The organism is Nocardia sp. Root136 (assembly GCF_001427185.1).
Classification (GTDB): domain Bacteria; phylum Actinomycetota; class Actinomycetes; order Mycobacteriales; family Mycobacteriaceae; genus Nocardia; species Nocardia salmonicida.
Genome location: NZ_LMFE01000011.1, coordinates 57,672 through 288,357 on the forward strand (window position 1 = coordinate 57,672; position 230,686 = coordinate 288,357).

General features: G+C 66.6%; 206 protein-coding genes, 6 tRNA genes and 1 other RNA gene (1 of these 213 running past the window's edge). 113 read left to right on the forward strand and 100 right to left on the reverse strand.

The genetic code is table 11. The annotated features are described in order from the left end of the window. On the forward strand, positions 1-581 hold the 3' portion of the coding sequence (locus ASD42_RS27920) for a hypothetical protein (RefSeq protein WP_056821999.1). 61 nt of this gene lie to the left of the window's left edge; the window shows 581 of its 642 coding nt (coding positions 62-642); its start codon lies beyond the left edge, outside the window; the stop codon is at positions 579-581. Positions 582-593: 12 nt separating this feature from the next. Here the strand turns inward: ASD42_RS27920 and recR are convergent, their stop codons facing one another. Further along, positions 594-1,202, reverse strand: a complete 609-nt coding sequence (recR, locus tag ASD42_RS27925) for a recombination mediator RecR (RefSeq protein WP_056822003.1) — start codon at positions 1,200-1,202, stop codon at positions 594-596. Next, positions 1,202-1,546 carry a YbaB/EbfC family nucleoid-associated protein gene (locus ASD42_RS27930; RefSeq protein ID WP_082843781.1) on the reverse strand — a complete coding sequence of 115 codons (345 nt, stop codon included), beginning with the start codon at positions 1,544-1,546 and terminating at the stop codon, positions 1,202-1,204. The genes recR and ASD42_RS27930 overlap by 1 nt, the downstream gene beginning before the upstream one ends. Positions 1,547-1,859: 313 nt before the next feature. Between ASD42_RS27930 and ASD42_RS27935 the strand changes: the two genes are divergently transcribed. From ASD42_RS27935 to ASD42_RS27945, 3 genes are read left to right on the forward strand one after another with little or no spacing between them, the layout of a single operon-like run. Then, positions 1,860-2,396 carry a hypothetical protein gene (locus ASD42_RS27935; protein WP_235569858.1) on the forward strand — a complete coding sequence of 179 codons (537 nt, stop codon included), beginning with the start codon at positions 1,860-1,862 and terminating at the stop codon, positions 2,394-2,396. A gap of 44 nt (positions 2,397-2,440) precedes the next feature. Then, positions 2,441-3,268 carry a MerR family transcriptional regulator gene (locus ASD42_RS27940; protein WP_056822008.1) on the forward strand — a complete coding sequence of 276 codons (828 nt, stop codon included), beginning with the start codon at positions 2,441-2,443 and terminating at the stop codon, positions 3,266-3,268. Then, complete coding sequence (locus ASD42_RS27945) at positions 3,268-3,618, forward strand: VOC family protein (RefSeq protein ID WP_056822010.1); 351 nt, start codon at positions 3,268-3,270, stop codon at positions 3,616-3,618. Before ASD42_RS27940 ends, ASD42_RS27945 begins: the two co-directional genes overlap by 1 nt. Positions 3,619-3,632: 14 nt before the next feature. On the opposite strand, the gene ASD42_RS27950 is transcribed toward ASD42_RS27945, so the two are convergent. Next, positions 3,633-4,067 (reverse strand): SRPBCC family protein, encoded by a 435-nt coding sequence (locus tag ASD42_RS27950; protein ID WP_056822013.1) that lies wholly within the window; start codon positions 4,065-4,067, stop codon positions 3,633-3,635. Positions 4,068-4,245: 178 nt separating this feature from the next. Here ASD42_RS27950 and ASD42_RS27955 point away from each other — a divergent pair, with 178 nt between their 5' ends. Beyond that, complete coding sequence (locus ASD42_RS27955) at positions 4,246-5,688, forward strand: FAD-binding oxidoreductase (RefSeq protein WP_084787345.1); 1,443 nt, start codon at positions 4,246-4,248, stop codon at positions 5,686-5,688. Then, entirely contained in the window at positions 5,685-7,001 is a 1,317-nt protein-coding gene (locus ASD42_RS27960; RefSeq protein WP_056822017.1) for a class I SAM-dependent methyltransferase, read from the forward strand. The genes ASD42_RS27955 and ASD42_RS27960 overlap by 4 nt, the downstream gene beginning before the upstream one ends. A 112-nt stretch (positions 7,002-7,113) precedes the next feature. Here ASD42_RS27960 and ASD42_RS27965 read toward each other — a convergent pair whose 3' ends face one another. Then, positions 7,114-10,653 (reverse strand): serine/threonine-protein kinase, encoded by a 3,540-nt coding sequence (locus ASD42_RS27965; RefSeq protein ID WP_056822019.1) that lies wholly within the window; start codon positions 10,651-10,653, stop codon positions 7,114-7,116. 148 nt (positions 10,654-10,801) lie between these two features. After that, positions 10,802-11,887 carry an esterase-like activity of phytase family protein gene (locus ASD42_RS27970; protein ID WP_056822022.1) on the reverse strand — a complete coding sequence of 362 codons (1,086 nt, stop codon included), beginning with the start codon at positions 11,885-11,887 and terminating at the stop codon, positions 10,802-10,804. 196 nt (positions 11,888-12,083) lie between these two features. Here ASD42_RS27970 and ASD42_RS27975 point away from each other — a divergent pair, with 196 nt between their 5' ends. After that, positions 12,084-12,449: a cupin domain-containing protein gene (locus ASD42_RS27975; RefSeq protein WP_056822024.1), complete on the forward strand. Its 366-nt coding sequence runs from the start codon at positions 12,084-12,086 to the stop codon at positions 12,447-12,449. Between the two features lie 68 nt (positions 12,450-12,517). Here the strand turns inward: ASD42_RS27975 and ASD42_RS27980 are convergent, their stop codons facing one another. The 3 genes from ASD42_RS27980 to ASD42_RS27990 all read right to left on the reverse strand — a co-directional run bounded on the left by ASD42_RS27980 (position 12,518) and on the right by ASD42_RS27990 (position 18,791). After that, positions 12,518-14,674, reverse strand: a complete 2,157-nt coding sequence (locus tag ASD42_RS27980) for a 3-hydroxyacyl-CoA dehydrogenase NAD-binding domain-containing protein (RefSeq protein ID WP_056822027.1) — start codon at positions 14,672-14,674, stop codon at positions 12,518-12,520. Positions 14,675-14,711: 37 nt separating this feature from the next. Further along, complete coding sequence (locus ASD42_RS27985) at positions 14,712-15,926, reverse strand: acetyl-CoA C-acetyltransferase (RefSeq protein ID WP_056822029.1); 1,215 nt, start codon at positions 15,924-15,926, stop codon at positions 14,712-14,714. 189 nt (positions 15,927-16,115) lie between these two features. After that, positions 16,116-18,791, reverse strand: a complete 2,676-nt coding sequence (locus tag ASD42_RS27990; protein ID WP_056822031.1) for a DNA polymerase III subunit gamma and tau — start codon at positions 18,789-18,791, stop codon at positions 16,116-16,118. A gap of 445 nt (positions 18,792-19,236) precedes the next feature. Here ASD42_RS27990 and ASD42_RS27995 point away from each other — a divergent pair, with 445 nt between their 5' ends. Together ASD42_RS27995 and ASD42_RS28000 are read left to right on the forward strand one after the other, a co-directional pair. Beyond that, positions 19,237-20,061 carry a hypothetical protein gene (locus ASD42_RS27995; protein WP_056822732.1) on the forward strand — a complete coding sequence of 275 codons (825 nt, stop codon included), beginning with the start codon at positions 19,237-19,239 and terminating at the stop codon, positions 20,059-20,061. Between the two features lie 154 nt (positions 20,062-20,215). After that, positions 20,216-21,493: an ammonium transporter gene (locus tag ASD42_RS28000; RefSeq protein ID WP_082843793.1), complete on the forward strand. Its 1,278-nt coding sequence runs from the start codon at positions 20,216-20,218 to the stop codon at positions 21,491-21,493. Here the strand turns inward: ASD42_RS28000 and ASD42_RS35480 are convergent. After that, complete coding sequence (locus tag ASD42_RS35480) at positions 21,490-22,623, reverse strand: neutral zinc metallopeptidase (protein ID WP_235569859.1); 1,134 nt, start codon at positions 22,621-22,623, stop codon at positions 21,490-21,492. The genes ASD42_RS28000 and ASD42_RS35480 overlap by 4 nt on opposite strands. A 3-nt stretch (positions 22,624-22,626) precedes the next feature. Then, complete coding sequence (locus tag ASD42_RS28010) at positions 22,627-23,538, reverse strand: neutral zinc metallopeptidase (protein WP_056822036.1); 912 nt, start codon at positions 23,536-23,538, stop codon at positions 22,627-22,629. A gap of 278 nt (positions 23,539-23,816) precedes the next feature. On the opposite strand from ASD42_RS28010, the gene ASD42_RS28015 reads away from it, so the two are divergent. After that, the gene (locus ASD42_RS28015; RefSeq protein ID WP_056822037.1) at positions 23,817-25,439 is read left to right on the forward strand and encodes a DUF2207 family protein; all 1,623 of its coding nucleotides are present in this window, start codon (positions 23,817-23,819) and stop codon (positions 25,437-25,439) included. 65 nt (positions 25,440-25,504) lie between these two features. Here the strand turns inward: ASD42_RS28015 and ASD42_RS28020 are convergent, their stop codons facing one another. The 3 genes from ASD42_RS28020 to ASD42_RS28030 form a co-directional block, all read right to left on the reverse strand. After that, positions 25,505-26,785, reverse strand: coding sequence for an ROK family transcriptional regulator (locus ASD42_RS28020; RefSeq protein ID WP_056822040.1), 1,281 nt, complete (start codon positions 26,783-26,785; stop codon positions 25,505-25,507). A gap of 365 nt (positions 26,786-27,150) precedes the next feature. After that, on the reverse strand, positions 27,151-27,861 hold the full coding sequence (locus ASD42_RS28025; RefSeq protein WP_056822041.1) for a hypothetical protein: 711 nt from the start codon (positions 27,859-27,861) through the stop codon (positions 27,151-27,153). Positions 27,862-27,966: 105 nt separating this feature from the next. Next, the gene (locus ASD42_RS28030) at positions 27,967-28,545 is read right to left on the reverse strand and encodes an HhH-GPD-type base excision DNA repair protein (RefSeq protein ID WP_056822044.1); all 579 of its coding nucleotides are present in this window, start codon (positions 28,543-28,545) and stop codon (positions 27,967-27,969) included. A 40-nt stretch (positions 28,546-28,585) separates the two neighbouring features. On the opposite strand from ASD42_RS28030, the gene ASD42_RS28035 reads away from it, so the two are divergent. Continuing rightward, the gene (locus ASD42_RS28035) at positions 28,586-29,428 is read left to right on the forward strand and encodes a methyltransferase domain-containing protein (RefSeq protein ID WP_442938679.1); all 843 of its coding nucleotides are present in this window, start codon (positions 28,586-28,588) and stop codon (positions 29,426-29,428) included. Positions 29,429-29,442: 14 nt separating this feature from the next. On the opposite strand, the gene ASD42_RS28040 is transcribed toward ASD42_RS28035, so the two are convergent. From ASD42_RS28040 to ASD42_RS28045, 3 genes are all read right to left on the reverse strand, one after another. Further along, positions 29,443-30,729, reverse strand: a complete 1,287-nt coding sequence (locus tag ASD42_RS28040) for an aminotransferase class I/II-fold pyridoxal phosphate-dependent enzyme (RefSeq protein WP_056822047.1) — start codon at positions 30,727-30,729, stop codon at positions 29,443-29,445. Between the two features lie 170 nt (positions 30,730-30,899). Beyond that, an RNA gene (gene ffs / locus ASD42_RS33530) (signal recognition particle sRNA small type) lies at positions 30,900-30,994 on the reverse strand. A 26-nt stretch (positions 30,995-31,020) separates the two neighbouring features. Further along, complete coding sequence (locus ASD42_RS28045) at positions 31,021-31,593, reverse strand: TetR/AcrR family transcriptional regulator (protein WP_056822738.1); 573 nt, start codon at positions 31,591-31,593, stop codon at positions 31,021-31,023. Between the two features lie 153 nt (positions 31,594-31,746). Here ASD42_RS28045 and ASD42_RS28050 point away from each other — a divergent pair, with 153 nt between their 5' ends. The 3 genes from ASD42_RS28050 to ASD42_RS28060 all read left to right on the forward strand — a co-directional run bounded on the left by ASD42_RS28050 (position 31,747) and on the right by ASD42_RS28060 (position 33,580). After that, positions 31,747-32,736 carry a hypothetical protein gene (locus ASD42_RS28050; protein WP_056822049.1) on the forward strand — a complete coding sequence of 330 codons (990 nt, stop codon included), beginning with the start codon at positions 31,747-31,749 and terminating at the stop codon, positions 32,734-32,736. Between the two features lie 67 nt (positions 32,737-32,803). Continuing rightward, positions 32,804-32,888: transfer RNA gene (locus ASD42_RS28055), tRNA-Ser, on the forward strand. 263 nt (positions 32,889-33,151) lie between these two features. After that, positions 33,152-33,580: a DUF5994 family protein gene (locus ASD42_RS28060; RefSeq protein ID WP_056822051.1), complete on the forward strand. Its 429-nt coding sequence runs from the start codon at positions 33,152-33,154 to the stop codon at positions 33,578-33,580. Between the two features lie 21 nt (positions 33,581-33,601). Here ASD42_RS28060 and ASD42_RS28065 read toward each other — a convergent pair whose 3' ends face one another. Further along, a complete protein-coding gene (locus tag ASD42_RS28065; RefSeq protein ID WP_082843790.1) occupies positions 33,602-35,053 on the reverse strand; it encodes a threonine/serine ThrE exporter family protein in 1,452 nt (483 codons plus the stop codon). Positions 35,054-35,401: 348 nt separating this feature from the next. Here ASD42_RS28065 and ASD42_RS28070 point away from each other — a divergent pair, with 348 nt between their 5' ends. Beyond that, on the forward strand, positions 35,402-36,046 hold the full coding sequence (locus ASD42_RS28070) for a helix-turn-helix domain-containing protein (protein WP_056822053.1): 645 nt from the start codon (positions 35,402-35,404) through the stop codon (positions 36,044-36,046). Positions 36,047-36,312: 266 nt separating this feature from the next. Then, complete coding sequence (locus tag ASD42_RS35485; RefSeq protein ID WP_056822056.1) at positions 36,313-36,795, forward strand: helix-turn-helix domain-containing protein; 483 nt, start codon at positions 36,313-36,315, stop codon at positions 36,793-36,795. Between the two features lie 10 nt (positions 36,796-36,805). On the opposite strand, the gene ASD42_RS28080 is transcribed toward ASD42_RS35485, so the two are convergent. Both ASD42_RS28080 and ASD42_RS28085 read right to left on the reverse strand, forming a co-directional pair. Beyond that, complete coding sequence (locus ASD42_RS28080) at positions 36,806-38,236, reverse strand: WS/DGAT domain-containing protein (protein ID WP_056822058.1); 1,431 nt, start codon at positions 38,234-38,236, stop codon at positions 36,806-36,808. A gap of 96 nt (positions 38,237-38,332) precedes the next feature. Continuing rightward, on the reverse strand, positions 38,333-38,542 hold the full coding sequence (locus ASD42_RS28085) for a DUF397 domain-containing protein (protein WP_056822060.1): 210 nt from the start codon (positions 38,540-38,542) through the stop codon (positions 38,333-38,335). Positions 38,543-38,963: 421 nt separating this feature from the next. On the opposite strand from ASD42_RS28085, the gene ASD42_RS28090 reads away from it, so the two are divergent. The 3 genes from ASD42_RS28090 to ASD42_RS28100 are packed head-to-tail and all read left to right on the forward strand — an operon-like array spanning position 38,964 to position 41,147. Next, positions 38,964-39,449, forward strand: coding sequence for a DUF309 domain-containing protein (locus ASD42_RS28090; protein ID WP_056822063.1), 486 nt, complete (start codon positions 38,964-38,966; stop codon positions 39,447-39,449). A 9-nt stretch (positions 39,450-39,458) separates the two neighbouring features. Beyond that, on the forward strand, positions 39,459-40,379 hold the full coding sequence (gluQRS, locus tag ASD42_RS28095) for a tRNA glutamyl-Q(34) synthetase GluQRS (protein WP_056822065.1): 921 nt from the start codon (positions 39,459-39,461) through the stop codon (positions 40,377-40,379). A 45-nt stretch (positions 40,380-40,424) separates the two neighbouring features. Next, positions 40,425-41,147, forward strand: a complete 723-nt coding sequence (locus ASD42_RS28100; RefSeq protein WP_056822068.1) for an RDD family protein — start codon at positions 40,425-40,427, stop codon at positions 41,145-41,147. A 70-nt stretch (positions 41,148-41,217) separates the two neighbouring features. Here the strand turns inward: ASD42_RS28100 and ASD42_RS28105 are convergent, their stop codons facing one another. Continuing rightward, positions 41,218-41,811 (reverse strand): DUF4190 domain-containing protein, encoded by a 594-nt coding sequence (locus ASD42_RS28105; protein WP_056822069.1) that lies wholly within the window; start codon positions 41,809-41,811, stop codon positions 41,218-41,220. Between the two features lie 177 nt (positions 41,812-41,988). Between ASD42_RS28105 and ASD42_RS28110 the strand changes: the two genes are divergently transcribed. Next, a complete protein-coding gene (locus tag ASD42_RS28110) occupies positions 41,989-42,762 on the forward strand; it encodes a queuosine precursor transporter (RefSeq protein ID WP_056822071.1) in 774 nt (257 codons plus the stop codon). A gap of 36 nt (positions 42,763-42,798) precedes the next feature. Here ASD42_RS28110 and tgt read toward each other — a convergent pair whose 3' ends face one another. The 5 genes from tgt to ASD42_RS28135 form a co-directional block, all read right to left on the reverse strand. Further along, complete coding sequence (gene tgt, locus ASD42_RS28115; protein WP_056822073.1) at positions 42,799-44,052, reverse strand: tRNA guanosine(34) transglycosylase Tgt; 1,254 nt, start codon at positions 44,050-44,052, stop codon at positions 42,799-42,801. Positions 44,053-44,084: 32 nt separating this feature from the next. Next, entirely contained in the window at positions 44,085-45,989 is a 1,905-nt protein-coding gene (locus ASD42_RS28120) for an ABC transporter ATP-binding protein (RefSeq protein WP_056822075.1), read from the reverse strand. Then, positions 45,986-47,719 (reverse strand): ABC transporter ATP-binding protein, encoded by a 1,734-nt coding sequence (locus ASD42_RS28125; RefSeq protein WP_056822078.1) that lies wholly within the window; start codon positions 47,717-47,719, stop codon positions 45,986-45,988. Before ASD42_RS28125 ends, ASD42_RS28120 begins: the two co-directional genes overlap by 4 nt. An 83-nt stretch (positions 47,720-47,802) precedes the next feature. After that, a complete protein-coding gene (locus ASD42_RS28130) occupies positions 47,803-48,279 on the reverse strand; it encodes an RrF2 family transcriptional regulator (RefSeq protein WP_056822080.1) in 477 nt (158 codons plus the stop codon). Between the two features lie 83 nt (positions 48,280-48,362). After that, positions 48,363-48,959: a TetR/AcrR family transcriptional regulator gene (locus ASD42_RS28135; protein WP_056822082.1), complete on the reverse strand. Its 597-nt coding sequence runs from the start codon at positions 48,957-48,959 to the stop codon at positions 48,363-48,365. Between the two features lie 201 nt (positions 48,960-49,160). Here ASD42_RS28135 and ASD42_RS28140 point away from each other — a divergent pair, with 201 nt between their 5' ends. Further along, positions 49,161-51,455 (forward strand): MMPL family transporter, encoded by a 2,295-nt coding sequence (locus ASD42_RS28140; protein WP_056822084.1) that lies wholly within the window; start codon positions 49,161-49,163, stop codon positions 51,453-51,455. A 177-nt stretch (positions 51,456-51,632) separates the two neighbouring features. Then, complete coding sequence (locus ASD42_RS28145) at positions 51,633-53,918, forward strand: MMPL family transporter (RefSeq protein ID WP_056822087.1); 2,286 nt, start codon at positions 51,633-51,635, stop codon at positions 53,916-53,918. Positions 53,919-53,964: 46 nt separating this feature from the next. Here ASD42_RS28145 and ASD42_RS28150 read toward each other — a convergent pair whose 3' ends face one another. After that, complete coding sequence (locus ASD42_RS28150; RefSeq protein WP_235569860.1) at positions 53,965-54,213, reverse strand: hypothetical protein; 249 nt, start codon at positions 54,211-54,213, stop codon at positions 53,965-53,967. A 322-nt stretch (positions 54,214-54,535) separates the two neighbouring features. Here ASD42_RS28150 and ASD42_RS28155 point away from each other — a divergent pair, with 322 nt between their 5' ends. Then, positions 54,536-55,504: a helix-turn-helix domain-containing protein gene (locus ASD42_RS28155; RefSeq protein WP_056822090.1), complete on the forward strand. Its 969-nt coding sequence runs from the start codon at positions 54,536-54,538 to the stop codon at positions 55,502-55,504. Between the two features lie 16 nt (positions 55,505-55,520). Here the strand turns inward: ASD42_RS28155 and ASD42_RS28160 are convergent. From ASD42_RS28160 to ASD42_RS28170, 3 genes are all read right to left on the reverse strand, one after another. Then, positions 55,521-55,611 (reverse strand) — tRNA-Ser (locus tag ASD42_RS28160). A gap of 46 nt (positions 55,612-55,657) precedes the next feature. Beyond that, positions 55,658-56,092: a nucleoside deaminase gene (locus ASD42_RS28165; RefSeq protein WP_131816660.1), complete on the reverse strand. Its 435-nt coding sequence runs from the start codon at positions 56,090-56,092 to the stop codon at positions 55,658-55,660. Between the two features lie 11 nt (positions 56,093-56,103). After that, a complete protein-coding gene (locus tag ASD42_RS28170; RefSeq protein ID WP_056822093.1) occupies positions 56,104-56,643 on the reverse strand; it encodes a tRNA adenosine deaminase-associated protein in 540 nt (179 codons plus the stop codon). Between the two features lie 58 nt (positions 56,644-56,701). Here ASD42_RS28170 and ASD42_RS28175 point away from each other — a divergent pair, with 58 nt between their 5' ends. Further along, positions 56,702-57,649, forward strand: a complete 948-nt coding sequence (locus ASD42_RS28175) for a prephenate dehydrogenase (protein WP_156677611.1) — start codon at positions 56,702-56,704, stop codon at positions 57,647-57,649. Between the two features lie 18 nt (positions 57,650-57,667). Here the strand turns inward: ASD42_RS28175 and ASD42_RS28180 are convergent, their stop codons facing one another. The 3 genes from ASD42_RS28180 to ASD42_RS28190 are packed head-to-tail and all read right to left on the reverse strand — an operon-like array spanning position 57,668 to position 61,939. Beyond that, the gene (locus tag ASD42_RS28180; RefSeq protein ID WP_131816641.1) at positions 57,668-58,285 is read right to left on the reverse strand and encodes a putative glycolipid-binding domain-containing protein; all 618 of its coding nucleotides are present in this window, start codon (positions 58,283-58,285) and stop codon (positions 57,668-57,670) included. A 49-nt stretch (positions 58,286-58,334) separates the two neighbouring features. Next, positions 58,335-60,194, reverse strand: coding sequence for an ABC transporter ATP-binding protein (locus tag ASD42_RS28185; RefSeq protein WP_084787346.1), 1,860 nt, complete (start codon positions 60,192-60,194; stop codon positions 58,335-58,337). Beyond that, the gene (locus tag ASD42_RS28190; RefSeq protein ID WP_235569861.1) at positions 60,191-61,939 is read right to left on the reverse strand and encodes an ABC transporter ATP-binding protein; all 1,749 of its coding nucleotides are present in this window, start codon (positions 61,937-61,939) and stop codon (positions 60,191-60,193) included. The genes ASD42_RS28185 and ASD42_RS28190 overlap by 4 nt, the downstream gene beginning before the upstream one ends. A gap of 435 nt (positions 61,940-62,374) precedes the next feature. Between ASD42_RS28190 and ASD42_RS28195 the strand changes: the two genes are divergently transcribed. Beyond that, complete coding sequence (locus tag ASD42_RS28195; RefSeq protein ID WP_056822751.1) at positions 62,375-63,508, forward strand: DNA cytosine methyltransferase; 1,134 nt, start codon at positions 62,375-62,377, stop codon at positions 63,506-63,508. Beyond that, positions 63,505-63,939 carry a very short patch repair endonuclease gene (locus tag ASD42_RS28200; RefSeq protein WP_056822103.1) on the forward strand — a complete coding sequence of 145 codons (435 nt, stop codon included), beginning with the start codon at positions 63,505-63,507 and terminating at the stop codon, positions 63,937-63,939. Before ASD42_RS28195 ends, ASD42_RS28200 begins: the two co-directional genes overlap by 4 nt. A 15-nt stretch (positions 63,940-63,954) precedes the next feature. Here the strand turns inward: ASD42_RS28200 and ASD42_RS35650 are convergent, their stop codons facing one another. Beyond that, entirely contained in the window at positions 63,955-64,083 is a 129-nt protein-coding gene (locus tag ASD42_RS35650) for a hypothetical protein (protein WP_255284736.1), read from the reverse strand. 148 nt (positions 64,084-64,231) lie between these two features. Here ASD42_RS35650 and ASD42_RS28205 point away from each other — a divergent pair, with 148 nt between their 5' ends. Further along, a complete protein-coding gene (locus tag ASD42_RS28205; RefSeq protein ID WP_235569862.1) occupies positions 64,232-64,912 on the forward strand; it encodes a DUF998 domain-containing protein in 681 nt (226 codons plus the stop codon). Here the strand turns inward: ASD42_RS28205 and ASD42_RS28210 are convergent. Further along, positions 64,905-66,485, reverse strand: coding sequence for an esterase-like activity of phytase family protein (locus ASD42_RS28210; protein WP_084787347.1), 1,581 nt, complete (start codon positions 66,483-66,485; stop codon positions 64,905-64,907). The genes ASD42_RS28205 and ASD42_RS28210 overlap by 8 nt on opposite strands. 85 nt (positions 66,486-66,570) lie before the next feature. Between ASD42_RS28210 and ASD42_RS28215 the strand changes: the two genes are divergently transcribed. The 4 genes from ASD42_RS28215 to ASD42_RS34610 all read left to right on the forward strand — a co-directional run bounded on the left by ASD42_RS28215 (position 66,571) and on the right by ASD42_RS34610 (position 70,842). Then, positions 66,571-66,966, forward strand: a complete 396-nt coding sequence (locus ASD42_RS28215; RefSeq protein WP_056822108.1) for a Rid family hydrolase — start codon at positions 66,571-66,573, stop codon at positions 66,964-66,966. A 144-nt stretch (positions 66,967-67,110) separates the two neighbouring features. Further along, a complete protein-coding gene (locus tag ASD42_RS28220) occupies positions 67,111-67,836 on the forward strand; it encodes a maleylpyruvate isomerase family mycothiol-dependent enzyme (RefSeq protein ID WP_056822111.1) in 726 nt (241 codons plus the stop codon). A gap of 425 nt (positions 67,837-68,261) precedes the next feature. Next, positions 68,262-69,179: an HNH endonuclease gene (locus ASD42_RS28225; RefSeq protein ID WP_056822114.1), complete on the forward strand. Its 918-nt coding sequence runs from the start codon at positions 68,262-68,264 to the stop codon at positions 69,177-69,179. Between the two features lie 817 nt (positions 69,180-69,996). Further along, positions 69,997-70,842 (forward strand): hypothetical protein, encoded by an 846-nt coding sequence (locus ASD42_RS34610; RefSeq protein ID WP_156677612.1) that lies wholly within the window; start codon positions 69,997-69,999, stop codon positions 70,840-70,842. Positions 70,843-71,020: 178 nt separating this feature from the next. On the opposite strand, the gene ASD42_RS28240 is transcribed toward ASD42_RS34610, so the two are convergent. Next, positions 71,021-71,593: a hypothetical protein gene (locus tag ASD42_RS28240; RefSeq protein WP_156677613.1), complete on the reverse strand. Its 573-nt coding sequence runs from the start codon at positions 71,591-71,593 to the stop codon at positions 71,021-71,023. A gap of 431 nt (positions 71,594-72,024) precedes the next feature. On the opposite strand from ASD42_RS28240, the gene ASD42_RS28245 reads away from it, so the two are divergent. Further along, the gene (locus ASD42_RS28245; RefSeq protein ID WP_156677614.1) at positions 72,025-72,990 is read left to right on the forward strand and encodes a hypothetical protein; all 966 of its coding nucleotides are present in this window, start codon (positions 72,025-72,027) and stop codon (positions 72,988-72,990) included. A gap of 396 nt (positions 72,991-73,386) precedes the next feature. On the opposite strand, the gene ASD42_RS34615 is transcribed toward ASD42_RS28245, so the two are convergent. From ASD42_RS34615 to ASD42_RS28255, 3 genes are all read right to left on the reverse strand, one after another. Then, a complete protein-coding gene (locus tag ASD42_RS34615) occupies positions 73,387-73,554 on the reverse strand; it encodes a hypothetical protein (RefSeq protein WP_156677615.1) in 168 nt (55 codons plus the stop codon). A gap of 834 nt (positions 73,555-74,388) precedes the next feature. Further along, positions 74,389-75,186, reverse strand: coding sequence for a hypothetical protein (locus tag ASD42_RS28250; RefSeq protein WP_056822126.1), 798 nt, complete (start codon positions 75,184-75,186; stop codon positions 74,389-74,391). Then, positions 75,183-76,016: a hypothetical protein gene (locus tag ASD42_RS28255; RefSeq protein ID WP_056822129.1), complete on the reverse strand. Its 834-nt coding sequence runs from the start codon at positions 76,014-76,016 to the stop codon at positions 75,183-75,185. The genes ASD42_RS28250 and ASD42_RS28255 overlap by 4 nt, the downstream gene beginning before the upstream one ends. 139 nt (positions 76,017-76,155) lie before the next feature. On the opposite strand from ASD42_RS28255, the gene ASD42_RS28260 reads away from it, so the two are divergent. The 11 genes from ASD42_RS28260 to ASD42_RS28305 all read left to right on the forward strand — a co-directional run bounded on the left by ASD42_RS28260 (position 76,156) and on the right by ASD42_RS28305 (position 83,397). Further along, a complete protein-coding gene (locus ASD42_RS28260; RefSeq protein WP_056822132.1) occupies positions 76,156-76,596 on the forward strand; it encodes a hypothetical protein in 441 nt (146 codons plus the stop codon). Positions 76,597-76,610: 14 nt separating this feature from the next. Continuing rightward, a complete protein-coding gene (locus ASD42_RS28265) occupies positions 76,611-76,862 on the forward strand; it encodes a hypothetical protein (RefSeq protein WP_156677616.1) in 252 nt (83 codons plus the stop codon). A gap of 101 nt (positions 76,863-76,963) precedes the next feature. After that, entirely contained in the window at positions 76,964-77,569 is a 606-nt protein-coding gene (locus tag ASD42_RS28270; RefSeq protein ID WP_056822138.1) for a DUF2637 domain-containing protein, read from the forward strand. 1 nt (position 77,570) lies between these two features. Further along, complete coding sequence (locus ASD42_RS28275) at positions 77,571-77,792, forward strand: hypothetical protein (RefSeq protein WP_056822141.1); 222 nt, start codon at positions 77,571-77,573, stop codon at positions 77,790-77,792. After that, complete coding sequence (locus ASD42_RS28280) at positions 77,792-79,102, forward strand: FtsK/SpoIIIE domain-containing protein (protein ID WP_056822145.1); 1,311 nt, start codon at positions 77,792-77,794, stop codon at positions 79,100-79,102. The genes ASD42_RS28275 and ASD42_RS28280 overlap by 1 nt, the downstream gene beginning before the upstream one ends. Beyond that, on the forward strand, positions 79,099-79,419 hold the full coding sequence (locus tag ASD42_RS28285; RefSeq protein WP_156677617.1) for a hypothetical protein: 321 nt from the start codon (positions 79,099-79,101) through the stop codon (positions 79,417-79,419). Before ASD42_RS28280 ends, ASD42_RS28285 begins: the two co-directional genes overlap by 4 nt. Positions 79,420-79,421: 2 nt before the next feature. Continuing rightward, complete coding sequence (locus ASD42_RS28290; RefSeq protein WP_056822154.1) at positions 79,422-79,610, forward strand: hypothetical protein; 189 nt, start codon at positions 79,422-79,424, stop codon at positions 79,608-79,610. Further along, positions 79,607-80,254 carry a hypothetical protein gene (locus tag ASD42_RS28295; protein ID WP_056822158.1) on the forward strand — a complete coding sequence of 216 codons (648 nt, stop codon included), beginning with the start codon at positions 79,607-79,609 and terminating at the stop codon, positions 80,252-80,254. The genes ASD42_RS28290 and ASD42_RS28295 overlap by 4 nt, the downstream gene beginning before the upstream one ends. A gap of 35 nt (positions 80,255-80,289) precedes the next feature. Next, the gene (locus ASD42_RS28300) at positions 80,290-82,047 is read left to right on the forward strand and encodes a replication initiator (protein ID WP_200950528.1); all 1,758 of its coding nucleotides are present in this window, start codon (positions 80,290-80,292) and stop codon (positions 82,045-82,047) included. Between the two features lie 13 nt (positions 82,048-82,060). Then, positions 82,061-82,234, forward strand: coding sequence for a helix-turn-helix domain-containing protein (locus tag ASD42_RS34620; RefSeq protein WP_156677618.1), 174 nt, complete (start codon positions 82,061-82,063; stop codon positions 82,232-82,234). Continuing rightward, on the forward strand, positions 82,234-83,397 hold the full coding sequence (locus ASD42_RS28305; protein WP_056822162.1) for a site-specific integrase: 1,164 nt from the start codon (positions 82,234-82,236) through the stop codon (positions 83,395-83,397). The genes ASD42_RS34620 and ASD42_RS28305 overlap by 1 nt, the downstream gene beginning before the upstream one ends. A 98-nt stretch (positions 83,398-83,495) precedes the next feature. Here ASD42_RS28305 and ASD42_RS28310 read toward each other — a convergent pair. The 3 genes from ASD42_RS28310 to ASD42_RS28320 form a co-directional block, all read right to left on the reverse strand. Next, positions 83,496-83,568 (reverse strand) — tRNA-Arg (locus tag ASD42_RS28310). 40 nt (positions 83,569-83,608) lie between these two features. After that, a tRNA-Ser gene (locus ASD42_RS28315) sits at positions 83,609-83,698 on the reverse strand. A gap of 93 nt (positions 83,699-83,791) precedes the next feature. Beyond that, entirely contained in the window at positions 83,792-84,508 is a 717-nt protein-coding gene (locus ASD42_RS28320; RefSeq protein ID WP_056822164.1) for a dienelactone hydrolase family protein, read from the reverse strand. A gap of 89 nt (positions 84,509-84,597) precedes the next feature. Here ASD42_RS28320 and hisC point away from each other — a divergent pair, with 89 nt between their 5' ends. The 4 genes from hisC (at position 84,598) to ASD42_RS28340 (ending at position 88,274) form a co-directional block, all read left to right on the forward strand. After that, positions 84,598-85,674: a histidinol-phosphate transaminase gene (gene hisC / locus ASD42_RS28325; RefSeq protein WP_056822167.1), complete on the forward strand. Its 1,077-nt coding sequence runs from the start codon at positions 84,598-84,600 to the stop codon at positions 85,672-85,674. Between the two features lie 319 nt (positions 85,675-85,993). Beyond that, on the forward strand, positions 85,994-87,100 hold the full coding sequence (locus ASD42_RS28330; RefSeq protein ID WP_056822170.1) for a nitric oxide synthase oxygenase: 1,107 nt from the start codon (positions 85,994-85,996) through the stop codon (positions 87,098-87,100). 170 nt (positions 87,101-87,270) lie between these two features. Then, positions 87,271-87,744 (forward strand): PRC-barrel domain-containing protein, encoded by a 474-nt coding sequence (locus ASD42_RS28335; RefSeq protein WP_235569863.1) that lies wholly within the window; start codon positions 87,271-87,273, stop codon positions 87,742-87,744. A gap of 161 nt (positions 87,745-87,905) precedes the next feature. After that, on the forward strand, positions 87,906-88,274 hold the full coding sequence (locus ASD42_RS28340) for a nuclear transport factor 2 family protein (RefSeq protein ID WP_056822173.1): 369 nt from the start codon (positions 87,906-87,908) through the stop codon (positions 88,272-88,274). Here ASD42_RS28340 and ASD42_RS28345 read toward each other — a convergent pair whose 3' ends face one another. Next, a complete protein-coding gene (locus tag ASD42_RS28345; protein WP_056822175.1) occupies positions 88,275-89,126 on the reverse strand; it encodes an NAD(P)H-binding protein in 852 nt (283 codons plus the stop codon). Positions 89,127-89,188: 62 nt separating this feature from the next. On the opposite strand from ASD42_RS28345, the gene ASD42_RS28350 reads away from it, so the two are divergent. Together ASD42_RS28350 and ASD42_RS35655 are read left to right on the forward strand one after the other, a co-directional pair. Beyond that, positions 89,189-89,467 carry a winged helix-turn-helix transcriptional regulator gene (locus ASD42_RS28350; protein WP_235569864.1) on the forward strand — a complete coding sequence of 93 codons (279 nt, stop codon included), beginning with the start codon at positions 89,189-89,191 and terminating at the stop codon, positions 89,465-89,467. Positions 89,468-90,018: 551 nt separating this feature from the next. Beyond that, positions 90,019-90,141 (forward strand): hypothetical protein, encoded by a 123-nt coding sequence (locus ASD42_RS35655; protein ID WP_268793555.1) that lies wholly within the window; start codon positions 90,019-90,021, stop codon positions 90,139-90,141. A 1-nt stretch (position 90,142) separates the two neighbouring features. On the opposite strand, the gene ASD42_RS28360 is transcribed toward ASD42_RS35655, so the two are convergent. Next, the gene (locus tag ASD42_RS28360) at positions 90,143-90,925 is read right to left on the reverse strand and encodes a YdcF family protein (RefSeq protein ID WP_235569865.1); all 783 of its coding nucleotides are present in this window, start codon (positions 90,923-90,925) and stop codon (positions 90,143-90,145) included. Continuing rightward, a tRNA-Ser gene (locus ASD42_RS28365) sits at positions 90,883-90,970 on the reverse strand. Before ASD42_RS28365 ends, ASD42_RS28360 begins: the two co-directional genes overlap by 43 nt. An 84-nt stretch (positions 90,971-91,054) precedes the next feature. Between ASD42_RS28365 and ASD42_RS28370 the strand changes: the two genes are divergently transcribed. After that, complete coding sequence (locus tag ASD42_RS28370; protein WP_056822184.1) at positions 91,055-92,038, forward strand: NAD(P)H-quinone oxidoreductase; 984 nt, start codon at positions 91,055-91,057, stop codon at positions 92,036-92,038. A 29-nt stretch (positions 92,039-92,067) separates the two neighbouring features. Here the strand turns inward: ASD42_RS28370 and ASD42_RS28375 are convergent, their stop codons facing one another. Further along, a complete protein-coding gene (locus ASD42_RS28375; RefSeq protein ID WP_056822759.1) occupies positions 92,068-93,270 on the reverse strand; it encodes a cysteine desulfurase-like protein in 1,203 nt (400 codons plus the stop codon). Positions 93,271-93,356: 86 nt separating this feature from the next. Between ASD42_RS28375 and ASD42_RS28380 the strand changes: the two genes are divergently transcribed. The 6 genes from ASD42_RS28380 to rsgA all read left to right on the forward strand — a co-directional run bounded on the left by ASD42_RS28380 (position 93,357) and on the right by rsgA (position 98,890). Then, the gene (locus tag ASD42_RS28380) at positions 93,357-93,935 is read left to right on the forward strand and encodes a bacterial proteasome activator family protein (protein ID WP_056822190.1); all 579 of its coding nucleotides are present in this window, start codon (positions 93,357-93,359) and stop codon (positions 93,933-93,935) included. 252 nt (positions 93,936-94,187) lie between these two features. Continuing rightward, the gene (gene wzm / locus ASD42_RS28385; RefSeq protein ID WP_442938690.1) at positions 94,188-95,075 is read left to right on the forward strand and encodes a galactan export ABC transporter permease subunit Wzm/RfbD; all 888 of its coding nucleotides are present in this window, start codon (positions 94,188-94,190) and stop codon (positions 95,073-95,075) included. Positions 95,076-95,087: 12 nt separating this feature from the next. Next, positions 95,088-95,930 carry a galactan export ABC transporter ATP-binding subunit Wzt/RfbE gene (gene wzt, locus ASD42_RS28390; RefSeq protein ID WP_056822194.1) on the forward strand — a complete coding sequence of 281 codons (843 nt, stop codon included), beginning with the start codon at positions 95,088-95,090 and terminating at the stop codon, positions 95,928-95,930. Next, the gene (gene glfT1, locus ASD42_RS28395; protein WP_235569866.1) at positions 95,927-97,021 is read left to right on the forward strand and encodes a galactofuranosyltransferase GlfT1; all 1,095 of its coding nucleotides are present in this window, start codon (positions 95,927-95,929) and stop codon (positions 97,019-97,021) included. Before wzt ends, glfT1 begins: the two co-directional genes overlap by 4 nt. Positions 97,022-97,085: 64 nt before the next feature. Beyond that, positions 97,086-97,622 (forward strand): hypothetical protein, encoded by a 537-nt coding sequence (locus tag ASD42_RS28400; RefSeq protein ID WP_228536807.1) that lies wholly within the window; start codon positions 97,086-97,088, stop codon positions 97,620-97,622. A gap of 236 nt (positions 97,623-97,858) precedes the next feature. After that, positions 97,859-98,890 carry a ribosome small subunit-dependent GTPase A gene (gene rsgA / locus ASD42_RS28405; RefSeq protein ID WP_056822197.1) on the forward strand — a complete coding sequence of 344 codons (1,032 nt, stop codon included), beginning with the start codon at positions 97,859-97,861 and terminating at the stop codon, positions 98,888-98,890. Positions 98,891-98,934: 44 nt separating this feature from the next. Here the strand turns inward: rsgA and ASD42_RS28410 are convergent, their stop codons facing one another. From ASD42_RS28410 to ASD42_RS28420, 3 genes are all read right to left on the reverse strand, one after another. Beyond that, positions 98,935-99,852: a hypothetical protein gene (locus ASD42_RS28410; protein ID WP_056822200.1), complete on the reverse strand. Its 918-nt coding sequence runs from the start codon at positions 99,850-99,852 to the stop codon at positions 98,935-98,937. A gap of 3 nt (positions 99,853-99,855) precedes the next feature. Beyond that, a complete protein-coding gene (locus tag ASD42_RS28415; RefSeq protein ID WP_056822203.1) occupies positions 99,856-101,754 on the reverse strand; it encodes a glycosyltransferase in 1,899 nt (632 codons plus the stop codon). A gap of 109 nt (positions 101,755-101,863) precedes the next feature. Continuing rightward, positions 101,864-102,412, reverse strand: coding sequence for a GtrA family protein (locus ASD42_RS28420; RefSeq protein WP_235569867.1), 549 nt, complete (start codon positions 102,410-102,412; stop codon positions 101,864-101,866). A 204-nt stretch (positions 102,413-102,616) separates the two neighbouring features. Between ASD42_RS28420 and ASD42_RS28425 the strand changes: the two genes are divergently transcribed. Both ASD42_RS28425 and ASD42_RS28430 read left to right on the forward strand, forming a co-directional pair. Further along, entirely contained in the window at positions 102,617-103,585 is a 969-nt protein-coding gene (locus ASD42_RS28425; protein WP_056822206.1) for a glycosyltransferase family 2 protein, read from the forward strand. Continuing rightward, on the forward strand, positions 103,582-105,108 hold the full coding sequence (locus ASD42_RS28430; protein WP_056822207.1) for a DUF2142 domain-containing protein: 1,527 nt from the start codon (positions 103,582-103,584) through the stop codon (positions 105,106-105,108). The genes ASD42_RS28425 and ASD42_RS28430 overlap by 4 nt, the downstream gene beginning before the upstream one ends. A 22-nt stretch (positions 105,109-105,130) precedes the next feature. Here ASD42_RS28430 and rfbB read toward each other — a convergent pair whose 3' ends face one another. Then, positions 105,131-106,132 (reverse strand): dTDP-glucose 4,6-dehydratase, encoded by a 1,002-nt coding sequence (gene rfbB, locus ASD42_RS28435; protein ID WP_056822210.1) that lies wholly within the window; start codon positions 106,130-106,132, stop codon positions 105,131-105,133. 325 nt (positions 106,133-106,457) lie between these two features. On the opposite strand from rfbB, the gene ASD42_RS28440 reads away from it, so the two are divergent. Next, positions 106,458-107,162, forward strand: a complete 705-nt coding sequence (locus ASD42_RS28440) for a hypothetical protein (RefSeq protein WP_056822212.1) — start codon at positions 106,458-106,460, stop codon at positions 107,160-107,162. A 120-nt stretch (positions 107,163-107,282) separates the two neighbouring features. On the opposite strand, the gene ASD42_RS28445 is transcribed toward ASD42_RS28440, so the two are convergent. Next, entirely contained in the window at positions 107,283-108,326 is a 1,044-nt protein-coding gene (locus ASD42_RS28445) for an alpha/beta hydrolase (RefSeq protein ID WP_084504584.1), read from the reverse strand. A gap of 244 nt (positions 108,327-108,570) precedes the next feature. Here ASD42_RS28445 and rfbA point away from each other — a divergent pair, with 244 nt between their 5' ends. Both rfbA and ASD42_RS28455 read left to right on the forward strand, forming a co-directional pair. Next, entirely contained in the window at positions 108,571-109,443 is an 873-nt protein-coding gene (rfbA, locus tag ASD42_RS28450; protein ID WP_056822215.1) for a glucose-1-phosphate thymidylyltransferase RfbA, read from the forward strand. A 3-nt stretch (positions 109,444-109,446) separates the two neighbouring features. Beyond that, positions 109,447-109,998 carry a dTDP-4-dehydrorhamnose 3,5-epimerase family protein gene (locus ASD42_RS28455; RefSeq protein ID WP_056822216.1) on the forward strand — a complete coding sequence of 184 codons (552 nt, stop codon included), beginning with the start codon at positions 109,447-109,449 and terminating at the stop codon, positions 109,996-109,998. Between the two features lie 61 nt (positions 109,999-110,059). Here the strand turns inward: ASD42_RS28455 and ASD42_RS28460 are convergent, their stop codons facing one another. Next, on the reverse strand, positions 110,060-111,538 hold the full coding sequence (locus ASD42_RS28460) for an MFS transporter (protein ID WP_056822219.1): 1,479 nt from the start codon (positions 111,536-111,538) through the stop codon (positions 110,060-110,062). Between the two features lie 85 nt (positions 111,539-111,623). On the opposite strand from ASD42_RS28460, the gene ASD42_RS28465 reads away from it, so the two are divergent. Beyond that, positions 111,624-112,043 (forward strand): MarR family transcriptional regulator, encoded by a 420-nt coding sequence (locus ASD42_RS28465; protein ID WP_056822221.1) that lies wholly within the window; start codon positions 111,624-111,626, stop codon positions 112,041-112,043. Here ASD42_RS28465 and ASD42_RS28470 read toward each other — a convergent pair. Both ASD42_RS28470 and ASD42_RS28475 read right to left on the reverse strand, forming a co-directional pair. Continuing rightward, complete coding sequence (locus ASD42_RS28470) at positions 112,027-112,872, reverse strand: helix-turn-helix domain-containing protein (protein WP_056822223.1); 846 nt, start codon at positions 112,870-112,872, stop codon at positions 112,027-112,029. The two genes, ASD42_RS28465 and ASD42_RS28470, sit on opposite strands and share 17 nt — an antisense overlap. 123 nt (positions 112,873-112,995) lie before the next feature. Next, positions 112,996-113,580: a DUF4282 domain-containing protein gene (locus ASD42_RS28475; protein ID WP_056822226.1), complete on the reverse strand. Its 585-nt coding sequence runs from the start codon at positions 113,578-113,580 to the stop codon at positions 112,996-112,998. A 194-nt stretch (positions 113,581-113,774) separates the two neighbouring features. On the opposite strand from ASD42_RS28475, the gene ASD42_RS28480 reads away from it, so the two are divergent. The 3 genes from ASD42_RS28480 (at position 113,775) to ASD42_RS28490 (ending at position 117,355) form a co-directional block, all read left to right on the forward strand. Continuing rightward, positions 113,775-114,281 (forward strand): hypothetical protein, encoded by a 507-nt coding sequence (locus tag ASD42_RS28480; RefSeq protein ID WP_056822229.1) that lies wholly within the window; start codon positions 113,775-113,777, stop codon positions 114,279-114,281. A gap of 107 nt (positions 114,282-114,388) precedes the next feature. Then, entirely contained in the window at positions 114,389-116,563 is a 2,175-nt protein-coding gene (locus tag ASD42_RS28485) for a molybdopterin oxidoreductase family protein (RefSeq protein ID WP_056822232.1), read from the forward strand. A gap of 168 nt (positions 116,564-116,731) precedes the next feature. Then, complete coding sequence (locus tag ASD42_RS28490; RefSeq protein ID WP_056822236.1) at positions 116,732-117,355, forward strand: pyridoxamine 5'-phosphate oxidase family protein; 624 nt, start codon at positions 116,732-116,734, stop codon at positions 117,353-117,355. Between the two features lies 1 nt (position 117,356). Here the strand turns inward: ASD42_RS28490 and ASD42_RS28495 are convergent, their stop codons facing one another. After that, the gene (locus ASD42_RS28495; protein ID WP_084787348.1) at positions 117,357-117,854 is read right to left on the reverse strand and encodes a GtrA family protein; all 498 of its coding nucleotides are present in this window, start codon (positions 117,852-117,854) and stop codon (positions 117,357-117,359) included. Positions 117,855-117,869: 15 nt separating this feature from the next. Between ASD42_RS28495 and ASD42_RS28500 the strand changes: the two genes are divergently transcribed. The 3 genes from ASD42_RS28500 (at position 117,870) to ASD42_RS28510 (ending at position 122,195) form a co-directional block, all read left to right on the forward strand. Continuing rightward, on the forward strand, positions 117,870-119,297 hold the full coding sequence (locus ASD42_RS28500; protein WP_056822239.1) for an FAD-binding oxidoreductase: 1,428 nt from the start codon (positions 117,870-117,872) through the stop codon (positions 119,295-119,297). After that, on the forward strand, positions 119,294-120,073 hold the full coding sequence (locus ASD42_RS28505) for a decaprenylphospho-beta-D-erythro-pentofuranosid-2-ulose 2-reductase (RefSeq protein ID WP_056822241.1): 780 nt from the start codon (positions 119,294-119,296) through the stop codon (positions 120,071-120,073). Before ASD42_RS28500 ends, ASD42_RS28505 begins: the two co-directional genes overlap by 4 nt. A 115-nt stretch (positions 120,074-120,188) precedes the next feature. Further along, complete coding sequence (locus ASD42_RS28510) at positions 120,189-122,195, forward strand: galactan 5-O-arabinofuranosyltransferase (RefSeq protein ID WP_056822245.1); 2,007 nt, start codon at positions 120,189-120,191, stop codon at positions 122,193-122,195. A gap of 28 nt (positions 122,196-122,223) precedes the next feature. Here ASD42_RS28510 and ASD42_RS28515 read toward each other — a convergent pair whose 3' ends face one another. After that, positions 122,224-122,853 carry a TIGR03086 family metal-binding protein gene (locus ASD42_RS28515; protein ID WP_056822248.1) on the reverse strand — a complete coding sequence of 210 codons (630 nt, stop codon included), beginning with the start codon at positions 122,851-122,853 and terminating at the stop codon, positions 122,224-122,226. Positions 122,854-122,938: 85 nt separating this feature from the next. Here ASD42_RS28515 and ASD42_RS28520 point away from each other — a divergent pair, with 85 nt between their 5' ends. The 5 genes from ASD42_RS28520 (at position 122,939) to ASD42_RS34625 (ending at position 129,107) form a co-directional block, all read left to right on the forward strand. Next, on the forward strand, positions 122,939-123,901 hold the full coding sequence (locus tag ASD42_RS28520; RefSeq protein ID WP_056822251.1) for a helix-turn-helix transcriptional regulator: 963 nt from the start codon (positions 122,939-122,941) through the stop codon (positions 123,899-123,901). A 176-nt stretch (positions 123,902-124,077) separates the two neighbouring features. After that, positions 124,078-124,620, forward strand: coding sequence for a hypothetical protein (locus ASD42_RS28525; protein WP_056822254.1), 543 nt, complete (start codon positions 124,078-124,080; stop codon positions 124,618-124,620). 215 nt (positions 124,621-124,835) lie between these two features. Then, positions 124,836-125,348: a hypothetical protein gene (locus tag ASD42_RS28530; protein WP_056822258.1), complete on the forward strand. Its 513-nt coding sequence runs from the start codon at positions 124,836-124,838 to the stop codon at positions 125,346-125,348. Positions 125,349-125,438: 90 nt separating this feature from the next. Further along, complete coding sequence (locus ASD42_RS28535) at positions 125,439-128,783, forward strand: arabinosyltransferase domain-containing protein (RefSeq protein WP_056822261.1); 3,345 nt, start codon at positions 125,439-125,441, stop codon at positions 128,781-128,783. Positions 128,784-128,945: 162 nt separating this feature from the next. Next, entirely contained in the window at positions 128,946-129,107 is a 162-nt protein-coding gene (locus tag ASD42_RS34625; protein ID WP_156677619.1) for a hypothetical protein, read from the forward strand. Positions 129,108-129,293: 186 nt separating this feature from the next. Here ASD42_RS34625 and ASD42_RS28540 read toward each other — a convergent pair whose 3' ends face one another. After that, positions 129,294-132,626: an arabinosyltransferase domain-containing protein gene (locus tag ASD42_RS28540; RefSeq protein WP_056822263.1), complete on the reverse strand. Its 3,333-nt coding sequence runs from the start codon at positions 132,624-132,626 to the stop codon at positions 129,294-129,296. Between the two features lie 78 nt (positions 132,627-132,704). On the opposite strand from ASD42_RS28540, the gene ASD42_RS28545 reads away from it, so the two are divergent. Beyond that, positions 132,705-133,202, forward strand: coding sequence for a peptidylprolyl isomerase (locus tag ASD42_RS28545; protein WP_056822265.1), 498 nt, complete (start codon positions 132,705-132,707; stop codon positions 133,200-133,202). Between the two features lie 114 nt (positions 133,203-133,316). Here the strand turns inward: ASD42_RS28545 and ASD42_RS28550 are convergent, their stop codons facing one another. Beyond that, positions 133,317-133,613 carry a hypothetical protein gene (locus tag ASD42_RS28550; RefSeq protein ID WP_056822270.1) on the reverse strand — a complete coding sequence of 99 codons (297 nt, stop codon included), beginning with the start codon at positions 133,611-133,613 and terminating at the stop codon, positions 133,317-133,319. A gap of 757 nt (positions 133,614-134,370) precedes the next feature. Here ASD42_RS28550 and ASD42_RS28555 point away from each other — a divergent pair. Then, the gene (locus ASD42_RS28555; RefSeq protein ID WP_056822272.1) at positions 134,371-134,592 is read left to right on the forward strand and encodes a hypothetical protein; all 222 of its coding nucleotides are present in this window, start codon (positions 134,371-134,373) and stop codon (positions 134,590-134,592) included. Positions 134,593-134,759: 167 nt separating this feature from the next. Here ASD42_RS28555 and ASD42_RS28560 read toward each other — a convergent pair whose 3' ends face one another. Then, a complete protein-coding gene (locus ASD42_RS28560; RefSeq protein WP_056822275.1) occupies positions 134,760-135,797 on the reverse strand; it encodes a virulence RhuM family protein in 1,038 nt (345 codons plus the stop codon). 465 nt (positions 135,798-136,262) lie between these two features. Here ASD42_RS28560 and ASD42_RS28565 point away from each other — a divergent pair, with 465 nt between their 5' ends. After that, the gene (locus tag ASD42_RS28565) at positions 136,263-136,775 is read left to right on the forward strand and encodes a hypothetical protein (protein ID WP_056822277.1); all 513 of its coding nucleotides are present in this window, start codon (positions 136,263-136,265) and stop codon (positions 136,773-136,775) included. Between the two features lie 206 nt (positions 136,776-136,981). Next, positions 136,982-137,458 carry a Uma2 family endonuclease gene (locus ASD42_RS28570; protein WP_268793557.1) on the forward strand — a complete coding sequence of 159 codons (477 nt, stop codon included), beginning with the start codon at positions 136,982-136,984 and terminating at the stop codon, positions 137,456-137,458. 50 nt (positions 137,459-137,508) lie between these two features. Here ASD42_RS28570 and ASD42_RS28575 read toward each other — a convergent pair whose 3' ends face one another. The 21 genes from ASD42_RS28575 to ASD42_RS28675 all read right to left on the reverse strand — a co-directional run bounded on the left by ASD42_RS28575 (position 137,509) and on the right by ASD42_RS28675 (position 166,114). Further along, complete coding sequence (locus tag ASD42_RS28575; protein WP_056822279.1) at positions 137,509-139,053, reverse strand: acyl-CoA carboxylase subunit beta; 1,545 nt, start codon at positions 139,051-139,053, stop codon at positions 137,509-137,511. 4 nt (positions 139,054-139,057) lie between these two features. Then, positions 139,058-144,244, reverse strand: a complete 5,187-nt coding sequence (gene pks13, locus ASD42_RS28580; RefSeq protein WP_056822281.1) for a polyketide synthase Pks13 — start codon at positions 144,242-144,244, stop codon at positions 139,058-139,060. A gap of 99 nt (positions 144,245-144,343) precedes the next feature. Next, complete coding sequence (fadD32, locus tag ASD42_RS28585) at positions 144,344-146,254, reverse strand: long-chain-fatty-acid--AMP ligase FadD32 (RefSeq protein ID WP_056822283.1); 1,911 nt, start codon at positions 146,252-146,254, stop codon at positions 144,344-144,346. Between the two features lie 181 nt (positions 146,255-146,435). Next, a complete protein-coding gene (locus ASD42_RS28590; protein WP_056822285.1) occupies positions 146,436-147,455 on the reverse strand; it encodes an LLM class F420-dependent oxidoreductase in 1,020 nt (339 codons plus the stop codon). A gap of 140 nt (positions 147,456-147,595) precedes the next feature. Continuing rightward, a complete protein-coding gene (locus ASD42_RS28595) occupies positions 147,596-148,588 on the reverse strand; it encodes a cutinase family protein (protein ID WP_371852063.1) in 993 nt (330 codons plus the stop codon). Continuing rightward, positions 148,582-149,088: a DUF732 domain-containing protein gene (locus ASD42_RS28600; RefSeq protein ID WP_056822302.1), complete on the reverse strand. Its 507-nt coding sequence runs from the start codon at positions 149,086-149,088 to the stop codon at positions 148,582-148,584. Before ASD42_RS28600 ends, ASD42_RS28595 begins: the two co-directional genes overlap by 7 nt. A 113-nt stretch (positions 149,089-149,201) precedes the next feature. Next, positions 149,202-150,995: an alpha/beta hydrolase-fold protein gene (locus ASD42_RS28605; RefSeq protein WP_056822306.1), complete on the reverse strand. Its 1,794-nt coding sequence runs from the start codon at positions 150,993-150,995 to the stop codon at positions 149,202-149,204. A 203-nt stretch (positions 150,996-151,198) separates the two neighbouring features. Continuing rightward, positions 151,199-152,200, reverse strand: a complete 1,002-nt coding sequence (locus tag ASD42_RS28610) for an alpha/beta hydrolase (RefSeq protein WP_056822309.1) — start codon at positions 152,198-152,200, stop codon at positions 151,199-151,201. 393 nt (positions 152,201-152,593) lie between these two features. Further along, positions 152,594-153,655, reverse strand: a complete 1,062-nt coding sequence (locus tag ASD42_RS28615; RefSeq protein WP_245661574.1) for an alpha/beta hydrolase — start codon at positions 153,653-153,655, stop codon at positions 152,594-152,596. A 298-nt stretch (positions 153,656-153,953) separates the two neighbouring features. Then, complete coding sequence (locus ASD42_RS28620) at positions 153,954-155,024, reverse strand: alpha/beta hydrolase (protein WP_056822313.1); 1,071 nt, start codon at positions 155,022-155,024, stop codon at positions 153,954-153,956. A 233-nt stretch (positions 155,025-155,257) separates the two neighbouring features. Then, on the reverse strand, positions 155,258-157,153 hold the full coding sequence (zomB, locus tag ASD42_RS28625; protein ID WP_056822316.1) for a flagellar motor control protein ZomB: 1,896 nt from the start codon (positions 157,151-157,153) through the stop codon (positions 155,258-155,260). A gap of 4 nt (positions 157,154-157,157) precedes the next feature. Further along, positions 157,158-158,090 (reverse strand): decaprenyl-phosphate phosphoribosyltransferase, encoded by a 933-nt coding sequence (locus ASD42_RS28630; protein ID WP_056822319.1) that lies wholly within the window; start codon positions 158,088-158,090, stop codon positions 157,158-157,160. Positions 158,091-158,116: 26 nt separating this feature from the next. Further along, on the reverse strand, positions 158,117-158,605 hold the full coding sequence (locus ASD42_RS28635) for a phosphatase PAP2 family protein (RefSeq protein ID WP_056822783.1): 489 nt from the start codon (positions 158,603-158,605) through the stop codon (positions 158,117-158,119). Between the two features lie 98 nt (positions 158,606-158,703). Then, positions 158,704-160,626 carry a glycosyltransferase gene (locus ASD42_RS28640; RefSeq protein WP_056822323.1) on the reverse strand — a complete coding sequence of 641 codons (1,923 nt, stop codon included), beginning with the start codon at positions 160,624-160,626 and terminating at the stop codon, positions 158,704-158,706. Beyond that, positions 160,623-161,861 (reverse strand): UDP-galactopyranose mutase, encoded by a 1,239-nt coding sequence (gene glf, locus ASD42_RS28645; RefSeq protein WP_056822328.1) that lies wholly within the window; start codon positions 161,859-161,861, stop codon positions 160,623-160,625. The genes ASD42_RS28640 and glf overlap by 4 nt, the downstream gene beginning before the upstream one ends. Positions 161,862-162,097: 236 nt before the next feature. Further along, positions 162,098-162,760 (reverse strand): hypothetical protein, encoded by a 663-nt coding sequence (locus tag ASD42_RS28650; protein WP_156677621.1) that lies wholly within the window; start codon positions 162,758-162,760, stop codon positions 162,098-162,100. Between the two features lie 82 nt (positions 162,761-162,842). Continuing rightward, on the reverse strand, positions 162,843-163,388 hold the full coding sequence (locus ASD42_RS28655) for a hypothetical protein (RefSeq protein ID WP_056822334.1): 546 nt from the start codon (positions 163,386-163,388) through the stop codon (positions 162,843-162,845). 89 nt (positions 163,389-163,477) lie between these two features. After that, on the reverse strand, positions 163,478-163,888 hold the full coding sequence (locus ASD42_RS28660) for a hypothetical protein (protein WP_131817084.1): 411 nt from the start codon (positions 163,886-163,888) through the stop codon (positions 163,478-163,480). 31 nt (positions 163,889-163,919) lie between these two features. Next, on the reverse strand, positions 163,920-164,453 hold the full coding sequence (locus tag ASD42_RS28665; protein ID WP_056822341.1) for a hypothetical protein: 534 nt from the start codon (positions 164,451-164,453) through the stop codon (positions 163,920-163,922). A 135-nt stretch (positions 164,454-164,588) separates the two neighbouring features. Further along, on the reverse strand, positions 164,589-165,347 hold the full coding sequence (locus tag ASD42_RS28670) for a MerR family transcriptional regulator (RefSeq protein WP_056822343.1): 759 nt from the start codon (positions 165,345-165,347) through the stop codon (positions 164,589-164,591). Between the two features lie 56 nt (positions 165,348-165,403). Further along, complete coding sequence (locus tag ASD42_RS28675; protein WP_056822346.1) at positions 165,404-166,114, reverse strand: SDR family NAD(P)-dependent oxidoreductase; 711 nt, start codon at positions 166,112-166,114, stop codon at positions 165,404-165,406. A 103-nt stretch (positions 166,115-166,217) separates the two neighbouring features. Between ASD42_RS28675 and ASD42_RS28680 the strand changes: the two genes are divergently transcribed. After that, positions 166,218-166,844 (forward strand): TetR/AcrR family transcriptional regulator, encoded by a 627-nt coding sequence (locus tag ASD42_RS28680; protein WP_056822348.1) that lies wholly within the window; start codon positions 166,218-166,220, stop codon positions 166,842-166,844. A 14-nt stretch (positions 166,845-166,858) separates the two neighbouring features. On the opposite strand, the gene ASD42_RS28685 is transcribed toward ASD42_RS28680, so the two are convergent. After that, complete coding sequence (locus ASD42_RS28685; RefSeq protein ID WP_235569868.1) at positions 166,859-167,866, reverse strand: EamA family transporter; 1,008 nt, start codon at positions 167,864-167,866, stop codon at positions 166,859-166,861. Between the two features lie 67 nt (positions 167,867-167,933). Between ASD42_RS28685 and ASD42_RS28690 the strand changes: the two genes are divergently transcribed. Then, positions 167,934-168,470 carry a MarR family winged helix-turn-helix transcriptional regulator gene (locus ASD42_RS28690; RefSeq protein WP_235569869.1) on the forward strand — a complete coding sequence of 179 codons (537 nt, stop codon included), beginning with the start codon at positions 167,934-167,936 and terminating at the stop codon, positions 168,468-168,470. A 21-nt stretch (positions 168,471-168,491) separates the two neighbouring features. On the opposite strand, the gene ASD42_RS28695 is transcribed toward ASD42_RS28690, so the two are convergent. Continuing rightward, the gene (locus tag ASD42_RS28695) at positions 168,492-169,952 is read right to left on the reverse strand and encodes a SpoIID/LytB domain-containing protein (RefSeq protein WP_084787349.1); all 1,461 of its coding nucleotides are present in this window, start codon (positions 169,950-169,952) and stop codon (positions 168,492-168,494) included. Positions 169,953-170,169: 217 nt separating this feature from the next. On the opposite strand from ASD42_RS28695, the gene ASD42_RS28700 reads away from it, so the two are divergent. Further along, complete coding sequence (locus ASD42_RS28700) at positions 170,170-172,551, forward strand: N-acetylmuramoyl-L-alanine amidase (protein ID WP_056822354.1); 2,382 nt, start codon at positions 170,170-170,172, stop codon at positions 172,549-172,551. Positions 172,552-172,625: 74 nt separating this feature from the next. On the opposite strand, the gene ASD42_RS28705 is transcribed toward ASD42_RS28700, so the two are convergent. Then, positions 172,626-173,453 carry a Cof-type HAD-IIB family hydrolase gene (locus tag ASD42_RS28705; RefSeq protein WP_056822356.1) on the reverse strand — a complete coding sequence of 276 codons (828 nt, stop codon included), beginning with the start codon at positions 173,451-173,453 and terminating at the stop codon, positions 172,626-172,628. An 86-nt stretch (positions 173,454-173,539) separates the two neighbouring features. Between ASD42_RS28705 and ASD42_RS28710 the strand changes: the two genes are divergently transcribed. From ASD42_RS28710 to ASD42_RS28765, 12 genes are all read left to right on the forward strand, one after another. Next, positions 173,540-174,517, forward strand: coding sequence for an ABC transporter permease (locus tag ASD42_RS28710; protein ID WP_056822359.1), 978 nt, complete (start codon positions 173,540-173,542; stop codon positions 174,515-174,517). Beyond that, a complete protein-coding gene (locus tag ASD42_RS28715; RefSeq protein WP_056822361.1) occupies positions 174,514-175,482 on the forward strand; it encodes an ABC transporter permease subunit in 969 nt (322 codons plus the stop codon). Before ASD42_RS28710 ends, ASD42_RS28715 begins: the two co-directional genes overlap by 4 nt. Further along, positions 175,479-177,323 (forward strand): ABC transporter ATP-binding protein, encoded by a 1,845-nt coding sequence (locus ASD42_RS28720; RefSeq protein ID WP_056822365.1) that lies wholly within the window; start codon positions 175,479-175,481, stop codon positions 177,321-177,323. The genes ASD42_RS28715 and ASD42_RS28720 overlap by 4 nt, the downstream gene beginning before the upstream one ends. Before the next feature lie 34 nt (positions 177,324-177,357). Further along, entirely contained in the window at positions 177,358-179,034 is a 1,677-nt protein-coding gene (locus tag ASD42_RS28725; protein ID WP_056822367.1) for an ABC transporter family substrate-binding protein, read from the forward strand. After that, on the forward strand, positions 179,031-180,719 hold the full coding sequence (locus ASD42_RS28730; protein ID WP_056822369.1) for an ABC transporter family substrate-binding protein: 1,689 nt from the start codon (positions 179,031-179,033) through the stop codon (positions 180,717-180,719). Before ASD42_RS28725 ends, ASD42_RS28730 begins: the two co-directional genes overlap by 4 nt. Positions 180,720-180,769: 50 nt before the next feature. After that, on the forward strand, positions 180,770-182,446 hold the full coding sequence (locus ASD42_RS28735) for an ABC transporter family substrate-binding protein (protein WP_056822374.1): 1,677 nt from the start codon (positions 180,770-180,772) through the stop codon (positions 182,444-182,446). A 19-nt stretch (positions 182,447-182,465) separates the two neighbouring features. Beyond that, complete coding sequence (locus ASD42_RS28740) at positions 182,466-183,107, forward strand: hypothetical protein (protein ID WP_056822379.1); 642 nt, start codon at positions 182,466-182,468, stop codon at positions 183,105-183,107. A gap of 91 nt (positions 183,108-183,198) precedes the next feature. Continuing rightward, positions 183,199-183,936, forward strand: a complete 738-nt coding sequence (locus tag ASD42_RS28745) for a FadR/GntR family transcriptional regulator (protein ID WP_056822381.1) — start codon at positions 183,199-183,201, stop codon at positions 183,934-183,936. Between the two features lie 128 nt (positions 183,937-184,064). Next, positions 184,065-184,691: a sterol desaturase family protein gene (locus ASD42_RS28750; RefSeq protein ID WP_056822786.1), complete on the forward strand. Its 627-nt coding sequence runs from the start codon at positions 184,065-184,067 to the stop codon at positions 184,689-184,691. Positions 184,692-184,830: 139 nt separating this feature from the next. Next, positions 184,831-186,246 (forward strand): MFS transporter, encoded by a 1,416-nt coding sequence (locus ASD42_RS28755; protein ID WP_056822383.1) that lies wholly within the window; start codon positions 184,831-184,833, stop codon positions 186,244-186,246. Positions 186,247-186,314: 68 nt separating this feature from the next. Beyond that, on the forward strand, positions 186,315-187,253 hold the full coding sequence (locus ASD42_RS28760) for a hypothetical protein (protein ID WP_056822385.1): 939 nt from the start codon (positions 186,315-186,317) through the stop codon (positions 187,251-187,253). Positions 187,254-187,315: 62 nt separating this feature from the next. After that, on the forward strand, positions 187,316-189,571 hold the full coding sequence (locus ASD42_RS28765) for a heavy metal translocating P-type ATPase (RefSeq protein WP_056822388.1): 2,256 nt from the start codon (positions 187,316-187,318) through the stop codon (positions 189,569-189,571). A gap of 60 nt (positions 189,572-189,631) precedes the next feature. On the opposite strand, the gene ASD42_RS28770 is transcribed toward ASD42_RS28765, so the two are convergent. Further along, positions 189,632-190,219 (reverse strand): DUF6636 domain-containing protein, encoded by a 588-nt coding sequence (locus ASD42_RS28770; RefSeq protein WP_235569870.1) that lies wholly within the window; start codon positions 190,217-190,219, stop codon positions 189,632-189,634. A 105-nt stretch (positions 190,220-190,324) separates the two neighbouring features. On the opposite strand from ASD42_RS28770, the gene ASD42_RS28775 reads away from it, so the two are divergent. Together ASD42_RS28775 and ASD42_RS28780 are read left to right on the forward strand one after the other, a co-directional pair. Then, positions 190,325-190,954: a hypothetical protein gene (locus ASD42_RS28775; RefSeq protein WP_056822389.1), complete on the forward strand. Its 630-nt coding sequence runs from the start codon at positions 190,325-190,327 to the stop codon at positions 190,952-190,954. A 72-nt stretch (positions 190,955-191,026) separates the two neighbouring features. Continuing rightward, on the forward strand, positions 191,027-192,457 hold the full coding sequence (locus ASD42_RS28780; protein ID WP_056822392.1) for a lipase maturation factor family protein: 1,431 nt from the start codon (positions 191,027-191,029) through the stop codon (positions 192,455-192,457). Between the two features lie 34 nt (positions 192,458-192,491). Here the strand turns inward: ASD42_RS28780 and ASD42_RS28785 are convergent. Beyond that, positions 192,492-192,563 (reverse strand) — tRNA-Gly (locus tag ASD42_RS28785). A 207-nt stretch (positions 192,564-192,770) separates the two neighbouring features. On the opposite strand from ASD42_RS28785, the gene ASD42_RS28790 reads away from it, so the two are divergent. After that, positions 192,771-193,148, forward strand: coding sequence for a hypothetical protein (locus tag ASD42_RS28790; RefSeq protein WP_131816867.1), 378 nt, complete (start codon positions 192,771-192,773; stop codon positions 193,146-193,148). Positions 193,149-193,233: 85 nt separating this feature from the next. Continuing rightward, a complete protein-coding gene (locus tag ASD42_RS28795; RefSeq protein WP_056822395.1) occupies positions 193,234-193,656 on the forward strand; it encodes a hypothetical protein in 423 nt (140 codons plus the stop codon). 44 nt (positions 193,657-193,700) lie between these two features. Here ASD42_RS28795 and ASD42_RS28800 read toward each other — a convergent pair whose 3' ends face one another. Beyond that, complete coding sequence (locus tag ASD42_RS28800; RefSeq protein ID WP_056822398.1) at positions 193,701-194,573, reverse strand: NAD(P)H-binding protein; 873 nt, start codon at positions 194,571-194,573, stop codon at positions 193,701-193,703. Positions 194,574-194,658: 85 nt separating this feature from the next. On the opposite strand from ASD42_RS28800, the gene ASD42_RS28805 reads away from it, so the two are divergent. Next, positions 194,659-195,450, forward strand: a complete 792-nt coding sequence (locus ASD42_RS28805) for an AraC family transcriptional regulator (RefSeq protein ID WP_056822400.1) — start codon at positions 194,659-194,661, stop codon at positions 195,448-195,450. Between the two features lie 11 nt (positions 195,451-195,461). On the opposite strand, the gene ASD42_RS28810 is transcribed toward ASD42_RS28805, so the two are convergent. Together ASD42_RS28810 and ASD42_RS28815 are read right to left on the reverse strand one after the other, a co-directional pair. Then, complete coding sequence (locus tag ASD42_RS28810; RefSeq protein WP_056822403.1) at positions 195,462-195,983, reverse strand: OsmC family protein; 522 nt, start codon at positions 195,981-195,983, stop codon at positions 195,462-195,464. Positions 195,984-196,015: 32 nt separating this feature from the next. Beyond that, the gene (locus ASD42_RS28815; RefSeq protein ID WP_056822792.1) at positions 196,016-196,777 is read right to left on the reverse strand and encodes a lysophospholipid acyltransferase family protein; all 762 of its coding nucleotides are present in this window, start codon (positions 196,775-196,777) and stop codon (positions 196,016-196,018) included. Between the two features lie 199 nt (positions 196,778-196,976). On the opposite strand from ASD42_RS28815, the gene ASD42_RS28820 reads away from it, so the two are divergent. The 3 genes from ASD42_RS28820 (at position 196,977) to ASD42_RS28830 (ending at position 199,843) form a co-directional block, all read left to right on the forward strand. Next, positions 196,977-197,867, forward strand: coding sequence for a hypothetical protein (locus tag ASD42_RS28820; protein ID WP_056822406.1), 891 nt, complete (start codon positions 196,977-196,979; stop codon positions 197,865-197,867). Between the two features lie 101 nt (positions 197,868-197,968). Further along, the gene (locus tag ASD42_RS28825) at positions 197,969-199,504 is read left to right on the forward strand and encodes a Rieske 2Fe-2S domain-containing protein (protein ID WP_056822407.1); all 1,536 of its coding nucleotides are present in this window, start codon (positions 197,969-197,971) and stop codon (positions 199,502-199,504) included. A gap of 69 nt (positions 199,505-199,573) precedes the next feature. Continuing rightward, entirely contained in the window at positions 199,574-199,843 is a 270-nt protein-coding gene (locus ASD42_RS28830) for a DUF4242 domain-containing protein (protein WP_056822409.1), read from the forward strand. Here ASD42_RS28830 and ASD42_RS35765 read toward each other — a convergent pair whose 3' ends face one another. Then, positions 199,844-202,723, reverse strand: a complete 2,880-nt coding sequence (locus ASD42_RS35765; RefSeq protein ID WP_056822411.1) for an ATP-binding protein — start codon at positions 202,721-202,723, stop codon at positions 199,844-199,846. It abuts the gene before it with no gap. A 150-nt stretch (positions 202,724-202,873) separates the two neighbouring features. Between ASD42_RS35765 and ASD42_RS28840 the strand changes: the two genes are divergently transcribed. Beyond that, positions 202,874-203,236, forward strand: coding sequence for a hypothetical protein (locus ASD42_RS28840; RefSeq protein ID WP_056822414.1), 363 nt, complete (start codon positions 202,874-202,876; stop codon positions 203,234-203,236). A gap of 28 nt (positions 203,237-203,264) precedes the next feature. Next, the gene (locus ASD42_RS28845) at positions 203,265-204,641 is read left to right on the forward strand and encodes an FAD-binding oxidoreductase (RefSeq protein WP_056822415.1); all 1,377 of its coding nucleotides are present in this window, start codon (positions 203,265-203,267) and stop codon (positions 204,639-204,641) included. Between the two features lie 13 nt (positions 204,642-204,654). On the opposite strand, the gene ASD42_RS28850 is transcribed toward ASD42_RS28845, so the two are convergent. From ASD42_RS28850 to serS, 9 genes are all read right to left on the reverse strand, one after another. Further along, the gene (locus ASD42_RS28850; RefSeq protein WP_056822417.1) at positions 204,655-205,704 is read right to left on the reverse strand and encodes a Gfo/Idh/MocA family protein; all 1,050 of its coding nucleotides are present in this window, start codon (positions 205,702-205,704) and stop codon (positions 204,655-204,657) included. A 57-nt stretch (positions 205,705-205,761) separates the two neighbouring features. Continuing rightward, positions 205,762-207,678, reverse strand: coding sequence for a protein kinase domain-containing protein (locus tag ASD42_RS28855; protein WP_056822418.1), 1,917 nt, complete (start codon positions 207,676-207,678; stop codon positions 205,762-205,764). Beyond that, on the reverse strand, positions 207,675-209,540 hold the full coding sequence (locus ASD42_RS28860) for a serine/threonine-protein kinase (RefSeq protein ID WP_156677622.1): 1,866 nt from the start codon (positions 209,538-209,540) through the stop codon (positions 207,675-207,677). The genes ASD42_RS28855 and ASD42_RS28860 overlap by 4 nt, the downstream gene beginning before the upstream one ends. Positions 209,541-209,557: 17 nt before the next feature. Beyond that, a complete protein-coding gene (locus ASD42_RS28865) occupies positions 209,558-210,724 on the reverse strand; it encodes a DUF7373 family lipoprotein (protein ID WP_056822423.1) in 1,167 nt (388 codons plus the stop codon). Between the two features lie 78 nt (positions 210,725-210,802). Further along, positions 210,803-212,698 carry a serine/threonine-protein kinase gene (locus tag ASD42_RS28870; RefSeq protein ID WP_056822426.1) on the reverse strand — a complete coding sequence of 632 codons (1,896 nt, stop codon included), beginning with the start codon at positions 212,696-212,698 and terminating at the stop codon, positions 210,803-210,805. Between the two features lie 95 nt (positions 212,699-212,793). Next, positions 212,794-213,714, reverse strand: coding sequence for a DMT family transporter (locus ASD42_RS28875; RefSeq protein ID WP_056822428.1), 921 nt, complete (start codon positions 213,712-213,714; stop codon positions 212,794-212,796). 43 nt (positions 213,715-213,757) lie between these two features. Further along, positions 213,758-215,137, reverse strand: a complete 1,380-nt coding sequence (locus ASD42_RS28880; RefSeq protein ID WP_084466009.1) for an MFS transporter — start codon at positions 215,135-215,137, stop codon at positions 213,758-213,760. Positions 215,138-215,225: 88 nt separating this feature from the next. Next, a complete protein-coding gene (locus ASD42_RS28885) occupies positions 215,226-217,058 on the reverse strand; it encodes a putative bifunctional diguanylate cyclase/phosphodiesterase (RefSeq protein WP_235569871.1) in 1,833 nt (610 codons plus the stop codon). A 76-nt stretch (positions 217,059-217,134) separates the two neighbouring features. Further along, a complete protein-coding gene (gene serS / locus ASD42_RS28890; RefSeq protein ID WP_056822433.1) occupies positions 217,135-218,391 on the reverse strand; it encodes a serine--tRNA ligase in 1,257 nt (418 codons plus the stop codon). 55 nt (positions 218,392-218,446) lie between these two features. On the opposite strand from serS, the gene ASD42_RS28895 reads away from it, so the two are divergent. The 6 genes from ASD42_RS28895 to ASD42_RS28920 all read left to right on the forward strand — a co-directional run bounded on the left by ASD42_RS28895 (position 218,447) and on the right by ASD42_RS28920 (position 224,011). After that, positions 218,447-220,129 (forward strand): aldehyde dehydrogenase family protein, encoded by a 1,683-nt coding sequence (locus ASD42_RS28895; RefSeq protein ID WP_056822436.1) that lies wholly within the window; start codon positions 218,447-218,449, stop codon positions 220,127-220,129. A 36-nt stretch (positions 220,130-220,165) separates the two neighbouring features. Next, positions 220,166-221,233 carry a septum formation family protein gene (locus tag ASD42_RS28900; RefSeq protein WP_056822438.1) on the forward strand — a complete coding sequence of 356 codons (1,068 nt, stop codon included), beginning with the start codon at positions 220,166-220,168 and terminating at the stop codon, positions 221,231-221,233. Positions 221,234-221,247: 14 nt separating this feature from the next. Beyond that, positions 221,248-221,586, forward strand: coding sequence for a metallopeptidase family protein (locus tag ASD42_RS28905; protein ID WP_131816868.1), 339 nt, complete (start codon positions 221,248-221,250; stop codon positions 221,584-221,586). 109 nt (positions 221,587-221,695) lie between these two features. Beyond that, positions 221,696-222,007 (forward strand): PE family protein, encoded by a 312-nt coding sequence (locus tag ASD42_RS28910; protein WP_056822440.1) that lies wholly within the window; start codon positions 221,696-221,698, stop codon positions 222,005-222,007. A 46-nt stretch (positions 222,008-222,053) separates the two neighbouring features. Beyond that, positions 222,054-223,178, forward strand: coding sequence for a PPE domain-containing protein (locus ASD42_RS28915; RefSeq protein WP_056822443.1), 1,125 nt, complete (start codon positions 222,054-222,056; stop codon positions 223,176-223,178). Further along, positions 223,175-224,011 (forward strand): ESX secretion-associated protein EspG, encoded by an 837-nt coding sequence (locus ASD42_RS28920; RefSeq protein ID WP_056822445.1) that lies wholly within the window; start codon positions 223,175-223,177, stop codon positions 224,009-224,011. The genes ASD42_RS28915 and ASD42_RS28920 overlap by 4 nt, the downstream gene beginning before the upstream one ends. A 74-nt stretch (positions 224,012-224,085) precedes the next feature. Here the strand turns inward: ASD42_RS28920 and ASD42_RS28925 are convergent, their stop codons facing one another. From ASD42_RS28925 to ASD42_RS28935, 3 genes are all read right to left on the reverse strand, one after another. Next, positions 224,086-224,754, reverse strand: coding sequence for a histidine phosphatase family protein (locus tag ASD42_RS28925; RefSeq protein WP_056822446.1), 669 nt, complete (start codon positions 224,752-224,754; stop codon positions 224,086-224,088). Further along, complete coding sequence (gene pheA, locus ASD42_RS28930) at positions 224,751-225,665, reverse strand: prephenate dehydratase (RefSeq protein ID WP_056822448.1); 915 nt, start codon at positions 225,663-225,665, stop codon at positions 224,751-224,753. The genes ASD42_RS28925 and pheA overlap by 4 nt, the downstream gene beginning before the upstream one ends. Before the next feature lie 89 nt (positions 225,666-225,754). Next, complete coding sequence (locus tag ASD42_RS28935; protein ID WP_056822450.1) at positions 225,755-226,177, reverse strand: hypothetical protein; 423 nt, start codon at positions 226,175-226,177, stop codon at positions 225,755-225,757. 101 nt (positions 226,178-226,278) lie between these two features. Between ASD42_RS28935 and ASD42_RS28940 the strand changes: the two genes are divergently transcribed. The 5 genes from ASD42_RS28940 (at position 226,279) to ASD42_RS28960 (ending at position 230,633) form a co-directional block, all read left to right on the forward strand. Further along, positions 226,279-227,040 carry a DUF2470 domain-containing protein gene (locus ASD42_RS28940; RefSeq protein ID WP_056822452.1) on the forward strand — a complete coding sequence of 254 codons (762 nt, stop codon included), beginning with the start codon at positions 226,279-226,281 and terminating at the stop codon, positions 227,038-227,040. An 85-nt stretch (positions 227,041-227,125) separates the two neighbouring features. Beyond that, positions 227,126-227,902 (forward strand): CPBP family intramembrane glutamic endopeptidase, encoded by a 777-nt coding sequence (locus ASD42_RS28945; protein WP_056822456.1) that lies wholly within the window; start codon positions 227,126-227,128, stop codon positions 227,900-227,902. A 146-nt stretch (positions 227,903-228,048) separates the two neighbouring features. Beyond that, positions 228,049-229,461 carry an LCP family protein gene (locus ASD42_RS34980; RefSeq protein ID WP_200950530.1) on the forward strand — a complete coding sequence of 471 codons (1,413 nt, stop codon included), beginning with the start codon at positions 228,049-228,051 and terminating at the stop codon, positions 229,459-229,461. A 9-nt stretch (positions 229,462-229,470) separates the two neighbouring features. Next, entirely contained in the window at positions 229,471-230,001 is a 531-nt protein-coding gene (locus tag ASD42_RS28955) for a ferritin (protein ID WP_056822458.1), read from the forward strand. Positions 230,002-230,084: 83 nt separating this feature from the next. Beyond that, positions 230,085-230,633 carry a ferritin gene (locus tag ASD42_RS28960; protein ID WP_056822460.1) on the forward strand — a complete coding sequence of 183 codons (549 nt, stop codon included), beginning with the start codon at positions 230,085-230,087 and terminating at the stop codon, positions 230,631-230,633. The last annotated feature ends 53 nt before the right edge of the window (positions 230,634-230,686 follow it).

Consider the following 230,686-nt stretch of genomic DNA (forward strand, 5'->3'; position numbering starts at 1 on the left):
CCTACCTGGCCGCCCAGGAAGGCCTGACCGAGTCCGAACCGATCGCCGAGATCGCGACCGAGTTGAACGCGCGCAACGCCGAACTGCCGGTGGACGACTCGTTCCTCAGCGTCGAATCCGTCGGCGGCCCCAGCGGCGACACCCTCTACATCCCCTCGCCGTACGACGCCATCGGCTTCGTCCGCAACCTGCTCTTCGACCTCGCCACCCCGCGCGGCTACGCCGTCTACGATCCGCAGCTGACCTGGATCATCGACCCGGCCGACCACATCGCGATCAATGTCACGCACGGCGGCGCGGGCGAATTCCCCTATCTCACCGAGGAATTGGCGCACCAGTGGGTCGCCGGGCTCGCCGCCCCCAATCCGTACCTCATCGTCGAGCAGGGCGAACAGCGCTACATCCAGACCTACCGCGACGCGAGCGGCCCCTACACCCTCGAATACCGCGACGGCGCCCCCGACCGGCATTTCGGCACGACCCTCGACGACCCGGCGGAGGTCGCCCGCATCATCTGGGACTGGGCCAACGGCAAGCCCGCCACCAGCGAGGGCGTCACCTGGACCCGCGTCGAGCTCTGATCCGCGTCGGTCCTACAACGTCCGCCTGCCGGAAAGCGCCCGGCCGAGCGTCAGTTCGTCGGCGAATTCCAAATCGCCGCCCATCGGCAGCCCGGAGGCCAACCGGGTGACGGTGAGTCCGGGGAAATCGCGCAGCATCCGCACGAGATAGGTGGCCGTCGCCTCGCCCTCGGTATTCGGGTCGGTCGCGATGATCACCTCGCTCACATCGATGCCGTCCTCCTGATTGCCGATGCGGGTCAGCAACTCCCTGATCCGCAACTGATCGGGGCCGACGCCGCTGAGCGGATCGAGCGCACCGCCGAGCACGTGGTAGCGACCACGGAACTCGCGGGTGCGCTCGATGGCCTGCACGTCTTTGGGTTCCTCGACCACACAGATCATGGTGCGGTCGCGGCGTGGGTCGGCACAGATACGGCACAGCTCACCATCGGCGACGGTGCCGCACGAGACGCAGAACTGGACGCCGTCGCGCACCTTCTGCAGGGCGGCCTGCAGACGGTCGATATCCGGCGGCTCCACTTGCAGTAGATGAAAAGCGATGCGCTGTGCGCTCTTCGGACCGACGCCGGGCAGTTTGCCCAGCTCGTCGATCAGATCCTGAACCGGCCCCTCATACATCAGAAGTCGGGCAGACCGGGCATCGAACCGCCGCCGAGACCCTGCGACAGCGGGCCGAGGCGCTCGGCCGCGAGCTGCTGCGCATTGGCCATCGCGTCGTTGATCGCGCCGATCACCAGGTCCTGTAGTCCGTCGACATCGTCCGGATCGACCACCTTCGGGTCGATCGTCAGTGCGATCACCTCGCCGCTGACCTTGATCGTGGCCTGCACCAGACCGCCGCCGGCCTGACCGGCCACCTCGGTCTCGGCGAGCTCGGCCTGCGCCTGCATCACTGCCTGCTGCATCTGCTGAGCCTGGGCGAGCAGTGCCTGCATATCGAACTGACCATCACCGGGTTGCACAACGCTCCTGTGTTTATTTGGCGGCTGGTGCCGCAGGGTTTTCGGCCCTGGAGGCCTCACACCCGAGGGACGATACTGCGCCTTCGGCGTTCCGTCTCGCCCCTCGGGTGCGAGGCGGCCGAAAACCGTGGGGTTGCGTCGGGTGCGGGGCTTGGCCGCGTGCCGTTGCCAGCTTAGTCGGGGGAAATGGCCACTGAAAGAATGGCTCCGCCTGGCTTCGAAGCATAAGCTGAGCTCCGTTTGGGCAATGATTCAGCAATCTCGAGGAGATCCGATGAATGTATCCCGTGCATGCCTGGCAACGATTATGGCCATGTGCTCATCTGCCGCCAGCCTGCTCCTTCTCGCACCCGCCGTCGCATCGGCCGATTCCGGAACCGACATCAAGAACTACGGCAACGGCTGCGTTCTCGACCCTGGCAATCGGGCGGCGACCGTTGATTCGCTGCGCTTTCGCTGCAGCGTCACCCAGCAGGACCAGATCTACCGTGACGCACAGGCGGGCGCGGTGGCCAACGGCGTCACCAACGGCTGGGTGACGCGCCCGCCGCAACTCGGAGCGGCCGCACCGGCGCTGTGGATCGGCAAAGTGTTCCGCACCGGGCCCGACGGCGGCACACTGACCAACCGGGTCACCGGCGCCGGGATCGAGGCGTTCCCGGCCGATGTCTATCGAGCACCGTCGATCCTCGACGGCGCCCCCACCTGGGCGCTGAACTACGCGCCCTCACCCACCCCACAGGTCTACGACGAGATCCGTGAGGTCACCCCGGGCGTCTGGTTCGGCTATTCGTGGTGGCGTGAGGGTGAGTGGCCGTTGCTCGCCGCTTTCGTCCTGACGCCTGCCTGATCGTTGTTGACCCTCCACCCGCTGGAGGGTGTTGTCTGGACGTCATGACAGCAACCGTGGCGATCGGAGAGTTCGCCCGCCTCACCCATCTGAGCGTCAAGACGCTGCGGTATTACCACGAGATCGAGCTATTGGAGCCGGTCGAGGTAGACGCGGGTACCGGCTATCGCCGATATTCCACCGACCAGGTGGAGCAGGCCCATCTGATCCGCCGCCTGCGCGACCTGGACATGCCGCTCCCGGAGATCCGCACCGTGCTCGCCACCGCGGATCCCGGCGAGCGGGACACCGCGCTGCGGGCGCACCTGATCAGGATGGAGGCCGCGCTCGAACGCACCCGCGAGGTGGTGGTCTCGCTGCGTGCCCTGCTCACCGCACCCTCGTCACCGATCGAGGTCGACTACCGGATCGAGCCCGCGTTCACGGCGCTCACAGTCACCGACCGGATCGAGCGCATCGCCATCGCCGACTGGTGCGGCACCGCGTTCGAGCAGTTGTACACGACTCTGCTCGCGTCGGGCGTCGACCCGGGAGGTGTTGCGGGAGCGACATATTCGAACGAATTCTTCACCGACGACAACGGTGCGGTCACCGCGTTCGTGCCGTTACCGCCCGGCGCGGAGTTGGTCCCCACCGGCGCCTTCGCCGTCGTCGAATTCCCGGCCCGTCACTTCGCCGTTGCCGTCCACGACGGCCCGTTCGAAGACTTCGACCGCACCTATGGCGCGCTCGGCAGCTACGTCGCCGAGCACGGCGCCGCGCTGCCGGACGAACCGGTCCGCGAGCGCTACCTCGTCGGACCGGACACCACCGATAACCAGGCCGACTACCGCACCGAGGTGTGCTGGCCGATCACCGAAGGAGAAATCTGATGCCCATCGCCCTGGCGAACATCACCATGGACTGCCACAACGCCACCGCCCAGGCCGAGTTCTACGCACAACTGCTCGACGTGCCCGTCGACCCGGAGGCATCGCCGTTCTTCGCCACCGTCGGCAAATCCGCCGGCCTCGCCCCGATCCTGATGTTCATCCAGGTCCCCGACAAGACCCCTGGCAAAAATGTGGTCCACCTGGATTTCCACACGGCGGAGTGGGCCGACTACATCGAACGCGCAGTCAGCCTGGGCGGCAAGCACATCGGCGACTTCGACGAGTACGGCATCCAGTGGACCACCCTCGCCGACCCCGAAGGAAACCTCTTCGACATCGGCAAGGACTGACCCGTGAACTGAGCTCAGGCCAGTTCGCGCGAGAGGTTGCCCAGCACCTCGGCCTGGATCTTCTTCAGGCCGAGCGGGGCGAAGATGCCCTCGAAAATGCCCGAGATGCCGCCCGCACCCTTCCAGGTGGTCTCGACGGTGACCTTCGAGCCCGTGCCGTCGGGGGTGACGGTCCAGGTGTTGACCATGGTGGAGTTGGCGTCGCGTTCGGTGAGGACCGAATCCGCCACTGTCACGGTCGCGCGCACGTTGCGTGAGCGCTTCTCGGTGGCCTGCAGCGTCCACTCCACCACGGTGCCGGCGCCGTTGCCGCCTTCGACAACCTTGTAGTCGCGGTAGTGCGAGGAAAGAATGCGCGGCCGGATCGTCTCGTAATCGCCGATCGCCGCGAGCGTGCGCTGCGGATCCGCGGCGACGACGATCGAACTGCTGGCGCTGACCTGTCCCACTGTTGACTCCTTGCTGGGGGTGTGGCGATATCTCGACCGTGTTACATCCTGCCCTGTCCCCGACCGGTTCACCCGACCAGGTCGGGGCGGTGCGGGAACATATGCGTGACATTTTGTCGCGGCACGCAAGTATCCGGTGGCCCGGCGGACACGGTCGTACTAGCGTCAAAGGGTGGCAGTGAGTCTTTTGGGTAGGGCTGGTCACGAACCGGCCACACGCGAGTCCGGATATGCCGCGCATCGGGCGGGTGTGGAGCGACTGCTGGAAAGCTATCGCGCCATTCCATCCGGCGCCGTGGTCAGACTGGCGAAGAAGACATCGAACTTGTTCCGGGCCAGGGCGGCACCCACCGCGCCCGGTCTAGACGTGTCCGGCCTCGGGCAGGTGATCGCGGTGGATCCGCAGGCCCGCACGGCCGACGTCGCGGGCATGACCACCTACGAGGACCTGGTGGCGGCCACCCTCCCCTACGGGCTGGCGCCGCTGGTGGTGCCCCAACTCAAGACCATCACCCTGGGCGGTGCGGTGACCGGCCTCGGCATCGAATCGACCTCGTTCCGCAACGGTCTGCCCCACGAATCCGTTCTGGAAATGGACATTTTGACCGGCTCCGGCGAGATCGTCACCGCGACGCCCACCGGCGAGCACGCCGACCTGTTCCACGGCTTCCCCAACTCCTACGGCACTCTCGGCTACTCCGTCCGGCTCAAGATCGAGCTCGAACCCGTCCTGCCGTTCGTGGAACTGCGACACGTGCGCTTTCACGACCTGCGCGAACTGGAAGCCGAACTCGACCGGATCGTCATCGAACGCCGCTTCGAGGGTGAAGAAGTCGACTACATCGACGGCGTGGTGTTCAGCGCGGGCGAGAGCTATCTCACTCTGGGTCGCCAGACCGACGAGCCGGGCCCGGTCAGCGACTACACCGGTATGGACATCTTCTACCGCTCCTTGCAGCACCCCGACGGCGTGACCCGCGATCGGCTCACCATCCACGACTACCTGTGGCGCTGGGACACGGACTGGTTCTGGTGCTCACGCGCGTTCGGCGCCCAGAATCCGAAGATTCGCAGACTCTGGCCGAAGTCGAAGCGCCGCAGCAGTTTCTACTGGAAACTGGTCGCGCTCGATCGCAAGTACCACATCGATGATCGTAGGCAGGCCCGCAAGGGCAATCCTCCGCAGGAACGCGTCGTGCAGGACATCGAGGTTCCGGTGCAGCACACCGCCGACTTCGTCGAATGGTTCCTGCGGGAAATACCGATCGAGCCGATCTGGTTGTGCCCATTGCGCTTGCGTGCGGTCGACGACGCGCCGGCCACGGACGGCGCGCGTCCGTGGCCGCTGTATCCGCTCGAGCCACAGCGCACCTACGTCAATGTCGGATTCTGGTCGGCGGTGCCGACCGAGCGAGGTCAACCGGAAGGGGCGGCCAACCGCGCCATCGAGAAGATCGTGTCCGCGTTCGACGGACACAAATCGCTCTACTCGGACTCCTACTACGACGAGGCAGAGTTCGCCGAGCTCTACGGCGGCGACACCTATATCGAACTGAAGACCCGTTACGACCCGGACCAACGACTGCTGAATCTGTATTCGAAGGCGGTGCAACGCAAGTGACGACATTCAAGGACCGATCCGAGGTATTGGCAGAGCTGGGGACCCGGCTCAACATCGCCGAGGTCGTCGAAAGCCTGGTAGACGGCGAGATCCCCGTACGCGTGACCGCCTACGACGGCAGTGCGACCGGCCCGGAGAACGCGCCCTACACCCTCGAGATCAAGACCCCACGCGGCATCAACTACCTGGCGGGCGCCCCCGGCGACCTCGGGATGGCGCGGGCCTACATCGCCGGGGACATGATCGCCGAGGGGGTGCATCCCGGTGACCCGTACGACATCTTGAAAGCCATGCAGGACATGAAGTTCCATCGTCCTTCGGCATTGTCGCTGGTCACCATCGCCCGCTCGCTGGGCTGGGAGCGGCTCAAGCCGATCGCGCCTCCGCCGCAGGAGACGCTGCCGCGCTGGCGCCGGATCGCACTGGAAGGCTTGCGACACTCCAAGACTCGCGATGCCGAGGCGATCCACCACCACTACGACGTCTCCAACAAGTTCTACGAGTACGTCCTCGGCTCGTCGATGACCTACACCTGCGCGGTGTACGGCGACGAGAACTGGACGCTCGAGCAGGCACAGGAGAACAAGTACCGCCTGATCTTCGAGAAGCTGCGCCTGAAGGAAGGCGACCGGCTGCTCGACATCGGCTGCGGCTGGGGCGGCATGGTCCGCTACGCGGCACGCCGCGGCGTGAAGGTGATCGGTGCGACCTTGTCGGCCGAACAGGCTGCCTGGGCGCAGCAGAAGATCGCCGAGGAAGGTCTGGGCGAGCTCGCCGAGGTCAGGCACAGCGACTACCGCGACATCCCCGAGGGCGAATTCGACGCCGTCTCCTCGATCGGCCTCACCGAACACATCGGCGTGCACAACTACCCGTTCTACTTCGGCTACATCAAGGACAAGCTGCGGGTGGGCGGGCTGTTCCTCAATCACTGCATCACCCGCCACGACAACACCCGCACCACCAAGGCGGGCGATTTCATCGACCGCTACGTCTTCCCCGACGGCGAGCTGATCGGTTCCGGCCGCATCATCTCCGATATCCAGAACGTCGGCCTCGAAGTGCTGCACGAGGAGAACCTGCGCGAGCACTACGCGCTGACGCTGCACGAATGGTGCAAGAACCTGGTCACCAATTGGGACGCGGCCGTCGCCGAGGTCGGCGAGGGCACCGCGAAGGTGTGGGGGCTGTACATGGCGGGCTGTCGACTCGGCTTCCAGCGCAATGTGATCCAGCTGCACCATGTGCTCGGTGTGAAGCTCGATTCGAACGGCGCCTGGGATGTCCCGTTGCGTCCGTGGTGGCAGCCTTAGGATCTCGGCGCGCCTCCGCCGATGGACTGACCGAAGGGTGCGACGAAGGAGTACCCGTAGGGAGGGAAGAGGTGGAGTTCAGCGCCGAGAACCGCGGCGCCAGCCGCCAAGATCAATGCAGAAGTTCGTCGAGGAAGTGACCGGGCAGGTTCTGCAGGATCGGATGGTCCTGCCCGTCATGGGATTGCGTGCGCAACACGTGCAGCAGACCGACCACACCCGGGCCCGCGTCCAGCAGTGGTCTGGTCCAGCCCAGTTCGGCGCAGGTGCGCAGGACCGGCAGCACCAGCCCGGTCGCTTCCCCGACCCATCCCGCCGACGCGAGGCATTCGGCGAGCAGCAAGGTCGCGTCCAGTTCCGCGCGAGGACGGCCTTGTTCGAGCGTCTTCGCGTAGATCACCCTGGCATGGCGTGCGGCGCGATCATCGGCGCGCAGCCGTTGTTCGGCCAGCAGGATCCGGATATCGGCGATGGCGCGCGCCTCGGTGATCAGCGCGGCGGCGCCCTTCTTGCGCCGCGCACCGTTGCCGGAGGTGTCGGGAACGAAGCCGTCGTCGCCGGTGGGGAATCCGAGCCTGGACCGTTCGGCCCGCACCTGGGCATCCAGGCGGGCCAACCCGTTCTCCGCGGCCACTCGCGCGCCTTCGTCGAGGCGCGCCGAGGCCGTGTACTGGTCACCTAGCGCGGCCTTCACCCTGGCCCCGGTCACGAAGGTCGCGATCAGGAAGTCGACGGGACCGACCCGGGTAACCAGCTCGTGGCTCTCGTCGAGGAGCCGATCGGCCAGTGCCAGATCGCCTCGGCGATAGGCCAGATCGCCGAGCAGCGCGGCCGCGATGCGGGCGGCGTCCGAGCGCGGACCCGCCCTGCTTCGGGCAGCCTCGTAGGCCTGCTCGAAAGCGGTGGTAGCAGCGGCGATGTCGAGTTGCTCGTAGGCGGCGTCGCCCAACGCGCAGAGACCGAAGACCGGACCGAGCGGGTCCTTGGACTGGGTGTGATAGTCGGCGGCCCAGTCCTGTAGGTCGGTCACCGCGTCGAAGTCGAACTCGCACAGCCGAACGAACGACATCAGATTGGCGGCGGTCGACACCGTCCAGGCGGGCAGGTCGCCGGGCTCTTCCAGAATGCCGGCCAGGCTGTCGGCCACCTCGGCGATGTCATCGTGGGCCACCCGATCGGCGGCGTCGAGCACCGTTGCCACACACCGCTGTTCGGTCAGTTCCGGCGCACCGGGCGCGCTGCGGGCCAGCAGGTTCGAGAGCCTGCCGAGCGCGCTGCGGGCGGTTCCGGTCTGCTGCATGTTCATATTCGCCCTCGCCACCGCCATCAACAGCTTCGACCGCGACGTCACCTGCTGCACGGGCAGTTTCGAGACGGTGCCGAGCAGGGTGCCCAGCCGGGACCCGTCGATCAGGTCCATGCCGCCGCTTTCGAGCAGGTCGGCGGCAAGTTTGAGATCGGTCGCCGCCAGTGCGTGATCCACCGACTTGCGCAGCAGCTGATGCTCGGCGTACCAGCGAGCAGCCCTGCGGTGCAGTGTTTTCGAACGCCCGGGATGTTCGCGATCGAGCCGGGCGCGTAGATGCTCGGCGAACAGCGGTTGCATGCGATACCACTCCGGATCGTGCTGGATCCGATGCAGGAAGAGTTCACGCTGCTCGGCCTGGGCCAGCATCGCGGCGCCGTCGGCGACGTCGGCGAGCACCCCGGCCAGGGAGCCGTTCACCCGCTCGACCACAGAGATCGCCATCAGGAACTCCAGTTGCTCCGGCGCCAGCGCGTCGAGCACGTTCTCGGCCAGGTACTCCCGCATCCCGTGCCCGCCCTCGGCGAGCGAGGCGAGCAGCTGTGTCGGGTCGGCCTTACCGCGCAGCGTCAGGCTCACCAACTGGATCGCGGCGGGCCAGCCGTCGGTCGCGAGGTGGATCTGCTCGACCTGCTCGTCGGTGAGCGCGAAACCGTTGCGTTCCACCAGGATCTGACGAGTCTCCGATTCGGTGAGGCGCAAGGCGGCGGCGTCCAGCTCCACCAGTTCGTCGCGCACCCGCAACCTGCTGATCGGCAGGCCGGACTGATCGCGACTGGTGATGACGAACCGCACGTGGTGGCAGCCGTTGTCGAGCAACGTCGCCATCGCCCGTTGCACGCCGGGGTCGCGCACCCGGTGCCAGTCGTCGACCACCACGACCACCGGTTGCCCGCTGGCGTGGATCTCATCGATCAGCGTGGCGATCACGTAGGCGACGGCGTCGGCCGGACGCTCCTCCAGCACCTGTTCCAGGCCCGCGCCGACATCGGGGCGCACGCGGCGGATGGCATGGATGAGATGGGCCAGGAACCAGATCTCGCTGTCGTCGTCCTGGTCGACGCCGAGCCACGCCACCGGGATGTCGCGGGTGGCCAGATCCGCGCGCCACTGCGTGGCGATGGTGCTCTTGCCGAAACCTGCGGGCGCGTGGATCAGGGCGAGTCGGCGCGCGCCGCCCTCACGCAGCACGTCGAGCAGGCGCTGGCGGGGGAAGGGCTCGCGCGCGGGCGTGGGCGGGCGGAATTTGGTGGCGGCGGTCGGCGGAAAAGTGCCGGTCGTCGAGCTCGGCATGGGTACCGAGGCGCCAGCGGGCTGCAGGGTCAGCGGCCAGCTGCGGCGGCCGGTGACCGACTTCAGAGCCTCCGGGGCGTCGGCGATGGTCTCCTCGGAGTCGAGCAACGCCATTTCGTCCGGCATCTGGCCGTGTGCGCGCTGGACTTCGCGCAGCATCTCGCCGAACTCGTAGGCCGAGGCCGGACGGTCGGCGGGCTCGGGGGACATGGCGCGTTCGATCACCTCCGCCACGTCACCGGGGATGTCCTGGGCACGCAGGTCGGGAACGTTCTGGGTGGTGATGCGCAGGAACTGGGCAACCACCTTCTCCCCCGCGTGGCGTTCGAACGCGGCGTGGCCGGTGAGCAGGGCGAACAGGGTCGCGCCGAGGCCGTATATATCCGACCGCACGGTCGGTTCATTGCCTTTGAGTACCTCCGGCGCGGTGAACGCGGGCGAGCCGGTGATCAGGCTGCTCGACGTCTGGAAACCGCCGGGGATGCGGGCGATGCCGAAGTCGGTGAGTTGCGGTTCGCCGTAGCCGCTGATCAGCACGTTGGCCGGTTTCACATCTCGGTGCAGGATGCCCGCCCGATGCGCCGACTCGATCGCCGCCGCCAGCTTCACCCCGGCCCGCAGGGTATCCGACCAGGTCAGCGGGCCGCGATCGTGGATGAGCCGTTCGAGTGAGCCACGCGAGCAGTACGGCATCACGATCAGCGGCAGCCCGGTCTCGGTCACGTCCACCTGCAGGATGTCGACGATATTCGGGTGACCGGACAGCCTGCCCATCGCCTGTTCCTCGCGCAGGAACCGCTCCCGGCTCTCCACGTCGATCTCCGAGGACAGCACCTTCACCGCGACCACACGATCCAGTGCTGGCTGCAATGCCCGGTACACCACACCGAACCCGCCGCGCCCGATCTCCTTGGCGCCCGTGAGCCCCATGGCATCGAGTTCCGCGATCACGGCTTCGTCGGGCACCCCCGGCGCCATCGTCCGCTGCGTATTCAGCCCCACCGGCGCCGCCTCGGCAGGCCCGCGCTGCATACGCGTCTGCTCCGGATCCATGTGACCACCTCTCACCATCGGCGTCACCGGCGTTTCGGTCGGTATGCGGGCCGTCACCGGCATCACCGCACATATCCAAGCTAGCGCGATCCGGCATCTATCGGGTGGAGATTCGACGCTGTGGCGGCAACGGTTGTCCGAACCGGAATCAGCGCACAGCGAGCGCGATCAACTGGGTGCGCTGTTCCGACGCGAAGTTGTTGTCCGCGACCAGCACCAACGTGCGTTCACCCGAAGGCAGGCGCGGGCCCCACGTCATCGCCTCGATGTTGTCGACCGCCTCGATCCCGAGGTCGGCGAGATCGGCGACCAGCCGTTTCGTGACCGGACGAGCACCCGAGATCGGCGCGTCGAGCACAGTGCTCGCGGACGCGGTGTCGATCTCGAAGATCCGCACCCGATTTCCTACACCCTTGGCGAAAGCCCGTTCGACCACCAGGAATCGAGTCGGAGCGAGCGTGTCGTCGGCGAGGATCGCGGTCACGCCGTTGCTCGCCTGGCCGGCCTCCGGCTGGGACTCGGCGAAGACCGGCTCCAGCGGATAGGCGTACTGGGCCAGCACCGGCCCGAACCTGGCCTGGACGGTGATGCGCGTCGTCGCCCCCGCCGTCGTGGTCGCGCCCGGCCCGTCCTGGAGCAGCGGCCCTTCCATCGCGGTCACGAACAACGCACCGCCTGCCGCGAACGTCGCCCCTTCGAGCGCCTGATTCTGCCGCGGCCCCGAATCCGCGCGCATCCGTTCGTTTTCCGGAATCGGCAACTCCGCGACGAACCCACCGTCCGCGCGAGCTACCCGCACCGACGGATCGGCAAGCACCCCACCGGCGCGCTCTCCCTCCTGCGTCCAGAAGTAGTCCCCCGTCCACGGATCGACCCGAATATCCTCCGGATCCACCGATTTCGGCGGATACACACTCCCGTCAGGCCGCAGCAGCGGCTTCGTGCCGACGAAGCTCACGGGACCGATCCCGTCCTCCCCCAACGGAATTCGAGCCGTGTATATCCGCGCAGGGCCCTTCTCCGACCGGTCATCGCTGATAAATACGAATTCCCCACTGCTGGACAGGTAATCGATGCCAGACAGCCCACCGACCACCGTCGCCTCGAATTCGAGATCGTGCTCGACTACCCGCTCACCCAATACCCGCACCCCACCGGCCTCAGCCCCCGCATCCGGCACCACGCCCCCCACGACGACGATTCCCAGCACCACTGCGGCCACCCGATGTCCCATGGACGACAAGCTATCCACCCCAGCACACCCCCAGGTGAACACCACCCGAACTGTCGGACCTCCGTCGGCGCCCCTTGCTACCTTCCGCGAATCGGCGAAGAATTGGATCCTCGGTGGGCTCGGCCGTGGGCCGCACTGGGCTCCACGCGGTGGACCACGACATGACCGCTCATCACCCGAGCAGAAGTGAGATGTCATGTCCACGCTGGTACGCATGAGTTTCGACGCGCCCGAGGAAACCCGGCCGTTCGAGCAGGGCAAGGGTCGACTCGACCTGGTCAACGTCGAAGGCGGCCCGGTCGGCCGTGCGATCTTCGAACCCGGTTGGCGATGGAGCGAGCACGTGAAACCGATCGCGGGCACCGACAGCTGTCAGGCCGCGCACATCGGCTACTGCCTGTCCGGACGGATCGTGGTGGAGATGGACGACGGCAAACAGCTGGAATTCGGCCCCGGCGACGTCATGATCGCCTCCCCCGGGCACGATGCCTGGGTCGTCGGCGCCGAGCCGTGCGTACTGCTCGACTGGCAGGGCTACGCCGACTACGCCAAGCCGCGATAAACGGCGAACGCCCGCCACCTCAACGAGGTGACGGGCGTCCGGACCCGGCCGAAACCGGAACTACCGACTTACTTGCGCAGCGAGGCCGGAACCTCGAAACGCGGGCCGAACTTCGCGGCCAGCTCGTCGGCGCGGGCCACGAAGGCCTCCTGGCCACCGGGGTAGCCGACGATGAACTGGTGCGAGCCACCCGACCAGGCCGGGAAGCCGATGCCGAAGATCGAGCCGATGTTCGCGTCGGCGGTGCTGGTGAGCACGCCTTCGTCGAAGCACTTCTGGGTCTCGATGGACTCGGCGAACATCATCCGGTCCTTGAGGTCCTGGAAGGTGACACCCTCCGGGAGCTCACGGCTCGAGCTGAAGATCTCGCGCAACTCGTCCCACAGGCCGGTGGCCTTGCCGTCGACGTACTCGTAGAAGCCCGCGCCGCCCAGCTTGCCCTTGCGGTCGTACTTGTCGATCAGGGTGTTGAGGACCTCGGCGGTCTTCGCGGACGCGGCGTTGAGCTCGCCACCGGCAGCGAGGATGGCCTCGGAGGTCTCCTTGTAGATCTTCTGCATGGTGGTGAAGTTCAGCTCGTCGCTGAGCTTCAGCGGCGCGGCCGGGTAGCCCGCCTGCAGACCGGCCTGCTCGACAGTGGCCGGGTCGATGCCCTCGGCGACCATCGAGATGGCCTCGTTGATGAAGGTGCCGATCACGCGCGAGGTGAAGAAGCCGCGGCTGTCGTTGACGACGATCGGGGTCTTCTTGATGGCGAGGGTGTAGTCGTACACCCGAGCCAGCGCCTCGTCGGAGGTGTTCTTGCCCTTGATGATCTCCACCAGCGGCATCTTGTCCACGGGGGAGAAGAAGTGGATACCGATGAAGTCCTCGGACCGCTTCACGCCCTCGGAGAGCAGGGTGATCGGCAGGGTGGAGGTGTTCGAGCCGAGCAGGGCATCGGCGTCGACGATGTCCTCGATCTCCTGGAAGACCTTGTTCTTGAGGTCCGGGTTCTCGAACACGGCCTCGATGACGAAGTCGACACCCTTGAAGTCGGCCGCGTCGGCGGACGGGGTGATGCGAGCCAGCAGCGCGTCGGACTTCTCCTGCGTGGTCTTGCCACGCGAGAGTGCCTTGGCCTCGATGGCCTCGGCGTAGCCCTTGCCCTTGACGGCGTTGGCGAGCTCGACGTCCTTGAGCACGACCTCGTAGCCGGCCTTGGCCGAGACGTAGGCGATGCCCGCGCCCATCATGCCGGCGCCGATGACACCGATCTTCTTGATGTCACGCTTGGGCACATCCTCGACCGACGGACGCGAGCCGCCACCGTTGATGTGGTTGAGGTCGAAGAAGAACGCCTGGATCATGTTCTTCGCGACCGGACCGGTCAGCAGGCTCGTGAAGTAACGGCCCTCGATGGTCAGCGCGTTGTCGATGTCGACCTGCGCACCCTCGACCGCCGCGGCCATGATGGCGCGCGGGGCGGGCATGTTGGTGCCCTTGATCTGCTTGCGCAGGTTGGCCGGGAACGCGGGCAGGTTCGCCGCGAAGGCCGGGGTGGACGGAGTGCCGCCGGGGATCCGGTAGCCCTTCTTGTCCCACGGCTGCGCCGCTTCGGGGTTGGCCGCGATCCACACCTTGGCGGCGGGGATCAGTTCCTCGACCGTGGCGACGACCTCGTCGATCAGGCCGATTTCCTTGGCCTTGGTGACGCGGTGACGCTGGCCCTGCAGCAGCACCTGCATCAGCGCGTTCTGCAGGCCGAGCATGCGCACGGTGCGGGTCACGCCGCCGCCACCGGGCAGCAGGCCGAGGGAGACCTCGGGCAGGCCGATGGCCGAACCCTTGACGTCGGCCGCGATGCGGTAGTGGGTGGCCAGCGCGATCTCGAGGCCGCCACCGAGGGCAGCGCCGTTGATGGCGGCGACGACCGGCTTGCCGAGCTGCTCGAGGCGACGCAGCGGGGCCTTGACGTCGGTGACCATCTTGACGACCTCGGCCGCGTTGTCCGGGCCGACCTTCATCATGTTCTTCAGGTCGCCGCCGGCGAAGAAGGTCTTCTTGCCCGAGGTGATGACGACACCGGTGATGTCGTCCTTCTCTGCCTCGAGGCGGTCGACGGTGGCGTTCATCGACGCGAGGTACGCGTCGTTCATGGTGTTGGCGCCCTGGCTGGGGTCGTCGATGGTGAGGACGACCACGCCGTCGGCGTCCTTCTCCCAGCCGATGATGTTGTCAGTCATAGTTTTTCGTTCTCCTGTGAGAAGTTTCGGCCGGGAATCAGACGCGCTCGATGATGGTGGCGACACCCATGCCGCCACCGATGCACAGCGTGATCAGGCCGTAGCGCGCGTTGCGACGCTCCAGCTCGTCGAGCACCGTGCCGGTGATCATCGCGCCGGTGGCACCCAGCGGGTGGCCCATCGCGATCGCGCCGCCGTTGACGTTCAGCTTCTCGTCCGGGACGTTCAGGTCCTTCTGGAACTTCAGCACCACGGAGGCGAAGGCCTCGTTGATCTCGACGAGGTCCATGTCCTCGATCGTCAGACCGGCCTTGGCCAGCGCCTTCTTGGCGGCCGGGGTGGGACCGGTCAGCATGATGGTGGAGTCCGCACCGGAGGTGGCGGTCGCGACGACGCGGGCACGCGGGGTCAGACCCGAGTTCTTGCCGGCCTCTTCGGAACCGACCAGCACCAGGGCGGCGCCGTCGACGATGCCCGAGCTGTTGCCACCGTGGTGGACGTGGTTGATCTTCTCGATGTAGGTGTACTTCTGCAGCGCGACGGCGTCGAAGCCACCCATCTCACCGACACCGGCGAAGGACGGGTTCAGCTTGCCCAGGTCGGCGGCGGTGGTGCCGGGACGCATGTGCTCGTCGCTGTCGAGCACGACCAGGCCGTTGATGTCCTTGACCGGAACGATCGACTTGGCGAAGTAGCCACCGGTGGTCGCCGCGGCGGCCAGCTCCTGCGAGCGCACGGCGTAGGCGTCGACATCATCGCGGGTGAAGCCCTCGATGGTGGCGATCAGGTCGGCCGAGACACCCTGCGGCACGAAGTAGCCGTCGTAGTTGGTGGCCGGGTCGAGCGCCCAGGCGCCGCCGTCGGAGCCCATCGGCACGCGCGACATCGACTCGACGCCACCGGCGATGACGAGATCGTCGAAGCCGGAGCGAACCTTCTGCGCAGCCAGGTTCACGGCCTCGAGGCCGGAAGCACAGAAGCGGTTGAGCTGGAAGCCACCGACGGTGTCGGGCAGACCCGCGATGGTGACCGCGACGCGGGCGATGTCCATGCCCTGGTCACCGACGGGGGTGACCACGCCGAGGATGAGGTCCGAGATCTGGTCCTCGTCGAGGTTCGGGAAGCGGCCACGCAGCTCCTGGATCAGACCAACAGTCAGATCGATCGGCTTGACCGAGTGCAGCGAGCCGTTCTTCTTGCCGCGGCCGCGCGGAGTGCGGATGGCCTCGTAGATGTAGGCCTCTGTGGTCATATCGGAGTGTTTCCTTCCTTGGGGTGCGGTGGCCGCACGAACGCCACGACCAATTGTCTCGACGCCGTACAAATCCCGGCAAGCACCAGCGGAGCATAGAACCATGCCCATCCGGCGATCCCGGCCACCCGTTCATACTACCGTGGTGTGCGAACTCCGGTTAACTTAACGCGGTCAGGACGGTGGCTGTCAACCATCCAGACTCTTTGCTCCGAACTGTTCACGTAGCAACGCCAGAGCGACCTCGTCCGGGTCTTGGCGGTCACCGGGGGCCACCGGCACCGCGGCGGCGGCCAGCATCTCCCGTTCTTCTTCTGGGGTCGGCGGGGCGAGAACGGCGGCGCTGCGCGCGGAATCCGAGCCGGATCGGGACTCCGGCCCGTCGTCCGGGCCGGGATCGTCGGGCAAGTCGGGGAAATCGGGCGGCGGAATGTCATCGTCGGGCGGTCGGTTCGCCCGGTTCGACGACTGGTTGCCCCCGGCCTGGCTCGGCCGGGAGAACTTCGGCCGACCCGCCGGCTTGCTCTCGGGAGTTCCCGTCGCCCGTGCCGCCCCGGCCTTGGCGGCGGGCGCGGGTCGCGGCGCGGGAGCTCCGGTCTCCCAGCGCACATCCAGTTCACGCCCGAGCACGGCCCGTACCGCCGAACGCACGGCGTCGATATTGCGCGGATCGGACAGTCGCTGCGCCAACGGCGGGCTCTGATGCGCGAACACGATCACGTCACCGTCGACCCGCGATACCGCCGCGCCCGACAAAAGCGCCTGCAAGGTAGCCCCGAACTCCCGCACTCGACCCTTGATCTCCGGCCACGCGGCATCGACGATGGCGACCAGATCCTCGGCCACAGCTGGCGGCTTGGCCGCGCTGACCTGCGGCTCCGCCTGCGCCGGGGCGTCCTCGACCGGTGTCGGCGCCTGAGCGGGTTCGGGCTGCGCCGGCGAATCCGCCTGCGGTGCTACCGCTTCCGGAACCGGCCTCGATTCGGCGGCGCGGCGCGGCGCGGCGGCTTCGGTCGGCGGCGCGGGGACTTGCTCGGCGCCAGAGCTTTCCGGTCGTGCGCCGAGGTCGGACCGCGCGGCGTTCTCATCTTCGGTCGGCGAGACTTCTGTCGTAAGCGGTTCGGGCGCAGCCTCTTTTGAGGACGTTCTGGCAACACCTCGGCCGGAATCGACTGGCGGCACAGCATCCGCAGATTGCACAGCGGGCGGTGCGGACTGCACGGGCGGTGCGGACTCCGCGAGCGACTCGGACGCCGCTGATTGCACCGGCGGTGCAGATTGCCCACGTGGGGCGGGCGCTGCGGCCGCCGGGGTCGAGTCGGAGGTCACGGCCGTCGGGAGCACAGTCGAATCCGAGGTCACGGCCGCCGACGTCACAGTCGAGTCCGGAGTCACGGCCGCCGACCTCACGGTCGATTCCGGGGTCACGGCCGCCGAGGGCGTAGTCGACGCGGCGGTTGCGGGAGCCGACGGCACTGTCGGGACGGAAGTCGCGGGGGCCGGAGGAGCGGTCTTCTGTTCCGCGACAACAGGGCTCGCGGCGCCAGGTGCCGACGAACCACCGGTCGCCGCTTCCTTCTCCGCGCGGGCGGCGGCGAGAAGTTCGGCGCCACGACGGCGACTCTCCCCGCTCGACGTAGGCGCGGAAGGACGTTCCGCAGGCGCCTCACCTGCGGCAGGGCCCGGACGGGGCGGAGCGGGGACCGATCCACCGGCGAATCCGCGTTCCAGGCGTTCCAGCCGTTGCAGGGTCGCCGACTCGGCGTCGGACACCGACGGCAGGAGCATGCGGGCGCAGATCACCTCGAGCAGGAGGCGCGGGGCGGTGGCGCCACGCATTTCGCCCAGACCCTCGTGCAGAAGTTCGGCGTAGCGGGTGAGGGTGGCGGGGCCGAGGCGTTCGGCCTGGTCGCGCATCCGTTCCATGACATCGCCGGGACCGGAGACCAGACCGCGGTCGGCGGCGTCGGGGACCGCGCGCAGCAGGATCAGATCGCGCAGCCGCTCGAGCAGGTCGACGGCGAAACGACGCGGGTCGTGACCCGCCTCCATCACCTGATCGACGGTGTTGAACAGGGCGGCACCGTCATCGGCGGCCAACGCGTAGATGGCGTCGTCGATCAGCGCCACATCGGTGACGCCGAGCAGCGAGACCGCGCGCGGGTAGGTGACACCGTCGGGTCCGGCACCGGCGAGCAGCTGGTCGAGCACGCTGAGGCTGTCGCGCGGCGAACCACCACCGGCGCGGATGACCAGCGGATACACCGCCTCCTCCACCGGCACGTTCTCCTGCTCGCAGATCTTGCCGAGCAGTCCGCGCATGGTGGCGGGCGGCAGCAGACGGAACGGATAGTGGTGCGTGCGTGAGCGAATCGTCGGCAGCACCTTGTCCGGCTCGGTGGTGGCGAAGATGAAGATCAGGTGGGCAGGCGGCTCCTCGACGATCTTGAGCAGCGCGTTGAAACCGGCCGTGGTGACCATGTGCGCCTCGTCGACGATGAACACGCGATAACGCGACTCCGCGGGCGCGTAGAAGGCGCGATCACGCAGTTCACGGGTGTCGTCGACACCACCGTGGCTGGCCGCGTCGAGCTCGATGACGTCGAGATTGCCCGACCCGCCGGGCCCGAGCGCCACACACGACGAGCACGTACCGCACGGCGTCGAGGTAGGTCCGTCCACGCAGTTCAACGAGCGTGCGAGGATGCGAGCCGACGACGTCTTACCGCAGCCACGCGGCCCGGAGAATAGATACGCGTGACTGATCCGGCCGGTATCCAGCGCCGTACTCAGCGGGTCGGTGACGTGCTCCTGACCCACTACTTCCGCGAATGTCGCCGGTCGATACTTCCGGTACAGAGCCACGACCCACAGGCTACCGAGCGTGTCCGACAGGCTTTATCGGCGGCTGGCACTGTGCGGTCGCGCGGTAACGAAGCGATGACCATGTTGTGATGCAAATCACATTGAAATGTGCGGTCTGAAGCGTAGGAGCAAAGCGGTCCACCATGCGCAACGGTCGAGCTATCGACTGCCATCCACGCGGCGAATCCACTATCGATCAATCTGTAGATCCTGGTTGCAGCAGAAATACATACCCATTCCCCGATTGACGGCTTCTTACTGGATGTAACGAAACAATGAACGATCGTGACAGCAGCGCAAGTGCCTGGCTACCGTGGGTCTCGGCAACTTCGGTGGCCAAACCTTCATCAGGTTGGTGACCCCGGCCGGTCCCTCATCCCGACCGGGGCACAACCTTCGCGCACCGATCGCTCCCCCACCGCACCGACCGGAGGAACGTTTCACCGTGCTGTCGTGTGATGACATCGCAACCGCCTGGCTCGCCCACACCGACTTCGCCGGCGACAACGCCGCGGTCGGGCTACTGAGTCGGGCGATCAGCCCACAAGACTTCGACATCAAACGCGACTCGTTACCCGTCGCGGCCGCGGCCGACCCGGCAACCGCCGACGCCATCCTGCAACTGCTCGAACGCGGGCAGGTACCCACGATGGCGGCCATTCGCACGCTCACCGCGCAGAACGAGATGCGCCGCGAGGCCGAGCGGATCGAGCGGCTCGGCCGTCGCGCCCAGCGCAGCATCGACGAGTTCGGTCGCATCCTCGCCCGCCTCGCCGCGGCGCACTGGACCGATCACAACATCGGTCCGACCAGGCGCGACATCCTCGCCGATACCGAGGTCTGCGAACTCATCGCCGAACGGGTGGGTGAGATCGCGCCGTCGGCGGTCAAGCATCTGTGGCTGATCGAGCGGGCGCAGCGCGCCGGCTGGATCGCCTCGAACGCGAGCCCGGGTTCGCTGTGCCCGGCGCGGCGCTGGCACACCACGAAATATGGCAATCGGGTCTCGCAGAAGCCGGTCAACATGGTCGGCAAGCTGGTCGCGGGCTTCGTCGTGGAACACACCGCCGAGCGGGGCAAGCCGCCGAGCTGGGCCGTGCTCGCCCGCGACGCACGCGACGATCGCGGCCGCCGCCTGTTCTTCGACGTGGCCGACGCGCATGCTCAGCGCCGCTGGCTCACCACCGCCGAATGGCTCGCCGACGGCGATGACCTGCCCGTTCCCGGCAAGCGCGGCGTGCGGGCGCTGGCCAAGGAGAACCGGGCCTAGCGCCAGCTCAGATCGGCGTAGCCGCCCTCGGCGCCCCCGGCATGCGCGTCGAGATCCGGGTGACCGCGCTGGTCGGCCGACCGGACTGACGGGTTTTATCCTGTGCGCGTTCGGTAACTTCCTTGCAACGCATTCACGCGTGAAAGGAGTCCCCGTGCCCGCAACGATCGACCCGGCGGCCACCGCCTGGCTACTCGCGGCCACCGCCATGGTGCTGTTGATGACGCCGGCGCTGGCCGTGTTCTACGGCGGGATGGTGCGCTCGACCGGCGTGCTGAACATGCTGATGATGAGCTTCATCGCGATCCCGCTGGTCACCGTGGTCTGGCTGGTCGCCGGCTACAGCCTCGCGTTCGGCGACGACGCGGGCGGTGGCCTGATCGGCAATCTCGAGCACTTCGGGCTGGCCGGGATCACCCCCGACTCCGTCCGCGGCACCATTCCGGAGCTGCTGTTCGTCACCTTCCAGCTGACGTTCGCCATCCTGACCGCCGCCCTGGTTTCCGGCGCCATCGCCGACCGCGCCAAGTTCTCGGGCTGGATGGTGTTCGTTCCGCTGTGGACGCTGGCGGTGTACGCGCCGATCGCGCACTGGGTGTGGGGACCCGACGGCTGGCTGCTGAATTTCGGCGCGCTCGACTACGCGGGCGGCCTGGTGGTCGAGATCGCCTCCGGCGCTTCGGCCTTGGCGCTGGCGCTGGTCCTCGGGCCGCGGATCGGATTCAACATCGATGCGATGCGTCCGCACAACCTGCCGTTCGTGCTGCTCGGCGCCGGCCTGCTGTGGTTCGGCTGGTTCGGATTCAACGCGGGCTCCGCGCTGGGCGCCACCGGGACCGCGGCGGCGGTCTTCCTGAATACCCTGGTCGCGGGCAGCCTCGGCATGCTCGGCTGGCTCATCGTCGAACAGGTCCGCGACGGTCGGCCCACCACCTTCGGCGCGGCCTCGGGTGCGGTGGCCGGTCTGGTCGCGATCACTCCGTCCTGCGGCGTGGTGAACACCCTCGGCGCGGTCATCGTCGGTCTGGCCGCCGGTGTGGTGTGTTCGTTCGCGGTCGGCTGGAAACACAAAGCGGGCTATGACGATTCGCTCGACGTGGTGGGCGTGCACTTCGTCGGCGGCATCGTCGGCACCGTCCTGATCGGCCTGCTGGCCACCCAGGTGATGACCGGCGGCGTGAACGGCCTGCTCTACGGCGGCGGCTTCGCCCAGCTCGGCAAGCAGCTGGTCGCGGTATTCGTGGTCGCGGCCTACGCCTTCACGGTCTCGTGGGTGCTGGGCAAGGGGGTCGACAAGATCATCGGCTTCCGCGTGAGCAAGGAAGACGAAACCGCGGGCATCGACTTCGCCCTCCACGCCGAAACCGCCTATGCCGAAGGCGTGCACGGTTCCTCCCCCCGCCGCTTCGGCGAGGGCCACTACGGGACCTAGCTCACTTCGTCCGATGGGGCCAGCCAGGTGTTGCATTCGAAGTTGCGGTTCTTCGAGTAGCCCTGGTTGTACCAATTGCCGTTGTGGTCCGGGGTTCCGTGATCGCGGTGGCGGCCGTTGCCGTCACCGCGGTTGTAGTTGTGTTTCACCGCGGCGTAGCCCTCCTGCGAGGTCCACGAACCGCCCGCTTCCGACGAACCGATGTACATGCCGCCGAAGCAGCTGGCCTGCAACTCCATTCGGCGTGAGGTCTCCAGTCCACCCGCCGACATCGTGCCCTGCTCACGACGTTGATTCGACGATGCCTGCAGCAGGCCGGTGAGCCCCTGGATGTGATGGCCGTACTCGTGTGCGTAGACCGACAGCGCTTCCATCGGCGGATACGGGGTGTTGTGCAGGACCAGACCCGCCGTCGACATGTAGATGGTGCTCGAGGCACTGCAGTAGAACGCGTCGCTGGTGGCGCCGCCACACGGTGACGACAGCTGCGAAGGCTGTTCGGCGACAACCAGACCCGGGCTCGTGAACGGTAGATTCGCGGCAGCCAGATTCGACCGCCACATCTGATCGAGGCAGACCTGCGCCGCCGCGAAGTAGGCCTTGGCCACCACCACGTCGGTCGACCAGCGCGGCAGATCGCAGTCCATGTTCGTCAGGCCCGCGTCGTCGTTCTTGAACAGCGGATGCTGGCCGAGAGCGATAACGGGTTGCGGGCCTGCGGGTTCGGTCGTCGTCGGCGCGGTGGTACGCGCGGTGGTGGTGGTTCGCGCCGACGTCGGATTCGTGGTCGGCACCGGCGAATTCGAGCTGTAGGTGAAACTCGGCGGCGTCGTCTTGGCGACCGAACCGGGCGAGCTCTGATCCGACACGGTCACCGCGACCAACAGCAGCCCGATGACACCGAACACGGTCAACACCGTCAGCACCGCACCGACCGCGCCGGATCCGCCACGACGCGGTGGTGGCGGATACCCCTGCGGCGCATAGCCGTACGGCGGCGGCAGCGGCCTACCGTAAGGCGGCGGCATCGGTCGCTGGTACTGCGGGGCCGGATACCCGTAGGGCTGCTGCGGCGGGTACCCCGGCGGGCCGTAAGGCCCATAGGGCCCGTAGCCGGGCGGTTGTGACATCAGTTAGTTCACTTCGCTCGCAGACACCGTGAAGGTGTTGCACTGAGCCGTGAGGTTGCGATCCAAGCCGGCTTCGAACCACTGGCCGCCGTGCTCCGCGGTGCCGTGGTCGCGCATGTCGCCGGGGCCGTCACCACGGCCGTAGGAATCCTTGGTGGCGACAGTGACCTGCGAGGAGGTCAGCGAACCGCCGCCCTTCGAGGAGGCGATGAACATGCCGTCGAAGCAGTTGGCCTGCAACTCGACTCGGCGCGAGAGCTCGAGCCCCTTGGCCGAGCGGGCGCCCGCGTCGACGCGCTCGCTGTTGGCCTTGCGCAGGATGCCCGACTGGGCCTGCACGTGGTGGCCGTACTCGTGCGCGAACACCGACAGGTACACGACCCAGTTGTCGCGGAACTGCTCGGTCTGCAGCTGGCTGATCGGCATGTAGATGGTCTTGTTCGCCGGGCAGTAGAACGCGGCGAAGTTGCTTGTCGATCCGGTGCACGGGGTGGTGATGCCGTCGGTGGTCGCGGTGACGCTGAGCGTCGGCGACTCGAAGGGCAGATTGTTCTCCGCCAGCAGTGGCTTCCACGCCGACTCGAGGCACTTCGCGGCCGATTCGAAGAAGGCGCGTGCCTTGTCCACCTGGGTGCCCCACGGCGCGTAGTCGCACGATGCCGGTACCAGGGTGCCGTCGGAGTCGGTGAGCAGCGGGTTGTCCCCGGTCGCGGCGGGTGCGGTACCGGGCTGGGGGGTGTAGGTGGTGGTCGGTTTCGGGCCGATCGCGCCGATGCCGAGGTCGACGCCGGTGTTGACGGCGTACTTCACCAGGCCACCGACCAGCAGGAAGATGACCACGAGGATTACCGAGGTGAAGCCACCACCGCGCTTACGCGGCGGCGGAGTCGGCCTGCCCGGCGGCCCGTAGGGCATGGGCGGTGGGCGGTATCCCGGCGGCGGACCGTACGCCGGACGCTGCCCGTAACCCTGTGGATAACCCTGAGGCTGTGGATAACCTGGCTGCCCATATCCCGGTTGTGGCCGGTATCCCGGGGGCGGACCATAGCCGGGGGGTGGTGGAACCGGTCGTCCACCTGGGCCGTTCGGCCCATAACCGTACGGTGGTTGAGTCACTCCCCCGTACCCCCCTCGTCTCATGAGTCGTCGACAGCCGCTGACGCAGAATAGCAAGCTGTCTAGAGTAAGCACCCATGCTGACTTTTCGGGGGGGCGCCGCGGGCGCGCTGCTGCTCGCTGCGGCGGGGTTGCTCATGGCCGCGCCGGTAGCCAACACGCAGCCCGCGACCACCGGTGTTTCGATCACCGCCGACCTCACGCTCACCGAAACCGGTGTGCTCGAGGTCATCGAAACTGTCGCGGTGCCCGCCGAGGGAAATTTCACGATGTCGCTGCCCTTGCGCCTCAAGGTCGGTGACGATGTCGAGCGGGTCTTCAAGGTCACCGATGTGACCGCGAGCGGTTCGGGCACCGCCACCACCGTCAACGACCAGTTCGTCGTCGAAGCCAAGCCTGGCGAATCGAAGTTCACGTATACGGTGCACAACACCGTCTCCGACATGCCGGGCACCCAGGTGTTCCACTGGCTGGGCGTGCTCAACGCCGATATCGCCGTGCTCGACGTCTCGGTGATCAGCCCGAGCTTCCAAATGGGCATCGTGGACTGCAAACTCGGCTCCGCGGGCAATGCCAAGCCGTGCGCCGATGTCCACACCGAACCCGACGGCGTGCTGTACCTGCACCAGACCGACCTGCGCAAGGGCGATGCCATCGACCTCACCTTGCAGATGCCCCCCGGCACCGTGCCCGCGAATGCCGATGTGCGTGGCGGCGGTACGGGCCCCTTCGCCTTCACCACGCCCGTGCTCGCCGCGTTCGGCGCCCTGCTACTGGCATTGGCGGGCATGATCGCCTACGTGCTGCTGGCGCGGAAGCGGGCCGCTGCCGCGGTCAGGGGCAGCGACGACTTCGATCCGCTGATCCAGCAGGGCGGCCGGGTCGAGTTCGTCTCCCCTGACGGTGTGCTCCCCGGCGAGGCGGGCCTGATCATCGATGAGCACGCCGATCCGGTCGACATCGCCGCCACCGTCGTCGATCTCGCCGTCCGGCGCTACCTGTGGATCACCCCGGTGAACGCGCGCGGCGAAGACGATTGGCGCATCAGCCGCGTCAACGCCCCCGACGACCAGTTGCGCGACTACGAACGCACCGTCTACGACATGCTGCTCCCCGAGGGCACCGACACCGTCGCTGTCCGCGAACTGCGCACCCCGGGCCGCCTGCAGCTGGACCCGATCCGCGCCGCCATGCGCAACGACGCGGTCGCCACCGGCGCCTTCGCCGACCCGAAGCAGCGGGCGCTGCCCCGCTGGATCGGCGCCGCCCTGATCGCCCTCGGCGTGGTCATCACGATCACGCTCGCCCTGACCTCGGGCCACGCTCTGGTCGGCGTAGCCATCGCCCTCGCGGGTGGCGCGGCGCTGCTGCTCCCCAACTACCTCCCCACCCGAACCCCACTGGGCGACACCGTCGCAGGCCGAATCCGCGCCATGCACCGCGGCCTCGACACCGTGACCCGCGACCGGATTCCCCCCATCGACCAGGAGACGATCTTCTCCCGCGCGCTCCCCTACACGGTGATCAGCGGCAGAGCCGACAACTGGATCCGCACCTTCCGCGACATGAACCCCGCCGCCGACTCACAACCGGGTCTCTACTGGTTCGCCGGCTACGACCGAGACCCCAACCTGCACCGCTTCGCCGCGCAATTCCCGTTCTTCATCACGGCATTGGAAGGCGCGTTCAACCCGCGTTGATCCGTCTACGCGAAACGCCCCGCGACTCTCGACGAGTCGCGGGGCGCTTTCTTTGTCCCGGTTTCCTATACCCGACGAATAGCCGCCAGCGGGTCGGCGTACAGCGCGCTCAGCGACGTGACCACCGCGGCGAATTCCTGTACCTTGCCGCCGAATCCACTGATACGAATATCCGTGGCCGCCAACTGCGTACTCTGCGAGAACGCCCTGGCCACATGCCCCAGCGCGGGTCGGTAACCCGTAAATGCCTGTCCGCCCAGGACAACTCGGTCCGGGTTGAGCATGTCCCGGACCAGCGCGACGGTCTGCCCGAGCATCGTCGCCCGCTCGGCGAGCAATTCCCGCGCCGATTCGGACCCGGACTCAGCGGCCCGATACAGATCGTTGATCGTCGTGCCGGCAGTCCCGTTGTGCGCCGGGATGATTCCGCGACCGACAGCCCGAGCCTGCAACGCCCGGTCACCGACGGTCACTTCCAAGCACCCACGCCGTCCGCACGTGCACTGCACATCGGACCCGGTCGGGAGGTGCGCGATCGACCCGGGCCCGTTGCTCGGCGTATGGACCCGTCCGTCGAGAGTCACGGCGATGCCCGCGGTCTCACGAACATAGAAGTAGAGGCTGCTGCCGTGCTGAACAGCGGGAAGTTCGGTATCGGGCTCGGGCCGACGAGCATCGAAGGTCGGCAGCAGCAGCTCCGAAGCCGCCATCGCCTCGACGTGCGGTGCGACGGAAACCGGCAGCTCGAGCACGTCACCGAGCACCTGCCCGATCGGCGCGCCTTTCCATTCCAGCTTCGGATGGTCGACCACACCGCTCTGCGGATCCACCCGGCCACCGATGGCCACGCCCGCCCACAGCGGGGTCCGGCGATGCCAGCGCTGCAGGAACGCCTTGGCGCTGCGAGCGACGGTGGTGACCGCGAACTCCTGCCCGGTCTGCGGTGTGGCGATGGCGAGCCCACCGAGAATGCGCCCACGCAGATCAGCGGCGACGATCTTCGTTGCCTCGGCGCCGATATGGATGCCGAGCGTCAGATAGGCGTCGTGATCGATCTCGAACGGCACCCGCGGCCTACCGACGGCACCCGCGGCGGTCAGATCGGGCCGCTCACGCAGCAGTCCCGCCGAAAGCAGCGACGCCACTTGACGATTCACGGTGGCGATACTCAACCCCGTTGCTCGCGCGGCGTTGTCACGCGAGACGGGACCCGAAGCGGCGGTTCGCAGCACGGCGGCGGCGGGGTTGTCGCTACGACGCAGCTCCGGCGGCACAACAGGGCGGGAAACACGAGGGCGAACGGCGCCCGTCCGGGAGGCGGGGCGATCGATGATGGGAGCAGACATATGAAGTTCCTTGCCAAAAATCCCGTTATCTCAACGGGATTGCCTACACGTGGGGCGTGGCAGCTCGCGAACCTGAGAGGATCAGCTGCAGAAGCAGGAACGACACAGTTCGCGCGTCAACGGCAACCGCAAGCCCAGAGCGGCGGTCACATAGGTGACCCGCTGGGCGGACAGATGGTTGCTGGACATAACAATCAAGTTAACACCGAATCCCGACCCATCCAACCCAAACCGGCGAATTGTGCGGTGCGGCACACCATATTCCCAGTTCAGCGCGGCGCCCTGGGCGCGCAATACAGTGCGCATCATCCCGAAAACGACAAAACCCCTCCGGGAACCGAAGTTCCGGGAGGGGTTGCGCGTGGCTACTTGGCCGGGGCTGTGAAGGGTGCGTTGACGGTGGTGAAGTACTGGATAGCGGCACCGATCGCGACCGGAGCCGTGATGAAGATCTGACCGACCAGCGTGCCGAGGGCGCCGACTGCCAGAATGCCGCCGATGCAGCCGATAGCCGCCGCGGGCAGGAACGGGCCGAAGAGGCCGACGATGGTCGCCGCGGCGACGGTCGCGCCGGCAATGCCGCCGAGGACGCAACCGACGGCACCGCCGGTGAGGCCACCGAGCAGGGTGCCGACCGCAGCACCGAGGGAGATCGTGCTGGTCAACCGGTTCCAGGCCGCGACCTCACGGTCGTATTCGGTCTTGAACGGCGCCTTGTCCTCGAACGGAAGGGCAACCGGCTTGTACACGGCCTTGGACACGTCGAGCTGGGGCGTCAGGGTCGCGGTGTTGCCCGAGATCTCCGCGGCGATGGGCAGCTCGAAATCGTCGAGCCGGAACGTCAGCGGCGTGGCCGCGATCGTCGAGCCGTTCGCAGCCTTCACCTTGAAGGCGCCGTCCTCCGCGACCAGCGAGCCGGCATCGGTGGTGATCACCGACGTGCCGTTGACCTCCTGGGCCGTGAAGTTCACGGGGGTATCGGCCTGCGCGGCCGGCGCGGCGTTGACGGTTCCTGCAGTGATGCCGGTAGCCACAGTCAACAGCGCCGCGACAACGGCGAACTTCCTCATCTTCATAAAACTGCCAATCCCTCATCTGTTGTGGAGCTGTTCGAGAAACAAGCTTCGAGCAGATCCACCCCGGTGACGAGGGATAAAAGCAACCGGATCGTAACTAAGAATTCACCCTGCGGTCTTTGCCGCGGCTTTGGCCTGCTTCTTGAATTCCCTTACTTCTGACAACGTTTCGGCGTCGACGACATCGGCGACCGAACGTCGCGATCCATCGTCGCCGTAGGACCCGGCCGCTTTTCGCCAGCCGTCCGGTTGCACGCCACGTTGTTTGCCGAGCAGCGCGAGAAAAATCTTCGCCTTCTGCGCTCCGAACCCCGGCAGGTCCTGCAATCGTCGCAGCACCTCTTTGCCATCGGGGTCGCCCGCGGTCCAGATCTGCGCAGGTACACCGTCGTAATGCTCGATCACATACTGGGCGAGCGCCTGCGCCCGCCGCGCCATCGACCGCCCATAGCGGTGAATCGCGGGCGGGGTGGCCGCGAGTTCCTCGAATTCGGCAGGATCCGCTTCGGCGATCCGGTGCAGATCGAATCCGCCCATCCGCTCGGCGAGTTTGCGCGGCCCACGAAACGCATGCTCCATCGGGTACTGCTGGTCGAGCAACATCCCCAGCAGCAGCGCGAAATCGTCGGTGCTGAGCAGTTCGTCGGCCTCGGATTCCTGCGCGAGGCACAGCGTGCGAGTCATACATTCATCGTGACACATTTCACCAGTAGCCTCTGAGTCCATGCTCACGAGGACTGCTCCCACACTGGCGGTGCGTATGACCGACTACACCCCACGCCCGGCCCGCTTCGACCAAGCAGGCCAGGATCAGCTGATCGACGCCCATGATCTGGAAGTCACCCGACCCGGAATGCGCGCGCTGGGCGCCTGGAGTCACAGCGCGCTGGCGCTGCGGCCCGGCGAGAGCGCTCTCGATGTCGGGTCGGGCACCGGATCGGAGGTATTCACCTTCGCCGAGGAACTCGGGCCCAGCGGCACCGCGGTCGGCGTCGAGCCGGACCCGCATCTGCTGGCCTCGGCGCAGCGCCGCGCGGTCGAGTCCGGGTCGAAGGCGGCGTTCGTCTCCGGTGACGCCTACGGCCTGCCGTTCGGCAGCGACACCTTCGACGCGGTGCTGTGCGAGCGGGTGTTCCAGCACCTCACCGCACCCGCGCGAGCGGCGGCCGAGATCGCCAGGGTGCTGCGACCCGGTGGACGCGCGGTGGTGGTCGACTGCGATTGGGCGACCGCGATCGTCCACCCGGGCAACCCACGGGTGGTGAGCGCGGTGATCGACACCCTGATCTCCTCGACCACCAATCCGCTGTCGGGTCGCCGGCTCGCCGGGCTGCTCAGCGGAACCGGACTGGTGGTCGACGAGATCGGCTCGCACGCGCTGGTGCAGGACCGCACGGTCGGCGCGGGCGCGCTGGTGCGCCGGATCGCAGACCTCGCGGTCTTGCGCGGCGTGATCACCGCGACCGAACGCGACCAGCTCCTCGCCGACCTACGAACAGGCGCGGACCGCGGCGACATCCACATCTCCGTCACCCTGTTCGGCGCCCTGGTCCACAAACCGACCTGAGTCCAGCCGCCAACTCAGCTCTCGAGCAGCTTTTCTGACGCCGCCAGCAGCACGCAGGTCGCCAATCCGTCCATCGCCTTCTCCAGCTCCGGCAGCCGCGGGAAGCTGGGGGCGATGCGGATGTTCTTGTCCTCGGGATCCTTGCTGTACGGGAAGGCCGAGCCCGCGGCGGTGAGCGCGATGCCGGCCTCCTTGGCCAGGGCGATCACCCGAGCCGCGGTGCCGTCGAGCACATCGAGGCTGATGAAGTAGCCGCCCTTGGGTTCGGTCCACGACGCCACCTTCGAGGCGCCGAGGCGGTCTTCCAGGATGCGGCGCACGAGCGCGAACTTGGGCTCGAGCAGCGCGCGATGCTTCTGCATGTGCTCGCGCACACCTTCGGCATCGGTGAAGAAGCGCAGGTGCCGCAGCTGGTTGAGCTTGTCGGGGCCGATGCTCTTCTTCGACGCGTGCGACAGGTACCAGTCGATATTGGCCTGCGACGCCCCGAAGAAGCTCACGCCCGCACCGGCGAAGGTGATCTTGGAGGTCGACGCGAACACCAGCGGACGGTTCGGGTTGCCCGCCGCCTCGGCCAGGCCGAGGACGTCGATAACCGGGGCCGCGGTATCGGTGAGCGGGTGTACCGCGTAGGCGTTGTCCCAGAACAGGCGGAAGTCGGGCGCCGCGGCGGGCATCGAAACCAGTTCGCGGACAACCTCTTCGGAGTAGACGACACCGGTGGGGTTGGAGTAGTTCGGCACCGCCCACAGGCCCTTGATCTGCGGATCGTTCGCCAGCAGCGTCGCGATGGCGTGGGTGTCGGGGCCGTCGTGGCGCATCGGGATGGTGATCATCTCGATGCCGAGCGCCTCGGTGATGGCGAAGTGACGGTCGTAGCCAGGGGCCGGACACAGCCACTTGATCGGCTCGTCGGCCCAGCGGCGCGGGGAGTCGGGGGTGCCGTAGAGCATCGAGAACACGATGAGGTCGTGCATGATCTCGAGGCTGGCGTTGTTGCCCGCCAGCAGCCGCTCGACCGGGATGCCGAGCAGTTCACCGAAGATCGCGCGTAGTTCCGGCAGGCCGGTGAGGCCGCCGTAGTTGCGGCAGTCGGTGCCCGAACTGTCGCGGAAGTCACCGTCGCCCGGCAGGGAAAGCAGCGACACGGACAGGTCGAGTTGCTCCGGCGACGGCTTACCTCGGGTGAGGTCCAGGGTGAGCTTCTCGGTGCGGAGCGTCGCGTAATTCGCGGTCTGGGACTCGTGCTCGGACACGAGTTCCTCGTGGCTCATCAAACCGATCTGCGTTTGCCGGGGCATCCTGGGCAGCCTTTCGAAGCAGCAAGGTGGGGGTGTGCACGCTGCGCGTGCTGACTTCCGCAACGTTACCCGGCGGCTGGTCGGAATCGGTGGGGTATCCGTACCCGGATCAGGCTCGCACGCTGCGAAGGTGCGTAGGCCGATCAGTCGGAGAAGGGACCCCTGGAAATTAAAGGGGACCCCGCGCACCCGGCAGAGCCCGTTGACCCTTGCTGCCTTCCGGCCCTGGGGGAGTTCACAGGATGCTCGCCGCGCGGGATCCGTCGGCCAGTGTAGCGGTAGTTCCGCCTACTAGCGATTCCGGTCTTCGAACAGCAGGTCGGCGGCCCGGGTGAGTACTTCGACGCGAGTGCGGCCCTCGTGATCGGCGGCGAGGAAGTGACTGCCGATGGTGGCGCAGAAGGCGAGCAGGCTCCTGGCTTCCACCTCGTCGGGATCTTCGCAGAACACGCCGATTGTCTCGCGCAGCAACGCCATTCGCTTGTTGTCGACGCGGCGCAGGCGTTCGGCGACGTCGTCGTCGCGGCGAGCCCAGTCGCGGATCGCCAGGTCTATCGGGAGCAGACGATGGCTGGAAAACGTGAGCAGCCCGGCCACGCGCGCCTTGGTCTTCGGGTCGAGTCCCGCGTGCTCGACGTGGTCGAGCACCTGGTCGGTCGCCTCGCTCTCCCACGCGTCGAGCATCGCGGTGAGCAGTGCGTCGCGGTCGGCGAAGTAACCGTAGAACCCGCCCTTGGTCACGCCGATGCGTTTGGCCAGCGCCTCGATCCGGACCGCGTCGACGCCCGAGGACGCCAGCACGGCCAGACCTTCCTCGACCCATCTGATCCGGGGAGTTCGCGCGGTACCCACGACGTGTTCCACCTCATATCCATCGACGACGACCACACCCGGCCAGTCGATACTCGAGTGTACGCAGCCGTATAACCGCCGCCCCGACGGTGACGCTGGCTACGATCTATCCGATATCGGCAGCGGGGGGTTCCGGTTCCCCATGACTGGAGAGGGGGCCCGCTCGTGACCGGCCCGAATCAACAACCATCCGGCGACGGTGTGCCGCCGTCCGATCCCACTGTCGCGTGGTGGGAACGACCAGGCGAAGGCGCAGGTCAGAACCCCGCACAAGCCGACCCGACCGTGCTGCGCGGCAATATCGGCGCGCCCGGCCCGTACACCGCACCGCCCACGCCGTATCAAAGCGGCGCGAACCCGCAGCCCTATACCGCCCCACCCGGGCCCTACCAGAGCGGCGTGAACCCACAGCCGTACCCGCAGCCGCAGCAGTACGCGCATCCGCAAGCGGGCGCCTATCAGGCGCCGCAGCCGCAGTGGGGTGCGCCACCGCCGCGGCCGCCCTCGTCGGGCAACAAGGCGGTGTGGTGGATCGTCGGCGGCGCCATCGTCGCGGTCGGCGCGCTCGTGATCGGGTTGATCGCGTTCACTGCCAACAAGGTCGACGACAACCCCTTCGGACCCGATCCGGACAAGTGGGCGGGCAGCTACGTCTACAAGGACGGCAAGAACGCCTGCGACCTGGTCGATCTCACGGTGCTGAACCAGTGGTCGTCCACCCGCGAGACGACCACCCACACCGAGCGCGGACCGTCGGAGTACATCGGTGGCGGCTCCTACGACTGCGACGCAAAGAATAAGGAGACGGGCCGCAACGCCAACGACGCGAGCCTGGGGCTCGAGGTCGAGTTCAAGACCGAGAGCGAGACCGAGTCCGACTATGCGCGCTGGAAGGGCTACGACACCAAGACCACCGGCAAGGACTACGACCACGGCCCGGTGAGCGGTCTCGGCACAGAGGCGTACTACGCCAGTGAGCAGCACACCTACGGTTCCATCCCGAGCGATTACTCCGTCGTGGTGGCCGCGCACGACAGCAATATCTCGGTGAAGGTGGAGATCGAGGTGTCGACGATGCGCACCGTCGACAAGGCGGCCATGCGCACCGCCGCCGAGACGCAGGTCCGCAAGGTGCTGGCAGCTTTGAAGAAGTAGCAGGTCAGAACCCGTCGCAGGGGGCCGGTTTGGCATCGACCCCCTGCAACCCGCTATGCTGCTCCACGGAGGATTCGCCTAGTGGCCTATGGCGCTCGCCTGGAACGCGGGTTGGGTTAACGCCCTCAGGGGTTCAAATCCCCTATCCTCCGCAACAGCAGGGCCCTGATCGGTTCGCCGGTCGGGGCCCTGTTCGTTTAATCGGTGGATCTGTCAGTGGGCTTCCGTAGAGTGAGCCCCGATGGTGCGGGAGACCCCCACCACACCCATATACCGTCGTCGCCGCCCCAAAACTAACGTGCGTGCCGACACAGTCCAGTGGGTACCCAACCTTCGCGCCGGTCCGAGTTGGGACCGCGCCGATCGATGCCGTGAGCGGCGTCGATCGCACAGAAATCAGAAAGTAAACGACGAAGTGAAGACATCACCTGAAACGAGCATCGGGCGCGACGCGTCCGGGCAGATCCGGCTGATGCTGCGTGACCGCACAGCCACCACCGGGCCGATCGACGGCGCCTGGTGGCCGCGAACCGACCAGCCGATGACCGAGTTGCACCAGTTGGTGGCCGCGGTCGGACCGCGGATCGGCAAGCTCGCCCGGCTCGGATTCGACTGGACCGCCGGTGAATCCGGCGACAGCACAGCCCGCACCGACCAGGCCGCGCGCATCATGCACGTGGTCGGCAGCAACGGCGCCGCGCTCGCGCTGCTGGTCATCCCCGCGGCCACCGAGGCGCCCGCGGCCCGCAGCCAGATGCGTTGGGCGGCAGGCAAGCCGCGCATCCAGGACCCGGCGCCCGCCGACACGGCGGCCGACGGGCCTCGCACCCTCGTGCAGATCTAGCCCACCCGCGTACCGGTCCGTTCACCGGTCGCTGGTGTAGGTCGGATCGAAGTCGCGTGGCGCACCGCGGCGGCTCAGCAAGCGGTCGAACCATTCACCGAGAATGACGCCGGCGGCCAGCGCGCAGCCGACACCGAACGCACCGAGGATCTGTCCGAAACCGAGCAGCGTTTCGTCCTCGAGCAGGGCGTACAGCCCGCGATACACCTTCAGACCTGGCAGCAACGGTGTGATTCCGGCCGCCGCGACGACCAAGGGCGGGGTGAGCGCGCGACGCGCCATCAGACCACCGGCGAGACCGATCAGCGTCGCGGCCAGGCCCGCAGCCACCACCGGCCCGAAGCCGATATCCTGCGCGCCGAGGAAGGCCAAGATGCCGCCCGCGCCGCTGAGCCCGGCCGCGACCAGCGCCCGCCGCTCGGCGTAGCAGGCCAGCGCGAACGCGATCGCCGCGACGGCACCCGCGATCAGTTTGATCGGCAGATATTCGATGTCGCGACCGGCGCTCGCCGCGATCTCCGGCACCGCGATCCCCATCATCGTCGAAATACGCAGCGCCAAACCGATACCCGCGACGATGCCCGCGGTCATCATCACCACTTCGAGCATGCGGGCCGCGGCGGTGATCGGCGCGCCGGTGATCGCGTCCTGTACCGAACCGACCAACTGCAGACCCGACAGCAGCACCGTGATCCCCGCGGCCACGATCAGCGCGGCATCGGCCCGCCAGTGCTCACTGAACGCGGCGAGCGCGATGGCAGGGGCGGCGGCGATGACACCGCCGATCATGTGCTGGAAGAACAACGGCAGACCGAGCTGATGCAGCACCCGGTTCACCACATCGATCACCGCGGTGGTCGCGAAACTGATGGCGGCGAGCATGAACCCACCACCGAGCAGCACCGCGATCGCCGCAGCGAGCAACGACCAGCCCGCCGTCGACACCCAGCGCGGATAGGGGTGCCGTGACGAGATGAGCTCGTCGAGGGCGGCGTGCGCCTGGTCGACGGGGACGATCTGGCTGCGGATGCGTCGGGTGAGCCGGTCGACCGCGGCCAGTCGGGTGAAGTCGAGCGAGCGATACTTCACCACCCGCATATCGCTGGCCGGCGGCAGTCGCGGGCCTCGGTCGGCCCAGATACGGATCGCGTCGAAGGTGACGTCGATATCGCAGCTGTTCAAACCGTAGGTGGAAGCGATGAAACGGACCTGCGCGGTGGTGTCGCCGACACCGGTGCCCGCCGCGAGCACGACCTCACCCACCCGCACCGCAAGGTCGAGTACCTGCGACACCTCGGCGTCGTCGGCCAGATCGATCGGTTGCAGCGGGGTGGGCGCGGCGACGATATTGTCGGCGGTGGCGCGCTGCGACGGCAGCACGAACGGTCGGCGCAACCGCCACCACCGGCGGCGCAGACCTGGGCGTTCGATAATCGTGGCGCCGTCGCCTTCCGCCAGGGGGTCCGCACTCATACCTCGACGGTAACGGCGATCGCAGCGCCTTCGCCGTCTCGCAACCAGTTCGTCAACGTGTCGGGCCTGCTGACCTGGAGTTCACCCTCAGATGTCGTCGATCAGTCCGGTGCTGTAGGCCGTCGCGGCCAGGTGCTGGAGGCAGCGAGGACCACAGCCATTGTGCTGAGTCAGCACGAAACGGGCCTGCTGGAGCGAAGAAATGGAAGAATCGGCCACACAGTCGGCATGTGCGGCGCGCCAGTGGTCTTCGTGACGGAGGACGGCGGCCCGCGATGTCGGCGGGTCTGGTGCGGATGTGTCCGGCAGGGTGTGACGGGAGGGGCAGGCTATGGAGGCGATGACTGTATGAACACCGGGACGGGGAAGGTGATCCAGGAGCGGCGCAGGCTGCTCGGGCTCTCGCAGCCCGCGCTGGCCACCGCGATCGGGGTGAGCTCGCGCCAGATCACCAGGTACGAGTCCGAAGAGCAATCGCCGACGCTGCCGGTCGCGGTCCGCTTGGCCGACGCGCTGCAGGTCTCGCTGGCGGAGCTGGCCGGCATCGTGGACAACCGCGTCGACCTGGCGGGTAACTGGTGGGCAGCCTGGCAGAAACCGGCGAACCACCCGGACGAGGTCGAGGTAGCGGCGGTGACCATCCGGCACGAGGGCGACCATCTGATGCTCGACTCGGCCCCCGAATCGCCTGCGCCTGAATCGGATCCGATCACCCAGGTGCGTGGCGAGATGCGAGTCTGGGAGGGCGAGGCGCTCACCGGCTGGGTCCGCGGCATGGATATCGCGTTCCCGATAGGCACCATCTACTACTCGCTCCATCCCCAGGGTGCTCATGCCGTCGGCTCGTGGACGACGAAATCGGGCCCCGACGGCCTGGTGCGCGGCTGGAGCGTCCTGGCGCGGGAGAAGTCCGACGCCGAAAAGCTTCTGGCGGAAATGTTGCGCACCGACGGCAGTGTCGAATCGTGGCCCGGCCCCTCTCGCTCGGCCTGAAGCCGCCGCCGGATCTCGGCGACGCTCGGACGCCCGTCGTCCTCGGGCGGCAGAAGTAGTAGGTAGCGGCTCAGCGCCCCGAATACGAACAGCCCCAGAGCAATCCACAGAAAAATCTCCATCGGTTCCCCTCCGAACGAGTCAGTGCTTGCACGAGTGGCGCGGTATTGTGGCTTCTGAGCCGCCACGAAAAGTATGGTCGCCGTCAAGACCTTTTGGACAGCAAAAAGCGTCTACAAACGTCTACAGTTCTCTACGATGAGTCCATGTCCAGTCGGGGCGAGCAGGGGAACGGCATCGTCGGAGCTCGGTTGCGGCGACTGCGGGAAGAGGCGGGGTTGTCACTGGCCGCGTTGGCCACTCGCGTTCCGTACAGCAGGGCGGCGCTCGGTCACTACGAAACCGGTGCGCGAGCAGCATCTTTCGAGGTGATCGCCTGGTACGAGCGGGTACACGCGCAATCGAGGCCCGCGCTACCCGGCACTCGCCGACGTGATCCGCGAGCCGCCGACGCCGCACTCGCGGCGGCGATCGCCGCCGCGCACCGGACGGGCCCGCTCATCGAGATCGGGCGACCACACCAGGGAGACAGCGGAACCGGGTACTTCTGCCCGTTCCGCATCGACGGTGTGCTCGAGGGCGAAGCCGCGGGAACCGATGCGGCGACGGCTGTGCGCTCGGCGCTGCTCGCGGTGGGCGCCGAGCTGAACCGGGCTGGAAACAGCACCGCCCCCGGACGAATTCGGTGAAACCGGGCGCTCAGCGGTGCGCGGCGACCACCCGGTCGAGCGACTCGGCGAGCAGTTGCAGGTAGTGGTCGGGATCGGGCACCACCCGTGGATCGGAATGCACGGACAGCGTGATGGTTTCACCGATTCCGTGGACCCCGTGGGTGAGGTGCATGACGCTGCCGAGAGCAGGGAAACCACCGGTGAACAGGACCGGGCCACCGGCGAAGGCGAGGTCGCCCTGGCCGCGATAGACGCTGGAGACGACGGTGTTGCCGTCGAGCGTCGCGGGAACGTCGTCCAGGTCGGCGCGTTCGACATCACGCACCGCCAGGACAGCGGGGACCACCTCGCCGACTCGATCCTGCGCGGAGAGCAGCGGATTGAGCGCCCGTTCACGACGGGTGGCGAGGTCATCGGCGATGAGATTCGCGCGCAGACGCAGGTCGGGTTCGTCGATATGCAGGTCGATGGACAGTCCGCGGTAGTTGTTGCGCGCCGTGCTCGGCGCCGGAAGAGCCATCGGTAGCGCCGTCCCCAACCGTTCCGGTCGCTCACCGCGCTCGGTGAGGTAGTCGACCAGCGCGGACGAAATCGCCGTCAGCGCAACGACAGTGACGGTTTTGCCCGGAATGCGGAGGTCGTCCACATCGACGACCAGCATTCGCACCGTGTGGTCGGCAACCGGGGAGGCCGGGTTCAGCGCACTCGGCGCGAATCCGGGTGCGGCCGCCGGGACTTCGCCCGCGGCCGTCCGGTCAGCCAATTCCCGCTGGGCCAGGTACGCGGCCCGCCCGCGCCACACTGTCGCGGCCAGCTGTCCGGGAAAGCGCAGCACTCCAATCACTCTCGGATCTACCCGTCGCGCAATCCATCCACAGGGTTGTCCACAGGAATCCACAGGCGGTGTGGAAGTTTGGGCAGGTCCGACCGGGTGATATGCCGAGTTATCCACAGGCGCACCGGGTGTGCTGTGGACAACAGCTTCATCCACAGCCGTCCCGAAGAGTGCTCGCGCGATGGCGGCGGCCCGGGTGCCGTCGGCGAGTGCGTGCGAAAGTTGCAGCACCACCACCACAACGGGCCCCGTCGATCGCGGGGCACCGTGGACAGCCCGGAAAACATGGATGCGCCATGGGTATTCGGTCGCGACGACACGGGTACCCAAGAGTTCGCCCAGATCCGCGAGCAACGCCTGCCACGACAGGCCGTCGGGGCGGTGGTGAGTGAATTGCTGGGACGTGAATTCGACCGGAACCCAGCGCGGATAGCCGAGATCGCCCGGTATCTCCTGTAACCGGATCCGCAGATCCGGAATGCGTACGGCACGCGCGGCGACGAAATCATGGAGTTCGTCAGTGGCGGTATCGGTTTCGGCGAAAGAGTAGAGCAGGAACACGTCGTTGGCGGTGCGGCGTGACAGCCAGTACATCGTCGCGTCACGCGCGGCCATCGTGGTCATCCGGCCACGATAGGCCAAACCTCCGAGGTCACTGAGAAGGCCCCGAGTCCGCTCGACTCGGGGCCGGTGTTGCCCATTCGAGATGCATCTCGCGGCTCAGCCGCGCGCGAACTCTCCCGCGGTGACATCCGAGAGAAAGGCTCGCCACTGCCCTGGACCGAAGGCCAGCACGGGTCCGCGGCCGCGATCCTTGGTGTCGCGAACGGCGATATCGCCGCCGGCGAGAAAGGCTACTTCGACGCAGTTCCCATCGGGTCCGCTGTAGGTGCTCTTCCGCCACACAGCATCGGTCACATCAACTTCCACGGCACTTGCTCCTTTGGTCCATCGAGAAGAGGGGATAACTCCTGGAATCGTTGCAACATTCCGAAATCCGGCGCGACCGATGAGTTACTTCGTGGCACACAAGGCACTGCCACACGGCGCGCGCAACTGACCGGCACGAACCAGCGCATCGAGGCGTTTCCGCCTCCGGGGGCTGCCCCCGCGGAAGAAACACTAGCAGGTCTTCCGCAATGTTGCGGAAGAGAATTTGCTTTCCCATATCGTTTTGCCAAGCTTGCGAAGCTTCACGTTTGCGGGGGCATTGCCAGCCCCTCTTACCCATTCCCGATCCGGTTGACACATCCCGATTTACTTCCATGTGATTAGTCCGTGATACGTCAATTTCTCGAGTGTCCCAACAGCCACATGAGCACCATCGAGGACAGACGTGGATCATGGGGGGATGATCTCCCGTGACCGTGATGCCGCAGGTCGTGCCCATAATGACCGTCCCCGCGACCGACTCGGCCGACCGCTGCCTCCCGGCAGTGCCGGAGTCGCCCGAATTCCCGACGATCTCGAGCTCGGGCCCCAGCAAACTCTGGCCTTCGCTCAGCAACTGCTGGACGACGGATTGGCATTCAATGCCCACGAGGTATTGGAGGCAGCGTGGAAGAACGGGCCGGTTGCCGAACGGATGCTCTGGCAGGGACTGGCCCAATACGCCGTGGGGCTCACCCACATCCAGCGGGGCAACGCCAAGGGCGCGGGTACTCTGCTGCGCCGCGCGAGTGAGCGGCTCGAGTCCTATCCGGCGAATGCCCAGCAGCACGATGTCGACCGCGCCGGGCTCGTCGCGCACGCGCAGGAGCTGCTCGTCGCGCTCGATACCGGTGACGCCATCACCGAGGAACGGCTGCGGACGCGGCTGTGCCGAGAGCCCACCTAGGATCGAGGGGTGCCAACCAGTCGAGGCGCGGGCCGCTACGCGCCGAGCCCTTCGGGCGAGCTGCACGTGGGAAACCTGCGTACCGCGGTGCTCGCCTGGCTTTTCGCGCGAACCTCGGGGCGCGAGTTCCTGATTCGTGTCGACGATCTGGACCGCGTTCGTCCCGGCGCCGCGCAGCGCCAGCTCGACGACCTCGCCGCGATCGGTATCGATTGGGACGGCCCGGTGGTCTACCAATCCGACCGGCTGCCGGTCTACGCGGCCGCTGTCACCGAACTCACCGCGGCCGGACGCACGTATGAATGCTTCTGCACCAGACGCGAAATCCAGCAAGCCGCCACCGCACCCCACGGACCCATGGGCGCCTACCCCGGCACCTGCCGTCAGCTGAGCGAGGCCGAGCGCGCGGCCAAGCGGGCCGAAGGGCGCACCGGCGCAGTGCGATTGCGGGCCGAGGTCACCGAGTACGAGATCACCGATCTGCTGCACGGCCGATATCGAGGCGCTGTCGACGATTTGGTGTTGCGTCGCGGCGACGGTATCCCCGCCTATAACCTCACCGTCGTCGTCGACGATGCCGCCCAAGGTGTTGACCAGGTGGTTCGCGGTGACGACCTCCTGCCGTCCACCCCGCGCCAGGCCTATCTCGCGGAACTGCTCGGACTCACCGCTCCGACCTACGCCCATGTACCGCTGGTGCTCAACGAAGAAGGCAAGCGGCTCGCGAAACGTGACGGGGCCGTGAGCCTTTCGGATCAACGCGCCCTCGGTCACACTCCCGAGGACGTAGTGGCGGCGATCACGGAGTCCCTCGGATATACCGTGCGGACCACTGCCGAACTACGCGAAGTTTTCGACCCCGCACGCATCCCTGAGAAACCGTGGATACTCGAGCCTATCGGGTTGTTCCGACCAGAGGGATGTCCGTAACGTACGCATTGACCGATCTAGAAGATCAATACGAGGACTGAGATTATGACCAGCGGTGGTTACGACCCCAACCAGTACCCGCAGGGCGGTCAGCCCGGCGGCTACGGCCAGGACCCCTACGGCCAGCAGCAGCCGCAGCCCGGCTACGGCCAGCAGCAGCCGTACGGCCAGCCCGGACACGGCGGCGCACCCCAGCCCGGTTACGGCCAGCCGGACCCGTACGGTCAGCAGCAGCCGGCCTACGGGCAGGACCCGTACGGTCAGCAGCAGGGCTACCCGCAGCAGGGCCAATACGGTCAGCCGCAGGACCAGTACGGTCAGCAGCAGGGCTTCGGCGGCGTGCAGTCCGCGGATCTGGGAATCCGGATCGGTGCGCGTCTGATCGATTACCTGATCGTCGGCATCCCCGTCGCGATCCTGCTCGGGCTCATCGTCGGCAGTGGCACCGGCGGCCAGATCGTCACCAGTTTGATCTTGTCGCTGGCCATCTACGGTTACTTCGTGGCCATGGAGGTCACGCAGAACGGTCAGACACTGGGCAAGAAGATCCTCGGTCTGCGCGTGCTCGCACCCGGCGGTGCGCCGAGCCTGACGCCCGAGCAGTCTCTCAAGCGCAACCTCTTCACGATCGTCGGCCTGATCCCCTGCGTCGGCGGCCTCGTCAGCCTCGGCCTTGCCATCTACATCATGGTCACGATCAGCAACGACCCGAACAATCAGGGCTGGCACGACAAGTTCGCCGGCGGCACGCAGGTCGTCAAGGGCTGATTTCCCTTCACCTGACGAAAACAACAGGGGCGCTTCCGGAATCCGGAAGCGCCCCTGTTGTGTTTCGACGTCAGTAGGTCGTGGACGAATCCAGGCCACCAGCGATGCCGAGCACTACGAAGAACAGGATGTAGAGGATCCAGCCCACGATCGCGGCGACACCGATCCAGATGCCTGCCTGCGCCATGCCCTTACCTTCGCCGCCGCGCTCCTTGATCTGGTTGAGCGCCATCACGCCGAGGATGATGCCGACGATCGCGCCGAGGCCACAGCTGCACAGGCCGATCAGCGAGGAGACCAGCGCGCCGATCGCCAGCCCGTTGGTGCCCTGCGGCTGCGGGTACTGACCGTACGGCTGATAGGCACCCGCGGCCGGATAACCGCCGTAGGCAGGAGGCTGCCCGTAAGCGGGCGGCTGCTGCGGATATTGCGGCTGGTTGGGCTGCTGGTACTGCGGCTGCGACGGTGGCTGCTGCGGGTACTGCGGCTGCGAGGGTGGCGGCGCCGGCTGCTGGGGATACTGCGGCGACGACGGGTAATTGGAAGGCTGCGACGGCTGGGCGGTCGGATGCTGCGGCACCGAACCCGGCGCGCCGGACTCCGGAGACACGCCGGAGCCGCCGTACTGCTTCCACCACTCGTCGGAATCGCCGGGATTCGTCATTGCTACAGGGTATTCCATCTGTGTCTTTTGAGCGCTGGCGCGCTCGAGTCGGGGCCCTTCGGGCCCCCGATCTTCCCTCCCTCCGGGTACTCCTTCGTCGCACCCTCCACTCAGTCCAGATCGGGGCGTTTGCCGGGTCCGGGTGGTGGGCGGGGTGTGTCTTGGGAGAATGGGGGCGTGACTGATACAAACTCGCTCGACAAACCAGCTGAATCTGGGCACCCCGCGCCGGAACATGCGGCATTCGCCCAGGTTGCGCGGGGGTTCTATCCGGTAATCGTCGCCCTGTTCACCGCGACGCTGATCATCTCCAACATCTGTGCCACCAAGGGCGTGGAGTTCTTCACCGACAGTTCGGTGATGCTCGGCCCGATCCAGATCCTGCCGATCGCGACCGACGGCGCCTTCTTCCTGTTCCCGCTGGCCTACATCCTCGGCGACGTGCTCAGCGAGGTCTACGGCTTCCGCGCCACCCGCCACGCCATCTACACCGGTTTCGGCGCGCTGCTGCTCACCGTCGGCTGCTTCTATATCGCCATCCAGCTGCCCCCCGCCGGCTTCTACGAGAACCAGGAAGCCTTCCGCACGGTCCTCGGCACCACCCCCCAGTTGGTACTCGCCGGTCTCGCCGGCTACTTCGTCGGCCAGTTGCTCAACTCGGCCACCCTGGTGCTGATCAAAGAGCGCACCAAGGAAAAGCACCTGTGGGCCCGCCTGATCGGTTCCACCGTCGTGGGCGAGTTCGCCGACACCCTGATCTTCTGCTCGATCGCCGCCACCGCCATCGGCATCAACACCTGGCAGTCGTTCATCAACTACGTCATCGTCGGCTTCCTGTGGAAAACCCTGTGCGAGGTACTCGTCATGCCGATCACCTACCGCGTCATCGCGATCCTCAAGAAGACCGAACCGACCTACGCCCCGGCGAAGGTCGACGCCCTGCACGACTAGTTCGCGGTGCCGGCGGCGGATCGGAAGGTCCGCCGCCTACTCCCCCGGCACCTTGATCCGCCCTCGCCACTGCCCCAAGAACTCCTTCTTGAACTCATCGAAGTACCCGCCCTCGATGCTGGCCCTGATCCGATCGACGAGCCGAATCGTGAAGCGCTCGTTGTGAATCGTGCACAGCGTCGCCGAGAGCATCTCCTTGGCCTTGAACAGGTGATGCAGGTAGGCGCGGGTGTAGTGCGCGCAGGTGTAGCAGTCGCAGTTCTCGTCGATCGGCGTGAAGTCCCGACGGAACCGCGCGGTGTTGATATTGAAACGACCCTCGTCGACGTAGATCGCGGCATTGCGCGCCACCCGCGACGGATTGACGCAGTCGAAGGTGTCCGCCCCGTTCTCGATCGCGGTGAACATGTCCTCGGGCTCACTGATTCCCAGCATGTGGCGCGGTTTGGACTCGGGCAGCTCATCGCAGCACCACCCGACGGTCGTGCCGAGATTGTGCTTCTCCAGGGCGCCGCCGATGCCGTAACCGTCGAATTCCGTTCCGCCGCTGCCCCGGATCGTCTCCAGCTCACGACAAGCCTTGCGCCGCAAGTCTTCGTACTGCGCACCCTGGATCACCGCGAACAGCGCCTGGTACGGCCGATGACCGCGCGCGGCGGTGAGCCGTTCGTGTTCATCGATACAACGCTGTGCCCATTCGTGCGTGCGTTGCAACGACTTCTCCTGATAGCCGCGGGTATTCATCAAGGTGGTCAGCTCGTCGAAGGCGAACATGATGTCGGCCCCCAGCTGGTGCTGGATCCCCATCGACACCTCGGGCGTGAATCGGTGCTTCGAACCGTCCAGATGCGAACGGAAGGTGACCCCGTCGTCGTCGACGGTGGCCAGCCGCTCCTTGCCCGCCGCGATCACCTGGTCGGACCGGATGTCCACGGCCTCCATGGCAAGGACCTTCTTGAACCCGACCCCCAGCGACATCACCTGGAACCCACCGCTATCGGTGAAGGTGGGTCCCGGCCAGTTCATGAACTTGCCGAGCCCACCCGCGTCGTCGACCACATCGGCGCCGGGCTGCAGGTACAGGTGATAGGCATTGGCCAGCAGCGCCTGTGCCCCGATCTCCTTCATCGTCTCCGGCAGGACAGCCTTCACCGAAGCCTTCGTCCCCACCGGGATGAAAGCGGGCGTGGCGATCTCGCCGTGTGGGGTGCCGATCACCCCGGTCCGACCATGCCTGCCCCCGTCGAGACGGGTGCCTACTTCGAAGGAGAACTCGCTGCTGTCGGCCACGGCCCCATCGTGCCAGGGCGAAGACGGCGGTATTACTGAGCCGCCGCGAACTGGGCGTTGTACAAGTTGTAGTACGGTCCGCGCTCGGCGAGCAGCCGGTCGTGGGTGCCGTGTTCGACGATGCGACCCTTGTCCATCACGACGATCAGATCCGCGTCTCGAATCGTCGACAGCCGATGCGCGATCACGAAGCTGGTGCGATCGCGACGCAGGGCCGCGGTGGCGTGCTGGACCAGCGACTCGGTGCGGGTGTCGACCGAGCTGGTCGCCTCGTCCAGGATGAGGATCGACGGCTTGGCCAAGAACGCGCGGGCGATCGTGATCAGCTGCTTCTCGCCCGCGCTCACCCCGCCGCCCTCTTCGTCGATGACTGTGTCGTACCCGTTGGGCAGCGAGTGCACGAACCGGTCCACGTAGGCGGCGCGGGCCGCGGCCTGGATATCGGCTTCGGGGGCCGTCGGGTTGCCGTAGGCGATGTTCTCGCGGATGGTGCCCTTGAACAGCCATGTGTCCTGCAACACCATGCCGATGCGGGAGCGCAGGTGGTCGCGGGTGATGGTGGTGATGTCGACGTCGTCGATCGCGATGGTGCCCGCGTCGAGTTCGTAGAAGCGCATCAGCAGGTTCACCAGGGTGGTCTTGCCCGCGCCGGTGGGGCCGACGATGGCGACCACGTGACCGGGATCGGCGACCAGCGAAAGCCGTTCGATGACAGGCGTTTCCGGGCTGTAACCGAAGGACACCGCTTCGAACTCCACCCGCCCGCGATCGACCGGGCGCGAGTTCTCCACCAGCGGATCGGGACTCTGTTCCTCGGCATCGAGGATCTCGAAGATCCGCTCCGCCGAGGCGACGCCGGACTGCAGCAGGTTCGCCATCGCACCGATCTGGGTGAGCGGCTGACTGAACTGGCGCGAGTACTGGATGAACGCCTGGACGTCGCCGAGCGACAGGTTGCCCGTGGCCACCCGCAGCCCGCCGATCAGCGCGATGAACACGAAGTTCACGTTTCCGAGGAACATGATGGCGGGCATGATCAAGCCGGAGATGAACTGCGCTTTGAAGCTCGCGTCGTAGAGCTTCTGATTGCGGTGGTCGAATTCCTCGCCGACCTCACGACCACGACCGAACGCGGTGATGATCTCGTGGCCGGTGTATGCCTCTTCCACCGAGGAGTTCACCTCGCCGGTGAACTTCCACTGGTTGACGAAGTGCGGCTTGGATCGCTTGGCGATCTGCGCGGTGACCACGATCGCGGCGGGCACGGTGAGCAGCGCGATCAGCGCCAGCAGCGGCGAGATCCAGAACATCATGATCAGGATGCCTGCCACGGAGAACAGCGAGACCAGCAGCTGACTCATCGTCTGCTGCAAGGTCTGCGAGATATTGTCGACGTCGTTGGTGACACGGCTGAGCACGTCACCACGTGGTGCGGTGTCGAAATAGCGCAGCGGCAGCCGGTGCAGCTTCTGCTCCACGTCGTCGCGCAGCCGCTTCACGGTCCGGTTGATGGCGATATTGAGCAGGTAGCCCTGCAGCCACCCGAACACCGCGGCGGCCACGTACAGGGCGAGCACGAGCATCAGCACGCGCCCGACAGCGTCGAAATCCACGCCGGTGCCGGGGATCACGTTCATCGCCGAGAGCATGTCGGCGCGGGTGGTCTGGCCCTGCTCACGCAGCAACTCGATGGTCTGGTCCTTGGTGAGCCCGGGTTCGAGCTGCTTGCCGACGAAGCCGTCGAACACCAGGTTCGTCGCCTTGCCGAGCAGATACGGGCCGAGCGTATTGAGCACCACGGAGGTGATCACCAGCGCGACGATCAGGCCGACGGTGAACTTCTCGGGAGCCAGCCTGCGCAGTAGTCGCTTCAGCGACGGTGTGAACGACTTGGCCTTCGTTCCCGGCGCTCCGGGAACGGGTCCACCTGGCCTCATCGGGCTTCCTCCACGCTCAGCTGGGACTCGACGATCTCGCGGTACTCCGAGCAGCGCTGCATCAATTGGTCATGGGTACCGATGCCCGCCATCGCGCCGTCTTCGAGCACGACGATCTGGTCGGCATCGCGAATCGTCTGAATCCGCTGGGCCACGATGATCACCGACGCGTCGGCGGTCTCGGGCTTCAGCGCGGCACGCAGCCGGGCGTCGGTGGCGACATCGAGCGCGGAGAAGGAATCGTCGAACAGGTAGATGCGCGGCCGGCGCACCAGCGCGCGGGCGATACACAACCGCTGGCGCTGACCGCCCGAGACCGTGGTGCCGCCCTGGGCCACCGGAGTGTCGAGACCCTGCGGCATCTCACTCACGAAATCGGCCGCCTGGGCGACCTCGAGCGCGTGCCAGAGTTCTTCGTCGGTGGCGTCGGGCTTGCCGTAGCGCAGGTTGGTCGCGATGGTGCCGGAGAACAAGTAGGCCTTCTGCGGCACCAATCCGATCTCACCCCGCAGGAGTTCGAGGTCGAGGTGGCGCACGTCGGTGTCGCCGACATAGACCGCGCCGTCGGTGACGTCGATCAGGCGCGGGATCAGGTTGATCAGTGTGGTCTTGCCCGCGCCGGTCGAACCGACGACGGCAGTGGTGGTACCGGGCGTGACCTGGAATCGGATACCGCGCAGCACCGGCTTCTCCGCGCCGGGGTAGGCGAATTCGGCGAACTGCATGTCGACCGTTGCCGGGTCGCCCTTGAACACCTGCGGCAGTCGCGGCGGGCGAACCGAGGACTCGGTCTCGAGCACCGCGCCGATCCGATCGGCGGAGACCGCCGCACGCGGGGCCATCATCGCCAGGAACGAGGCCATCATGACGGCCATCAGGATCTGCATGACGTAGGACAGCATCGCGGTGAGCGAGCCGATCTGCATCGTGCCGTTGTCCACATGGTGACCGCCGAACCAGATCACCCCGACGGCGGTCAGATTACTGATCAACATCACGGTGGGGAACATCAACGCCATCAGCTTGCCGACGCGCAGCGAAGCATCGGTGAGTGCGGTATTGGCCATTCCGAAGCGCCAGATCTCCTGCCGCTCACGCACGAACGCGCGCACCACCCTGATGCCGGTGATCTGCTCGCGCAACACCCGGTTGACGCTGTCGATCCGGGCCTGCATCTCCCGGAACCCCGGCACCATCTTGGTCACGATCGTGCCCATGGACAGCGCGAGAAGGGGCACCGCGATCAACAGCAACCACGACAGCGCGAGATCCTCACGCAACGCCATGATGACGCCACCGACGCACATGATCGGCGCCATCACCAGGATCGTCACCGACATCACGATGAGCAGTTGGACCTGCTGGATATCGTTGGTCGAGCGGGTGATCAGCGACGGCGCGCCGAACATCCCGACCTCCCTGGCCGAGAACGTCTCCACCCGGTGCAGCACGCCACCGCGCATATCCCGACCGGCGCCCATCGCCGCCTGCGCGCCGAAGTACACCGACGCCGACGAGGCCACGATCTGCACGCAGCTCACCGCGAGCATCCACAGACCGGTGTTCCAGATGTAACCGATATCGCCCTTGGTCACCCCGTTGTCGATGAGGTCGGCGTTGAGACTGGGCAGGTAGAGCATCGCGATAACCGAGATCAGCTGGAGTACGAGGACACCCGCCAGCTGAGCGCGGTACGGGGCCAAGTAGGTCCGCAGCAGGGTGATCAACATGATGGACGAAGGCTACAGCGCGTCGATGACCCGCGCCTCGTACTTTTACCAGCCCTGTGGATAACTCTCAGCCTGTGGATAACTCAGGCGCCTGCCGGTGTGCGTGGTTCACGACGCGCCCACGCGCCGGGGTCGGCGACCAGCTCACCGATGAAATCGGGCAGTCGGTCGGCGGCGATATCGGCGATGGAGACGTTCTCCAGCACGGCCCGGATATTGACCCGCAGCGCGATCCACACCTGCTGCAACGGTTCCGCCGCACCGGGATATCGGACGTCTTCGGGCCGCTGCCCGCGCACCGACGCCAGCGGCGACTCCACCGCGCGGATCACATCGGCCACCGAGATCTCCGTCGCCGGCCTGCCGAGGCGATACCCACCGTCGGGCCCTCGCCTGCTCAGCACGAGCTCGGCGCGACGCAGTTCGGCCAGCACCGTCTCCAGCACCTTCGGTGGGATCTGCGCGGCGGCGGCGATGGCCTCGGACTTGACGACTCCATCGGCCGCAGCGAGCTCGAGCAGCGTTCGCACCGCGTAATCGACCCTGGCGGTGATATGCACGGTGTCGAACTTACGCGGTGCTCCTGGCGGGAGCGGTCAGCGGCCGGAGGCGGTAGCGAAGCGTCACCACGCAGGCCGCCCGCTCACGCCGAATTGATACAGCCGGTCAGTACGCAGGTTGCCGCGTCGAGCAGAGTCCTCTCGACCATCTCGTCGGTGGCGCCCGGCGCCAGCTCCGAGGACAGCAGCGCCACTCCGAGCACCTCGATGGCGGCGGCGGCGCGCAGCATCGAGTCCTGGGTCGGGTCGGGTCCAGCCAGCCACAACCGCAGCTCACGGGTGGGTTCCATCAGGTCGGGGTAGCGGTCGGCGATGGCGTTGACGATGGCCGCCGTATCGCGCACGCAGAGCGCGCCCGCGGCGCGGTGGCGGATCATGCCGCGCAGATAGGTGCGCAGGACGGCGCGGATACCCTCGTCGTCATAGGGCACGGCGTCGATGTCTTCGACGATGTCGCGCATGTGATCGATGATCGGATCGATGATCGCGAGGAGCAGATCGAGCTTCGAAGCGTAGTGGTAATAGAGAGAAGCCTTCGTGATTCCCACCACATCCGCGACCTCGCGCAGGCTCGTCTGCTCGAAACCCTTGGCGGCGAACAGCGCGACCGCGGCATCACGGATCGCCTGTTTAGTACCCCCACCTGCGGTGACGGGCTCGGCGATGTCTCGGGCGGGCATGGCGGCAATCCTCCCATGATTCGGTGTGACGCATCCGGAGCTCCCGATATCGAGGTTGCTCCTCCACTTATCTCCTAGGTAGTCTACCTACCGCACGGTAGGCAGAAAACGATGTTGTGGAGGCGGGTCCCGCAGGGGTGGCCCGCGAGTGCTGTCTACGAGCCATGCCACCCACCCGTTCTTCGCGCTAGGAGCACCCGCGTGTCCGTATACCTGTACAGATGGGGAAAGTTCGCTTTCCGCCGTAAATGGATTGTCTTGCCGGTCTGGCTACTGCTGTTCGTGCTGCTCGGCGGCCTCGGCGCCACGTTGAGCAAGCCGATGTCCAACGACTTCAGCATGCCCGAGCTCCCGTCGGCGCGCGCCAACGAGATCCTCGACAAGCACTTCGAGGGCATGTCGGAGCAGTTCTCGATGGATGCCGTCACCGGCACCTACGTGATCGGCGCGCCGGAGGGGCAGAAGCTCACCGATCCGGCCAACCGGGCCGCGATCGAGGCGTTCATCGCCAAGCTCAACGACCTGTCGATCGTCGATCACGAGAAGAAGCTGACCAGCCCGGTCGCAGCCACCGAAGAGATGGGCTGCCTCGCCGCCCCTGACCCGTCGAAGTGCTCGTCCGCCCCGCTCAACGTGCTGAGCGAGACCGCACCCGACACCGTCGGCGTGCTCAGCGTTCCGTTCACCATCAAGGCGGTCACCGATGTGACCGACACCGAGCGCGACGCCGCCTTCGATGTCGGCACCGAAGCCCGCAATGCCGGACTCACCGTCGAGCTCAGCGGCTCGATCGCGATGAAGCAGGAACAGCCGAGCGGCAAGTCCGAACTGATCGGCATGGGTGTCGCGCTGATCGTGATGGTGGTGGCCTTCGGCGCCATCGTCGCCGCGGTCGTGCCCATCATCACCGCCATCGTCGGCCTCGGCGCGGCGACCTCGCTGATCATGCTCGGTACCTCGGTGATGGAGGTGCCCGGCTTCACCACCTTCCTGGCCTCGATGATCGGTATCGCTCTCTCGATCGACTACGCGCTGTTCATCGTCTCCCGGTACAAGCACGAACTGGCCGTGCGTGATTCGGCCGAAGAAGCCGCGGGCACCGCGCTCGGCACCGCCGGTTCGGCCGTGGTGTTCGCCGGTCTCACCGTCATCATCGCCCTCGGCGCGCTCGGCATCGTCGGCGTGGAGTTCCTGACCTTCATGGGTCTGGGTGGCGCCATCGCCGCCGCGTTCGCCGTGCTCACCGCCGTCACCCTGATGCCCGCGCTGATGGGCGCCTTCGGCAAGTCGCTGTTCAAGCCGAAGCTGCCGATCGTGGCGCAGCACGATCCCGACGACGAGAACTCGATCACCAACGGTCAGCGTTTCGCCAAGGTGATCGCCAAGGCGCCGTGGGTCGCGCTGATCCTGTCGGTGCTCGTGCTCGGTGCGCTCGCCGCGCCCGCCGCCGGTCTGAACCTGGGCCTGCCCGGTGACGACAGCATGCCGAAGACCTCCACCATCCGTAAGGCCTACGACCTGCGGACCGAAGGCTTCGGCGAAGGCAGCAACGGCGTCCTCATGGTCGCCGCCGACCTGAGTGCGACGCCCGAGGCCGAGCGTAAGGCCGCGGTCGGTGCGCTGCGGGCCAAGCTCGAGTCCTACGAGGGCATGGATTACGTCACCGAGCCGGTGTGGAGCAAGGACAACCAGGGCGCCATGCTCAACGGTGTCCCGAAGTCCGGTCCGAACAACCAGGACACCAAAGATCTGGTCGCCGAAGCACGTGGCGCGGAAGCGGATCTGAACGCGCAGTACGGCATGGCCTACGGCATCACCGGCACCACCGCCATCTACGCCGATGTCGATCACGTGCTGCTCAGCAAGATCCTGCCGTACCTGGCGATCGTGGCAGGTGCCGCGTTCATCCTGCTGATCCTGGTGTTCCGCTCGATCCTGGTCCCGCTCACCGCCGCGCTCGGCTTCCTGTTGTCCATGGGCGCCACCTTCGGCGCGACCGTGCTGATCTTCCAGCAGGGCAAGTTCGGCCTGATCGAGGATCCGCAGCCGCTGGTCAGCTTCCTGCCGATCATGTTGATCGGCTTGGTGTTCGGCTTGGCGATGGACTACCAGGTGTTCCTGGTGACCCGCATGCGCGAGGAATTCGTGCACGGCAAATCGCCCAAGGACGCGATGGTCTCCGGCTACCACCACGGTGCTCGCGTGGTGACCTCGGCCGCGATCATCATGATCTCGGTGTTCGGCTCCTTCATCCTGGAAACCGACGTCACCGCCAAGTCGTTCGGTTTCGCGCTGGCCGCCGGTGTGGCGATCGACGCGTTCATCGTCCGCATGATCGTCGTCCCCGCGCTGCTGGTGATCATGGGCAAGTGGGCCTGGTGGATGCCGAAGTGGCTCGACCGCGTCGTGCCCGATATCGACGTCGAAGGCGCGAAGCTCGAGCAGCTGCGCAACGAGACCGTCGAAACGGTGAAACACCCGGTTTCGGTCGGCTGATCCGTCACTGAACCGAACGGCCCCGCAATCCGCTACTGGATTGCGGGGCCGTTCGTTTTCGGCATCCGCGCTGCACCGGTGCTTGATATCGCCGTTGCTGGGCACCAGACTCAGGGCTAGTTCGACCCGGCTATACCTCCGATCCGCGCTCTGCACCGATCCACGAGGAGAAGAACCGTGTCTGTCTATCTCTACCGGTGGGGCAAGCTGGCCTTCCGCCGCAAATGGATTGTGCTGCCCGTCTGGTTGCTGCTCTTCATGGTGCTCGCGGGGCTGGGATCCTCGTTGCAGAAGCCGATGACCGATGACTTCAGCATGCCGAACCTGCCCTCGGAACGGGCCACCGAAATCCTCGACAAGCACTTCCCCGGCATGTCAGAGGCCTTCGCGTTCGACGCCGTGACCGGCACCTATGTCGTGGGCGCGCCCGCGGGCCAGAAACTCACCGACCCGGCCAACCGGGCCGCGATCGACGAGCTGATCGGCAATCTCGAGCAACTCGACATCGTCGACCACGCCGAGCCGATCGTGAATCCGATCACCGCTACCGAGGAAATGGGTTGCCTCACAGGGCAACCCGATCCGTCGACATGCAGTGGCGCACCCCTGAATGTGCTGAACGAGACCGCACCCGAGACTGTCGCGTATTTCAGCGTGCCGTTCGCGATCACCGACTTCGCCGACATCACCGCCGAGGAACGCGAGGCCGCCTACAACGCGGGCGACACCGCCCGCGCGGCCGGGCTGACGGTCGAGATCAGCGGCACCATCGCGATGGAACAGGAGATGCCGAGCGGCAAGTCCGAGATGATCGGTATGGCTGTGGCATTGGTGGTGATGATCGTGGCGTTCGGCGCGATCGTCGCCGCGTTCGTGCCGATCATCACCGCGATCGTCGGACTCGGCGCGGCGACTTCACTGATCTTCCTGTCGACGTCGGTGGTGTCGGTGCCGAGCTTCACCACATTCCTCGCCTCGATGATCGGCATCGCGCTCTCGATCGACTACGCGCTGTTCATCGTCTCGCGCTACAAACATGAACTGGCGGTGCAGGATTCCGCCGAGGAAGCGGCGGGCTCGGCCTTGGGAACGGCGGGTTCGGCAGTGGTGTTCGCCGGGCTCACCGTCATCATCGCGCTGGTCGGGCTGAGCATCGTCGGGGTCAGATTCCTGACGTTCATGGGTCTGGGTGGCGCCATCGCCGCCGCGTTCGCCGTGCTCACTGCCATCACGCTGATGCCTGCGCTGCTCGGCGCGTTCGGCAAGGCGCTGTTCAAGCCGAAGCTGCCGGTGATCGCCCAGCACGATCCCGAGGACGACAGCGTCGTCACCAACGGCACCCGCGTGGCCAGAGTGATCGCCAAATTCCCCGCGGTCACGATGATCCTGGCCATTGTGGTGCTCGGCCTGCTCGCCGCACCGGCGCTGAACCTGAACCTCGGCCTGCCCGGCGAGGACAGCCTGCCCAAGTCGACCACCGTCCGTAAGGCCTACGACCTGCGCACCGAAGGCTTCGGCGAGGGCAGCAACGGTGTGCTCCAGGTGGCCGTCGACCTCAGCGAAACCCCCGTCGACCAGCGTCCGGCGGCGCTGAATGCCTTGCGCGTCAAGCTGCAGTCCTACCCCGACATGGATCTGGTCACCGAGCCGCAGATGAGCAAGGACGGGGCGGGTGCGCTGATCAACGGCATCCCCGAGACCGGACCCAACGCCCAGTCGACGAAGGATCTGGTGCAGTCGGCGCGCGCTGCGGAATCCGATCTGAACGAGCAGTACAACATGTCGTACGGCATCACCGGGACCACCGCCATCTACGCCGATATCGACCATGTACTGCTGAGCAAGATCGTTCCGTACATGGCGATCGTGGCCGGTGCGGCGTTCATCCTGCTGATCCTGGTGTTCCGCTCGATCCTGGTCCCGCTCACCGCCGCGCTCGGCTTCCTGTTGTCCATGGCGGCCACCTTCGGCGCGACCGTGCTGATCTTCCAGGAGGGCGAGCTCGGGCTGATCAAGGATCCACATCCGCTGGTCAGCTTCCTACCGATCATGTTGATCGGCTTGGTATTCGGGTTGGCGATGGACTACCAGGTGTTCCTGGTGACCCGCATGCGCGAGGAATACGTCCACGGCGCCGATCCCACCGATGCCGTGATCAAGGGCTATCACCACGGTGCGCGAGTGGTGACCTCGGCGGCGATCATCATGATCTCGGTGTTCGGTTCGTTCCTGCTGGAATCCGACGTCACCGCCAAGTCGATGGGCTTCGCGCTGGCGGCGGGCGTGGCCTTGGACGCGTTCGTCGTCCGGATGGTGCTCATTCCCGCTTTGCTTGTGCTGCTGGGCAAGTGGGCGTGGTGGATGCCGAAGTGGCTGGACCGGATCGTGCCCGATATCGACGTCGAAGGCTCGCGGCTGCGCGAGATCCAGGCCGATCAGCGCGAGGTCGCGCCGGTACCGTAAGGCTGAGCATCGATGGCCGGGGAACTCTGGTTCCCCGGCCATTTCTCTATTGACTCGGCTGCGGCACTTGGCATTCGGTGACACGCGGATTGAGCCCGATGTAGTTCGCCGGCCCCGCCGCGGCAGTGACCGCGATGGTCGCCCAGTCCGAACATTGCTTGGGCAGGTGAGCGAAGTGGTGCCGCTGACCAGCGGCGAGCAGCCCGACGGCAACCCAGCCGAGCACGATGAGAACCATCAGCTTTCCCCCGAGCCCCATCCCGGACTTCGCGGGTGGCGGCTGTCGCCCGCGCATAAACATCGTTCCTTCCAGGATTCGGTGTAACCCAGTCTATTACGCGAGGAATACACCGCAGGTCGGACGCAGGTGAATACCCGACGACAGATCGTGCCCGCTCTCGAACCGCGACCGTTATCGGGGGCCGCACTCGCTCCCGCACTGTGGCTTCCGGCTTCCGCGCCGAGCCTCGACAGGCGGGCGGATGCCGTGCCTGATCGCGTTCGCGGCGTGGATTCCGATGGCGAAGTCCTTCAGTTGCTTCAACATATCTCCATGGTCGGACTTCCGCGTCATCGGGAGAAGTGGCGTAGATGACGACTATCGCTAAGATTTAGACATGAGCTCTGTTTCCGTGCTTGCCTACGACGGGATGACGGCGTTCGAAACCGGCATCGTCATCGAGGTCTTCGGTCTGACCTGGCCCGATATCGAGCAGCCCTGGTACGAGCTGAAGATCTGCACCGAAACCCCCGACCCCATTCGCGTGATCGGTGGCGCGACCATGACCACCCCGTACGGTCTCGCCGAGTTCGCCGCCGCCGATACGGTCGTCGTCCCGAGCGTCGCCGACCCCCACGCGCGGACCTCGCCGGAATTGATCGACGCGCTCCGCCGGGCGCACAGCAACGGCTCCCGGATCGTGTCGATCTGCTCGGGCGCCTTCGCCCTCGCCGCCGCGGGCCTGCTCGACGGCCGCCGAGCCACCACCCACTGGCGATACGCCGACCTACTGCGCGAGCGCTACCCCGCTGTCGACGTCGACCCCGAACCGCTCTACACCGACGAAGGCGACATCCTCACCAGCGCGGGCTGCGCCGCGGGCCTCGACCTGGCCCTGCACCTGGTGCGCACCGACCTCGGCGCCTCCGTCGCCAACGCGGTCGCCCGTCGGCTCGTCATCCAGCCACACCGCACGGGCGGCCAAGCCCAGTACATCGAATCCCCCATGCCCCCCGAACCCCTCGACGCGCCCATCGCCCGCAGCCTCTCCTGGGCACTCGAACACCTCGCCGACCCGATCGGCGTCCCCGACCTGGCCAGGGTGGCAGGCCTGTCCCCCCGCACCTACCTGCGCCATTTCGTCCGGGAAACCGGCGCCACCCCGAGCAAATGGCTGATCGCCCAGCGAATTCAGGCAGCCCTGGCAATGCTGGAGACCGGCGACGCACCGATCGAAGAGATCGCGACCGCAGCCGGTTTCGCCACCCCGGTCACCTTCCGCCACCACTTCACCCGAGCCGTCCGAACCTCACCCTCGTCCTACCGGCGCGCTTTCCAGACAAGAAAAAGCCCCCCACCTGCGTGAACAAGTGAGGGGCTCTTGGCGGTGGCGGAGGGATTTGAACCCTCGGAGGGGGGTTACCCCTCACACGCTTTCGAGGCGTGCTCCTTAGGCCGCTCGGACACGCCACCGCCGACTACGGTACCGGAGTGGGTGGGAGATTGTTAAATCGGCTGGTCAGCGTTGGTTTTTGAAGAAGGTGTCGAGGAGGGCGACGCAGTCCGATTCGAGGATGCCGCCGCGGACCTCGGGGCGGTGGTTGAGGCGGCGGTCGCGGACCACGTCCCAGAGCGAGCCGACGGCACCGGTTTTGGGCTCCCACGCACCGAAGACGACCTTGCCGACCCGGGCCAGAACCAGCGCGCCCGCGCACATGGTGCACGGTTCGAGGGTGACGGCCAGGGTCGCGCCCTCGAGACGCCATCCGTCACCGTGGACGGCGGCGGCCGCACGCAGGGCGAGCACTTCGGCGTGGGCGGTGGGGTCGCCGAGGGCTTCCCTGGCGTTGGTGGCGCGCGCGAGTTCGCGGCCCTGTGCGTCGAAGACGACGGCGCCGACCGGCACATCGCGCGGGTCGGCGTCGGCTGCGGCCGCCAGGGCGGCGCGCATCATCTCTTCGTCGGTCACCTCGGCATTTTGTCCAGGACCGCGGCGAACTCGTCGGCGAAACCGAGGCGCTGGGCGATCATGCCGAGCTGCTCGTCGGGATAGAGGTCGGTTTCGGCGATGATCACGCTGAGGACCGGTTCGGGGAGGCCGAGGTCGGCCAGGACGCCGAGGTCGCCCTCTTCCCACGGTTCGACGTCGTCGAGGTCATCGGGGTCGATATCGGGGATCTCGACATTGAGCGCGTCGAGGACGTCGGCGGCGATGTCGTAGTCGATCGCCGCGGTCGCGTCGGAGACGAGCAGGAGGGTGCCGCTCGGCGCGGGACGCAGCACGATGAAGAATTCGTCGTCGACATCGATCAGGCCGAACACCGCACCTGAGCTGCGCAAAGCCTTCAGTTCGGTCTCCGCGGCCGACAGATCGTGCAGGGCTTCGGAGCTGAGCGGGCTGACCCGCCACGTGCCTTCTTCGCGGACCACGGCCACTGCGAACCCTTCGACGTCGAAGTCGTCATCCGACGTCGCCCTGTTCGTGCCCGAGCGCTGTGCTGCCATGGACCAAACGGTAGTCTGTCCCACCCCTAATGATGAACTCGTGTGCCAATCTGTTCCGATGAGCATCGACGAGCGTGGGGCTGTTTGCGTCCTCGGGACCGGCCTGATCGGCGGTTCACTGCTGCGCGCCGCCGCCGCATCGGGCTACCGGGCGTTCGGCTACAACCGCTCCGAATCCGGGGTTTCCGCGGCGTGTCAGGACGGCTTCGACGTTTCCGGCGACCTGTCCGCGGTGCTGATTCGGGCCGCCGAAGCGAGCGCGCTGCTGGTCATCGCGGTACCGATGCCCGCCGTCGCATCTCTGCTGGCCGACATCGCCGCGCTCGCGCCCGGTTGCCCGCTGACCGATGTGGTGAGTGTGAAGGGGCCGGTGCTGGACGCGGTGCGAAAGCATGGGCTCGAGGCCCGGTATGTGGGTGGGCATCCGATGACCGGCACCGCCCAATCCGGTTGGGCTGCAACTGATTCAGATCTCTTCCAGGGTGCCGTGTGGGCCGTCGGGGTGGACGAGGGAACGCGGGCAGAACCATGGTCGCGAGTGGTACGGCTCGCCTTGGATTGCGGGTCGGTGGTGGTTCCGGTGCTTGCCGAGGAACACGATCAGGCCGTCGCGCGGATCTCGCATCTGCCGCACGTGCTGGCCGAAGCGCTGGCAGCTGCAGGTGCCGAAGGCGGAAAGCTGGCGCTCGGCTTGGCGGCGGGTTCGTTCCGCGACGGTACCCGCGTCGCGGGTACCGCCCCCGACCTCGTGCGCGCCATCTGCGAACCGAACGCGGCCGCGCTGGGACGGGTCCTCGACGAAGCCATCGAGACACTCGTCACCGCACGCGATTCCCTGCGTGCGGACGGCGACCTCGGCGAACTTGTCGAGACGGGTTTCCGCGGTCGCACCGCCTACGACGACCGCACGACCTGGGACATCACCGGCATCACTCCCGGCACCGGCGACTGGCTCGGCGAACTGCATCGTGCGGGTCGCGACGGTGGCGTGCTGCGCGCACTCTGAGTCCCTGCCTTCGCCGGATCAGGCGCGCTCGGCCAGTCCCGGATAGTCCAGGACGAAACCTTCCGGGTCGACCGTCAGGGTGGCGCTCGACACCGGGGACAGGACGTTGATGCCGTCGGCCGCGCTCGAGTAGGTGAGCTCGGCCTCCTGCACCAGCAGGTCGGGTAGTCGCACGTAGACGACCGGGACCTGGACGTCGCCGACGGCGTGTTGCAGGCTGAACCGCCGGATCGGCAGGGTGTTGAAGAACGGACTCAGCACCACGTCGACGTCGAGTGCGCCGCCGAAGGTGGAGCGCACGTGGGTGCCGCCCGCGTCGACGAGCCAGTAGTTCTCCTCGTCACGCGAGATCGAGGCGTGGCGTTCACCGGCCGCGGTGGTGGTGCGCAGCGACAACCGCCGCGTGGCGCCAGCCTCATCGGTGACAAGGTCGTAAGACGCGCTGAACGCCGGGTGCTCGTCGCCGGCACTACCTATCAGTCGGCCCGCCGCCCTGATCCGATTGCCGTTCACCGTCACGCGCACCGATTCCATGCGGGAGTTGTCGTGGGCACGCCAGGTGAGCACCGTAGGCCACCGGGAGGCCGGTTTGATCTCGGTGGGGCCGTCGGCCGGGCCCGGGGCTGGGGTCGTCACCTCTCTACGGTAAGCGACACCAGCCCCGCCGCCACACAACACGGGCGCATCACACCAGCGAATCCCGCCAGGCGGCGTGCAATCCGGCGAAGCGTCCCTGGCCCGCGATCAGCTCGGTCGGTGCGCCGTCCTCCACGATCCGGCCGCCGTCGAGCACCAGCACCCGGTCGGCAATGGCCACGGTGGACAGTCGGTGCGCGATGATCACGGCCGTGCGGTCGCGCAGCAGCGTCTCCAGCGCGTGCTGAACCAGTCGCTCACCGGGGATGTCCAGGCTGGACGTGGCCTCGTCGAGCACGATCACCGCCGGATCGGCCAGGAACACCCGCGCGAACGCCACCAGCTGACGCTGCCCCGCCGACAGCCTGCCGCCGCGCGTGCGCACGTCGGTGGCATACCCGTCGGGCAGTCCCGCGACGAACGCGTCCAGCCCCACCGCACGCGCGGCCGCGGCGACCTCGGCGTCGGTCGCGTCGGGCCTGCCGAGCCGGATGTTGTCCGCGATGGTGCCGGAGAACAGGTAGGCCTCCTGCGTGATCATCACGACGTGCCTGCGCAGCTCGGCATCGGCCAGGTGGCGCAGATCCACCTCGTCGAGGGTGATGACGCCACCGGTCGGGTCGTAGAACCGGGTGAGCAGTTTCGCCAGCGTCGACTTGCCCGCGCCCGTGGCGCCGACCAGCGCCACCACCTGTCCGGCCGGGATCTCCAGGTCGAACTCCGGCAGCACCGAGGTGGCGTTGTAGCCGAAGCTGACCTTGTCCATCCGCACCGCGCCGGTCGAGCGGTCGAGGGTGGCCGGGCGTTCCGGTTCGGCGACGGCCGGTTCCTCCTCGAGCACGCCGGAGATCTTCTCCAGCGCCGCGGCGGCGGACTGGTAGGAGTTGAACACCTGCGCGAGCTCGTCGAGCGGGCCGTAGAACTGGTCGAGGTAGAGCAGGTACGCGGCGAGCACACCGATCGCGAGGTTGCCCTCCATCACCTGCCAGGCGCCGACCAGCAGCACGATCACCGTGGTGAGCTTGCCGATGAAATTCGACAGCCCGACATAGTCGCCCATTCCGCGAACCGCGCCGGTGGTCGCCTTCTGGTACACCGAGTCCTCCGCGCCGAGGACCTCCTCGTTGCGGAGTTCGCGACGGAATGCCTGCACCGCGCGCATGCCGCTCATCGATTCGACGAACTGCACGACAACGCGCGAGATCGCACCGCGCGTGCGCCGGTAGCCCGCCCGTTGACGCCGCTGCGCCCACCGGGTGACCAGCACCAGCGGCACGAACCCGATCAACACGATCGAGGCGAGCATCGGATCGAGCCAGATCAGCAGCGCCGCGATGGTCACCACCGAGATCACCGCGCTCAGCGCCTGATTCAGCGCGCCTTCGAGCAGCTCCTGCAGGGCCTCGATATCGCTGGTGAGCCGGGTGACGACCTTGCCCGAGGTGTACTTCTCGTGGAAGGACACGCTCAACCGCTGTGTGTGCTGGAACGCGCGCACCCGCAGGTCGAACAGCACCCGCTGACTCAGCCACCCGGAGGCCCGCAGGAAGGCGAACGTGGTGAGCCCCGACAGCACCGTCACCCCGACGAAGCCGGCGACGGTCACGAGCATCGGCGTCCAATTGCCCTGGCGGCCTTGGCTGATGCCGTGGTCGAGGCCGTAGGCGATGAACAGCGGCAGCGACACCTTGGCCGCGTTGTCGAGCAGGATCAGGACGAAGGTTCCGATCGCCTGCTTGCGGTAGGGGCGCACCAGATCGAGGAGCAGTCGCCGGGATCGACCGGCCAGCACCAGGTTTCCGGTTCCGGTGACGGTGTCGTCCTCCTTGGCGATACCCCGCCAATCGGCGGCCAGATCGGATTCCTTCTCCGGCGCTGCCTCTTCCGGTGTCACGGTCTCGGTGCTCATGCCTCACCTCCCATCAGTTCGCGGTAGTGGCTGCTCGTGCGCAGCAGTTTTTCGTGGCTGCCCTCGGCGACGATGCGACCGTCGGCGAGTAGGGCGACGCGGTCGGCCAGTGCGGCGGTGGACGGCCGGTGCGCGACGAGCAGCGTGGTCGCTCCGGAGAGCACCGAGCGCAGCTGATCCTGCACGCGCTCTTCGGTTTCCACGTCCAGGGCCGAGAGCGGATCGTCGAGGACCATGATCCGGCCGCTCGCCGCGGTGTCACCGGTGAGCACGGCCCTGGCCAGGGCCAGACGCTGACGCTGTCCGCCGGACAGACTCATGCCTTGCTCGCCGATGCGGGTGTCGAGCCCCCACGGCAACGCGTCGACGAACTCGCCCGCCTGTGCGATATCGAGCGCCTGACGCACATCGGCGTCGGTGGCGCGCGGGTCACCGAGTGCGACGTTCTCTCGCACGCTGGCCGAGAACAGCACCGGTTCCTCGAAGGCCACCGTCACCACCCGGCGCAGCTCGGCCAGCCGCAGGGTGGCGATATCGACGCCGTCGATGGTGATGCTGCCGCCGCTCACGTCGTAGAGCCGGGGAATCAGCTCGAGCAGCGCGGTTTTACCGCTGCCCGTCGCACCGACGAGCGCGACCGTCTCCCCCGGCCTGATCCGCAGCGAAATCTCTTCCAGCACGGTGTGCTCCGGTCCGTCTCCGGATCGCGGGTAGGCGAAGCGGACACGGTCGATCACCAGTTCCCCACGCAGCGCGGTGGGAAGTTCCGCGGGGTTCGGTGGGTCGGCGATGTCGAGCGGGGTGTCGATGATCTCCCAGAACCGATCGGCCGCGGTGCGCGCCTCGAACAGCTCCGACAACAGAAACCCGAGCCAGATGATCGGCCACTGCAGGAACGTGGCCAGGGTGATGCTCGCGACGAGCGTGCCCATCGTCATCGACCCCTGCACCACCGAGTAGCCGCCTACCCCGAGCGACACCGCGATAGACACGGTCGGCAGGGTCACCAACGCCGCCCACAGTGTCGCGTCGAGGCGCACCTTCTCCATCTCGGTGCGCTGTAGTTCCCGGGACAGAGCCGTGAAACGCGTACCGAAGAACTGGCCACGACCCAGCGCCTTGAGCACCCGCACGCCCTGCGCGGATTCCTGGGCGATGGTGGCCAGGTCGCCGGACTGGTCCTGCGAACGGCGCGAGGCCACCTCGAACCGTCGGACGAATCGCGCGCAGAACAGCGTCAACGGCAGGGACGTGACCGTGAAGATCAGTCCCACTTGCCAATTCATCGCGAACAGCACGATCAGCCCGGCGGGCATGATCACCCCGTTGACGATGAGGAACGGGCCTGCGAACGCGACGAACCGCCGCAGCACCGACAGATCGTCGATGGCGCGCGAGAGCAGCTGGCCCGACTGCCAGCCGTCGTGGCGTCCGATCGAGAGCGCCTGCAGCTGGGTGAAAAGCTTGGCGCGCATGGTGATCTCGAACATCGTCGAAGGCTTCGATACCAGCCATCGCCTGCCCCACATGCCGAACGATTCGAGCGAGCCGAGCAGAAAGATCAGCGCGACCGGCGCCAGCAAGCCGACGAAATCGCGCTGCGCGATCGGCCCGTCGACCACCCGCGCGATAACGAGCGGAATCGCGATCGCGGTGCTCGCGGTAACGATCGCCAGCGCGTTCGCCAACAGCAGCGGCACCCGATAGGGGCGGAGAAAGGGCAGAAATCGCCTCAGCGACCGCATTCCCCCACTCGACCGCGGCGCAGGCCGCTCCGATCTGTCGGCCTCCGATTCGGCAGCCGCCAGCTCTGATGTGACAGACAAAACTCCCCCTTGATGCCCGGTCGGCTGGTTGGTTTTCCGGTACGGACGCCAGGTGATGTTCGCACCGGGGTCCGACAAGTTCGGCCCTTCAAGAGTCCCAGAGCACCCCCACCTCCAGCCACCGATTTTCCTCCCGGCAACGCCACTTCGTCCACCGATGTGACCCAACGCCGCCCCACCGTCCATCTGATGAAGCAGTCGGCCCCTCGGCCGCTCGTTCGCGGTCGGCTCGCTGTTCAGCGGGCCCGATACAATGCGGCGCAGGCACGAGTATCGGCCGCCGAACAGCGGGCCGTTCAGGGCCGCGAACTCGAGCGCGGCCGCGCTCCGAAGACACAGGGGTCGTTGATGCGGATGGTCGGGTTGTTCGCCGGGATCGGCGGGCTCGAACTCGGTCTGAGCAGGCATGGCTGGACCTCGGAGCTGCTGTGCGAGATCGACCCGGGCGCCCAGGGTGTCCTTTCGGCTCGATTCCCCGATACCGACCTGCACGGCGACATCACCCGACTGCGTTCACTGCCCGCGGGCACCGAGCTCGTCGCGGCCGGTTTTCCCTGCCAGGACCTGTCACAGGCCGGGCGCACGGCGGGCATCACCGGGCGTCGATCCGGCCTGGTCGACGAGGTGTTCCGGCTGGTTCGCAGGCAGCGTGGGCCGCGCTGGTTGTTGATCGAGAATGTCCCGTTCATGCTGCAACTGGGTCGTGGTGCGGCGATGCGCCACATCACCGCCGCACTGGAGGAGCTCGGGTACGCCTGGGCGTACCGGGTCGTCGACGGCCGCGCGTTCGGCTTGCCGCAGCGGCGTCAGCGCGTGCTGATGCTGGCTTCGCGCACCGAGGACCCCCGTCAGGTGCTGTTCGGCGACGACGCGGGCCCCCTCGACTACGGCGACCCGGAGCGCGATCCGTGTGGTTTCTATTGGACCGAAGGTGTGCGTGGCCTCGGCTGGGCGGTGAACGCCGTGCCGACCCTCAAGGGTGGCTCCGGGCTCGGCATCGCCAGTCCGCCTGCGATCCGGCTGCCCGCGGGCGAGATCGTGACGCCGGGCATCGTCGACGGTGAACGATTACAAGGCTTCGACGCCGACTGGACCGCCCCCGCCATCGACGTTCCCGGCGTGCGCCACGGTCATCGTTGGAAACTGGTGGGCAACGCGGTGAGTGTGCGGATGGCGAACTGGGTCGGTGAACGCCTGGCCGCACCGTCGGATCCGCTGACCGTGGGAGAACCGATTACCGCGGGCCAACCATGGCCGAGCGCGGCCTGGGGTCACGCGGGCGTCGTGCACCGCGTTCCCCTCTCCACCTGGCCGGTCCACGAACCCTACGAGGACCTGAAGAACTTCCTCACCGAACCTCGTCTGCTCTCTCCCCGCGCGACGGCGGGATTCCTGCGTCGCACCGAGATGGGAAACCTGCGCTTTCCACCCGGATTCCTCGACGATGTCCGCGACCACCTCGACCGCATGGGCGGCTGGGCGGCATGAGCGCGCGGCGGGCCTTGTCGCCACCGACCGACGCGGCGACGAGCGCACGCATGTCCAAGCAGCGACGCGCGAACACCGCTCCCGAGCTGGCACTACGCCGCGAATTACACCGCGCCGGCCTGCGCTATTTCGTCGACCGACCGCCCATCAAAGGTCAACGTCGGCGTGCGGACGTGGTGTTTCCCCGGCTGCGCATCGCCGTGTATGTCGACGGGTGTTTCTGGCATCGCTGCCCTGCTCACGCGACCGATCCGAAGAACAACGCGCAGTGGTGGGCCGACAAATTGGCAGGCAATGTCTCCCGCGACCGGGCCACCGATGCCGCGCTGACGGCGGCGGGCTGGCGGGTCGTGCGGGTGTGGGAGCACGAGGATCCGCATACGGCAGCTGAGCGGATCACCGCACTGGTGGAGCGATCAAAGCCCAGCTGACCTGCGATTACAATTTCAGCGACGCCGCGGAGCGCTTTCGGCGCGAACCCGCACCCGTACGCGCGACGCATCCGCCGCTACGAAGCCGGACACGGCCAGCGCCAGGATCGTGGCGAAACCTGCCAGCGCGATCACATAGCTCATCGAAGACCTCTCCGTTGGTTACCAACCACCCTGCACGGTGAACCTGACAGCAACCTGTGTGCGTGCCTGTGCTGCTCGATGAAACCACGTCCGCGTTCTCGACGCGCCTGATCGGGGCGGCGTAGGCCGGACACGCACAATGGTCGGTGTGACCGAATCCGCACGGCACACCCGTGGCTACTCGTTGCTGATCGCCCTCGCGATCGCGATCGCGGGCCTGTGCTATTCGTCCTGGCTGCTGGAATTCGTGCTGCCGATCGATACCGACCCGGTCAACAACTTCCTCAGCGAACTCGATGCCGAGGGCAAGCCGTACCGCGAGGTGTTCGGCACCGCCGACAAAGTGGTCGGCCTGTTGCTGATCCCGGCGGCGCTGGGTGGACTGCTCGTTTTCCGGCGCCGCCGGTTGACCACGATCGGCTGGACAGCCCTGCTCTGCTTCGGTGCGTCCACCATCGCCGACGCACTGCTCCCGCTGCACGACTGCGACCCGGGTGACAGCACGTGTGGCGGCGACAGCGGCCTGTTTCCGCAACTGCACCAACCACACGCGCTGACGAGCACCCTGGCCGTCACCTCGATCGCGGTGGCGGCGTTCGCGTTCAGCGCCGCCGCCTATCGCTACCACCGGTGGCGGATCCTGCGTGAGTTCGGCCTCGCCGTGCTGATTCTCGGGTCGGCGGCGACCATCTGGATGATGGTCGCCGACAACCTGTCCGGCTCCTACGCACTCGGCATCGCCCAGCGAATCCAGGTCGGCACCATGTCGCTGTGGCTGCTCGCCCTGGCCACCGCGGTCCTCATCGAAGCCCACGAGTGGACTACTTGACGGTGATCTTCACCGTGTAGCCGTCGATCTTCGCGGGCAGCTTGGTGGTGTCGACCGCGAGCACCTCGCCGGTGTCCTGCACGCCATTGGGCAACGTCTTGGGCTTCAGGCCGAACGGGGGCTGTTCCCCCTGGCTAGCGGCAAGACCGAAGTCGCTGTCGTTGGCGATGTAGATGGTCTTGCCACCGTCGAGAGTGGCGATGCCCTCGATCTTGTCGTGACCGAAGAACCGGCCCTTCTCGTCGAGCGCGGCGACCAGCGCGGAGAGGTCCAGGTTGCTCTTCTTCGCGACGGGGGTGACGCCAGCCTTGGTGAGCGCGGCGACGGCATCAGCGGTCGGGGTGACGCCGATCAGCGTTTCCAGCGGCTTGCCGTCGATCAGCAGTCCGCCCTTCTCTGCGTCGTAGGTCGCGCCGGGCACCGCGGCCTGCGGGCCGACATCGGTGGCACCCGCGATGTCGATCGTCCAGATCTTCTTGTTCGACTCGGGTGCGAGGTTGCCGTCGCGCTCGTCGACCAGGAAGGTGGTGGCGCTCAGAGCGGTGATCTCCGAGACCGCGACCTTGGACTGCTTCGGGTTTTCCAGCGGGTACAGGAATTCCTTCTGCGCCTTGGTCTTCAGGTCCACGGTCACGATGCGCGCGAACGGCACCTCCTTGGCCGAACCGCTCAGCCCGGGGGTGTTGAGCGCGCTCTGCACCATCCCGACCAGGGTGTTGCCGTCGGGAGTGATGGTCAGCCCCTCCATGCCCTGATTGGGTGTGCGCAGGGCGATCTCCTTCGGCAAGCCGTTGCCTGGGGCGAGCCGCTCGATCTCGGTGCCCTTGGCATCGAAATGCACCAGGAACGGCCCGTATTCGTCGGAGATCCAGAATGTGCCGTCGGCCAGTGCCACCAGGCCTTCGGGGTCGATACCGTGATCGGTGGGCGGCAGGACATTGCCCTGGAGGTCCTTGATGGTCTCGCCGGTAGTGGCCGAGATGTCGACCTGGCCGTTGAACGGAGCACCCGACTTGCTGCGCAGCTCGATGCTCGACTGCAGCACGGCCCTGTTGTCGACCAGCTTGAACCGGCCGATCTTGGGCACGAAACTCGGTGTCGGCGAGAGCTTTTCATTTTTGGCCGGACCGTCGACATTCGGGCCGCGGTCGGTGAGTCCGTAGAACTCGTCGGCGCTACCCGGCACCGGAGTCCAGGCCGACCCGAATCCACTGCCCTGCACCGTGGTGCCGCCGAATTCGCCGAGCACCGGAATGTCGGTGGTGTAGAGGCGAACCGCGTCGGTGGTGGTGACCGTGAACTGGTCGAGACCGATGTAGCCGGCGCTCGGGGTGTAGACGTAGGCGCCGTCGGCCCGACGGGTGATGTTGCCGTGCTCGGGCTCGAGGCTGACCCCGAGCACCGCGCTGGTACCGGCCCGGGCCACCAGGTCGTCGAGCGAGATCACCAGCGGCTGGTCCTTGCCAGCGGTGAAACCGGCGTCGGGATCCGGCGCCGAGCAGCCCGCCACAACGGCGGCAGCGCACAGAGCGGCGGTGAGAGGAAGGAGGCGTAGACCTGGACGTGCGTTCACCTGGCATGCATACCGTCGCGAGCCGACCAGTAGACGACCGGCAAATGAATTGTCCTCCACCCCTCGGTGGACCATTCTGGCAATCATGACCACAACTCGGGTGAACATTTCCTCAGCCTCCGATTTCGAAGATGTCGTCGGGTATTCGCGGGCGGTACGGGTCGGCAACCAGGTCGTCGTCAGTGGCACCACGGCGGCCGTTGCCGGTGGTGGCGCCGTCGGCGGCGACGACATCGGCGCGCAGACCCGTGAGGTCTTGGCCCGTATCGCCGCAGCACTCGAACAGGCCGGGGCGAGTGTGCGCGACGTGGTGCGCACGCGCATGTTCGTCACCGATATCGCCCGCTGGCCCGAGATCGCGGCCGCGCATGCCGAGGTGTTCGGCACGATCCGCCCCGCGGCCTCCATGTACGAGGTCACCGCGTTGATCGCGCCCGGACTGCTGATCGAGATCGAAGCGGACGCGATCATCGCTGACTGAATCGTCACACGGGCCGACTCCGGCTCTCCGGCGCCGACGAAGGAAAACGCCTGGTTATCCACAGGCTCAGAGTTATCCACAGGGCAGTTTCGACGCCGTCGTTATCGCCTGTGCGCCGGAGACCTGACCACTACTCTCGAATCTGTGACCAGCGAAACGGCTACTCCCACCGACCTGCTCGATCAGCTCGCCGCCTCCACCGCGCGCATCGACACCGCGATCGGCACGCTCACCGATGCGGCCCTGGCCGAACCGTCCCTGTTACCGGGGTGGACCCGCGGTCACGTGCTCGCCCACCTGTCCCGCAATGCCGACAGCCTGCTGAACCTGCTGCTGTGGGCTCGCACCGGCATAGAGATGCCGCAGTATCCGAACGTCGCCGTCCGCGATGCCGATATCGAGGCGGGCGCACCCCGCCCGCTGACCGTGCAGCACGCGGACTTCACCGCCACCGCGCACCGCTGGCAGGCTGTCGCCACCACCATGCCCGCCGCCGACTGGCAGGCCGAGGTCCGCAATCGCCAGGGCGGCACCCTCACCGCCGATCAGATCCCCTGGATGCGCCTGCGCGAGACCGAAATCCACCACGTGGACCTCGACATCGGCTACACCCCCGCCGACTGGCCCGCCCCCTTCGTCGCCCGCCTGCTCCCCGAAACCATCACCGACCTCTCCGCCAAACTCCTCCCCGAAGCCACCCCCACCTTCGACATCCAGTCCACCGACACGGATTTCATCGCCACCGTAGGCCCCGGCCGCCCCCACCACACCGTCCTGGGCCCCGCCTGGGCTCTCCTGGGCTGGCTCGTCGGCCGCACCTCGGGCAACGACCTCACCGGCCCCCTACCGCCGCTGCCGGCCTGGAAATAGCCCGCTTCGGCGAAAGCACCTCCGCCTCACCAGAGTCCCGGTAACGACCAACCACACGGACCATCACGCAAAAAAAATCGACCCCGTATCAGTTGATACGGGGTCGATCTCGGTGCGCCCGAAGGGATTCGAACCCCTAACCTCTTGGTTGTTCCGTTGCTCTGCGATTGTCCGCTGACGTACTCCCAAACCTACTGCTACCAGCGCATTTTGCGATCGGCGCTACGTGGTTGTCTGCCGTTGTTTGCCCGAATCGCCGGGGGTTTGTAGTGGGAAAGTAGTGGGTGAGTCAGGTCCGTCGACCTCGGGAGACTGCTCCGCCACAAGCCGGAGGTTAAAGCATCCGCGGCTGGGATGTCGGACCGTATTCGTACTCTGAGCTAGCGCGGTCCGAGCGGGGTCGCCAGTACGTCACGGGGGGCGAAGTGAACACATGGGCGCTGCTGTCGAAGCTGGAGGGGCGAAGCTGGGAGAGCAACGACGGCTATCCCGATGAGCTCGGATCGACCTACGTCTACGACAGTGGAGTTGCCAATCACCTTCAAGTGAGGGTCGGGGACATGGTGATTCTTCGCGATTCCACCTCGGTTCACGGTGTTTCGCGCATTGACCGGATCGACTCCGAGCCTGGCATCAAGGTTCGGTATGTGTGTCCGGAGTGCAAAAGGACCGGGCAGGTGCCGCGCACGACCAAATCGCCGAAGTACCTCTGTCGACACAAGGACTGTCGCAACAAGTTCCCCGAACCGCTTCGGTTGGAGGTGCCCGTCACCCACTACGTCGCCAGCTACGGCGCACAGTGGCAAGCGTTGGATGGCGCGCTGCCGTTTCGTGCGATTGAGGCGCTGCTGGACGGCGCGCAGCAGAATGCGGTACGTCGGTGCGATCCGCAGGGCTTGCGCACGCTTCTGGATGGACTCGCGGTGCCGTTGCCTAAGGCTCCGACGCCTCGCTCAACGCCACCGAAGGGCGGCCGGCGGCAAGCGTTGGTACAAGTTCGCAACGGGCAAGGCCCATTCCGCAGGGGCCTGCTGGAACGGTATGGCCTGCGGTGCGCAATCACCGGACCCTGTCCCGCCGCGGTGTTGCAGGCAGCCCACTTGCGAGCCTTCGCCAAGCACGAGACACACGATCTGGACGAGGGCCTGCTCCTGCGAACCGACCTCCACCAACTGTTCGACGCCGGACTGATGGCCATCGACCCCACAACTCGCTCTGTGACGCTGGCGCCTTCACTCGACGGGTACCCGGACTATCAGAAGCTCCGCGGCCTCGTAATCGACGAAGGGCCGTATCTTCCGGCTCTCGCCGACCACTTCCACTCCGCCACGGATGCCTGGTGATGCAGCAGATGCCTGGCTCTGGCATCACCCGCGCGATGTTGATCATGATGACCGTTCCGGGCATTTGTGCCGGTGGGCTGGTTATGGCTCGGTGGGCCTGAACTGGGGTTTCCAGGGTTGCAACGTTGGCTGACCTGGGCACCGATTGGTGGCACTGCGTATTCGCTGCGTACCCGCAGTCAGCAGCTGTAGGTGCTCGCCTTCAAATCGAATACTCGTTGTCCGGCTGTGCATCACGGTCGTCTGTACTCTTACGCGAGGTGGCGAAACGCCTTCGTGGGAGCCTTTGCCTGTCTGGAGATGTTCGGATCACTTGTGACAACGTGGTGACACCGGACGCCAAAACAAAAGGGCGCGTAGACATCAGGTGCCCGATGTGACGCCCGTGCGAATCCGGGTCTGTCGGCACCTGTATTCTGCCACCGGTTGAACGTGGAAGACCTTCAAGGCGGGGACAGGAGCTTGGGTTGGTCAACTTTTCCCCCCAAGGTCAGGTTGAGTACGACGCCAAGGTGCTCAAATTCAAGCAAGACCTAGAGCACGAGTCGGACCTCATCGAGGCTCAATGGAACGCCGGCGGGCACCAGGAAGTGACAGCACAGCATGTCAGCATGGCAGCCAGCAGGGTCCGCGCTGGGCTCGTACGCGCGCGGCGGGGCAAACCATACGGTCTGGCTGTAGTTGCTTCCCCTGCTGCGGGTGTGCTCGGCGGGTGGGGCACGAACCAACTAGACTCGACGGCAGGTTTGCTAGCTGTCATCGGAGCGATAGTCATGATCTTTGGCGCTGAATCGTTCAAGATTTGGAAGGACTCTCGATGACCACCGCGGGCGACGAACGGTTGACTGAACGCGCGCAACGAGCGCTCGATACCTACCTCGCACTCTCGCGAAACGATATCGTAGACCGAGCCTGGCTTGTAGCGCAGAGCCGAAAGAATCGAAATCCCGATAGCCCTCTTCGTATCGAAGCGAACGATATTATTGCCTGCCTTCCGCCGACTGATTCAGCCGACGGAAGCGAGCGGGTAGCCGCCCTTTATGCCCAATACGCAAATTCGGCATTGCGTTGGCAACGGCGCATCGCATGGGCGAGATTTTATGGCGAATTACTTATCGTTCTTGGCATTCTATTTGCCATCTATTTTCAGTTCAGAGATAAGCTGGAGACGCCTGCAACATTCATGCTGGCCCTTTCGATATCCGGAGCTTCTATTCTGCTGCTGACGAGAGCAATGGTCGTCAGCAGCGGGCTTCCTACTCGACGCTCTGCTCAAAATTCATCCACGTTTCGTACAGGTGATTGGGTACCGATGTACGCCGATGCTGGTTTCGTGGCGATGAATCGTGCGCAGGATATTGACGCGGAGCTGCGAGGGCAATTCGTTTCCGAATGGGCGAGCCTGGAGAACCTGCTGGCCCTCGTAGCGAAGGAAGACGGGATTGATGCGACAGTTGAACGCCGACTTGGGTTGCGAAATTTGGTCGCGCAACTGGTGGAGCACACTCTTCTGAGTACAGAGAACGTTGAAATGATATTTTCAGCGTTGACGGTTCGCAACCGTATTGTTCACGGCCCCAAGGAAGATATTTCCGTAGAGGAAATCAAAAAAGGACTTAAAAAAATCCGACAGGTTCAGAAAGATCTATCTACCACGCTTTGACTTTTAACCGACCGGGCCGCAGAACACCTAGTCGTCCCTGATCGGCAGTCCGCACTACCGCTGCCTTATTGCTGTGTGGCGTCGTGCATGCCTGATCGGTCAGTGGCGACACCGTGACAACTCTCGGAGTCAGTTTCGGGCGAGTTGTCCGCCTGTGAACGTCCGCTCATGCTTCTGCTCAGGTGACAGACCCAGGCCGGTTTCCAGGTGCCTCCAGTCCCGACGGGGCAGGGGCCGGATCGTTAGTAGACTCGGGATCGGAGTACTTGTACAGATTCGATCCACCACCCAACCAGATCAGCAGTACGCCGAACAGCGTGATGATCACCGTCAGGATTCCGAATACCCAAACCTGCACGTTGATGGCAAGCAGGATGCCGCCCCAGGCCAGCAGTGCCGTCACGACGGTGACAGCGATCATCGCGCCGAGGGTGTTTCCGTCCAACTCTCGCGAACTGCGGTGGGCATACCTTTTGATCTGAATGTCGAGAAGATCAAGCAATGGCTGTCGGTGGTTCTCCGGGACGGCGTCGACTAAATGGGCAAGCCGCTTGATCTTCCGTGTACGACCAGTGTCGCGCTCGTCAAATAGGAACTTCGTGAGCAGCGCGAAGAGTGGTGGGATCGCAGCGGTTCCCAGGGCGATGGCTGTCGTCACGGTCGGCGAGCGTAGCAGCGATAGCTGGTTTTGGCGGGCGGTTCCGGCGAGGGTCGTGTGTCCACAGGATTTTTCTTCTCCCTGCTTCCTCATACTGGCCATCCTGAACCGTCACGGGTTGGAGACCGGCTTCAGGAGTTGACCAGCGCCGTTCGGCGTGGCGGCTTTTGAGCGTAGTAGTAGGCAGTCTCGGATTACCACCTCGGCGTTTGCATCGTTGGCGACGTGGGGTGCCGATGGGTCTTACCTGGGGATTCGTCGCCGGACCGTTGGCTGAGGTGTGCTCGCGCTGGGGCGACTGCGTACGAACTGCGTACGGAAGGCGCGGAGTGTGATGCTCCGCGCCTTCGTTGTGGTTGGTCTTGTGCCGGGGCTTGGGTTGCACATCAAGGGGCTGGTTCCTCTGTCCGGGACAGTTTGGGCGAGAGGCGGCAACGCCGTGACAAACTCGCAGCCCTTGGCGGGCCATACATTCGAACCGCGTGTCGTTTGCGCCTCCGCCTCAGATCATGGAACCTCATGTGGTGAACCAAGATCGGGCTGAGGCGCGGGTCCTCGCGGAAGAACTTTTGGACGACATAGAGTTGTCGCGAATCAACGTCGAGCAGCTGGTCTTGAAGGCGTCGAGGTTAGCGCGACTCGCCGATGACTACGAAGCGGAAGAATGGTTGAAATGGGAACGAATCACCATTCCCGAGAGCGATTCAGGAATAAAATGGCAGAAACGAACTGGCCGTCGCTATAAAGATGGAAATCATATCACTCGCGGGGCAACGCGACTCGCTCCGATCATCGCGACGATGCATGAAGAACTGAAGCAACTCCGCATTCCAGAGTTGAGCGGCGATCAAATGCTAGTCGTGTCGAATAACATCATGAATCGAATCGTAGAAACTAGAAACGCGATAGTAAGAATCGAAGGCGTTGTGGCCTCCGTAATCGGTGAAATCCATTCATTCGCCGCAAATACGTTCTACGCTCTACGCGTTTCAGAACGGCAAGACTCGATGTTCGAGGAAGCTACCGAATCAATCGAACAACTCCTGTCTGCCCTCGGAGCCGAAACCACCCGGAAGATCGATGCGGCATACCGCAACCTGCAGCAAGGAGACCCTGAATCGACAGCGGCAGCCATGCTTAGTGTCCGCAGGCTGATCGACAATTTCGCCGACGTCGCATTTCCGGCATGCGAATCGGACAGAGTCGACGGCAGTGGCAACCCGATTAAATTGGGAAACCAGAACCACTTGAATCGAATAAAGGCTCTGATCGACGATAACTCGCAGAGTAAAAGCCGTTCAGATAGGCTGAAACGCGCCATAGGCGACATCTACGGGAGGGTGTCAGCCGGGGTTCACACGGACGTCTCCGCAGGCGAGTCCCGGTACCTATTCATGTCGGCTTACGCAATTCTTGGTGAAATACTAAGCCTTCAAGGAGAAAAAACCGACGAAATCGTAGAGGTGTCGATCGCCGCAGATGGCCAATAAACAAGATGAGTGCACCTGCGGAAACTTGTAGATAGCCGCATGCCACATGTTTGGCCCTGTTCTGGGTTGGGGTGCGCACATAGGGGCTGGCTCACTGTCTGCCCGATACGGCCTGCCGTTCACGCGCAGAGGCTCACAGGTCAAGGGTTGCAAAGCAATCAGCGAAGCTGACGCCATCGGCGCCCTTGAGGTGTGAGGGGCGCGGGATCACAATGCAGGCCAACCCAGAACAGGGCCACGCGGCCACCGGTCGCGATACCCCCGACCTCACCGCGGATTCCGTTCAGCAATTCGCCGGGCTGGGGTGCCGGGGCCTGGGGTCGACGTCGTTGGCGACCCGCTACCGGCTTCGTTGACGGCGGCACGGATAGGAGAGGGGCCGAAGCCCCTTCCTGGTCAGCAGTCGAGGGCGGCGAGGGAACGTTCGGTGGTGAGGAAGGCGCGGTAGTGGGTGGGGCAGTAGGTGTAGGTGTCGGTGCGGTTCTGCCACTCGGAGGCGGCGAGGTGGGTGGCGGGGTCGGTGCAGTCGCGGATGTCGCAGATCGTGGCGGGGGTGATGTTCATGGTCGGGGGCCTTCCGTGTCGGTGGGATCTGGCCCGGACCAGGCCGCACCCACCCCGGCAAGGGCTCACCGCCCGAGGGGGTCACCCGGCTGACCAACCCAAAGGTGAGATGACACCCGCTGAAAATGACGTCGCCGCGGGTGACCCCCTCGGGCGGTGACAACGCTTGGTCCTTGCCGGGGTGGGTGTGGTCTGGTACGCCATCGGCAGATTCTGCCGACACGGAAGGCCCTCGACCATCACCCCCGCCACGATCTGCGGCATCCCCCGCGGCTGCACCGACCCGGCCACCCACCGGAAGTGACCCGATGACAGCACCGCACCGACACCTACACCGGTCACCAACTACCGCGGATTCCGTTCAGCAATTCGTCGCACCTGGTGAGCCGCTTGGTGATCGGAAGTATGCCGGCGGATTTCGGGTGGACTGGTGACGGCTCGGTGACCGTCTACGTGGGTCCGGCAGTCAGGGCCTTATGAGGCAATCGAGCGAAGCTCGTGCGGCAGCACCGTATCGGAGTCGGTGAGCTGGTGGCCGTCGATCGGGGCATATGCCGGCCGAATCGGGCTCGGGAATTCCGTTCAGCAATCCGCGGCCTGGTTATCGTCGGCCTCGTCCACTGCTCGGGGTCGATGCTGTGATGAGCTGGTCAGAGTTCCGATCGCCTGCTTTCGGCGCTCAGCGTCGCCGACGTGCCGACGCGCCCAGGCGGCGCCTTATCAGCCTGGGGTGCGCGTCGAAGCGCGGCGGCGGCGCTGTGCGCCGCCGCAGGCGCTCTTGACTCTATATAGCGAATTTCAGCAACCACTCCGTGAAGTGACAAGCCTGCCCGCTCAGAAGTGCAGGACTGCAACCGTCTTGTCATCGTGACGCTTCGCGCGTGGGAAGGCTTGCCCATCTGGATCGGTCTCGGCTTCCCAGGTGTGGATGTCGTGGAGAAGTGCATCGAGCTGTGGCGTGGACATCTGGGCGACCTCAGACCAGCTCAGGCCAAGTGGAGGAATGAGGTCCGCGACGCCGTCGGTAGCGACAACGATCCAAGAGAGCTCATCGCGAGGGATTCGGACGGACAATGCGTGCTCGGCCGCATGGGGGTCGGCCTCGGCGATCCAGTAGCCACCTGGCCGGTTACGTTGCGCCCGTTCGGCAATCTGGAGGTCCTCGAGGATCTTCCGGTGTCGACCGCTGTAGCCCCACCCGTATTTCAGGAATCGCCGGTACAGGTCAGCCTCGGGCAGGTTGAGCTGTGCAAGACGGTCGTCTGTGTAGGTCGCAACCTCTCCGCCTCGCTGTCCGATCACGAGTGACGAGTCTCCGAGAATCAACGCATTGACCGCGTCGGGCTCGACTCGAACAAGAGCGACGGTGCTCGAGGGCGCAAGCCCAGGTTCGATTCCGAGTGTTTCGGCTGTCCTCGCGATGGACTGAGCGAGTATGTCGACCAGCGAAAGCGCATCGCCGATCGATAGGGCGAGTTCCGCGGCGAGATGGTCGACATACTCCCCTGCTGATGGCATGGCGGGGTCGTGCGCGGTGGCACCGTCGAGAACGATGACAGCGTTGTCGGCGACGACCAACCGATCGTCACCGGAAGCAGCTGCCCGTTGTGCGGACTCGACTGTGAAGCTCATCGTGGGGCCGAGTATGGACCGGCCAACAGCCGACTACCCGTGACGGTACGGTCCTGATCGAACTCGCACTCGATGATGCAATCGGTCAGGTTCGCAGCTGGGTCGTAGGCCGTCCGCAGGTTTGTGCTCAACCAGTGCGCGACGCCTTCGGAGCCGACGGCGGTTATGCCGGCAATGTGCACGATGACGCGGTTGTCGACTGTCCGGCGGGAGAGGTAGCCGATGTCCTTGCGGGTGCCATCCGTGAGGTATGGCGAAAAGTGTCGATCGTCCTGGCGGTAGTCGACGATCGACCATCCCGCCTCGCTGCGGTCGAACGCGAGAATCGGATCGTCCGCCAGTAGATGTCGAGCCACCGGGGCAGACTTCGGACCACACACGATGATGCAGTCACCTGGCGGGGCATTCTCGGTATCGGGCGAGATGTCGAACTGTGTTGTGGTCAAGGATAATTCGCCCAGGGTGTGCTGGAGATAGGTTCGCGTCGCTTCGTCGTTTGTGTCAACGTAGGTACGCTCTCGGCCCTCCTCAACACCAAGTCGGCGGGGAACCCCGATCGCAACAGGACCAACTCCGAAGAATGCTCGTTCAGGCGGTGGTGCCGACGTGCGGATCTGACTGATTCGCCCCTTTGTCAGGCCAAGCCGGTCGCCGATCTCTGAGAAGCTGAGCCCGAGGTCACGGTTTGCCTGCTCGATGGCGACCTTGCGGAGTCGAGCCAACTCCGTTTGCCGCTGCTGATAGATAGCGATGAGTTCGCCCGCTCGTAGCCCGCGCCGGATCGGGTCCGGGTCATCGCGGATTGCGTCGAACTCGTCATCGATAGCCACGACACAGAGTTTAGAACCCCTTGACGACAGAGCGCACGTGCGTCTAGTCTCGGTTTACCCCCCATAAACCACGGCGAACGTCCTCGTACCGAGTGGGTTTAGGGGGGATAAACCATCCTCTTTGTATAGGAGACATGACATGGCACTCAAGGACATGTGGCTGACCACCGACTTCCACACCGCCTTCCCGATGGGCGTGATGCTGCTCGGCAAGGTGGAGGCAGTGACCGAGTTCAACGCCGATCGCAACGCACCCAAGCGTCACCAGCTCGACTTCGACCGTGAGGGCAACGGCACCGGTAAGCGCCTGTGGAAGGCCACGATCACCGACCCGACCGGGTCCAACGCGCGACAGACCACCTTCGACATCGTGTTCGTCGCCGATCAGATGCCGACGCCCTCGGCCGATGAGGTCGCGCCCGGTTTCCGACCGATCGTGTTGGAAGGGTTGATGCTCAAGCCCAAGATCGTCGGTAACGGTGAGTTCAAGTCGATCGGCTGGAACGTGCGCGCGACCGGGATCAAGGGCGACAACTCCGGCGCGAAGCTCAACAACCGCGCCGCCGACAAGGCTGCGTGATCGCCATGTCGTTCATGAGCATCCACACCGGGTACAACACGGGCTTCGCGCTCACCTATCTCGCTCCGAGAGAAACCGAGTGCGGCGTCAAGAGCAGCGGATGCGTGCGGATCGAGCTCGAATCCGAGATGGGCATTTACGCGCTGGCGCTCGATATCGAGGACGCTCGACCGTTGGCCGAGCAGCTTCCCGCGCTGGTCATGGCCCACGATGCCGCTGAGCACGTCCTCAAGGAGCAGGCTGCCGCGATCGCTGAGGCGGCTTAGCGATGGACACGGCGGATCAGCAGTCCTCGGGTATGCGGTGGGCTCGCTGGTCCGCCGTCCTNCAAGGAGCAGGCTGCCGCGATCGCTGAGGCGGCTTAGCGATGGACACGGCGGATCAGCAGTCCTCGGGTATGCGGTGGGCTCGCTGGTCCGCCGTCCTCGTTCTGATCGGTATCGGCGCTGCCGCGTTCGTGTTGTCGTTCGCGGCGTTGCAAGACCTCGCGATCATGGGCGGCACCCCACGCGGTTTGGCGTGGCTGTTCCCGGTGATCGTGGACGGCACCATCGTCCAAGCCACCATGGCCGTGATCGCTCTGCCACCGAAATCGGCTGAGCACAAATGGTTCTCCTGGATTCTGGTCGGCGGGGCCGCGGTATCGGTTACGAGCAACTCGGTTCACGCCTACCTGACCGGCCATAGCTGGGGCGGTGCCCTGTTGGCCGCGATTCCCCCGCTGGCCCTGCTGATCGACACTCACGGGCTGGTCCTGCTTCGACGTGCGGCACAACGCGATTCGGTGCCCGCCGTCGTGGTCGAGACGGCACCCACCTACACCGCTGACACAGACGCGCCGAACCTGGTGCCGATGGTCGCGGCCTCGACTCCCGCCCCGGCTTCTACGCCGGTGCACACCTTCCACTCTCCTCCGCGCCCGGTTGCTCCGTTGCTGCCTGTCGCGGTCCCGATCCCTACAGGGGGCAACTGAAATGTCTGACAACTCGTTCACACCGGATCGCTCGTATCTGTCCACTACTGGCGCGACCTACGGACGTCCGCTCGATGTGAGGTATGTCGATTTCGTTGGCATGGTCATGGTCGAGATCGGTGACGTCAGGCTGTATCTGACGCCGGGCGATGCCGCTGTGGTCGCGGAGAAGATCCCGGCCGCGCTCGACCTTTACGCCGCGACGTTGAAGACGGTGGCGTGATGGTCACGACCATTGTCGCCCTGTCGACGGTCCTTGCCGCTGGTGTGCTGCTGTGGTGGCGTCACCTCGACAACCCTGCCCGTGTCCGTGTCGCTGAGGTCGAACCCTTCCCCGGTGTGCCGGCCGATTTGCGTCCTGCGGCAGTGATCCTGACCAGCACGAAGCATCTCGAAATGATGTGGGCTGCGCTGGGGTTGGGCTCGGCGGGTAACTGGCCGACCATCGTCGGTGGTGTCGACCTGATCCCGGCCGGTGCGGTGTTCGATATCCAGATCGTGGGCGGTCAGAAGCTGTCGGACTGGACTAACGACGACATCGCCGACGCTCTCGCGCAGTACCTCGGTGTCGCAAAGGTCCGTGTGCGCCAATCGGGTCCGGGGTTCGTGCGGGTGGAACTGCGCACGTTCGACACCCTCGCCGAACCGGTGATCTCGGTCCAGGAAGCGACCGGGGTGGACCTGGAAGCTGTCGACACCGGTGTCCGTGAAGACGGTCGGCTGTGGCTGCTGCGGGTGCTGTATGCCCACATCCTGCTCGCCGGTGCGACCGGTTCGGGCAAAGGCTCGGTGCTGTGGTCGATCATCCGCGGCATCGGTCCCGCGATCAAAGCCGGGTATGTGGATGTGTGGATGGCAGACCCGAAGGGCGGCATGGAATTCGGGCGCGGCGAAAAGCTGTGGGTGAGGTTCCAGTGGACCGCTGACGGCATCCTGGCGATGCTCACCGAAGCCGTCCAGGTGATGGAGAATCGTGCCTCGACACTGCGCTCGGCCGGTATCCGCAAGCACGTCCCGACCACCGATGCCCCGCTGATCCTGATCATCATCGACGAAGCTGCCGCCCTGTCGGCCTACGCCACTCGTGACCAGCGACTTGAGTTCGAACGGCTCCTGGGCCTGCTGCTCTCGCAGGGTCGTGCGGTCGGTCTCTCGGTCATCGCGGCGTTGCAGGACCCGTCCAAGGAGACGATGCCGTTCCGGCAGTTGTTCCCGGTCCGGATCGGGCTGCGCCTGGACGAACCGACACAGACCTCGATGGTCCACGGGCAGGGCTCCAAGGACCGCGGTGCGTTGTGCCACGAGATCCCCGACACCACACCCGGTGTCGGCTACGTCGGCGAAGACGGCACGACTGAGTTCGTGCGGGTCCGCGCGTACTGGATCGATGACGACCGGGCCGACGCGATAGTCGATGCCTACGCCCCGACTCCCCCGGTCACCTCGGCCGGTGCTGACGACGATTTCGACCCGTCCACGTTCGACCCGGACTTCATCCCCGGTGAGGACGACGAGCAGGGGTGGGCGGCATGAAGCGCGGCCTGGTCACCGAATCCCATGTCGTCATCTACTGCGACTGCTGCGGGGACGTGTTCAACCCCTCGTCCGGTCGCCCGATCTGCTTCATGACGACCAACGAAGCGGTCGAGTTCCTCACCGCCGATACCGCTGCCGGGTGGGACTACGACGGCGACACCGTCCGCTGCGACGACTGTGCCGCCGCTGAACACTGCCGGGTCCACGGGCACGAGCTCGTCCTCGACGGCACCTGGGCAGAGCTGGTCACCGGCCCCTACGTCTGCTCGATGTGCGGGCTCCTCGAATCCGACATTCCTGAACTGGAGAACTGACCATGGCGCGCAAGAACGACACTCGCACCGACAACGGTCTGGCCGACGTCATCGACTTCCGATCCCGTAGCCAGTGCCGCTCGGAAACCCGCGGCCTCGACCCTCTGGCTGTCGCGGTGCTAACCGAGACCGGTACTGCCCCGATATGGAACGGCTACGACGATTTCGCCGGTTCGGATGACGCCGCATGAACACCACCACCACGACCACGACCACGCATGACCCGGCGGCCGAAGTCCTTGACGCCGTACTCACCGGGGTCGGTCGACTACTGCTGTCGGTGTTCACCCTGGCGTGGTGGGCGCTGCTGTTCCCGATGGTSTCRGTTCCCGCCGGCCTTTCTGTCGCKGCKGGKTGGTTCTTCGGCTGGCCGTTCGGGATCGGGGTGGTCGGTGTGGCTGTCGTGGGGATGGTTCTGTGGCGAGTGTTGAGCCCGCAGACCTTCGAGCGCTGGTTCACCAGCCGTGTCCGGTCCCGATACCTGGGCTGGTTCCGCTACCGGCGTCGCTGGGCCACCATGACCACCGCCTGTGGCCTGTCCACTCGTGGCGGCGATCGAATGTTCGTCCCGCGGCTTGTCTCCGTCGAGATCGGCGAATCCCTCGACACGCTCCGTGCCCGGATGTTGCCCGGTCACTGCCCCGACACCTGGACCCACCGCGCCGACCACTTCGCCCACGGCTTCGGTGCCCAGAGGGCCAAAGTCGCCCTCGTCGGCCCTGGCCTGGTCGAGATCACGTTCCGTCGTACCGACTCCTTGGCTGACCCGGTGGTGGTGCCGTTCGAATCGGTGGCCGGATTCAAGACCATTCCGTCCACCCGCAAAGCCGCATGACCGCACCCAACACCACGACCGAGGGAGGCCGCACCATGTCTGACAACACCACCGGAACGGCCTCTCTCGGCCATCCACATCGCTCCACAGCCCCCGCCGCAGCAGTGAAGCCGGACCGGGAAACCGCTGCCGATCGGCGAGCAATGCCCGACGTCACCGACATCGCCGAAGCCGCCGCCGAGAAGGAAGGTGTGTGCGCTCGTGTTGTCCCGATGCGGGCTTTCGACCCGATCTCCGCTCGTACCACCTATGTCGGCGCTCCATGCAAGTCCACAGTCGCTTCGACCTGCCCGGCCTGCGCCAAAGCGAACAAGTACCTGCGACAGACCCAGCTGCGCGAAGGCTGGTGCGCTGAACACGAACCCGTGCACGCCGAACCGGTGGTCACCGAAGCACAGACACAGGTGTTGGCCGCTCGCGCTGAACAGTTCGCCGCCTACCACGAAGCCCGCCGCGCTGGTGAACACGAACTCGCCGAGTCGATTCGGGCTCTGGTAGCCGACCTCGACACCGAACTCCGCGAACTCGGCGTCCGTGGCCGTCTCCCGGCCCTCGATGAGAAGCCGCGTCGCAGAGCCAAGTCCACCCGTCGCCGTGATGATCTTCCGGACCTTCCGCGTAATAAGGTCGCGAAGGTCACCGTGGGCACTGCCTACGCCAACGGCAAGTACCGGCCCTCGACGTTCTTCACGCTGACCCTCGGGTCGTATGGGCGTATCAACCAGGTCCGAGACCCCGAGACCGGCACGATGGTTTCGGAGGGCTCCCCGGTCGATCCAGACAGCTACGACTACGCCCGCGCTGCTCGCGACATCATGCACACCAAAGCGCTTTTCGACCGCTGGATGCAGAATCTTCGGCGCGCGGTCGGCTGGAACGTGCAGTACTTCGGGAGCGTGGAAGCCCAGAAGCGGGCAACCCCGCACCTGCACTTGGCCATTCGTGGCTCGATCCCGACGAAGCTGCTCTACCAGGTCACCGCGGCTACCTTCCGCAACATCTGGTGGCCCCATTTCGACCGCGAGGTCTACACCGGCGACAACATGCCCGTCTGGGACCATTCCGCCGGCACTTTCGTAGACCCCAAAACCCATCGCCCGCTGACCTACTGGGATGACGCACTGGCCGTCATGGACGAGGTCGACGAACTCGACCCCGCGCACACACTCAAGTTCGGTGGGCAGTCCAAGGCGGTGCAGATCCTCGCGGGCACACCGGAAATGGATCGCAAAGTCGGCTACATCACCAAGTACCTGACCAAGTCGATCAGCGAGACCCTCGAAACCGACAGCGCCCGCACCGAACGCCACTACGACCGCCTCCACGCCGAGCTGCAAAAGACTCCATGCTCGAAGACGTGCGGGGTGTGGTTGCGCTACGGCATCGTCCCCAAGGGCGCCACCGAGAAGACCCAGCCGGGCCGCTGCCGGGGCAAGAACCATCGCCGTGACCTGCTCGCCGTTCCCGGCCGTCGGTGCGTCACCTCCAACGACTGGACCGGCAAAACCCTCCCTGACCACAAGGCCGAACGGCTCGACTTCGTGCGCGCCGAACTCGCCGCAATCGGCATCATCCCGCCGGATACCTCGCACCTGCGGATTACTCCGGTAGGCCCTGGCGACAAAGACGCGCCCCCGCGGTCGCATCTGGTCTTGGCGCTGGTCACTACCCGGATCAACCAACGTGCGCAGTACACCATGGCTCGCCTCGCCAGAGACGAAGGACCACCAGGCGGTCCGCATGAAACCACTGTGCCACCAGAGATTTCGTTCGCTCAGCAGTCCGCAGCATAGGGAGGAACCCGTCATGTCCAAGCTTCTCAACGAGGCCGAGGTGCGCAAGCTGATCCCGATCGGGCACAGCAAGTACTACGAGCTGATCGGCACCGGTGCTCTGCGCTCAGTCAAGATCGGCCGTCGTCGGCTCGTCTCTGAGCAGGCAGTCGCCGACTACATCGCAGAACTCGACCGGGCTGCCTGATGCCACGCCAGCGGATGGCTCCCGGCGAGTGGGGCAAGATCACCGTCAAACAGACCGGCCCCGGCCAGTTCACCGCTCACACTTACGTGCGCGATGAGGACGGCGAGCGTCGGCAGGTGGAACGCAGCGGTGCCAGCGAGGAGGCCGCACGGCGTAATTTGCTGCGGCACTTGAAGACACGGACCTCCCCGGTCGCGGAGGCCGTGGTAACCGATCGCACTACGCTGGCCGAGTTGTTCCCGATCTGGCTTGCGACCAAGACCAAGCTCAAGCCGCAGTCGCGCGAGCTATACGAGCAGTCATGGAACCGGCACGGGCGCAAGCAACTTGGCGCTCTGCGTGTCCGGGAGCTGCCCACCAGTCGGGCCGAGAGGCACCTTGGCAAGCTCGCTGCCCGCTCGGAATCGAATGCCAAGACATTCCGGGTGGTGCTGATCGGCATGTTCGCTCTGGCGGTGCGCTACGACGTTCTGACGGTGAACCCGATCCGGGAGACCAGCCGGACGGGCGGCAAACAGTCTGGTGCCCGTGCCCTCACCCCTGACGAGTTCGCGAGGGTCCGGGAAGCGGTCCATGCCTACCGTGACCGTGAGAAGAGTTTCGGGCCTCGACCCGGCCGGAACCTTCCCGAGTTCGTTGACGTGCTGGTCTCGACTGGCTGGCGACCGAATGAGGTGCTGTCGCTGCGGTGGCGCGAGGTCAACTTGAAGGCCGACCCGCCAACGGTCACGACTACCGGGACCATGATCGACCACGGCAAGGTCAAGGGGCAGGCGCTACACCGCCAGGACGCACGGAAAGGGGATGCTCCCGATCACACGGTGATCCTGCCCAGGCTCGCGGTGGAAGCCCTGAAATCCCTGTGTCCGAGAGATGCCGATCCGGACAGTCCGGTGTTCGCAAACCGCAACGGTGAGTGGATGAGCTTGGCGAACATGCGTCGGTCGCTGCGGGCCGCGCTGCCCGAGGATCTGAAGTGGGTCACCCCGCGCAGCTTCCGTCCGACTGTCGCGACGGTGGTCCGTGACGACCTCGGTCCGGCTCAAGCACAAGCCCAGTTGTCGCATGCGAAGCTGGATACAACCGAGCGGCACTACCTCGAACGGCGGACTGTCGGACCGGACGCGAGAAAGGCCCTCGACCAGTTCGCACAGGGAAAGTAGTGGATCGTTTGTAGGGGGAAAGTAGTGGATCTGGCGAGATTTCCCCGAAACGTAGAACCGCCCCTCACCAGTAAGTCCTGATGAGGGGCGGTTCTTTGTGCGCCCGAAGGGATTCGAACCCCTAACCTCTTGATCCGTAGTCAAGTGCTCTATCCGTTGAGCTACGGGCGCATGGTCATGCATCTTCAGTTGTTACCCAGCGAACTGGGTGTGGCGGAGGCGAGAGGATTTGAACCTCCGGTCCCCGTGAAGGGACAACTCATTAGCAGTGAGTCCCATTCGGCCGCTCTGGCACGCCTCCTGGAGCCTTCTCTTTCGAGGGCACCGGTCCTTGTCGAACCGCCGGGAATGAAGATTACACGAGCAGTCGTAGTAGTCCAAAACGCCTGGTCAATCAGCGTAAATTGCTGTCGAACCAGTCGTAGATACGGGTCTGGGAATCGATGCGGATCGCGGCGGCCGCCTCGTCCTCGGGGTCGGGGCGATCGGCTCGGTGACTCAGGCCGGGATAACTGATAGTGAGACTGGCCACATCCGCCTTCGCCGTGGCCTCGCGCAGGCGGTCGACCGCCTCGGGCGGGGTAGCCGGGTCGTCGGCGCCGAAGAGGCCGAGCCAGGGAGCTTGGAGGTCGGCGGCGACATCGACCAGGGCGGCGTTCTGATCGGGGAGCGGTTCGGTGATGCCGGGGGCGGACACGCTCACCGCGGCGCCGATCGGGCGGGTGGCGGCGACGAGGAAGGCGGCGGTGCCCGCGCTGTCGAAGCCGAGGACGCCGATGGTGTCGGGGAAGACGCCGCGACCGGTGAGCCAGTCGAAGCCCGCGTCGAAGTCGTCGAAGAGTTCCTCGCCGAAGACCTCCTGGACCAGCGGGTCGGCGATGCGGTCGAACAGATGTGGCGCGACGACGATCCAGCCCTCGGTGGACAACGCACGCATCAGGTCGAGCAGCTGGGATGAGAATTCGCGGGATTCGTGCAGGACAACGATGCCGCCGCGGGCCACCCGTTCGGGCTCGACCACCGTGATCGGCACGGCAGTGCGTCTCGTGACGGTGTCCGTGTCGACATCAACCGGCCGCAAGGGGGCGACATCGTCGTAAGTGCCCGGCATAAACCCAGCGTAGGCGGCAGAACTGGACTTGGGTAGGCCTAGAAGGCCGCGCCGCACGTCCTGGCGGCCGATCATCGTAGGGTGGAGGCGTGACCGCGCACATCCGTCCCGACCTCGCCACCATCCCGGCCTACGTCCCCGGCCGTAACCACCCCGATGCGGTGAAGCTCGCGTCCAACGAGACCACATTCGGTCCGTTGCCGAGTGCTACGAAGGCGATCGCGGAGTCCGCCGAGCAGGCCAACCGCTACCCGGACAATCAGGTCAGTGAGCTGCGGGCGGCGCTGGCCGACTTCCTCGACGTCACCGTCGCCCATGTCGCGGTCGGCTGCGGCAGCGTGGCGCTGTGCCAGGAACTCGTGCAGATCACCTGCGACGCACCCACCGACGAGGTGGTGTTCGCGTGGCGCTCGTTCGAGGCGTATCCGATCGTCACGCAGGTGGGCAACGCGACCGCGGTGCAGGTGCCACTCGCCCCTGGCTATCTGCACGATCTGGACGCGATGGCCGACGCGGTCACCGAGCACACCAAGCTGATCTTCGTTTGCAACCCGAACAACCCCACCGGCACGGCCCATGGGCGTGCCGAACTGGAACGGTTCCTCGATCGAGTGCCCCCGCACGTTCTCGTCGTGCTCGACGAGGCCTACTACGAGTACCTGCGACTGACCCCCCAGACTCGCCCCGACGGCGTCGAGATCGGTCGCACCAGGCCGAATGTCGTTGTACTGCGCACTTTCTCGAAGGCCTATGGTCTGGCCGGGCTGCGCGTCGGCTACGCGGTGGGCGATCCCGAGGTGATCGCCGCGCTGCTGAAGGTGCATATCCCGTTCAGCGTGAACCGGATCGCGCAGGTCGCCGCGATCGCCTCGTTGCAGGCGCGGGGAGAGTTGCTCGATCGCACGGATGTGCTGGTGGCACAACGGCATCGGCTCCGTGACGCGTTGCTGGCCGCAGGCTACGAAGTGCCGCCGAGCGAGGCCAATTTCGTGTGGTTACCCCTGGGCGAGCGCAGTATCGAGTTCGCCGAGGCGAGTGCCCTTGCGGGAGTGCTGGTTCGGCCGTTCGCCGGCGACGGCGTGCGGGTGACGGTCGGCGATCCGCACGAGAACGAGCAGTTCCTCGACTTCGCCACCGCACCCGAAACGGCCGCCCGATTCCGTTAGTTCGGGACAGGGTCAGCATCCCTTGACGCTGGTTTGCGGTGGGATTACCGCGAATTGGAGCACACTGCCAGCACACCGGTCGTAGGCTGGCTCGAAACTGATTTCGGTGTTCGAACAGGATGAATATGCATGCGGCGACGACCGACCGATTACCTGGTCGACGCGCGCCACCGGTCGAGTGAATGTGTTCTCGGCGGGCAATCTTCCCGCGACGGAGGGTACGCCCGCACGGCCCCGCACCCTGCTGCCCGACCGGAGATGTACCGTGAACCAGAGCTCTCGCCCCGCAGTCTGCGAAAACCCAACCCCTACAGCCATATTGGCAGCGGAGGTCGCGGTTACCGCGCCGCCGCCGATCGAGCTGGATCGCCGTTTACGCGACTGCGACGAGTTCTTCCGCTACCCCGAACTCGGGCATCTGCCCACCCAGCGTCGCCTCGGCGCGCTCGCAGAATTGCGTGATACCGGCACCTACACACAGACCGCCGAAGAGATTCTGATCGGCGCGAAATTGGCGTGGCGCAACCACGCTCGCTGCGTGGGACGCAAACATTGGCGATCGCTGAAACTACTCGATGCCCGTCTGGTTACTTCTGCGCGGGAACTTTCCGAAGTGTGCTGGCAGCATTTGCGACTGGCGACCAATGGCGGCGCGATTCAGTCGATGATCACGGTCGGCCCGGCGGCCGTGCCCGGCCGTGGTGAATACCGGATCGAGAGTTCGCAGCTGATCCGCTACGCCGGATACCCGAACGGCGACGGCACCGTCACCGGCGATCCGGCCAATATCGCGGCCACCGAGCAGGCGATGGAGCTGGGCTGGCGCGGCGAGCGCACACCGTTCGACGTGCTGCCGGTGCTGATCAGCACGCCCACCGAGGACGTGCAGTATTTCGACGTTCCACGCGAGCTGGTCCGCGAGGTCGACCTGGTCCATCCCGACTACCCGTGGTTCGCCGCGCTCGGCCTGAAGTGGCATGCGCTGCCCGCTGTTTCGAACATGGATCTGGATGTGGGCGGGGTTTGCTACCCCTTCGCTCCCTTCAACGGCTGGTATGTCGGCACCGAGATCGGCGCACGCAACCTCAGCGACGCCGATCGCTACAACATGCTGCCGCTGATCGCCGACATGATGGGTCTCGACACGTCATCGGTGCGGACGCTGTGGCGGGACAAGGCCCTGATCGAGCTCAATCACGCTGTGCTACACAGTTTTCGATCCTCCGGTGTACACATGGTCGACCACCACACCGTGGCCAAGCAGTTCTGCGATCACGTGCAGCGCGAGGAAGCCGCCGGGCGCGCGTGCCCGACCGACTGGAGTTGGGTCAATCCGCCCATCTCCTCCGGACTCACGCCCACCTTCCATCGATACTATGACGCACCCGACCTGGACATTCGACCGAATTTCGTCCGCCGAGATTGATCTACGACGGGTTGTTTGACCCGTGCGCGGCCGGGTATTTGCTGTCACGTAGCCAAGCCCGGTCGTGCCGGGCGCCGCGGACCGACTGATCGCCCAACAACCCAGCGGGATCGACGAACGGACCTCACATGTCCGCGTTCGGCCTCCGCGTCAGGTAGGAGGGAATCATCATGACCAAGGCAACCCTGGAATCGCTGATCGGCGCCACCGCCTATGACGATCACGGCGCCAAGATCGGCAAGGTCAAGCAGATCTACATCGACAACAACTCCGGCTCGCCAAAGTGGGCCGCTGTCTCGACCGGACTGTTCAGCCACGACTCGCTGGTACCGCTGGCAGGCGCCGAGCATCAGACCGACGACAACACCCTGAAACTGCACGTCGCCAAGGAGCAGGTGAAGTCCGCGCCGCACCTCGACGACGGCGGCCGGATCAGCGCTGAGTCCGAGCAAGAGCTGTTCGAGCACTATCACGTGGATCCACGGGCCGCGGGGTGGAATACCTACGGTCGCCCGCAGATCCGCCCCGGAGACGAGATGCCGATGACCCACGGCGACCCCGCGCAGGCCAGGCACACCGACGACTCGATGGTGCGCTCGGAGGAGCAACTGCGCGTCGACGACCGGCGCCGTGAGGCGCCCTAGCCCCCACAGCGCACCGTTCGATCAGTCGAACCAGCCGCCCACCGGACCGGTGGGCGGCTGGAGGTCCGAGCGGGTTTCGCCCGGTCGCGGGCGAGCGTAGGGTTCTCATACGGGCCGAATCGCCCTGGTCCGGCTCGTTTCGATGAGCGAGGGAGACCCAGATGAGCACCGCGTCCAGCTCAGGATTCGATGCCGATGCACTGCGCCGCGGAATCGAAAGCCGCGATGCCGCAACACTGCTGACGCTCTACAGCGACGATGCCGAGATCCGTATGGTCGACCACCGCGACCAACCCAGCCATCCCCGGGTGATGCACGGCCGCTCGGCGATCAGCGCGATGTTCGACGACGTGTGCGCCAGGGAGATGACCCACTCCCTCGACAGCGTCCTGATCGACGGCGACCACATCGCCTTCGTGGAATCGTGCCGCTACCCGGACGGCACCCGCGTGCTGTCGCATTCGATGGCCGATCTGCGCGACGGCCGCATCGTCGACCAGACCTCGATCCAGGCGTGGGACGAAGGGTAGTCAGCGGAAATCTGCGACGTGGTCGGCTGCCCACCGGCGGTAGTCGCGGGCCTGCGACCCGGTGACATCGTGCACCGTGGTGGTCGCGGTGCCCGGTGTGTCGACGTAGCCGGCGAACCCGTTCAGCACTACGCGGGCGATGTCGGGTGGGAGCCAACCCATGTGCGCCACCGCCGCTTCGGGGCTGATCTCCTCCCAGACCAGCGTGCGTCCGAGTGCGGCGCCGATGGCTTCGACCTGGTCGATCCGGCTCAGCGGGGCCGGGCCGGTCAGGACGTACTTCGCCCCGGCGTGCCCGTCGGTGGTCAGGGCACGCACGGCGACCGCCGCGATATCCGCTTCGTGCACCAGGGCCACCGAGGCGGAACCGTACGCGCCGCGCACTACGTTGCCTGCACGGATCTGCGGTGCCCATTCGAGTGTGTTCGTGGCGAAACCGCCGGGGCGAAGGAAGGTCCATTCCAGAGTGGATTCAGTGATCGGCTGCTCGACGATGGCGTGTGCCCGGCCGATCGGATGGTCCTGCTCCAGATTGTCGCGGACCGCGCCGGAGGAGAGCAGGACGATGCGGCGCGCGTGTGCGGCGATGCGGGCGACCACCTGCTCCGCGATCTCCGCCGACAACATCGGCCAGGTCAGGTAGACCGCGTCGATGCCATCGAGGGCGCCGTCCAGAGTGTCGGGAGCGGTCAGATCCCCTTGCACCACCTCGATATCCGGGGACAGCGACGCCGCGCGCGGATCGCGAGCCAACGCCCGCACCGGCGTCCCGCCCGCGACGAGCTGGGCCGCCACCTGGCCGCCGACATGACCGGTCGCCCCGATCACCAGAACCTTGCTGATATCCGCCATGGGCCAACCGTACGAAGGGCACTTACTTCTGGAAAGGACATACCCACAAGTAAGCTCATGACATGACGGTAGGAGTCCCGGACGGCGAGCAGACACCCGTCGGACGACGTGACGTATTCGACAAGGATTGCCCGGCCCGCACCATCCTCGACAAGGTCACCAGCCGCTGGGGCGTCCTGATCCTGGCGGCGCTCCGCGACGGCCCGATGCGATACCACGTCCTGCGCGACCGAATCGGTGGCATCAGCGAAAAGATGCTGTCGCAGAACCTGCGTACCTTCACCGAATACGGCCTGACCGAGCGCACAGTCGAACCCACTGTGCCGCCACGGGTTTCCTAGGCGCTGACACCGATGGGTCACGAGGTAGCCGACAAGCTCCATGGTCTGTTGGAGTGGGTGAGCATCCGCGCGGAGGAGATCGTGGGGGTCCGGGGTCGTATGCGCGAGTTGTGACCGCTGCGTGGCACCTTCGGGAGTGGTTATCGCTACGAGTAGTGATCACAGTCGGCGTGCAGTGGCGGGGTGTAGGTCGTCGTGAGGCAGGCCCGGCACGTGTGCGTTCGATGGTGACCACCGATCCGAATACAGGGCACCGCACCGATGAGTACCTGGCCGGGGCCGAGCCGGTGACCGTTCGGACAGTAGCGGGGAGCCGGTTCCGTCCAGCGCCCATTGCGCAGATAGAGCCGGATCGATTCGCACATACGTTCGATTATCTACCGGACTCTCAGCGGATGCGATCCGGCCTCGGCCGATGGGGCCGACCACCACATCTGCCCCCACCTGATCACTATTTCCGCCACCTCGACGACTGCCGCGATTGCGCCTACGCGGCGTGGGAAGATCGCGGCACCTTCACGGTTGCAGGACAACGGTTTTGAAGGATGTCGATGACCACCGGTGCAGATGCGGGACATGACGAAGCCAGCGTGCTCGAGCGGCTCGTGGCGGGTACCCCTTGCTCGGGTTCGACCCGGCAGCCGACCGCGTGGGGTGGCTGGCAGATCCAGTAGGTCAAGTGGGGAGCAGTCGAGATGTGTACCCGGCGTTGACGAGTCGGTCGTAGGCGTCCTTCACCGCAGGCGGAACATCTTGCTCGATAGCCCAACCGCGCTCGGGGTACAGCCAGATGCGCTGGGTGTCGCCGACCAGCATGTCGATGACTCGATCGGCGTGGCCGATAGCGGCGATGTAGTCGTCGAGTTCGAGCGGGAGGGACGAGCAGATGACCTCGACCTCCGGCCAGTGTTTGCGAAATATGGCGTAGCTACGTCGCTGCTGGTACGGCCTCGATATGAGGGTTGCGGTTCGGATCGAGTCGGCCAGTCCGTGATCCGCGAGCAGGGTGCGGGTGAAATCGATGTTCTCGCTGGTGTTCTCGGCTTTTTGTTCGAGAAGGATTGCCTCGGCGGGCACTCCTCGCTCGATGGCATGTTCCCTGTAGTGCACGGCTTCGCCCCGTGGGAATCGTTCGACTGTTGTCGGGGCGTTCGCGCCGGTGAACACGATGAGTGGGAACATGCCGGCCTGATAGAGCTGTGCGGTGTGGGTGGCAACGCCTGGATCATGGCTACCGAGACCGATGCCGACGTCGGTCGGTCGGATGTCATGGTCGAGTTGGTTGTACTGCCACAGCGTCTCGACATCGGGGCGAACCGCGGCGGGACAGGCGGGCGTCGGCATCGGCGGCAGCTCTCGGTCGGTGTACGACAAACCGTGTCGCGCCGCAAGTCCGCTGGCTGACCTGCGGTCTTTGGCGGAGACGGAGGGATTTGAACCCCCGATGGTTTTACCCATGCTCGCTTTCAAGGCGAGTGCATTCGGCCGCTCTGCCACGTCTCCCTGCCCTGGATCGTAGCTGATCGGCAGATCAGAGGCGGCGTGGGTTCTGGTTCCGTGACGTCGGCGGGGGCAGGATTGCACCCCATGTATGCGATTCAACTGAACGGGTTCGGCGTGCCGGAAGTCATGGAGTGGACCGTGGCGGTCGATCCGGAGCCGGGGCCCGGTGAGGTATTGGTGGAAGTTGCCGCGGCGGGGGTCAATCGGGCGGATGTGATGCAGCGGAAGGGGTTCTATCCGCCGCCTGCCGACGCCAGTTCGATACTCGGGCTGGAGTGTTCGGGGACGATTGTGAAGTTGGGGGCGGGGGTCGCGGACTGGCAGGTCGGGGATCGGGTGTGCGCGTTGCTGGCGGGAGGTGGGTACGCGCAGTTGGTGGCGGTGCCGGTGACGCAGCTGTTGCCGATTCCGGAGGGGATGGACGCGATCGCGGCCGCGGGGTTGCCGGAGGTGGCGGCGACGGTCTGGTCGAATCTGGTGATGACGGCGGGTGTGCGGTCGGGACAGCTGGTGTTGATTCATGGTGGCGGCGGCGGGATCGGCACGCACGCGATCCAGGTGATGCGAGGGCTCGGGGCGCGGGTGGCGGTGACGGCCGGGTCGGCCGAGAAGCTGACCAAGTGCGCCGAACTGGGGGCGGAGATCTTGATCAACTATCGGACCGAGGACTTCGTCGCGGTGCTCGCGGACCAGGGCGGCGCCGACGTGATCCTCGACAACATGGGCGCTGTCTACCTGCAACGCAATGTGGAAGCGTTGGCCCCGCACGGACAGCTGGTGGTGATCGGCATGCAGGGCGGCACCACCGGCGAGCTGAATGTCGCGACGCTGCTGCGTAAGTGGGGCTCGGTGCACGCGACGAATGTGCGCAGCCGCCCACGTGTGGGTCCGGGCAGCAAGGCCGAGATCATCGCGGCGGTCCGCGCCCAGCTGTGGCCGCAGGTCGTGGCGGGCGAGATCGTTCCGGTGATCTCCACCGAACTGCCGGTCACCGAAGCCGCCCGCGCGCACGAGATGCTCGACGACTCACAGACCTTCGGCAAGGTGATCCTGCGCGTTGGTGACTGAGAGCCACGCCGAGCGCACGGACGCGCGGGTTATTCGAGGGCGCTGAGGGCGCGACCGAGCTGGTCGATCTCGTGGCGGGTCGTATAGGGCGCCAGACCGATCGTCACCGCACCGCCCTCATCGTTCACGCCGAGCGCGTCGAGCAGTCGACTCCCGCCGTGCACCCCGCTGACCGTGCCGATCCTGGCATCGGCCAGCTTGGCCGCCACCTTCTCCGCCTGCATCCCGGCCATCGTGAAACTGACCGTCGGGATGCGGGTGGAGGCGCGGCCGATCACGGTGAGGTTGTCGACCTTCTCCAGTACCTGCATGAGGTGGTCGAAGAGCTGGTCGTGATAGTCCTGCAGCGAGGTGATCGACATCTCGAGGCGTTCGCGGCGGGTGCCGGTGGCGCGTTCGTCGAGTCCGGCGAGGAAGTCGATCGATTCGGTGAGCCCGGCCAGCAGGGCGTATTGATGTCCGCCGACCTCGAGGCGTTCAGCACCCTTGGCATAGGGGTTGAGCGACATCGAGGGGATGCGGTCGAGGAACGCGGGGTCGCGGAAAACCAGCGCGCCCACCTGCGGCCCGCCCCACGACGGTGCGCTCAGCGCGACCACGTCGGCATTGAGGTCGTCGATGTCGATCAGCGCGTAGGGCGCGGCGCCGAACGCGTCGGCCACCAGCAGTCCGCCCACGTCGTGCACCCGATCCGCCGCCACCCGGACGCCGGGCGCCGAACCCACGATCGGCGATGCGGCGGTGAGCGCGACCAGGCGCGCGGTGGGGCCGATCAGCTCCTCGAACTGCCACGACGGCATCTCACAGGTCTCGATCTCCACCTCGGCCCAGCGCACATGCGCGCCGTACCGGTTGGCGATGCGCAGCCACGGGGCGACGTTGGCCTCGTCGTCCAAGCGGGAGAGCACGATGCCGGTACCGAGGCCTAGGCGTGAGCTCAGTGATTCGGCCAACCAGGCCAGCAGTACCGCACGATCGGGGCCGAGCACGACGCCGGCCGGATCTCCGCCGACCAGATCGGCGACCGCTTCCCTGGCGGCGTCGAGAATCGCGCCGCTGCGCGATGCCGCACCGTGGCGGCCGATATGGGAGAACGAGGAGGTACGGAAACCCGTTGAGACGGCGCGAGATACCGAATCGGGAACCAGCATTCCCGCCTGCGGGTCCAGATGGATCCAGCCGTCGCCCAGGGACGGTATCAGGCCCCGAACCCTCGCGACGTCATAAGTCATGGTGGCCACTTTAAGGGCAGGGGGCCTCCCGGTGTAACCGCGTAGGAGTTTTAGCGCGAAGCCGACGCACGCGCAATGATGGGGATATGACGCACTCGGAGGATGTCCCCGAATCCATCGTCGTGATCGGTCCCGACGGCCGTCCACTGACCGTGCCCGCCGACGCCGACAACGCGTCCGCGTTCACCGCACAGGTCGTGCCCGACGACGAGAAGGCCGTGAGCGAGTCGGCCGAGTCGCTGACCGACATGGTCGAGCAGCCCGCCAAGGTGATGCGCATCGGCACGATGATCAAGCAGCTTCTCGAAGAGGTTCGCGCCGCACCGCTCGACGACGCCAGCCGCTCGCGCCTCAAGGAGATCCACAAGTCCTCGGTCCGCGAACTCGAACAGGGTCTCGCGCCGGAACTCCGCGAGGAACTCGAACGCCTCACCCTCCCCTTCACCGACGACTCGGTGCCGTCGGACGCGGAACTGCGCATCGCCCAGGCTCAGCTCGTCGGCTGGTTGGAGGGCCTGTTCCACGGCATCCAGACCGCGTTGTTCGCCCAGCAGATGGCCGCCCGCGCCCAGCTCGAGCAGATGCGCCAAGGCGCGCTGCCGCCCGGGATGCACGCGGCGGACGTCAAGGCAGGCGGCCATGTGGGCGGCGGTCAGTACCTGTAAACCCCCCGAGTCTCTTGTTCGCGGCCCGCCTCGATCTGGACTGAGTGGAGGGTGCGACGAAGGAGTACCCGGAGGGAGGGAAGATCGAGGCCCCCCGGGGCCGCGAACACCCGGCGCCAGCCGGAAAACAACCCTGTAAGGTCGGGGACCGTGCCCGCCGCCGCCGCTCGTCCTGATTCGGTCTCCGATCGCAGTGACGCGCGTACCGAAGAGAGCCCCGTGCATTCCCAAGACACCCCCACCGAGGCAGAGCTGGCCGAAGCCGCCGCTGCCGAGCACACCGCTGACGCGCCACTGCTGGTGAAGACGCCGATGGTGTCGGATTCGCAGACCTTCGGGCGTGCGTTCAAAGACATGCGGGACGGTCTACATCAGCGCGAGCTGTGGCTGTCGCTCGGCTGGCAGGACATCAAGCAGCGCTACCGCCGTTCGGTGCTCGGTCCGTTCTGGATCACCATCGCGACCGGTTTGCAGGCGCTGGCGATGGGTCTGCTGTATTCGACGCTGCTGAATCAGCCGATCAGCGAATACCTGCCGTATGTGACGGTCGGTCTGGTCGTGTGGAACGTCATCCAGGCTTCGATTCTCGAGGGCTCTGATGTGTTCATCGCCAATGAGGGACTGATCAAACAGTTGCCCTCGGCGCTGAGCGTGCACGTCTATCGCCTGGTCTGGCGCCAGTTCTTGTTCTTCATCCACAATGCGGCGATCTACGCGGTGCTGGTGGTGGCGTTCTCGATCTGGCGTGATCTGAACTGGTCGTTCCTGCTGGTGTTCCCCGCGATCCTGCTGCTGTTCCTCAATGCCATGTGGGTAACGATCGTCTTCGGCATCTTCTCCACCCGCTACCGCGACATCGCCCCGATCCTGGGCTCGATGACGCTGATGCTGTTCGTGCTGACCCCGGTGATGTGGTCGACGAAGGCGCTGGAGAACTCGGTCGGCAGTGCGGGCGAGCGCGCCAAGCTCCTCGAGATCATCCCCACCTATCACTACCTGGAGATCGTGCGCGCTCCCCTGCTCGGTGAACCGTCGGAGTGGCATCACTGGGCGGTCGTCTGCGCGTTCACCGTCGTCGGCTGGGCCGTCGCGGTCCTGGCGCTCAAGCAGTACCGTGCCCGCGTCCCGTACTGGGTTTAGGAGCAGTTCTCGATGAGCCGTGTGAGTATCGAAACCCATGAGGCGTGGGTCGAGTTCCCGATCTTCGACGCCAAGTCGCGGTCGCTGAAGAAGGCGTTCCTCGGCAAGGCGGGCGGCGCGATCGGGCGCAACAGCTCCGACGTGGTGGTGGTCGAGGCGCTGCGCGACATCAACCTCTCGCTCAAAGAAGGCGACCGGGTGGGCCTGGTCGGCCACAACGGCGCGGGCAAGTCGACGCTGCTGCGCCTGCTGTCGGGCATCTACGAACCCTCACGCGGCAGTGCGCGCATCCGCGGCCGGGTGGCCCCGGTGTTCGACCTCGGCGTCGGCATGGACCCGGAGATCTCCGGCTACGAGAACATCATCATCCGCGGCCTGTTCCTCGGCCAGACACGCAAGCAGATGATGGCCAAGATCGACGAGATCGCCGACTTCACCGAACTGGGCGAATACCTGTCGATGCCGCTGCGCACCTACTCCACCGGCATGCGGGTGCGGCTGGCGATGGGCGTGGTCACCTCGATCGATCCCGAGATCCTGCTGCTCGACGAGGGCATCGGCGCGGTCGACGCGGAATTCATGAAGAAGGCGCGCACGCGGCTGCAGTCGCTGGTCGCGCGTTCGGGCATCCTCGTGTTCGCCAGCCACTCCAACGAATTCCTCGCCCAACTCTGCGATACCGCGATGTGGATCGACCACGGTCAGATCCGCGAACAGGGCGGGATCGAGGACGTTGTGCGAGCGTATGAAGGGCCCGAGGCGGGTAATCACGTGGCACAGGTGCTGCGCGAACTGGAGACCGAGGGCGCCGGCGGCGCGGCGGGCGAGAAGAAGTTGGAGCAGAATCAGGTATGAGCGGTCAACGTGACGAGGCTGCCCCGGCTGCCGTGCCGGGTGGGTTCAGCATGACCGACCGACTAGAGGCGACTCCGGCACCCGTCGAACCCGCCGCTGTGCTGCCCGATGATCTGGAGCCCGCGCAACCCGTTGTACTGGCCGACGACGCGGAGCTGCCGGTCGGCGCGGAACCCGCCGACATCACGACCGACACCGGCCCGACCGCGCGGATCATCGCGGTGGTCGTCACGCACAAGCGCCGCGAGCTGCTCGCCGAATCGCTGAAAGTGCTCGCCTCGCAGTCACGTCCGGTCGACCATCTGATCGTTGTCGACAATGCCAACGAGGACGCGGTGGCCGAGCTGGTCGCGCAGCAGCCGATCGAGGCCACCTACCTGGGCTCACGCCACAACCTCGGCGGCGCGGGCGGTTTCGCGCTCGGCATGCTGCACGCGCTCACCCAGGGTGCGGACTGGGTGTGGCTGGCCGACGACGACGGCCGCCCCGACGGCCCCGAAGTGCTCGCGAAACTGATCGACTGCGCGCGCAGGCACAACCTGGTCGAGGTGTCGCCGGTGGTCTGCGATATCGACGAACCGGATCGTCTCGCGTTCCCGCTGCGCCGTGGCGTGGTGTGGCGGCGGCTGCGTTCGGAGCTCGGTGACGAGGACTTCCTGCCCGGCATCGCGTCGCTGTTCAACGGCGCGCTGATCTCGGCGAAGGCCGTGGATCTGATCGGTGTGCCCGACCTGCGCCTGTTCGTGCGTGGCGACGAGGTGGAGGTGCATCGCCGCCTCGTTCGCTCCGGGCTGCCGTTCGGCACCTGTCTGCAAACCGCCTACCTGCATCCCAACGGCGCCGAGGAGTTCAAGCCGATCCTGGGCGGGCGGATGCACACCCAGTACCCGGACGACCCGGTGAAGCGCTACTTCACCTACCGCAATCGCGGCTACCTGATGTCGCAGCCCGGTATGCGCAAGCTGCTGCCGCAGGAGTGGATCCGCTTCTCCTGGTTCTTCCTGGTGACCCGCCGCGACCCGGCCGGGCTCAAGGAATGGTTCCGGCTGCGCTCTCTGGGCCGCAACGAGCACTTCGGTAAACCTGACTAGCCCCTGAAACTAGGGGGTAGTTCCCTCTGGCAACAATCGGCGGTTCGGTCCTACTATGCGAAACGTGACCTTCGCAAAGAGTTTCGCCTCCGCCGCGGCGACCGTGCTCGCCGGCGCCGCGCTCTGTCTCGCCGCACCCGGCACCGCCCAAGCGGACGACACCTGCCAGCTCGGCTGGTCCAATGTCGGCCCACGCTCCTGCGTGATGAACCAACTTCGGACCGCGCCGGTGGCGACCCTGGGCAACGGCGTCTGCGTCGGCATCCTGAACGTGGCGGGCACCGCGTTCGACGGACCGCTCAATTCCCCCAGCGTGGCCCCCGGCGCCACCCACAGCATCGCGCTGACCCTCTCGCAGGGATTCTCCCCGCTCGGTAACTGGGCGCCCACCTTGCTGGCCTGTGATGTGAACGTCGTCGTCGACTGGAAGAACCTGGACAACGGCGCCACCGGCTCGGTGACCCGCTTCATCCCGGCCGACAAGACCAGCACCTACCCGGTCCAGGACGTGATCGCGAACACCGGCCCCGGTCGGGTCCAGGTCACCGTCCGCACCGACAAGCCCAACCTTCCCCAGACAACCGAGGTCTTCGTTCCCTAATCGACTGTCACACAGTCGACCTCACCAGGGGCGAAAAAATAGGTTGCTCTGCCCCAGAGCGTTGGGGCAGAGTGAGGGAGTCGAACGTTGGAGAGGAGGTGGATGTCCGTGAGTACACACGTGTGGATTGCCGTGGCCGGGCGGCGCGATTGTGCGCCTGCCCAGGTTGCTCCGGACATCACCTCTACTCGCTGAACCCTCGTTCGGGTTCGGCACCCGACGAAGGATTTCTTACAATGGTCGACTACGACCTGCTCGTCCCTTACGGCTGGACCGAAGCCGTAGCTTCTGAATATCTGCCGCTGCTCGGCGATCTCGCGCCTGCCCGCATCGTTCGGATGGACCGCAGCGAATGCGATGTGGTCACCGCGCACGGCCAGGCGCGCGCTTCCTGCCCGCGTGACATCACCGGACTGTGCACCGGCGATTGGGTCGGACTCGATGCCGAAGGCACTGTGCGACAACTGCTCCCACGGCGCTCAGCGATCATGCGATCGTCGGTGTCGGGGCGCTCGGTGGCGCAGGTGCTCGCCACCAATGTGGATACCGTGCTGATCTGTTCTGCCGCCGACGGTGATGTCGACCTGGGGCGGATCGAACGAATGCTGGCATTGGCCTGGGAGAGCAATGCCCAGCCGGTCGTCGTGCTCACCAAAGCCGATGCGGCGGACTATCTTCCGCTCGACGAGGTGCGTGCGGTCGCGCCCGGTGCGACCGTGGTGGCGGTCTCTGCCGCCGTCGCGGTCGGTCTCGATGTGCTCACCGCTGTGCTCAGCGGCACCGTCGCCTTGATCGGGCCGTCCGGTGCGGGCAAATCCACCCTCGCCAACGCACTGCTGGGCGCGGAAGTGTTCGCCACCAACGCGGTTCGCGCGGTGGACGGCAAAGGCCGCCACACCACGGTGCACCGTGAGCTGCGACCACTGCCCGGCGGCGGCACGCTCATCGACACTCCCGGCCTGCGTGGCATCGGCCTCTACGACGCCGCCGAAGGCATCGGCAAGACCTTCAGCGACATCGAATCCCTCGCCGCCGATTGCCGTTTCGCCGACTGCGCCCACGAGACCGAACCCGGCTGCGCGGTCCAGGCCGGACTGGCCGATGGCACCATCACCGAACGCAGGCTGACCAGCTATCGCAAACTCGCCAGAGAGAACGAGTGGATGGCGGCCCGCACCGACAAGCGCCTGGCCGCCGAACGCGAACGAGTCTGGCGCGACATCAGCAAACAGCAGCGGAAGAACTACCGCGAACGCGGCCGCCGCTGAGCCCGAGCAGTCGATCATCAGGCACGCAGTGCCTGATGATCTCGCTAATCCTCTTCGAAGGTGACGTGGGCGCGTTGGGACGCGGTGGCCTCGGCCAGATCGATCAGGTAGTCGATGGTGCCCTGGTCGGAGCCGAAGTGATTGCTGGCGTAGTAGGAGTAATTCACCATGAGTCGGCCGTCGTCCGTGGGCACCGCGAGCGCGGGCCGGTTCTCCGCTCGTGACCAGCTGTGGTCGATCTCCAGCCCGCCACCCACCGAGCGCAACTCGCTCCCGGACAGGGCCAGCGTCCAGCGATTCTCCGGGCCGTGACCGAGGTATTCCTTGACATAGATCGTCCGGAATCGTGCGGTGACCACCCGGCCGTCTGGCAGCAGGATGAACGGGACCTCACCCTCGGCGTACAGGTGGCCAGGCTCGGGATCGTCGTGCAGGTCGAGATGCCACAGGTCGTTGAGTCGTGGTGCGGGCCAACCCTTTTCCGCGGCTTCGGCACGCAGCGACGACCAGTGCCCGGCCTTACGCCGCTCGTAGGCGAAGTCGATGACATGGGAGCCGATGTAGCGCTCCACGGTCGTGAACACATCCGGATCGGCCTGGTTCGGCTCGCTCACCGATACTCCCGCGGCGCTTGCTAGCTCCTGTAAGGCGGAGTGCAGGTCGGCGCCCGCACCGGTGCCGCGCGCCGACTCGGTGATCAGGAATTCCGAGATCCGTAGATCGCCCGCCGACCACTTGCCCGGTTGGAACAACTCGTAGGTCGCGAAACCGAGCGGTGTTTCGTCCTCGACGATCAGCAGTGGCGCCGGCCGCCAGACGGAGTAGTCGTTCTGGGTGAGCCGCCGCGTGCGGCGCACGATGTCGGCTGGACGGTGCACCTCGAAATGCGCGTGCAACTCGGTCAGCAGCCCGGCGGCCGCCTCCGCGTCAGCAGCGGAGGCGGGCCGGACGAAACGGGTCATGGGTCAGCTCGGGTCGATGCCGTACAGCCGCGCCCAGTTCTCCCGGCTTGTGAGTTCCGGTACGGCCCTGCGGTATTCGGCCTGCAGCGCCGGGAGTTCCTTACGGAGCTTGCGCAAGGTGCGGTAGGCGCGAATGAGCAGGGCGCGAGCACGAGCCTTGTCCCGACGACGCACCCGCACGCCGGACTGGGAAGCATCGGTGACCACCACGTGCTCGAACAGGCCGATGTGCCACCAGTGCGCGTCTTCGCGGGTGACGCCGATCAGACCGGGCTGGGTGCGGCCGGTCCACTGGGTGATCGCGCGCTTGATCAGTACCAGGGTGACGCGGCTCGGTTCGCCGCTGGCCCGGCGCACGGAGATGTCGGCGGAGTTCACCGGCGGGGTGGCCGCGGGGTGCTTGATGGTTTCGGGATAGTCGTTGCGACTGCTGCGGGCGGCGGCGAGTGCGTCGATACCGCCGTCGCGCAACGCCTTCGGGCCCTTCATGAAGTCTTCGATGCCCTGCAGGGTGGTGTGCACCAGCCCGTACTGCATGCCGACGAGGTGCTCGGCGATGTAACGGAAGAATTCGCGCGTGATCGCCTTGCCGTCGAGATCGGTGTGCAGCGCGCCGACGATGAGCGAGTTACGGGTGGAGAAGTACCGCGCCCAGTCGTCGTAGTCCTTCCAGTAGAAGTCGGCGTGCCAGACGGCGGCGTTGGGCAGGGTGACGGTGACGAAACCGTGCTCGCGCGCCCGGATGCCGTATTCCACGTCGTCCCACTGGAAGAAGATCGGCACCGGCAGCCCGATCTTGGCGACCACCTCGGCCGGGATCAGGCAGGTCCACCAGGCGTTGTAGCCCGCGTCGACGCGACGCTCCTGGTTCTTCTTGAGCATGGAGGTGTTGCGCAGTGCCTTCGGCACCTTCTGGCCGTGCTTGAGCTCGTGCAGATGCACTTCTTCCGCGCCGACATTGAGGTAGTCGGGGTTGAGCAGGAACAGCATCTGCGCGCCGACCAGGGTCGGTTCGACGGTCAGGTTGGCGAACGCCTGTAGGCGGAGGACGGTCTCGGGCTCGCAGAGGATGTCGTCGTCCATCAGGATGACGTCGGCGTGCTCATTGGCCGCCGACACCTCGTACAGGCCACGGGTGAAGCCGCCCGCGCCGCCGAGGTTGGGCTGGCGGATGTAGCGCAGCTTGTCGCCGAAATCGGGGCGGACCTGCTGGAACAGCGGGCGGTCCTCGACTAGATCGGTGCCCTGGTCGACGACGTACACCGCGTCGATCGCGGCCAGTACGGTCGCATCCGATGCCAGCGCGGCGACGGTGTGCGCGCAGTCCTCGGCCCGGTTGAAGGTGCAGATCGCGATGGCGACCGGGCGGACCTTCTCGGGCGCCTGCGCGGTCCAGGCGAGCTCGGTGATGTCGAGTTCGCCCCCGACGGCATCGAACTCGAGCCACAGCGCGCCACCGTCGACGTACTGATCCAGCGGCGCGGTGAGCGAGACGTATCCGCTGCTGGTGGCCACCAGCGAGGCGATGATGCGGCGGTGCCCGGCGATATCGGAGGCCACCAGGCGCACGTTCGCCTTGTCACCGACAGTCAACTGCGCACCCACCGACACCTCGGTGACGGTGGTCCAGCGCTGCCAGTAACTGGCAGCCAACCGGCCGAAGTAGGTGTTGGTGTGTGCGGTCGCGCCCTTCGGCAGGTGCAGCGAGTGCCGTTCCCGGACCGCGGCACCCCCCTTGACGACCGCGTAGAGGTCATCGCTCACCCGCGCCGACGGCCCGGTGAAGATGCCTCGCGCCAGCACGAGCCGCTCGGGCGCTGAGTGTTCACCCCGCAGCGATGCGGGCGCGGCCTCGCGCCGATCGTTCGATTCGGTCACGGCTTTGGTAGCCGACTGCTCCATGAAGTCCTCGAAATTCTCGGTATCGACTGCGCCGGCGCAGGGAGTCACGTAAAAGTGGGCGTCGCGGCGGGCGGGGCGAGGATATCAATCGCGCGCCGCCCTCGCGTGGTCAGTGAGGTGTAGCCGCACCCCGCGCGTGTTGCTCAGCGCTTGCCGACGGTCCGGTGAAAACGAATTTGCTGTAGGCCCAATAGCGGAATACGACGGCCATCGTCTGGCCGACCACAGTGGCGGAAATGTTGTCCGCCAGCGGTGACGACAGATCGAGCACATATCGGGAAAACCCGAGGCAGCCGAGTTGCAGGAGGATCGCTACCACATTGACGATCGCGTACAAAAGATATTCACGAGCGGGGCTGTCGGACTTGCGGTGCGAGTAGGTCCACCACTTGTTCCCGAAGTAGGTGACCACCGTCGCCACCACGATCGCGATGATCTTGGCGACCAGCGGCGAGTGATACAGCACACCCTCGGAGAGGGAAAAACCCCCACCCCAGAACACCAACAGGTTGTAAGTCCCCGCATCGACGAGAAACCCGATAGCCCCGACAACAAGGAACGCCGCACCCTGCCGCAACCCCGCCACAACCCTGGACACGAAGGGCACAGCAGGCGGTTCAACTGATTGCGACACGCCCTGACGGTAGCCAACCACCACCCCGACCCCTAGGGAGGGTCGGCCACGAAGTGGCCGGTTCGCGGCCGGGTCGCCGGTCAGGCGCCGTTGCGTAGGCGACGAAGGAGCAAGCAACGGTGCCTGACCGGCGGCCCCTCAGGGCCGCGAACACGCGGCGCCCGCGCCGCCGATAATCCTGTAGCCTCCCGGTGTCCCACTGCTGCCTAACTCCGAGGATTGACCCGGGTGGACTCCACCGAGCTTCGCATTGCCGCCGTGGTTCCCTGCCACAATGAAGAGGCCGCGGTCGCCAAGGTCGTCGCCGACCTCAAAGCCGCCGTGCCGGGGATCGTCGTCTACGTCTACGACAATCTGAGCACCGACCGCACCGCCGAATGTGCCCGCGAGGCCGGGGCGATCGTGCGCTACGAGAACACCAAGGGCAAGGGCAATGTGGTGCGCCGCGCCTTCGCCGATATCGATGCCGACGTCTATCTGATGATCGACGGCGACGACACCTACGAGGCGTCGGCCGCTCCGCTGATGATCAAGACGCTGCTCGAGGGCCCCTACGACCACATTCTCGGCGTGCGAAAGCAGGACGCCGCCGATGCCAGCGCCTACCGCAGCGGCCACGAGACCGGCAACAAGGTGCTCAACGGCGTAGTCGGCAAGGTCTTCGGCGAGAACGTCGAAGACATGCTGAGCGGTTTCCGGGTGTTCTCGCGCCGGTTCGTGAAGAGCTTCCCCGCGGTGTCGCGGGAATTCGAGATCGAGACCGAGCTGACCGTGCATTCGCTGCACCTGCGCGTTCCGCAGACCTCGGTGGCGGTCGGTTTCCGTGACCGCCCCGCGGGCAGCGAGTCCAAGCTGCGCACCTACCGCGACGGCACCAAGATCCTCGCGCTGATCCTCGGCCTGGCCCGCCACGAACGCCCGGTGGCGTTCTACGGCCTGTTCGGCACCGTAGCCTGGCTGATCTCGGTCATCCTGACCGTGCCGATCGTGATCGATTACTACAACACCCACCTGGTGGCACGGTTCCCGACGCTGTTCCTGGCCTTCACGCTGCTGCTGCTCGGCAGCCTCGCCTGGACAGCGGGCCTGATCCTCGACGGCATCCGTCGCTCGCGCCATGAGACGGCGCGCCTGGTCTACCTGCGTTATTCGGCCGCCGGGGTGAGCGAGGACGTCGCGGCCGGAGAGCCTCGGTGACCACCTCTACCGAGCCCGAGACGACGGCTGTCGAACCCAGCGAGACCCCCGCGCGTAAGGATCGAGCGTTGGCGCCGGTGCGCGCGCTGACCCAGCGATTCGGCGCCGCCACGGTGGCGTTCGCGATGGTCGCGACCGTGTTCGGCGCCGTGTTCGCTGTGCTCACGCCCGCCTTCTGGGGCCACGACGAGATCACCCAGTTCGGCCGCGCCTACCAGGTCGCGCACGGCGGGGTGTTCCCCCAGCGCATCGTCGACGATCGCGGTGTGGCCTACGGCGGCCAGATTCCGGTCTCCGTCGACGAGCTGATGGGCTACGCGTTCATCGACTACAACGACAACCCCGAAGAGCCCGACGCGATGGTGGCCGACCCTGCCGCCTACGACCGGCTCGGCGCGGCCGAGATCTCCTCGACGACGCGGCAGATGTGGTTCACCAACACCGCCGCCTACTCGCCGGTGCCGTATATGCCTGCGGCCGTTGGCATTCGGCTGGGTGAGGCGCTCGGCCTCAACGTGGGTGGCCTGTATTTGCTGGCACGGTTCGCCGGACTGGTGGCCTATCTGGCGGTGGTCGGATTCGGGCTCTACGCGCTGCGTGAGCGGCGTAGCCAGTGGTTGGTATTCACCGTCGCGGTGCTGCCGATCGCACTGTTCCAGGCGGGCACCGTCACCGCGGACACGCTCACCAACGCACTCGCCATCATGGTGTCGGCGTTGCTGCTGAAAGCGCTTTTCGTCGGTGATCGATTGCACCGAGCCGAAACCGCCGCGTTGCTCGCCGCGACGATCGCGCTGCCGCTGAGTAAACCGACCTACGTGCTGCTGGCGATGCTCGTCGTGGTGGTCCCCGCCGACCGGCTCGGTTTCGCCGGAAAGCTGAAATTCCTGCCGTGGGCATTCGCGGTGACGGGCGGGGTTCTTTTCCTCGCCTGGACGAAGATCGCGGCGCCCACCGGCGACGGCATGGGCTTGATGCGCCCGCCCCATCAGTGGGGTCAGGTGCGACCGGGCGATCAGCTGAAGGGAATCCTCAGCGACCCGGTGCAATTCGTGCATACCTTCGGCGAGAGCATCGCGCTGCGCGATCATCGCTGGTTCAACCAGTTCTTCGGTGAACTCGGTTTCGCGTATGTGGACGCACCGGCTATCTCGATGCTGGCGTGCCTGCTCGCTTTCGCGGTGAGTTTCGGCATCGTCGACCGAATGAGTACTGCCAGCGCCACTTTCCGTCGCACGCTGATCGTGGCGCTGACAGTGTCGGCGAGTGTGGCGATGATCTACGTGACGCTGTACATGTCGTTCACGCCGGTCGATTTCTATATCATCGACGGCGTACAGGGCCGGTATTTCGTGCCGCTGGCGATCATGGCGCTTGCGGTGCTAGCCCGCGTGGTACCGCTGCGGCTCTCGAATGCCGACGGGGTGATTCCGACCCGCGGAACCGCCATCACCGTGGCCTGTGCGTCGACTTTCGCGCTTATCGCTACCGCCGCAACGTATTACACCGTCGTCTGGGGATAATTCCCCAGACGACGGTGGGGGTTTACAGCGTCTTTTCGCCCGCGGCCGCGTAGGCGCGTTCGGTATCGGCCTTTTTCGATCGCCACCAGTTCTCGTTGTCGCGGTACCAGGCGACGGTGTCGGCCAGCCCGGCCCGGAAGTCCGCGTAGCGCGGTGACCAGCCCAGTTCCTCGCGCAGCAGGCTCGCGTCGATGGCGTAGCGCTGGTCGTGGCCTGGACGATCCGTCACATGATCGAAATCGGTGGGCTCACGATCGAAAGCCTGCAGGATGAGCTGGACGACAGTGAGGTTATCGAGTTCGCCCTGCGCCCCGATCAGATATGTCCGACCCGTGCGGCCGCGCTCGAGAATGTCCCAGACCGCGCGGTTGTGGTCCTCGACGTGAATCCAGTCGCGGACCTGATGACCTGCGCCGTAGAGGCGCGGGCGCACCCCGTCGATCAGATTGGTGATCTGGCGGGGGATGAATTTCTCCACATGCTGGTACGGGCCGTAGTTGTTCGAGCAGTTCGACAGGGTGGCGCGGATACCGAAAGACCTGGTCCAGGCGCGTACCAGCATGTCGCTACCCGCCTTGGTGGCCGAATACGGGCTCGACGGGTTGTAGGCGGTGGATTCGGTGAAACCCGGCTCGTCGGGGGTGAGATCGCCGTACACCTCGTCGGTGGAGATGTGGTGGTAGCGCACATCGTGGCGCCGCACGGCTTGCAGCAGCGAGTAGGTGCCGACGATATTGGTCTGCACGAACGGCCACGGCTCGGCCAGGGAGTTGTCGTTGTGGGATTCGGCGGCGAAATGCACGACCGCGTCCACCCCGCTGACCAGATTGTCGACCAGATCGAGGTCGGCGATATCGCCGTGCACGAATTCGATCCGATCCGCTACCGGATCCAGCGACGCCCGGTTGCCCGCGTAAGTGAGCGCGTCGAGCACGGTCACTTGGACATCCGGGCGCGTGGCCACGGTCTGCTGGACGAAATTCGCACCGATGAACCCGGCCCCGCCGGTTACGAGCACTCGCACTCGGACAACGATACGGGCATTCCGAGAGCCCTCGTGACGAAAGGGCCGCCGTTATGCGTTGCTGGAACGTCTCTGACCTGTGACTCGGCCTTTATTTGCACTGTGATCTATGTCATACTACCTGCAGGTAGGTTAAGACCAGGAGTTGGTTTTACTGAGAAAAACCCCGGTCAACGCTCAGGTTTCTATCAGCGCACCGGCATCGGGGTATCAATGGTGAACAAAACTTGAACTAACAGTCACAGCGGGTTCACCTCTGGTTAGCTGCGGGAGCTTTTGATCTACACGTCCCCTCCGCACGCTCCAAACTTGAGGTTCAACAAAAATGCTGATGAGGAAATTCGCCGCCACGTCGGCGCTGCTGATCGCTGCCATGGGCGTCACCGCCGGCACTGTCAACGCTGCGCCGGTCGAAGAGGCCGCCGCAATCAACTACACCGCGGAGTTTGTCAACGACTCCCAGGCCGTCATCACCACCGACGCCGGCTCGATGGTCGTCGAAGATGGCGCCTTCAAGATCAAGGCTGCCAACGGCACCACCGTCGCGGGCCTCCCGCTGTCCTTCAAGATCGACGAGTTCGAGTTCCCGATCGCCGCGCAGATCTCGGGCAACGCCGCCACTCTGACCCCCGAGCTGGACATGGCCAAGGCCGTGTACAAGCCGGTTGCGCTGCCCTACGAGAACCAGGCGCCGTGGAAGACCGAGTACGAGCGTGAGCAGGCTGCCTGGTCGCGTATGACCTCCACCATCTCCATGGGCGCCACCATCGGCACCCTGGTCGGTGGCCTCGGCGGCGCGGCCGTCGGTTGCGCGCTCGGCGCGATCACCCTCGCGGCCCCCTCGGCCATCCTGCTGCCGATCCTGGGCGCGCTGCCCGGTGCGGTCGCGGGGTGCGTCATGGGCGCCACCGCTATCGGCGCTCTCGGCGTTCTGGCTGGCCAGATCTTCGTGACCGCTCCGTTCGCGATCGGTGCCGCGATCCAGTACTTCACCACCATCAGCCAGCCCTTCACCCCCCCGGCCAAGTAATTTCGCCGTAGGACAGAAGGAAAGCGGCCCCGGCCCGGAGAAATCCGAGCGGGGGCCGCTTCTTTGTCTACCGAGGGTGGCTCGGTCGGCCGACCGTGATCAGAACCGCCCGAGCCGTTCTCAGGCCGTGCGGGCCCGCTGGGCCGGTTCCACCGCGCCGCGGACGAACTTCGCCACCCGCCCCAGCGCCGAACGACTCTCCGGCATGCTCGGCAGGATGCTCATGAACGCGTGCACCTGCCCACGCCACAGCTCCAGCGTGTTCGGCACGCCCGCGGCGGTGAGCCGCTGGGCCATCAGTTCACAGTCGTAGCGCAGCAGTTCGTCCTCGGCCGCGATGAGCAGGACCGGCGGCATTCCCGCCAGGTCGGCGTTGACCGGCGACAGCGCTGGATCGAGCGGACCTTCGTGCTCGGCGCCGAGGTGGACAACCGCCTCGAGCCCTTTCAGCGGAAGGTAGGCATCCCGGTTGACATTGACGTACCCCTCTTTGGCCCGGTAATCCAGATCGAGCAGCGGACTGAGGCCGACGAGGGCGGCGGGCAGCGGCAGGCCGATCTCGCGGGAGCGGATCGCGGTGGCGAAGGTCAGGAACCCACCCGCCGAATCACCGGCGAACACGATGCGCGCCGGATCGGCGCCGTGGCGAAGCAGCCAGCGGTATGCGAGCACGCAGTCGTCGATCGCCGCGTCGATCGAGCCGGGCAGCTGCCGGTATTCGACATTGAGTACGGGCAGTCCGGTGCGCCTGGCCAGTCCAGCCGCGATCGCGCGATGCGTCTGCAACCCGCAGACCGCGAATCCGCCGCCGTGCATGTACAGCACCGCGCCGTGGCGCAGCGCGCGCGAGCCGCCCGCGGGCCGCACCATCTCCATCTTGAAATCGCTGAGCTGGATCTGCTCGCGTTCGATGCCGTGGGGTTCGGGCCGCAACCGCGACAACAGGTCGACCGCGACGGCGCCGACCGGAATGGTGGCCCGGTTGATCGGCACGGTGCGCAGCAGCGGTCCGATCAGGCCGAGGCAGGCGCCCATCAGGACCCGCGAGGAGGTGCTGATCCGGCCGGAGTTGACGATGATGCCCGGCTCCGGCCTACTCGTGGTGCCGATCGGGGCCACGGGCGCGAGCCCACCCATCACGCCGGTGATCTTCGTGGTTACCATCGCGCACCTACCTCACAGCTGGCGCGTCGACCCCTGATCAAGGCGTAACCCCCCGGATCGGATGTCGGCGCTGACATCTAACACAGTGATGTTTCACACATCGGAGCTCACATAATCAGATGAGCGCCATGTCTGTCTCAGTTATCGCCCGACACACCCGGCCATCAAACGTTCGTGACCAATTCGACGACGTGTCGGAACCTCCCCGTCTCCGGGGAGGAGGGAACTGGCAGACTTGCCACCTATGCGCGGAATCATCTTGGCGGGCGGCACCGGCTCACGGTTGCACCCGATCACGCGCGGGGTGAGCAAGCAGCTCGTCCCGGTCTACGACAAACCCATGGTCTACTACCCGCTGTCCACCCTCATGCTGGCAGGGATCGACGACATTCTGGTGATCACCACGCCGGAGGACGCCGACGCGTTTTCCCGATTACTGGGCGACGGTAGTCAGTTCGGCGTCGCGATCAGCTATGTGGTGCAGCCCGAACCCGACGGCCTCGCACGGGCCTTCGTACTCGGGGCCGACCACATCGGCACCGAACCCGCGGCGCTGGTCCTCGGCGACAACATCTTCCACGGACCCGGTCTCGGCGCCAGCCTGGAACGCTTCCACGACATCGACGGCGGCGCGGTGTTCGCCTACTGGGTGAAGGATCCCACCGCCTACGGCGTGGTGGAGTTCGATCACGGCCGCGCGGTCTCCATCGAGGAGAAGCCGAAGGTCCCGCGCTCGAACTACGCCATCCCCGGCCTCTACTTCTACGACAACGACGTGGTCGAGATCGCCCGCGAGCTACGCCCGTCGGCGCGCGGGGAGTACGAGATCACCGACATCAACCGCGCCTACCTCGAGCAGAACCGGCTCAGCGTCGACGTGCTGGCGCGCGGCACCGCCTGGCTCGACACCGGCACCTTCGACTCCCTGCTCGATGCCGCCAATTACGTGCGCACCATCGAGGAACGTCAGGGCCTCAAGATCGGCGTGCCGGAAGAAGTGGCGTGGCGGCGCGGCCTGATCTCCGACGAACAGCTGTGCAAGCTCGCCGAACCGATGGTTCGCTCGGGCTACGGCCGCTACCTGCTGGATCTGATCGACCGCGGAAAAGACTGGTAACGCATGGAGTTTCGTGAACTGGCGATCCCCGGTGCCTGGGTGGTGACCCCGCGTCTGCTCGGCGACGACCGCGGCATGTTCTGTGAGTCGTTCAAGGCCTCGGAGTTCGAGAAGGCCACCGGGCGCCCGTTCGAACTGCACCAGGTGAACACCTCCGTCTCGGCGGCCGGCGTGCTGCGCGGGATCCATTACACCGACGATCCCCCGGGTCAGGCCAAGTATGTGACCTGCGTACGCGGTGCGTTCCTGGACGTGGTGGTCGACCTGCGACCCGGCTCGCCGACCTACGGCCGGTGGGACAGTGTGTTGCTCGATGACGTGTCGCGCCGCTCGGTGTTCCTGTCCGAGGGCCTCGGCCATGCCATCCTCTCGCTGGAGAACCGCTCGACGGTGACCTACCTCTGCTCGCTCGAGTACTCCCCCGAATTCGACAGGGACATGGACGCTTTCGATCCGCGCCTCGCTATCGCCTGGCCGACCGAGGGCCGCGACGGCCGCCCGCTGACCTACGTTCGCTCGGCGAAAGACGAAGCAGCGCCGAAGTTTTCCGACTGATTCACGTGAAACGCTGAACGGCACCACCCGCGCGAGGGTGGTGCCGTTCAGCGTTATCCGATCAGGCGACCGGTTCGAGAACCTTCGCCTCGACGACCGGTGCGTCCTGGGCGGGCTTGCGGAACCTGGGCAGGAACACCGTCAGTGCGACCAGCGCGCCGACGATGGTGACGCCCGCCGCGAACTCGAGGCCCGGCCGGTAGGTGTCGAGCATCTGTTGCGGAGTGGCACTCGTTCCGTGCCCGCCGGAGGTGACGATGGCGGTGGTCACCGCGAGCACGATGGCCGCGCCGACCTGCATGGAGGTCTGCAGCACGCCTGCCGCGAGACCCTGTTCGTCGTCGTCGATACCGCTGGTGGCCTGCACATTGATCGCCGGGAAACCGACCCAGCCGATGCCGATCAACAGGATCGCGGGCAGCAGCACGGTGAAGTAGCCGGGTGCCGTGTCGATCCGCAGGAACAGCAGGTAGCCGATCGCCATCACGCTCATGGTGACCGCGATGACCGGCCCGGTGCCGAAACGGTCGATCAGCTTCTCGGAGAAGAACGCCGACCCGACGACCAGGATGCCCACCGGCAGCAGGGCCATCGCCAGCTTCAGCGCCGACCATTCCAGGGTGTCCTGCATGTACAGGGTCACGATGAACTGCCAGGAGAAGTACGAACCGGCGACCGCGATGATGGCCAGGCTGGCTCGCACGAGCGAGGCCTTGCGCAGGATGCCGAGGCGAACCAGCGGGTGCTTCACGCGCTGCTCGGTGACGACGAACGCGGCGAACAGGGCGATCACGGCGAGGAACGAACCGATGGTGCGGCCCGAGGCCCATCCGACTTCCGGCGCGGTGACCACGGTGTAGACCAGCAACAACATGCCCGCCGTCGACAGGAGCGCACCGAGTAGATCGTGTCCGCCCTCTTCGGCCTTACCGTCCTTGGGCACTAGCGCGAACGCGGCGATCAGCGCGGCGACGGCGATCGGGACGGGCAGCAGGAAGGTCCAGCGCCAGCCGACGCCGGTCATCAGGCCACCGAACAGCAGACCCATGGAGTAGCCGCCCGCACCGAAGACGGTGTAGATCGACAGCGCCTTGTTGCGCGCTTTTCCTTCGGCGAAGGTGGTGGTGATGATCGACAGACCGGTCGGCGCGGTGAACGCGGCGGCCAGGCCCTTGACGAAACGGGTGGCGATCAGCAGAGCGGGGTCGCTCACCAGGCCGCCGACCAGTGATGCGACGGCGAACACCGCGAGTGCGATGAGGAAGACCTTGCGGCGTCCGAGCAGGTCGGCGGTGCGTCCGCCCAGCAGCAGCAGGCCGCCGTAGCCGAGGATGTAGCCGCTGACGAGCCATTGCAGGGTGGAGGTGGACAGATCGAGTTCGGCGCCGATGGACGGCAGCGCGACGCCGATCATCGAGACGTCGAGCCCGTCGAGGAAGAGAACGATGCACAGAGTGATCAGCATGCCCCAGAGCCGGAGGGGCCACCTGGTGGGATCGGTCGCCTGATCTGCGGCCGAAAGCGTTGCTGGCGAAGTCATGCGGAGGACATTACATGCGTGTGCATTAATTTCCAACACATAAAATGCCGTTGCATGAACAGGCACGCACCACTAAGATGGGGCCATGAACCCGGCCGCAACGTCAGCTCGGCGCACTGAAGCGCCCACCGAGCTGGTCGGTCAGTGGCGCGAACTACTCGGCAGGCATGCCGCCGTGAGTTGCGCCCTGGAGAAGGCGCTCCAAAGGGACCACGAGATCGGCCTCAGCGAATTCGAAACGCTGGACCGACTGGTCGACGCGGCGTGTCAGAAGTACCGCATGACGGAACTGGCCCAGGACATCTACCTGAGCCAGAGCGCGCTGTCGCGCGCGGTGGCCAGACTGGAACGCGACGGACTGGTCGAGCGGAGCATGTGCGATCTCGACCGTCGCGCCATCTTCGTCCAACTCACCGACAAGGGCAGGGCGGTCTACGACCGCGCCCTGCCCACCCACCGTTCGGTGCTCGCCGGTTCGTGGGACAGCCCTACAGCGTGCCCGTAGCCGCCACGGTGATGTCGGTGAACGCCCGCCGGTAGCGGTCGCATTCGGCCGGTTTGTCCAGATAGCTGCTGCCCGCGAAGGTTTCCACGTAGACCACCGGCGGCTCCGGTCGATCCACCGAATCGTCGACCCCGAAATCCAGGATCACGAACCGGCCGGATTCGAGACCGGCGTGATAGCCAGAATCGCCGGGAACCACCTGGATGCCCACCGTGTCGCGCTCGGCCAGCTCCCGCAATCGCGCGAGCTGGCCCGCGCGCACGCGCTCGTCACCGATGAAGCGGGTGAGCACCGACTCGGCCAGCACCACGTCCAGCCGCAACGGGGCATCGGCCCTGGTGACCAGGGCCTGCCTGGCGGCGAGCACCCGCAGCCTGCGCTCGAGCTCTGCCTCGGTCAGGTCCGGAATCGTCTGCTCGAACAGCGCTTTCGCGTAGTCCTGGGTCTGCAGCAGTGCCGGGATCAGGCCGTCCTCGTAGAGTGCCAGCCCCGACGCGGCTTCCTCGAGGCCGATGTAGACCTCGAAGCCCTCCGCGATCACATCGCCGTAGCTCGTCCACCAACCCCGTGCCTTGGTTTCGCGAGCCAGGGCGGCCAGTGGTTCGACCAGATCGGCCGGCGCGCCGTACACCTTGCACATGGCCTCGACGTCGAGGCTGCGCAACGACGTCTGCCCCGTTTCGATCCGCCAGATCTTCGCTTCCGACCACTCCAGTTGCGCCGCCGCGGTTCTCGTTGTCATCCGCGCACGATTGCGCAGGTCACGTAAGTGCCTGCCCAACTGCCTGCGCGGCATCGTGGAACCCGTGACGCCCTGTGGTGAAGCCATACTTCCCCCCTGTATCCGAACTCCGGTCTCCGGACAGAACTTTCGGAGACCGCCCTACGCGGCCGACATATCGTCGGATCTGCGTACGGATTGTTTCACAATGAATCGGACACTGCGCAAGACCTACTTTTTCTTGCGGAACCGCCAGAACTGCACTGCTCGAACATCTTCGGAGAGCTGGTTCACCGGCTCGGCGACATCGGACAGGGCCTGGAACAGGCCATCGGCCAGTTCGCTGATGTGCTCGACGCGGCCTGCCAGCCGGGCCGCGTTGTCGGCGAATTCGAGCATCAGGCGCACCGAGGCCGCGATGGTGAGCCCCAGCGGCACGGCGACGAGCGCGGCGAGCACCCCCAGCAGCGCCGAGGCCCTCCACATCAGCACCGTGAGCGCGATCGGCACGCCGATGCCGAAGGAAACGACGCCGAGAACGTAGGCGAGCGGCAGCAATGTCCTGGTCGCGGGCCTGCGGAACTGCACGTCGAGCAGGGAACGGCCCGCTTCGGCAGCCCACTGTTTGGCCGAACCGGTAGTGCGGAAGGGCTCTTCGAACCCCGCGTCGCGTGCCAGGTCTGCCTCATACGTACCCTCGGCGGGACGAGCCGGACGCTTTCCGTCGCTCTCTTTCCAAGAGAGCCAACGCGATTCGGCTTCGAACTCCTCGGCATCCTCGTCGTTCGACTCGGGGGTGCCAGGCGCTTCGGTCATAGTCCGAATCCTGCCCGCTTTCGGCCCCTACGCCAACCCGGGCGGCGCCATACCTGCGATAGCGAAGGTTACCGAACTGAGACGAAGCAGACACTCTCGAATATTTTTCGGTAACGGCGTAACAAGTGGACTACCCCGCGCCGATACGCCCATGAACGCAGGAACAGAGCTCTTCGGGGAATGGAGAACACACAGTGCGCACGACGTTTCCGACCACCACTACGGCCGCCGACAAAGGTGCCGCCGCGCAGGAGTACACCGCGCGTGGATGGACGGTCGCTGAAACCACCAATGGTCTGTGCTTGATCACCGATGACGAGGTCTCGGCCATCGAGATCACCGGTGAGATCGCGGGCGATGTCCGCCGCTTCCTGCGCGCCAACAACCTGTCCGGCCCCGTGATCGAGATCCCGGGCCAGGAGCGTCGTGAGATCCACCTGGTCACCGGAGTCCGCAAGGCCGCCATGGCGATCGAGGCCATGCGTGAGGCCGGCGTCATCGTGCACACCGACGGTGCGAGCATCCCGCTGCCGCCGACCCAGCTGGCCGCTGGCAGCGCCTCCTGGAGTGTCGCTCCCACCGAGGCTCGCTGGATCCCGCCGGTCGTCGCCCTCGGTGCGGCCGTGCGCTCGGCGATGGCGCGCAAGCAGTCCGGCACCAAGCAGACAGGCAAGCGCACCGCGCTGACTCTGGCCAGCTGACCTGAACCAGCCCGAACCCGCGATCCGCGACGCCTCCCCGACGTCGCAGCTCGCGGGTTTTCGGCGTTTCCGGCCATCGCCCACCCCGGTGGGCGTAAGCATGAGATATGGCTTCTCGTTCGCTGTCTTCTCGGACCGCTCTGCGTACCTGTCCGCTGTGTGAGGCCGTCTGCGGTCTCACGCTCACTCTCGACGACGCCGACCGGGTGTTGTCGGTACGCGGTGATCGCGACGACCCGTTCAGCAAGGGCTTCCTGTGCCCCAAGGGCGCCAGCTTCGGCCAACTCGACAACGATCCCGACCTGGTCACCACCCCGCTGATCCGCGACGGTGACGGATTCCGCGCCGCGGGCTGGGACGAGGCGTTCGACCTGATCGCGGCCGCCTTTGCCGAGATCCCCCGCGGCTCGTCCGCCATGTACCTGGGCAATCCCAACGCGCACACCGTCGCGGGCGCCCTCTATCTGCCCGCGCTCATCCGCGCGTTGAGCACCCGCCACGTCTACACCGCGAGTTCGGCCGATCAGATGCCGAAACAGGTCGCGGCCGGGCTCATGTTCGGCGACCCGCTCAAGGTCCCGGTCCCCGATCTCGACCGCACCGATTTCCTGCTGATGCTCGGCGCCAACCCGCTCGAGTCCAACGGGTCACTGTGCACCGCGCCCGATTTTCCCGGCCGGCTCAAGGCGTTGCGGGCTCGCGGGGGCAAGCTGGTCGTGGTCGATCCGCGCGAGACCAGAACCGCCGCGCTCGCCGACCAGCACCTGTTCATCCGGCCGGGCGCCGATGCCTATCTGCTGTTCGGGGTGGTGCACACGCTGTTCGAGGAAGGTCTCACGGACGTGCGCGTCGACGTCGCCGGGCTCGACGAACTGCGCGCTGCCGCGCTCGAGTTCCCGCCCGAAGCGGTGGCCGAGCGCACCGGCATCTCCGCCGACACGATCCGCGTACTGACCCGCGAACTCGCCGCCGCGCCCACGTCAGCTGTGTACGCGCGGATCGGCACCTGCACCGCGGAGTTCGGCACGCTCACCCAGTGGCTGGTCGACGCCGTCAACACCCTCACCGGCAACCTCGACTCCCCCGGCGGCGCCATGTTCGCCGACGCGGCGGCGGGCGGAGTGCAGCGATCCAAGCCGTTCCGGCTGGGCCGCTGGACCAGCCGCGTTCGCGAGCTGCCGGAGTCGATGGGCGAACTGCCCGTCGCCACACTGGCCGACGAGATCGAAACCCCGGGCGAGGGGCAGATCAAGGCGCTGGTGACGGTCGCGGGCAACCCCGTGCTCTCCGCGCCGAGCGGTGCGCGACTGGACAAGGGTCTGGCCGGGCTGGAGTTCATGGTCAGCGTCGATCGCTACGTCAACGAAACCACCAGACACGCGAATGTGATCCTGCCGCCGCCACGCTCGGTGCAGTCGCCGCACTTCGATTTCGCGCTGCTGCAGTTCGCGGTGCGCAACTACGCGCGCTACTCACCGCCGGTGGTTCCCCTGGGCGACAGGCCGTCGGAATCGGCGGTGGTGGCCCGCCTCGCGGCCGCGGTGAGCGGTCAGCCCCATACCGGAACGGGAGCGGCGAGCCCGATCGCGATGATCGACGAACTCGTCATCGCGGGCACGCTGCACAAGGCCGACATGAACGAACGCCGCGAGGAGCTGACCGGCGCGAACACCACCGAGCAGCGCCTCGATCTGATGCTCAAGCTCGGCCCGTACGGTGCCTGGAACGGTGGTGAACTGAGCCTGAAAACCCTGCTCGACAACCCGCACGGCATCGACCTCGGCCCGCTGCGGCCGCGGCTGCCCGGCATCCTGCGCACCGCGTCGAAGAGGGTCGAGCTGGCCCCGCCACAACTGCTGGCGGACGTGACGCGCCTGCGGGCCGGACTGGCGAGCACCGCGCCCGCGATGGTGCTGATCGGACGACGCCAGCTGCGCTCCAACAACAGCTGGATGCACAACATCTCGGGCCTGGTCGGCGGCTCCAACCGCTGCACGCTGCAGGTACACCCCGACGACGCGACCCGTCTCGGTCTCGGCGAACAGGCCGAGATCACCTCGGCGGCCGGCTCGTTGACGGTGCAAGTGGAGCTGACGCCGACGATCATGCCCGGCGTGGTGAGCCTGCCGCACGGCTGGGGCCACGGCGCGAGCACCACCCAGTCGGTCGCGCTGGCGCACGCCGGGGTGAATGCCAATGTGCTGACCGATGATTCGGTGGTCGATGCGGTTTCCGGCACCGCTGTGTTCAACGGAGTGCCGGTGACGGTAGGTCCGGCCTGATCGGTCCCGGCCTGGAAACTGTTGCGCAAACTCGGCTTTCATCCCATTCGCAACAATGGAGACGCCCCACCGACAGTGAGAGTCCCCTAGACTGGGTGAGATTGCGGTCACAGCGGGGGTTTCGTCTAGAGGCCCGCATCAACCGGTACGGCTAGCAGAGGGGGCCCGATGCCCGAAAAATTCGTCGGCAGCGACGGAGAACACGAGCTACAGGACACGTTGGGAACCTCGGACAGGGCCGAGCGTTTCTACGACGACCAGGTGATCGACTACCTGAACCCCACAATGGTGGATTTCGTCGCCCGCATGGACATGGCCTTCATCGCCACCGCCGATTCACACGGGGAATGTGACTCCAGCTTCCGGGCGGGGCCGCCCGGATTTCTGCACGTGATCGACGATCGCACGATTGCGTACCCCGAGTATCGAGGTAACGGGGTGATGGCCAGCCTGGGCAATATCCTCGAGAACCCGCACGTCGGGATCCTGATGATCGACTTCGTTCGCGATCTCATCGGCCTGCACATCAACGGGAAAGCCCGCATGGTCGCCGACAGCGAGCTGCGCGGCACCGTCACCGACCTGCCACCTGCCGAGCGGGGGAAAACCTCGCAGGTGTGGGTCGTCGTCGATGTCGAGGAGGCCTACATCCACTGCCGCAAACACATTCCGCAGATGGTGCCGGTCGCGCGGGATCAGCGCGAATGGGGTACCGACAACGTGCGCGCCAAGGGTGGCGACTACTTCGGCGTCAAGGCGGGCCGACAGCATGTCGAGGCCAAAGCGGGCTGACTTATTTGATCTTGAAGATCACCGCACGCTGCACCACGAAGTTGATGACCGTTGCGGTGCCCTGCGCGACGACGAACGCGAGCGGCTGACGCCACCACTCGTCGGCCAGCGCGAAGTACATCGCCGCGTAGATCCCCACCTGCACGGCGAAGGTCACCGCGTACAGCGCGACCACCGCGAGGAACCGCGCCCTGCTCGGCTCGGCGTTGAACGTCCAGCGCCGATTGATCAGGTACGCGGTGGTCGTGCCCGCGATGAAGCTGATCGCCTTGGCGAGAACCTCCGGCAAACCGAGCACGTTCGACAGCAGGGCGAGCAGGCCGAAGTCGACGACAGCCGACAAACCACCGGTCAGCGTGAACCGCACGATCTGCGTCTTGAGGTCTACATCGGTCCCGCCTGGCTCGTCGACCAGGGGAATTTCGGCGGGCAGCGGCAGATGCGGTTGGGCTTGCACGTGAGGAAGACTACGAGACCGGTCGCTCCTCGCGCCATGCATGTAGCCTCTTAGCCGATGTCTGAGAACATTTCGACCACCAACGATGACGCGTTCGCGCTACCCACGCGCACCCGCAAGCTCACCGGTTGGGGTCGCACCGCACCCACCTCCGCCGAAGTGCTCTCGACCAGCGATCCGGAACTGATCGCCAAGGCCGTGAGCATGGTGGCGCAGGACAACGACTCGAAGCCGGCGCATCTGCGACGCGGCGTGATCGCGCGTGGCCTAGGCCGCTCTTACGGCGATCACGCCCAGAACGCGGGCGGGCTCGTCATCGACATGCCCGCGCTCAACCGCATCCACCGCATCGACCGCGATTCGCGCATGGTCGAGGTGGACGGCGGTGTGAGCCTGGACCAGCTGATGAAGGCCGCGCTGCCGTTCGGCCTGTGGGTGCCCGTGCTACCCGGTACTCGCCAGGTGACCATCGGCGGCGCCATCGCCTCCGATATCCACGGCAAGAACCACCACAGCGAGGGCAGCTTCGGCAACCACGTCCGCTCGATCGACCTGCTCACCGCCGACGGCGCGGTGCGCACGATCTCGCCGACCGAGGACGCCGAGCTGTTCTGGGCGACTGTCGGCGGCAACGGCCTGACCGGCATCATCCTGCGCGCCACCATCGAGATGGCGCCCACCGAGACCGCGTACTTCCTCAACGACGGCGTCAAGACCTCGACGCTGGACGAGACGATCGCGGCACACAGCGACGGCAGCGAAGCGGACTACACCTACTCGAGCGCGTGGTTCGACGTGATCAGTCCGCTGCCCAAGCTCGGTCGCAGCACGATCACCCGAGGCCGCCTCGCCAAGCTCGACGAGCTGCCCAAGAAGCTGCAGAAGAAGCCGCTCGCGTTCGACGCGCCCCACTTGATGACGGTGCCGGATATCTTCCCGAACTTCACCATGAACAAGCTGACGCTGTCGGCCGTCGGTGAGGCGTACTACGCCATGGGCGGGAACTACACCGGCAAGGTGCAGAATCTGACGCAGTTCTACCACCCGCTCGACATGATCTCGGAGTGGAACCGCGGCTACGGCTCCAACGGCTTTCTGCAGTACCAGTTCGTGGTGCCGACCGAGGCCGTCGAGGAATTCAAGCGGATCATCATCGACATCCAGGCGTCCGGGCACTACTCGGCGCTGAATGTGTTCAAGCTGTTCGGTCCGGGCAACCAGGCTCCCTTGAGCTTCCCGATGCCGGGCTGGAACATCTGCGTCGACTTCCCGATCAAGAAGGGCCTCAACGAGCTGGTCACCGATCTGGACCGGCGCGTGATGGAGTTCGGCGGGCGGCTGTACACCGCGAAGGACTCGCGCACTTCCGCCGAGGCGTTCCACAAGATGTACCCGCGGATCGACGAGTGGATCAAGGTCCGCCGCAGCGTCGACCCGAATGGCGTGTTCATGTCCGATATGGCCAGGAGGCTGGAGCTCCAGTGATCAACGCAGTTGGCAACCCGCAGACCATCCTGCTCTTCGGTGGCACCTCCGAGATCGGTCTCGCGATCTGCGCCGAGTACCTGCGCAAGAGCCCGGCCCGGGTCATCCTGGCGAACCTGCCCGGCGATCCGCTGCTCGAGAACGCCGTCACCACGCTGAAGGCCGCCGGCGCGACGCAGGTCGACGTCATCGACTTCGACGCGCTCGACACCGACTCGCACCCGAAGGTCGTCGATTCGGCGTTCGCCGCGGGTGACGTCGATGTCGCGATCGTGGCGTTCGGTGTGCTCGGCGATGCCGAGGAGCTGTGGCAGAACCAGCGCAAGGCGGTCATGACCGTCGGCATCAACTACACCGCCGGTGTCTCGGTGGGCGTGCTGGTCGGCGACAAGTTCAAGGCACAGGGCCACGGCCGGATCATCGTGATGTCCTCGGTGGCCGGTGAGCGCGTTCGCCGCTCCAACTTCGTCTACGGCTCCACCAAGGCGGGCCTGGACGGCTTCTACCTCGGCCTCGGCGAAGCGTTGCGCCCCTTCGGCCCTCGCGTCACCGTCATCCGCCCGATGCAGGTACGCACCTCGGCGACCAAGGCCCACTGGGAAGCCACCGGCTCCAAGGAAGCCCCGCTCACCGTCGACCCGGAAGACGTCGCCAAGCTCGCCGTCGCGGCCTCGGAGAAGGGCACCGAGATCGTCTGGGCCCCCGGCGAGGCCCGCTTCCTGATGTCGGCCCTGCGCCACGTGCCGCGCCCGATCTTCCGCAAGCTCCCGATCTGATCGACCGCGTTTCGGACTGCCGCATCATCCCCGGATGGTGCGGCAGTTCTGCGTTGGGGCTCCACTAGGCTGGCCCGGACCGTGGAGCACAGTGGAGCCGGAGGATTGCGCGCCGATGACGACCAATGACGAGGTGCGGGCGGGGCGCAGGATCTGGACCGGGGTCGGTGAAGGGGTCGCCGCCGCAGTGGTGGCACTCGTTGTCGCCGCGGTGGGACTGTTCGCGTTCTCGGCGGTGCAGTGGCCCGCGTTCAACTCCTCCCATGTGACTCGCGCCCTGACCACGGTGGGCCAGGTCGTTTCGATCGCGCTGCTGGTGGTCTCGGTGCTGTTGATCCGCCTGCGCAAGTGGCCGGTGGCGGCGAAACTGCTGTCCTGGGTGGGCATTTCGAGCTTCGTCACCATCACGCTGGGGATGCCGCTGGCCGCGACGAAGTTGTACCTGTTCGGTGTCTCGGTCGATCAGGAATTCCGGACCGAATATCTGACGCGGCTCACCGACAGCGCCGCTCTGCGCGATATGACCTATGTGGATCTGCCGCCGTTCTATCCGGCCGGGTGGTTCTGGATCGGCGGGCGCGTGGGCAACGTGCTCGGCCTGGACGGCTGGGAAGTGTTCAAGCCGTACGCGATCGGGCTGCTCGCCATTGCCGCCGCGGTGGCGCTGGTGTTGTGGATGCAATTGGTGCGGGCCGATATGGCGGTGGGGGCGGCTGCCGCTGTCACGGCGATGACGTTGGCTTACGCCTCGCCGGAGGCGTATGGCGCGGTGCTCGTGGTGTTCATTCCGCCGGTGCTGGTACTGGCATGGGGTGCGTTGCATCGTCGTTCCGGCGGGTGGGGCGCGGTGCTCGGAACCGGGGTGTTCCTCGGGGTGGCCGCGTGTTTCTACACGTTGTATCTGGCGATCGCGGCGTTCACCGTGGTGATCATGGGGGTGGTCGCGGCCGGGTTCGCGGTCTACTCGCAGCGGGCAGCCGGACGGCGGGCACACCGGGTCGGCGGAGCACGGGCCGGGTCGGCGGCCACTGACGGCGGAGCTGCTTCGATCAGTGCGTCGTCCGCGTGGCGTGCCGCGATCGCGCCACTGACCCGGCTGGCGTCCATCGGCGGTATCGCCGTCGTGCTGGCCCTCGTCGTGTGGACGCCGTATCTGCTGAAGATGCTGTCCGGTGCGAAGATGCCGTCCGGCAACGCATTCCACTACCTGCCCGAATCCGGCGCCCAGCTCGCGTTCCCGATGCTCGAGTTCTCCCTGCGCGGAGCGTTCTGCCTGCTCGGCGTGCTGTGGCTGGTGATTCGGGCCGGATCATCCAGGCGCGCACAGGCACTGGGCATCGGCGTCGTATCGATCTACCTGTGGACGCTGCTCTCGATGGCGGCGACCGCGGCGGGCACGACTCTGCTGTCCTTCCGACTCGAGCCGGTCCTGCTCGCACTGCTCGCCGCCGCCGGCGTTTTCGGCTTCGTCGAAGGCGCGACCGCCGTCTACCAGGCGTTGAACGAACCCGCCCCCTTGCGAACCGCCGCGGCGGCGATCGCCGTCCTCGGCGCTCTCGCCTTCGCCCAGATGATCCCCACCGTCCTCACCCACGAGATCGACACCGCCTACACCGACACCGTGCCCACCGATGTCCCGAATGCCGACGGCACCTACGGAGAACGCGCCGACAAGCGCAAGCCCTCCGCCGTCGCGTACTACCACGCCGTCGACGAGGCCATCCTGGCCCGAACCGGCAGGCCCCGCGACGAATCCGTCGTCCTCACCGCCGACACCACCTTCCTGGCCTTCTACCCCTACTGGGGCTTCCAGGCCCTCACCTCCCACTACGCGAACCCCTTGTCCGACTTCAAGGCTCGCGCCGCCACCATCGCCGACTGGAGCAAGCTCCCCGACTCCCCCGCTCTGATCGAAGCACTGTCGAAGTCCCCGTGGCGGGCCCCCGACGCCTTCCTCTTCCGTAGCGACGGCGACAACTACACCCTGCGCCTGGCCGAAGACGTCTACCCGAACGACCCGAACGTCAAGCGCTACACGGTGTCGTTCCCCAAGTCCCTGTTCACCGATCCCGCCTTCACCGCCACCGAGATCGGTCCCTTCACCCTGATTACCGTGCGCTGATCCGAGGCCACGTTCGGCCGATCCCCGTTCACGCAGCGGTGCGGCCGAGATAGTGGAGGAGTTCGGCGGTGGGCGTGGTTGCCGGTCCTTCGACGATCGGGGCGTAGGCGCCCCACTGCCGGAGGGGTTCGATGATCTCGGCGTCGGCGCCCGAACCGGGGGCCGGGTGGATCGTGCGGGCGGCCGCGAGAAGGTGGGCCGACAGTTCGTCGGTGAGGGGCGACGGCTGACCGGTGGCGATCGCGATGTCCCAGGCGTGGACCGCCGCGTCGAGAGCGGCGAGGGTGGCCGCGACGGGGGTGGGGAGATCGCCGTGCGGGAGAGGCGTGGGCACGGTGGCGGTGTCGGCGGAGACCGTGGCCCAGGCCGCGGCGGTCTGGTCGATGGCTTCGCGGACCAGCGCGGCGGCGGTGCCGTCGATGGCGCCGGAGGGGTCGAAGGGGTTGTAGGACGGGCCGGGGCCGACTCCGAGGGCCGCGGCGTAGGCGAGTTGATCGCCCGCGGCGTGCTGGATGACCTGGGTGACGGTCCAGTCCGAGCAGGGCGTGGGCAGGTCCCACTGGTCGTCGGCGATACCGGCGACAGCGTCGCTGAGGGCCTGGTAGGAGGTGGCGACCACGTCGCGCCAGACGGTTTCGAGGGCTGCGGTGCTGTTCATGATGGTGCCTTTCGTTTCGGTGATGACTCCAGCCTAGAAACCTATTAGGCTCGTTTCTTTCCTATATTCTTTTCCGAGGTGAAAAATGGCTGCGACCACCCCGCGCGTCCTGCGTCTGCTCGCCCTGCTCCAGAACCGCGACTACACCGGCCGCGAACTCGCCGAGCGCCTCGACATCACCGAACGCACCGTGCGCAACGACATTTCGCGACTCCGCGAACTCGGCTATCCCGTGCACGCGGAACGCGGTGCGATCGGCGGCTATCGCCTCGGCCGAGGCGCGACCATGCCGCCGCTACTGCTCGACGACGAGGAAGCCGTCGCGGTCGCGCTGTCCATCGCCGTCGCCCACGACGGCTCACTCGCCGTCTCCGACATCGGCGACCAGCTCACCCGAGCACTGCGCAAGATCGAACAGATCCTCCCGAAACGCCTGCAGCGCAAGGTCTCCGCGCTGCGCGATGCCACCGAGATCGGCCCGGCCACCACTGGCTCACGCGAACCGGACGCACCGGTCGCCACGGGCATCCTCACCACCCTCGCCGACGCCGTCCGCCGCACCACCGCCGTCACCGTCGAAACATCCGACGGCGCAACAGAGCTCGAGCCCTACCGGCTGATCAACTGGCAACGCCGCTGGTACCTCGTCGCCTACAGCATGAGCACCCATGACTGGACGGCCCTCCCAGCTGCCGGGATCACCCGGGCCGAGGCCGGCGCTCGCGTGTTCGCCCCGCGCGCACTTCCGGACGACGACCTCGTCGCCTTCGTCATGCGCCACATCGCGTCCACCGGCTGGCGCGTGCACGCCCGCGTCACCGTCCTCGAACCGGCCGAGACCGTCATCGCCAGGATCAACCCGGCGGTCGGTGTGGTCGAGCCCATCGACGAGCACAGTTGTGTGCTGCTCACCGGCGCCGACGCGATGGAGACGATCGCGATCTACCTCAGCATGTTGATGATGGATTTCCGCGTCGACGGCCCGCCGGAACTGGTCGCGCACCTGCGCACCCTGGCCCGCCGCTACACCGAATCGGTCGCACCGTGACGCGGTGCCGATCGTGTCCGATCCGTGCCGGAACCAGGTGTTCATCCGGCCCTACGGCACTACACTGACGGGTGCGGCACGGTCGTCGCCGACGGAGCGCACAACCCCATCGGCGGCTGTTGGAATCAGATCCTGCACGTCACGGGTCCCGGCGACCCGCTACCGGAGGAGGACGTATGTCCGATCCGTTGCACACGAGGGTGTGCCTCACCGGCCTGAACTGCTCCTGCCCGAGCATCAGTGTTTTCCTGGTGCCCGAACCGCTGGTTCTGGGCGGGCAGATGATGCACCTGCTCGAACAGGCCCCGGTCGCCGGGCGAATACTCGAACCCACCCCCGACACCGAACTGATCGACCTGATCCAGGCCGTGCGCACGCCGCTGGACACCCGTGGGCTCGCTCGCGCGCAGCAGGTCGCGTTCTCCGGTCCGCGCCACGATCCGCCGGTCGCGCGGGAGGTTCTGCACGACCATCTCATCGAAGAACCCGCGCCGTGGGGGCTCGATGTGGACGATCCGGCCGAGCTCACCCGGCTGGCGATGCTGCCCGAACGGCGCATCGGCGTGCGCCGCATCGATGATTTCCAGGCGCATTCGGTCCGCCAGGCGATGGAGGCCGTCTATCGGTATTTCGCGATCGACCAGCGCATTCCCCTGGTCTATCACGGCTTCGCCGACCCGCGCGATGGCTGGTTCGCGCTGCGCGCATCGGCGGCGTGAGCCGATCGCCGTGGTGTGACGGCGTCGACCCTGTGTCTATCGACACCCGATAGCTACTGGTGTGCGGGAGCTCGATAGACCACAATATGTCCGGTCAGTGTCAACAAACCGCGCGGTCGGTGTCGCGGGGCGAGTACGCTGCGAAATGTTGGAAGTTCGGCCGACCGAAATCAGGTTTTGGTAGCGCTGATCGGTACGGATGCAGAGGTATAGCTATGACGCTCAACCGACCGGAGCGGATCGATCTTTTGTTGACACGGACGCAACGTCTCGGCCGTGAACCCGAACCGCGCGAGCAGCTCGACTCACTCGCCGCGATCGAACGGGTCGTCATCGACGCCACCATCGCCCTGCTCGCACCCGGCCAGAAATTCGCACTGCTGTGGTCGCTGCAGGTCGGCGAGCAGACCGTCGCCGGGGTACAGATCAAAGAGCGCAATGGAACGGTCACCAACCTGATGCCGCCCACCGAGGTGCTCGAATACCTGACCGATCACAAGCGCATGTCCTACGACCCCGAGACCGGGGCCTGGCTCAGCGCCGAGATCTTCATCGCGGGCCCCACGCGATACAAGACCAACTACTCCACCGTCGCCGTCGCGGACTGGATGCCGGAGGTCTCGGCCGACGACCTCCGCGCCGAATTCGCCGCCTTCCCGCGCCCCGACACCGAGATCCCCGACTGGGCCCGAACCCAGCTCGACTGGGCCGACCGCCGTACCGGTTAGGCCCTGCGCGGCTGAAAAACGCTGTCGCGCCCGGGCTCATCAGGAGCGGCGCCGACCCGCGCACAGGTTCGATGGCTAGCATCAGTCCCCGTGCGACCGGACCGATCTGAACGAGCGTTCACCCGATACCGCCTGATCGCCCTTGTCTGTGGGCTGCTCGGGTTCGTGCTTGCCCTGCTCACACCGCTGTTGCCGGTGCGCCAGGACCGCGCGAGCCTGGACTGGCCGCAGGCGGGCGCGACCAGCGTCGAGGCACCGCTGGTGTCGTATGTGCCGCAGCGGCTCGACGCGCAGCTGCCGTGCACCATGCTGAGTGGGCTGCCCGGCCCCGGCGCGGAGAACCCGAGCACGACCACCCTGTTGACGACGATTCCGGTCGCCTCCGGCAAAGCCGACCGCGGGCTGAGCGTCACCGTGCGCGACGGCGTGGTGGGCGTGCAGGCGCGCGATGTGCCGATGCTGTCGGCGCCGATCGCCGAGATCGGTGGGTGTGAGCGGATCAGCATCGTCTCGACCATCGAGGCGACGACCGTCGAGTTCGTCGGCGCCGCGCGCCAGGACGGCACCCCGTTCCGCAACACCGTCACCGTCGACAAGCGCCCGCAGATCGTCGGCGTCTACACCGACCTCGACGCGGCGGCCCTCACCGGCGCCCGGCTGCACGCCGATATCGACTCCCGCTTCACCTCGACGCCGACCACGCTGAAACTCGTGGCGATGATCGGCGCCGGGGTCTTCACCCTGCTCGCGTTGATCGCGCTGCACCTGCTCGACACCGCCGACGGCCGCCGCGCGCGACGCTTCCTGCCCCGGCACTGGTGGCGGATCACCCCCACCGACGTGGTGGTGGTCGTGACGCTGCTCGGCTGGCATGTGATCGGCGCCAACACCTCCGACGACGGCTACATCCTCAATATGGCGCGCGCGTCGGGCCCGTCGGGGTACATGGCGAACTACTACCGCTGGTTCGGCGTGCCGGAGGCCCCGTTCGGCTGGTCCTACGAACTGCTCGCCTGGATGACGAAGGTCTCCGACGCCAGCCCGTGGATGCGCCTGCCCGCCCTCGCCGCCGGACTGGTCTGCTGGGCGGTGATCAGCCGAGAAGTGCTGCCCCGCCTCGGTGCGCGCGTGCGCCGCGACAAGGTGGCGCTGTGGACGGCGGGCCTGGTGTTCCTCGCCTTCTGGCTCCCCTACGACAACGGCCTTCGCCCCGAACCGCTGATCGCGGCGGGCGCCCTGCTCACCTGGTGCCTCATCGAACGCGCCATCGCCACCGCGCGACTGCTGCCCGCCGCCCTGGCCGTCCTCGTGGCTGCGTTCTCGCTGGCGGCAGGCCCGACCGGCCTGATCTGCATCGCCGCGCTGCTCGCGGGCACCCGCCCGGTCATGCAGATCATCATCAAACGCGCGCAAGGTCTGCGACCACGCCGAATCGCCGCCGACAATGCGGTCGACGCCGCCGACCAGAGTTCCGCGCCTGCCGGCCGTAAGCCCGAGCGATTCTCACTGGGCACCAAGATCTTCCGTTATGCCGCGCTCCTGGCCCCCGGCGTCGCGGCGGGCACACTGGTGCTCATCATCGTCTTCGCCGACCAGACGCTGGCCACCGTCATGGAAGCCACCCGAGTCCGCACCCTCGTCGGCCCGAACGTCGCCTGGTTCGACGAACGCACCCGCTGGGACTCGCTGTTCATGCTCTCCCCCGACGGCTCGCTGGCCCGTCGTTTCGGCGTCCTGGTGATGCTGCTGTGCCTGCTCGTCTGCATCCTGCAGGTCCTGCGCAAGGGCCGCATTCGCGGCACCTCACGCGGCCCCTCGGTGCGCATCCTCGGCATCGTCTTCGCGGCACTCCTGCTGATGATGTGGACGCCGACCAAGTGGACCCACCACTTCGGCGTCTACGCGGGCCTCGCGGGCTCGCTGGCGGCCTTGGCGGCGGTGGCTGTGGGTACCAACGGAATTCGCGCCCCCCGCAATCGCTCGCTGTTCGCGGCGGCCGTTCTGTTCCTGCTCGCGATGACCTTCACCGGGTCCAACGGTTGGTGGTACGTGTCCAGCTACGGCGTGCCGTTCTGGGACAAGGCGCCGATGGTGGCGGGCAAGGGCGTGTCGACCCTGTTCCTCGGACTCAGCATCCTCGCCCTCCTCGTCGCGCTGTATTTCCACCTGCGCGACCCCTACCGAACCCCTTCCGATACCGGCCGTTTCGATCGCTTCGCGACCATGCCGCTGACCATCGCCGCGGCCCTGCTCGTGCTGTTCGAGGTGGCGTCGATGGCCAAGGGGGCCATCACCCAGTACCCCGCCTATTCCATCGCGAAGTCGAATATCAATTCGCTGCAGGGCAATACGTGCGGCCTCGCCAATGACGTTCTGGTGGAAACGAATACCGCCGATTCACTGCTCACCCCCTACACCGGCGCCCCCGCCGACGGGCTGAACGCCGAATCCACCGGCTTCACCCCGGACGGCGTAGCCGACGACCTCACCGCCGATGCCGACGAAACCGTGGTCGGCGGCGCCAACTCGGTCGACAACGATTCCGCCAACAAGACCACCAAGACCACCGGCGCGGGCACCGGCGGCGGCACCAGCGCCGAACCCGGCATCAACGGCAGCACCGTCGCCCTGCCCTTCGGCCTCGACCCCGCCCGCACCCCGGTCCTCGGCTCCTTCCAGGACGGCGTGCAGCAGCAGGCGAAGCTGACCTCACAGTGGTATCGCGTCGACCTCGGCGACAGCATGCGCGACGATCCCGCCTATCAGGCCCTCGTGGTCACCGCGGCCGGGCGGATCCGCTACGTCGATACCGACGGCGTGGTTCACTACGGCCAGGATCTGCGCCTGGAATACGGCACCCGCGCCGCCGACGGTTCCGTCGAGGTCACCGGCTCGGTCGCGCCGATGGATATCGGGCCCGCCCCGTCGTGGCGCAACCTGCGCGTGCCGATCGATCAGCTGCCCGTCGGCGTGAACGCGGTGCGCCTGGTCGCCGCCGACAACGACATCACCGGCAAGCAGTGGCTCGCGGTCACACCGCCGCGCCTGCCGAAACTGGCCACCCTGGACTCGGTGGTCGGCCGGACGGACCCGGTGCTGCTCGACTGGCACGTCGGCCTCGCGTTCCCCTGCCAGCGTCCGTTCGAGCACCACGACGGCGTCGCGGAGGCCCCACAGTGGCGGATCATGCCCGACAGGGTCGGTTCGGACGCGTCCAACGCGTGGCAGGACGACATCGGCGGCGGCCCGCTCGGGTGGACAAATCTGCTGTTGAAGGCCGAGACTGTGCCCACCTATCTCGACCACGATCTCGGCCGTGACTGGGGCTCGCTGGAGCGGTTCACGCCGTATCAGCCCGCACCGCCCGCGAAGATCGGCGTGACTGTGATCGATCAGACAGGACGAGCCAAAGAACCGGCAATTCGGGCACAGTAGGACTACGTAGTGACACTGGCAGCGTAAGGGCAGTGACCGGGCACTGGCGCAGGTCTCTCATGAAACCTTCAGTGCCCGTTAGGGTTTCGATTTGATGAAACACCTGTAAATGACATGGTAAAGGTCCTGTGCCTGCACGTTTGAGCACGTACCCTTGTGGGTATGACAGGAGCCTTCGATGACATGGATCTACGAGATCTCGTCGAGTTGCTCAGCAACGACGAGAAGCAAGAACTACGACCGGCCGTAATGCGGGTACTGGAAAGACTGCCTTCACAAGAGGTATTACGCCGCGACCTGAACCGTCGCATGCTCAACGTCTGACTCCTGTCCCTCATACGACCACAAAGGCGCGGACCACATCATGTGATCCGCGCCTTTAACTTTGGCGGCTGGCGCCGCGAATTCTCGGCCCTGTGGGCCTCGATCTTCCCTCCCTACGGGTACTCCTTCGTCGCACCCTTCGGTCAGTCCAGATCGAGGCGGCCGAGAACTACAAGACCTCCATGGCTAGAAGACCCGCAGGGGGCCCGGGCTCCACAGCCCGTTGCGCGGCGCGGTGCCGGTCTCCAGCTCGGCGGGCGTGGCCTGCGCGTACTGGTCGTAGCGTTCCAGCGAGCCCCAGTCGCGGGCCCAGTCGTCCTTCAGATAGGTCGGGATGGTGACCCGGCTCGCCAACATCTGCGTCATGCCGAGCGGACCACCGAACTCCTGCGCCTGCCAGGTGTCGGTCGACGAGATCGCCAGCGGACGGTCCGGCAGGATCCGGTAGTTCGCCACCTCGGCCACGCCGTTCTTGTGCGCGAACGGACGCTGGCACGGGAACTGCAGACCGACGGCCCAGTCCAGCAGGACCGGCTGGTCACGGCCGATGAACGTGTCCAGAGTCTGCAGCTTCGGCACCCGAGGCGGGGTGAACGCCAGCCACTGATCGCCGATCAGGATCGGGTCGTTGACCATCACGCGCACCGCGTTCACCTCGGCCGGGAGGTCGGCCAGCGGCACCCGCAGGTTGCGCCACGACGGGGCGGGGCCGATATCGCGCGGCTGGTAGGCGCCGAGCGTGGTGACACTGCCGTCGGGGTTGCGGGTGCCGTATTCGACGAACAGCGCCTGGCCGTACTTGTCGGAGCCCGAGTCGTCCTTGGAAGCGATGCGACCGGCCGCGCTGATCACGACCAGCGGCGAGTCGTCCGAGCGGGCGGGCAGACCGTACCAGGCCGATTCCAGGTGGGCCGGCTGCTGCATGCCCTCCTGGTAGGAGCCCAGAAGCGGGGTCTGGGCCGGGTCGAGGCCGAACGGCAGCGCCACGGTCGAACCGTTGATGCCGCGTGCGCCCTCGCCGCCGCCGGTGCCCGCGCTCTCGCCTTCGGCGAAGGCCGCGCCCACCGACTGGTTGCTGGTGTTACCGGTGCCCGGCTTCACCTCGACCGCGTCGGCCGACAGGTCGCTGGGCACGCCGTTGGGGGTGAACCCGACCGCGCCGGTGCCGGCGAGCGGGTCGTTGGGGTCGGTGAACGGACGGGCCGGGTCGACGATCGGGTCGAGCCTGCCGCCGTTCGGGTCGGGTTCGACCAGCACGTCGTTGGCCAGGCCACACGAGTTGTTGCTCAGCGCGTCGATGTTGGAGCGGCCGAGCGAGTAGCCGGGGTACTGCTGCGTCGCGCCCTTGACCAGCGAGAGGACCTCGAACAGCACCATCAGACCGACCACGATGGTCAGCGGGATAGCGGCGAACTTGCGAATCCTTCTGCCGCGCGCGGTCTTCGCCGAAGGCACCGGCTTCACGTAATCCTCGCGCAGCGCGTACCAGCCGACCAGCGCCAAGGCCACGCCGAACAGGATCAGCATCACGGTGTTGGAGTTGATGCCGCTCACCGAGATGGTCCTGTCGAACCACGGCACCCCGTAACTGGACACGTACCAGTAGCCATTGATGCCCGAGAACGACAGCGCGAGCACGAACAGCAATCCGGCCAGGAAGATCGCCCGATTCTTGCGTGACCGCAGCGCGCTCTGCGACACCGCCACCGCGGTCACCGCCGCGAGCCCACCCGCGATGCCCGCGTAGGCGCCGAAGTGGTGGGTCCACTTGGTGGGGTTGAACATCATGAAGAAGATCGTGCCGAAGACGATTCCCATCAGACGCCAGGTCGGACCCGACGCGATCCCCGGTACCTGACGGCGGCGCAGCAGCACCAGCAGCGTCGTGAACAGGCACAGCAGCATCACCAGGAAGGCGAAACGGCGAGCCAGCGAGCCGTCGACGGTCTCGACGAACATGTAGTAGTAGCGCAGGTAGTCCTCGTACCAGGCCAGGTTCGGGCCGGTGGCCTGACGCACCCGGTTGGCTTCCTGGATGCCCGCGAAGGTCTGGTCGCCGTAGACGACCGTGAGCACGAGCACGCCCGCCGACGCGATCGGAGCCAGCAGCGCGAGCGTGCCGAACTCGCGATGCCGGCGCACGATGATCCGCACCAGCGGCCGGATACCGGCCAGCAGCGCGGCGATACACATCAGGCCGGTGGGCGCGGCGGCGAGAGTGAACGCCGCGATCAGCACCGCGATGCCGGCGGGCAGCAGTCGGCCGGTGGCGATGGCGCGTTCGATGGAAACCCAGGTGAGCAGCGCGCCCAGGGCCACGATCGGCTCCGAACGCAGGCCGTTGTCGAACGGCAGCCAGAACGCCAGGAACACCAGTCCACCGGTCCACAGCGCCACCTGAGAGCGCTTCACGGCGTTGCCGAGGCGGGGCACCACCTCGCGGCTGATCACCATCCAGCACAGGATCGCGCAGATCAGCGCGGGCACGCGCACCCACGGGCTGGCCGTGGAGATCTCCGCGAACACCTGGATGACGTAGTAGTACCAGCCGAACGGTGCCTCGGGGACGCCGTACCAGCGGAAGTAGTTGGCCATATAACCCGCGTCGGGGGCCACGCGCACCATCGACAGGATGTAGCCGTCGTCGGAGGTGTTGGCGCCGACGAAATGCCAGACCAGCAGCGTGCCGACCACCGCGCCGTCAGCCCAGGTCGGCTTCAGCCAGTTGCGCGGCAGGAAGCGGCGGTGCCCACGCCCGTCACTGCCGTCGAGACGACCGAGCGCGCCGAGCGCCAGCAGGGTGCACAGCACGGCCGCGATGATCGCCACCAGCTTGATCAGCGACGGGCTCGACGAGAAGCGGGTGTCGATCGTCGAGGTCAGCGAGAGACCCGGCGGCACCGCGCCTTCGAGATCGGTGAACACGCCGACGATCTGGGGCCGCAGGTCACCGGCGAGCTGCCCCTGCACGGGCACCTGCACGGTTTCCACCACGCCCGGCTGACCGGCGACCGGCCGCTCGACCTGCTTGCTCAGCCCCACGAACTCCGCACTCGTGCGGTTCTGATCGGAACTGATCCGGATCGCCGAGCACCCGTCCATCGCCGACCGGTCCGCCGAGGCGACCACCGCGTTGCGATCCACCACGTCGACGGCCGTATCGGAGACGCGCACGAACAGCGCCTCCAGAGCCGCGCGATCGCCCTGCGGCGGCGCGGTCGCCAGCAGCATGCCGCCCTGTTCCGGCAGCGTCGCCACGGCCGAACACGGGATCGACACATTCAGGTCGATCGGCACCTGCGACATCAGCGGTGCGGCCACGTTCGCGAGCGTGCCGTTCTGCGGCCAGTTCAGTTGCGCGGTCGTCTGGGTGACCGGAAGAAACGGCGTGGCCACCGCGAACAGGGCACCGAGAATCCCGGCGACCATCGCGATCCATCGCGCGATCCGGAAGTCCTTCGCGGAGGCCACCGGTTCGGCAGGAGGCTTGGTAAGAACGGCTGTAGCGGCGTCTGGCACGGTTCGACATGCTATCTGTCCCTCGGTACTTGTGAGGGGTCGCACGCCTTAGTAGTGGACTTCCCTAGACTCGACTCCATGACCAAGGTGAATCTCGAAACCAATTACGGACCGATCGTGCTCGAGTTGGACGACCAGGCCGCGCCGAACACGGTCGCCAACTTCGTGAACTACGTGAACTCGGGCCATTACGCCGGCACCGTGTTCCATCGCGTCATCCCCGGTTTCATGGTGCAGGGCGGCGGCTTCGAGCCCGGCCTGAAGCAGAAGCCGACTCAGGCGCCGATCCAGAACGAGGCCACCAACGGCCTGAAGAACGACAAGTACACCGTCGCGATGGCTCGTACCAACGACCCCCACTCGGCCACCGCGCAGTTCTTCATCAACATCTCCGACAACGCCTTCCTCAACCACTCCGCCCCCCAGGGTCAGGGCTGGGGCTACGCCGTCTTCGGCAAGGTCACCGACGGCTTCGAGGTAGTCGACAAGATCGCCGCCGTCACCACCGGCAGCGCCGGCCCCCACCAGGACGTCCCCGTCGACGACGTCATCATCGAATCCGCCTCTGTCGCTTAATCTCTCGACATAGTGCGCCGGGCCGTCACCGCATATCCGGTGGCGGCCCGCGCTATAGCCGCCTCGATACCCCATCATGCCGATGACCTGCGAAATTATTCGATCTTGCGCCGGTCAGTCACCACTGAACCATAGATACCCATTACACCGAATTGCTTCCTCGGCAGCCCTGCTCAACGTATCGAAGACCTCTTGCTCGGAGTCGTCCTCGGCGGTCATATTCGACAGTTCCGCTAGAAACAAATTCAACTGGAAAGAGTTGAACATCGTGTCGGCGTAAGCGTGTATCTCCCCGAGCATGGATCCCTTCGGCGCAGCGAGCGCCATCTCCGATAACTTGGACGCCACCTGGCCGGAGTAGATGTCGACTCGGTGATGCATCTGGTTCTGGACAATAATCGAAATCCCCACTACTCATCCTCCTATGGGATGGGAATCCTCCGTCGAGCTCGGGCCGAAGCGAGTCGCCACGACAAGTCAGCGAGGAAGTCGCCATGACGACTGGTCTTGTGGAATCCCCTGGCCAGAGCGGGAACTCGACAGTTGCTAGTGCGCGCCGGAGTGTGTAGCGTCACACGAACAAGAACGGCCGCCCGGCGAGCGCCAACTCACCGAACGGCCTAGGTACGAAACAGTCAGTAGCTGTTCGCACCGTGGGATGAAATCCTACATGCAACGGCTCGGCGCCTCTTGATGCCGGGCTTTCGTCGTTCCAGGGGTCTGTCCGCGCCCTGACGGCGGGCTACCTGTGTCGTGCCCTGGGCTGCGGCCGCTCCTGTCGGTCGTTATCGGAGAGCCCGACCGAGGGACAGAAAACCCTGACACCCAGCCTCCTGCGAGCACCTTCGTCGTACGCCTCGCACGTACGCACCTGGCCGGTTCGGGAGTGCACACCTTCGCCCAGGTCCAACATCGCCACACGCCGAAACAGGCGTGGGGCCAATGGTGTTGGCCGACGACGCAAATCGGGGTTCGGTGCGGGGAAGCGGGCAGGGATGGTTACGACACCGGCACCCCTGGGTGCTCCGATCGGGGAGGCGAACCCGAACCGTCCCCGGACATTTCGCTCCGGGGTTCCGTCGACTACTCGCCACGGGCACGCGGTACCGTGTCTCGACTGACCAAAGTTCTTGGGGGAATACGTGAAGTAGCTCGCAAGCCACGGAACATGCCAGATCCTGCCGATATCACCGCACCAGAGATCGCCGCGAAGTACGGCCGCACGCTGTCGACCGTGCAGCGTCAATGGATGGTCCGCGACGAATGGCCCACCCCGATCGGCAAGCGCGGCCGCTGGAACGCCTACGACCCCACCGCCGTCGACGAGGCGGTGTACGGGCGCGACGCGCGTCAGCTGATCGTCAGCACCCTCGACGACATCCGAGAGTAGGTGTGCCCCAGCCCGCCCGGGGGGAGTCGAGCCGGGGCACTGCCCTGGCCTCCGGGGCGAACCGGAGCGGACGCGAACCACGCTTCCCGTGACGCGGGGCCTGAGTCAGGGGACGAACGTGCCCCGGTCCAATGGGGACGGACCGGGGCACGGTGGTCAGCCTAGATCTACGGCCGCTTCCGCTCCTCGATCTCGGACTGAATGGCCTCCAGCTCGGCGAGATCGTCAGCGTGTTCCTGGAGCTGGCGGCGCGCACTGTCGAACTTCGCGTACCGCTCGGCCGAGATGCGCAGCGTTTCGTCGTGGGAGATCCGCCCAGCGTGGCGGAGGACCTCGCGTTCGTTGAAGTCGATGAACTTGTCCGCCATGATCACCCAGTCCGCCATGCGGATCTGCTCACGGCGCAGCGAACGGTCCTCGGCGTAGTCAAGGAACATCACCGTCAGGCGTTCGAGTTCGTCGAGTTCGTCCTTGGACAGGTAGTTCTTCGCAACCGACACATCGGCCTTGCGAACAGCCGAACCCTTGTAGCTCGTCAGCCCCATGTCGGGCTTCTCGGCATTGCAGCGCGCAACCACTACCTCGCCTGCGGTCATCCCCGTCACCGCGAACAGCAACTTGTTCTGGATCGTGGCGAAGAAGTTGCGGGCCACGGCTGAGTTGGCGTCGTAGTCCACGCTGGAGACCTTGAACAACTCACGTACCTTGGCGTAGAACCGCTGCTCCGAGGCGCGGATCTCGCGAATCCGCTTGAGCAGCTCGTCGAAGTAGTCCACACCCTGCGGGTCCTTGAGTCGGGCGTCGTTCATCGCGAAGCCCTTGATCAAGTACTCGTGAAGGACCGTAGACGCCCACTGCCGAAACTGAACAGCGCGGGGTGTGGTGACGCGGTAGCCAACGGCCAGGACCATGTCGAGGTTGTAGTGCTTGACCTCGCGGCGCACCTGCCGCCCGCCCTCCTGTCGAACCATTAACTCAGAGTTAATAGTTGCCTCGGTGACTTCGCCGTCGTCAAGGATCCGCCTGATCACCTGATTGACGTTCGGGATCGATGTGTCGTAAAGCTCGGCCATCTGGGCTTGGGTGAGCCACACCGTGCCCTCTACCGGGCGTAGCTGCACCTCGGTGTGGCCATCCTCGGTCCGGTAGACAATCATCTCGCCAGCATGGGAGTGGTCGATATTGCTTTCGTCGGGACTGGTCATTCAGACCTCCTGCTAATCGGAGGATCGACGAAGTCTGCCAGCGGGCAGCCGACATACGCCCGAGGTCGCACGCGATCGGGCGTATGTAGCTAGACTGCGGGAGTCCTACCAAGACGTCACGCGAGCCCTGCTGGAGCCACCTCTGGCAGGGCCTCGGCGTATCCAGGCCCGGAATGGTCCGGGCCTCTAATAAGGATACGGTGCCAATCCGACAACTGGACCAAACGCGCCGTTGCCAACTTGTTATCGGCGTTGTCTGCCGCACATCGAGCAGGTGTTTCGTTCAACTAGCTCGCATTTCCCCTGTTGGTCCAGAGCAGAGTGTGACCAACGCATCAGAACCAGATGTGGTCTGGATCACCGGCTAATCGGTGTGTTGCCATTCTTTGAAAGAAATACCGCCCAGTAACAATTGCGTTCAGGTCGCGCGTGGATCGTCAGTGAGCATTAGACCTTCTTTACTCGGTGCTGGGCGTAGCGTTCGGTGCCGTTCTCGTCTTCGGCGGAATCGTCACGCTCAACAGTGGTGCCGACTGCGACGGCAAGGCCATGTCGGCGGGCCAGACCTGCGTGACGACCAGTAAGGGCTCGTCGGTGGAGCGTGATGCCGCCGAGCAAGAAGCCCAGAACAAGCGCACCGGGTGGATGCTGATCGGCGGCGGCGCCGTGATGAGCATCGGCTCCGCGTTCTGGCTGCGGAGCAATCTCCGGTCGCGGCGGGCTCGCCGCGCCGCGACCGCGCCGCAGGGTTTCCCGCCCGCCGGTGCGCCGATGCCCGCCCCGCAGGGGCTGCCACAGGCGCAGGGCCAATGGCAGCAGGTTGCACCCGCTCCGTACGGGTCGCCGCAAGCCCATCGCCAGTGGCCGCAGGGAGCTCCCGGATACGGCGCACCCGCTTATGCGCCACACGCCCAGAATCAACCGCACGCACCGCACCCGGGCGCCGGGTACAACGCACACCCGACCTGTCGGCGGTAACGGGTCAACTAGACACCCGCTGAACTCGCGTACTCCTTCGAGCTTTCAAGTCACACGATTAGTCTTTGTCCAGCGGGTTCGTCGACCGCTCGAAGATGTCCGGAAGGAGCGCCATGACTGCCATCGCCCCCGCGTGGATGCACGAGCAGATCACGGCTGCGGAGTACGACACCTAGTCCGAGGAGCAGTGCGCGGGCATCGAGATCGTGGACGGGATGGTCGTTGTGAGCCCCAGTGCGTCCAAGCGGCGCAACCGGTTGGCTCGGATCCTGGCCAACGCGCTGGACGCAGCGGTCGGACCGGACTGGAATGCCGACACCGACTTCGACGTCCGACTCCAAGATGTTCCGCTCACCAATCGGCGACCCGATGTCGTTGTCTATCGCGCTGACACGATCGACCTCACGCCGACCCGGCCAGAACACGTGCTGTTGGTCGTCGAGGTCGTCTCGCCCGGTTCGGAGACCACCGACCGCATCGTCAAGGTGGACCAATACGCGAAGGCGGGCATCGCCTTCAACTGGCGGATCGAGCAGGCGGCCAACGGTGTCCCGCTGATCTATACCTACATTCTCGACCCGGCAACCGGGTCATACCGGACCGGCGACATGTTGACAGGAGCGGTCGATGTCTCGGCTCCCTTTCCCGTGGAGATCGACCTCGGGAAATCTGATCCAGACTGAACGAACGCGCCGCCTCGGAGAGTTTCCGTGGCGGCCCGTTCGGGTGCGATCTACAGCGGCAGGACGTGGTGCTTGCGCGGGTTGCGCTGGATCTTCTTGTCCTGGAGCAGTTTCAGGGCTCGGCGCAGTTCGAGGCGGGTGGAGGCCGGTTCGATGATGGCGTCGATGAAGCCGCGTTCGGCGGCCACCCACGGGGTGGCGACGTTGGCGTTGTAGAAATCGATCAGGTTCTGGCGGATGGCGGCGCGCTGCTCTTCGGGGGCGGCGGCGATCTGGGCCGCGCCGAGGAGGCTGACGGCGCCCTCGGCGCCCATGACCGCGATGCGGGCCGTCGGCCAGGCGAGGTTGATGTCGGCGCCGAGCTGCTTGGAGCCCATCACCGCGTAGCCGCCGCCGTAGGACTTGCGGACCACCAGGGTGATCTTGGGGACCGAGGCCTCGACGTAGGAGAACAGGAAGCGGCCGCCGCGCTTGATGACGCCGACCTTTTCCTGCTCCACGCCGGGGAGGAAGCCGGGGGTGTCGACGACGAAGACCAGCGGGATCTCGAAGGCGTCGCACAGGCGCACGAAGTGCGAGGCTTTGTCGGAGGCGCGGGCGTCGAGCGCGCCGGCCGCCGACATCGGCTGGTTGGCGACGACGCCGACGGTGCGGCCGTCGATGCGGGCGTAACCGGTGATGATGTTCTGGCCGGTGTCGGCGCTGATCTCCTTGAACTCACCGTCGTCGAAGATGCGCAGCAGGATGTCGTACATGTCGTAGCCCGCGTTGTCGGAGTCGGGCATGAACGTATTCAGCTCGCGGTCGGAGTCGGTGATCTCCGGCTCGAGACCAGGGTTCACCACCGGCGGCAGTTCCTGGCAGCTGCTCGGCATATAACCCAGGTACTCGCGCACCCAGGTGAAGGCCGCCTCCTCGTCCTTGGCGACGTGGTGGATGTTGCCGTACTGGGCCTGCGTGCGCGCGCCGCCGAGCTCCTCGAGGCTCACGTCCTCGCCGGTGACCTCCTTGATGATCTTCGGGCCGGTGACGAACATGTGCGCGGACTCGGTCGCGACCACCACATCGGTGCAGATCGGCTCGTACACCGCGCCACCGGCGCAGTTGCCGAGGATCACCGAGACCAGCGGCACCATGCCGGACAGCGGCTCGAGGTTGGTCGCCATCCAGGCGTACCAGGCCAGCGAGCTGATCGCCTCCTGCACGCGCGCGCCACCGGAATCGTTGATGCCGACCAGCGGAATGCCGACCTTGGAGGCGTACTGCATCAAGCCGCACAGCTTGCGACCGAACGCCTCACCGACCGAACCGCCGTAGACGGTCTGATCATGGGAGAACACCGCCACCGGGCGGCCCTCGACCTTGCCGTGGCCCACGACGACACCGTCACCGTAGAGAGCGGTCGCGTCGCCGGGCTTACGCACCAGCGCGCCGATCTCGACGAAGGTGCCGGGATCGAGCAGCTGGTTGATCCGGTCGCGGGCGCTGGGAATGCCCTTGTGCGCCCGCTTCGCGATGCCCTTCGCGCCCGCGGGCTCTTTGGCGAGCTCGAGCCGCTCGTGCAGATCGGCAAGCTTTTCGGCGGTCGTGCTCACTTACTTACTCTCCCTTTGCGGAAATCGCGGCCAGCTTGGCGGCGAGGTCGGCACCGATCTGGCCGATCCGCGGTTCGTCGACAATCTGTAGGTGGTCGCCCGGAATGTGGATGACCTCCAGGTTCGGGATGTACTCATCCCAGCCACCGTTGGGCTTGCGGTCCGCGAAGCGCGGCTCGAGCTGGATCATGCCATCGTGGTAGCGATCGGCCAGGTAGAGCACGGCGTCACCGTCGTACTGGGTCGGCTTCGCCTTGGCGAGATGGCGGCTCTCGATCCACGAGGTGCGCTGGTGTTCGAGCACACCGCCGGGGATCTTCGCGCCGGTCAGCTTCACCAGGCTGGCGACGATGTCGTACTGCTCCTCGTCGTTGGCCTGGGCGAGTTCCTGCAGCTGCTCGTCGGGCAATTCGCCCTCGACGCCGTAGGTGGTCTTGGCGAACTGCTGGTAGCGCTGGATGCGGCGAACCCGCTCCTCGGGGCTGTTGTCCTCACCCTTGACCGGGAGCGCCAGGTCGATCAGACCGACGACGCGCACATCTGCACCTTCTTCGCGAAGGAGCTGAGCGACCTGCAGCGACAGCACCGCACCGAGCGACCAGCCGTACAGCACGTACGGGCCGTTGCCCTGCAGCTTGCGCAGTTCCGGCAGGTACTGGCGGGCGCGTTCTTCGATATCGCCCTCGACCCGCTCGAATCCGTACATCGGGGTGTCCGAGGCGAGACGCTTCAACAGCGGCTCGTAGACGAGGGTATTGCCACCCGACGGATGGAACACGAAGACCGGCACGGCGTCCGAGCCCTCGGTACGCGCACGCAGCGGGCGCACGAAGCCGTCGACATCGGCGCCACTGTCCTGCAGATTGCGCACGATCTCGGCGAGCTGCTCGATCGACTCGCAATCGAGCACATCGTCGACGGTGACCTCTGCCTTGACCCGCTCGGTGAGACGGGCCGCCATCTTCTCGGCGACCTCTTCTTCGAGGATCGGCAGGGTGTTGTAGACGCCACCGGGCGAGGTGCCGGTGACAACTGCCCACGTGGCGTAGGCGAGCCGCTCGGCGGCGTCACGTGGAGGAACGTTGTCCTCGTCTGCGCTCGCGTCGGCGAAGTAGTCGATGTCGACGATGGCCGATTCGGCGGGAGCCTGCTCCGCGACCGCTTCAGCGACACCACCTGCCTCAGCGGTGACGTCAGCGGCGGCTTCCGAAACCGGTTCGATAGCAGCGGCTTCCGAGGCACCGGCCTTCTTCGCCACCGCCAGCGGATCCTCACCCGCGGCGATCGCGGCCCGAGCAGCCTCGACGAAGTTGGCGTCGACACCCAGCTCGACATCTTCACCGGCGGCCTTGGCGGCAGCCTGCTTCTCCGCCATCGCCGCGACCTCGTCGCGATGCTCGATCGCGTAGCGCAGCACCTTCGACACCTCGTTGAGGCTGGCGTCGCGCACGGCCGAGATCTGCAGCTGCGGGATGTCGAATTCGTATTCGACGCGGTTCTTGATGCGCATCGCCATCAGCGAATCGAGGCCGAGTTCCATCAGCGGGATCTCCATCGGGAGATCCTCGACGGCGTAGCCCATGGATTCGGCGACGATGACGCACAGCCGCTGCTCGATGGTCTCGCCACTGTCGGGGCTCCAGCGGTCGCCGGTGGCGATGGCGATCTCGGCAGCGGTCGGTGCGGCTTCCTCGGCCGGAACCGCCACAGCGGCAACGGGTTCGGGGAGAGCGGCGCCGGAGGTGACGACCGCGTCGAACAGCAGGGTGAACCCGGCCGCCGACTTGGCGTGCACCTGGACCGACGCGCCACCGAGGTGCGGAGTCAACGTGGTGGTCAGCGTGCCCGCGGTGGGCAGTGCGGCGTGCGGATGTGAGACCGAGACCGCGGCATCGGAAAGTACCTGTGCGGCAGCCGCTTGCACCAGCGCGGCCAGGTCGCTCACCGAGGATGCCTGGATCTCCCAGGCGTGACGGCCGTCCGGCATGGCGACGTGCGCACCGGGCACCCGGGTGTTGCCGCCGCCCGAGGACATCGAGACCTTGGGCCAGTACGGCTTGCGCACGAACGCGGTTCGCGGCACGTCGGCGTAATCACCTTCGGGCAGCAGCGAACTCAGGTTCACGGCGTGGCCGTGGACGTAGAGCTGCGCGAGCGCGCCGATCACACCGGCGGACTCGTCTTCCTTGCGCTTGAGCGTCGGGATGAGCTGCGCGTCGTGCACGCCCGCCGCGAAGGTGGTGCCCAGAACCTGCATCAGCGCAACGGAATTGGGCGCCAGCTCGAGGAACGTGGTGTGCCCGGAGTCGACGGCGGCCTTCACCGCGTTGGTGAACCACACGCTGTGGCGCAGGTTCTTCACCCAGTAGGGCTCGTCGTGGATCGGGTCGGAACCGGGCTTGAAGTACAGGCCCTCGTGCACGGTGGAGTACAGGCCGGTCTTCAGCGAGGTCGGCTCGATGCCTGCCAGTTCGGCGGCGAGTTCGCCGAGCAGCGGGTCCATCTGGGAGGTGTGTCCGGCGCCGCGGGTCGGCAGGATGCGGGCGAACTTGCCCATCGCCTCGACCTCGGCGACGATCTGCTCCACCTGCTCGCGGGGCCCACCGATGACGGTGTTGGTCGGCGCGGCGTACACCGCGCACTCCACGTCGGGGTACTTCGGCAGCAGCAGCGCCACATCGTGGGCGCTGAGTTCGACCAGCGCCATATTGCGCACTTCGTCGTCGGTGAGCATCTGCTCGCCCTCACCCATCAGGCGCGAACGGGCGCAGATCACGCGCACCGCGTCTTCGATCGACAGACCACCGGCGATGTAGGAGCCTGCCACCTCACCCATCGAATGACCGACCACCGCGGCCGGTTCCGCGCCGTGGGCACGCAACAACGCGGCGAGGCCGAGCTGGATGGTGAAGATGCCGACCTGGCAGGTGCCGACGTCGTAGTCCTGCTCGTCGTCGAGGAACATCTCGCGGATCGAGTAACCGGCCTCGTCCTGCACCAGCTCGTCGACCTCGTCGACCGTCTTGCGGAAGATCGAGTTCTCGCCGTAGAGCTGCTTGGCCATCTTGCGGTGCTGCGAGCCGAAACCGGAGAACACCCAGATCGGCCCGTTGGACGCGGGCGAATCGGCGGTGAACACCCCGGCGCCCGGCTTGCCCTCGGCGATGGCGCGCAGGCCGGCGACGGCCTCTTCGCGGGTCTTGGCCACCACCACACCGCGCGAACGCTGGTGGCTGCGCTTGGCCAGCGCGCGGGCGACGTCGGCCAGCGGCACATCCTTGCCCGCGCCTTCGAGCCAGTCGGCCAGCTCGGTGGCGGCGCGCTTGCGACGCGAGGGCAGGTAGGCCGAGACGGCAAGGACCACGGGCAACGGCTCGTCGCGCTCGCCGTCCCATTCGACGACCGGCTCCACCGGCTCGACAGCGGCCTCGGTGATCGCGATGGCCTCGGCGACCACATCGGTGGTCTCCTCGCCCACGACCTCCTCGGCGGCGACCTGCTCAGCGGTCACGTCCTCGACGACCGGGGCCGTTGGCACGTACTCCTGCAGCACCACGTGCGCGTTGGTGCCACCGAAACCGAAGCCGGAGATGCCGACGGTCGCGACGCCGCTGTAGCGCGGGTACTCGGTGGCCTCGTCGACGACCTTGAGGTTGGCCTGCTCGAACGGGATGTACGGGCTCGGGCCCGCGTAGTTGATGTTCGGCGGAATCACATTGTGCTGGAACGACATCAGCACCTTGGCGAGAGCCGGCACGCCCGCGCCGGACTCGAGGTGGCCGAAGTTGGTCTTGACCGAGCCGAGCAGGGCGGGCTTGTCGCTGTCACGGCCGCGACCGATCACGCGAGCGAGCGCTTCGGCCTCGATCGGGTCGCCGATGGGGGTACCGGTGCCGTGAGCCTCGATGTAGTCGACCGTCGACGGGACGATGCCGGCGTCACGGTAGGCGCGACGCAACACATCGGCCTGTGCGTCCGGGTTCGGCGCGAGCAAGCCGTTGGAGCGGCCGTCGCTGTTGACCGCCGTGCCCTTGATGACGCCGTAGATGTGGTCGCCGTCGCGCTCGGCATCGGCGAGACGCTTGAGGACGACGAGACCGCCGCCCTCAGAACGGACCATGCCGTCGGCGTCCTTGGAGAACGCCTTGATGCGCCCGTCCTCGGACGTGCCCGGTGCGAAACCGAGCGTCGTCATCGGCATCAGGAGCGCGTTCACACCACCGGCCAACGCCACATCGGCATCGCCGTCGCGCAACGCGCGTACCGCCTGATGCACCGCGACCAGCGTGGACGAGCACGCGGTATCCACCGTGACCGACGGGCCACGGAAATCGTAGAAGTAGGAAACGCGGTTGGCGATGATGCCGTTGGAGCTGCCCATGATCGCGTAGGCCTCAGCCGTCGCGGGCACGTTCGAATCGGTATTGCCCAACGCGAGCGACGCGATGAACTGGAAATCGCTGCTCGACGAACCGATGAACATGCCGACCGGCGCGCCCTTCAGGTCGCTCGCCGGAATCCGCGCGTGTTCCAGCGCCTCCCAGGTGAGCTCCATCATCAGGCGCTGCTGGGGATCGACGCGCTCTACCTCGATGGGCGACATCGCGAAGAAATCGGCATCGAACTGCTTGAGAACGTCCTGATCGAGATAGCCACCGCGAGTCTTGCCCGCGGCAACGGCAGCAGCGACAGCGGGGTCGGTGAGGAACTCTTCCCAGCGACCTTCGGGCAGCTCACGGATCGCGTCACCGCGCCCGATGATGAACTCCCAGGTCGACTCGGGCGTGGTACCCGCACCCGGCAGACGCGTGGACAGGCCGACCACCGCGACATCATGCGCCTCGGAAGGCGCGAACGCGGCCGTGTACTCCGAGGAGTCCTCGGCAGGCGGCTCCGGCTCACCGTTGACGATGACCTCGGCCAGCGAGGCGATCGTCGGGTGCTGGTAGACCACCGTCGGGGTCAGCACCACACCGGTGAGGTCCTCGATGTCACCACCGAGGGCGAGAGCGTCGCGCGAGGCGAGCCCGAACTCCTCCATCGGCCGGTCGACGGTGATCGCGTCGACAGACTGCCCGGTCGCATCGGCGACCCAGCGGCGCAGCCATTCACGCAGCTCGGCCACCGAGAGATCGTTCGTCTCGGCAGGGACGTCAGGGTTCGGGGTGGGCGTGCCCTCGTTGTTAGCCATCAATTCCTCAAGCTACCTGTCTGCGTACAGGGCGCGCCGTGGAATGACGCCCGGCCTGCATCGCACACCGGGCGTCACCTCCTTTTCGGACGTGCCGAATTACTCTTCCGGTGCATCGGGGAAAGCCTGCTGGGTGTAACCACCGCGCAGCGTTCCCTCGAGGTAGGCGGCCTTGCAGGCGCGCCGGGCGATCTTGCCGCTGGAGGTACGCGGGATGGAACCCGCGGGCACCAGCAGGATGTCACGAGCGGTCACGCCGTGGCGCAGCGACACCGCGGCGCGCACCGCGTCGGCGATCGGGCCGGGGTCGGCCTTACCTGCGCCGGGACCACGTTCGGCCACGACCACCAGCTGCTCGGACGCGTCGTCCACGTCGAACTTCAGGCCGGAATGGCTGTCGGCGGCGAAGACCTCGGCGGGCAGCTGATTGGCAGGCACCGCGAAGGCCGCGACGAAACCGGGACGCAGCGACTTGGACGCCTCCTGCGCGGAGAACTCCAGGTCCTGCGGGTAGTGGTTGCGCCCGTCGACGATCACCAGGTCCTTGACGCGACCGGTGATGTAGAGCTCACCTTCGAAGTAGACGCCGAAGTCGCCGGTGCGCATCCAGTCGGCATCGGGACCGGTGCCCTCGGCGTGCCCGCCTTCGACCGGCTCGGTGACCTTGTTGCGGAACGCCTTGGTGGACTCGGCGGGGCGACCCCAGTAACCGATGCCCATGTTGTTGCCGTGCAGCCAGATCTCGCCGACCTGCCCGTCGGGCAGCTCGCGACCCTGCGCGGTGTCCGCCGATTCCGGATCGACGATCACGGCCCACTGCGACAGCCCGACGTAACCACACGACACCTGCGCGATGGCGGTCTCGTCGGACTGGTCCACGCGCACCATGCGGCCCGCGTTGAGCTCGTTGCGATCGACGTAGACGTACTTGGCCTCGTCCTCGGCGCGGGTAGCCGAGACGAACAGCGTCGCCTCCGCCATGCCGTAGCAGGGCTTGATCGCGGTCTTGGGCAGACCGTACGGCGCGAACGCCTCGTTGAACTTCTTCATCGAGGAGACCGTCACCGGCTCGGACCCGTTGATCAAGCCGATCACATTCGACAGGTCGAGCGACTCGCCCGCCTTGGGCACACCGCGCGCGGCGGCGTGCTCGAAGGCGAAGTTCGGCGCGGCCGCGAAGGTGCCCGCACCGTCGGAAACGGCGGCCAGCTCGTTGATCCAGCGCGAGGGACGACGCACGAACGCACTCGGCGACATGATGGTGATGAACTTGCCGCCGACCGCGGGCAGGATCACCGTGAGCAGGCCCATGTCGTGGAACAGCGGGAGCCAGGTGACGCCACGCGAGTTCTCGTTCATGTTCAGCGAGTTGATCATCTGCAGCAGGTTGGTGCCGACCGCGCGGTGGGTGATCTCCACACCGGCGGGTACCCGGGTGGAACCCGAGGTGTACTGCAGGTAGGCGATGTCGTCGATCGCGGTGTCGGGGCGCACCCAGGAGTCACCGAGGGTGTCCGGGATGGCATCGACGGCGATGATGCGCGGACGCTGCGCGGCGGGCAGCGAGCGGAAGAACTGGCGCACACCGGCGGCCGAAGAGGTCGCGGTGAGGATCGCCGACGGCTCGCAGTCACCGAGGACGGCGTGCAGGCGGTCGGTGTGACCCGGCTCGTCGGGATCGAACAGCGGCACCGAGATGGTGCCGGCGTAGATCGCCGCGAAGAAGGAGATCACGTAATCCAGGCCTTGCGGCGCGAGGATCGCGACCCGGTCGCCCGGGTTGGTCACCTGTTGCAGGCGAGCGGCCACCGCGCGCAGCCGTACTCCGAACTCCTGCCAGGTCAGCTCGTGCACCTCGCCGTCGCGTTCCCGCGAATAGTCGATGTAGCGGTACGCGAGCGTATTCGCATCGTTACGGGTGTGCTTCTCGACGTGATCGACCAGGGTCCGACCCTCGGGAATGTTGATATTCCCGGTTGCGTCCAGGTAGTCGTCGAAAGTCTCTTCCATTCCTTCTTCTCCTTGCGAGGACGCGATGACAAGCTCTGCGGCCTCGACTCGCTATATCGCCACCGGCCGTCGAACTCACACGAACGTGCGTCGACAGCCTGCGGATTTTCGAGCGGTCTGCGCGGTGACCGCTATCGGCTAGATGTTCTCAAACCAGAGTCATGTTACAGAGAGCCCCCGCTCAGTCCTCCCGCAGCAGCGGAATGACAGGCGCGAATGCGTCCATCTGGGTGGGAAAGATGCCCACATACGACATCGAAGTGAGTTGCCGCACACGCTTGACCTGTTCGGCGATTTCCTCGAACGTGCCGATCGCGATGTAGGGCGAGCTCAGGATTTCCTCGACGGTCAGTTCGACGTCGACTTCGAGGTCGGGATGCAGGCCGCGTTCGATCGCGCGCAGCGCCATCTCGGCGGTCTTCTCCCGGTCGTCGGTGATGACGATAGCGGTGATGGCCCAGTTCAGCTCGATGTCGGCGAACCGGTCACCGGCAGCGGCCTTGACGATGTTGACCTTCTCGATCGTCTTCTCGAGCGTGATGCCCGAGAGCAGACCCTTGCCGTTCTTGGTGGTCTGCGGCACGACCGAGACGATGTCGGCGTGCTTGGCCGCCAGTGCCAGCATCTTCGGACCGCCGCCACCGGTACACAACGGCGGGCGCGGGCCCTGCCGTGGGCGCGGAGTGCCCTTGATGCCACGCACCTGGTAGTGCTTGCCCTCGAAATTGCACTCCTGACCGCGCAGCAGCGTGTCCAGGATGGTCAGCGACTCGTCGAGCTTCTCCAGCCGGATGCCGGGACGCTCGAACGGGATGCCCGCGTTGTCGAACTCTTCCTTGATCCAGCCCGCGCCGACGCCGACCTCGAGCCGTCCCTTGGACAGGACGTCGAGGGTGGCCAATTCCTTGGCGACCACGACCGGATGGCGTAAACCGTTCGCCAGCACCGAAGTGCCGAGGCGGATCTTGGAGGTGGCTTGGGTGAGTGCGCCCAGCGCGGCGATCGGGCCGATCTGATCGCCCAGGTGATCAGGAACGAAGAAGGTGTCGTAACCCATCTCTTCGGCTTCCTGCGCCGTCTGAACGAACTTGCGCGCGCCACCCTCCTGCTTGTTGCCCTCTCCGGCCGCTCCGAAGCGGAACGGACGCAGCGGCGTACCCAGCGCGGTCAATTCACCGACGGGTGCGGCAGCTTCGGTCATGAACTCTTCGCTCCTGGCTGGTGTGTACTCGGGCGCAATTCCCAGCGCACTTTACAGCGTGCGAGCGATCCGGCGTGCGGATGTCACAGCGAGGCATGATCCATGGCAATCACGCCCCCACTGTGACTGTGACAACTCCGTCAAGAATGGGGCGGATGCGGTGCGTTCTCGATGAGCCCCGCAGCCCAGTTGACCGTCCATTGGGTCGCCGTTGTGCCGTCGCCGTCTACCGGATTCGAGGCGTACAGCGCGTGCACCGGGTTACCCGCGGAGCGGATCAGCGCCGCGAGGCTGCCCAGCGCGTTGGCCGGATTGAGTGCCTGGCGTGGTGCGTCACAGATCATGTCGCCGGGTGCGCAGACGGAGTTCACCTTGGGCGCCAGCGTGCCGAAACCGCCGGGGCGGGGACCGGTCATGCTGATGCCGGGGACATTGACGCCCTTGAGCGCCACCTCGGCGCCCTCGCCCGCCGGCGGCGGGTCGCCGATCTCGGTGGGCTGACCGGGACCGGTCGCGGTGCGACGGCCGTCGGCGATCACCGTCACGCCGAGCACATTGGCTTCCGGGATCGGGCCGTTGCCCGCGCCGATCTGCGCGGCGACGTCACCGGCGATCACCGCGCCCTGGGAGAAGCCCGCGATGACGAAGTTCGTCAACGGGCATTCCTTGTGGCGCTGAGCCAGCACGTCGGTGGCGCGCGCGGTGCCCTCGGTGCGGCTGTTGTTGTAGGAAGCCTGGCCGTCGGGCGGGAACGCGATCGGGTTCGAGAACTGCGCCACGTACGGAACCGTGTACACCTCGAGCCGGTTGTCCGGGAACTGCGCGCGCAGGGGTCCGGAAACGCTGAGCATCAACGAGATCGGGTTCGCCTGCGGGTTGTACGGATCGTCGGCGCTCGACGACTCCCAGGTACCCGGGATCGAGAGCAGCATCACATCGGGGCAATCCGCCGACTGCGAGGTCGGCGGCGGCGGGCCGGGCGGCGTCGGCCCCGGCTCCTTCAACCGGCCCGCAAGCAGGTACCAGAGCAGCACGATGACGATGATCGCCAGCACGAGCAGCGCCAGCACGGTGAAGCACCCCGCAGGCCAGAACCCGCGGGAGCGTCGCGTCGATCGGGGCGTCACTAGCAGTAGGTGGAGTTCGCGGCAGCGATGTAGATCTGTGCTGCCTTGTTGACATCCATCTTCGACGCGTCGAATGCCGGGTCGGTGCCCGCCATCGCGGCGACGAAGGTGGCGACATCGGCGTCACTGGCGCCGGTGCCCTTGGTCGAGCAGATGTAGGTCGCGGTGGTCACCGCGGTCGTCTGGTCGCCCGGGGTGATGCCGTTCTTGGCCAGTTCGTCCAGGAACGCCTTGTCCTTGCCGGTCGCGGGCGCGGCGGCGCTGGTCTGCGGGAGCGGTGTCGGCTCCTCGGCGGACGCACTGGTCTCCGGCGCGGTGCTCGACGGGGCCTCGGCCGGCGGCTCGATGACCACGGGCGGCGTCGTCGTCGTCGACTTCGCGGCCACGCTGGTGGACAGGGTGGGCGTCTGCGACGCGGTCGAGTCGTTGCCGCCACAGGCGGACAACAGGGCGACGGCAGCCAGGGCCGCGACCGATCCGGCTACCTTGCCAGAGATCCGATGCATGAAGATGTCTTTCCTCGATCGTTCGTCAGGGAAGCGGTCGCAGACCAGGCTAGCCGGACAATCGGCGGTGCCGGGCACCGAGCGGCGAAGCTCAGAGAGTTCTCAGCCCGAGATCACACCCCGTGTACTTCGGATTTGCCATCTCGCACCACGATGAACCCGGTCTGAAAGTTCTGCTGGATTCCGCCGGGAACGGCGAACTCGTCACTCACCGGATACCCGAGTCTGCCGTTTTCGAACCCCTGCGCCCCCCAGGTTTCGGCGAGCGCGCCGTTGCGCACCGACCACGCGCCCGACAGCGGGCTCCAATAGATATTGCCGCCCTCGAACCGGCTGTAGCGCCCGAGATCCTTCAGCGGCGCCTCCCCTGCGACCGGGAAACCGAGCGGGCTGTTCTCGAAACCGAGCTGGCTGTACTTGTCCAGGACGAAGCCCTGCACCCGGTGTGCGCCGGTGGCCGGGCTGTAGAACATCGGACCGTTCTCGAAGGCCTGCACCGAGCCCGCACGGCTGGGTGTCGGCGCCTCGGCGGCCACCGGATAGCCGGCGGGACCGCCCTCGTAGCCCTGCTTGCCCCACTCCTCGAGGAACGCGCCGCGCATCACCTGCGCGCCGGTCTGCGGGGTCCAGTAGATCGAGCCGCCTTCGAAGGTCTGCATGCGGCCGCGCCCGTCGGGCAGGCCGCGCTCGTCACCGTTGGGCAGGCCGAGCGGCGAGGACGCGCCGCCGATACCGGCGTAGGTGCCACCGATGCGCCCCGCCACCGCGTGCGTGCCCGCCGCGGCGGAGTGGAACACTCGACCGTTCGGGAAGTCCTGCACCATTCCGGCACCCGCCGGGTACTCGGCGGTCAGGCAGTTGCCCAGCCAGTTCGCCGCTTGCGCGACCCCGCCGATCGCCCCGCCCAGCGCGCAGGTCGAGCCGCCGGGATCGGTACCGAGCGCCGTCGCGGCCTGTGACCACGACTGCCGCATCTCGAAATCCCAGTACGGCCACGTGTGGGTGCCCGCTGGCCGGTAATTCGCCTGCACCGGAATCGCCAGCTTCTCGAGCTTGGCGACGAAATTCTGGGTCGACAGCCGCGAGAGGATCTCCAGGCCGGTGCCCGCCCAGTTCTCGCTCATCAACGGCACTTCACCGAGCTGATCGTGCGAGCCCGCAAGTCCGCTGCCGCTGGAGACGTACATGCTGACGCCTTTGAGCTTGTCGGCCAGCTGATAGGGGTCGTGCGCGTCCCACTCGGGGCTGCCGGGCGGGCCCCACATCGCGCCCGCATCGAAGCCGCCCGCGTCCTTGTTGGCGAAGGTGATCGCCTGCGGCATGCCGAGCGTCGTCGTGGTGAGCAGGCCCGAGTACGAGGCCACGTACCTCATCAGCCCGGGGTTGCGCCCCGCCAGGTTCATCGCCGCCGTGCCGCCCATCGAAAGTCCTTGCACACCACGAACATCCGTGGTTCGCCAATCACGTTCGAGGATCGGCGGGAGTTCCTTGGTCAGGAAGGTCTCCCACTTGTAGGTGAAGCCGTTGTCGGGCGCGAGCCAGTCCGAATACCAGCTCGACTGGCCGCCGACCGGCAGCACGACATTGACGTTCTTGTCGGCGTAGAAGCCCTCGGCGTCGGCATCCTTGGTCCAGCCGTTCTCGTCGTCCTGCGCGCGCAGACCGTCGAGCATGAGCATCATCGGGAATTTGGCGTCGGGACGCGCATTCCAGTCCCGCGCCAACAGCATCTGCACCTGGATCGGGGTCTTCATGGCGGCCGAGTACACCCACAGCGCCACTCGCCGATCCGAGAGCCAGTCCACCCGCTGCACCCCGGACACCACCGGCTGGGCCTGCGCGGGAACGGCCACAGCAGGCGCGAACAACGCCGCCGACATGGCCGCGATGCCGAGGATCCGCCGCATCGGCGCTGAGACACTATGTACCGAGACACGATGTTTCATCACACGCGACCTTCCTCATCCCGGAATTGGGACACAGCCTCACCGTCGGTTGTACCGCAGTCAGCGGCGATAACTGGGGAGGACACGCGAGGGATAGATACAGCAAAAAGACCGGCCCACCCTGGGGGTGAGCCGGTCTTCAGGATGTTGCTGGGCGGAAACTGCTAGGCGCCCAGTGCATTCAGGATGTGCGGACGGGCCTTCCACAGCTCGTCTTCCCAGTACTTCCACGAGTGGGTACCGGAGGCACCGACGTCGTAGACGGCGTTGATGCCGAGGGTGTTGAGGCGACGCTGGAACGCCAGGGTGCTCACGAACGAGATAGCCTCGATGCCCATCGCGTTGGCGGTGTTGTAGGCACCGCCGAGACCGGCGGGCTTGTCGTGCTGGGCGGGCAGGCCGTTGGCCGAGGAGATGAACATCGGCAGGCCGCGCAGCTCGGGCGCGAACACCATCGGGTCCATCCGCAGCCACGCCGAGCTCCACGGAGCGGCCATGGCGTCGACGTTGAAACGGCCCGCGTCGAGCATCATCACGCGGATGGCCTCACGCATGCCGGGGGCACTCCAGTTCAGCGGGCCCGAGAGCGAGGACGCGTGCTTGAACTGATCGCGGTTCAGCGCGGCCAGGCGCAGCGCGGCCGGACCCGACATCGACAGGCCGAGCACCGCGTTGTTCTTGCGGGACACGCCGTAACCCTCGAGGAAGGTGGGGAGCTCTTCGGTCAGGAAGGTCTCCCACTTGTAGGTGGTCTTCTGGCCGTTGGTGTTGCTGGCGGCGGTCCAGTCGGCGTACCAGCTGGACTGGCCACCGACCGGCATCACCAGGGTGACGTTGTCGTTGCTGAACTGCTGCATCGCGTTGGTCTCGAACGACCAGGCGTTGCGGTCGTCACGGGCGCGAAGGCCGTCGAGCAGGTAGAGCGCGGCGTTGCCGCCGTTGCGCGCCCACTGCACCTGGACCTTCACGGGGCCCATCTTCGAGGGCACCATCAGTTCTTCGTAGCCACCGGCCGGTGCGCGCAGCGCGGGTGCCGACACCGGTGCGGCGAGCGCGGTCGGGGCCGCTCCCGCGGCGATCGGCAGCACAAGGGCTGCAGCGCCGACAGCTAGAATTCGATTACGCCAACTACGAGATGCCGGCGCGACGGCCTTGCCGAAACGCATGTGAATTCCGCTCTCTTTCTGCTGTTATGGCATGCCAGACACGCTGGCCGCCGCCGACACGGCCCCGACAGCCCGGTCGATCAGACGGATGAAACAACGATCTGGTCACACTTACGCTCGCTGGAGGATATTCCACGCGCGAATTAACTGCAAGGGCAGGGATATTGGCGGCTGGCGCCGCGGGGTTTTCGGCCCTGATGGCCTCGAATCCGAAGGGCGATACTGCGCCTTCGGCGTTCCGTCTCGCCCTTCGGATCCGAGGCGGCCGAAAACCCGTGGTTGTCGAGTTATTTGCGTGGCGTGGTGGTCATATGAACGTATTGTTCAGTCGCTGTAGTGGTCCGGACAGACAGAACCGGCACCGCCGATGTCGCGGTGCCGGTTCCGTGATGTTCACCCGATGTTGGCGGACAAATCCGGGATCATCCGCAGAGCTTCGTCATTCCAGTTGTTCCAGGCGTGGATGCCGAAGGCCGGGAAAGAGTAGGTGACGTTACGGGCGCCGAGCGTCGCCATCCTGACTTCGAAAGCCCGAGTGTTGGCCAGCGCCAAGGCTTCCAGCGCCATCCCGTTGACGGTGCCCATGCTCGGGCCGTCGGTACTGGTCGGCAAGCCTGAGCCCGCCGCTATCCACAGCCGGGTGTTGTTGCCCACCAGGTTGGGGGCGAACACGAACGGATCCATCCGCAGCCACTGTGGACCCCACGGCGGTGCCATGGCATCCACGTTGTAACCGCCCGCGTCGAGCATCGCGATGCGAATCGCCTCGCGCATGCCGGGGGCCGAGATGTTCAGGTAACCGGAATACGCACCGGCGAAGGAGAATTGGTCCGGGTGGTAGGCGGCCAACGTCAGCGCGGCCGAGCCACCCATCGACAGACCGAACACACCGTTGCGGTACCGGTTGAAGCCGAGGCGGTCGGCGAGGGCGTTGCGCAGGTCGCCGGTGAGGAACGATTCCCACTGGTAGCGGTAGCTCTTGCCGGGTCCGCCGGCCAGCGCGTTGCCCGCGCCCGAACCCGAGGCAGGCGCGCCGTTGGCGGGAATGCCGAAGAAATCACTCGGCGCGTTCCAGTCGGCGTAGAAGCTGGACATACCGCCGACGGGCATCACGACATTGATATTCGCCGCGGCCAGCGCATTCGGGATATCGGTTTCGATCTCCCAGCCGTTGAGATTCTCCGGTGCGCGCATGCCGTCGAGGACGTAGACGACGCGGTTGGTGTTGCCGTCGGCCGCGCGCAGCACGCGCGATTTGATCGGACCCATTCCGGAATCGACCCAGAAATCGAAGGCATTGCCGTTGAATCCGGCCGAGGCGGGGGCGATTCCCCCGGTAACGGCCGTCGCGATCGGAACGAGCAGAGCCATGGATACGCCCGCGGCCCAGCGCCGAGCCCACGAACCAGGGGCTGCGGCCTTCACGGGCCCACGCTTGCGGCGCAGTGTTCGCATTCGACTAGACCTTTCTCGCAGACCGAACGCGCAAATCCCGAGCTACGCAGTCGGATCCCTCATCGGACGTCGATGGGAATCGATCCAGGGCAAAACGGACGATTCGACCTCGACGCATGCTCTCTGTGTATTAATCGGTGACGAATGGTCTACATGTTGCTGGAAAGTGACCCGGAGCACAACTCCCGGTGATCTGTCGAACATGATTCGTCACCGCGTGTCGCTCGGATCGTGACGAAAACGAGGAAACCGCCCGGTGCGACGAGGCACCGGGCGGCTTCGGGTCTTGCGGGTTCGACTAGCCGATGTTCGCGGAAAGGTCCGGGATCATGCGGTTGACTTCGGTCTCCCAGTTGCGCCAGTTGTGCACGCCGGTGATCGGGAAGTCGAAGTGGGCGTTGCCGCCGCCGAGGGTGGCCATGCGGACCTGGAACGCGCGGCTGTTCACCATCGCGAGCAGCTCGAGCGGAACGCCCTGGACGATCTCCATCGGGTTGGACACATCGCCCGCGCCGGGGATACCGCTGGCCGCGGAGACCCAGATGCGGGTGCCGTTGCCGACCAGGCGCGGGGCGAAGACGAACGGGTCCATGTGGAACCACTGCTGGCCCCACGGCGGCGCCATCGCGTCGATGTTGAAGGCACCGGCCGAGATCATCGCGACACGCATGGCTTCACGCATACCGGGCGCCGAGATGTTCAGGTACCCGGAGAACGAGCCCGCGAAGCTGAACTGGTCGGGGTGGTAGGCGGCCAGCGTCAGGGCGGCGGAGCCACCCATCGACAGACCGAACACGCCGTTGTTGTTGGGATTGAAGCCCAGTCGCGCCGACAGCGCGTTGCGCAGGTGGCTCGTGAGGAAGGTTTCCCACTTGTAGGTGTTCTTCTTGCCTGCCACCTGGGTGGGCGCTACCGATGAACCGGTCATCGACGATCCGGTCGCGGCCGAACCGGTGGAGCTACCACCCGAACCGGCATCGAGACCGAAGTAGCTGCTCGGTGCGTTCCAGTCGGCATAGAAGCTGGACTGGCCACCGACCGGCATCACGACGTTGATGTTGGCGTTCATCAGGGCGCGGGCGACATTGGTGTCTTTCTCCCAGCCGCTGAGGTCGTCGCCCGCACGCATACCGTCGAGCGCGTACACGACCCGATTGGTGTTGCCATCGGCCGCGCGGAAGATCCGCGACTTGATCGGGCCCATCTCCGAGTCGACCCAGAAGTCGAAACCTGTGGGATCGAAGGCCGCCGTCGCGGTGCCGGCGGGACCGGCCACCGCCGCACCGATCGGCAGCACTACAGCCAGGGAGAGAAGCACCGATCGTTTGAGCCAGCCGGCTCCCCGGGCTCTGAGACGTCCGCCACGCATTCTGTTATGGGCCTTTCCTCATGCGGTTCGCGCGGAACCGCGGTTGCAATGACCGCCGACTGATTACCGGCACACCAGTGCGCCGACGGGCCGTTCCTCCAGTGACCATATCGCTACATCGATAGCTTGGCGTTACCGAAAAGTGATTTAGCGGCGAACGCCACTAAATAAGCGCTGGCCAGCCGGTGTAAGTCATAGGTCTAGGGGTACTTATACCGACCGACCGGGCCGATTCAGCGCGGGGGTTCGGGGAACGGGTCGATGAGACCACAACGCTGGATCTCGTACTTGGGGATCCGATCGATTCGGTACTTCGAGAACGCCAGGGCGTTGCGGAAGTTGTGCTTGAACCGGGCGAAGGTCAGCGGGTCGCGGACGGAGACCATCAGCGCCTGGGTCTGCGGGCACGACATCGCCGTGCGCGCCTGGGTGACCCATTGTTCATCCATGTACCAAGGCATCCACGGGTGGATGTCGACCATTCCCGAGTCGGCCACCACCCAGTCGGGCAGCAGGCTCTTGTCGTGGCCGATGCGGCCGTCCGCCAGCCGGTCCGAGTGTGCGGCAAGCGGGTAGGCCAGGCCCATCGGGTCGATCACGCGCACGTCGAGCGGCACGTTCATGCTCGTCATGCCCAGGTTCAGGAAGTAGACCGTGTGCCCGGAGCCCCCATCGGGGATCGGCTCCGGCGGCGGGTCGAGGTACCAGAACGTGAACGCGGGCGAGTTCAGCAGCAGGCCGCCCTTGGGGTTGGCGGCGATGTCGTTGACCATGGCCCGCATCCGCGGATAGTCGAGATAGTCCTCGGCCCGGATCGGGTGGTCTTTGCCGGTGTTGAGCACGTAGTAGATGCGCTCGTCGACGATGCCCGACGAGCGGATCTTGGTGCCGGTCGTGATCGCGGTCGTGTTCGACGCGTACAGCGACCAGCCCGCGGTGCCGAGCAGTGCGATCAGCAGCGCCACGACCGACCAATCGGCCTTCCCGAGGCGCGTCGGAATCGGCAGCACTGCCACCGGCAACAGCAGCAGGAACAGTTGGGTGAGCAGCATTCGCCCATGCATGAAGTCGCCGCCGACGCGCACCGCGTACACGGTGAGCAGCAGACCGCTGCCCAGCACCATCACGACCACCGCACTCGGCGAACGCAGCCACGCCCGCACACCCGCCACCGACAACCTCGGCAGCGCGAAGCCACGCGCGATCCCCGCGACCACGCCGGCGATCAGCAGCACGAGCAGCGGAATCCACAGGTAGTACGGACCGACCAGGTCCCACAGGTAGGTGGCCCCCTGGCCCCACTTGGCTCCGCCCGCGTCCTTGGCGACCGCGGTGTTCGGATAGGGCAGGCCGTAGTAGCCCATTCGCCAGATCTGGTAGCCCACCGGCACGATCCCGGCGACGAGCACGATCAGCGCGCGCAGCACGACCGGCCCGAACCGGAACTGCGGCATCGGCGTCAGGAAGATCATGCCGAGCGCGAGCACGCCGATCAGCGTGGCCTCGGGGCGAACCAGCGGCGCAAGCCCGGCCAGGAAGACCAGGCCCAACAGGCTGGGCACGCGAACGACAGCGGCCTGGCTCCAGCGGATCATCAGCCACCACAGCAGCCCGACCCAGCAGATCACCAGACCGCTCTCCAGCCCGGAGGTGGCGTAATCACGCGCGGGCGGCAGTGCGATGTAGACCAGCACACCGGCCGGAATCAGCAGCTGACCACTGGTTCCACCCCACAGCCGTGCGGTGCCGAGCATCGCGAACACCACCGCGAGCACCGAGACCCCCAGCGCCACCCCGAGCACCACGTACTCGAGACGGGCTTGGGTGAGCCAGGAGAAGAACCAGATCAGGTAGGTCCACGCGGTACTGGTATTGGCCTCGACCCGCTCGTCGACATTGAAGACCGGGCCGTTGCCCGCGAGCAGGTTGCGAACCGTGCGCAGCACGATCAGGCCGTCATCGGCGATCCAGCGCCGCTGCCACGCACCGACCGTGAACAGCACGGCGGTAATGACCACCCCACCGACGAAGATGGCGCGGGACAGCACCGAGGAACGCGCGTCGGTACGCGGCGACTCGTCGTCGCGTAGCTGCTCGTCTTCGGTTGAATCCTGCTCCGCTACCAACATCTCGTCAGGTGAGATAGACAGCGACACCTACCGCTCCGATCCAGGCAATAGCGAGGAACTGCAGGATGCGGTCCCCCAACGCGATCTCTTCGGGTTCACCGGCCTCGCCACCATCGACGTCGACCGCGTAACGCAGGATTGCGATGGTAAACGGGATCATCGAGATCGAGTACCACTGGGTGTCTCGAGCCGAGTCCTGCTGGAATGCCCAGAGGCCGTAGAAGACCACGACGGCGGTGGCCGCGAGCGTCCAGATGAAGCGCAGGTAGGTCGGGGTGTAGTACTCCAGCGACTTGCGGATCTTGGCGCCGGTGTCCAGCGCGATCTGCAGTTCGGCGTAGCGCTTGCCCGCGGCCATGAACAGCGATCCGAACGCCATGATCAGCAGGAACCACTGCGACAGGGCGATGCCCGCCGCCGCGCCACCGGCGACAGCGCGCAGGAGGAAGCCAGAGGACACGATGCAGATATCGAGCACGGCCTGGTGCTTGAGCCCGAGGCAGTACGCCAGCTGGATGCCGATGTAGATCGCCATCACCACGGCCAGATGCCACGAGGCCAGGAACGAACCGGCGATCGAGCCGATCAGCAGTACGGCCGAGAGAGCGTAAGCCAGGTTGACAGGAACGACGCCCGCGGCGATCGGCCGGAACCGCTTGGTCGGGTGGGCCCGGTCGGCGTCGACATCGAGCGAGTCGTTGACCAGGTAGATGCCGGAGGCCGCCATGCAGAACACGACGAAGGCGATCGCGACATGCACGAGCACGCTCGCGTCGCCGACCGCTTCCGGTCCGACGGCGAGCGGTGCGGCGAGCACCAGGACGTTCTTCACCCACTGACGTGGGCGCATGGCCTTGATGACACCACCGAGCAGCGTCTTCGGCGGGCCCTTCACAGCACCCTCGTCAAGGACGGCAGCGGACGGTTCTTCGCTCATCTCAGCCAAGGTTCTTTCAGTTGCGGTCACTGTCGGAGTCTCTTTTCGGCGGCTAGCACGGCAGCAGCCGACGCGGCCCCCAAAGCGGAACCGGCGATCACGTCGGAAGGGTAATGCACCCCGAGCACAACTCGGGACAGCAGCATCGGTGGGACGATCACCGCAGGCAAGGGTAGCCCGGTCAGGCGACCGAGCAACACCGCCGCCGCGGTGGTGGACGTGGCGTGCGAGGACGGGAAGCTCAACTTGCTCGGCGTCGACACGTTGACCTGCACCGACGGATCATTGGGGCGCGGACGCCGCACGATCCGCTTGATCACGATGGACGCGGCGTGCGCGCCCACAGCGCCGACAGCGACACCGGCCCACTGCCGACGACGCGGCTTGTCGACCAGCCAGCCCGCGGCGGCGATGCCGACCCAGCCCAGCGCGTGCTCGCCGAAATGCGACATGCCGCGCGCGGCGGAGACGACGGCCGGGTTGTTGCCGATGGTGCCCTGGACGGCATTGAGGATCGCGACCTCGACCGGGACCTCGACGTAGTCGCCGCTGCAGTCGCAGCCGCCGCAGCAACCTTCGTCGGCCAGTTCGAGCTCGGGCAGTTCGGTGTCGGTCACTTCTCGGTTCCGTTCAGGCCGAAGGTCTTCTCCCACGCCGCCGTGCTGGTGAGCTCGGCGTGCGCGGCCCGGTAACGCTGCTGCATCTCCGGGAAGCGGGCGGTGAGTTCCTTGCGCAGGCGCATCGCTTCCTTGAGCAGGTCGCGGGCCTGGCGCGGGTCACGCTTGCGGTAGACGACGCCGCGACCGTCGGCAGTGGTCACGGTGACACCGTCGACCTGCGAGAGCAGGTACCAGCGCGCGTCCAGCGTCGGCACGTTGAGCTGGGGCGTCTCGTAGGCGGCCGGATCGGCCTTGCGGAAGTTGTGCACCACGCCCTTGGCCAGGCGCGCGACCTTGGCGAGCGGGTTGCCCGGTTCGCCGACCGCGCCGACACCGTGGCGGTTGGCCAGCGGCAGTTCGGTGGACGAGGGCACCACGACCGCGTCCGGGAACTCCTTGCGCATGCCGTGGATCTTGCCCAGCGCGGTGGGGAGCAGGTCGAACAGACCCTCCGGGCCTGCCAGGAAGTCGCGGATCGCCTCGTTCTGGATGGCGACCGTGGAGTATTCCAGGCACAGCAGGTGCTTGAGGGTGGCCTTGATCGTGTTCACGATCATCGGCTTGCCGTCACCGGGCAGGTGCAGGGAGGCGACCACGAGGCGGTTGCGCAGGTGGAAGTACGCCTGCCAGTCGATGGCGTCGTCCTTGTCGGACCAGGCCATGTGCCAGACGGCCGCACCGGGAAGGGTGATGGTCGGGTAGCCGGCGTCGCGCGCGCGCAGGCCGTACTCGACGTCGTCCCACTTGAGGAACAGCGGCAGCGGCTGACCGATCTGCTCGGCGACCTGACGCGGGATCACGCAGGTCCACCAGCCGTTGAAGTCGACGTCGATGCGCCGGTGCAGCAGCTTGGAGTTGTCGCGGTCCTTGAGCGGGTACTTCGAGAAGTCGTGGTCGTATTCGACATTCGGCGCCGAGGACCACATGAAGATCGAGCGATCGACGACCTCGCCCATGCTGTGCAGGTGCGAACGCTCCTGCAGGTTCAGCATCTGCCCGCCGACCAGCAGCGGCGACTTCGCGAACCGGGAGAACGCGAGGGCGCGCAGGATGGAGTCGGGCTCGATCTCGATGTCGTCGTCCATGTAGACGATGAACTCGGCGTCGGTCTTGAGCGCCTCGTACATGACCCGGCTGTATCCGCCGGAGCCGCCGAGGTTGGGCTGGTCGCGGATGGCGAGCCGGTCGCCGAGGGTCGCGGCGGCTTCGGTGAAACCGGGCTCGTCGACGACCTTGCGGTTGCCCTGGTCCGCGACGATCACCGCGGCGATGTTGTTGAGCACCAACGGATCCGAGCCGAGCGCGGCGAGCGTCTTGACCAGGTCGGTGGGGCGGTTGAACGTGGGCATGCCGACCGCGATGGAACCCGTGCCCGGCGCTTGCTGGGGTGCGTACCAACCGCCGGACAGCAGCGTGACGGCCGTGTCGGTGGTGATGTCGAACCAGATCCAGCCGCCGTCCTCGAACGGGCCGAGATCGGTTTCGAACTCCACGTCCACCGAGTCCGCGCCTTGCACGACGGCGAACTCCTTGCCCTGCACGTGAATTCGCGAGCCGTCGGCCTTGGAACGGTAGACGTCCACCCGGCCGTGCCCGGCCAGTTCCAGGCGAAGGACCACCGACTTCAGCACACTCCAGCGACGCCAGTAGCTGGCGGGCAGCGCGTTGAAGTAGGTGCAGAACGACACCTCCGACTCCGCGCCGATCGAGAGCGCGGTGCGGCTGGTGGCGTGCGCGCGACGGGCGTTGGTGGTGGATTCCTCCAGGTAGAGGGTCCGCACGTCGAGGGGCTCACCCGGTCGCGGCAGGATCACCCGCTGCAGCAGCGAGATGGCGCGAGTTTCGGTGGTCACGTCTTCGAGCATCGCTGTGGTCATGCCTCGTCCACCAGCGCCGCGCCCGATTCCAGGTGCGGACGGAGCACGTTCTCGAACATGCTCAGCGCCGAACCGATCGCCATGTGCATGTCGAGGTACTGGTAGGTGCCGAGACGGCCGCCGAACAGCACCTTCTTCTCGGCGGTCTCCTGCTTGGCCCGCTCGCGGTAGGCGAGGAGCTTGGCGCGGTCCTCCGGGGTGTTGATCGGGTAGTACGGCTCGTCGCCGGTCTGCGCGAAGCGGGAGAACTCGCGCATGATGACCGTCTTGTCGGTCGGGTAGTCGCGCTCGGGGTGGAAGTGGCGCGGCTCGATGATGCGAGTGAAGGGGACATCGGCGTCGTTGTAGTTCATCACCGAGGTGCCCTGGTAGTCGCCGGTCTCGAGGACTTCGGTCTCGAAGTCGATGGTGCGCCAGCCCAATTCGCCCTCGGCATAGTCGAAGTAGTGGTCGAGGGGGCCGGTGTAGACGATGGGGGCGTCCGGGTTGGCCGCGACGATCTCGTCACGCACGTCGAACCAGTCGGTGTTCACCCTGACCTCGATGAGGTCGGAGGCGGCCATGTTCTCCAGCCACTTGGTGTAGCCGTTCTTGGGCAGGCCCTCATAGGTGTCGTTGAAGTAGCGGTTGTCGAAGGTGTAGCGCACGGGCAGGCGCGTGATGTTGCCCGCGGGCAGTTCCTTCGGGTCGGTCTGCCACTGCTTGGCGGTGTAGTCGCGGATGAACGCCTCGTAGAGCGGGCGCCCGATCAGCGAGATCGCCTTCTCCTCGAGGTTCTGCGCGTCGGCGGACTCGACCTCGGCGGCCTGCTCGGCGATGAGCTTGCGGGCCTCTTCCGGGGTGAAGTAGCGGCCGAAGAACTGCGAGATCATGCCGAGACCCATCGGCAGCGGGTACGCCTGGCCCTTGTGCAGCCCGAACACCCGGTGCTGGTATCCGGTGAACTCGGTGAACTGGGTGACGTAGTCCCAGACCTTCTTGTTCGACGTGTGGAACAGGTGCGCGCCGTACTTGTGGATCTCGATACCGGTTTCCGGTTCGGGTTCCGAGTAGGCGTTGCCACCCAGGTGGTAGCGGCGGTCGATCACCAACACCCGCTTGCCCAGCACGTTCGCTGCACGCTCGGCGACGGTCAGCCCGAAGAAACCGGAGCCGACCACGATCAGGTCGTACTGGTTTGCCGGGGCGTTGGAATCTGCGTTGACGGAGTTACCCGAGGACGATGCGGCGGTCACGGGTGCCCAGCGTATCGGAAGACCACCGTTTGTCCCGGCGGAGTCTCCGACCACGCCTTGACCAGGGCCGATTCATCCCAGATGAAAGTGCCCTGCCCCGAGTCCACCGTCAGTACCCCTGATGCGGGTATCCGCCGGGCCGCCCGGCGCGAATCCCGCCGACTCCGGGTCGAGGGTGCCCGGCGTACGGGTCGCAGCCGTGCGTCGCTACTACGAGCCGAAAGTGGGGCTGACCGTCAGTACTGCGGGTATTGCTGATAACCGCCCGAGCGCCCGGCGCGAATCCAGCGGCCCGTGGACGGTGCGACGGCGAGCAGGAGGATCAGCAGCGGCGCCGCGGCACTCACGGCACCGCCGATCAGCACGTACGTCGCCTCTTCTCCCGCTACGCCGTTGCCGCTGATCAGGGGGAGAACGGTCGAGAGCACGCTGAACACCAGGGCGAGCCCGGACAAGAGGAGGAGAATCACCCGACCCGCGGTCTTGCGCCGGAACAGCAGAATCGAGCCGAGCAGCAACAACAGGCACGGCACGACCCCGATCAACATGCCGACCGTCAATGCTCCGCGGAATTCGTTCTCGGACGTGGTGGCGGCATCGCTGCCGAAGATGACGGCCGTGGCGATCCCCATGACGAGCAGCCCGAGAATCGACAGCAGCAGCGCGATCACCGCGGCGGTGATCGCCGTACCGCCGCCCGCTCGCGGCTCGCCGTAACCCGGCGCGTACGGATAGGGTGCGCCGTAAGCCGGTGCGCCATAACCATTTTGGACGGGTGCGCCATAGGGCTGCGGGTAACCCGGCTGACCCCCGTACGGGTCGGGCCCGTAGCCGGGTTGCGCGTACCCCTGTCCCGCATATGGGTCGTGGCCCTGCTGTGGACCGTACGGATACCCCATGGTGTCCCCCTCCTGACAAGCTGTACCTGTAGCCGCTATCTCGCCTCGCAGCACCCGCCGCGACGATGCTGACCTGCTGAAACTATACGTTCGGTCCGACAACACTTTCCGGGCGAGCGAGGGTGTGCGCCGCGGTCTGCGGCAACGCCGCGGCCGACAGCACGAGCCCACCGAACACCGCACTCGAAAGTGCCGCCGCCCAACTGTGATTCACGATCGCCGTTACGGCACCGGGTACCCCACCGAGGCCGATCAGAAGCGAACGAACGACGGATTCGTCGGCGAACCAGTGGATCCCGTACCCGGAGTCGTAGTTCACGAGCGTGGCGAGCAGGCCGAGGACACCGAGGGCGAGTTGCGTGCCCGCGGCGACCATGATCACCCATCGCCCGGCCTCGTCCCGGCGCGCCACAAGCACGCCACCGTAGACGAACGCGAACACCGACACCAGAGCGCCGAGCGTGGCGAACAGCGTCAGCGAGTCGTCGAGCTCGCCCGGATCGCTCAGGAACGACCGCACGAGAACCACGGCCCCCACCAGATTCGCCACCGCGGCGCACCCCGCGAGGCACACGGCCACGATCGCCGCCGCCTCACCGCTCTTCGACTTCGTCTCCAGCACGACCATCCCCCGACCGTATCCCGTACCGCCCTAGTAAGCGCGGCCGCGCAGCGTTCCTCAGCTGCGCATGGCCGGAGCGCAGGCGCAGGTACGCCTTAACGCGTAGTGGTCCAACGCCGCGTCGGCTCGCTCAGACTGAGCGCGAGGATCACCACATTGACGATCAACCAGAAATCCAGCGGCCCGACCCCCCATCCATGGCTGGCCCCGTTGAGGACGATGACCAGCAAGGTCGCCCCCGCCATCACCGCCGCCATGCTGAGCAGTAACCGCCTGCCGACCATCCGTCGCCGCAACAGCAGCATCGCCCCGACCAGATAGACCACCCCGAGCCCACCCACGATCCCCGCGCCCACGTAATCGAGGTCGATCTCGCGCCCTGTCGCCCGCAGTACGGCGGTCGCCGTGCCGACGAAGATTCCCGCCGCGCCGACCAGCACCCCGAGCCAGCCCGCGATCAGCGCGGTCACCGCGCGCGAAGGCCGCTCCGGCCGCACATGTTCCACCACTGCCCCCGCAAATCTGTCGATGTCGCCGTCAGTTATACGGCGGAACCGGCGAGTGCGGGGTGTTCGACTGTGCGAGCTGGGCGTTCGGCCCGGAATCAATCCATCGCTGACTCGATGGGAGCAGCGCGGCGAGCAGAGTCCCGCACGGGAGCAGCGAGTACAAGACGAAGAACACCAGCTCGTCGGACCTGGCAGACATCGACGCTGCGCCCCAGAGCGCGAATATCGCGAGCCCGCTACCGATGATCACCATGTTCAGTCCGCGCGCACGCCGACCGAGCACCAGGACTCCGCCCAACCCGAGCAACACCGCGAGCACCGCGCCGACCGCGAGGTCGATTTGATGCTCGAGCATCTGGAGATTCCAATCGACGGGCAGTTGCGACTGTTTCCATCGGGTGGAAGTAGCGTGCAGAGCCGAGAGGGCCGCCGCAGCTCGGCTCAGCCCGAACAGCCCGACCACGACGGACCCGATGCCGCCGAGCAAGACAGCGACGGGCGGACTCGACAACGATCCGCTCTTCTGCGGCACATGACCCTGCGGTCTTTGCTGGTCATCCATCGCTCCCCCTCGCGACCTCGTGCAGCACATCATTCGGTCTTCGGCAGCCTAGTGTCCTCGACGACAACCGCACCCGGACACCGACTGCCCGGGTGCGGATGCCCGCTCGGCGTACGACCGCCCGCCCCCAGCTCGTCAGGCGGGATGCGCTGCGACGTAAGCCCGGAAGGCTTCCAGGATGTACTCGGCAGCGCCTTCGCCGTGCACGTCGTAGTTGCCTCGAAAGCGCGGGTCGGCGACGTACATTTCGCCGAGTCCGAGCAGGTATTCGTTCGACACCGGCTTGCCCTGCGTGCCGTCACCGAGCCAGGCACGATGCCGGGTGACGATCGCCTGGACGACGTCGCCTTCCACGGGAAGCCCTGCGGTGAAGGCCTTTCCGAAGTCGGCGGCGATGTCGAGCTGGGTCTGCTGGAAACGCTTTTTCTCGGCATCGGTCAGCGAGCGCCACCAGCGATCACCGCTCTCGTAGGCCTCCTTGCCCCAGCGCTCGGTGACCTCGTCCTTGTACTGCGTGTGGTCGAAACCGTCGAAAACCTCTGCGGCCATGAGCGGTTCACCTCTTTCCGTCTTGTGCAAAGTGGTCGACACCGACTCGATCTGCCGCGCCACCCGATCCTGCTGCTGCCGAAGCAGTTCCAGGTGGGTCCGCAGCGCACCGGCGGTGTCCTGTTCTCCGGCGAGGACTTCGGCGATCACGGGAAGGCCGAGGCCGAGTTCGCGCAGCAGCAGAATTCGCTGCAGCCGAACGAGAGAGGTCTGGTCGTAATAGCGATAGCCGTTGGCCCCGATCCGGCTCGGCTCCAACAGCCCGAGCTGCCCGTAGTGGCGCAACGTACGACTGGTGGTTCCCGCGGCCTTCGCGAGGTCCTGAATGGACCATTCACCCACCATGACCTGCTCCCTTTCTCGTCGGTTCCTCCACTCTGCAAGTTGACGCTACGTCAAGGTCAAGCCGCGAAGCCGACTTCGACCTCTACCGTGTCGCGCTCGGTGTACATGCGCCACAACCGCGCGCCCAGCTCGGCATTACCGATCCGCGGCAACACCAGCCCGGCGGGCACGAGGTCGGGATTCGCGTCGATGACCGACTGGACCGCACTGTTCTCGATCAGCGAGCCGATGGCGAACAGCCCGACGTAGACACCGGTGCCTTCCACTTCGCGCGCCAACTGCCGCACGTAGGCGCGCTGCGCCCCCAGCGCGACCCCGACATTCGCCAGGTAGGGCTGCAAAAACTCCTCCGAGGCACCGGAGGTGAACAGCAGCGTGCCACTGCCGCGGGCGATCATCGCGGGCAGCAGGGCGCGGGTGAGAAGGATCGGCGAGTACACCTTGAGCGCGATCGGCAGCTCGAGTGATGGCAGGTCGACGTCGATGGTGGTGGCGCTGCGTACCGACATATCGGCGGCCGCCGAATGCAGCGCGATATCGATCGGCCCCAGCTTCTCCTCGACCCGACCGACCACGTCGAGCACTTGCGCGGGATCGGTGACGTCGGCGACGAACGGTTCTGCATCGATGCCCTCCGCGCGCAGGGCCGCGGCGCGCTCTACCGGTTCGCGGCCGATCACCGCGATCCGAAAACCGTTGCGGCCGAAGTGCTGTGCCGTCCCGGCGCCGAGTCCCGGTCCGTAGCCGAAGATCGCGAGCGTACTCATCAGATGCTCCTAAGTTGAGTGTTGGTTCAAGTTATGCCGAACGTAGCACTAAGTTGAACCTATGCTCAAGATATTTCGACCGCCAGATTTGTAGGATCAGCGGATGCCCGAGGACAAGCCGTTGCGCAGCGACGCCGAACGCAACCGCGCCGCGCTCGTGACGGCAGCCCGCGAGGTCTTCGAAGAACGGGGCCTCGACGCCCCGCTCAAAGACATCGCCGCCCGCGCGGGCGTCGCGATCGGCACCCTCTACAACCGTTTCCCCACCCGCGACGCACTGATCGCCGCCGCCGCCGCGGACCGCCTGGAAGCGGGCGGCCGGGTCGCCGAACAGGCACTCGCGCTCACCGACCCGTGGGAGTCGTTCGTCTTTCTGGTCGAGAAGATCTGCGAACTCCAGGCGTCGGACCGCATTCTCGGCGATCTCGCCCTGCGAAATCCCCCCAGCGCCGCCGTCGAGCGCGCACGCGAATACGGCCACGGCCTCATGCGCCGCATCATCGCGCGCGCCCAGGAGGCTGGCGCACTGCGGCCGGACTGGACCCTCGAAGACATCGCCTTCATCACCTGGTCCCACATCAGCGTTCTCGCCGCCACCAGCACCGTCGCCCCCGACCTCTGGCGGCGCAATCTCGCCCTCATCTTCGACGGCCTACGCGCGAAAGCCGCGCACCCCCTGCCGGTTCCGGCCCTCACCGAGGACCAGTTGATGCAGGCGATGCGCGGCTGACCCAATCGGCACGCTCAGACCCGATTAGTCGCCGAAACCAATTCCGGCGCAACCGAGTTCACTGTCGGCTCGGCATCTTCGCGGCGTTCGACCGGATCACCCACAGGCGGCACCTGTTCTCCCACAACACCTCCGGCGGAACGGTCGACCGACTTGGACGGCATCTGCCCGAAGACCGTAGCCGCGAGAGCGACGCCGAGGCCGAGGATCTGCAGGGCGGTCAGCGCCTGACCCAGTGCGATCCAACCGATCACCGCGGCCGACACGGGACTGAGCAGCCCGAGGAATGACACCGAAGTCGCCGGCACCCGCGAGATTCCGCGCACCCACAGCCAGTAGGCCAGCGCGGTGCCGATGACGCCGAGGTACAGGTACCCGCCGATGGCCTGTCCGTCGAGCGCGGGCGGTGCGCCTTCGATCAGCAGGGCGAGCGGCGCGATGAACAGCCCGCCCGCGGTGAGCTGCCAGCCGGTCATCGCCAGCGGGCCGACGCCATCGGGTCGTCCCCACTTCTTGGTGAGCACGGTGCCCGCCGCCATCGAGGCCGCACCGGCGAGCCCGGCGAGCACGCCGATCAGATCGAGTTCGACACTGCCGCGAAGCACCACCAGCGAGACTCCCAGCACGCCGACGACACCCGCGATCACCTTCCGCCTCGACGGCGCTTCGGCCAGCAGCACCGCGGCGAATCCGAGCGCGAACATCGGCGCGACCGCGCCGAGCACCCCCGCGACCCCACCCGGCAGCCGATACGCGGCCAGGAACAGCAGCGGGAAGAACGCGCCGATATTGAGCACGCCGAGCACCGCGGCGCGACCGAGCCACTGACCGTGCGGCAGCACCCTGGTCAGTGCGAGCAGCACCAGCCCGGCGGGCAGCGCGCGCATCAGGGCCGTGAACAGCGGCCGGTCGGGCGGCAGGAATTCAGTGGTCACCGCGTAGGTGGAGCCCCACACGATCGGGGTGAGGGCGGTGAGCGCGAGGGTGCCCGCGTAGCCGGTGGAGCGGGTTGCGGTCGTCATGTTCACTCCTGATTGATAATCTCAACATTGAAATATCTACTCGCTGAGATATCTCTGCGTCAAGTAGATGAACGTTAAGAGTTTCAACCGAGAGGGAAAAGAGATGCGCGACGCGGTCGACCTGATCACCGAGCACTGGAACATCGAACGCCCGGATGTCGACGTGTCACCGATGGCGATCATCGGCCGGATCACCCGACTCTCGCGCGTCCTCGAGCAGGATCTGAAGCGCTTCTTCGCAGGTCACGGCCTGGAATTCTGGGAGTTCGACGTGCTGGCCACGCTGCGTCGCTCCGGTGGCGAGACCGGCCTGACCGCAGGCGCGCTCAACCGAGCCGCCATGGTCACCTCGGGCGCCATCACCAACCGCATCGACCGCCTGGCGGCGAAGAACCTGGTCCGACGCGTCCCGTCCCCCGACGATCGCCGCTGCGTCTTCGTGCAACTCACCGCCGAGGGCCGCCAACTCGTAGACCGGCTGCTGCCGCTGCACGTGGCCAACGAGCAGCGCCTGCTCGCCACCCTCGGTGCCACGGATCGCGAGCAACTCGCCGGCCTGCTGCGCACCCTGGCCGTCGCACTGGACGACACGAAGCTCGACTGACCAGAACAGCGCTGAGCGCGGTTACTCCCCGTCGTGGATGCCGGGAGCAGCGGCCGGGCCGTATCCGCCGTCGTGCACGCCGGGGTTCACCGGGCCGTGGACGGGTTCGCCCCTGACGTCGGCAACCGAGGGAATCTGCACGCCTCCCGCACCGCCGGGCGAACCCAACTGGGACAAATCACCTTCCGGCATCTTCAGCCTCGGCCTGCCCGAAGCCGTCGCGGGCAACTGATCACCCACGTCGGGGACGAGCTGAAGCAGCGTGGAGAAGTCGACGACCTGCGCGCCGAGCGTCTGTGTCGCGACGATGACACCGTTGGTGTACAGCCGATACGTGCCCGCCCGTTGCGGCAGCAGCATTTCCGGGCCGATCGGCTCGCCCACCGCGCTGTTGGCGCCGCCGATCCGCCGGTACTCGGTGTCGATCACCGACTCACCCGCCAGCGCCTCGATGGTCAGATCAGGCTCGGCCGGTGCGGCGGGAACCGCAGGGGGCGGGGCGGATTCGACGAGTTCACTGGGCGCCGGTCCGACCGCGAAGGTTTCGATATCGGCGGGCCGACCGCCGTCGGGAGCCGCGGAATATTCCGAGCGCAGGATCTGCCCGTCACGTAACAACACCGTGCCCGTGGTCGCGGCGACCGCCTCGGTACTGCGCGAATCCTCTTTCACCGTACCGGGATAGGCCTGGCAGTCGGTGGTGTCGCAGGTCTGCGCGTAGTCGTAACGACTCTCGGCCAGCGCGTAGGAGCGGGCCGCGATCGCTTGCGCGCGTAAGGCTTCAAAGGCGCCCTGGTCGGCCCAGTTGGCCTGCATCTCCGCGGGCAGTACGCCTGCGAGGTAGTCGTCGAGGTCCACCTGGTTGACGGTGCGGAAGGACTCGCCTTCGAGCGCCACACCGAGCGCGCCACGATAGGCCGTGCCACCACACAGGGTCAGGTGTTCCTCGGCAGGTCGGCCCGCACCGGCGCCGATCGGATAGACGAACGGATCGTCGGTCGCGGCCTGCCACAGCACTTCGCCGTCGCAGCCCGCGGTCACCACCACGCTCGCCCCGCCGTCGGGCAGCGGAGTGAGATGGGCCGCGTCGCCGGGGCCGATCGTGCGACCGGCCACCTGCGCACCGGCGGCGGCGAAGGTGTCGAGAGTGGCGTCGTCCTGCGCCTGGAGGCGGACACGGATCTCTGTCGGCCAGATTTGCCCGAGATCAGCCCCGGGGTAGTAGTGGCCGAGAATCTCCTCGGCCGACCAGCCCGCCCGCGCGTTGTCGAACGCGCCCACCTGGCTCATCCCGCGACCGTGTCCCGCGCCGACGGTCGGTGTGACCTGACCCGGCAGGATCTGCCACAGTCCGATCGCCCCGGTCAACGCCAGCACAGTGCCACTGACCAGCACTGGAAGCGACACGGTTCGAATGACCGGCACAGCCCGGCGACGGGTGCCACGGCCGGTACTGCGGGTGATCTTGGTGTCCGCTCTCATACTGTGCTCCCACGGTTTCATGGTTCGACCGGCGGAGCTCGCGTCGGCATGTCGTCGTCGCCGGGCGGGATCCGAGGGCTACATTCGAGCAATCACATAAGTCTCGAGTTGAGGTTGAGATGTGTGACGTATGTTAACTAGTGTGATGCGTGAGGTTAGAGGAAGCAAGCATCACATGAGCGAAAAAACACGAGCTCGACCCTGATAGGAGTCGCACGTGAGATACCGAAAGCCGAAACGTTCCTACGTGCTCCCGGTGGTCACCACCCTCGTTGTCGCCGCACCGATCGGCGCGTTCGCTCTCAGCGACTCGACCGACTACCGCAGCGCCAACGATTCCCAGGTCGCGGCCGTGCCGACGCAGCTGGCCGAGGTCGCGCTGACCTCGATCCCCGACATCACGGTCCCGCTGCGCGACCTGACCGGCCTCGACCTGCCCGACCTGCACCTGTCGGACCTGCGCATGTTGCAGATACCGAGCTCGATTCCGATCCCGCCGGGATTGCCGGTCCCCCCGGGCGTGGCGCTGCCCACCGAGATCCCGCTGCCGCAGCTGCCGACCAAGCCGCAGCCGACCCCGACGCAGCAGGCAACGCCGGGCGCCGCGACACCCGCCCCCGCCGCACCGCCGGCGCGCCCACCGGTCCCGAGCACATCGGTCCCCACCGCGCCACCGGCTCCGCCGGCCGCGGTCCCCCAGGCCCAACCCCCGGGCGCTCCTGCTCCGGCGGCTCCCGCGCCTGGCGCGCCAGCGGCTCCGGCCGCACCGGCCCCCGAGCCTCCAGCCGCCCCTGCGGCTCCCGCCCAACCAGCACCGACGTCAGCGCCCGCCGCGGTGGCTCCGCCCGCCGGCGCGCCGGTAGCTCAAAGCCGTTCCGCCGGAGCCGCATTCATCGCTGACCCGGAGAATCTCGAACCCGGCACCACTCCCGACACCCCCGCCCTCTCCCCCGGCGCGGTCGGCTCCGACGTCATCGACCAGGTGGGCGCGCAGGTCAAGGAGATCACCCAGGACACGCCGTTCAGCATGGTCGCCGTCACCGCCCGCGACCTGGCGAACACCACAACCAAGCTCCGGGCTCGCCAGCTGGACGGCAACTGGGGCCCCTGGTACAACGCCGATCCGGTCGACACCAGGGCCACCGATCAGACTCCCGCCGACGCATCGACCGGCACCGAACCGATCTACGTCGGCGAGACCACCGCGGTGCAGATGCTGGTCACCCGCAAGCCCGCCGCGGGCCCCGACCACGACCCGGCCCACCTCACCGAGGCCGCGCTCAAGGCCGTCCTGATCAATCCGGGCCGGGCCGCGATCGATGCCGCGCTCAACGACGTCGCGGCGGCGCTGCCCGGTGGCGGACCGAAGGTCATCACCCGCGCGCAATGGGGTGCCGACGAGTCGATCCGCTGCCAGGAACCCACCTACGACGACGGCGTCGGCGGCATCACCGTGCACCACACGGCAGGTCGCAACGAATACAGCCGCTCCGAATCGGCGGGCATCGTCCGCGCGATCTACGCCTATCACGCCGAAACGCTCGGCTGGTGCGACATCGGCTACAACGCCTTGGTCGACCAGTACGGCCAGATCTTCGAGGGCCGCTACGGTGGCCTCGACCGCGCGGTGCAGGGCGCGCACGCGGGTGGTTTCAACGAGAACACCGCCGGTGTGGCGCTGATGGGCAACTACGAGAACGAGGACCCGAGCAACGAGTCGCTCAACGCGATCGGCAAGTTCATCGGCTGGCGGGCCAAGCTCGCCGGGATCAACCCCAAGGGCACGACCACGATGTACTCCGAGGGCACCGAGTTCACGCCGTACGAGTACGACGAAGCGGTCGACCTGCCAGTGGTGTTCGCACACCGCGATGTCGGCAACACCGACTGCCCCGGCGACGCCGCCTATGCGCTGATGGATCGCATCCGCGGGATCGCGGCGGGCAATTCCGGCACCTATACCTCGCCCCCGACGGCTAATCGCCCGCCGAGTCAGCAGGCCCGTGCCCCGCAGGGGAACATGGCCGAGCTGGGCGCGATGGTCGACAAGTTCCTCGGCCTGTCCGGCGACAACGCGATCGCCAAGCACTGGGTGGCCAAGGGCGGGGTCGACGGGCCGCTCGGCGCGCCGCAGTCGGACCTGCTCGCGGGCGCGCAGGGCCGTCAGTACGCGAAATTCGCCAACGGTTTCGTCTATGCGGACGAGGGCGGTGCGGTGTTCGAGGTGGTCGGCGCGATTCTCGACCGCTACCTGAGCCTCGGCGCCGACTCGGGCGTGCTCGGCCTGCCGACCGCCAGTTCCTACCTGGTCCCGAATGGTCTCCGCACCGATTTCCAGCACGGTTCACTGGTGCTCAACGAGCTCACAGGGATCGTCACCACGTTCTGGAAGACCTACGACGAGACCTACAAGCAGGAAATGAACGGCCGGCCGAAGCCGGGACAGGCGCCGACCAACCCCATGCTCGGATTGGCCGTGCCCGCCCCGACCGAAGCTCCACCGGTACCCGCCGAACAGCAGGCTCCCCCGGTCGAACCGGCACCTGTCGAACAAGCCCCGGCTGACCCGCCTGCCCCCGAGCCCGCCCCGACCGGCTGAACCCGGTCACGGCGAAGAACGGCCGGTGCACCCTCCGAGCGAGGGGCACCGGCCGTTTTACTGTGTCGTCGGAGCTATCGCCACCAGCGCTCGAGCACCATCGCCACACCGTCGTCGATATTGCTGCCGGTCACCTCGTCCGCCGCCGCCCGAGCCTCCGGGTGCGCGTTGCCCATCGCGACGCCGTGCCCGGCCATCGCCAGCATCGGCACATCGTTGGGCATGTCGCCGAACGCCACGATCGACGAATTCTCGACGCCGATCCGTCGGGCCACCTCGGCCAGCCCGGACGCCTTCGTCACCTTCGGCACCGCCAACTCGATCAGCCCGCTCTCGGTGGAGTAGGTGATCTCGGCGCGGTCGCCGATGAGCGGGGCGAGGGCGGCGCGCATCTCGGAACTGCGGGCCGAGCTGAGCCGGATGAGCATCTTGATCGCGGGGGAGTCGATGACCTCGGCGTGCGAGACGACGGTGTCGTCGGGATTGAGCCAGGCGTGTTCGTAGGTCGGCGAGCTGACGAACTGCTGGGTCACGGCGTCGTGGGCGCTGGCCCCGACCCGTTCGGTCGCCAGCCCACAACCGGGCAGCGCGTGTTCGGCGACTTCGGCCAGCCAGCTCAACGTGTCGACGTCGAGGGTGTGACTGGACAGCACCCGATCGGTCGCGCTGTCGTAGATGACCGCGCCGTTTCCGCAGATCGCGAGCGGTGCGTACCCGAGTTCGCTGACGACCGGGTCGATCCAGCGGGGCGGGCGGCCGGTGGCGAGCACGAAGGTGGCGCCGTCGGCGACGAGCGCTCCGACGGCGGCCTTGGTGCGCGCCGAGACCTTGTCGGAGTCGTCGATCAATGTGCCGTCGACGTCGCTGGCCACCAGCTGCGGTTTCGGGTGCAGGTTCGTCATCCCGTCTATCCTGCCGCACGTCGCCACGCGAGGACGACGGACTGTCCCTATGATCAGGGCCTGATTACCCGATCCAGAGGGGACTGATGACCGGCTTCTTGGTGCGGCGCACACTCAACTACGTTGTGCTCCTTCTGCTGGCATCATTTCTGACTTTCAGCCTCGCCTCACTCACATTCAACCCGCTCGAGAGCCTCGAGCAGCGCAACCCGCGCCCGCCGCAGTCGGTGATCGACGCGAAGGCCGACCAGTTGCATCTCGACGAGCCGATCCCACAGCGCTATCTCACCTGGCTGGGCGGCGTCGTGCACGGCGATTTCGGGACCACCCTGGCCGGGCAGCCGGTGAGCGAGGAACTGGGCAGACGGGTGGCGGTGAGTCTGCGGCTGCTGATACTCGGTTCGGTCATCGGCACCGTGCTCGGCGTGCTGATCGGTGCGGCGGGGGCGATCCGGCAGTACAAGTTCAGCGACTATTTCTCGACCGTGCTGTCGCTGCTGATCATCTCGACACCGATCTTCTTGCTGGCGACGCTGTTGAAATACGGCGCACTGCAGGTGAATACGATGACCGGGACGCAGATCTTCCTCTACACCGGCGAAACGTCTGCCACGCAGGTCAACGGGTTCTGGAACCAAATGGTCGACCGCGCACAGCATTTGGTGTTGCCTACCTTGGCGCTGGCGCTCGGCGCCATGGCCGGCTACAGCCGTTACCAGCGCAACGCCATGCTCGATGTGCTCGGCAGCGATTTCATCCGAACAGCGAGAGCCAAAGGCCTGACCCGCAATCACGCGCTCTACAAACACGGCCTGCGCACCGCGCTGATCCCGATGGCGACGCTGTTCGCCTACAGTCTCGGAGCCCTGATCACCGGCGCCACCTTCGTCGAGAAGATCTTCGGCTGGCACGGTGTCGGCGAATGGCTGATCGATTCGATCAACTCCCAGGACCTCTATGTGGTGGTGACGGTGACAGCGTTCGCCGGCCTGGTGGTGCTGGTGTCGGGGTTGCTCTCCGATGTCGTCCTTGCCCTGCTCGACCCGAGGGTGCGTGTCTCATGACCGAAACCGAACTCATCGCCGTCGGCGCACCCGAGATCGCCGCGGCCGGTCGCCGCAAACTGGTGTGGCGACGCTTCCTGCGCAACAAGCCCGCCGTGGTCGGTGCGGTGATCCTGGTGCTGATGTTCGTGGCCAGTTTCGTGCTGCCGCCGCTGCTGCCGTGGGACTACCAGCAGATGGACTACAAGGCGCTGCTGAAGCCGCCGAGCCTCGAGCACCCGTTCGGCACCACCCAGATCGGTCAGGATGTGCTCGCCCAGACCATGCGCGGACTGCAGAAGTCCCTGATCATCGGTTTCTGCGTGGCGATCTGCTCCAGCGTCATCGCCGCGACGGCGGGCGCGGTGGCCGGACTGCTCGGCGGCTGGCCCGACCGCGCGATCATGTGGTTCGTCGATCTGTTGCTGGTGGTCCCCAGTTTCATCATCATCGCGCTGTTCGCGCCGCGCACCAAGGGTTCGGGGTCGATCGCGATCCTGATCGTGCTGCTGAGCGTGTTCGGCTGGATGATCGCCGCGCGCATCATCCGCGGCCTCACCCTGAGCCTGCGTGATCGCGAATTCGTCCGCGCCGCACGGTATATGGGCGCACCGACCCGCACTGTGATCCTCAGTCACATCATCCCGAACATCGCCTCGATTCTGATCATCGACACCACCCTGGCGGTCGGTGCGGCGATCAGCGCCGAAACCGGTTTGAGCTTCCTCGGTTTCGGCGTACAGCCGCCGGATGTGTCGTTGGGTTCACTGATCGCGTCCGGCACCAAATCGGCGCTCACCTACCCGTGGTTGTTCCTGTTCGCCGGTGGCCTGCTGATCACGATCGTGTTGAGCGCCAACCTGGTCGGCGACGGTCTTCGTGACGCCTTCGACCCCGGCGCCCGTGGCGCGCGCAAGGCTCGCAAGGAGGTCGCCGAGCACAAGACCGAGGCGCAGGTGGAGTTGCAGAAAGCCGAGAAGCGATGACCGCGTCGACCGCACCCCTGCTCGAGGTTACCGACCTGCGGGTCTCGTTCCCCGGCGAGGAAGGCCGCGTCGAGGCCGTGCGCGGGGTGAACTACACCGTCGCCGACGGCGAGGTGCTCGCCATCGTCGGCGAGTCCGGTTCGGGCAAGTCGGTGTCCTCGCTCGCGGTGATCGGCCTGCTGCCCGACCAGGCACGGGTGCAGGGATCGGTGCGCCTGCGCGGCCGCGAACTGCTCGGCCTCGGCGACAAGCAGATGTCGAAGCTGCGCGGTTCCTCGATCAGCATGGTCTTCCAAGATCCGCTCTCCGCGCTGACCCCGGTGTACCGCGTCGGTGATCAGATCGCGGAAGCCCTTCTCGCGCACAGGAAGATGGGTCGCAAGGAAGCGGTTGAGCGGGCGGTCGAGCTGCTCGAACTCGTCGGCATCACCGATGCCAGGGCTCGTTCCAGGGCGTTCCCGCACGAGTTCTCCGGCGGTATGCGCCAGCGCGTGGTGATCGCCATGGCCATCGCCAACGATCCCGCCCTGATCATCTGCGACGAACCGACCACCGCGCTCGACGTGACGGTGCAGGCGCAAATCCTCACCCTGCTGCGCGAGGCGCGCGATATCACCGGCGCGGGCGTCATCATGATCACCCACGACATGGGCATCGCGGCTACCGTCGCCGACCGGGTCGCGGTGATGTACGCGGGCAAGGTCGTCGAAACTGCGCCGGTCGCAGAGCTTTTCGCGGCACCGCGCATGCCGTACACCGTCGGCCTGCTCGGCTCCATCCCGCGCATGGACGGCCCGCCGCGCACCCCGCTGATCCCCATCCTCGGCGCCCCGCCCGCCATGCACGCCCTGCCGCCCGGCTGCTCGTTCGCGCCGCGCTGCCCGGTCGCGATCAGCGACTGCGTCGCCGCCGAGCCCCCGCTGGAGAAGGTGAGCCCCGGCCACTCGGTGGCCTGCATCCGCACGGCCGAGGTCGGCAGCCACCAGCTCTTCGAGGCCTACCGCGAGGAGATCCCGACCCCGGCCCACCCCGACCGCACCGACGACGAGGTGGTCCTGCGCGTCACCGACCTGGTGAAGACCTTCCCTCTCACCTCCGGCGTGCTGCTGCGCCGCCGCACCGGCGAGGTCCGCGCGGTGGACGGCATCAGTTTCTCGGTCCGCGCGGGCCGCACCCTCGCACTGGTCGGTGAATCCGGTTCGGGCAAGTCGACGACCCTGTCGCAGATCATGGACCTGGCGCGACCGCAGTCGGGCAGCATCGAGGTGCTCGGCAACGACGTCGCCACCCTCACCAAGGCGCGCACCCGCGAGATCCGCCGCAAGATGCAGATCGTCTTCCAGGACCCCAGCTCCTCCCTCGACCCGCGCCTGCCGATCTTCGACGTCCTCGCCGAACCGCTGCGCATCGACGGCCGGTCGCGCGAAGAAGTCAATCGCCGGGTGCCGGAGTTGTTGCGGCAGGTGGGATTACGTCCCGAACACGCCGATCGCTACCCGTCCGACTTCTCCGGCGGCCAGAAACAGCGCGTCAGCATCGCCCGCGCGCTGGCCCTGGACACCCAGTTGCTGATACTCGACGAACCCGTCTCATCTCTGGACGTCTCGATCCAGGCGGGCGTGCTCAACCTGCTGCGCGACCTACAGGCCGAGCACGGCCTGTCCTACCTGTTCGTCTCCCACGACCTGTCGGTGGTGCGCAATCTCGCCCACGACATCGCGGTGATGTTGCAGGGCAAGATCGTCGAATCCGGCCCGGCCGAGCAGATTTTCGCCGATCCTCAGCACGAATACACGCGATCGCTCATCGCGGCCGTACCGGAACCCGTCGTCAGCGGGTAGGACCCGAGCAGGAGGTGCCATGAGAACCCGACGCATGCACGCACGTGGAGCCCGATTGCGCTGTGCCGCAGTGGTAGTGGCGGCCGGGATGATCGTGGCGGGGTGTGGCGGCGCCGACGAATCGGCCACCGGTCTCAGCGATGCGATCGGCACCACCAGCGACGTGAACCCCACCCCACGCGACCAACTCCGCGAGGGCGGCAACCTGCGCCTGGCCACCACCGACTACCCCGCCAACTGGAACATCCTGTCCAATGACGGCAACAACGGCGAGATCGGCTACATCGTGCGCGCGATGCTGCCGCGGTCCTACGAGATCGACGCGGCGGGCCAGCTCAGCGTCGACACCGACTTCTTCACCGATATCCAGCTGACCGGCTCCGATCCGATGCAGGTGACGTATTCGATCAATCCGAAAGCCGTCTGGTCGGACGGTTCGTCGATCACCTGGGAAGACCTCGCCTCGCAAGCGCACGCGCTGAGCGGTCGTGACAAGAACTATCTGATCGCGATCACCAACGGTTTCGAATTCGTCGACAAGGTGGAGCGAGGTGCCGACGACCAACAGGCCGTCCTCACCTTCAGCAAGCCCTACGCCGACTGGCGCGGTCAGTTCTCCGGCAACTCCGCCCTCTACCCGAAGTCGGTGACCAGCACGCCGGAGGCCTTCAACACCAGCCTCACCGACGCGATCACGCTCACCGCCGGGCCGTTCGTCGTCAGCGCCACCGACCGCGCTCAGGGTCGAATCACCCTGGGTCGCAACCCGAAGTGGTGGGGCGACAAGCCTGTTCTCGACACCATCACCTACAGCGTGCTCGACGCCACGTCGTGGGTCCAGGCGTTGCAGAACAACGAACTCGACCTCATCCGCCTGACCACCCTCGACGATGTGAAGACGGTGCGTGGCACCGAGGGACTGGTGGTACGTCGTGCTCCCGGTAATCGCTGGCGCCACATCACTTTCAACGGCGCACCCGGCTCGATCCTGGCCGAAGAAGGCGTCCGCGTGGCCATCTCGAAGGCCATCGACCGTCAGGGGATCGTCAACGCGATGCAGAACGGGCTGGTCGAGAACCCGAAGCCGTTGAACAACCATGTCTTCCTGCAAGGCCAAAAGGGGTACCAGGACAACAGTCTCGGCTTCGACCCCGCCGCCGCGGCACAGCAACTCGACGACCTCGGCTGGAAACTCAATGGTGAAGTACGCGAGAAGGACGGCCGCAAACTGGTCATCCGCGACGTCATGTACAACGACCCCACCTGGGTCCAGATCGCCCAGATCATCCAGCAGAACCTGGCCGCCATCGGCGTGCAGCTGAACATCGACACCAAGCCCGCCGCCGGTCTTTTCACCGATGTCATCCAGCCCGGCGACTTCGACGCCGCCCAGTACGTCTACGAGGGCGACCCCTTCCCGCTGAGCAGCATCCGCCAGATCTACTACTACGACCCCACCGACCTCCAGTCCAACTACGGCCGCATCGGCTCCCCCGAACTCAACGCTCTCATCGAACAAACCCTCACCGAACTGGACCCACAGAAGTCCATCGACCTCGCGAACCAGGTCGACCGCAAGGTATTCGAAGAAGGCCACTCCCTGCCCCTGATGCAGTCCGACGGCAGCTTCGGCGCCCGCACGACCCTCGCCAACATCGGCTCCCCCGGTTTGGCAACGTACGACTATACGAAGATCGGATTCACGAAATGACCACAGCTACTTACGCCAGGCGCCTACGCCGGGCCGGTTTCCGTATCGCGGTGCCCGTTTTCGTTATGACGTTGGCACTTGGTGGTTGTGCGTCCCAGACCGAGGTGGAGTCGGGGTCAAGCACGATCGGTTCGATCAATGACATCAACCCGCAGGATCGCGACGCGTTGCGCGATGGCGGCAATCTCCGGTTGGCGCTGACCAGCTTTCCCGCGACTTTCAATAACCTCCACGTCGACTCCGACGGCGAGATCAGCGACCTCACCGGCTGGGCGCTGCCAGGCACGATCAATTCCGATGCTGCGGGAAATCTTACGATCGACCACAACTACTACACCGATGTCGAGCTCACCAATACCGATCCGCAGCAGATCAAGTACACGATCAACCCGAAGGCGGTCTGGTCTGATGGTTCCCCGATCACCTGGGAGGATCTGCGTTCTCAAGCCAACGTGTTGAGCGGCCGCGATACCGCCTTCAAGATCGCAGCGAGCCAGGGTTACAGCAGCGTCGAGAAGGTCGAACGCGGTGTTGACGACCGCGAGGCGATCGTCACTTTCGCCGAGCACTACGCGGAGTGGAAGGGGCTGTTCAATCCGCTGTACCCACGACAGCTCACCGAATCCCCACAGGCATTCGACGACCTGTACCGCAACGACATGCCACTGTCGTCCGGGCCGTTCATCATCACTTCGATCGACCGTGCTCAGCAGCGGGTCGTGCTGAGCCGCAATCCGAAATGGTGGGGTGACACCCCGAAGCTCGACACCGTCACCTACAGCGTCCTCGACAATGCGGCGCGGCTGAATGCGTTGCAGAACAACGAACTCGACGTGTCTACTTTGTCCGGCGTCGAGGAGGTCAAAACTGCGACGAACACCCTGGGCATAACGGTACGACGCGCGCCAGCGAACAGGTTCTCGCACTTCACCTTCAACGGTGCGCCCGGCGCATTGCTGTCTGATCCGAAGCTGCGGATCGCGATCTCGAAGGGTATCAACCGACAGGCGATCGCCACTGCTACTCAGAACGGCGTGGTCACCGACCCGAAGCCGCTGAACAACCATCTTTTCCTCGTCGGCCAGAAGGGCTATCAGGACAATGCCGAGTCGGTGTCCTACGACCCCGCCGCCGCCGCTCGGATGCTCGACGACCTCGGCTGGAAGCTCAACGGCGACATCCGTGAGAAGGATGGTCGCAAACTAGAGATCCGCGACGTCATGTATCAGGCCGATACCTGGACCCAAATTGCACAGATTGCCCAGCAGAACCTCGCTGAGATCGGCGTGAAACTGATCATCGAGACCTACCCAGGCAACGGATTGTTCACAACCGTCATCGACCCCGGCAATTTCGATATCGCCCAATTCGTCTGGTCGAAGAGCATATTCCCGCTCGGTGCGTTGCCCCAGATCTACGCCTACGATCCCGCGAACCCGTTGAGCAACAAGGGCCGTATCGGTTCGCCCGAACTCAACGCGCTGATCGAGGAAGTCATCGGCGAACTCGACCCGGAGAAGGCGATCGAACTAGCGAACAAGGCTGACCGGATGATCTTCGAGGAGGGCTTCTCTCTCCCCATCGTGCAATCCGCGGGTACGGTCGCGACGCGCGACGGCCTCGCAAATTACGGTGCGGAGGGGCTGGCTTCCTACGACTACACCAAGATCGGCTTCGTCAAATAGTCGACCTTTGTGTCGCACTCGTGCAGCGAACCTGAGAAAAGGAGCGGTCCATGCGAATTCGTTCGATTACCACCCGCCTGGCAGTCCCCCTCGTGCTCGTCAGTTTGATCGCAGCCGGGTGCAGCCAAGGCGAAGAAAGTGCCGGCGAGGGCGAGGCCGCGCTCGGCGCAACCAGTGACATCAATCCGAAGGATGTCAGCGAACTGCGTGACGGCGGCAATCTGAGGTTGGCGGCCGGCGCCCTCCCACAGAATTGGAACAACCTGCACAGCGATGGAGGCGACGCAGGCACGGGATCATTGCTTCGGCCAGTGATGCCGCGGGCGTTCACCACCGACGCCTCAGCGAACCTATCGGTCAACACCGACTATTTCACCGACATCCAGCTGACCGGTACCGATCCACAACAAGTCACGTACACGATCAACCCGAAGGCCGTATGGTCCGACGGCACGCCTATCACCTGGGAAGACCTTCAGTCCCAAGCCAACGCGCTCAGCGGACGAGACAAAGCTTTCCTCCTCTCGAACAACAGTGGCTTCGACCGCGTGGAGAAGGTCGAGCGCGGTGTCGATGACAAGCAAGCCATCCTCACTTTCAGCAAGCACTACGCCGACTGGCGCGGCCAATTCGCGGGAAACTCTTTCCTCTACCCCAAGACAGCGACCGCGACCCCCGAGGCTTTCAACAAGAGCCAGGTCGACGCGTTGGGATTGTCAGCGGGTCCGTTTATCGTCCAATCCGTTGATCGGGCACAGGGACGTGTCGTCCTCGGACGCAACCCGAAATGGTGGGGCGCGACCCCGAAGCTCGACACCATTACCTTCAGCGTGCTGGACAACGCAGCCATGCTGCCCGCCTTGCAGAACAACGAGATCGATGCGATCGGCCTCGCCAATCGCGACGAGCTGAAGACCGCGAGCAGCACGCCCGGCATCGCGATCCGTCGCGCTCCGGGTAACCAGTGGTCGCACTTCACCTTCAACGGTGCACCCGGTTCCATCGTCGCCGAACCAGGTGTACGTGTAGCGATCTCGAAAGCAATCGACCGGCAAGGTATCGCGAACGCGATTCAGAACGGCATGGTCGCGGACCCGAAGCCGCTGAACAATCACGTCTACCTGGCCGGCCAAAAGGGCTACCAGGACAATAGCCTTGGCTTTGATCCGTCGGCCGCCGCCCAGGAACTCGATGCGCTCGGCTGGAAGCTCAACGGCGATGTGCGCGAAAAGGACGGCCGCAAGCTCGAGATCCGTGACGTGATGTACAACCAGGATGTCTGGGTACAGATCGCGCAGATCATCCAGCAGAACCTGGCCCAGATCGGTGTCGAACTGACCATCGAAACCAAGGCAGGCCAAGGGTTCTTCACCGACAACATCCAGCCGGGCAACTTCGATGTCGGGCAGTGGTCGTGGGTTGGTGACCCGTTCCCGCTCAGCAGCCTGAACCAGATCTACGGCTACAACCCGGACGATATCCAGGGCAACTACGGTCGGATCGGTTCGCCGGAGCTCAACGCCCTGATCGAGCAGACCGTCTCCGAACTGGATCCGGCCAAAGCGGTCGAGCTGGCGAACCAGGTCGACCGGAAGGTCTTCGAGGAAGGCCATTCCCTTCCGCTTCTGCAATCACCCGGTAATCTCGCGGCCCGCGACACCCTCGCCAACTTCGGTGCCCCCGGCCTCGCCTCCTACGACTACACCAAGATCGGCTTCGTGAAGTGAGCACGAAAGCGTTCCTGAAGTGAGCACCGGCCCGGCGCGCGCACTCACCTATCCGCTGCTCGTCACGTGCGGCACCCTCGCGGTCGTCGCCGCGTGGGTGCCGTTCGCGGATGTCGATCAGCTGAGTGCGCTCGCCGTGGTCGCTCTCGCCGTACTCGCCTACACCGCTTATCAATTGGGGCTTGCCTTCGGTGTGTTTCCCACGGGGTTGGTTGCGATAGGAACGGTGCGTGGTAAACGGGTTCGGCAGCAATATCGACTGGTCAGCCGGTCGTGGCTGGAGATCGGCAGTGGTGATCGTCTGGTGTGGCAGCCGGTCTTCTATGAGCCGGCACTGTCGGTGCTCACTCCGACCGAACTGGAACTGCTCGGCCGATCCATCCGCCAGGGGAACACTCGCTTCTACCCGTCGGGCCGCGTTCGCACCACCGAGCCGACGGGCAAGCTCGTCGACAACCCCACTCGCCCCACCGATCCACCCGCTTTCGGGGTCGCCCGCCGTTTGATCCTCGATCTCCAGCCCGCGATCGGCGCTCCCCTGGTCGGCCTGCTCTGGGTCTATGTCATGAGCGGCGGGCTCGGAGCTTTCGTCGCCACCACCACGGTCGCCGCCGCTGCCTTCACCTGGCTCTCCGCCATCCGAGGCTCCGACCCCAGCTGACCTGGGGGTTCTACTCGGCCGATACTCACCTCCGTGGCTGCAACTGGTCTGACCACTTGACCTCTTACCATCGAAGGCGCATTATCGGGGTATGGCATGGACTCCCGTGGTGAAGCGCTCGGTTTCCGGTGATGTGTTCGAGCAGATCGCCGCCGAAGTGCTGGGCGGGGAGTTGGCGGCGGGGAGCACGTTGCCGAGCGAGCGGCAGTTGGCCGAGGCGTTGGGGGTTTCGCGGCCTGCTGTGCGGGAGGCGTTGCAGCGATTGGCTGCGGCTGGGCTGGTTGCCGTCCGGCAAGGTGAGGCGACGACTGTGCTCGACTATCGGCGCAGCGCTGGACTGGAAGTGCTGCCGCGCCTGCTCCTTCGGGGGAATTCCATCGATCCCGCGGTCGCACGCAGCATTCTCGAGGCGCGGCTGCACAACGGGCCGAAGATCGCCGAGCTCGCCGCCGCGCGGGTTCGATCGCGAGGTACTACCGATCCGCGGGTCGACAGCGAATTGGCGGTGCTGCGCGAATCCGTCGATTCCCTTGTCGCCGAATCCGATCCCCTTACCCAGCAGCTGATCGCCCTCGAATTCTGGGACCACATCCTCGATCTGGCCGATTCGATCGCCTTCCGGCTGATGTATTCCATGCTGCGCGCCGCCTACGAACCCGCCTTGGCCGCGCTGGCGCCGATCATGTCCGCCGAGGTGGGCAATGCCGACGCCTATCGAGACCTGGCCGCCGCGATCGCCGCGGGCGAGCCGGAACGGGCCGCCGATTCCGCCCGAGCACTGCTCGAGCCGGCGACCACCGCCCTGATCCACGCCCTCGACGTGGCGTGAATTACCCGAGGAATGATATGACCGAGCACCGTCCGACAACGACGTCGCACGACATCGCCGACGAAACCCATGCGACCGAACGCCGCCGAACCCCCGACCGCGGCTCGCCGCGTGCGATCCGGCGCAGCATGCCCCTGAGCGAGGCTGCCCGCGAATTCCTCCGGCATCCGTCACCCTGGATGATCGCCGCGGTCTTCGTGGTCGCGGTGACCACCCGCGTCGCCATCGGTGACTGGCAGCTCACCGACGCTCTTGTCCCCGTGCTGATCCTGGCCGCGTTCCCGGTGATCGAATGGGTTATCCATGTCACCGTGTTGCACTGGCGCCCAAGACATCTCGGCCCGCTGACCATCGACAGCGAACTGGCCCGCAAACACCGCGAGCACCACGTCGATCCGCGCGACATCCCGCTGATCTTCATCCCGCCGAAGTCGCTGCTGATCACGATCGTCGCCTTGGTCGCGATCGCCCTCCTCGCCTTCCCCCGCACCGGCCTCGGCCTCACCTTCCTGCTCACCATCACCACCCTCGGCCTGCTCTACGAGTGGACGCACTACCTGATCCACACCGACTACAAGCCGAAACATGCCCTCTACCGGGCAATTTGGCGCAATCACCGCCACCACCACTACAAGAACGAGCACTACTGGTTCACCGTGACCACCTCCGGCACCGCCGACCGCCTCCTCGGCACAGCCCCCGACCCGGCCACGACACCGACTTCCCCCACGGCGCGCAACCTCCACGCCGACTAGGTCCGAGGCACCACCTCGGGGCAGCACTCAGACCCGGCTCGCACGAATACGCGAGCCGGGTTTCTGCTTGACAGGTTAATACCCTAGGGGGGTATGGTACCGGGCACGAGAAGCACTCACGCTCGAAAGGACGAAAGTCGTGACTACGCAATCGCAATCCACCCGGAAGTGGTGGGCGCTGGCGGTGATCGCCGCCGCGCAGTTCATGGTCATCATGGACACCTCGATCATCGGGATCGCACTGCCGAAGATGCAGGCCGAACTCGGATTCACGCCGGGCAATCTGACGTGGGTGTTCAACGCCTACGTGGTCGCCTTCGGCGGTCTACTGCTGCTCGGCGGCAGGCTCTCCGACCTGCTCGGCGCTCGCCGGGTGTTCGCCGCGGGGTGGGTGGTGCTCGGTGTCGGGTCCGTAATCGCCGGTGCGGCAAGCAATGTCGGCGTCGAGTTGGCGGGTCGGGCGATTCAAGGTGGTGGCGCGGCACTGATCGCACCGTCGGCGCTCACGCTGCTGATGATGCTGTTCGGCGGCTCGCCGCAGGAGCTCACCAAGGCGCTCGCGGTGTATGGCGCGGCCGCGCCCGCCGGTGGTACCGCGGGGGTGTTTCTCGGTGGCGTGATCACCGAATACATCAGCTGGCCGTGGGTTTTCTACATCAATATTCCGATCGCGGTGCTCGCGTTGATCGCTGTGCCGCTGCTGATGCCCGCTGCCCCGGCGCGTAAGGGATCTCTCGATATCGCTGGATCCGTCACTGTGACAGCCGGTTTGACTGCCGCTGTATATGCGATCGTGCAGGCACCGGAGGTCGGTTGGGCTTCGGGTGAGACCTGGGGCGTGCTGGTGCTGGCCGCCGCGCTGCTGGCCGGCTTCGTCGTGATCCAGTCCCGGCGCGGTGAACCGCTCATGCGGCTGAGCATCTTCCGCGCACCGAACCTGGCCGCCGCCAACTTCGCCCAGTTCGCGCTGGCCGCCGCGTGGGTACCGATGTGGTTCTTCCTCAACCTGTACCTACAGCAGGTACTCGGTTACAGCGCGTTCCCGTCGGGTGCGGCACTGCTGCCGATGACCACGCTGATCATGCTCGGCATGGTGGTTCTCGCGCCGAAGGCGATGCAGCGTTTCGGCGCGAAGCCGATGATCGTCACCGGCCTGATCGTGCTCGGCCTCGGCCTCGCGGTGATGTCGCTGGTGCGGCCGACCGGCAATTTCTGGGTCGACGTGCTGCCCGCCTCACTGATAGCCGCGGGGGGTATGTCGCTGGCCTTCATCCCCTCGCTCGGCACCGCCATCTCGGCGGCGCGTCCCGAGGAAGGCGGACTGGCCTCGGGCATCGTCAACGTCAGCTACCAGGTGGGTTCGGCACTCGGCCTGGCCGCCATGACGGCGGTGGCCGCCGCGTTCGGCGCGAGCGAACTCGGCGACACCTCGGCGCTGACCGACGGCTATTCCGCGGCCTTCCTCGGAGCCGGCGTGCTCGCCCTGGCAGGCGCGGGCATCACCGCGGCGACCATGCGGACCCCGGCCGCGGACGAGGTCGACGCGACCGTTTGACAAAATACCCTAGGGGGGTATGGTAAAAACTAACCGACTCGCAGACTGAACGGATACGGAGCATCCCGATGAACGCAACAGGCAAGTTCGCCGGATTCGCCCTCGGCCTCGGGGCGGTCTTCGGGATCGCTCTGGCCGTCGGCGCCCTGGTCGGTCCGGAACCTTCCGAACCGGCCGGGCACGGCGAGCACGCGAGCGCGGCGGCGCCGTCTGCCGATCTGCCGGGCGGACTGCTCGCCACCGATCAGGGCTACACGCTCGCCTTGGACAAGCCCGACACCACCACCGCACCGCAGTCGCCGACGAGTTTTCGCATCCTCGACGCGAACGGCGTACCGGTCACGAAGTACGTGAACAGCCACGACAAGGACCTGCACCTCATCGTGGTCCGGCGCGACATGGCGGGCTTCCAGCACGTACACCCCGTCCTCGATCCGGCCGGGACCTGGACTGTTCCACTGAACCTCAGCCGGGGCGGTGACTACCGGGTCTACGCCGATTTCACCCCGGAAGGCGGGTCGAACCTGACGCTCGGCGCCGATCTGCGCGTGGCAGGCAACTACGACGTGCAGGCACTCCCAGCCCCGGCCGCCACCGCGCAGGTCGGCGAGTACACGGTCGCGCTGAACGGCGCGGTCACGCCGGGTACGGCGTCGGAGGTGACGCTCTCGGTCAGCCGTAACGGCACCCCGGTCACCGACCTCCAGCCCTATCTCGGCGCCTACGGCCACCTGGTCGCGCTCCGGGCCGCCGACCTCGCCTACCTGCACGTTCACCCCGAAGGCTCACCCGGCGACGGAGTCACCCCCGCCGGGCCCGGCATCGATTTCGTGGTGAACGCGCCGAGCGCTGGCGATTACCGCCTGTTCCTCGACTTCCAGCACCAAGGCGTGGTGCGCACGGCCGAGTTCACGGTGCGGGTCGCCACGCCGAACGCCACCGGCGCGAGCAACCCCGCCCCGACCAGCGCACCCGCCGACCACGGCGCACCCGGCCACGGCCACTGACCCCACCTGTTTCACCCGCGACCTCTCAGCAAGAATTGCTATCAGGAACGAAGGAGCACCCCATGACCACCGTGACGCACCCACCGGGCACCGGCCAGGTAGAACTGGTGATCGGTGGCATGACCTGCGCTTCCTGCGCGAACCGGATCGAGAAGAAGCTCAACAAGCTCGACGGGGTCACCGCCACGGTCAACTACGCGACCGAGAAGGCGCGCGTCGACTTCACCGGTGACGTTTCCCCCGAGGAGCTGATCGCCACCGTCGAGCAGGCCGGCTACACCGCGGCGCTCCCCGCGCCGAAGAAGCCCGAGACCGACGCGACGCCCGTTGCCGAAGCGGACCCGACGGCCTCCCTGCGCACCCGGCTGATCGTGTCGGCGCTGCTCACCGTCCCGGTGATCGCGATGGCGATGATCCCGGCGTTGCAGTTCACCAACTGGCAGTGGCTGTCGCTGACGCTGGCCGCGCCGGTCGTGATCTGGGGCGCGCTGCCCTTCCACAAGGCCGCGTGGACCAACCTGAAGCACGGCACCGCCACCATGGACACGCTGGTGTCGATGGGTACGCTCGCCGCGTTCGGCTGGTCGCTGTACGCGCTGTTCTGGGGCACGGCGGGCACGCCGGGGATGAAGCACCCGTTCGAACTCACCATCGCGCGGATGGACGGCACCGGCAGCATCTACCTCGAAGCAGCGGCGGGCGTGACCACGTTCATCCTGGCCGGGCGGTATTTCGAGGCGCGGTCGAAGCGACGGGCGGGCGCGGCGCTGCGGGCCTTGCTCGAGCTCGGAGCGAAGGACGTCGCGGTTCTCCGCGGCGGAGTAGAGACGCGAATTCCGGTGGAGCAGCTGGCCGTCGGCGACGAGTTCATCGTGCGACCGGGCGAGAAGATCGCCACCGACGGTGTGATCACCGAGGGCACGTCGGCGGTCGACGCGTCCATGCTGACCGGTGAGTCGGTGCCGGTGGAGGTCGGCGTCGACGACGGCGTCACCGGCGCCACCGTGAACGTCGGCGGCCGACTCGTAGTGCGCGCCACCAGGATCGGCGCGGACACCCAGCTCGCCCAGATGGCACAGCTCGTCGAGGACGCGCAGACCGGCAAGGCGCAGGCACAGCGGCTGGCCGACAAGATCTCCGGCATCTTCGTTCCGATCGTCATCGCGCTCGCCGTCGCCACCCTCGGATTCTGGCTCGGCACAGGCGGTTCCATCGCCGCAGCTTTCACCGCGGGCGTGGCGGTACTGATCATCGCCTGCCCCTGCGCCCTCGGCTTGGCCACGCCGACCGCGCTGATGGTGGGCACCGGACGCGGCGCGCAGCTCGGCATCCTGATCAAGGGACCCGAGGTGCTGGAATCGACCCGCAAGGTCGACACCATCGTGCTGGACAAGACCGGCACCGTCACCACCGGCAAGATGACCCTGCTCGACGTGATCCCCGCCGACGGCGAACTGGGCAGCAAGGTACTCGAACTCGCTGGTGCGCTGGAGGATTCGTCGGAGCACCCGATCGCCCAGGCGATCGCCAAGGGTGCTCGGGAAGAGTTCGGCACGTTGCCGCCGGTGGAGGGCTTCGCCAATGCCGAAGGGCTCGGCGTGCAGGGCGTGGTCGACGGGCACGCGGTGGTTGTCGGCCGGGCGCGACTGCTGGCCGACTGGTCGCAGCCGCTCGACGAGAAGCTGGAAACCGCGCTGGCGCAAGCGGAATCGGCGGGCAGGACCGCGGTGGCCATCGGCTGGGACGGCAAGGCGCGCGGCGTGCTCGTTGTCGCCGACGCGGTGAAACCGACCTCGGCGCAGGCCATCGCCCAGTTCCGCGAGCTCGGTCTGACGCCGATCCTGCTCACCGGCGACAATGCCCGCGCGGCCCGCTCCATCGGCGACGAAGTCGGCATCGACGAGGTCATCGCCGAGGTGCTGCCGCAGGACAAGGTGAACACCGTCAAGCGGCTGCAGGCTGAAGGCAAGGTCGTCGCCATGGTCGGTGACGGCGTCAACGACGCGGCCGCCCTGGCCCAGGCCGACCTCGGCCTGTCGATGGGCACCGGCGCCGATGTCGCCATCGAGGCCAGCGACCTCACCCTCGTCCGCGGCGACCTGCGCGCCGCCGCCGACGCGATCCGCCTGTCGCGGCGCACCCTCGCCACGATCAAGGGCAACCTGTTCTGGGCCTTCGCCTACAACGTGGCCGCCATCCCGCTGGCCATGGCCGGCCTGCTCAACCCGATGCTGGCCGGCGCCGCCATGGCGTTCAGCTCGGTCTTCGTGGTGAGCAACAGCCTGCGTCTGCGCCGGTTCAAGTCGACCGCACAGTAGGGCGACGACCAGCGGCGATCTCCGTGGATCACGGAGATCGCCGCTGACTGTTCACCTAGCTCAGAACAGGTATTGCCGGTCGGCCGAGATGAAGAAGCCGTGGCCGCCGACGTCGCAGCGGACGCCCTGTTCGGTGGAAGTGCAGGCGGCGCCGCGGACGATGATGGTGTCGCCGTAGTTCAGGGTTCTGCCGCCACCCTTGTTGGTGCCGTCCACCGGTTCGCCGACGAAGACGCCCTGACTGGTGCACAGGAATTCCGCTGTGCCGCCGTACATATGGGCGGCGACCTTGCGGGCCGGGGAATTGTCGCAGGTGGGGAGTTCGGGCGGGATCACGCGCGTATCGGCCAGCTGGCAGCCGACGCCGAGCGTGCCCTCCTCGACGAAGCCGCACAGGATATTGCCGGTGGGCGACTGGAAGTAGAAGTTGTCGCGCTGCTGGTAGTCGCGGGCGTCGACGGTGGCGGCGTCGCGGGAGGGCAGGTCGGTCGGGGCGGCATTGCCGGGCGCGACGGTCGGTTCTGTGCCGGTCGCGCCGGTCTGGGATGTGGACGAGTCGGTGGGCAGCGCGGCGGAATCCTGGTTGTCGCAGGCGGTGAGTCCCCCCGCCAGTGCCACCAGCGCGGCCACCACGATGACTGATCTCATGAACTCTCCCCCTCGATGTCCTCGGTGACCTTTCGAAGGAAGAATCGAGAGTGGGAGCGAATTCGTTTCCTTCGCTCATGGAACCGTGACCCACTAGGTGAGCCCGTGACCACAGCTCAGCACGTCTGGTACGCCGCGTACGGCTCCAATATGCATGCCGCGCGCTTCGACTTCTACCGCTGCGGCGGCACGCCACCGGAGACCACGCATACCTATCCGGGGTTCCGCGATCCCACTCCACCCGCGGCCGTCGCCGCCCTCACGCTGCGCGGCAGCCTGTACTTCGCCTGGCAGAGCCCGGTCTGGACCGGGGGCGTCGCCTTCTACGCCGACCGGCCCACCGAGAAGCGGCCGACCGCTGCCCTGGGATACCTGCTCACGGTCGATCAGTTCGCCGATCTCCAAGCTCAGGAGATGTACCGCGAGCCCGGCGCCGACTTCGACCTGGCGCGGGTACTCGCCGATGGCACGGTGCGTCTCGGGCCGGGCCGCTATGAAACCGTGCTGCACGCGGGCACAAAGGACGGTGTGCCCATTCTTACCTTCACCGCGCCGTGGGATCCGGAAACTGTTGCACCGCAAAGACCATCGGCCCGATACCTCGCCATGATCGGCGCGGGCCTGCGCGAGTCACACGGTTGGGGAACCGATCGCATCGTCGAGTATCTGCGGGTGTGCCCGGGGGTCGTCGGGCGGTGGCGCGATGACGATGTGCGGGTCCTGCTCAGCGACTGACGAGGGCATTCCGCCGAGCGGGCATCAAGAGGACAATCGAACCGGGGAGGCCGACCGTGCGGGAGCTAGTGCATGGAGTGGTTCACGGCGCCCGAGTACTGGCAGGGCAGGCTGATCTTCCAGCGTGGCCTGGCGGTGGTCTACGCGCTCGCGTTCCTCGGCGCCGCGCTGCAATTCCGCGCGCTGCTCGGCGAGCGGGGGATGCTGCCCGTGCCTCGCTACCTGGCTCGGACCCCGTTCCGCCGGTCACCGAGCCTGTTCTACCTGCACTACTCCGATCGATTCTTTGCCGTCCTGGCCTGGACGGGAGCGGCGCTGGCGGTGGCCATCGCGGCAGGAGTCGCGGATCTGGTGCCGCTGTGGGCGTCGATGACGCTGTGGTTCGCGCTGTGGGCGCTGTATCTGTCGATCGTCAATGTCGGGCAGGCCTGGTACTCGTTCGGCTGGGAAACGCTGCTGCTCGAGGCGGGTTTTCTGGCGATCTTCCTCGGCAACGACACCGTAGCGCCTCCGCTGCTGGTGCTGTTGGCCGCGCGCTGGCTGCTGTTCCGGGTGGAGTTCGGGGCCGGACTGATCAAGATGCGCGGCGATCGGTGCTGGCGTGACCTGACCTGCCTGTACTACCACCACGAGACCCAGCCGATGCCCGGCCCGCTGAGCTGGTTCTTCCACCATCTGCCCCGGCCGCTGCACCGGGTGGAGGTCGCGGCCAATCATGTCGCCCAGCTGATCGTGCCCTTCGGGCTGTTCGCGCCGCAGCCGGTGGCGAGCGTCGCGGCGGGCATCATCATCGTCACGCAGTCGTGGCTGGTGATCTCGGGCAATTTCGCCTGGCTGAACTGGGTGACCCTGCTCCTGGCGACGACCGCTGTCAGCGCGTACCCGATGCTGCCGGACGCGCCGGCGGTGGCCGAGCCGCCCCGATGGTTCCTCGGCGCTGTCCTCGCTTTCGTCGCGATGGTCGTCGTGCTGAGTTTCTGGCCGGTGCGCAATCTGTTGTCCGCGCGGCAGGCGATGAATGCCTCTTTCGAACCGTTGCACCTGGTCAACACCTATGGCGCGTTCGGCAGCATCACCCGGGTGCGTCAGGAGATCGTGCTGGAGGGCACCGACGCCACCCATCTGGAGCCGGACACGGTGTGGCGCGAATACGAGTTCAAGGGCAAACCGGGTGCCCTGCGGTCTCGCCCGCGCCAGTGGGCGCCGTATCACCTGCGACTGGACTGGCTGATGTGGTTCGCCGCGCTGTCCCCCTCCTATGCGCGCTCGTGGGCGCTGCCGCTGGTCATCCGGCTGCTCGACAACGACCCCGACACCCTGCGCCTGCTGCGGCACTGCCCCTTCCCCGACGCACCGCCGCGCTACCTGCGCGCCCGGCTGTACGAGTACCACTTCAGTACGCCCGCCGAACTGTTCCGCGAGCGGATCTGGTGGCGCCGAACACTGATCGGCGACTTCCTGCCGCCACTGAATCGCGAGCGCCTCGAACACCACCGACAATGAGAAAAGCCCGACACGATGGCCGGGCTTTTCGTTGAGCGGATGACGAGATTCGAACTCGCGACCCTCACCTTGGCAAGGTGATGCGCTACCACTGCGCCACATCCGCGTGCCTTCCGAAGCCGATCCGGCGGTCGCCGGTGACTTCGTCGTGCGAAAAGGAACTCTAGCGCGAAACTCCCGAACTACGAAATCCGGGCTCACACACCCGGCTCGGGTAGCTGTGAGATCGGGTGCCGACGAGGCTCGTTAAGCGCGCGCCAAGCAATCGAAAGACATTGTGCGGGAGAGTTTTCACAACAACGGGAGGATCACCATGAAAGTCTCCGCACTACTCGCCACGCCCCTCGTGGCTGTGGCGCTATCAGTCGTCGGCGCGGGCTCGGCACAGGCTGATGACTTCGTCGGCACCGACAACTACGCGGCAACCGACTACCCGCAGTCGTGCCTGATCGTGCAGAACCACATCGGCGACACCCTCACCGTCCGGATGGACTACCCCACCGGGTACAGCCACTGGGAGATCGATCCCGAACAGCTCACTTGGCTCGACTGGGGCGACTCCCCGGTGACCTCGCCGAGCGGCCACTGGCAGCTGCGTGTGTACCCACCTGTGCAGGCCTCCTGGGTCTTCGACACCGGTGCCACGCGCGGCGGGAGCTGCAACGGGTCGTGGATCTTCACCGCGAGTTGACCGATGCCCGTTCTGCGCAGGATATCGGTGCGGGGAAAGGCTTTTCGACAGCAGCAATCGCTGCGGGAATCGTGGGAGGAACAGCATGAAGGCTCTGGGGATGATCGCGGCGGGCGTTGCGGTGACGGCGGTGGCCGTGTTGGGGGCCGGGCCCGCGCAGGCCGACTTCACCGATCCGGTGGAGTACACCGACAGTGGGGAGAATGTGGACGACGATGGTTTCGGGGAGTACGCGGTCAGCCGTGCCGAACCGGGGTCGTGTCTGGTGGTGCAGAACCACACGGGCGGGCGGGTGACGGTGCGGTTGAACTACCCGACCAGCGGGGGAAAATGGCAGTTCAACCACGACCAGGTCGGCGTGCTGACCCGCAACGGCAAGTTGGTGACCTCGCCGTCCGGGAATTGGAATGTGCGCACGAACCCGCCGATCAGGTTCAACTGGGTCTACGACGGCAACATGAACTCCCGCAGGGGTTGCAACGGGTCGTGGGTGCTGACGATGAACTGAGCCGACGGGTCCGGTGCGGCCACGCGCCGGACCCGTCTGCCTGGTCAGCGGGGTGCTGCCACGGCGCCGTTGACGAAGGCGGCGCGGTGGTCGGCGGCCCAGGTGGCGTAGCTGCGGGGTGGGCGGCCGAGGACGCGTTCGACGTCGTCGGTGATCAGTTCGTTGTGGCCGCCGCGGATGAAGGCTTGGCCGGTCAGTGCGCCGTCGACGAAGGCGGGCGGAAGGCCCGCGTCGACCATGAAGGCGCGGGCGTCGGCTTCGGCGATATCGATGACGGCGATCGGGCGGTCGATGATCTCGGCGAGGACGGCGGCCTGGTCGCGGCCGGTGTGCAGGGTGGGGCCGGTCAGTGTGTAGGTGCGGCCGTGGTGGTCTTTGGAGCGCAGCGCCGCTACGGCGACTGCCGAGACATCGCGCGGGTCGACTACGGCCTGTCTGCCCTCGCCGGTGAGGTTCGGGACTGGGTGACCGTTGCTGAGCGGTTCGATCCAGCTGCACGTATTCGAGGCGAAAGTGTTGGGGCGCAGGATCGTCCACTCCAGACCCGAGTCGCGCACGGCCTGCTCCCCCGGCACATGCCAGGAGCCCGGCACGCCCAACCGTGGATCGCCGGTGCCGACGGCGGACAGCTTCACCACGCGCCGCACACCGGCCTCGCGCGCGGCAGCCACCAACGCGGCATCGGTGCCGGTGTCGTCCGGGCCGGGGATCCCGACGAGAAACGCGGCCTCGATACCCCGCATGGCGGGCCCGAACGTTGTCGGGTCGCGGTAATCGACCCGAACCACCTCGACCCCGGCGGGGAACTCGGTCCGCTTCGGGTCGCGGGTCGCCGCCCGGACGGCGACGCCCTCGGCTACCAACTGTCGAACGATGTCGCTTCCGATGGTGCCTGTCGCACCGGTGATCAGGATCATGGAATGAGCATGGTCGCCGGGCTACCTGCGAATATAGGAGAAATCGGCACGGACATCGCGGCTCGCGCCGCCTACAGTCGATCAGGTGGAGTATCTGACCTCGGCGCACATCGAGACCCCCGTGACGACACCGGAATCGTTGCGCCCCTGGCTCACCGAACTCACCAGCACGCCGGTGTTCGACGATCTCGCTCAGCCGTTCACGCATCCTCCCGCGGCGACGACCACGGTGGTGCTGCGCACCGAACAATCCGGCCGCAGTAGGGTATTCGTCGTCGGCGCGCAGACGAAGGCGTCCTACTCGCGACCCGATGAGCCAGCCGGTTGCGTGCGGCTGCGGCTGGAACCGGGTGTGACACGTCAGCTCCTCGGCGTCGCAGCCACCGAACTCACCGACCGCGTCCTTCGCCTCGACGAATTGCCCGGTCCGCTGGGTGGTTTCGCGCCGGAGCTGACAGAGCTGCCGACCGAACAGGCGATCAGCTACCTGGAAGACCAACTGCCGCAGCATGTCTCGGAATCACCCACCGAACGCGCGCACCGGATCGTGCTACGCGAGGCGATCTCCGCGCTCACCGCCGACAATGCCCCCGCACTTGCCGAACTCACCGCCCAGCTGGCCGTCAGCGAACGCCAGCTGCGCAACCTGTTCACGGCGGGAATCGGCCTGTCCCCCAAGCATTTCGCCCGCATCCAACGCCTGCGCCGCGTGCTCGCCTTCGCGGGCAACACCCCGTGGTCGCACCTGGCCGCCGACACCGGCTACTACGACCAATCCCACCTCACCGCCGACTTCCGCACCCTGATGGGCGTCCCGCCCGCCGCCTACCTGCGCGGCAAGCTCCCCACACCGACCCGCTGCCAGATGCCACGCTGAGTGGTTCGCGATCACGGCGCGGGAGTGCGCACCACGCGGATCGTCGGTGGATGCCGCAGGCTCCGGCCGACCACGCAGTAGCGCTCGGTGAGTTCGGCGAGCTTGGCCAGAGCAGTGTCGTCGACCGCCTCCGAGGTGGCGACGGTGATCGTCACGGCGATCGGCGAAACCCCGACTTCAGCGGTGCGATCGATGCCGAGGGTACCGGTGGCGTCGAACGAGCCTGTCGCCTCGACATCGGCCCCGGTGAGCGGCAGGCCCATCGCGGTGGCGACGCTGCGGCACGTCACCCCGGCGCAGGCCGCCACCGCTTCGAGCAGCATGTCGCCCGAGCAGGCATCGGTGCCGTCACCGCCGGTGGCGCGGTGCAGGCCCGCGCGGACCGGGCCCGCGAAGGTCCGCACCGTGCAGGTGATGCCGTGGTCGGTGAACGAGCCCGCACCGCGCAGCGCGGTGACCGCGGCGGCCGGGTCTTCCCGGTAGCGCTGTTTCACCGGAGCTTGCAGGGCCCTCAACTCCGCCGCGGTGGTCATCTATCGAGCGTATGCCCGCGCAAGGGCGAACGTCAGCCTTCGGTCTCCTGCGTTTTCTCGGCCTTACGGGCCAAACGTTCGGCCGCTTCGGCGTCGTCGAGCGCGGTTGCCTCTTCGAGGGTCGGGGCACTGCCGCCGAGCCGTTTCGGGACCCAGTAGGCGCCGGGCTCGTGTTCGTAGGATTCCTGCAGGTCGGCGAGCATTTCTTGCATGGTGGAGCGGAGTTGTGCGGTGAGGTCGGCGACGGGTTCGTAAGGCTGGATGGGGGCGCCGACCGCGATCGAGATGGGGGTGTTGGTGCGGCCGAGTCGCTTCGGGAAGCCCTTGGTCCACACGCGTTGGGCGCCCCAGATGGTGATCGGGATGATCGGCACCTCGGCTTCCAGCGCCATGCGGGCCGCGCCGGATTTGAATTCCTTGATCTCGAAGCTACGACTGATCGTGGCCTCGGGGTAGACGCCGACGAGCTCGCCGTCGCGCAGGTACTGCACCGCCGACTGGTAGGAGTCGGCGCCCGCGGTGCGGTCGACCGGAATGTGCTTGAGGGTGCGCATGATCGGGCCGGAGATGCTGTTGTCGAACACCTCTTGCTTGGCCATGAACCTGATGTAGCGACGCGGAGTGCGCACGGGCAGACCCGCGTAGGTGAAGTCCATGTAGCCGGTGTGGTTGACCGCAAGCACGGCGCCGCCGGTAGCGGGGATGTTCTCCGCTCCCTTGACGGTGAACTTCAGACCTTCGAGGAAGAACAGTGTTCGGGCCACGCCGATGATCGAGAAGTAGAGGGGTTCCACAATTGCCCAAGCGTAGTCGTAGATCTCCCCGTCGGCAGGGGTGCGTTCGGTGGGCCCGATCACCGTAGAATCGCGGCGTTCGCCCGCGCAGCCAATCCGCTTCGCGCACACCGGTCTACACCCGGCGAGTCCGCTCGCCCCGACAGTCACCGCCCGCATCGCACCGGGTGCCACGGCCTAGGAATTGAGGAACGTCGAAGTGGAACGCGCTCAATCGACCCCGATCGCTACGACTCGCCGCGCCTACGCGCTGGTCGCCGGACTCGCCGTGGCGGCCCTGGTCACCGGATGCGACTCGGTGTCGGGTATCCCGGGCGATCCGGTCGAGGCGACCACTACCGCGTCTACCACGTCAGCCGCGCCGACGACCACGGCGACCCAGGCCATCGCACCCGGCGAACCGGCGCCGAACAGCCCGCTCCCTGCCGATGCACCGCAGGTGGGCACCGTCGCGGGCCATGCCGATGCCGTCACCGCCGTGCGCCGCTGGGCGGCCGACCTACAAAACGGCACGGTGAAGGAGCTCCAGGACAACTGCTGGACCATTCCCCCGGCCACCGTCGCCGAGATGTACGCCGACCCGCAGTCGGTGCTGGCCGCGCTCGCCGCACCGGGCACCGCGACCGCCGACACCGTGACCTGGCGTAACCGAACCACCACCGTCACCGTCGACCGCGAGTCCGTCGCGTCCGGCTACGCCTGCGGCAGGGTGTCCGCGGCGGGCGTCGAGCCCGGTTACGACGACGCGGACGCGCGCCACACCGTTCGCCGTTACCTCGCTCGCGCCACCGGCAAACCACTCGACGCGGCCGACATCGAAGCAGACCATCCACTGACCTGCAAGACCTCTCCCGTCAATTGGGATCCCGAGGGCACCGGCAACCCCACAGCAGCCCCCTTGGCAGGCGACTCGGGCAAAGTAGGCAATGTCACCTCCTTCACCGGCGAGGAGCTACGATCCGACCAGGTTCGTGGCGACTACCTGGCAGTTCACGTCCCTGTGACCACCTCTCCCGGAGGCACGCGGACGCGCACTTTCACCGTTGTCGCGACCGCTGAGGGCTATTGCATCGGTGACGTAACGATTTAGCCACTACCCTGGTTGGCTGGTACGCCGAAGCAATCAGGGGGCCTGAGGCGGTAGCTCGCCATTGATCCGGCGAATCAGATCCTGGTAGGAGGAAACAGCTCGTGCAGATCACCAGCGTCGGACATGCCGGCTTCCATATCCGAACCGAGGCCGGGACGATCCTGTGCGATCCCTGGGTCAACCCCGCGTACTTCGCGTCGTGGTTCCCGTTCCCGGACAACTCTCAGCTCGACTGGGAGTCCCTCGGCGATGTCGACTATCTGTACGTCTCGCACCTGCACCGCGACCACTTCGACGCCGCGCACCTGGCGAAGTACGTGAACAAGGACGCGACGATCCTGCTGCCCGACTACCCGGTGCTCGACCTGCGCCGTGAGCTCGAGGCGCTCGGGTTCACCAAGTTCTTCGAGACCGAGGACTCGGTCAAGCACACGATCACCGGGCCGAAGGGCTCCGTCGACATCATGGTCGTGGCGTTGCGCGCGCCCGCCGACGGCCCGATCGGTGACTCCGGCATTCTCATCTCCGACGGTGAGACCACCTGTTTCAACATGAACGACGCCCGTCCGGTGGATATGGACGTCATCCACGACGCGTTCGGCGACATCGACATCCACCTGCTGCAGTACTCGGGCGCGATCTGGTACCCGGCGGTGTACGACATCCCGGCTCGGACCAAGGCCAACTTCGGCAAGCAGAAGCGTCAGCGCGGGATGGATCGCGCGCGCTCCTACATCGAGCAGGTCGGCGCGACCTGGGTGGTGCCGTCGGCCGGTCCGCCGGTGTTCCTCGACTCCGAGCTGCGCTATCTCAACGACGATCGCGGCGACGAAGGCAACATCTTCCCCGATCAGATCGTGTTCCTCGATCAGATGAGCATCCACGGCAACCCCGGCGGGATCCTGATGATCCCCGGTTCGGTCGCCGATGTGCGTGGCAAGGAACTCGACCTCGCGCACCCGTTCGACCCGGATCGGATCTACGGCGACAAGGCCGCCTACATCGAGGAGATGGCGCAGCGTTTCGCGCCGGTGCTGGCCGCGGAGAAGGCGACGTGGGAGACCGGCGAGGGTTCGCTGCTCGAGCCGCTGCGTGAGCTGTTCGAACCGATCATGAAGCAGAGCGCGCTGATCAGCGACGGCATCGGCTATCCCGTCGGCCTGGTGATCGGCGAGGAGACCATCGTTCTGGACTTCCCGCACCGCACCGTGCGCGCGCCGCTGGAGGGCGAGGGCCGCTACCGCTACGGCTTCCGTATCGCCCCGGAACTGGTGCGCACCGTGCTGCGCGACAACGAGCCGGACTGGGTGAACACGATCTTCCTGTCCACCCGCTTCCAGGCGTGGCGCATCGGCGGCTACAACGAATTCCTCTACACCTTCTTCAAGTGCCTCACCGACGAGCGGATCGCCTACGCCGACGGCTGGTTCTCCGAGGCGCACGACGACTCCGCCGTCACCGAACTCGACGGCTGGGAAGTCCAGCGCCGCTGCCCCCACCTCAAGGCCGACCTCTCCAAATTCGGTGTGGTGGAAGGCAACAACCTCACCTGCAACCTGCACGGCTGGCAGTGGGACCTGGAGTCGGGACGCTGCAAGACCTCGAAGGGCCACGAACTGCGCTCGCGCAAGCTCTGAACCTTGTACCGGGCACGGCCACCGAGGTAGCTTGAGTTCGGGGACCGAGCACGATGAAGGGCACAGTCGATGCCGATATTCATGGTGGAGCGGCACTTCGCCGAACAGCTGGAGGTCGCCCCGGAGACGGCCGCGGAGATCAACCGGATCAATGACGAGGCCGGGGTGCGCTGGCTCAGCTCCTTCCTGTCCTCGGACAAACGCAAGACGTTCTGTCTCTACGAGGCGGACAACGTCGACGCGATCCGCGCCGCGGCGGTCCGCGCGGGAATCCCCGCCGACGCGATCATGGAACTGTCCGGCACGATCACACCGGACGGCACTTTCGCGTCGATGTAGCTAGAGCAGCCCGTGCTCGGTGGCGAAGATCGCGGCCCTGGTGCGATTGGGTGCCGCGGTCTTGATCAGAATGCTGCGCACGTGGTTGGCGGCGGTATTGGCGCTGATGAACAGCCGTTCGCCGATCTCCCGGTTGGACAGGCCATCGGCGACGAGGCGGAGTACGTCGACCTCGCGATCGGTCAGTCCGTTCGGCAACGGCATGTGGTCGGTATGCGGCGCCGGGTCGGCGTCGAGATCTCGCAGGATGCGGCGGTGACCGATCCGCCGTGCCAACGCGCGTGCCTCGGTGGCGAGGTCGGCCGCGGAAGGGCCTGCCACGGCGTCGGGGGTACGGAGCCGGTGTCTACTCCAGGCCGCCAGCGTTTCGGTCTGGTGGGTCACCGCGCCCATCCGCCGGTCCATCGCCAGGGCGCGCTCGAAGTTCTGGTCCGCGGTCTGCGCGCCGAGCACGGAGTCGAGCTCGGCGAGATAGCGATCCGCGCTGCCGAACACCGCGACGCTCGCGCCTGCCATCAGGTTGGTCCCGGCGTATTCGGCCAGCAACGGTCGCAACGTCACCGCCGCCACGGTGTCGTCGAGCCGGACCGCCGCCTCGGTCGCGAAAGCCAGTACCCCGGCCCATTGCGCGCCCGAACGGTAATCGTCGAGCCTGGCGCACAGGTGGGTCAGCAGGCGGGCGGCGGACGGCCACATCTCCAGCTCGGTGTACAGGGCGAGCAGGCCCGGCAACCAGTGGTCGTCGAAGCTCTCTGCGCCGGTGATGAGCGGGCGGACCTGTTCCAGACCGCCGGTGACCCGCCGGAGCATGAATTGCTGTACGCCCCACGAGCCTTCGGTGGCGCCGCCGAACTCGTGGGTGAACTGGTCGTCGAGCCACTCGATGATGCGCTCGGTGCCCGCGAAGTCGCCGACCGCGTACCGGTGCGCGCAGCGGGAGCACCCGGCGACATAGCGGAAGAACGGCTGCCCGCGAGCGAGCGCCAGCTCGGTCAGATCACGCTGGGCGCTGCTCCAGGCGGGCTCGTCGCCGAGCAGGTAGGCGAACAGCGCCCGGTGGAAGGCGGCGGGACCGCGGTGGTCGTCGTCGCCGAGGTGCGCGCCGATCTCGTTGAGCTCGACCGCTCTGGCCAGCAGCTCCGGTGCCAGGTCCGGGCGCAAGCCCTGCCACAATGTCGTACTCAACGCGTGCGCGAGCAGTTCCTCGTCGCCCAGAGCCCTGGCGCGCGTCAGCGCGTCCTCGCCGATCTGTCGAGCCTGCTGGGAATCGCCGGTGAACGCGGCGGCCCGCCCCATACTCGCGCCGGCGCGCACCGACAGCGGATCGTCACGGTCCAGGTCGGCGGCGGCGAGCGCCTCGCGCAGCAGTGCCAGCGAACGCTGACCATTCGCGGAGGGACGCCACGACGCGTCCTCGTGCCCGATCGCGGCCGTCAGCCGGACGCGGGGGTCCTCGTCGGCGGACAGATCTTCGTAAAGCCTCCTAGCCGTGTCGAAGTCACCACCATGCATGTGGCAGCGCGCCGCCGCCGAAAGAAGCTCGACCCGCGTCGGGCCCTGCGTGACCCGCACCTGCGCGGCGCGCTCGTACAGCACCGCGGCCTCGCGGTGGGCGATACCTCGCTCGGCCTGGTGGGCGGCGAGCACGAGATAGTGCACCGCTTTGTCCGCGTATCCGCCGGCGCGAGCACGGAAATAATGGTGAGCGAGTGCGACGACGAGAGCTGGATCCCGCGCTTCGATCGCCCGCGCGACCCCGGCGTGCGCCGCCGTTAGATCGCTCGAGGACATTCGGTCGAGCACGGCCTGGCGAGCCAGGGCGTGCGCGAAGCGGTACTCACCGTCGGTGGTGTCCGCGATGAGAAGTCCGGCGCGCACACCGAAGTCGATCCCCGCGAGGACTTCGGCCGAACCGAGCACGTCGGCCAGGAGCGCGGGGTCCACGGCGTCGCCCGCCACCGCGGCCAGCTCGATCACTCGCGCGTGGTCGACATCGACCACCGCGAGCCTGCGGGCGAGCGCATCCTGGACCGAACGCGGCGCGGCGACGCCGGAACGAACCGCGGCGAGGCCGCCGCGATTCGCCAGGTCGTGCCAGTATTCCTGGAGGAAGAACGGATTCCCGCCGGTGTGATCGCGCAGCACCGGCGCGGCCGATCTCGCCGAGCCGGGCGAGACCCCGGCCGCCCGGACGAGGTATTCGGCCACGTCCTCGATACTCAGGCCGACCAGGTCCATCCGGGCGACGCCGTCGAGGCGGTGCAGATCGGCGAGGGCGAAGCTGACCGCGTCGGTGAGATCAGGGGCGGTGGTCCGGCGGGTGGCCAAGACCAGCAGTCGCTCACCTGCCGTCGACTCGACCAGATGGGTGAGCATCGCCAGGGTCGGTTCCTGGGCCCAGTGCAGATCCTCGAGGACCAGCACCAGCGGGCGGCGTTCGGCGGTCGCCAGCAATACCCGCAACACGGCGTCGAACAGGGCGGGCCGCGAGTCCGGCCCGCCGGGAATCGGTTCCGCGGTCGGCCAGTACCGCGACACGCTCGCGGTGAGGCGTCGCAGCGGGGCCGCCGCCGTGGGCGCGATGTCGGTCAACACCTCCGGCGGCAACTGCTCGAGTGCTTGTTCGAGGATCGCGACGAAGGGCCGGTAGGCGATGTCGAGATCTTCGCGACACGCACCCCACAGCACCGTGGCGTGGGGACGCAACGCGGCGGCGGCCTCGGCGACCAATCTCGTCTTGCCGACGCCGGGTTCCCCACCCACGAAGACGACCTGGCGCCGGTCGCTCTCGACGGCCGCCCAGACGGCTTCGAGCCGCTCGACTTCCGCATGCCGACCGACGAAGTCGGTGCCGCTGCTCGGCGAGGCCGATTCCGTCACCTGTCGACCATAGCCGGATTCTATGACCAGCGAATAGTCCGATCTGACCCCCTCACCATCACGCCGATTCGGTCAGATCAGGTCAGGTGCGCGCAACCGGTTCTTCGTACCGTCAGAAGAACCACAGCGCCCGCCGCGAAGGAGCACACCATGGCAACGCCGATCGAGGATCTGCCCATCGAAGTCGCCCAGGGCGAGATGGAGACCCGGTATATCGAGTTGGGTGACATGGCTGTCCGGCACGCCCGGGTGCCTGCCGGGACCGACTTCGGTCCGGTGCTGCAGGGCCTGCCCGATGACCGTTGTCCCTCTCCGCACTGGGGAATCGTGCTCGAGGGGTCGCTGCGGCTGGAGCACGCCGACGGCACAGTGGAGACCGCGAGCGCGGGCGAGGTCTACTACTGGCCCGCTGGGCACACCGCGACCTCGGCCGACGGAGCCGTTTTCCTCGAGGTCGGCCCCGTGGCGCCGATGCGCCAGTTCCACGAACACGCACTGCGTTTGTTCAGCTGACCCGATCCGACCCGTCCAGGGAGCGAAAATGAACGGCACACCCGTACTGACCATGCTCGAAGCGGTCCGCGGCGAGGTGATCACCGCACAGTCGCCTGTCTACGACGAGGCTCGCTCGGTGTACAACGCGATGATCGACCGCCGACCCCTCGCGGTCGTCCGCGCGGTCGACGTCACCGACGTGCGCGTCACCGTCGATGCCGCCCGCGAGGGCGGACTCGACCTCGCCATCCGCGCGGGCGCCCACAGCGTGCCGGGGTTCGGCACCGTCGACGACGGCATCGTCTTGGACCTCAGCGCGATGAAGGGCATCCGCATCGACCCGGAGCAGCGGACGGCCCGCGTACAGGGCGGCTGCGACTGGGGCGACTTCGACCATGCCGCGCACTCCTTCGGGCTCGCCACCACCGGCGGCATCATCTCGACCACCGGCGTCACCGGCCTGACCCTCGGCGGCGGCATCGGCTACCTCGCCCGCGCCTACGGTCTGTCCATCGACAACCTCCGGTCCGCCGATGTGGTGCTGGCCGACGGATCCTTCGTGACCGCGAATGCGACCGAGCACCCCGATCTGTACTGGGCGCTGCGGGGCGGCGGCGGCAACTTCGGCGTGGTCACCGAAATGGAGTTCGACCTGCACCCGGTGGACACGATCTACGGCGGACCCATGTTCTTCGAGCTCGACGTCGCCGAAGAACTGCTGCGGACCTACCGCGACTGGATCGCCGCGGCACCACGCGCGATGGGCGCCTTTCCCGGCTTCCAGATCGCGCCGCCGCTGCCGTTCATCCCCCCGGAACGCGTCGGCGAGCCGTTCGTACTCCTGGTGTCCTGCTTCAACGGCGCCGACGAAGAGGCCGAAGCACTGCTCGCGGACTTGCGGGCGGTCGCGACACCGGTGGCCGAGCATGTCGGCAGAATGCCCTACCCGGCCCTCAACAGTGCCTTCGACGGTCTGTTGCCCCCTGGCCTGCAGCACTACTGGAAAGCGGCGTTCCAACCCGAGCTCACCGACGGCGCCCTCGCCACCCACCTCGAGTTCGGCCCCCGCGTGCCAGCGGTGCAGTCCACCATGCACCTCTACTCGATCGACGGCGCCGTGCAGGATGTCGCGGTGGACGACACCGCGTTCGCGTACCGCACCGCGAATTTCGCCCCGGTGATCGCTGGTATGTGGCCCGATCCGGCCGACAACGAGGCCAACATCAAGTGGGTGCGCGACTACCACTCCGCGCTCGAGCCCCACACCGCCGACGGCGGCTACATCAACTTCATGGCCTCCGACGACCAGGGCCGCATCCGCGCCAACTACGGCCCCAACTTCGACCGTCTGGCCGGCGTCAAGAAGACCTACGACCCGACCAATCTGTTCCACCTGAACCAGAACATCGCACCGGCGCAGTAGTCGCCGGATACCTTCACGAAGTGAGATCGGCGGGTTCCGCTACGTGGCGGGCGTATTCGAGGATGCGCAGGGTTTCCACGGCGTCGCGGGGGTCGACCGGGACCGGAGCTCCGTCGAGCAGGGCGGCGGCCATGCCCGCGTAGAAGGCGGGGTAGTCGCCGGGGAGGGTGGGGATCGGGCGAAGATCCTCGCCCGCGCCGAAGGTGCCCCACTTTTCGGGTGCGACTGTGCCCCATGGCTTTCCGGCGTCCGGGCGACGGCCTGCGCGCAGTTCGTCTTCCTGGGGGTCGAGGCCGGACACGGTGTAGCCGTTGGCGGATCCGAGCACGCGCAGACGCGGACCCAGTTGCGGCGCAACGGCACTCATCCACAATTGCGACCGGGTGCCATTGGCGTGGGTGAGGGCGATGAAGGCGTCGTCGTCGGCTTTGACGTCAGGGCGGCGGCGGTCGAGTTCGGCGTAGACCTCGACGACCGGGCCGAACAGCGTCAGCGCCTGGTCGACCAGGTGACTGCCCAGATCGAACAGGATGCCCGCGCCGTCCTCGGCATCGCCGACTTCGCGCCAACCACCCTTGGGAACCGGCCGCCACCGTTCGAACCTGGACTCGAACCGCCGGACCTCACCCAGTTCACCGGCATCCATCAGCGCGCGCACAGTCAAAAAGTCGTTGTCCCAGCGGCGATTCTGGAAAACACTCAGCGGCAGATCGGCCCGCGCCGCAGCCTCGACCACTTCCTCGGCTTCGGCCGCCGTCACCGCGAACGGCTTGTCCACCACCACCGGCAACCCCGCGGCCAGCGCCTGCAACGCGAGCGGCGCGTGCGAGCGATTCGGCGTGGCGATCACCGCGAGATCGACATCCTCGTCCTCGACGAACATCTCCTGCGCCGACTTCCACACCCGCACTCCCGGATGCTCGGCCCGCGCCTGCGCGGCCCGCTCCTCCGAGGAGGTCACTACGGCAGCTACCCGCATTCGCGGATCGGCGGCGATGAGCGGCGCGTGGAACACCGACCCGGCCAGGCCGTATCCGACTACCGCTACTCCGAGCTTGTCCATGGCTGCCCTTTCGTGGTGGTCTGCGGAATCGCAGTATTCACCGTAGCCGGGCCCGACTCAGCGCTCGGGCAGTTTCCCGACCGCCTGTCGTAGGAGGGACGAGGCGATCGCGCAATAGTCGTCGCGGAATCCCTCGGTTCCGTGTACCGAGACCTCGATGGTCTCCTGCCCGGCATCCGGCATCAGGAAGGCGCGGGAGCAGATGGCCTTCGAACCGCCCTTGCCGAGATACACCTGGACCCCGTCGACCGTGACGAGCTCCAGGTCCTTGCCCGTAGTGCTCGTGCTTGTGCTGACCAGCTCCAGGGTGACTCGCACGCGCGCGTCCCACCGGCAGGTGTGCGCGTCGGCGATCGTGGGCTCGGGTGGCAGGACGCCGATCTTCTCGGCGACGGCGTCGCGGTCGAGCAGCGTGCACGGTTCCAGCAGAGCCAGCGAGGACTCCCTGCCCTCGGCGCGCGGCGCGGACGTCAGTGAACGGGCGAGGTTGGCCGCGATGTAGTCGAGACCCGCGCATTCCTTCACCCCTGACGGATTGCTGAGCACGATGACGATGCCGGACTCGCTCTCGGCGCCTGGGCTCGCGATGGCCCGCGTGCAGGTTGCCGCGCTGCCGTCGATGATCGGAACCCCTTCTACCACCGTCTTGTTCGGCGTCAGGTATTCGTCCTCCCGCCCCAGATACAGGTAGAAGGCGTAGCGGTTGGAACTGGCGGTACACCCCCAACTCGGGGACGGACTCAGCTCCCAGGTATCCGCGGCCAGTGGTGTCGGCGCGACCGGCACCGAGTCGCCGAGGGCCGAGGTCAGCCAGGGGCAGGCATCGATCTGCCGCAACTGCGCCAGGGTCAGACCGGTCACCGGTCCCGGCTCACTCTCTTCGCGTGTCGCGAAGTAAGAGATCCCGACGAGCGCCACGAGCAGTGCTGCCAGTGCACCTGCCAGGCTGGTTCGAGCTCTCGGACTCGCCGCGCTCCAACGAAGACGCCCGGATTCCAGTGCACGCCTGCCGTATTCCATGCTCGCACGACCGGACTCGGCCATGACCACCGAAAAGGGGCGTCCAGGTGCAGGTTCCGGTGCGGCAATCGCGGGCATGGCGGCGAGCAGCGCCGAGATCTCGTGCTGCTGGCGCCCGATGTCGTCGAGCACGGGGGCGGGCCACGGTGGCGGACCGCTCGGCTGGGCACCGAGATAGTCGAGGATCTGCCCCGGAGTAGGGCGGGCTGCCGGATCCTTGCGCAGGCACGCGGCCAGCATCTCGAACAGCGGCTCCGGCACCCGGCTCAGATCGGGTTCGCGCTGGGCGATGTTGAACAGCGTGTACGGCACCGATGGTGCGGCGAACGGTGCGACGCCGGAGGCTGCGAAAGCGAGAACCGATCCGAGGGAGAACACGTCCGACGCCGGCGTCAGCTCATACCCGAGCGATTGTTCCGGCGACAGGAAGTCCGGGGTGCCCATGGCCGTCGCGGTGGCGGTCCCGGCGGCCGGGGTGATTCCGACTTCACCGAGACGACCGCTGTCACTTGCCAACAGCACCGTGTCGGCACGGATGCGCTGATGCACGAGGCCTGCGGCATGGACGGTTCGCAGCGCCGAGGCGAGGGCGGCGGCCAAGGCGCGAACGGCAGCCACAGGCAGTGGCCCGTGTTCGGCTACGGCGATGTCGAGGCGCATGCCTGGAACGAATGCTGATGCCAACCAAGGCTTCTCAGCATCAGCATCGACGTCGATCACCGTGGTATTGGCGGATCCCGAGACTCGCATGGCAGCAATAGCACTGTGCCGCAATCTGATCCGGAACTCCGGCTCGTCGAGAAGTTCCGGTAGCGCCTGTCGCACGACGACCAACGAGTCATCGGGGCCGGTGGCGAGCACGGACCGGAATCCGGCCGCGGACTCGAGTGTGCCGAGTACTCGGTAGCGCCCGATGGTGGGTGGATCGCCGGGGCCGAGGGGAATGATCGTCATGATGGGGGCAACTTCTCGAGTACGGGTTCGAGCAGATCGCCGGCAGTCTCACAGTTCCCACCGGCCCGCGCGGTGTTCGAGAAGTACTGGGCCCGCACTTGCTCGGCCTGATCGTCTTTGGTCGGCATCACCATCACGACGAAGGTGCAGTATTCGGGACCGCTGCCGTCGAGATAGACCGTGTGATCGCCGATAGTGCTTGTTTGCCGGACCCTTCCGCCCGTAACACTGTCCGGCCGGGTGCGCTCGTTGACATCGAGCGAAAAGGAGCCATCAGCGCCGGTCAACGCGCAGCTGTGGGGAGTCGACGAGCGCACGGGATCACCGACCAACGAACGAGTGGCCGCGATGTCGATCAGCGAGCACGGGTCGAGTGGCAGCAGCGAGCCCTGCGGGAAGGTCCGCAGCGGCGGATTGACCGACAGACGACGGACCACCGCCGCGAGCGCGCGCTCGGACGCCGGACAGAGGTCGCCTGCGGGCGGATAGGTACTCGCGCCCATAGTCAGCGCCATCGGCAAACCGCTCTGGGTCACCACTATGCGGTCACAGGAGGCGGACTCTTTGTGAAGTCCGAGTACCGGCATCCAATTGATGGAGCTGCCCATCGGCTGTTTGTCATCACGTACCTCGGCGACATTGTCGCTGTTACGCAGGCTGAAAGACACCGTGCGACCGGCCTGATCGCGATACCCGACGGTGCAACCGCCGAGGGCGTTCGAGACGACTTCACTTGTCGCCGTGCCTAGTTCACCGAGCACTGACGGATCGAGCAACGCGCAGATGTCAAGGCGGCGGGATTCGTCGTGGGTCAGCGCCAGTGGTGGATCGTCCATCGCCACCGCGTTGCCCTCGACGCCGACGCCCCAAAAAGCGATGGAAGCCAGCACCAGTGCCGACACCGCCGCGGCGGCGGGAACCAGTCGCACCCACTTCGGCTTCGGCTGTTCGGGTGCGATCGACGCTGCGGCAGAAGCGGTTCCGTCAGCCCAGCGACCCGCCTCGGCCTGGCAGTCGGCGATGCGTCTGCGGATCCGGACCGGCCAGACAGGTTCGCCGTCGATCCCGCTCGCCGCGTCGAGCAACTGCTCGGGGGTCGGTCGCGCCGACGGGTCCTTGGCGAGGCAGGCATCGACCAGCGCGCGGATCTGCTCCGGAATTCCGGTGGTATCCGGGGAGTTGTAGAGCACGTTGTAGAGGACCTGCGGGGTGGAGGCCGCGTCGAACGGGCTCGCGCCGGTGGCCGCCATCGCGAGAACCGCACCGACGGCGAAAACATCGGAAGCTGTTGTCAGCGGGCGGCATTCGGCCTGTTCGGGTGACATATACGCGGGCGATCCGATCACCGCTCCGGTGGCGGTGAGGTTGACGTCGTCCTCGAGCGCCCTGGCGATGCCGAAGTCGATCACGCGTGGACCGTCGTTGGTGAGCAGGATGTTGCTCGGCTTGAGGTCGCGATGCACCAGGCCGGTGCGGTGAATCTCGAGCAGCGCCATGGCCAAACCGGTGGCCAGGAGTTTCAGCCCGTTCAGGTTGAGGCGGCCGAACTCGCCGATCATGTCCTGCAAGCCGGGACCCGCGATGTATTCCGAAGCCAGCCATGGTGTTTCGGACTCCGCGTCGTGGTCGACCACGCCCGCGGTGTAAGCGCCGGTGACCTGTTGTGAGGCCAACACCTCCCGCCGGAACCTGGCACGGAACTCCGGATTGCCGGTGAACTGGCGGTGGATCTGCTTCACCGCGACCAACCGGCCATCCTGGCCCTGGCCGAGCAGCACCTGTCCCATGCCACCCCGGCCGATCACTGCCAGCAGGCGATAGCGGCCCAGCTGTTCGGGATCCTGCGAATTCAGCGGTTTCATCGCCGCGCCTCCCGTGTTCACCACGACCCGCTCAGTAGCGCGTGCTGCGCGACCGCCTGCTGTCGAATATCGGTCTCCTGGTTGCTGTAGAGGCGGACCACGAACTCGTTGTATCGCACCAGGCAGGAGAACCGCCGGGCGGGAACCGACCTGTTGTCCGGCCTCGCTGCGCGGTAGCAGGAAACACCCGAGAGTCCCGGCGGACCTGTCAGCGGGGTGTAATCGGCAGCCAGCGAATGCTTTTCCTCGAGGTCGGCGTAAGTCTTCGCGGCTTCGCTGTCCCGCGCGCGATACAGAAACTTGTTGTACGACACCGCGATCGCGTCGATCGAGCTCTGTTCGAAATCACGCAGGTTGACCGACGGATCGTCGCGTAGCAGGGCATAGGAACGAGGCCCGTAGACCATGAATTCCCACTTGTCGGGCCAGTAGTCGCCGGTCTTCACCATATGGGTGAGCAACTTGTCGCTGTCGAGTTTCAGCTTCGGTATGTCGGCGGCGGGCGTCGGAACGAAGGTGCCGAGCTCGGCCAGCTGAGCGCGGTAGGTCCGTGTGAGCAGATCGGTCAACAGTTCGGGGCTGGGCTCGATGATCTTGGCGTACAACCTGATCACCAGGTTCTTCCACACCAACCAGCTTCCGACCGTCGGCACACCGGGTCGCCAATGTGACAGTGCGGCAGGATATTCCGGCAGAGGCAGCGGTGCGTTCTCGGTGTTCGCGGTGAAATCCGCGGCAGCCATCGCCTGCGCGGCCGCCGTCGCCTGGGTCTCATCGGGTAGGGACAGGATCGCGATCGACAGCAGCTTGTACTTCGATTCGTTGTCCGACTGGCCGTTGCTCGCGATCGCGCCGTAACCGGCCAACACGTCGAACGGCCCGAGTGCGGTCCGCTGGACGCCCGAGAGCAGATCGTCTACGCCGCGTATCCCGACGATCAGCCCGCCGCCGTTGCCGTCGGTCAATTCCGGGTCGATGCGGTTGGCGAGCAGTAACCGCTCGCCGATGCGCACGGATTCCACCAGCGTTCCGCGCACCGCATTCGGCGCGTCGTCGTAGTCGCCCGCCACCGGTTCGAGGGCATAGTCACCGTGATCGGGTGCGGCGTTGTCACCGCATGCCGCGGTGAGCAGGGTGAGCGATAACAACGGCGCCAGCCAACGCAACCGATTACGCACGAACATTCCCCTCCGACCGCAGCGTCGAACGCCAGGCCCCTCCCGAACTCTGCCGTGAAACTATCACCCGCGAGTTCGGCGCCGCTACCGCGCGGGTAACCGGCCGACCGCCTGCTTCACGAGCGGATCGGCGATCGCGCAGAGTTGCCCTTCGCGCTGGTTCGGATTGCTGACGGACACTTCGACATCCTCGCGAAAGGTCTCGCCGACCTTGCGGAACTGATACACCCGACGGCATTCGTTCGGCCCCAGCATCACGCTGTCGAGATTGTCGACCAGCACACCGTCGCCGATATCGATCACTTTCTCCTCCATGGAGGTCGCTCGTCGCCGTGGCTGCGACAAGGTGATCCGGACGGTGGAGTCACCCGACCACTCGCAGGAGTGCGCGGATTTCGCCACGACGGGGCCGAGAGCGGCGAAGGCCGAATTGTCCACCAGGGCACAGGGGTCTACCGACGACAGCGATTTCTGCGCGGCGGCGTCGGGACGCAGTTCGCCGAGCGAGGCGGTAAGCCGCTCGAGGACGTGGGCGGCGAGGCGGCATTCGCCGCGCGAGAAGGTGTCGACGATGATGCCCCAGCGCGCGGCTTGCTCGCCGCCCTCGATCGCGAACGCGCAGTCGTCGCCGCGGCGGGCAATCGCGTAACCGTTGACCACCTGCTTGCCGGATTCGAATCCGTTCAGCGCGGCACCGATCTCGACGGCCATGCGCGCGCCACCTGAGCTGCCGTCACATCCCCAACTCGACGTCGCCTGCCAGCGCCAGGCCGAGACATCCGGCGATGCCTTCTCGGCGACCTCAGTGGGCAGTCTCCCTCCGAGAGCCTGTGGCAGCCAGGTGCACGCATCGGTGCCACGCAGCTTCTCGAGGCCGGGAAGCGTCGCGGTCGGTATCGCCTGTGGCGTGTCCTGAGGTGTTGTCGCAGTCCCGTTGCCGCGCAGGACAACCGCTGTGATCGCTCCTGCGATCACGACTGCGGTCGCCGCGACGATTCCCAGCCGGAGTGCGGTTCGGCGCTTCTCGGCAGGAACCTCGACGGGCGGCGGTGCGATCGGCGTGTGTGCCGAAATGATCTGCGTCGCCTCGGGGTCCGAGGTCAGCGCGACCAGTTTCCGTGTCTGGTCCGCGATTTCGGCATGGACAGGCGCGGGCCACGGCTGCGATTGAACGGGCAGGACCCCCAGGTAGTCCAGAATCTGAGCGGGTGTCGGTCTGGCCCTCGGGTCCTTGCGTAGACATCCCGCGATCAGGTCGCGCAGCGGCGCGGGGACCTGGTCGAGTTGCGGCTCGCTGTGGACGATGTTGAACAAGGTGTAGGGAGCGGAGGACGAGGCGAACGGTGCCGTTCCGGTCGCGGCCATGCACAGCAGCGAGCCGAGCGAGAAGACATCGCTCGCGGAGGTGATCGGCTCGCTGTTCGCCTGTTCCGGTGACATGTACGCGGGCGAGCCGACCACGGCGCCCACTTCGGTGAGCTGCGCCCCGGTGCCGACCGCCTGCGCGATGCCGAAGTCGATCACGCGCGGTCCGTCAGCGGCCAGAATTACGTTGGCGGGCTTGAGATCTCGATGCACCAGGCCCGCGCTGTGGATCGAGTGGAGGGCGGAGGCCATTCCGGAGGCCAGCGTGCGTAGCGCCGGAACCGGCAGTGGGCCGAGCTCTCGTACCGCTTTGTCCAGAGGCACACCTGCGATGAACACCGAAGCGAGCCACGGTGTTTCGCCTGCAGTGTCGAAGTCGACCACCGCGGCGGTGAACGCTCCCGACACCCGGGCGGAGATGGCGACCTCACGCTCGAACCTGGCCCGGAATTCACGATCGTCGAGTAGATGCGAATGAATCTGTTTGATGGCGACGAATCGGCCGTCGGGCCCCGTCGCCAGCACCACCCGACCCATCCCGCCGGCACCGAGCACACCGTGCACCCGGTAGCGCCCGATCATCGGCGATTCACTCGTCGACAGCGGATCGATCAATTCGGTACTCCCCCAACTCCCTGTCCGCCGCATCGGCAGACCGGCCGAATCACCCGGCCGCATTTCGCCTGAAACCTAGCATTTCGGCGTCTGGGTCAGCGACTGCTCCGGCTCGCCACTACCACCGCGCCCAGCACGATCACACAGCTCACGACGGTGGTTGGCGACAGTCTTCCGTCAGCCGCGTCGAGAACCATCGCGGCGACGAGCTGGCCTGCCACCGAGGTGAGACCGAGCAGCAGGACACCGATCATGCCCACCGTGACCGCGGCCAGAGCGATGAACGCGACGCCGATCAGGCCGCCGGTGTAGAGCCAGAGGTCGGTGGGGAATTCGGTGGGCAGGCCGGTGGTGGACAGGATGTAGAGGTCGAGCAGGAGTAGGGCGGTCAGGCCGACTGCGAAGTTGATCAGGGCGGCGGTGAAGGGGCCGCCGGTGGCGCCTACTCGGCCGTTGACCGCTTGTTGCCAGGCCAGGCCGATACCCGCGAGGGCGGGAAGGACGATGAGCAGGGCGGGGAGGTCGGGGACACCGGTGACGACGGTGGTCGGGGCCGAACCGCCGCCGGCCGAGAGCACGACCCCGGTGATGCCGAGGGCGGCCGCGAATACACGCCATGGGGTGATCGGGGTTCGACCGTTAGGGGCGAGGCCGAGTCGGTCGACGACGAGGCTGCTCAGGAGTTGACCCGCCACCACCGCGACGGTGAAGGCGGTGACGCCGATCGCGGCGATGGTAAGGCCTTGAGCAGCCACGAAGAACGCGCCACACAATCCGCCGAGCAACTGCCACAGCGGCAATCCGCCCTCCGATACCGCGGTACGCACCTTGGTGACACCCGCCCGCAACGCCGGGCTGAACGCGAAAGCGATCAGCAGAGCGATGAGACCGGTGCCGAAGCTGATGGTGGCCGCAGCGATCCCATCGGCCAGCCGCGCGCCCAGCGCCCCGTTGATCCGCCCCTGCACCGCGACACCCGCCCCGATACCGAACCCGAATATCAGCCCGAGGCTCATCCGCCTACTCCCGACTCCTGCGGGTCGTCCGGGGTCATGACGGCTAGCGGTCGGCCTCACGTTCTCCCTCTTGATCCGGGGTTGCGTTCTCAGTCCTATCACGCGCGGCGACGGGACGCGGCGGCAGCCAGGTAGGCGTCAACGCGGCGGCGACCAAGATGACCAATCCGAGCAGCGCGATAGTCGTCGACATCGCGAGCCACTGGGTCGCGAGCGCGACGAACGCGAATACACCGAGCGCGACGATCTCGGAGAGCAGCCCGGAGACCGAGGTGACGGTAGCCCTGGCCGGGCCTTCGATCGCATCCTGGAGCCGAGCACCCGCGATGACCTCGGCATTGAAGTCGATGCCGTAGGCGATGCCGATACCGACGAATCCCACCCAGACCAGCGCGGGGCCCTGCGCCGCTCCGACCGCCAACGCGCCGGCGACGAACAGGATTCCGGCGACGAACAGCGCGACGGCCAACGTTCGATTCGATACGACCTCGGTGCGACCGGCCAACAGCGAACCTATCAGCGAACCCGCGACGGTGACGCCGACCAGTAAAGCCGAGGTGCTGGTCGAAGCGCCGCCGGAGACCGCGAGTAGGCCGAAGTATTCGTCGAAGGCGGTGACGCCGTACAGGAGTGCGCCGAGCAGCACACCTCGGCGGACCCTGCGAACGTGAAGTGCTTCGGAGAGGCCGGTTTTGAGCATGGCCAGATAGCGCGACGAAGTGGACCCGTGCGAATTCGACGGTGGTGCACCAGCCGACGCCGCTCCCGGTTTGACGTGCGGGCCGACCGGTCCTGGTGCTGGCTCGTCGTCGAGATCATCGACGGCGGTCGCGGAGATGGCGACGGGCGCGCTGGGCAGAGCCAGTGCGGTCAGCGTGTGCAGCAGACCGACACCGACGCTGACCCAGCCGACCAGTTCATAGCCGCCGAGCGCGAACAGCGGTGCGGCGGCGAGGATCGCCACGAGCACGGTGCTCTCCTGCGCACCACGCGCCCAACCCATGATTCGCGCGTAGGCGGACGGTTCGCCGCGTGCGACCAGATCGTCGTAGATCAACGCCTCGAACGTCCCCGATTCCAGTGCGCCCGCGATACCCCAGACGAGGAAGCCGAGCGCGAAGCCGACGAACGACGGCGCCAGCATCCAGAGGGCGAAACACGCGGCCTGCAACACACAGCTCAGGACGAGCAGCCGGCGGCGCGACACCGTGTCGGCCCACGCACCCGAGGGCACCTCGAGCAGGAACGCGGTCACCGACCAGATCGCCAGCAACAGCGAGATCTGTGCGGTACTCAGTCCGTGATCGGCGAAGAGAACGCCGTAGAGGGCATAGATCGGTAGCAGGTCACGCGTGCCCTTGAACAGGACCGCGCGCACCGTGAGGTCGCGGACACCGGTCGGATCACGCCTCAACCAGGCCACCGCGTGCCGGAGCGGGGAAGGTCAACAGCCGTAGAAGAGCATCCGCATGGGTTCTATCGTTCGCGTCGCGACCGGCCGGGTCAAGCGATTATCCGAGCGGGATCCAGCCGTTGGCGGCGAGGGAATCATCGTCGTCGGTGGTGCCGACCAAGGGGCGGCCGTCGTTGAGGTCGTTGATGAGTTCGGAGACCGGATGCGAGTCGCTGTAGTGGTAGCCCTGGGCGAGAGCGAAGCCGAGTTCGGTGAGAACGGCGGCCTGGTACTCGGTTTCCACGCCCTCGGCGATGACCTGCAGGTCGAGGGATTTACTCAGGGCGGCGATCACGCTCAGCAGCGGCGGGGCGGGGGAATCGGAGCGGATGGCGGCGACGAAGGACTGGTCGACCTTGAGGATGTCGCTGGGGATGGTGGCAAGGCGGCTCAGCGAGGAGTACCCGGTGCCGAAATCGTCGATGGCGATGCGCACGCCACGGTCGCGCAGGGTGTGCAGGTTGGTGATCGCGGTCTGGGATTCGGCGGCCAGTTCGCTCTCGGTGACCTCGAGGACGAGTTGGTCGGCGGGCCAGCCGGTATCGGACAGGATGGTCGCGACCCGCTCGGCGTATTCGGTTTCGGCCAGCTCGAGGCCGGAGACATTCACGTTGAGGGTGAGGTTCAGCGAGGCGAAGCTCTCCTGGAGGCGGGCGGCGTCGGCGCAGGCGCGGCGAAGGACCAGCTCGTCGAGATCGGAGATGAGGTCGTATTCCTCGGCCACGCGGATCAGGCCCTCGGTGGTGACCTCGGGTTGCGCGCTCGACGACCAGCGCAGCAGCGCCTCGACGCCGACCGCCTGGCCGCCGTCCTCGGTCAGGCTGACGATCGGCTGGTAGTGCACGTCGAGCGCACCGCGATCGATGGCTTCGCGCAGTTCCACCGCCAGTGGAAGCTGACGCGACGATTCGAGCACCGTGCGGTTGCGGCCCGCCTGCTTGGCCCGATACAGGCCGACATCGGCGCGGCTGACCAGCAGCGAACCGGACTCGCCCGGCTGCCAGGAGGTGACACCGGCCGAACAGCCCATGGTGACCGCGGCACGCAGTTGTTCGGTGAGCAGGATCGCGGCCTGCTCGGTGGTCCCCGGCAACAGCAGCGCGAACACGTCGCCGCCGAAACGGGCCAGCACCTGACCGGGCGCGAGCAGGTCGAGCCAGGTGTCGGCGACCCGCTGCAGGACGGCGTCGCCCGCGCGATGGCCGAGGTGGTCGTTGATCTTCTGGAATCGGTCGAGGTCGACCAGCACGAGGGCCATGCCCTGACCGCCGCGGCTGGCCGCATCGATCGCCGGGTTGAGCTGCTTCTCGAAGCCGCGCCGGTTGAGCAGACCGGTGAGCACGTCGATGTCGGCTTCCGACGCCATCCTGGTGAGAATGCCGACCACCACGCCCGCGCCGAAGGTGACACCGGCGGGGATCAGCCCGGACCACCACGGCAACCCGCGCGCGGGCAACACCAGCAGGCACAGCACCATCGCGAAACCGATGTGCGCGGCGGCTTGGGTCCAGGCGAAGAACAGCGCCGCGTCACAGGCCACGAACACGAAGAACGAGGCCAGGGTGATGGCGCCGACCAGATTGGGGAAGTCGTAGACCGCGATCGCGACGAGCACGGTCGCGGTGGCGAGGTAGACGTGATGCAGACCGTGCGGCATCCGGGGGCCCCACGCGAGCATCGTGAGCCCGAGCAGGACCGAGATGGCCGCCGCGGTACCGACAACAGCGCGATTACCGTCGTCGCCCGGTGCGACGGCAGTGATCATCAGGCCGAGGACACCACCGAGAACGTAGAACGCCCCCGTTGTCCTGGCCATGACCTTTGCCGTCGCCAACGCCGATGCCGCCCGCACCCGGGTTCGGGTATCGCCGCGCGCCCCGATTCCTCGCACGAGCACCAGCCTAGATGTTGATGGGTCAGGGTGTTTGCCACATCCGCCAAATGCACGTCAGCAAACAATGAGCATCTTACGGCTTCAGTACCTCGGTGCCTACGAACGGGACCAATGCCGCCGGCACGCGCACCGAACCGTCGGCCTGCTGGTGGTTCTCCAGGATCGCCACGATCCAGCGTGTGGTGGCCAGCGTGCCGTTCAACGTGGCCGCCACCTGTGGCTTGCCGTTCTCGTCGCGGTAGCGCACCGAGAGCCTGCGCGCCTGGAAGGTGGTGCAGTTCGAGGTGGAGGTGAGTTCGCGGTAGGTCTGCTGAGTGGGCACCCAGGCCTCGCAGTCGAACTTGCGCGCCGCGGAGCTACCCAGATCGCCACCTGCCACGTCGATCACCCGGTAGGGCACCTCGATGGCGGCCAGCATCTCGCGCTCCCAGGCCAGCAGCCGCTGATGCTCGGCATCGGCCTGATCAGGGGTGGTGTAGACGAACATCTCGACCTTGTCGAACTGGTGCACGCGGATGATGCCGCGGGTGTCCTTGCCGTAGCTACCGGCCTCGCGGCGGAAGCACGACGACCAGCCCGCGTACCGCTTGGGGCCCGCGCTGAGGTCGAGGATCTCCCCCGAGTGGTAACCGGCCAGCGGCACCTCAGAGGTACCGACGAGGTAGAGGTCGTCTTCTTCGAGGTGGTAGACCTCGGCCGAATGCTGGCCGAGGAATCCGGTACCGGCCATGATCTCCGGGCGCACGAGCACCGGCGGGATCATCATGGTGAAGCCGTTGGCGACGGCCTTCTGCGCGGCCAGCTGCAACAGGCCCATCTGCAGCAAGGCGCCGTAGCCGGTGAGGAAATAGAACCGCGAGCCCGACACCTTCGCGCCGCGTTCCATGTCGATGATGTGCAGCGACTCGCCGAGCTCGAGGTGATCCTTGGGCTCGAAGTCGAAAACCGGTGGGGTGCCGACGGTTTCGAGCACGACATAGTCGTCCTCGCCGCCCGCGGGCGCACCGTCCTGGACGACATTGGAGATGGCGCGCTGCGCGGCGTCGAGTTCGGCGTCGGCGGCGCCCTCGGCGAGTTCGGCCTCTTTGACCTTGGCGGACATGTCGGTGGCGGCGGCCAGCAGCGCGGGGCGCTCCTCTTTGCTCGCCTTGCCGATCACCTTGCCCATGGCCTTGTGCTCGGCGCGCAGGTTGTCGGCGGTGGCCACGGCGGCCCGACGCGCGGCGTCGGCTTCGAGCAGGGCGTCGACGAGCGCGGGGTCCTCACCGCGGGTCCGCTGCGAGGCACGGACTGCTTCCGGGTTCTCGCGCAGGAATCGGAGGTCGATCATGAGGAAACAGCCTAGTTGAAGTGCTAATCGGGCAGCACAGGGGCATAGTTGCGGTGTGAGTACCTCTTTCGACACCGCCGTCATCGATACCGCGCTCGCCGATCTCACCCAAGGGGAAAAGACCTGGGCCGCGACGGACCTGCGTCGCCGCCGCGAACTGCTCGACGAACTGCACGCGCTCACCGCCCGCGACGCCGAGGCCTGGGTCGCCGCCGCCCGCACCATCAAGAAACTCGACGCCGACAGCCCGCTGCTCGGCGAGGAGTGGATGTCGGGCCCGATGACGATGCTCGCCGGTGCGCAGGCGCTGAGTGAGTCCGTGGCCGCTCTCGAAAAGGGCACGAGCCCGCTCGACGGTGTCGAACTCGTCACCGCCCCCGGCGGCCGGGTGGCGGTGCCCGCACTGCCCCACGGCATCTACGACAAGCTGCTGCTGAGCGGATTCAGCGCCGATGTGTGGCTCAAGCCCGGTGTCGACGCCACGACCGCGCGTCGCAAGGCGGGCCTTGCCCAGCGCGATCCCGCGAAGACCAACGGTGTCGGCGCGGTGCTCGGCGCGGGCAACATCATGTCGATCGCGCCGCTGGACACCCTCTACGAGCTCTACGCCAACAACCGCGTCGTCGCGCTCAAGCTCAACCCGATCACCGATCCGCTGCTGCCGGTGTTCCAGGCGATCTTCGCACCGTTCATCGAGCTCGGCGTGGTGCGCATCCTCACCGGCGGGGCCCCCGAAGGCGGCTACCTGGTGAACCATCCGCTGGTCGCGCACGTGCACATGACCGGCGGCGCGCCGACTCACGACGCGATCGTGTGGGGGCCGGGCGCCGACAAGACCGGCGAGCCCATCCTGGACAAGCCGATCACCAGCGAACTCGGCGGTGTCGCGCCGTGCATCGTGGTTCCCGGCGACTGGGCCGCCGCCGATCTGAAGTTCCAGGCCGAGCACGTGGCCACCCAGCGCCTGCACAACGGCGGCTACAACTGTGTCGCCGCGCAGACCGTGGTGCTCGCCGCGGACTGGCCGCTCAAGGAACAGTTCCTCACCGAACTGCGCGCCGCGATCGACAACGCTCCCGCGCGCACCGCCTACTACCCGGGCAGCGACAACCGCGTGGCGGGCGCACTCGAGTCCTACCCCGACGCCGCCCGCGCCAACGGCCGCCTGCTGGTCGAGAACCTGCCCGCCGGCGACACTCCCCTGCTGCGCACCGAGTACTTCTCACCCGTTCTCGGCGTGGTCGAACTGCCCGGCACCGGGGCCGAATTCCTCAGCAACGCGGTCGATTTCGCCAATGACGAGCTGATGGGCACCCTGGGCGCCAACATCATCGCCGACCCCGCGACGATCGCCACGCTCGGCGCGGAACTCGACACCGCGATCGAGAACCTGCGTTACGGCACCGTCGCCCTCAACGCCTGGACCGGTCTCGCGTTCCTGACTCCGCGCGCCAGCTGGGGCGCCTACCCCGGCCACACCCTCGACGACATCCAGAGCGGCATCGGCGTCGTACACAACGCCTTCCTCCTCGACGACGTCGAGCGCACCGTGGTCCGCGGCCCCTTCCGCCCCGCTCCCCGCTCGATTCTGCGCGGCGAATTCGCCCTCACCCCGAAGCCGCCGTGGTTCGTCTCGAACAAGACCGGCACCGCCACCGGACGCAAACTGACCGATTTCTACGGCGACGGCAAACTGCGCCGCATCCCGGGCATCTTCGTGTCAGCTCTGCGGGGCTGACCCGGCGGCCCGCCACGACAAATACACTCGTCGACGATGTCGAAGAAGCAGAGCAACCCAGCCGAGGGACCCGCCGCGCCCAGTCGCGGCGGCGCCCTGCACCTGTCCGCGACGAAACTGCGTTGGGGGCTGCTGATAGGCGCCCTCGGGGCGGTGATCGCGGCCATGGTCACCATGACCGTGACAGGCTTCGACACCGACAAGGTGGAAGCGCACCAGCCAGGTGCCGAACCGGTCGTACGCGACAAAGAGTTCAGCAACGCGGCGCAGGGCGACTGTCTGACCTGGTCGAGACCCGACCGGAGCGATCTGGTGAAGGTCGGCTGCGGCGACAAGCACCTGTTCGAAGTGGCGGGCGTCATCGACCTCAGCGCCTATCCCGGGCGTGAGTTCGCCGACGGCACCCGTCACCCCGATTCACTGCGCATGACCGAATTGCGGGACGAGCACTGCGTGACCGCTGTCCAGAAGTATCTGGGCGGACGATTCGATCCGCGCGGCAAGTTCATGGTGAATGTGATGTCGCCGAGCCCGGCCGGTTGGCAGCACGGCGACCGGACCCTGCGCTGTGGCGTCCAGGTCGCAGCCACCGCCACGAGCCCGGCCACCACCGGCAGCCTGGCCGACAGCGATCAGTCCAAGATCCATGCCACCGGTACCTGCCTCGGCATCAACCAGAACCTGCCGACCGACCCGATCGACTGCGCCCAACCGCACTCGGTGGAGATCGTCGGCACCGTCGACCTGTCCACCGCCTTCATCGGCGGGCCGCCGTCGGAAGCCGATCAGGACAAGTTCGTCGAAGCCGAATGCAATCGGCTCTCCGGCGACTACCTCGGCAGCCCCGACGCCATCCGCAACAAGACGCTGACCCTGTTCTTCGACTATCTGGAGCCCGCCAGTTGGCTCGCGGGCAGCCACAAACTGGACTGCTGGCTCGGAAAAGGCGCCGACCGTGAGGGTTTCGCGCCCATCGTCGGCTCGGCTCGCGGCGAGATCCTGATCGACGGGCAGGCCCCGGTGCCCCCGCCGAACACCGGACGCTCCACTCCGGCCCCGCTGCCGGGCGCCGCGCCACTGCCACCGCAGCCCCAGCCGAGGTGACGTTGTCCGAGCGGATGCCGGAGTGGCGTTTCGAGGAGTTGGTGAGTGATGCCCTCGACCAGATCCCGGCCGAGCTGTCCAGTGCCATAGACAATGTTGTGGTGCTGGTGGAGCCCCGAAACGACGAGGAACCGTCGCTGCTGGGGCTGTACCACGGGGTCGCCCTCACCGAGCGCGACAGCTATTACGCCGGATCGTTGCCGGATACCATCACGATCTATCGAGAAGCTATTCTCGACATCTGCAACACCGACGACGAGGTGGTCGAAGAAGTCACGATCACCGTGATCCATGAAATAGCACACCATTTCGGGATTGACGACGACCGGTTGCATGAGCTGGGATGGGGTTAGCGAAACTGGGTGGGGAATCGATGGAACCGAATGACCCGCTCTCGCGTCCTAGTACTCGTAGGGGGAATTCTCGTGGTTCCCGATAGCCGCCACCAGAAGGAGTCGGGTCATGGTTGGACACGTTCTCGTTGCACCTGAAATCGTCCTCGCCGCGTCCGCGGAGTTGGATCTGCTCGCCGAGCGCCTCGCCATCGCGGCCGGGCTCGCCGGCCCGACCACGCACGTGCTGCCCTCGGGCGCCGAAGAGGTGTCGCTGCTCGCGGCGAGCCACTTCAACACCGCGGCGGGCAAGCACGACGGTTCGGTCGCCCAGGCGATCCTCGAGCTGCATCACGCGGCCGCGACCTTGCGCTCGCAGCTGACCACTCATATCGGGGAAGACTTGGGCCGCGCGGCGACGATCAACGCCATCCAGGTGTAGTCGCACCGATCCTGTCGACGATCATTTACTCAGGGGAGAAACAAGCATGACCGCAGGGATCACCGGGGTGTTCTGGCTGCCTCGTATGGCCGAAGTGAACTCGACAACCCTCAATACGGGCGCACACGCGATCCCGATCAGCGCTGCGGCCACCTCGTGGGGCGGGCTGGCCGCCGCGTGGGGCGATGCCGCCTTCACGATCACGCGCGTGATCGCGGAGGTCGGTGTCGGCCTCCAGGGCGTCAACGGTATCGCCGTGCTCGCCCGTCTGGCCCCGTTCGCGGGCTGGGCCAGCCAGCAAGGCATCGCGGCCGCGGCGATCAGCGCCAAGTGCGCGGCCAACGCCACCGCCTACACCGTCGCGTCGATCGCGATGCCGAGCCTGCCCGAGATCATCGCCACCAACGGCGCGGTGGCCGCCTCGGCCAACCCGCCCGGTGTCGTCTCCGGCGCCTTCGAGGTCGCCGAGGTCGCGCGCAACGCCATGGACATCCGCGCCGCGTTGGTGATGGAGACCTACGAGGCCGCCACCTCGGCCACGGTCGCCGTACCCAGCGAGTTCACCATGCCGCCCGCCATCGCGAGCGGTGCGGGCTCCGCCGGTGAGGGCGACTTCGGTGGTGGCGATCCGCTGCAGACCGCGGTCGCCGCCGCGCAGGCCTTCGTTTCCAACCCCGGTGTGGTCAGTGCGGCCACCCAGGCAGCCAACACCGCGGGCGGCGTGCTCACCAGCGGCGTCAGCACGGCCGGCAATATCGGCGCTTCCGCGATCTCGGCGGCTACGGCCACCGCGCCCGCGAGCGCCGCCGTCGCTCCTGCCATGGCGGGTGTCGCTGCCGCCGGTGCCGCGGTCGGTGGGGGCATGGCCACCACGTCGGCCGGTCTCGGTGGCGTCAGCGCGGGCTCGCTGAAGCTGCCGGAGGGCTGGGGTGCACCCGCCGCGAGCGCGTCCGCGAGCGCGCCGGTGTCGGAATCGGTCGTCAACCGGGTCGAGAGCGCACCCGTGCGCAACACCGGCAGCGGCGGCAACCCGCTGATGGGCAACCGGCAGAAGGGCGAGGAGGACGACGAGCACGATGGCGTCGACTACGTGCGCTCCGACGAGTTCACCGATGGTCGCTACGCGGCCGAAGGTGTGATCGGCGCCGACCTCACCGGATCGGCCAAGTGACGGTTCTCGGCACGGGCAGCGGAGGTTCGCTGCTCGGCGCCGTCGTGCTCTCGCTCGACGACATGCAGTTCCTCCTGGAGAAACTGGAGTTCGACGAGATGCCCGTGGTGCTCGACGCCATGGGCCGCTATGACAACGTCACCGCGCACGACGCCGCCATGAACGTGGCACAGTCCGCCCTGGCCGAACGCGAGCTGCTGTTCGGCCAGGTGGTGGCACCCGAGCTCGCCGAACGGCTACGGGTGCTCTACCGGCCGCAGTGGATCATCGCGCTGCGGTGGGTGGTGGCGGGCCAGGTCAACCGATTCTGTCTGGCGCAGGGCGACGACCGTGCGGTCGTCGCCCTGCGCGGGCCGGAGTCCTACGTCATCGACGACGCCGGCCTCGATCTGCCCGGCGCGGTGCTGCAGGCGCTCGGACCGGTCGAAGCGCTCGAGCTGTACGGGATGAACGCTCCCACCGAACAATTGGCGCCGATCTTCGGCGACACCGGTGACGTTGCCGCCACCACGCGGCGCCTGCTCGCGGTGGGCAATCCGACCACCGATGCCCAGGTACTGGCTTCAGCGCTGGTGGAGATCCACTCCTACGCCGAGATCGTCGGCGTGGCTTACGGTGACGGCACCCGCGACATCCAGGACAACCACATCGCCGTCTTCAACACGCGCGCAGGCAGATTCATCATCACCGCCAGCGTCGCCGACGACGGCGTGAAGTGGTCGTCCATCGCCAGCGGCACCAACGCCCGCCTACGCACCGCGGTAGCCGACCTCATCGAGTCCCTCCCGGTCCGCACCGAATTCCCTACCGCGGCAGCCAGTAACCCGGCGTAAGCCCACCCCACCCGCACCCTGCCCACCAAACGCCCCCACAACTCAGCCGTGAACCGTAGGCGCAGCCGGAGCGTTCAACCCATGGGGTCGTCGGCTGATGGGTCGGCCTGAATGGTGAACGGTGGGGTGAACTTGCCCCACCGTAGGCATTCCCAGCCGCCGTCTTCGGTGGGGAACAGTTCGATGGTCTCGGTGTTGTCGAGGTGGTTGTTCGTCGTGAACGGCGGCGCCACCCCGGCCAGCGCCTTACCGATCAGGCGCATGGCGGCACCGTGGTTCACCACCACCACGTCACCGTCGGCGTCGTCGGTCAGGAACTCCGCGCGCAGACCTTCGAGGACGGGCAGGATGCGGGCCAGCACTTCGTGGCCGGATTCGCCGCCGGGGGCTCTGGCGTCGAGTTCGCCGAGGTGCCAGCCGCGATAGATCTGCTGGAAGATTTCGTGCGCTTCCCGGTCGGAGCGGCCGTGCAGTTCGCCCACCTGCACCTCGTACAGGCCGTCGAGGACGTATGCCGGTGTGCCGGTGGCCTCTTCGATGTGGCTTGCGGTCTGGCGGGCACGTAACGCGTCCGACGACACCAGCACCTGGGGCGCTCGCTCGAGCCCGGCGCCGAACGCTTTCGCTTGCGCCACACCACGTTCGGTCAGCGGCAGGCCAGGAACCGCGGTGTCGAGAATCTTCGCGACATTGCCCTCGGTCTCGCCGTGGCGCACCAGAATCAGTTTCGCGCGGGTAGTCATAGGTCCGCGACCCCCTTTCGCAATTGCGTCAACCATTCTGCGGCCGGTTCGTCCGACGGCGGCGGTGTGCCGACTGCCGCTGTCGCAGGCCAAGATCCGAGGAAGCGGACCTGGGTGGTGCGGTGCAGGGCTTTCAGTGTTTCCGCTACCGCCGGGTCATCGATGTGTCCGACACAGTCGAGATAGAACCGGTAGGTGCCCATGCCGGTGCGGGTCGGGCGCGATTCGATGCGGGTGAGATCGACTCCACGCGTAGCGAATTCGGCGAACGCGCGCATCAGCGAACCGGGCTCGTTGGGCAGTTCGAGCACCACGGACGTCCGGTCGGCGCCGGTGGCTCCCGGTGCGAGGCCCGGGTGAGTGACCAGGACGAAGCGGGTGATGGCCTGGTCGTGATCGGCCACGCCGCTCGCCAGGGTCACCAGGCCGAGTCGTTCACCCGCCAGTGCGGTCGAAATCGCGGCGTCGGCGGTTCCGGCCGCCACGTCTTCGGCGGCGGCCGCGTTGGATGCCGAGGTGAACGGGCGCGCATCGGGCATGTTCCGCGCCACCCATTCCCTGACCTGCGCCGCCGCCACCGGATAGGCGGCCAGGGTGCGCACGTCGGCCAGCGCGGTTCCGGGGCGCGCCAAGATCGTGAAGGTCACCTCGAGCTCGGTCTCCGCCATGATCTGCAAACGCGGTCCGATGGCGAGGGAATCCAGGGTCGCCGGGATCGAGCCCTCCACCGAACTCTCGATCGGCACCACCGCGCCGTCGACCTGTCCGGTCCGGATCAGGTCGAGCGCTGCCCCTTGGCTGGGCGCGGCGACTCGCTCGACCGGCCCGTCGAAGGCCCCCGAGTTCTCGAACTTCGCCAGAGCCATCTCGGTGAAGGTCCCGGACGGTCCGAAATACGCAATACGCGGCACACTGCAACTTTAGCGGCTGGCGCCGACTGGTTTTCGGACTCGAAGGTCGCGCATGTGGTGCGGCAGCTAACGCGTGGCGGTCGGCGGGGTCAGATGTCCAGTACTCGCAGCGCGTCGGTGATCGCCTCTTCGTCAGGGGTCTCGATGGCCAGCAGGACGGTGCGGGTGGCCTCGATCGCGGCGGGCTTCAGCGACTTCAGGAAGGCGAGGTCGGGGGTGGTGAGGGCGGTGGGGATGTCTTCGCCGCAGAGCGCCGCGACGGTGCCGGCGACCACGGCGAGGGCACGGGGGCCGCTGATGGTGCGGGCGGTGAAGCCGTGGTCGGCGTGGGCGATGCCGGCCAGGAAGGCGGTGAGGTCGGGGTCGGGGATGTCGACGTCGACCGGGGCGGGGGAACTGCCGTCGGGGCGGACCAGGTCGGCCACGAGGCTGCGGCGGGCGGGGGCCGACAGGCTCAGCAGGACGGGGGCGGCGGGGGCGGAATGGTCGTCGCCGTGGTCGTCGTGCGTCATCCGTCCACCGTATCGGCTCGATTCATCGGGGTGTCCTCTTGCGTGGCGGGCGTTTGTAACTTAGCTTAGGTTTACCTAATCAAACGTTCGCGGAGGTTGTCATGTCGAGCCCCACCACGATCCTCGCGCCGACCACCGCCGAGCGGGTGCGAAGTGCGTGCGCTCACGCCGAGACAGCGGTGCTCGCGCTCCCCGGAATCGACCCGGTCCCCACCACGCTGCACCACCTGCGCCGGTGCGGCGACGCGGTGATCGCGGTGCCAGGGTCCTCACTCGCGGCCGCGCTGGCCGCCACGGCCAACGAGACCTCCGCGGTCCTCGAACTCACCGATCACGCGCCCCTGCCGCTGCGTGAGCCGGTCAGGGCGCTGGTGTGGTTGCGCGGCTGGGTGCGACAGGTGCCCGAGCAGGCGCAGCGCGCGCTCGCCGTCGAAATCGCCAAGGACTTCCCGCATCCGGGCCTGCTCGACGTCGGCCACGGCGTCACACTGCTGCGGATCGTGGTGAACTCGGCGGTACTGGCCGACACCGCGGGCGCGGAATCCGTCGACCACGCCGACCTGCGCGCCGCCACCGCCGACCCGTTCTGCGAGCTGGAAAGCGCCTGGCTGCAACACATGTCCGAGGATCACGCCGACGTGGTGGCCCAGCTGGCCCGCCACCTGCCGACCCGGCTGCGTGGCGGCCTCGTGCACCCCCTCGCCATCGACCGCTACGGCCTGACCCTGCGAGTCGAGGGCAACGACGGCGACCACGACGTCCGGCTGCCCTTTCCCACCCCCGCCGACGACATCGAATCGCTGAGCCGCGCGGTCCGCGTCCTGGCGGGCTGCCCGTTCCTGAACGGCCTGCGCCGCATCTGAACTCACCCGCGAGCTGCGTCTCACTTCGTGCCGCGGCGCCCGCCGCGAGCCGATTCCGCCGCGTTCGCTGCTTACACTGCGCGGCATGCACGTCGATCCTCCGGATACCCAGCTGAGCGAGCGGGACAGGTTCGGGCTGCGAGCCGAGATCACGATCGTTCTGCTCGTGACCTTCGGGTTGAGTGGGATCAGTGCCGCTCTTTCCCTGCTGGATTCGGCGCTGTCGCCGGGTGGGGTCGGTGGGCGGACCGTGGCGTTGAACGCGTCGCGGTCGAACAATTCATTCCTCGATCTGCTGTTCCAGCTCGTCGGGGTGACCCGGCTGATCGCGTGGGCGGCGTTGGCGCTGTACCTGTTGTGGCGCAGCGGGATCGGGCCACGGATGATCGGGTTGGCCCGGATCCGGCGTGGCGACATCGTGGCAGGTCTCGTGCTCGCCGCGGTGATCGGGCTGCCGGGGCTCGCGCTGTATCTGGTCGCGCACACGATGGGGGTGAGCGTCACCATCGTGCCGAGTTCCCTGTCGGAACACTGGTGGCGGCTGCCGGTCCTGATCTTGTCGGCCTGTGCGAATTCCGTCGCCGAGGAAGTGGTGGTGGTGGGCTATCTGATCACCCGGCTGCGCAGGCTCGGCTGGTCGGAGAACTCGTCGCTGGCCGCGTCGGCGCTGCTGCGCGGCAGCTATCACCTGTACCAGGGGATCGGCGGCGGGCTGGGCAATATCGTGATGGGCCTGATCTTCGGCCGATACTGGCAGCGGACCAACCGCCTGTGGCCCTTGATCCTGGCCCACGCGACGATCGACGCTGTCGCCTATCTCGGCTACAACGTGCTGCGCGGGCGGGTCGGCTGGCTGCCATGATCACTGATGTGAACGGCGTGTCGCGGCGAGTTTCACCACATCACCGCGTTTCGCGCTAACAGTGGCCCTCGCGCGGGGTATCCCAGTAGTAACCGAGCGCGCGGAAACCGACTCGCGCTCCCCACGATCAGTAGAGTTTGACGGTGATGAACGGCGACGATCCCCGCGAGGACCCCCGTAGGCGCCGGGTGCCGCCGACGTCCGGCCGCCCCGGCGGTCCCGCGGTGCCCCCACAAGGTCGTCCCCTGCCGCCGCAGGGTCGCGCGATGCCTCCGGATCCGCGCTACGCCCGCCCGCCCGGCGACGACCGGCGCCCGCAGCCCGAGGACGGTCCGACGGTTCGCTACAACCCGGCGCCTCGACGCGGCGCGTCACACATCGAACCCACCCAGGTGATGCACCGCGGCAACTCCGGTGACCAACCGCTGGCCTATTCGCAGCTGCCCTACGAGCGCGAGAAGCCGCGTCAGCCACCACCGCCGCCCCCGCGACCGCCTCGTGAGCAGGTCAGACACGCACCGACCCAGCGGCCGGTGCCCCACCACGACGCCCTCCCGCCCCGGCGCACTCCCCCGCCGGTCGCCGGGGGCAGGCAGCCGCAGCCGCCCCGGCGCAGGCGCAAGCGTCATCCGTTCCGATGGCTGATGGTGATCGTCGTGCTGTTGATCGCCGGCCTGATCGCCGCGGTCGTGCACCTGGACAACTCACTCACCCGCATCACCGCGCTGCCCTCCTACAGCGACCGTGTGAGCAATACCCCCGGCACCAACTGGCTGCTGGTCGGCTCCGACGGCCGTGGTGACCTCTCCACCGAGCAGGAGCAGGAACTCGCGACCGGCGGCGACACCGGACCCGAACGCACCGACACGATCATGATGGTGCACATCGCGTCCTCCGGCCCGACCACCATGGTCAGCCTCCCGCGCGACTCCTACGTGAACATCCCCGGCCACGGCAAGGACAAGCTGAACGCGTCGTTCGCGATCGGCGGCGCGTCGCTGCTGGTCCAAACGGTGGAGGAAGCGACGGGCGTGCGGATCGACCACTACGCGCAGATCGGCTTCGGCGGTTTCGCCAGTGTCGTCGACGCGTTGGGTGGGCTCGAGATGTGCCTGGACGAACCGATCGTCGACCCGCTGGCCGGGCTCGACCTGCCTGCGGGCTGCCAGGAACTGTCGGGCCCGCAAGCACTCGGTTTCGTTCGCACCAGGGCCACCCCGAACGCCGATGTCGACCGGATGAATCATCAGCGCATGTTCATGGCGGCGCTGTTGAAGAAGGCCACGAGCATGGGCACCCTCGCGAATCCGTTCTCGTTGTGGCCCATGGCAACCGGGGTCGCCGGTTCACTGAAGGTCGACGACGGCGACCACATCTGGAACCTGGCGGCACTCGGCTGGGCGATGCGCGGCGACACCGTGACCACCAGCGTTCCGATCGGCGGATTCGACGACACCGACGTGGGCAACGTGTTGCTCTGGGACAAGACCAAGGCCTCTGAATTCTTCGAGGCGCTCGCCACCGATCAGCAGATCCCAGAGGAGCTGCTGACGCGGTAACGTCGAGGTATGCCCGAGAACCTGTCGTTCACCGAACTCCTCCGTGACCAGGTCAGAGCCGGTCTGACCGCGGCGCACCAGTATTTGGCCGCCGCCGTCTATTTCGACGCGCAGGATCTACCCGAGCTGGCCGGGCAAACCTACGCGCGTTCGACGTCGAATCACGGGCACGCGATGCGCATGGTGCAGTACCTGCTCGACCGCGATGTGCCGATCGCGATCGGCGGGCTCGACGAGGTCCGCTCGGAATTCGATTCCCCGCGCGCCACGATCGCCTTTCTGCTCGACCGCGAACGGGTCACCACCGCACAGGTCAGCGCTCTCGCCGCGGCCGCGCGCGACAACAACGATTTCCTGGGCGAACAATTCATGCAGTGGTTCCTGGGCGCGCAGGTCGACGATGTCGCCGCCATGACTACGCTGTTGACCGTGCTCGACCGGCAGGACAACCTGTTCGACGTCGAGGAATTCATCCGCCGTGAACTGCGCGGGACGGTGCGAATCGATACCACCGCACCCCGAATGGCAGGCGCGACTTAGGAAATACTTGGTTAGGGAATACTGCCCTCAATAAGGCTGCACTTGGATGACAACCCCTGATGACCAGCATTAATGTGGCGGCCATGTCGATTCATCCGGAAGCCCCGCGAAGCAAGTTCCACACTCTGCTCCAAGATCAAATCCGGCATGAGTTCAATGCCGAGCACCAGTACATCGCGATCGCGGTGTGGTTCGACAACCACGACCTGCCGCAGCTGGCCAAGCGCTTCTACGCCCAGTCCGTGGAAGAACGAAATCACGCGATGATGATCGTGCAGTACTTCGTGGACCGCGACATCTCCGTGGAGATCTCGGGCATCGACGCGGCGAAGTCGAAGTTCGAGTCCGCCCGTGAGCCGATCGAACTGGCGTTGACCCAGGAGAAGACGGTCACCGATCAGATCGTGCAGCTGGCGAGCACCGCCCGTGAAGAGGGCGACTACCTCGGCGAGCAGTTCATGCAGTGGTTCCTGAAGGAACAGGTCGAAGAAGTGGCGCACATGACCACGCTGCTCAATATCGCCGATCGCGCCGGGTCGAACCTGTTCGACCTGGAGGAGTTCATGTGGCGTGAGCTGAGCACCCCGAAGGATGCCGCCGGGGCACCGTCGGTCGCGGGCGGCAGCGTCTAGCTCTGACGCACAGGATTCGGCTCGCGGGCAGCGAGCCGAATCCTTTGTGCGCG

Excerpts from the sequence above, each read along its gene's own strand:
- recR (WP_056822003.1), bottom strand. The coding sequence starts at position 1,202 with ATGTATGAGGGGCCGGTTCAGGATCTGATCGACGAGCTGGGCAAACTG.
- ASD42_RS27935 (WP_235569858.1), top strand. The coding sequence starts at position 1,860 with ATGTGCTCATCTGCCGCCAGCCTGCTCCTTCTCGCACCCGCCGTCGCA.
- ASD42_RS27940 (WP_056822008.1), top strand. The coding sequence starts at position 2,441 with ATGACAGCAACCGTGGCGATCGGAGAGTTCGCCCGCCTCACCCATCTG.
- ASD42_RS27945 (WP_056822010.1), top strand. The coding sequence starts at position 3,268 with ATGCCCATCGCCCTGGCGAACATCACCATGGACTGCCACAACGCCACC.
- ASD42_RS27965 (WP_056822019.1), bottom strand. The coding sequence starts at position 10,653 with ATGGATCCGGAGCAGACGCGTATGCAGCGCGGGCCTGCCGAGGCGGCG.
- ASD42_RS27970 (WP_056822022.1), bottom strand. The coding sequence starts at position 11,887 with ATGGGACATCGGGTGGCCGCAGTGGTGCTGGGAATCGTCGTCGTGGGG.
- ASD42_RS27975 (WP_056822024.1), top strand. The coding sequence starts at position 12,084 with ATGTCCACGCTGGTACGCATGAGTTTCGACGCGCCCGAGGAAACCCGG.
- ASD42_RS27980 (WP_056822027.1), bottom strand. The coding sequence starts at position 14,674 with ATGACTGACAACATCATCGGCTGGGAGAAGGACGCCGACGGCGTGGTC.
- ASD42_RS27985 (WP_056822029.1), bottom strand. The coding sequence starts at position 15,926 with ATGACCACAGAGGCCTACATCTACGAGGCCATCCGCACTCCGCGCGGC.
- ASD42_RS35480 (WP_235569859.1), bottom strand. The coding sequence starts at position 22,623 with ATGTCACAACCGCCCGGCTACGGGCCCTATGGGCCTTACGGCCCGCCG.
- ASD42_RS28010 (WP_056822036.1), bottom strand. The coding sequence starts at position 23,538 with ATGCCCTACGGGCCGCCGGGCAGGCCGACTCCGCCGCCGCGTAAGCGC.
- ASD42_RS28015 (WP_056822037.1), top strand. The coding sequence starts at position 23,817 with ATGCTGACTTTTCGGGGGGGCGCCGCGGGCGCGCTGCTGCTCGCTGCG.
- ASD42_RS28020 (WP_056822040.1), bottom strand. The coding sequence starts at position 26,785 with ATGTCTGCTCCCATCATCGATCGCCCCGCCTCCCGGACGGGCGCCGTT.
- ASD42_RS28025 (WP_056822041.1), bottom strand. The coding sequence starts at position 27,861 with ATGAAGATGAGGAAGTTCGCCGTTGTCGCGGCGCTGTTGACTGTGGCT.
- ASD42_RS28030 (WP_056822044.1), bottom strand. The coding sequence starts at position 28,545 with ATGACTCGCACGCTGTGCCTCGCGCAGGAATCCGAGGCCGACGAACTG.
- ASD42_RS28035 (WP_442938679.1), top strand. The coding sequence starts at position 28,586 with ATGCTCACGAGGACTGCTCCCACACTGGCGGTGCGTATGACCGACTAC.
- ASD42_RS28040 (WP_056822047.1), bottom strand. The coding sequence starts at position 30,729 with ATGCCCCGGCAAACGCAGATCGGTTTGATGAGCCACGAGGAACTCGTG.
- ASD42_RS28065 (WP_082843790.1), bottom strand. The coding sequence starts at position 35,053 with ATGAGTGCGGACCCCCTGGCGGAAGGCGACGGCGCCACGATTATCGAA.
- ASD42_RS28070 (WP_056822053.1), top strand. The coding sequence starts at position 35,402 with ATGAACACCGGGACGGGGAAGGTGATCCAGGAGCGGCGCAGGCTGCTC.
- ASD42_RS35485 (WP_056822056.1), top strand. The coding sequence starts at position 36,313 with ATGTCCAGTCGGGGCGAGCAGGGGAACGGCATCGTCGGAGCTCGGTTG.
- ASD42_RS28080 (WP_056822058.1), bottom strand. The coding sequence starts at position 38,236 with ATGACCACGATGGCCGCGCGTGACGCGACGATGTACTGGCTGTCACGC.
- ASD42_RS28090 (WP_056822063.1), top strand. The coding sequence starts at position 38,964 with ATGATCTCCCGTGACCGTGATGCCGCAGGTCGTGCCCATAATGACCGT.
- ASD42_RS28100 (WP_056822068.1), top strand. The coding sequence starts at position 40,425 with ATGACCAGCGGTGGTTACGACCCCAACCAGTACCCGCAGGGCGGTCAG.
- ASD42_RS28105 (WP_056822069.1), bottom strand. The coding sequence starts at position 41,811 with ATGACGAATCCCGGCGATTCCGACGAGTGGTGGAAGCAGTACGGCGGC.
- ASD42_RS28120 (WP_056822075.1), bottom strand. The coding sequence starts at position 45,989 with ATGAGGCCAGGTGGACCCGTTCCCGGAGCGCCGGGAACGAAGGCCAAG.
- ASD42_RS28125 (WP_056822078.1), bottom strand. The coding sequence starts at position 47,719 with ATGTTGATCACCCTGCTGCGGACCTACTTGGCCCCGTACCGCGCTCAG.
- ASD42_RS28135 (WP_056822082.1), bottom strand. The coding sequence starts at position 48,959 with ATGCCCGCCCGAGACATCGCCGAGCCCGTCACCGCAGGTGGGGGTACT.
- ASD42_RS28150 (WP_235569860.1), bottom strand. The coding sequence starts at position 54,213 with ATGCGCGGGCGACAGCCGCCACCCGCGAAGTCCGGGATGGGGCTCGGG.
- ASD42_RS28155 (WP_056822090.1), top strand. The coding sequence starts at position 54,536 with ATGAGCTCTGTTTCCGTGCTTGCCTACGACGGGATGACGGCGTTCGAA.
- ASD42_RS28165 (WP_131816660.1), bottom strand. The coding sequence starts at position 56,092 with ATGATGCGCGCCGCCCTGGCGGCCGCAGCCGACGCCGACCCGCGCGAT.
- ASD42_RS28170 (WP_056822093.1), bottom strand. The coding sequence starts at position 56,643 with ATGGCAGCACAGCGCTCGGGCACGAACAGGGCGACGTCGGATGACGAC.
- ASD42_RS28175 (WP_156677611.1), top strand. The coding sequence starts at position 56,702 with ATGAGCATCGACGAGCGTGGGGCTGTTTGCGTCCTCGGGACCGGCCTG.
- ASD42_RS28185 (WP_084787346.1), bottom strand. The coding sequence starts at position 60,194 with ATGAGCACCGAGACCGTGACACCGGAAGAGGCAGCGCCGGAGAAGGAA.
- ASD42_RS28190 (WP_235569861.1), bottom strand. The coding sequence starts at position 61,939 with ATGCGGTCGCTGAGGCGATTTCTGCCCTTTCTCCGCCCCTATCGGGTG.
- ASD42_RS28195 (WP_056822751.1), top strand. The coding sequence starts at position 62,375 with ATGGTCGGGTTGTTCGCCGGGATCGGCGGGCTCGAACTCGGTCTGAGC.
- ASD42_RS28200 (WP_056822103.1), top strand. The coding sequence starts at position 63,505 with ATGAGCGCGCGGCGGGCCTTGTCGCCACCGACCGACGCGGCGACGAGC.
- ASD42_RS35650 (WP_255284736.1), bottom strand. The coding sequence starts at position 64,083 with ATGAGCTATGTGATCGCGCTGGCAGGTTTCGCCACGATCCTGGCGCTG.
- ASD42_RS28215 (WP_056822108.1), top strand. The coding sequence starts at position 66,571 with ATGACCACAACTCGGGTGAACATTTCCTCAGCCTCCGATTTCGAAGAT.
- ASD42_RS34610 (WP_156677612.1), top strand. The coding sequence starts at position 69,997 with ATGACCACCGCGGGCGACGAACGGTTGACTGAACGCGCGCAACGAGCG.
- ASD42_RS28240 (WP_156677613.1), bottom strand. The coding sequence starts at position 71,593 with ATGAGGAAGCAGGGAGAAGAAAAATCCTGTGGACACACGACCCTCGCC.
- ASD42_RS34615 (WP_156677615.1), bottom strand. The coding sequence starts at position 73,554 with ATGAACATCACCCCCGCCACGATCTGCGACATCCGCGACTGCACCGAC.
- ASD42_RS28250 (WP_056822126.1), bottom strand. The coding sequence starts at position 75,186 with ATGAGCTTCACAGTCGAGTCCGCACAACGGGCAGCTGCTTCCGGTGAC.
- ASD42_RS28260 (WP_056822132.1), top strand. The coding sequence starts at position 76,156 with ATGGCACTCAAGGACATGTGGCTGACCACCGACTTCCACACCGCCTTC.
- ASD42_RS28265 (WP_156677616.1), top strand. The coding sequence starts at position 76,611 with ATGAGCATCCACACCGGGTACAACACGGGCTTCGCGCTCACCTATCTC.
- ASD42_RS28270 (WP_056822138.1), top strand. The coding sequence starts at position 76,964 with ATGGACACGGCGGATCAGCAGTCCTCGGGTATGCGGTGGGCTCGCTGG.
- ASD42_RS28275 (WP_056822141.1), top strand. The coding sequence starts at position 77,571 with ATGTCTGACAACTCGTTCACACCGGATCGCTCGTATCTGTCCACTACT.
- ASD42_RS28280 (WP_056822145.1), top strand. The coding sequence starts at position 77,792 with ATGGTCACGACCATTGTCGCCCTGTCGACGGTCCTTGCCGCTGGTGTG.
- ASD42_RS28285 (WP_156677617.1), top strand. The coding sequence starts at position 79,099 with ATGAAGCGCGGCCTGGTCACCGAATCCCATGTCGTCATCTACTGCGAC.
- ASD42_RS28290 (WP_056822154.1), top strand. The coding sequence starts at position 79,422 with ATGGCGCGCAAGAACGACACTCGCACCGACAACGGTCTGGCCGACGTC.
- ASD42_RS28300 (WP_200950528.1), top strand. The coding sequence starts at position 80,290 with ATGTCTGACAACACCACCGGAACGGCCTCTCTCGGCCATCCACATCGC.
- ASD42_RS34620 (WP_156677618.1), top strand. The coding sequence starts at position 82,061 with ATGTCCAAGCTTCTCAACGAGGCCGAGGTGCGCAAGCTGATCCCGATC.
- ASD42_RS28305 (WP_056822162.1), top strand. The coding sequence starts at position 82,234 with ATGCCACGCCAGCGGATGGCTCCCGGCGAGTGGGGCAAGATCACCGTC.
- ASD42_RS28320 (WP_056822164.1), bottom strand. The coding sequence starts at position 84,508 with ATGCCGGGCACTTACGACGATGTCGCCCCCTTGCGGCCGGTTGATGTC.
- ASD42_RS28335 (WP_235569863.1), top strand. The coding sequence starts at position 87,271 with ATGACCAAGGCAACCCTGGAATCGCTGATCGGCGCCACCGCCTATGAC.
- ASD42_RS28340 (WP_056822173.1), top strand. The coding sequence starts at position 87,906 with ATGAGCACCGCGTCCAGCTCAGGATTCGATGCCGATGCACTGCGCCGC.
- ASD42_RS28345 (WP_056822175.1), bottom strand. The coding sequence starts at position 89,126 with ATGGCGGATATCAGCAAGGTTCTGGTGATCGGGGCGACCGGTCATGTC.
- ASD42_RS28350 (WP_235569864.1), top strand. The coding sequence starts at position 89,189 with ATGACGGTAGGAGTCCCGGACGGCGAGCAGACACCCGTCGGACGACGT.
- ASD42_RS35655 (WP_268793555.1), top strand. The coding sequence starts at position 90,019 with ATGACCACCGGTGCAGATGCGGGACATGACGAAGCCAGCGTGCTCGAG.
- ASD42_RS28360 (WP_235569865.1), bottom strand. The coding sequence starts at position 90,925 with ATGGGTAAAACCATCGGGGGTTCAAATCCCTCCGTCTCCGCCAAAGAC.
- ASD42_RS28370 (WP_056822184.1), top strand. The coding sequence starts at position 91,055 with ATGTATGCGATTCAACTGAACGGGTTCGGCGTGCCGGAAGTCATGGAG.
- ASD42_RS28375 (WP_056822759.1), bottom strand. The coding sequence starts at position 93,270 with ATGACTTATGACGTCGCGAGGGTTCGGGGCCTGATACCGTCCCTGGGC.
- ASD42_RS28380 (WP_056822190.1), top strand. The coding sequence starts at position 93,357 with ATGACGCACTCGGAGGATGTCCCCGAATCCATCGTCGTGATCGGTCCC.
- wzt (WP_056822194.1), top strand. The coding sequence starts at position 95,088 with ATGAGCCGTGTGAGTATCGAAACCCATGAGGCGTGGGTCGAGTTCCCG.
- glfT1 (WP_235569866.1), top strand. The coding sequence starts at position 95,927 with ATGAGCGGTCAACGTGACGAGGCTGCCCCGGCTGCCGTGCCGGGTGGG.
- rsgA (WP_056822197.1), top strand. The coding sequence starts at position 97,859 with ATGGTCGACTACGACCTGCTCGTCCCTTACGGCTGGACCGAAGCCGTA.
- ASD42_RS28410 (WP_056822200.1), bottom strand. The coding sequence starts at position 99,852 with ATGACCCGTTTCGTCCGGCCCGCCTCCGCTGCTGACGCGGAGGCGGCC.
- ASD42_RS28415 (WP_056822203.1), bottom strand. The coding sequence starts at position 101,754 with ATGGAGCAGTCGGCTACCAAAGCCGTGACCGAATCGAACGATCGGCGC.
- ASD42_RS28440 (WP_056822212.1), top strand. The coding sequence starts at position 106,458 with ATGCTGATGAGGAAATTCGCCGCCACGTCGGCGCTGCTGATCGCTGCC.
- ASD42_RS28445 (WP_084504584.1), bottom strand. The coding sequence starts at position 108,326 with ATGGTAACCACGAAGATCACCGGCGTGATGGGTGGGCTCGCGCCCGTG.
- rfbA (WP_056822215.1), top strand. The coding sequence starts at position 108,571 with ATGCGCGGAATCATCTTGGCGGGCGGCACCGGCTCACGGTTGCACCCG.
- ASD42_RS28455 (WP_056822216.1), top strand. The coding sequence starts at position 109,447 with ATGGAGTTTCGTGAACTGGCGATCCCCGGTGCCTGGGTGGTGACCCCG.
- ASD42_RS28460 (WP_056822219.1), bottom strand. The coding sequence starts at position 111,538 with ATGACTTCGCCAGCAACGCTTTCGGCCGCAGATCAGGCGACCGATCCC.
- ASD42_RS28465 (WP_056822221.1), top strand. The coding sequence starts at position 111,624 with ATGAACCCGGCCGCAACGTCAGCTCGGCGCACTGAAGCGCCCACCGAG.
- ASD42_RS28470 (WP_056822223.1), bottom strand. The coding sequence starts at position 112,872 with ATGGCTTCACCACAGGGCGTCACGGGTTCCACGATGCCGCGCAGGCAG.
- ASD42_RS28475 (WP_056822226.1), bottom strand. The coding sequence starts at position 113,580 with ATGACCGAAGCGCCTGGCACCCCCGAGTCGAACGACGAGGATGCCGAG.
- ASD42_RS28485 (WP_056822232.1), top strand. The coding sequence starts at position 114,389 with ATGGCTTCTCGTTCGCTGTCTTCTCGGACCGCTCTGCGTACCTGTCCG.
- ASD42_RS28490 (WP_056822236.1), top strand. The coding sequence starts at position 116,732 with ATGCCCGAAAAATTCGTCGGCAGCGACGGAGAACACGAGCTACAGGAC.
- ASD42_RS28495 (WP_084787348.1), bottom strand. The coding sequence starts at position 117,854 with ATGCATGGCGCGAGGAGCGACCGGTCTCGTAGTCTTCCTCACGTGCAA.
- ASD42_RS28500 (WP_056822239.1), top strand. The coding sequence starts at position 117,870 with ATGTCTGAGAACATTTCGACCACCAACGATGACGCGTTCGCGCTACCC.
- ASD42_RS28510 (WP_056822245.1), top strand. The coding sequence starts at position 120,189 with ATGACGACCAATGACGAGGTGCGGGCGGGGCGCAGGATCTGGACCGGG.
- ASD42_RS28515 (WP_056822248.1), bottom strand. The coding sequence starts at position 122,853 with ATGAACAGCACCGCAGCCCTCGAAACCGTCTGGCGCGACGTGGTCGCC.
- ASD42_RS28520 (WP_056822251.1), top strand. The coding sequence starts at position 122,939 with ATGGCTGCGACCACCCCGCGCGTCCTGCGTCTGCTCGCCCTGCTCCAG.
- ASD42_RS28525 (WP_056822254.1), top strand. The coding sequence starts at position 124,078 with ATGTCCGATCCGTTGCACACGAGGGTGTGCCTCACCGGCCTGAACTGC.
- ASD42_RS28530 (WP_056822258.1), top strand. The coding sequence starts at position 124,836 with ATGACGCTCAACCGACCGGAGCGGATCGATCTTTTGTTGACACGGACG.
- ASD42_RS34625 (WP_156677619.1), top strand. The coding sequence starts at position 128,946 with ATGACAGGAGCCTTCGATGACATGGATCTACGAGATCTCGTCGAGTTG.
- ASD42_RS28545 (WP_056822265.1), top strand. The coding sequence starts at position 132,705 with ATGACCAAGGTGAATCTCGAAACCAATTACGGACCGATCGTGCTCGAG.
- ASD42_RS28555 (WP_056822272.1), top strand. The coding sequence starts at position 134,371 with ATGCCAGATCCTGCCGATATCACCGCACCAGAGATCGCCGCGAAGTAC.
- ASD42_RS28560 (WP_056822275.1), bottom strand. The coding sequence starts at position 135,797 with ATGACCAGTCCCGACGAAAGCAATATCGACCACTCCCATGCTGGCGAG.
- pks13 (WP_056822281.1), bottom strand. The coding sequence starts at position 144,244 with ATGGCTAACAACGAGGGCACGCCCACCCCGAACCCTGACGTCCCTGCC.
- fadD32 (WP_056822283.1), bottom strand. The coding sequence starts at position 146,254 with ATGGAAGAGACTTTCGACGACTACCTGGACGCAACCGGGAATATCAAC.
- ASD42_RS28590 (WP_056822285.1), bottom strand. The coding sequence starts at position 147,455 with ATGACCGAAGCTGCCGCACCCGTCGGTGAATTGACCGCGCTGGGTACG.
- ASD42_RS28600 (WP_056822302.1), bottom strand. The coding sequence starts at position 149,088 with ATGCATCGGATCTCTGGCAAGGTAGCCGGATCGGTCGCGGCCCTGGCT.
- ASD42_RS28605 (WP_056822306.1), bottom strand. The coding sequence starts at position 150,995 with ATGCGGCGGATCCTCGGCATCGCGGCCATGTCGGCGGCGTTGTTCGCG.
- ASD42_RS28610 (WP_056822309.1), bottom strand. The coding sequence starts at position 152,200 with ATGCGTTTCGGCAAGGCCGTCGCGCCGGCATCTCGTAGTTGGCGTAAT.
- ASD42_RS28615 (WP_245661574.1), bottom strand. The coding sequence starts at position 153,655 with ATGCGAACACTGCGCCGCAAGCGTGGGCCCGTGAAGGCCGCAGCCCCT.
- ASD42_RS28620 (WP_056822313.1), bottom strand. The coding sequence starts at position 155,024 with ATGCGTGGCGGACGTCTCAGAGCCCGGGGAGCCGGCTGGCTCAAACGA.
- zomB (WP_056822316.1), bottom strand. The coding sequence starts at position 157,153 with ATGTTGGTAGCGGAGCAGGATTCAACCGAAGACGAGCAGCTACGCGAC.
- ASD42_RS28630 (WP_056822319.1), bottom strand. The coding sequence starts at position 158,090 with ATGAGCGAAGAACCGTCCGCTGCCGTCCTTGACGAGGGTGCTGTGAAG.
- ASD42_RS28640 (WP_056822323.1), bottom strand. The coding sequence starts at position 160,626 with ATGACCACAGCGATGCTCGAAGACGTGACCACCGAAACTCGCGCCATC.
- ASD42_RS28650 (WP_156677621.1), bottom strand. The coding sequence starts at position 162,760 with ATGGGGTATCCGTACGGTCCACAGCAGGGCCACGACCCATATGCGGGA.
- ASD42_RS28655 (WP_056822334.1), bottom strand. The coding sequence starts at position 163,388 with ATGGTCGTGCTGGAGACGAAGTCGAAGAGCGGTGAGGCGGCGGCGATC.
- ASD42_RS28665 (WP_056822341.1), bottom strand. The coding sequence starts at position 164,453 with ATGGATGACCAGCAAAGACCGCAGGGTCATGTGCCGCAGAAGAGCGGA.
- ASD42_RS28670 (WP_056822343.1), bottom strand. The coding sequence starts at position 165,347 with ATGGTGGGTGAATGGTCCATTCAGGACCTCGCGAAGGCCGCGGGAACC.
- ASD42_RS28675 (WP_056822346.1), bottom strand. The coding sequence starts at position 166,114 with ATGAGTACGCTCGCGATCTTCGGCTACGGACCGGGACTCGGCGCCGGG.
- ASD42_RS28680 (WP_056822348.1), top strand. The coding sequence starts at position 166,218 with ATGCCCGAGGACAAGCCGTTGCGCAGCGACGCCGAACGCAACCGCGCC.
- ASD42_RS28685 (WP_235569868.1), bottom strand. The coding sequence starts at position 167,866 with ATGACGACCGCAACCCGCTCCACCGGCTACGCGGGCACCCTCGCGCTC.
- ASD42_RS28690 (WP_235569869.1), top strand. The coding sequence starts at position 167,934 with ATGAACGTTAAGAGTTTCAACCGAGAGGGAAAAGAGATGCGCGACGCG.
- ASD42_RS28695 (WP_084787349.1), bottom strand. The coding sequence starts at position 169,952 with ATGAGAGCGGACACCAAGATCACCCGCAGTACCGGCCGTGGCACCCGT.
- ASD42_RS28705 (WP_056822356.1), bottom strand. The coding sequence starts at position 173,453 with ATGACGAACCTGCACCCGAAACCGCAGCTGGTGGCCAGCGACGTCGAC.
- ASD42_RS28710 (WP_056822359.1), top strand. The coding sequence starts at position 173,540 with ATGACCGGCTTCTTGGTGCGGCGCACACTCAACTACGTTGTGCTCCTT.
- ASD42_RS28715 (WP_056822361.1), top strand. The coding sequence starts at position 174,514 with ATGACCGAAACCGAACTCATCGCCGTCGGCGCACCCGAGATCGCCGCG.
- ASD42_RS28720 (WP_056822365.1), top strand. The coding sequence starts at position 175,479 with ATGACCGCGTCGACCGCACCCCTGCTCGAGGTTACCGACCTGCGGGTC.
- ASD42_RS28725 (WP_056822367.1), top strand. The coding sequence starts at position 177,358 with ATGCACGCACGTGGAGCCCGATTGCGCTGTGCCGCAGTGGTAGTGGCG.
- ASD42_RS28730 (WP_056822369.1), top strand. The coding sequence starts at position 179,031 with ATGACCACAGCTACTTACGCCAGGCGCCTACGCCGGGCCGGTTTCCGT.
- ASD42_RS28735 (WP_056822374.1), top strand. The coding sequence starts at position 180,770 with ATGCGAATTCGTTCGATTACCACCCGCCTGGCAGTCCCCCTCGTGCTC.
- ASD42_RS28745 (WP_056822381.1), top strand. The coding sequence starts at position 183,199 with ATGGCATGGACTCCCGTGGTGAAGCGCTCGGTTTCCGGTGATGTGTTC.
- ASD42_RS28750 (WP_056822786.1), top strand. The coding sequence starts at position 184,065 with ATGCCCCTGAGCGAGGCTGCCCGCGAATTCCTCCGGCATCCGTCACCC.
- ASD42_RS28760 (WP_056822385.1), top strand. The coding sequence starts at position 186,315 with ATGAACGCAACAGGCAAGTTCGCCGGATTCGCCCTCGGCCTCGGGGCG.
- ASD42_RS28765 (WP_056822388.1), top strand. The coding sequence starts at position 187,316 with ATGACCACCGTGACGCACCCACCGGGCACCGGCCAGGTAGAACTGGTG.
- ASD42_RS28770 (WP_235569870.1), bottom strand. The coding sequence starts at position 190,219 with ATGAGATCAGTCATCGTGGTGGCCGCGCTGGTGGCACTGGCGGGGGGA.
- ASD42_RS28780 (WP_056822392.1), top strand. The coding sequence starts at position 191,027 with ATGGAGTGGTTCACGGCGCCCGAGTACTGGCAGGGCAGGCTGATCTTC.
- ASD42_RS28790 (WP_131816867.1), top strand. The coding sequence starts at position 192,771 with ATGAAAGTCTCCGCACTACTCGCCACGCCCCTCGTGGCTGTGGCGCTA.
- ASD42_RS28795 (WP_056822395.1), top strand. The coding sequence starts at position 193,234 with ATGAAGGCTCTGGGGATGATCGCGGCGGGCGTTGCGGTGACGGCGGTG.
- ASD42_RS28800 (WP_056822398.1), bottom strand. The coding sequence starts at position 194,573 with ATGATCCTGATCACCGGTGCGACAGGCACCATCGGAAGCGACATCGTT.
- ASD42_RS28810 (WP_056822403.1), bottom strand. The coding sequence starts at position 195,983 with ATGACCACCGCGGCGGAGTTGAGGGCCCTGCAAGCTCCGGTGAAACAG.
- ASD42_RS28830 (WP_056822409.1), top strand. The coding sequence starts at position 199,574 with ATGCCGATATTCATGGTGGAGCGGCACTTCGCCGAACAGCTGGAGGTC.
- ASD42_RS28840 (WP_056822414.1), top strand. The coding sequence starts at position 202,874 with ATGGCAACGCCGATCGAGGATCTGCCCATCGAAGTCGCCCAGGGCGAG.
- ASD42_RS28845 (WP_056822415.1), top strand. The coding sequence starts at position 203,265 with ATGAACGGCACACCCGTACTGACCATGCTCGAAGCGGTCCGCGGCGAG.
- ASD42_RS28850 (WP_056822417.1), bottom strand. The coding sequence starts at position 205,704 with ATGGACAAGCTCGGAGTAGCGGTAGTCGGATACGGCCTGGCCGGGTCG.
- ASD42_RS28855 (WP_056822418.1), bottom strand. The coding sequence starts at position 207,678 with ATGACGATCATTCCCCTCGGCCCCGGCGATCCACCCACCATCGGGCGC.
- ASD42_RS28860 (WP_156677622.1), bottom strand. The coding sequence starts at position 209,540 with ATGAAACCGCTGAATTCGCAGGATCCCGAACAGCTGGGCCGCTATCGC.
- ASD42_RS28865 (WP_056822423.1), bottom strand. The coding sequence starts at position 210,724 with ATGTTCGTGCGTAATCGGTTGCGTTGGCTGGCGCCGTTGTTATCGCTC.
- ASD42_RS28875 (WP_056822428.1), bottom strand. The coding sequence starts at position 213,714 with ATGAGCCTCGGGCTGATATTCGGGTTCGGTATCGGGGCGGGTGTCGCG.
- serS (WP_056822433.1), bottom strand. The coding sequence starts at position 218,391 with ATGATCGACCTCCGATTCCTGCGCGAGAACCCGGAAGCAGTCCGTGCC.
- ASD42_RS28900 (WP_056822438.1), top strand. The coding sequence starts at position 220,166 with ATGTCGAAGAAGCAGAGCAACCCAGCCGAGGGACCCGCCGCGCCCAGT.
- ASD42_RS28905 (WP_131816868.1), top strand. The coding sequence starts at position 221,248 with ATGCCGGAGTGGCGTTTCGAGGAGTTGGTGAGTGATGCCCTCGACCAG.
- ASD42_RS28910 (WP_056822440.1), top strand. The coding sequence starts at position 221,696 with ATGGTTGGACACGTTCTCGTTGCACCTGAAATCGTCCTCGCCGCGTCC.
- ASD42_RS28915 (WP_056822443.1), top strand. The coding sequence starts at position 222,054 with ATGACCGCAGGGATCACCGGGGTGTTCTGGCTGCCTCGTATGGCCGAA.
- ASD42_RS28925 (WP_056822446.1), bottom strand. The coding sequence starts at position 224,754 with ATGACTACCCGCGCGAAACTGATTCTGGTGCGCCACGGCGAGACCGAG.
- ASD42_RS28935 (WP_056822450.1), bottom strand. The coding sequence starts at position 226,177 with ATGACGCACGACGACCACGGCGACGACCATTCCGCCCCCGCCGCCCCC.
- ASD42_RS28940 (WP_056822452.1), top strand. The coding sequence starts at position 226,279 with ATGTCGAGCCCCACCACGATCCTCGCGCCGACCACCGCCGAGCGGGTG.
- ASD42_RS28945 (WP_056822456.1), top strand. The coding sequence starts at position 227,126 with ATGCACGTCGATCCTCCGGATACCCAGCTGAGCGAGCGGGACAGGTTC.
- ASD42_RS34980 (WP_200950530.1), top strand. The coding sequence starts at position 228,049 with ATGAACGGCGACGATCCCCGCGAGGACCCCCGTAGGCGCCGGGTGCCG.
- ASD42_RS28955 (WP_056822458.1), top strand. The coding sequence starts at position 229,471 with ATGCCCGAGAACCTGTCGTTCACCGAACTCCTCCGTGACCAGGTCAGA.
- ASD42_RS28960 (WP_056822460.1), top strand. The coding sequence starts at position 230,085 with ATGTCGATTCATCCGGAAGCCCCGCGAAGCAAGTTCCACACTCTGCTC.